At 73.0% G+C, this 179,444-nt stretch carries 157 protein-coding genes, 2 tRNA genes, 1 pseudogene and 1 riboswitch; of the genes and pseudogenes, 63 read left to right on the top strand and 97 right to left on the bottom strand.

From position 1 onward, the window contains the following. The 10 genes from BUE44_RS03230 to BUE44_RS03185 all read right to left on the bottom strand — a co-directional run. A partial coding sequence (locus BUE44_RS03230) for an L-arabinose isomerase family protein (protein ID WP_073493480.1) occupies window positions 1–1,095 on the bottom strand: 1,095 nt, incomplete at its 3' end. After that, window positions 1,092–1,877, bottom strand: a complete 786-nt coding sequence (locus BUE44_RS03225) for an L-ribulose-5-phosphate 4-epimerase (protein ID WP_079189428.1) — start codon at window positions 1,875–1,877, stop codon at window positions 1,092–1,094. The genes BUE44_RS03230 and BUE44_RS03225, both read right to left, overlap by 4 nt. Window positions 1,878–1,962: 85 nt before the next feature. After that, on the bottom strand, window positions 1,963–3,624 hold the full coding sequence (araB, locus tag BUE44_RS03220; protein WP_073493320.1) for a ribulokinase: 1,662 nt from the start codon (window positions 3,622–3,624) through the stop codon (window positions 1,963–1,965). 87 nt (window positions 3,625–3,711) lie between these two features. Then, on the bottom strand, window positions 3,712–4,767 hold the full coding sequence (locus BUE44_RS03215; RefSeq protein WP_073493318.1) for a LacI family DNA-binding transcriptional regulator: 1,056 nt from the start codon (window positions 4,765–4,767) through the stop codon (window positions 3,712–3,714). Window positions 4,768–5,396: 629 nt separating this feature from the next. Then, a complete protein-coding gene (locus BUE44_RS03210) occupies window positions 5,397–7,319 on the bottom strand; it encodes a discoidin domain-containing protein (protein WP_073493316.1) in 1,923 nt (640 codons plus the stop codon). Window positions 7,320–7,644: 325 nt separating this feature from the next. Further along, on the bottom strand, window positions 7,645–8,634 hold the full coding sequence (locus tag BUE44_RS03205) for a tetratricopeptide repeat protein (RefSeq protein ID WP_073493314.1): 990 nt from the start codon (window positions 8,632–8,634) through the stop codon (window positions 7,645–7,647). 112 nt (window positions 8,635–8,746) lie between these two features. Continuing rightward, window positions 8,747–9,370: a DUF6879 family protein gene (locus BUE44_RS03200; protein ID WP_073493312.1), complete on the bottom strand. Its 624-nt coding sequence runs from the start codon at window positions 9,368–9,370 to the stop codon at window positions 8,747–8,749. Further along, complete coding sequence (locus BUE44_RS03195; protein WP_073493310.1) at window positions 9,363–9,632, bottom strand: hypothetical protein; 270 nt, start codon at window positions 9,630–9,632, stop codon at window positions 9,363–9,365. The genes BUE44_RS03200 and BUE44_RS03195 overlap by 8 nt, the downstream gene beginning before the upstream one ends. 93 nt (window positions 9,633–9,725) lie before the next feature. Beyond that, window positions 9,726–10,961, bottom strand: a complete 1,236-nt coding sequence (locus BUE44_RS39185) for a hypothetical protein (RefSeq protein WP_079189426.1) — start codon at window positions 10,959–10,961, stop codon at window positions 9,726–9,728. After that, the gene (locus tag BUE44_RS03185; protein WP_073493308.1) at window positions 10,961–11,428 is read right to left on the bottom strand and encodes an ATP-binding protein; all 468 of its coding nucleotides are present in this window, start codon (window positions 11,426–11,428) and stop codon (window positions 10,961–10,963) included. Before BUE44_RS03185 ends, BUE44_RS39185 begins: the two co-directional genes overlap by 1 nt. A 159-nt stretch (window positions 11,429–11,587) precedes the next feature. Here BUE44_RS03185 and BUE44_RS03180 point away from each other — a divergent pair, with 159 nt between their 5' ends. After that, window positions 11,588–12,439 (top strand): helix-turn-helix domain-containing protein, encoded by an 852-nt coding sequence (locus BUE44_RS03180; protein ID WP_073493306.1) that lies wholly within the window; start codon window positions 11,588–11,590, stop codon window positions 12,437–12,439. Further along, window positions 12,436–12,681, top strand: a complete 246-nt coding sequence (locus tag BUE44_RS03175) for a DUF397 domain-containing protein (RefSeq protein WP_073493303.1) — start codon at window positions 12,436–12,438, stop codon at window positions 12,679–12,681. Before BUE44_RS03180 ends, BUE44_RS03175 begins: the two co-directional genes overlap by 4 nt. A 78-nt stretch (window positions 12,682–12,759) precedes the next feature. Here BUE44_RS03175 and BUE44_RS03170 read toward each other — a convergent pair whose 3' ends face one another. Then, a complete protein-coding gene (locus BUE44_RS03170; RefSeq protein WP_073493302.1) occupies window positions 12,760–13,599 on the bottom strand; it encodes a DUF3592 domain-containing protein in 840 nt (279 codons plus the stop codon). 179 nt (window positions 13,600–13,778) lie between these two features. Continuing rightward, window positions 13,779–14,219, bottom strand: coding sequence for a VOC family protein (locus BUE44_RS03165; protein ID WP_073493300.1), 441 nt, complete (start codon window positions 14,217–14,219; stop codon window positions 13,779–13,781). 332 nt (window positions 14,220–14,551) lie between these two features. On the opposite strand from BUE44_RS03165, the gene BUE44_RS03160 reads away from it, so the two are divergent. Next, window positions 14,552–15,829: an MFS transporter gene (locus tag BUE44_RS03160; protein ID WP_079189425.1), complete on the top strand. Its 1,278-nt coding sequence runs from the start codon at window positions 14,552–14,554 to the stop codon at window positions 15,827–15,829. Between the two features lie 34 nt (window positions 15,830–15,863). After that, complete coding sequence (locus BUE44_RS37760) at window positions 15,864–16,439, top strand: hypothetical protein (RefSeq protein ID WP_073493298.1); 576 nt, start codon at window positions 15,864–15,866, stop codon at window positions 16,437–16,439. A 49-nt stretch (window positions 16,440–16,488) separates the two neighbouring features. Here the strand turns inward: BUE44_RS37760 and BUE44_RS03150 are convergent, their stop codons facing one another. After that, a complete protein-coding gene (locus BUE44_RS03150; protein WP_073493296.1) occupies window positions 16,489–17,001 on the bottom strand; it encodes a DinB family protein in 513 nt (170 codons plus the stop codon). 141 nt (window positions 17,002–17,142) lie between these two features. Here BUE44_RS03150 and BUE44_RS03145 point away from each other — a divergent pair, with 141 nt between their 5' ends. Together BUE44_RS03145 and BUE44_RS03140 are read left to right on the top strand one after the other, a co-directional pair. After that, window positions 17,143–17,820, top strand: coding sequence for a winged helix-turn-helix transcriptional regulator (locus BUE44_RS03145; RefSeq protein WP_073493294.1), 678 nt, complete (start codon window positions 17,143–17,145; stop codon window positions 17,818–17,820). A 147-nt stretch (window positions 17,821–17,967) separates the two neighbouring features. Beyond that, a complete protein-coding gene (locus BUE44_RS03140; RefSeq protein ID WP_073493292.1) occupies window positions 17,968–19,212 on the top strand; it encodes a DUF4032 domain-containing protein in 1,245 nt (414 codons plus the stop codon). A 41-nt stretch (window positions 19,213–19,253) separates the two neighbouring features. Here BUE44_RS03140 and BUE44_RS03135 read toward each other — a convergent pair whose 3' ends face one another. Then, window positions 19,254–20,492 carry a Gfo/Idh/MocA family protein gene (locus tag BUE44_RS03135; protein WP_079189424.1) on the bottom strand — a complete coding sequence of 413 codons (1,239 nt, stop codon included), beginning with the start codon at window positions 20,490–20,492 and terminating at the stop codon, window positions 19,254–19,256. Between the two features lie 184 nt (window positions 20,493–20,676). Between BUE44_RS03135 and BUE44_RS03130 the strand changes: the two genes are divergently transcribed. Both BUE44_RS03130 and BUE44_RS03125 read left to right on the top strand, forming a co-directional pair. Then, window positions 20,677–21,684 (top strand): helix-turn-helix transcriptional regulator, encoded by a 1,008-nt coding sequence (locus BUE44_RS03130; RefSeq protein ID WP_143172464.1) that lies wholly within the window; start codon window positions 20,677–20,679, stop codon window positions 21,682–21,684. A gap of 147 nt (window positions 21,685–21,831) precedes the next feature. Beyond that, window positions 21,832–22,266 (top strand): hypothetical protein, encoded by a 435-nt coding sequence (locus BUE44_RS03125; protein ID WP_073493286.1) that lies wholly within the window; start codon window positions 21,832–21,834, stop codon window positions 22,264–22,266. Between the two features lie 161 nt (window positions 22,267–22,427). Here BUE44_RS03125 and BUE44_RS03120 read toward each other — a convergent pair whose 3' ends face one another. The 3 genes from BUE44_RS03120 to BUE44_RS03110 form a co-directional block, all read right to left on the bottom strand. Further along, window positions 22,428–22,895, bottom strand: a complete 468-nt coding sequence (locus BUE44_RS03120) for a hypothetical protein (protein WP_143172463.1) — start codon at window positions 22,893–22,895, stop codon at window positions 22,428–22,430. Between the two features lie 155 nt (window positions 22,896–23,050). Next, window positions 23,051–23,542 carry a glutathione peroxidase gene (locus tag BUE44_RS03115; protein WP_073493281.1) on the bottom strand — a complete coding sequence of 164 codons (492 nt, stop codon included), beginning with the start codon at window positions 23,540–23,542 and terminating at the stop codon, window positions 23,051–23,053. Beyond that, the gene (locus BUE44_RS03110; protein WP_235001874.1) at window positions 23,539–24,252 is read right to left on the bottom strand and encodes a pentapeptide repeat-containing protein; all 714 of its coding nucleotides are present in this window, start codon (window positions 24,250–24,252) and stop codon (window positions 23,539–23,541) included. The genes BUE44_RS03115 and BUE44_RS03110 overlap by 4 nt, the downstream gene beginning before the upstream one ends. A 108-nt stretch (window positions 24,253–24,360) precedes the next feature. Between BUE44_RS03110 and BUE44_RS03105 the strand changes: the two genes are divergently transcribed. Together BUE44_RS03105 and BUE44_RS03100 are read left to right on the top strand one after the other, a co-directional pair. Further along, the gene (locus BUE44_RS03105) at window positions 24,361–25,755 is read left to right on the top strand and encodes an FtsW/RodA/SpoVE family cell cycle protein (RefSeq protein WP_073493279.1); all 1,395 of its coding nucleotides are present in this window, start codon (window positions 24,361–24,363) and stop codon (window positions 25,753–25,755) included. Further along, window positions 25,752–27,221, top strand: a complete 1,470-nt coding sequence (locus tag BUE44_RS03100) for a penicillin-binding transpeptidase domain-containing protein (RefSeq protein WP_073493277.1) — start codon at window positions 25,752–25,754, stop codon at window positions 27,219–27,221. Before BUE44_RS03105 ends, BUE44_RS03100 begins: the two co-directional genes overlap by 4 nt. Window positions 27,222–27,245: 24 nt before the next feature. On the opposite strand, the gene BUE44_RS03095 is transcribed toward BUE44_RS03100, so the two are convergent. The 3 genes from BUE44_RS03095 to BUE44_RS03085 form a co-directional block, all read right to left on the bottom strand. Next, on the bottom strand, window positions 27,246–28,097 hold the full coding sequence (locus BUE44_RS03095; RefSeq protein WP_407639988.1) for a polysaccharide deacetylase family protein: 852 nt from the start codon (window positions 28,095–28,097) through the stop codon (window positions 27,246–27,248). 167 nt (window positions 28,098–28,264) lie between these two features. Then, window positions 28,265–29,440 (bottom strand): CapA family protein, encoded by a 1,176-nt coding sequence (locus tag BUE44_RS03090; protein ID WP_073493275.1) that lies wholly within the window; start codon window positions 29,438–29,440, stop codon window positions 28,265–28,267. Window positions 29,441–29,457: 17 nt separating this feature from the next. Beyond that, window positions 29,458–30,570 (bottom strand): ferritin-like domain-containing protein, encoded by a 1,113-nt coding sequence (locus BUE44_RS03085; RefSeq protein WP_073493273.1) that lies wholly within the window; start codon window positions 30,568–30,570, stop codon window positions 29,458–29,460. Window positions 30,571–30,753: 183 nt separating this feature from the next. Between BUE44_RS03085 and BUE44_RS03080 the strand changes: the two genes are divergently transcribed. Continuing rightward, the gene (locus tag BUE44_RS03080; protein ID WP_073493271.1) at window positions 30,754–31,647 is read left to right on the top strand and encodes an AurF N-oxygenase family protein; all 894 of its coding nucleotides are present in this window, start codon (window positions 30,754–30,756) and stop codon (window positions 31,645–31,647) included. 77 nt (window positions 31,648–31,724) lie between these two features. Here the strand turns inward: BUE44_RS03080 and BUE44_RS03075 are convergent, their stop codons facing one another. Then, window positions 31,725–32,468: a TetR/AcrR family transcriptional regulator gene (locus BUE44_RS03075; protein WP_073493268.1), complete on the bottom strand. Its 744-nt coding sequence runs from the start codon at window positions 32,466–32,468 to the stop codon at window positions 31,725–31,727. 77 nt (window positions 32,469–32,545) lie between these two features. On the opposite strand from BUE44_RS03075, the gene BUE44_RS03070 reads away from it, so the two are divergent. The 3 genes from BUE44_RS03070 to BUE44_RS03060 all read left to right on the top strand — a co-directional run bounded on the left by BUE44_RS03070 (window position 32,546) and on the right by BUE44_RS03060 (window position 36,129). Further along, on the top strand, window positions 32,546–32,785 hold the full coding sequence (locus BUE44_RS03070; protein ID WP_073493266.1) for a hypothetical protein: 240 nt from the start codon (window positions 32,546–32,548) through the stop codon (window positions 32,783–32,785). A gap of 99 nt (window positions 32,786–32,884) precedes the next feature. Continuing rightward, window positions 32,885–34,537: a chitinase gene (locus BUE44_RS03065; RefSeq protein WP_407639985.1), complete on the top strand. Its 1,653-nt coding sequence runs from the start codon at window positions 32,885–32,887 to the stop codon at window positions 34,535–34,537. A gap of 287 nt (window positions 34,538–34,824) precedes the next feature. Further along, a complete protein-coding gene (locus tag BUE44_RS03060; RefSeq protein ID WP_079189422.1) occupies window positions 34,825–36,129 on the top strand; it encodes a C40 family peptidase in 1,305 nt (434 codons plus the stop codon). On the opposite strand, the gene BUE44_RS03055 is transcribed toward BUE44_RS03060, so the two are convergent. The 5 genes from BUE44_RS03055 to BUE44_RS03035 form a co-directional block, all read right to left on the bottom strand. After that, the gene (locus BUE44_RS03055; protein ID WP_073493264.1) at window positions 36,105–37,403 is read right to left on the bottom strand and encodes a styrene monooxygenase/indole monooxygenase family protein; all 1,299 of its coding nucleotides are present in this window, start codon (window positions 37,401–37,403) and stop codon (window positions 36,105–36,107) included. The two genes, BUE44_RS03060 and BUE44_RS03055, sit on opposite strands and share 25 nt — an antisense overlap. A gap of 71 nt (window positions 37,404–37,474) precedes the next feature. Continuing rightward, window positions 37,475–38,083 carry a GTP-binding protein gene (locus BUE44_RS03050; RefSeq protein ID WP_073493262.1) on the bottom strand — a complete coding sequence of 203 codons (609 nt, stop codon included), beginning with the start codon at window positions 38,081–38,083 and terminating at the stop codon, window positions 37,475–37,477. Continuing rightward, a complete protein-coding gene (locus BUE44_RS03045; RefSeq protein WP_073493260.1) occupies window positions 38,064–38,480 on the bottom strand; it encodes a DUF742 domain-containing protein in 417 nt (138 codons plus the stop codon). Before BUE44_RS03045 ends, BUE44_RS03050 begins: the two co-directional genes overlap by 20 nt. After that, complete coding sequence (locus BUE44_RS03040) at window positions 38,480–38,989, bottom strand: roadblock/LC7 domain-containing protein (protein WP_073493257.1); 510 nt, start codon at window positions 38,987–38,989, stop codon at window positions 38,480–38,482. The genes BUE44_RS03045 and BUE44_RS03040 overlap by 1 nt, the downstream gene beginning before the upstream one ends. Beyond that, window positions 38,986–41,409: a sensor histidine kinase gene (locus tag BUE44_RS03035; protein ID WP_073493255.1), complete on the bottom strand. Its 2,424-nt coding sequence runs from the start codon at window positions 41,407–41,409 to the stop codon at window positions 38,986–38,988. Before BUE44_RS03035 ends, BUE44_RS03040 begins: the two co-directional genes overlap by 4 nt. Window positions 41,410–41,809: 400 nt before the next feature. Here BUE44_RS03035 and BUE44_RS03030 point away from each other — a divergent pair, with 400 nt between their 5' ends. Next, window positions 41,810–42,580 carry a protein phosphatase 2C domain-containing protein gene (locus BUE44_RS03030; RefSeq protein ID WP_073493253.1) on the top strand — a complete coding sequence of 257 codons (771 nt, stop codon included), beginning with the start codon at window positions 41,810–41,812 and terminating at the stop codon, window positions 42,578–42,580. 43 nt (window positions 42,581–42,623) lie between these two features. Here BUE44_RS03030 and BUE44_RS03025 read toward each other — a convergent pair whose 3' ends face one another. Next, window positions 42,624–43,049, bottom strand: a complete 426-nt coding sequence (locus BUE44_RS03025; RefSeq protein ID WP_079189420.1) for a MarR family winged helix-turn-helix transcriptional regulator — start codon at window positions 43,047–43,049, stop codon at window positions 42,624–42,626. A gap of 236 nt (window positions 43,050–43,285) precedes the next feature. Between BUE44_RS03025 and BUE44_RS03020 the strand changes: the two genes are divergently transcribed. Continuing rightward, a complete protein-coding gene (locus BUE44_RS03020) occupies window positions 43,286–44,149 on the top strand; it encodes a lysozyme (protein WP_073493249.1) in 864 nt (287 codons plus the stop codon). 101 nt (window positions 44,150–44,250) lie between these two features. Here BUE44_RS03020 and lon read toward each other — a convergent pair whose 3' ends face one another. Continuing rightward, the gene (lon, locus tag BUE44_RS03015) at window positions 44,251–46,695 is read right to left on the bottom strand and encodes an endopeptidase La (protein WP_073493247.1); all 2,445 of its coding nucleotides are present in this window, start codon (window positions 46,693–46,695) and stop codon (window positions 44,251–44,253) included. Between the two features lie 286 nt (window positions 46,696–46,981). On the opposite strand from lon, the gene BUE44_RS03010 reads away from it, so the two are divergent. The 6 genes from BUE44_RS03010 (at window position 46,982) to BUE44_RS02985 (ending at window position 55,150) form a co-directional block, all read left to right on the top strand. After that, complete coding sequence (locus BUE44_RS03010; protein ID WP_073493468.1) at window positions 46,982–47,737, top strand: GNAT family N-acetyltransferase; 756 nt, start codon at window positions 46,982–46,984, stop codon at window positions 47,735–47,737. Next, window positions 47,719–48,543 carry a nucleotidyltransferase domain-containing protein gene (locus tag BUE44_RS03005; protein ID WP_073493245.1) on the top strand — a complete coding sequence of 275 codons (825 nt, stop codon included), beginning with the start codon at window positions 47,719–47,721 and terminating at the stop codon, window positions 48,541–48,543. The genes BUE44_RS03010 and BUE44_RS03005 overlap by 19 nt, the downstream gene beginning before the upstream one ends. 32 nt (window positions 48,544–48,575) lie before the next feature. Continuing rightward, a complete protein-coding gene (locus BUE44_RS03000) occupies window positions 48,576–49,247 on the top strand; it encodes a spermidine synthase family protein (protein WP_073493243.1) in 672 nt (223 codons plus the stop codon). Window positions 49,248–49,318: 71 nt separating this feature from the next. Then, window positions 49,319–50,032, top strand: a complete 714-nt coding sequence (locus BUE44_RS02995) for a response regulator transcription factor (RefSeq protein WP_235001872.1) — start codon at window positions 49,319–49,321, stop codon at window positions 50,030–50,032. Window positions 50,033–50,037: 5 nt separating this feature from the next. Then, window positions 50,038–51,102 (top strand): HAMP domain-containing sensor histidine kinase, encoded by a 1,065-nt coding sequence (locus tag BUE44_RS02990; RefSeq protein ID WP_079189418.1) that lies wholly within the window; start codon window positions 50,038–50,040, stop codon window positions 51,100–51,102. A 217-nt stretch (window positions 51,103–51,319) separates the two neighbouring features. Further along, window positions 51,320–55,150, top strand: a complete 3,831-nt coding sequence (locus BUE44_RS02985) for a multifunctional oxoglutarate decarboxylase/oxoglutarate dehydrogenase thiamine pyrophosphate-binding subunit/dihydrolipoyllysine-residue succinyltransferase subunit (protein ID WP_073493237.1) — start codon at window positions 51,320–51,322, stop codon at window positions 55,148–55,150. Window positions 55,151–55,229: 79 nt separating this feature from the next. Here the strand turns inward: BUE44_RS02985 and fxsT are convergent, their stop codons facing one another. The 7 genes from fxsT to BUE44_RS02950 form a co-directional block, all read right to left on the bottom strand. Further along, window positions 55,230–58,235, bottom strand: coding sequence for an FxSxx-COOH system tetratricopeptide repeat protein (gene fxsT / locus BUE44_RS02980; protein ID WP_073493235.1), 3,006 nt, complete (start codon window positions 58,233–58,235; stop codon window positions 55,230–55,232). A gap of 173 nt (window positions 58,236–58,408) precedes the next feature. Next, window positions 58,409–59,767: an aKG-HExxH-type peptide beta-hydroxylase gene (locus BUE44_RS02975; RefSeq protein WP_235001871.1), complete on the bottom strand. Its 1,359-nt coding sequence runs from the start codon at window positions 59,765–59,767 to the stop codon at window positions 58,409–58,411. Next, a complete protein-coding gene (locus BUE44_RS02970) occupies window positions 59,764–60,957 on the bottom strand; it encodes an FxsB family cyclophane-forming radical SAM/SPASM peptide maturase (RefSeq protein ID WP_073493233.1) in 1,194 nt (397 codons plus the stop codon). Before BUE44_RS02970 ends, BUE44_RS02975 begins: the two co-directional genes overlap by 4 nt. Window positions 60,958–61,113: 156 nt before the next feature. Then, window positions 61,114–61,284 carry an FxSxx-COOH cyclophane-containing RiPP peptide gene (gene fxsA, locus BUE44_RS02965; protein WP_073493230.1) on the bottom strand — a complete coding sequence of 57 codons (171 nt, stop codon included), beginning with the start codon at window positions 61,282–61,284 and terminating at the stop codon, window positions 61,114–61,116. Window positions 61,285–61,298: 14 nt separating this feature from the next. Continuing rightward, a complete protein-coding gene (locus BUE44_RS02960) occupies window positions 61,299–64,637 on the bottom strand; it encodes an SAV_2336 N-terminal domain-related protein (RefSeq protein ID WP_079189417.1) in 3,339 nt (1,112 codons plus the stop codon). Window positions 64,638–64,644: 7 nt separating this feature from the next. Continuing rightward, the gene (locus BUE44_RS02955; RefSeq protein ID WP_073493228.1) at window positions 64,645–65,658 is read right to left on the bottom strand and encodes an AAA family ATPase; all 1,014 of its coding nucleotides are present in this window, start codon (window positions 65,656–65,658) and stop codon (window positions 64,645–64,647) included. A 30-nt stretch (window positions 65,659–65,688) separates the two neighbouring features. Continuing rightward, window positions 65,689–67,692 carry a VMAP-C domain-containing protein gene (locus tag BUE44_RS02950; protein WP_073493226.1) on the bottom strand — a complete coding sequence of 668 codons (2,004 nt, stop codon included), beginning with the start codon at window positions 67,690–67,692 and terminating at the stop codon, window positions 65,689–65,691. Window positions 67,693–67,909: 217 nt separating this feature from the next. Here BUE44_RS02950 and BUE44_RS02945 point away from each other — a divergent pair, with 217 nt between their 5' ends. The 3 genes from BUE44_RS02945 to BUE44_RS02935 all read left to right on the top strand — a co-directional run bounded on the left by BUE44_RS02945 (window position 67,910) and on the right by BUE44_RS02935 (window position 70,139). Beyond that, window positions 67,910–68,089, top strand: coding sequence for a DUF6104 family protein (locus tag BUE44_RS02945; RefSeq protein ID WP_073493224.1), 180 nt, complete (start codon window positions 67,910–67,912; stop codon window positions 68,087–68,089). Window positions 68,090–68,365: 276 nt separating this feature from the next. Then, window positions 68,366–69,199: a DUF4097 family beta strand repeat-containing protein gene (locus BUE44_RS02940; RefSeq protein WP_073493222.1), complete on the top strand. Its 834-nt coding sequence runs from the start codon at window positions 68,366–68,368 to the stop codon at window positions 69,197–69,199. A gap of 1 nt (window position 69,200) precedes the next feature. Then, a complete protein-coding gene (locus BUE44_RS02935; RefSeq protein ID WP_073493219.1) occupies window positions 69,201–70,139 on the top strand; it encodes a PadR family transcriptional regulator in 939 nt (312 codons plus the stop codon). 18 nt (window positions 70,140–70,157) lie between these two features. On the opposite strand, the gene BUE44_RS02930 is transcribed toward BUE44_RS02935, so the two are convergent. The 3 genes from BUE44_RS02930 to sodN form a co-directional block, all read right to left on the bottom strand. Then, on the bottom strand, window positions 70,158–71,123 hold the full coding sequence (locus BUE44_RS02930) for a zinc-binding dehydrogenase (protein WP_073493217.1): 966 nt from the start codon (window positions 71,121–71,123) through the stop codon (window positions 70,158–70,160). 22 nt (window positions 71,124–71,145) lie between these two features. Continuing rightward, complete coding sequence (locus BUE44_RS02925) at window positions 71,146–75,576, bottom strand: Hsp70 family protein (protein WP_073493215.1); 4,431 nt, start codon at window positions 75,574–75,576, stop codon at window positions 71,146–71,148. A gap of 235 nt (window positions 75,577–75,811) precedes the next feature. Next, a complete protein-coding gene (gene sodN / locus BUE44_RS02920; RefSeq protein WP_033171806.1) occupies window positions 75,812–76,207 on the bottom strand; it encodes a superoxide dismutase, Ni in 396 nt (131 codons plus the stop codon). 138 nt (window positions 76,208–76,345) lie between these two features. Between sodN and sodX the strand changes: the two genes are divergently transcribed. Next, complete coding sequence (gene sodX, locus BUE44_RS02915; protein ID WP_073493213.1) at window positions 76,346–76,801, top strand: nickel-type superoxide dismutase maturation protease; 456 nt, start codon at window positions 76,346–76,348, stop codon at window positions 76,799–76,801. On the opposite strand, the gene BUE44_RS02910 is transcribed toward sodX, so the two are convergent. The 4 genes from BUE44_RS02910 to BUE44_RS02895 form a co-directional block, all read right to left on the bottom strand. Further along, window positions 76,705–77,331 (bottom strand): CGNR zinc finger domain-containing protein, encoded by a 627-nt coding sequence (locus BUE44_RS02910; protein WP_073493212.1) that lies wholly within the window; start codon window positions 77,329–77,331, stop codon window positions 76,705–76,707. The two genes, sodX and BUE44_RS02910, sit on opposite strands and share 97 nt — an antisense overlap. Window positions 77,332–77,477: 146 nt before the next feature. Further along, entirely contained in the window at window positions 77,478–78,230 is a 753-nt protein-coding gene (locus BUE44_RS02905; protein WP_073493461.1) for an amino acid ABC transporter ATP-binding protein, read from the bottom strand. A gap of 62 nt (window positions 78,231–78,292) precedes the next feature. Next, the gene (locus BUE44_RS02900) at window positions 78,293–79,252 is read right to left on the bottom strand and encodes an amino acid ABC transporter permease (protein WP_073493210.1); all 960 of its coding nucleotides are present in this window, start codon (window positions 79,250–79,252) and stop codon (window positions 78,293–78,295) included. A 1-nt stretch (window position 79,253) separates the two neighbouring features. Next, entirely contained in the window at window positions 79,254–80,231 is a 978-nt protein-coding gene (locus BUE44_RS02895; protein ID WP_073493208.1) for an ABC transporter substrate-binding protein, read from the bottom strand. Window positions 80,232–80,647: 416 nt separating this feature from the next. Here BUE44_RS02895 and BUE44_RS02890 point away from each other — a divergent pair, with 416 nt between their 5' ends. After that, window positions 80,648–81,868 carry an NAD(P)-dependent malic enzyme gene (locus BUE44_RS02890; RefSeq protein WP_073493206.1) on the top strand — a complete coding sequence of 407 codons (1,221 nt, stop codon included), beginning with the start codon at window positions 80,648–80,650 and terminating at the stop codon, window positions 81,866–81,868. A gap of 192 nt (window positions 81,869–82,060) precedes the next feature. Here BUE44_RS02890 and trxA read toward each other — a convergent pair whose 3' ends face one another. Together trxA and BUE44_RS02880 are read right to left on the bottom strand one after the other, a co-directional pair. Beyond that, entirely contained in the window at window positions 82,061–82,396 is a 336-nt protein-coding gene (gene trxA / locus BUE44_RS02885) for a thioredoxin (protein WP_073493204.1), read from the bottom strand. Continuing rightward, on the bottom strand, window positions 82,393–82,917 hold the full coding sequence (locus BUE44_RS02880) for a MerR family transcriptional regulator (protein ID WP_079189415.1): 525 nt from the start codon (window positions 82,915–82,917) through the stop codon (window positions 82,393–82,395). The genes trxA and BUE44_RS02880 overlap by 4 nt, the downstream gene beginning before the upstream one ends. Before the next feature lie 185 nt (window positions 82,918–83,102). On the opposite strand from BUE44_RS02880, the gene BUE44_RS02875 reads away from it, so the two are divergent. Further along, window positions 83,103–85,130, top strand: a complete 2,028-nt coding sequence (locus tag BUE44_RS02875) for an N-acetylmuramoyl-L-alanine amidase (RefSeq protein ID WP_073493202.1) — start codon at window positions 83,103–83,105, stop codon at window positions 85,128–85,130. Between the two features lie 138 nt (window positions 85,131–85,268). Here the strand turns inward: BUE44_RS02875 and BUE44_RS02870 are convergent, their stop codons facing one another. Further along, window positions 85,269–86,186, bottom strand: a complete 918-nt coding sequence (locus BUE44_RS02870; protein ID WP_235001869.1) for a MurR/RpiR family transcriptional regulator — start codon at window positions 86,184–86,186, stop codon at window positions 85,269–85,271. Between the two features lie 49 nt (window positions 86,187–86,235). Between BUE44_RS02870 and BUE44_RS02865 the strand changes: the two genes are divergently transcribed. The 4 genes from BUE44_RS02865 (at window position 86,236) to BUE44_RS02850 (ending at window position 89,723) form a co-directional block, all read left to right on the top strand. Then, window positions 86,236–87,285: a 1-aminocyclopropane-1-carboxylate deaminase/D-cysteine desulfhydrase gene (locus tag BUE44_RS02865; RefSeq protein ID WP_407639987.1), complete on the top strand. Its 1,050-nt coding sequence runs from the start codon at window positions 86,236–86,238 to the stop codon at window positions 87,283–87,285. Between the two features lie 55 nt (window positions 87,286–87,340). Then, entirely contained in the window at window positions 87,341–87,886 is a 546-nt protein-coding gene (locus BUE44_RS02860; RefSeq protein WP_073493196.1) for a GNAT family N-acetyltransferase, read from the top strand. A gap of 200 nt (window positions 87,887–88,086) precedes the next feature. Beyond that, window positions 88,087–88,500, top strand: coding sequence for an ATP-binding protein (locus BUE44_RS02855; protein WP_033171796.1), 414 nt, complete (start codon window positions 88,087–88,089; stop codon window positions 88,498–88,500). Between the two features lie 308 nt (window positions 88,501–88,808). Then, window positions 88,809–89,723, top strand: a complete 915-nt coding sequence (locus tag BUE44_RS02850; protein WP_456049208.1) for an RNA polymerase sigma factor SigF — start codon at window positions 88,809–88,811, stop codon at window positions 89,721–89,723. Window positions 89,724–89,791: 68 nt separating this feature from the next. On the opposite strand, the gene BUE44_RS02845 is transcribed toward BUE44_RS02850, so the two are convergent. Next, complete coding sequence (locus tag BUE44_RS02845) at window positions 89,792–90,223, bottom strand: hypothetical protein (protein WP_235001867.1); 432 nt, start codon at window positions 90,221–90,223, stop codon at window positions 89,792–89,794. A gap of 48 nt (window positions 90,224–90,271) precedes the next feature. On the opposite strand from BUE44_RS02845, the gene BUE44_RS02840 reads away from it, so the two are divergent. Both BUE44_RS02840 and BUE44_RS02835 read left to right on the top strand, forming a co-directional pair. Continuing rightward, window positions 90,272–91,240, top strand: coding sequence for a diacylglycerol/lipid kinase family protein (locus BUE44_RS02840; RefSeq protein ID WP_073493194.1), 969 nt, complete (start codon window positions 90,272–90,274; stop codon window positions 91,238–91,240). Between the two features lie 320 nt (window positions 91,241–91,560). Next, window positions 91,561–91,818, top strand: a complete 258-nt coding sequence (locus tag BUE44_RS02835) for a WhiB family transcriptional regulator (protein ID WP_031520293.1) — start codon at window positions 91,561–91,563, stop codon at window positions 91,816–91,818. Between the two features lie 156 nt (window positions 91,819–91,974). On the opposite strand, the gene BUE44_RS02830 is transcribed toward BUE44_RS02835, so the two are convergent. Next, a complete protein-coding gene (locus BUE44_RS02830; RefSeq protein WP_073493192.1) occupies window positions 91,975–93,423 on the bottom strand; it encodes a sensor histidine kinase in 1,449 nt (482 codons plus the stop codon). A 668-nt stretch (window positions 93,424–94,091) separates the two neighbouring features. After that, window positions 94,092–95,168 carry an SIS domain-containing protein gene (locus BUE44_RS02820; RefSeq protein ID WP_073493454.1) on the bottom strand — a complete coding sequence of 359 codons (1,077 nt, stop codon included), beginning with the start codon at window positions 95,166–95,168 and terminating at the stop codon, window positions 94,092–94,094. Window positions 95,169–95,364: 196 nt separating this feature from the next. Here BUE44_RS02820 and nagB point away from each other — a divergent pair, with 196 nt between their 5' ends. Beyond that, window positions 95,365–96,150 (top strand): glucosamine-6-phosphate deaminase, encoded by a 786-nt coding sequence (gene nagB / locus BUE44_RS02815; RefSeq protein WP_073493188.1) that lies wholly within the window; start codon window positions 95,365–95,367, stop codon window positions 96,148–96,150. 587 nt (window positions 96,151–96,737) lie between these two features. On the opposite strand, the gene BUE44_RS02810 is transcribed toward nagB, so the two are convergent. From BUE44_RS02810 to BUE44_RS02795, 4 genes are read right to left on the bottom strand one after another with little or no spacing between them, the layout of a single operon-like run. Then, window positions 96,738–98,264: a glycoside hydrolase family 3 protein gene (locus BUE44_RS02810; protein WP_200804308.1), complete on the bottom strand. Its 1,527-nt coding sequence runs from the start codon at window positions 98,262–98,264 to the stop codon at window positions 96,738–96,740. Then, window positions 98,261–99,145, bottom strand: a complete 885-nt coding sequence (locus tag BUE44_RS02805; protein ID WP_073493186.1) for a carbohydrate ABC transporter permease — start codon at window positions 99,143–99,145, stop codon at window positions 98,261–98,263. Before BUE44_RS02805 ends, BUE44_RS02810 begins: the two co-directional genes overlap by 4 nt. After that, window positions 99,142–100,143 (bottom strand): carbohydrate ABC transporter permease, encoded by a 1,002-nt coding sequence (locus BUE44_RS02800; protein WP_073493184.1) that lies wholly within the window; start codon window positions 100,141–100,143, stop codon window positions 99,142–99,144. Before BUE44_RS02800 ends, BUE44_RS02805 begins: the two co-directional genes overlap by 4 nt. Before the next feature lie 45 nt (window positions 100,144–100,188). Further along, entirely contained in the window at window positions 100,189–101,502 is a 1,314-nt protein-coding gene (locus tag BUE44_RS02795) for an extracellular solute-binding protein (RefSeq protein WP_073493182.1), read from the bottom strand. 319 nt (window positions 101,503–101,821) lie between these two features. Between BUE44_RS02795 and BUE44_RS02790 the strand changes: the two genes are divergently transcribed. From BUE44_RS02790 to mctP, 3 genes are all read left to right on the top strand, one after another. Beyond that, window positions 101,822–102,592 carry a GntR family transcriptional regulator gene (locus tag BUE44_RS02790; protein ID WP_073493450.1) on the top strand — a complete coding sequence of 257 codons (771 nt, stop codon included), beginning with the start codon at window positions 101,822–101,824 and terminating at the stop codon, window positions 102,590–102,592. A gap of 121 nt (window positions 102,593–102,713) precedes the next feature. Further along, entirely contained in the window at window positions 102,714–102,971 is a 258-nt protein-coding gene (locus BUE44_RS02785) for a DUF3311 domain-containing protein (protein WP_073493180.1), read from the top strand. Beyond that, on the top strand, window positions 102,968–104,617 hold the full coding sequence (gene mctP, locus BUE44_RS02780; protein ID WP_073493178.1) for a monocarboxylate uptake permease MctP: 1,650 nt from the start codon (window positions 102,968–102,970) through the stop codon (window positions 104,615–104,617). Before BUE44_RS02785 ends, mctP begins: the two co-directional genes overlap by 4 nt. A gap of 15 nt (window positions 104,618–104,632) precedes the next feature. On the opposite strand, the gene BUE44_RS02775 is transcribed toward mctP, so the two are convergent. After that, the gene (locus BUE44_RS02775; protein WP_073493176.1) at window positions 104,633–105,601 is read right to left on the bottom strand and encodes a helix-turn-helix domain-containing protein; all 969 of its coding nucleotides are present in this window, start codon (window positions 105,599–105,601) and stop codon (window positions 104,633–104,635) included. A 70-nt stretch (window positions 105,602–105,671) separates the two neighbouring features. Here BUE44_RS02775 and BUE44_RS02770 point away from each other — a divergent pair, with 70 nt between their 5' ends. From BUE44_RS02770 to BUE44_RS02760, 3 genes are all read left to right on the top strand, one after another. Next, window positions 105,672–105,860 (top strand): hypothetical protein, encoded by a 189-nt coding sequence (locus BUE44_RS02770; RefSeq protein WP_073493173.1) that lies wholly within the window; start codon window positions 105,672–105,674, stop codon window positions 105,858–105,860. Between the two features lie 82 nt (window positions 105,861–105,942). After that, a riboswitch (cobalamin riboswitch) is annotated at window positions 105,943–106,009 on the top strand. Window positions 106,010–106,218: 209 nt separating this feature from the next. Then, entirely contained in the window at window positions 106,219–108,627 is a 2,409-nt protein-coding gene (locus BUE44_RS02765) for a ribonucleoside-diphosphate reductase subunit alpha (protein WP_073493448.1), read from the top strand. Beyond that, window positions 108,627–109,658, top strand: a complete 1,032-nt coding sequence (locus BUE44_RS02760; RefSeq protein ID WP_073493171.1) for a ribonucleotide-diphosphate reductase subunit beta — start codon at window positions 108,627–108,629, stop codon at window positions 109,656–109,658. Before BUE44_RS02765 ends, BUE44_RS02760 begins: the two co-directional genes overlap by 1 nt. 20 nt (window positions 109,659–109,678) lie before the next feature. On the opposite strand, the gene def is transcribed toward BUE44_RS02760, so the two are convergent. The 7 genes from def to BUE44_RS02725 form a co-directional block, all read right to left on the bottom strand. Further along, a complete protein-coding gene (gene def, locus BUE44_RS02755; RefSeq protein ID WP_073493169.1) occupies window positions 109,679–110,317 on the bottom strand; it encodes a peptide deformylase in 639 nt (212 codons plus the stop codon). Between the two features lie 153 nt (window positions 110,318–110,470). After that, window positions 110,471–111,472 (bottom strand): tetratricopeptide repeat protein, encoded by a 1,002-nt coding sequence (locus BUE44_RS02750; RefSeq protein ID WP_073493167.1) that lies wholly within the window; start codon window positions 111,470–111,472, stop codon window positions 110,471–110,473. Between the two features lie 315 nt (window positions 111,473–111,787). Then, window positions 111,788–112,402, bottom strand: coding sequence for an HD-GYP domain-containing protein (locus BUE44_RS02745; RefSeq protein WP_073493165.1), 615 nt, complete (start codon window positions 112,400–112,402; stop codon window positions 111,788–111,790). A gap of 312 nt (window positions 112,403–112,714) precedes the next feature. After that, on the bottom strand, window positions 112,715–112,996 hold the full coding sequence (gene rsrA / locus BUE44_RS02740; RefSeq protein WP_073493163.1) for a mycothiol system anti-sigma-R factor: 282 nt from the start codon (window positions 112,994–112,996) through the stop codon (window positions 112,715–112,717). Further along, the gene (locus BUE44_RS02735) at window positions 112,993–113,688 is read right to left on the bottom strand and encodes a sigma-70 family RNA polymerase sigma factor (protein ID WP_407639984.1); all 696 of its coding nucleotides are present in this window, start codon (window positions 113,686–113,688) and stop codon (window positions 112,993–112,995) included. Before BUE44_RS02735 ends, rsrA begins: the two co-directional genes overlap by 4 nt. A 276-nt stretch (window positions 113,689–113,964) precedes the next feature. Then, on the bottom strand, window positions 113,965–114,681 hold the full coding sequence (locus BUE44_RS02730) for an alpha/beta hydrolase family protein (protein ID WP_073493160.1): 717 nt from the start codon (window positions 114,679–114,681) through the stop codon (window positions 113,965–113,967). Further along, the gene (locus BUE44_RS02725) at window positions 114,681–115,496 is read right to left on the bottom strand and encodes an SOS response-associated peptidase (RefSeq protein WP_073493158.1); all 816 of its coding nucleotides are present in this window, start codon (window positions 115,494–115,496) and stop codon (window positions 114,681–114,683) included. Before BUE44_RS02725 ends, BUE44_RS02730 begins: the two co-directional genes overlap by 1 nt. 110 nt (window positions 115,497–115,606) lie before the next feature. Here BUE44_RS02725 and BUE44_RS02720 point away from each other — a divergent pair, with 110 nt between their 5' ends. The 4 genes from BUE44_RS02720 (at window position 115,607) to BUE44_RS02705 (ending at window position 119,326) form a co-directional block, all read left to right on the top strand. Continuing rightward, entirely contained in the window at window positions 115,607–116,320 is a 714-nt protein-coding gene (locus BUE44_RS02720) for a M50 family metallopeptidase (RefSeq protein ID WP_073493157.1), read from the top strand. A gap of 158 nt (window positions 116,321–116,478) precedes the next feature. Then, on the top strand, window positions 116,479–117,810 hold the full coding sequence (aroA, locus tag BUE44_RS02715; RefSeq protein ID WP_073493155.1) for a 3-phosphoshikimate 1-carboxyvinyltransferase: 1,332 nt from the start codon (window positions 116,479–116,481) through the stop codon (window positions 117,808–117,810). Window positions 117,811–117,813: 3 nt separating this feature from the next. Beyond that, window positions 117,814–118,830, top strand: a complete 1,017-nt coding sequence (gene rsgA, locus BUE44_RS02710; RefSeq protein WP_073493153.1) for a ribosome small subunit-dependent GTPase A — start codon at window positions 117,814–117,816, stop codon at window positions 118,828–118,830. 172 nt (window positions 118,831–119,002) lie between these two features. Next, window positions 119,003–119,326, top strand: coding sequence for a DMT family transporter (locus tag BUE44_RS02705; protein WP_073493152.1), 324 nt, complete (start codon window positions 119,003–119,005; stop codon window positions 119,324–119,326). A gap of 24 nt (window positions 119,327–119,350) precedes the next feature. On the opposite strand, the gene BUE44_RS02700 is transcribed toward BUE44_RS02705, so the two are convergent. Next, a complete protein-coding gene (locus tag BUE44_RS02700) occupies window positions 119,351–119,971 on the bottom strand; it encodes a TetR/AcrR family transcriptional regulator (RefSeq protein WP_073493150.1) in 621 nt (206 codons plus the stop codon). Window positions 119,972–120,121: 150 nt separating this feature from the next. On the opposite strand from BUE44_RS02700, the gene hisN reads away from it, so the two are divergent. From hisN to BUE44_RS02685, 3 genes are all read left to right on the top strand, one after another. Next, window positions 120,122–120,919 (top strand): histidinol-phosphatase, encoded by a 798-nt coding sequence (gene hisN, locus BUE44_RS02695; protein ID WP_073493149.1) that lies wholly within the window; start codon window positions 120,122–120,124, stop codon window positions 120,917–120,919. Between the two features lie 164 nt (window positions 120,920–121,083). Beyond that, complete coding sequence (locus tag BUE44_RS02690) at window positions 121,084–121,476, top strand: CBS domain-containing protein (RefSeq protein ID WP_073493147.1); 393 nt, start codon at window positions 121,084–121,086, stop codon at window positions 121,474–121,476. A 274-nt stretch (window positions 121,477–121,750) separates the two neighbouring features. Continuing rightward, entirely contained in the window at window positions 121,751–122,161 is a 411-nt protein-coding gene (locus BUE44_RS02685; RefSeq protein ID WP_073493145.1) for a Fur family transcriptional regulator, read from the top strand. Between the two features lie 77 nt (window positions 122,162–122,238). On the opposite strand, the gene BUE44_RS02680 is transcribed toward BUE44_RS02685, so the two are convergent. The 4 genes from BUE44_RS02680 to BUE44_RS02665 all read right to left on the bottom strand — a co-directional run bounded on the left by BUE44_RS02680 (window position 122,239) and on the right by BUE44_RS02665 (window position 124,617). Then, window positions 122,239–123,597, bottom strand: coding sequence for a HEAT repeat domain-containing protein (locus tag BUE44_RS02680; RefSeq protein ID WP_143172460.1), 1,359 nt, complete (start codon window positions 123,595–123,597; stop codon window positions 122,239–122,241). 123 nt (window positions 123,598–123,720) lie between these two features. Beyond that, window positions 123,721–123,794 (bottom strand) — tRNA-Met (locus BUE44_RS02675). Window positions 123,795–123,911: 117 nt separating this feature from the next. Continuing rightward, window positions 123,912–124,094 (bottom strand): hypothetical protein, encoded by a 183-nt coding sequence (locus BUE44_RS02670; protein WP_143172459.1) that lies wholly within the window; start codon window positions 124,092–124,094, stop codon window positions 123,912–123,914. Between the two features lie 40 nt (window positions 124,095–124,134). Next, window positions 124,135–124,617, bottom strand: a complete 483-nt coding sequence (locus BUE44_RS02665; protein WP_073493141.1) for a MarR family winged helix-turn-helix transcriptional regulator — start codon at window positions 124,615–124,617, stop codon at window positions 124,135–124,137. A gap of 30 nt (window positions 124,618–124,647) precedes the next feature. Between BUE44_RS02665 and BUE44_RS02660 the strand changes: the two genes are divergently transcribed. Further along, window positions 124,648–125,754 (top strand): bifunctional NAD(P)H-dependent oxidoreductase/GNAT family N-acetyltransferase, encoded by a 1,107-nt coding sequence (locus tag BUE44_RS02660; protein WP_073493140.1) that lies wholly within the window; start codon window positions 124,648–124,650, stop codon window positions 125,752–125,754. A 48-nt stretch (window positions 125,755–125,802) separates the two neighbouring features. Here the strand turns inward: BUE44_RS02660 and BUE44_RS02655 are convergent, their stop codons facing one another. The 3 genes from BUE44_RS02655 to BUE44_RS02645 form a co-directional block, all read right to left on the bottom strand. Beyond that, window positions 125,803–127,572, bottom strand: coding sequence for a tetratricopeptide repeat protein (locus BUE44_RS02655; protein WP_107415607.1), 1,770 nt, complete (start codon window positions 127,570–127,572; stop codon window positions 125,803–125,805). A gap of 322 nt (window positions 127,573–127,894) precedes the next feature. Further along, window positions 127,895–127,968 (bottom strand) — tRNA-Met (locus BUE44_RS02650). A gap of 42 nt (window positions 127,969–128,010) precedes the next feature. Continuing rightward, entirely contained in the window at window positions 128,011–130,923 is a 2,913-nt protein-coding gene (locus BUE44_RS02645; protein ID WP_073493444.1) for a UPF0182 family membrane protein, read from the bottom strand. Between the two features lie 133 nt (window positions 130,924–131,056). Here BUE44_RS02645 and BUE44_RS02640 point away from each other — a divergent pair, with 133 nt between their 5' ends. Next, window positions 131,057–131,614 carry a PPA1309 family protein gene (locus BUE44_RS02640; protein WP_073493138.1) on the top strand — a complete coding sequence of 186 codons (558 nt, stop codon included), beginning with the start codon at window positions 131,057–131,059 and terminating at the stop codon, window positions 131,612–131,614. Window positions 131,615–131,695: 81 nt separating this feature from the next. On the opposite strand, the gene BUE44_RS02635 is transcribed toward BUE44_RS02640, so the two are convergent. From BUE44_RS02635 to BUE44_RS02620, 4 genes are all read right to left on the bottom strand, one after another. Continuing rightward, entirely contained in the window at window positions 131,696–132,781 is a 1,086-nt protein-coding gene (locus BUE44_RS02635) for a YlbL family protein (RefSeq protein WP_200804307.1), read from the bottom strand. Window positions 132,782–132,875: 94 nt separating this feature from the next. After that, a complete protein-coding gene (locus BUE44_RS02630; RefSeq protein ID WP_073493136.1) occupies window positions 132,876–133,094 on the bottom strand; it encodes a hypothetical protein in 219 nt (72 codons plus the stop codon). A 175-nt stretch (window positions 133,095–133,269) separates the two neighbouring features. Continuing rightward, on the bottom strand, window positions 133,270–133,719 hold the full coding sequence (locus BUE44_RS02625; protein WP_073493135.1) for a molybdenum cofactor biosynthesis protein MoaE: 450 nt from the start codon (window positions 133,717–133,719) through the stop codon (window positions 133,270–133,272). Window positions 133,720–133,795: 76 nt separating this feature from the next. Next, on the bottom strand, window positions 133,796–134,899 hold the full coding sequence (locus tag BUE44_RS02620; protein WP_073493133.1) for an SDR family oxidoreductase: 1,104 nt from the start codon (window positions 134,897–134,899) through the stop codon (window positions 133,796–133,798). A 155-nt stretch (window positions 134,900–135,054) separates the two neighbouring features. On the opposite strand from BUE44_RS02620, the gene BUE44_RS02615 reads away from it, so the two are divergent. Beyond that, window positions 135,055–136,578 (top strand): zinc-dependent metalloprotease, encoded by a 1,524-nt coding sequence (locus BUE44_RS02615; RefSeq protein WP_073493132.1) that lies wholly within the window; start codon window positions 135,055–135,057, stop codon window positions 136,576–136,578. Beyond that, a complete protein-coding gene (locus BUE44_RS02610; RefSeq protein ID WP_073493130.1) occupies window positions 136,575–137,105 on the top strand; it encodes an NUDIX hydrolase in 531 nt (176 codons plus the stop codon). The genes BUE44_RS02615 and BUE44_RS02610 overlap by 4 nt, the downstream gene beginning before the upstream one ends. Before the next feature lie 34 nt (window positions 137,106–137,139). Here BUE44_RS02610 and BUE44_RS02605 read toward each other — a convergent pair whose 3' ends face one another. From BUE44_RS02605 to BUE44_RS02590, 4 genes are all read right to left on the bottom strand, one after another. Beyond that, window positions 137,140–137,904: an AIM24 family protein gene (locus BUE44_RS02605; protein WP_073493128.1), complete on the bottom strand. Its 765-nt coding sequence runs from the start codon at window positions 137,902–137,904 to the stop codon at window positions 137,140–137,142. A gap of 16 nt (window positions 137,905–137,920) precedes the next feature. Continuing rightward, entirely contained in the window at window positions 137,921–138,604 is a 684-nt protein-coding gene (locus BUE44_RS02600) for an AIM24 family protein (RefSeq protein ID WP_073493126.1), read from the bottom strand. A gap of 6 nt (window positions 138,605–138,610) precedes the next feature. Then, a complete protein-coding gene (locus BUE44_RS02595; RefSeq protein ID WP_073493124.1) occupies window positions 138,611–140,266 on the bottom strand; it encodes a TerD family protein in 1,656 nt (551 codons plus the stop codon). 72 nt (window positions 140,267–140,338) lie between these two features. Further along, window positions 140,339–140,995, bottom strand: a complete 657-nt coding sequence (locus BUE44_RS02590; RefSeq protein WP_235001866.1) for a M48 metallopeptidase family protein — start codon at window positions 140,993–140,995, stop codon at window positions 140,339–140,341. Between the two features lie 322 nt (window positions 140,996–141,317). On the opposite strand from BUE44_RS02590, the gene BUE44_RS02585 reads away from it, so the two are divergent. Further along, window positions 141,318–142,667 carry an ABC1 kinase family protein gene (locus BUE44_RS02585; RefSeq protein WP_073493122.1) on the top strand — a complete coding sequence of 450 codons (1,350 nt, stop codon included), beginning with the start codon at window positions 141,318–141,320 and terminating at the stop codon, window positions 142,665–142,667. Window positions 142,668–142,687: 20 nt separating this feature from the next. Here the strand turns inward: BUE44_RS02585 and BUE44_RS02580 are convergent, their stop codons facing one another. From BUE44_RS02580 to BUE44_RS02560, 5 genes are all read right to left on the bottom strand, one after another. Then, window positions 142,688–142,867, bottom strand: a complete 180-nt coding sequence (locus BUE44_RS02580) for a hypothetical protein (protein WP_073493120.1) — start codon at window positions 142,865–142,867, stop codon at window positions 142,688–142,690. A 180-nt stretch (window positions 142,868–143,047) separates the two neighbouring features. Continuing rightward, window positions 143,048–143,368 carry a hypothetical protein gene (locus BUE44_RS02575; protein ID WP_073493118.1) on the bottom strand — a complete coding sequence of 107 codons (321 nt, stop codon included), beginning with the start codon at window positions 143,366–143,368 and terminating at the stop codon, window positions 143,048–143,050. Continuing rightward, window positions 143,365–143,724: a WhiB family transcriptional regulator gene (locus tag BUE44_RS02570; RefSeq protein ID WP_073493116.1), complete on the bottom strand. Its 360-nt coding sequence runs from the start codon at window positions 143,722–143,724 to the stop codon at window positions 143,365–143,367. The genes BUE44_RS02575 and BUE44_RS02570 overlap by 4 nt, the downstream gene beginning before the upstream one ends. A gap of 147 nt (window positions 143,725–143,871) precedes the next feature. Next, window positions 143,872–144,210, bottom strand: a complete 339-nt coding sequence (locus BUE44_RS02565) for a hypothetical protein (protein ID WP_073493114.1) — start codon at window positions 144,208–144,210, stop codon at window positions 143,872–143,874. 155 nt (window positions 144,211–144,365) lie between these two features. After that, entirely contained in the window at window positions 144,366–146,639 is a 2,274-nt protein-coding gene (locus BUE44_RS02560) for a UvrD-helicase domain-containing protein (RefSeq protein ID WP_322939358.1), read from the bottom strand. Between the two features lie 159 nt (window positions 146,640–146,798). Between BUE44_RS02560 and BUE44_RS02555 the strand changes: the two genes are divergently transcribed. Further along, a complete protein-coding gene (locus BUE44_RS02555; RefSeq protein WP_073493112.1) occupies window positions 146,799–147,056 on the top strand; it encodes a glutaredoxin family protein in 258 nt (85 codons plus the stop codon). A gap of 26 nt (window positions 147,057–147,082) precedes the next feature. Here the strand turns inward: BUE44_RS02555 and nudC are convergent, their stop codons facing one another. From nudC to BUE44_RS02535, 4 genes are all read right to left on the bottom strand, one after another. After that, window positions 147,083–148,024 carry an NAD(+) diphosphatase gene (nudC, locus tag BUE44_RS02550; protein WP_073493109.1) on the bottom strand — a complete coding sequence of 314 codons (942 nt, stop codon included), beginning with the start codon at window positions 148,022–148,024 and terminating at the stop codon, window positions 147,083–147,085. A gap of 200 nt (window positions 148,025–148,224) precedes the next feature. After that, window positions 148,225–151,614: an ATP-dependent DNA helicase gene (locus BUE44_RS02545; protein WP_073493107.1), complete on the bottom strand. Its 3,390-nt coding sequence runs from the start codon at window positions 151,612–151,614 to the stop codon at window positions 148,225–148,227. A gap of 280 nt (window positions 151,615–151,894) precedes the next feature. Continuing rightward, on the bottom strand, window positions 151,895–155,659 hold the full coding sequence (locus BUE44_RS02540) for a UvrD-helicase domain-containing protein (RefSeq protein WP_235001865.1): 3,765 nt from the start codon (window positions 155,657–155,659) through the stop codon (window positions 151,895–151,897). A 208-nt stretch (window positions 155,660–155,867) separates the two neighbouring features. Further along, window positions 155,868–156,239 carry an MGMT family protein gene (locus tag BUE44_RS02535; RefSeq protein ID WP_407639983.1) on the bottom strand — a complete coding sequence of 124 codons (372 nt, stop codon included), beginning with the start codon at window positions 156,237–156,239 and terminating at the stop codon, window positions 155,868–155,870. Window positions 156,240–156,529: 290 nt separating this feature from the next. Here BUE44_RS02535 and BUE44_RS02530 point away from each other — a divergent pair, with 290 nt between their 5' ends. Next, complete coding sequence (locus BUE44_RS02530; RefSeq protein ID WP_079189410.1) at window positions 156,530–159,619, top strand: lysylphosphatidylglycerol synthetase family protein; 3,090 nt, start codon at window positions 156,530–156,532, stop codon at window positions 159,617–159,619. A 94-nt stretch (window positions 159,620–159,713) separates the two neighbouring features. On the opposite strand, the gene moeZ is transcribed toward BUE44_RS02530, so the two are convergent. The 7 genes from moeZ to BUE44_RS02495 form a co-directional block, all read right to left on the bottom strand. Then, on the bottom strand, window positions 159,714–160,892 hold the full coding sequence (moeZ, locus tag BUE44_RS02525; protein WP_073493103.1) for an adenylyltransferase/sulfurtransferase MoeZ: 1,179 nt from the start codon (window positions 160,890–160,892) through the stop codon (window positions 159,714–159,716). Between the two features lie 134 nt (window positions 160,893–161,026). Beyond that, window positions 161,027–161,806 carry a spherulation-specific family 4 protein gene (locus BUE44_RS02520; RefSeq protein ID WP_073493101.1) on the bottom strand — a complete coding sequence of 260 codons (780 nt, stop codon included), beginning with the start codon at window positions 161,804–161,806 and terminating at the stop codon, window positions 161,027–161,029. Beyond that, window positions 161,794–162,711 carry an NAD-dependent epimerase/dehydratase family protein gene (locus BUE44_RS02515; protein ID WP_073493099.1) on the bottom strand — a complete coding sequence of 306 codons (918 nt, stop codon included), beginning with the start codon at window positions 162,709–162,711 and terminating at the stop codon, window positions 161,794–161,796. The genes BUE44_RS02520 and BUE44_RS02515 overlap by 13 nt, the downstream gene beginning before the upstream one ends. Before the next feature lie 74 nt (window positions 162,712–162,785). Continuing rightward, window positions 162,786–164,096: a hypothetical protein gene (locus BUE44_RS02510; RefSeq protein WP_079189409.1), complete on the bottom strand. Its 1,311-nt coding sequence runs from the start codon at window positions 164,094–164,096 to the stop codon at window positions 162,786–162,788. An 18-nt stretch (window positions 164,097–164,114) separates the two neighbouring features. Beyond that, complete coding sequence (locus BUE44_RS02505; protein ID WP_073493097.1) at window positions 164,115–165,809, bottom strand: DUF3492 domain-containing protein; 1,695 nt, start codon at window positions 165,807–165,809, stop codon at window positions 164,115–164,117. Between the two features lie 573 nt (window positions 165,810–166,382). Beyond that, a complete protein-coding gene (locus BUE44_RS02500) occupies window positions 166,383–167,840 on the bottom strand; it encodes a DUF3152 domain-containing protein (protein WP_073493095.1) in 1,458 nt (485 codons plus the stop codon). An 8-nt stretch (window positions 167,841–167,848) separates the two neighbouring features. Beyond that, complete coding sequence (locus BUE44_RS02495; RefSeq protein WP_073493093.1) at window positions 167,849–168,892, bottom strand: alpha/beta fold hydrolase; 1,044 nt, start codon at window positions 168,890–168,892, stop codon at window positions 167,849–167,851. A gap of 193 nt (window positions 168,893–169,085) precedes the next feature. On the opposite strand from BUE44_RS02495, the gene BUE44_RS02490 reads away from it, so the two are divergent. From BUE44_RS02490 to BUE44_RS02475, 4 genes are all read left to right on the top strand, one after another. Continuing rightward, window positions 169,086–169,337 carry a hypothetical protein gene (locus BUE44_RS02490; protein WP_235001864.1) on the top strand — a complete coding sequence of 84 codons (252 nt, stop codon included), beginning with the start codon at window positions 169,086–169,088 and terminating at the stop codon, window positions 169,335–169,337. Between the two features lie 157 nt (window positions 169,338–169,494). Continuing rightward, window positions 169,495–170,151, top strand: a complete 657-nt coding sequence (locus BUE44_RS02485; protein WP_073493091.1) for a TetR/AcrR family transcriptional regulator — start codon at window positions 169,495–169,497, stop codon at window positions 170,149–170,151. A gap of 150 nt (window positions 170,152–170,301) precedes the next feature. Continuing rightward, entirely contained in the window at window positions 170,302–170,532 is a 231-nt protein-coding gene (locus BUE44_RS02480; protein ID WP_073493089.1) for a DUF3107 domain-containing protein, read from the top strand. Between the two features lie 124 nt (window positions 170,533–170,656). Further along, window positions 170,657–170,935 (top strand): hypothetical protein, encoded by a 279-nt coding sequence (locus BUE44_RS02475; protein ID WP_073493086.1) that lies wholly within the window; start codon window positions 170,657–170,659, stop codon window positions 170,933–170,935. A gap of 92 nt (window positions 170,936–171,027) precedes the next feature. Here BUE44_RS02475 and BUE44_RS02470 read toward each other — a convergent pair whose 3' ends face one another. Further along, on the bottom strand, window positions 171,028–171,822 hold the full coding sequence (locus BUE44_RS02470; RefSeq protein ID WP_079189408.1) for a ferritin-like fold-containing protein: 795 nt from the start codon (window positions 171,820–171,822) through the stop codon (window positions 171,028–171,030). Window positions 171,823–172,133: 311 nt separating this feature from the next. Between BUE44_RS02470 and BUE44_RS02460 the strand changes: the two genes are divergently transcribed. The 3 genes from BUE44_RS02460 (at window position 172,134) to BUE44_RS37755 (ending at window position 175,605) form a co-directional block, all read left to right on the top strand. After that, window positions 172,134–174,371, top strand: coding sequence for a DEAD/DEAH box helicase (locus BUE44_RS02460; protein WP_407639986.1), 2,238 nt, complete (start codon window positions 172,134–172,136; stop codon window positions 174,369–174,371). Between the two features lie 106 nt (window positions 174,372–174,477). Next, the gene (locus tag BUE44_RS02455) at window positions 174,478–175,371 is read left to right on the top strand and encodes an alpha/beta fold hydrolase (protein WP_073493080.1); all 894 of its coding nucleotides are present in this window, start codon (window positions 174,478–174,480) and stop codon (window positions 175,369–175,371) included. Window positions 175,372–175,464: 93 nt separating this feature from the next. Then, window positions 175,465–175,605: a hypothetical protein gene (locus tag BUE44_RS37755; protein ID WP_200804305.1), complete on the top strand. Its 141-nt coding sequence runs from the start codon at window positions 175,465–175,467 to the stop codon at window positions 175,603–175,605. A gap of 95 nt (window positions 175,606–175,700) precedes the next feature. Here BUE44_RS37755 and BUE44_RS02450 read toward each other — a convergent pair whose 3' ends face one another. The 3 genes from BUE44_RS02450 to BUE44_RS02440 all read right to left on the bottom strand — a co-directional run bounded on the left by BUE44_RS02450 (window position 175,701) and on the right by BUE44_RS02440 (window position 177,997). Beyond that, a complete protein-coding gene (locus BUE44_RS02450; RefSeq protein ID WP_073493078.1) occupies window positions 175,701–176,309 on the bottom strand; it encodes a MarC family protein in 609 nt (202 codons plus the stop codon). A 108-nt stretch (window positions 176,310–176,417) separates the two neighbouring features. Then, window positions 176,418–177,272: a PHP domain-containing protein gene (locus tag BUE44_RS02445; RefSeq protein ID WP_073493075.1), complete on the bottom strand. Its 855-nt coding sequence runs from the start codon at window positions 177,270–177,272 to the stop codon at window positions 176,418–176,420. Between the two features lie 86 nt (window positions 177,273–177,358). Next, window positions 177,359–177,997 carry a DUF6758 family protein gene (locus BUE44_RS02440; RefSeq protein ID WP_073493072.1) on the bottom strand — a complete coding sequence of 213 codons (639 nt, stop codon included), beginning with the start codon at window positions 177,995–177,997 and terminating at the stop codon, window positions 177,359–177,361. Window positions 177,998–178,165: 168 nt separating this feature from the next. Here BUE44_RS02440 and BUE44_RS02435 point away from each other — a divergent pair. Beyond that, window positions 178,166–178,306: pseudogene (locus BUE44_RS02435) on the top strand (MFS transporter); the annotation flags it as partial. A 330-nt stretch (window positions 178,307–178,636) separates the two neighbouring features. Here BUE44_RS02435 and BUE44_RS02430 read toward each other — a convergent pair. Then, window positions 178,637–179,224 (bottom strand): suppressor of fused domain protein, encoded by a 588-nt coding sequence (locus BUE44_RS02430; RefSeq protein ID WP_073493068.1) that lies wholly within the window; start codon window positions 179,222–179,224, stop codon window positions 178,637–178,639. Window positions 179,225–179,444 lie beyond the last annotated feature (220 nt).

The following is a 179,444-nucleotide window of genomic DNA, read 5'->3' as shown; positions in this document are numbered from 1 at the left end:
GCAACTGGGCCGGCCGCCCGCGATGGTCGGGCACACCTCCAGCATGTGAGCGCCCAGGATCAGTTCACTGCCCGGTGCGAGGTGGTAGGTGTAGTCCTCCATGAACGACGTGCCGCCGGGCAGCCCCGCACCCATGGACTTCACCGTGTGGAGCAGGGTCGCGGTCTTCCAGTCGCCCTCGCCGCCGAAGCCGTAGCCGTCGGCCATCAGCCGCTGCACCGCAAGCCCCGGCAACTGCCGCAAGCCCCCGAGGTCTTCGAAGTTGGTGGTGAAGGCCTTGAAGCCGCCGCCGTCGAGGAAGGCCCGCAGGCCCAGCTCGATACGGGCCGCGTAGCGCAGCGCGTCATGCCGAGCCGCACCCCCGGCCAGCTCGGGCGCCAGCCGGTAGCTGTCGGCGTACTCCTTGACCAGCGACGTCACCTCGGTCTCGGAGGCGGAGTCGACAGCCTCGACCAGATCGTTCACACCGTAGGTGTTCACCGACACGCCGAAACGCAACTGCGCCTCGACCTTGTCGCCCTCGGTGACCGCCACATCGCGCATGTTGTCGCCGAACCGGGCCAGCCGCAGGCTCCGCAGGGCCGCGTGCCCGACCGCCGCCCGCATCCAGGCATGGATACGGGCCCCGACGTGCGGATCGCTGACATGCCCGGCCACCGTCTTGCGCGCCACCCCCAGCCGCGACTGGATATAGCCGAACTCGCGATCCCCGTGCGCGGCCTGGTTGAGGTTCATGAAGTCCATGTCGATGCTGGACCACGGCAGTTCGACATTGGCCTGCGTGTGCAGGTGCAGCAACGGCTTGCGCAGCAGATCCAGACCCCCGATCCACATCTTCGCCGGCGAGAAGGTGTGCATCCACGCGATCAGACCCACACAGCCGTCATCGGCGTTCGCCGCCAGGACCGTACCCGTGATCGCCGAAGCATCGGTCAACACCGGCTTCCACACCACCCGCACCGGCCCACCCGGCAACCCGGCCAGCAATCCCGCTATCTCCCGCGACTGCTCAGCAACCTGCGCCAGCGTCTCAGGACCGTAAAGGCCCTGGCTCCCGGTGAGGAACCAGACCTCGGCGGTGGGTGCGGCATTCATGCGGTGGCTCCTCGGTCGGTGCGGGCGGACAGGTCGGCGGCGGGCAGATCGAAGGGGGACAGGTCAGCCGCGGAGGGGGCGGCGGCGCCGGCGGGGGGCGCGGGCTGGCCGTAGACGTTCTGGTAGCGGTCGTAGAGCCGGTCGATGTCGGGGCCGGCGATCGGCAGCGGCTCGCCCAACTGCCGGGAGATGTGGACGGTCCTGGCCACGTCCTCGCACATCACGGCGGCCTTCACCGCCGCCCGCGCGTCCTTGCCGACGGTGAACACCCCGTGGTTGCGCATCAGGACGGCGGGCGAGCGGTGGCCCCGCAGGGTGTCCACGATGCCGCGCCCGATCGAGTCGTCGCCGATCAGCGCGAACGGCCCCACCGGGATCTCCGCCCCGAACTCGTCGGCCATCGCGGTCAGTACGCACGGCACCGCTTCACCGCGGGCCGCCCACGCGCACGCGTACGTCGAGTGGGTGTGCACCACCCCGCTTACCTCCGGCATGTGCCGGTAGACGTACGCATGCGCCGCCGTGTCCGACGACGGTGACAGCCCGCCGCCCTCCACCACCCGGCCGTCCAGGTCGCACACGATCATGTTCGAGGGCGCCAGCCGGTCGTAGTCCACTCCGCTGGGCTTGATCACGAACAGGTCGGCGCCCGGCACCCGGGCGGATACGTTTCCGGCCGTCCAGACCACCAGCTGGTAGCGGACCAGCTCCTGGTGCAGCTCGCTGACTTGCGCGCGCAGACGCGCGACGGCACCGGGCGGTGCGGGGGGACTGCTGCTCATGGCGAAGAACCTCGGTCTCGTCTCTCGTAGTGAGCGCTAACAACAGGAAAGTGATCGCTAACAATCGCTCCCGGGCAGCGACGCCTCATGCCGTCCGCGCGGTGCGCAGGGAGCGCAGCCGGTGCATGACGTCGTTGCCGCCGCGTCCGAAGTGGTCGTGCAGGGTGCGGTATTCGGCGTACAGCCCGTCGTAGGCGGCCGCGCGGGCGGCGTCCGGGACGTACGCCGCCCGCTCGATCCGGCCCATCGCCGCCGAGGCGGTGCGGATGTCGGGGTGGGCCCCCGCCGCGACCGCGGCGTGGATCGCGGCCCCGAGGGCGGGGCCCTGCTCGGAGGCCAGCACGTTGATGGGGCGGTTCAGCACGTCGCTGTAGGTCTGCATCAGGAAGGCGTTCTTCAACAGCCCCCCTGCCGCGGTGAATTCGTTCACCGGGACGCCCGACCGCTCGAAGGCCTCGATGATCGTGCGGGTGCCGAAGGCGGTCGCCTCGACCAGCGCCCGGTAGATGTCCTCGGGGCGGGTGTCCAGCGTCAGGCCCACGATCAGGCCCGACAGGTGGTGGTCGACCAGCACCGAGCGGTTGCCGCTGTGCCAGTCCAGCGCCACCAGGCCGTGCCCGCCGACCGGCTGCGAGGCCGCCTTGCGGGTGAGCAGCTCGTGCACCGAGATGCCCTCGCGCCGGGCCTCTGCGGCGTATTCGTACGGGGCCGCCGTGCGCACCGACCAGGCCAGGATGTCGCCGACGCCGCTCTGGCCGGCCTCGTAGCCCCACAGGCCGGGCACGACGCCGTCGCGGACCACCCCGCACATGCCGGGGACCTCGGCGAGGACGTCGGAGTTCATGATGTGGCAGGTCGAGGTGCCCATGATCGCCAGCATGTGGCCGGGCTCCAGCGCCCGCGCCGCCGCGCTGGTGACATGCGCGTCCACATTGCCCACCGCCACGACCGTGCCCTCCCGCAGCCCGGTCAGCGCGGCCGCCTGGGCGCTCAGCGTGCCTGCCGGGGAGCCCAGTTGGGAGAGTGGGAAGTCCAGCTTCTTGGTGAAGTCGGCGAAGTCCGGGTGCAGCGAGGCCAGGAAGTCCGCGTCCGGGTAAGTGCCGTCCTGATGGATGCCCTTGTAGCCGGCGGTGCACAGGTTGCGGTTCTCCGCGCCCGTCAGCTGCCACACGATCCAGTCGGCCGCCTCGATCCAGCGCTCGGCCGCCGCGTAGACCTCCGGGTCCTCGCGCAGCACCTGCAGCGCCTTCGCGAACTGCCACTCGCTGGAGATCTTCCCCCCGTAGCGCGCCAGCCAGTCCTGCCCGGACTCCTCGGCCGCCGCCACGATGTCGTCGGCCTCCGGCTGCGCCGCGTGGTGCCGCCACAACTTCGGGTAGGCGTGCGGGCGCGTCGCGAAATGCGGCAGCTCGCTCAGCGGCGTACCGTCCGCCAGCGCGGGCAGCACCGTGCAGGCGGTGAAGTCGGTGGCGACGCCCACCACTTGCTCCGGCCGCACCCCCGCCGCGGCCAGCGCCCGCGGCACCGCGAAGCGCAGCACGTCACGCCAGTCCTGCGGCACCTGCAAGGCCCAGTCCGGTGGCAGCGCCCGCCCGCTGCCCGGCAGCGCGCCGTCCACCACCCCGTGGGTGTAGTCGTGCACCGCGCTGCCCAGTTCGGCGCCGTCCTCGACGGCGACGACCAGGGCCCGCCCGGACAGGGTCCCGAAGTCGACGCCCACGGTCACGGCGGGCGAGTTGGTGGTCATAGCTTCTCCCCAGATATGCGGGAGGTCCCGGCGACGCCCGTGGCGTGCCGGAACCTTCGTGCGGTTCGCCCCGCGGCGAACCGGGCTTCAGGACGTCGTGCTGCTGCGCCGGACGATCAGCCGAGGTTCGATCACCACGCGCTCACCGTCACGGCTGGTCGCGCCGGTCTCCAACTGGGACACCAGCAGGCGGATACTGGCCTGCCCGACCGCGGCGAAGTCCTGCCGGACGGTCGTCAGCGGCGGGGCGAAGAACTCGGCCTCGGGAATGTCGTCGAAGCCGGCGATCGCCACCTGTCCGGGGACCGAGAGCCCGGCCTCGCGGAAGGCCCGCATCAGGCCCAGCGCCATCTGGTCGTTGGCCACGAAGACCGCGGTGACGTCGGCGGACGTCCTGCGGGCCGAGCCCGCCGCGACGCGCCCCGCCAGCTCCTGGCCCGCGCGGTAGCCGGACAGCGGCGTCCAGTCCCCCACCAGCGGCGGCGGCACCTCGGCGCCCGCCTCCTCCAGGGTGCTGCGCCACCCGCTGACCCGGGCCTCCGCCTCCAGCCAGTCCGGCGGCCCCGCGACATGCCACACCGTGCGGTGCCCGGCCCCCAGCAGGTGGCTGGTCGCCAGCCGCGCGCCCAGCTCCTGGTCGACCGACACGCCCGCTATCGGCAGCGAGTGCCCGCCCTCGACGGTGACGACCGGGAACGGCAGCCGCAGCTCGGCCAGCGCCGCGACCGCCTCGCGGTGCGGCACGATCACGACGATGCCCTCGACGCCCCAGTCGCTGAGGTGGTCGATGGCCTCCTCCAGCGCCTTCGCCGTATACCGCCGCAAGGTGACGGCCGAGACCATGTAGCCCTCGTCGCGGGCGGCCTCCTCCAGCCCGAACAACGTGCTGGCCGGACCGAACAGCGTCGGATTGCACGCCACCACGCCCAGCGTGAGGGTGCGCCGCGTCACCAGCGCCCTGGCCGAGGAATTCCGCCGGTAGCCGAGCTGCTCGATGGCCCGCTGCACCTCGGCGCGCGTGGTGTCGCGTACGTTGGGGTGGTTGCTCAGGACGCGCGAGACGGTCTGATGCGATACGCCTGCCAGCTGGGCGACGTCCGCCATCGTGGGGGCCCGGCGGGGGTGGGCTCCGGTCTGCGACATGGTTCTCCGATCCGTGAACGACCATTGTTAGCGCTCACAGCCCTACCAGTCAAGGGGCCGAGGCCCCTCCGGGGCGCACGCCCCCACGACCCCTCGCCCTCCGCGCCGAACCGGGCCCCGAGGCGCCCATGAGCTGCGCGCGCAACCCACCCGCCCACCGTCACGTGACCGACAGACCGCCACCACCTTAGGGGCGCGGGGGACGGCGCCACCAGCCCTCGACCGGCGCGCGGGTCGGCACCGGCCCGAAGGGGCCGCCCGGTCCGACCCGGACCACCAGCCGGTGACCGGCTGAGCGCGCAGTTCCCCGCGCCCCTGGTGGGCACCCTCCACACCGGACGGCACCCTTCAGGGGCGCGGGAACGGCGCGACCAGCCCACCACCCACCGTCACGTGGCCGACGGACCGCCACCACCTTAGGGGCGCGTGGGGGTACCCCCAGGCGGAGCTCTGGGGGAGAACTGCGCGACCAGCCGTCGACCGGCGTACGGGTCGCCACCGGCCCGAAGGGGCCGCCCGGGGCGGACCGGGGCCACCGGTTGGTGGCCGGGTGAGCGTTCGGGTTGGCCCCGGCCCGGAAGGGCCGCGCGTCGGTGCCGGGTGGGCGCGCCGCTCCCCCGAGCACCGCGTCAGCGGTAGACGTGGAGGTCCGCCACGCTCCACCAGCTCGCGGAACTGCCCGTCTGCGTCACCCGCACGTAGCGGGCCGAGGCCGACCGCAGGTCGACCTTCGTGAGTTGGCCGGTGCCGGCGCCGGTCGCGGCGGGGCGCCAGTGGGTGCCGTCGTCGCTGAGGGTGAGGCTCCAGCCGCGGGCGTAGTCGCCGAGGTTGTCGCCGCTGTCGATGGTGACCCGGCGGAATGCCGTGCGGCGGCCCAGGTCGAGTTGGACGTACTGGCCCGGGGCCTGGGCGGCGCCCGTCGTCCACCGCGTGGAGGCGTCGTCGTCGGCGGCCAGGGCGGCGGAGCCCTCACCGGCGGGGGACGCCGTCGCCCCGGACAGCGGCACCGCGTGCAGCGTGCTGGTCAGGCGCGGGTCGCCCGGCCAGGTGAAGGTGGCCAGCGCGCCGCCCGGCAGGGTGTAGTCGAAGCTCTCCTCGCCGACCGCGACGGTGAAGGAGCGCGGCGCGTCGTTCTCGTTGTGGACGACCAGCGCGGTGGACCCGTCCGGGTTGCGGAAGGCGACGTCGGTGATCTGGCCGTTCCACCCGGTCGTACCGAAGTTGGTGCTGCCGATCCGTACCGCTCCGGGCTGCACGAATTTCGACAGGTGCCCGATGGTCGAGTATTCGGCGTTGGTGGTGACGGTGCCGTCGGGTGCGACGGTGAGCAGCGCCGTGCAGGTGTCGCAGCCGCCGAGGTGCGGGCCGCCCGCGGGGTTCAGGGCGAGGTTCCAGTCGGCCACGGACTTGGCCCAGTTGCGCGTCGTGCCGACGGTGATGGTGCGGGCGTGCCAGGTCAGGGTGCCGCGGAAGATCTGCGCGGGGGTGTCCGTGGCGCCGTGGGAGCCGGAGCACTCGGTGAACCAGATGCCCTTGTCCGGGTGGGCGTCGTGGAGTGCCGTCTGGGCGCTGGGGTCGCCGGAGTAGCAGTGGTAGGCGGTGCCGGCGATCCAGCGGGCTGCGGGGCCGTCGAGCACTTCGTACGGGTAGTCGGTCTGCGGGTCCTCGCCCATCTGCTGGGCGGTGGCGATGTCGCCGGGGTGGGTGGTCCAGTTGTGGTCGTACGCCAGGATCTTCGTACGGGGGCTGGCCCGGTGCAGGAGCGGGCCGAGCGCCTCGATGACGGCGGCCTCCTGCTGGACGGGCAGGTCGGTGCCGGGGTACGCGCTCGGCGCCCGGTTCTGCGGCTCGTTCTGGACGGTGAGGTAGTCGACGGGGACGCCGGCGGCCGCGTAGGCCTGGACGAAGCGGACCAGGTAGCGGGCGTAGGCCTGGTAGACGGCGGGGTCGTCCTTGAGGTGGCCGCCGACCAGGGAGTCGGAGTCCTTCATCCAGGCGGGCGGGCTCCAGGGTGTGGCCAGCACCGTGAGGTGCGGGTTGAGCCGCTTGGCCTGCCGCAGCAGCGGCAGGATCTGCGCCTGGTCGTGGGCGACGCTGAAGTGGTCGAGGCCGAAGTCGGTCTGCCCGGCGGGCATGTCGTCGTACGTGTAGTGCGCGGCGGCCGCGGTGAAGTCGGAGGAGCCGACGGGTTGGCGCAGGAAGCTGACGCCGATGCCCTGCCGCGGGTCGAAGAGCTTGCGCATCGCGGTGTCGCGGGCGGCTGCGGGCAGCGAACTGAGCACCGCGGCCGAGGAGTCGGTCATGGCGCCGCCGAAGCCGTCCATCCGCTGGAAGGTCTGGTTCGGGTCGACGGTGATGGTGGTCAGGTCGGAGGCGCCGGTGTGGAAGGCGACGGGGGCCTGCGGCTGCAACTGGGCGGAGTCGTCCGCGGTGGTCAGCCAGACCTGCGCGCTCGGCTGCGCGGGGTGGTGGGTGGGGGCCGCGGTGGCGGGCAGGCAGGTCAGGCACAGCGCGGCGGCGGTGAAGGCCGCCGCGCCCAGGGCGCGTCTCATCGGGGTCTCCTCGGCGGTTTCTTGCCATGAAACACATGTAACACGCTGGAAACGTGTGCGGGCTCGCCCACAGGAAAGCCGCCTGCTGCCGGGCCTGTCAAGGCTCACGCGGCAGGAGCCGCGCACCGGGAGGCGGCCCCCCGATGTAACAACGAGATGTAACGCGACAGGGCTCGGCACCCCGGCCGCTCCGCTTGCCGCGCCCCCGCACTGCGTGCCACCGGGCCTGTGCGGCAACCACTTCCGGCCCTCGGCCCCCACCACCGACCGCGACCCGACGCGGAACACCCGACACCGGCCTCCCGCTGCACCGGCGACCCGAAGCTCAGCCCGCCAACTCCGCCTCGACACGTACCCGTACGCTTTCCGCCCGCAGGTCGGTGTACGGCGCGATGAGGGTGAGCGCCCGCTCCCAGTGCGCACGAGCCGCTGCGGGGTCCTCGCCTCGCACGGCGACAGCGAGCAGGTCCAGCTCGACGGCCAGCTCCCACGTGTCGCCCAGCTCGTCATGAACGGCAGCAGCTTGCCGATGGAAATCGGCGGCTTCCTCGGCACGCCCCATCGCCGCATACGTCTGCCCGGCGCCCCGCCACGCCAACGCCTCCCGGCTGCGGTCGCCGAGACGGCGGTGCAGCATCGCTGAACGCTGGTACGCGGCGAGGGCGTCGGCGTGCGCGCCGGTGGCGCGGTGGATGTCGCCGAGGGTGAGCGACCAGAAACCCTCCAGGCGGTGGTTGCGCAGGCTCAGCGCGATCTCCATGGCCTCCTCGATCGCCCGCCTGGCCCCGTCGGTATCGCCCTCTTCGAGGCGGACGGCTGCCAGCAGCCGTAGGGCATTGCCCACGCTCTGGTGGTTGTCCAGCTCACGGTGTGCGGTCAGGGCCGCCTCGGCGGCGGCGGACGCTTCCGCGAGGCGGCCGGCGTCGCGGTGAGTACTGCCTGCGTTGGACAGCGCGCTCGCCGCCCAGCGTGGGTTGTCCTCCGCGCGGAAGAGCGCTGCGGCGGCCTCGAAGCACTCGGCGGCGGGCTCCAACCGGCGCGCCCGCAGGTGGACCAGGCCGATGAGATTGAGCGCGTGCGCCTCGTCCAGCCGGTTGCCGGAGCCGCGGCACAGGTCGAGTGCCTTGGTGAGGCTGCGCAGGCCTTCGTCCAGCCGGTTCGCCGAGCGGGCGGCCATGCCCAGGTTGATGAGCAGCCCGATCTGGGCAGCCCCGTCCGCCTCGCGCTCAGCGCTGTCCAGGCCGGCCTGCCCGATGCCCAGCCAGTCCGTGACGGCGGCGGACGGCGGCCAGGCATTCCACAGCGTGTGCGCCAACTGCCAGGCAAGACGCTCGAGTCCGGCGCCTGCGGCGCCTGGACGACCGGGCCCGACGACCCCGATACGTCGTTCCGCGACTCCTCGGTGCCACCGGACATGTCGGATCCGCTCACGCCGCCGGTGGCGGCGGGAGTGGTGCCACCACGCGGTCGAAGTACGTGAGCACGTCCTCGCCCAGTGCGTACGCACCGCGGATGTACGAAGCCCAGGGCTTGACCACGCTCGGGTCGGTCCATCGCATCGCGCCCGCGGGGGCCCCGTTCGGGGAGTACAGCACGCGGTAGAGCGTGCGGTCGTCCAGGACGACCAGCTCGGGCAGCGGAGTGTCCGACTCCGCCGGGGCCAGGACGTCGGCGGGCACCACCCGGACCAGATGGCCGAACTGCGCCTGCTGGCGCAGGGAGTGCAACTCCCATTGCAGGTAGGGCGTCAGAGGCTCCTCCACCACGCGCAACCGGTGGAAGGCCGCTCCCCGGCGCTCGTCGTCCAGCGCCTCGGCCCGCAGCGCGTCGGCCCGCCCCGCCATGAGGCGCAGCGCCTCTTGCCAGTCGCCCCTGCGCAACGCCTCCCGGCTCGGGCTGCCCACTTCCTCGAAGTGCTGCAACCGTTCCAGTTTCCAGGAGTCCCCGCCGCGGATCGCCTGTTCCCGCTCGCGGAAGTCCCGCCGGTAGGCCTCCCGCGAGAGGCGTTCACCGCGCTCGACGGGCAGCGCGGGTGCGCGCAGGTCAAGCATCCGGGATATCCGCCTTGGCCGCGCTCAGCATGGTGCCGGGAATCACGATGAGCCGCTCGTCCGGCCCGAGCGCCACGCCCACGGGCAGGCGCGGGCCGTAGGCGTCGGTGAGGTCGCGGCCGATGACGGCGACGTCGCCATTGTCGAGCTGCCAGATGTCGGGGCACTCTTCCCTGCCATCGGAATTGCCGGTCTCCGCCGCCGACTTGCCCAGCCGCCGCACGAATAACGCCGACGGGTCGGCCTCCCACATACGGGCCATGACTGCCTCCCAGCAACCCCCATGTCACAGAACGTGACTCGCCATGTTACCCGGAGTGGCAGCACGGGTGCGGGGCGGAATCGGCCATTGCCGTCAGCGGGTCTCGGTGAGGTGGTGTTCGATGCGGGCGCGGAGCGCGTCCGCGCGGGGGTCCGTGAACGGGGTGAGGCAGGCGAGGGCCTGGGTCCAGTGGGTGCGGGCCAGTTCGGGGTCGCGGGGGTGCAGGGCGGTGGCGAGGTGGGTGAGGTCGACGGCGTTTTCCCAGGGGTCGCCGAGGTCGGTGTGCGCGGCGGCCGCGCGGCGGTGGAAGGCGGCGGCCTCGGCGAGGCGGTCGAGGGCCTCGTACGTCAGGCCGGTGCCGCGCCAGGCCAGAGCCTCGCGGTGGCGGTCGCCCAGGCGGCGGTGGAGGGCGGCGGAGCGCTGGTAGGCGATCAGGGCGTCGCCGTACGCGGCCGTGACGCGGTGGACGTCGCCGAGGGTGATCAGCCAGTACGCCTCCAGCGTGCGGTCGCGCAGGTCCGCCGCGATCGCCAGGGCCTCCCGCACGGCGAGTCGCGCCGCCTCGGGCTCCCCGCACTCGATGTGCACCGCGGCCGCGATCCGCAGGGCGTTGCCCTCACCCCGCCGGTTGCCCAGAGCGCGGTGGGCGGCGAGCGCCGCCTCCACCGCGTCGCGCGCATCGGCCGCCGGGCCCGCGCTCAGCCGGGTCGAGGCGATGTTGGACAGTGCGGATGCGATCCGCCGCTCGTCGCCCAGCGCGCGGAACGTGGTCAGAGCCGAACCGAAGCACGCCGTGGCGCTGTCCAGCCGGCGCGCCCGCAGGTGCACCAGGCCGGTGAGGTTGAGTGCCTTCGCCTCCTCGGCCGCGTTGCCCGAATCGCGGCAAAGTGCGAGCGCCTGGGCGAGATGACGCAGGCTGTCGCCCAGCTGATTGGCCTCGCGGTACGCCGTTCCGAGGCTGATCAGCAACCGGATGCGCGCGTCGGTGTCGTCCTCGCGTTCCGCTGCCGCCAGGCCGATGTGCCCGACGTCCAGCCATTCCGCGTTGGCGGCGGTCGGTGGCGACGCGTGCCAGGCCACGTCGGCCACCTGCCACGCGAGCCGGTCGAGTCCGCCGGCGGCGGCCTCCCGTACGAGCGGGCCGAAGGTGTGCTGTTCGCGCTCCGCCCAGTCCGCCGCGGCGTCGTAGTCGGCGAAGGTCCGCGGAGGCGAGTCGGTCCCGCCGGAGGTCAGGCGCTGCTCCGCAGGGGCGAGCCAGACCATGGCGGCCTCGGCGGTGTGCAGGAAGTGGTCCAGGCGGCGGCGCAGGGCGGAGTCGGGCTCGGGCATCAGGCGCGGCCTCCGTCGAGGCCGGCGGGCAGGTCGAGTTCGGCACGGACGGTCTTGCCGACCGGGTCGCGGTCGAGCACCGCCCACCGGTCCGCCACCGCCTCGACCAGCAGCAGCCCCCGCCCGGACTCGGCGAGCGGCCCGGGCGGAGCCAGGTCGCCGGGGCCGGGGGGACGGCGTTCGGTACGGGTGTCGGAGACCTCGATACGCAGCGTCGCCCGGCTGAGCACGAGCCGCAGCTCGAAATCCCGTCCCGACACGCAGCCGTGGGTCACGGCGTTCGCCGCCAGCTCGGCCACCACCGTCTCGGCGGCGTCGAAGGCGGAGGTCCCGTACGGAATCCCCCAGGTGCTCAACTGGTGCAGCGCCAAGTGCCGCGCGAGCCGGGCACCACGCCGGGTGGAACTGAACTGCTGGCGGAACTCACCCTCGGCACACGGCAGTTGCTGGGTGGCAGGAGTTGTCATGCTGCCCAATCTGACCTGCGCGAACACCCTCCTGCCAGCACCGCGCTTTGTACGCTGCGCGAGCGTACACACACCAAGGGTGGACAGTACACATCACCGAGGGTGAGCATGCACTACAGCAGTAGTAACACCCAAGGGCGAGTGCGCGGGAGGTGGCCGATGACGGCCAACGGTACGGGCGGCGGCGGGACGGGCGCGGGCGGCGAGCCCGAGTCCTCCGACAGTTTGCGGACGTTCGGCGCTTTCGTCCAGGCCTTACGCGAGCATGCCGGCTTGAGCCGGGAGGAGTTCGGCGGCCTCATCGGCCTGTCCAAGCACACGGTGACCTCGATCGAGGTCGGCCGCCGGATGCCGGACCCCGACTTCGTGGAGCGAGCCGAGCCGCTGCTCGGCAACACGGGGGCGTTGCGGAACGCGGTGCGGCACCTCAACCGAGGTCTGAGCTGGGCGAGTTGGTTCCGCCAGTGGGCGAAGAAGGAGCAAACGGCGATCAACCTCGACACGTACGAATGCCGCTTCGTCCCAGGCCTGCTTCAGACGGAGGCGTACGCGCGAGCGCTTTTCGAGGAGCGCCTGCCGCCGCTCAGCGACGAGGAGATCGACACCCAGTGGACTGCACGTGCCGAGCGCCAGAAGCTGCTCAGGGAGCGGCCTAACACGTCGTTCAGCTTCGTGCTGGATGAGCACGTGCTCCTGCGGCGGACAGGCGGGCCGGAGGCCACGAGGAAACTGATCGACCACGTGCTTGAGGTCAGCCAGTGCCGGAACATCGAGATCCAGGTGCTGCCGCTGGGCACCGGCGTGCACCCGGGATTGAACGGTCCGATCCAGCTGCTGGAGACACCCGAGAACAAATGGCTCGCCTACGGCGAGGGGCAGGGCATCGGGCAGCTCATCTCTGACTCCAAACTGGTCAGCATCCTCCAGATGCGGTATGCAAAACTGCGCTCGCAGGCCCTCAGCCCCGAGGAGTCCAGGAGCCTGCTGTTGCGACTGCGAGGAGAGCTATGAGCACGTCCGGACTGACCTGGTTCAAGAGCAGTTACAGCGGCAGCCAGGACAACGACTGCATCGAAGTCGCCCTGTCCTGGCACAAGTCCAGCCACAGCAGCGGCAGTTCTGGCGACTGCATCGAGGTCGCGACCTGCCCCGACACGGTCCACGTCCGCGACTCCAAGGACAAGGAGGGCCCCCAGTTGGCCTTCTCCCCCACCGAGTGGTCGACCTTCATCGCTTACGCCCGCGCCCTCTGACATGGTCTCGTGGGCTGCGCTCGCGGGCAGCGCAGCCTTCGGGGTGCTCTCCGCCCGTTCCTGGGTGCGGGTGGCACGCTACTGGGGCGATCCCACGGCGCACCCGTCGCCAACAGCCCTGGCCCGGCTGGCCGGACCCACCGGCCGGCGCGGGCTCACCCAGGGTTCGCTGCTCAATTCGGTGTGCATGAGCCGTGTGACGCTGTTGCTGCTGGGGGTGCGTGGCTGCCCCAGCACGGGGGTGCGGGCCGGCAGAATCCGGTCGCGTTCGCCGTGGCCCTCGGGGGACTCGTGGTCTTCCTCAGCGGATGTCTGGGCCAGCTCTCGCTGGTTTTCCTGGGCAGACCTCGCTTCGTCCTGCCGAAGCACACCCGGGACGACAACGGAGACAGCGGAGACAACGGCGACGTGGCCGGTCGCCCGCCCGTCCCGGAAGGCGGCGCGTCCCCTGACGGACGAGGGGCCGAGGTCCTGGTCTTCCGCGAAGTAGACGCCAGGGTAAGCGGCGGTCAGCACGACGATCGGCAGGCCGATGAGGAGGAACGCGAGGAGCTGGAAGGCGCGGACGGCCGGTCCGTGGCGGGTGGCGGCCCGGTCCGGGTCACGCGGGTCGTACGTCACCTCGATACGGGCCGGGTCGGTGGCGATCAGCCTGCCGTCGCCGTGGAAGGTCCGCACGCCGCCCGAGGCGTCGGTGTACGCGTAGACCTTGCTGACCGTGGTCTCGCCGTCGCTCGTGGTCCCGTAGGACTTCTCCATGAACGTCGCCACGACCGTGATCCCCCGGCGGCGGAGCCGCCACCAGTCCTCGGTGATCCGGTACACAATCCGGGTGAGCAGGCCTCCGATGAGGAACAGCCCGTAGGTGATCAGCCAGGCGAAGAGGAGTTCAGCGTCCCGGGCTGCCGCGGCCGCCACCAGGCCCAGGACGAACAGGGCCGAGCCGCCCCAGAGGTACGGCCGGGACCGGCTGGAAGCGAACCGTGACCAGGCGGCCTCGCAACACCAGCTCCGTCATGACACGACGATAGGTCACACCCGCGCACAGCTGTTCGCCTTTCGCCCCGCCCGGGGCGGGCGCCCCGGCTCATCGGCCCTCAGCCCAGCTCCTCGGCCAGGCCGACGACGATGCCCTCGGGGCCGCGGACGTAGCAGAGCCGGTAGATGTTCTCGTACCGCACGATCTCGCCGACGAGTTCGGCGCCCTGCGCCCGCACGCGGGCGACGACGTCGTCGATGGCGTCGACGGCGAACATGACGCGACGCAGGCCCAGCGTGTTGGCCGGGGCGTTCGCCGGCTCAGGGGTGATGGCCTTCGGCCGGTGGAATCTCGCCAGTTCCACCCGCCCGTGGCCGTCCGGGACGCGCAGCATGGCGACGTCCTGCTGGACGTCTTCGAGCCCGATGACGCGCTCCGCCCCGGGCCAGTCGAGCGGTCCCTTGCCCTCCAGCTCCATGCCGAGTGCGACGAAGAAATCGATGACAGCCTCAAGGTCGTCGACGACGATGAGGACGTTGTCCATCCGCTGGATCGCCATACCGGCCTCCTCCGTGTGGCACGGCCACGGTAGCCGCGTCTGCTGCTGGGACGGAGCCGACAGGCCGTTCTCGACATCCTCGGCCGCCTCCTGGCGAAGTACCCGGGAGGGGACCGCGCGGTGGACATCGACGGGTCCTGCGGTGACAATGGGCGCGATTCACAGCCACCACCAACAGGTCGAGAATTCTGCCCGGTGATGGAGTCGGTGCGGGGGCGTGCCCCCTCTCCGCGCCACCACTGGACGGTTCCAGGCGGCGATCCCGGGTCGGTTCATCAGGGCACCGACGGCCCACGGGACGCCGTCCCGCCGGGCAGCGAAATGGACTCGTCGTGCCCTCGGCGAACTACCGTGCCCTGCTGCGTACCCCTGGGGCCGCGGCCTTCTTCCTGCCGGCGTCGCTCGGACGCGTCGGCCTCGCGATGACCAGCCTCAGCATCGTCTGGCTCGTGCACAGCCATACCGGTTCCTTCGCCACGGCGGGCCTGGTCAGCGGCGCCTTCGCGGTGACCGACGCGCTCGTGGCGCCCCAAGTGGCGCGGGTCGTGGACCGGTTCGGGCAGACCCGGGTGCTGCCGCCCGCGCTGCTCGGGCACGCCGCGGCAGTCGGCGTCCTCGTCACGCTGGTCGCCGCCGGCGCGCCCGACGCGCTGCTGGCCGTCGGCGGTGCGCTGGTCGGAGCCAGCTTTCCGCAGCTCGCCGCGCTGTCGGCGGCGCGCTGGGCGGCGCTGCTGCGGACCGGGCGGGCAGCCGAACTGCCCACCGCCTTCGCCCTGGAGTCGATGAGCAACGCCGTGGGCTACCTCGTCGGACCCACGGTCGTCAGCGCGCTGGCCGCGGCCGGGCATCCCGTGCTCGGGACGCTGCTGGCCGCCTCGCTGACGACTGTCGGCGGCCTGGTCCTCGCGGCGCAGCGCGGCACCGCGCCCCCGCCGGCCGCGACCGGCAGCGCCGCGCACCCGCACGAGGACCGGTCGTTGCTGCGCGGCCCGGTCTTCCTGCTGATGGGCCTCAACCTCGCCATCGGCGTCTTCTTCGGTGCCATGCAGGTCTCGGTGACCGCCTTCGTGGTCGAGCACGGTGCGCCGGGCGCCGCCGTCCCGATCTTCGCCGTCACCAGTTGCAGCGGCCTGCTGGCCGGCTGGATCTTCGGGCTGCGCCGGTGGCGTGCCACTCCCCCGGTCCAACTGCTGGCGGTGACCGCCGTGTTGATGACCGGCACCGTACTACTGCTCATGGTCGGCTCGCCGCCGGCGCTCGGCCTGGTCGTGGTCGTGACCGGTGCGACGATCTCGCCGCTCCTCGTCCTCTTCCCCGTGCTCACCGAGTCGACCGTCCACCGGTCCGTCCTGACCCAGGCCTTCTCCTGGCTCGGCTCGGCCAGCGCGGCGGGCTCCGCGGCCGCGGCGGCGGGCGCCGGGTGGGCGATCGACGCCCTCGGGGCACGCGGCGGCTTCGCCCTCGCCGCCACGGCCGCCGCCGCGATGACCCTCCAGGCCGTGGCCGGCCTGCGCCTGCTGCGCACACCGCACGCGACCCGCCCCGAGCCGCCGGGGGCGGCGGTAGCGACGACAAGGACGACGTCGACAAAGACAACGACGACAACCTGATCCGTATGCCAAACTCGCCCGCGAGGAGGCCGACTTGCACCGCTTGCAGGATCTCTCGGCGGCCGACTGGCTCAGCGCCACGGACGCCCGCCCGATGCGCCTCATCACCTTCGGGCCCGCCGGTTTCCCGGCGTACGCGCGACTGCGCTTCATCCCGGACCCGGCCGGGCCCGGGTTGTCCGAGGCCGACGCCGAGCTGCCCGACGACCACCCGTCCGACATCGAGCAGGCGCGGACCGTGCTGCTGGCCCTCGGCGAGAGCGCCGAGCCGTGCTTCTTCTGCGTGTGGGAGGGCTACGGAGGGTCCTTCTTCGGGCCCGAGTCGCTACGCGGCCCGCTGGTCGAGCTACCGCACCGGCGGTACGCGCTGTATGCCGGTGCGCTGGGCGACATCGCCGCGTGGGAGCGGGACTTCGGCGCCGGGCACCCCTGCCCGCCGCCCGCCTTCGCATGGCCCGCGGACCACCGCTGGTGCTTCACCAGCGACGTCGACCCGCACTGGGCCGGCATCGGGGCCACCGACCGGGTGATCGACGCGCTGACCGCGCGCACCGACGTGGACGTCGTCCGGGCGCGGCCCGAGCAGGCCCCGCCGGCCTACGACGGTTAGCGGGTGGCCGCTCCGGCACAAGGCGCGGGCGCGCGGACTTACGCCGGGCTCAGTCGCCCGTCGTGCCGTCGGCCATCTCGCGCAGGATGTCGAGGTGGCCGTTGTGGCGGGCGGTCTCCTCGATCAGGTGGAACAGGATCCAGCGCAGATTCACCCGGCGGCCGTCGCGGATGGGGCGCTCGGCCACGTCGTCCAGCGAGCGGGCGGCGACCAGCTCGCGGTGGCGGGCGGCGTCGGCGGCGTAGTCGGCGAGCAGGTCGGGCATCGGGATCTCGGCGCCGACGCGCATCTCTCCGTCGGGGTCCTCGTCGGTCCACGGGCCCCGGTCCTCGCCGCCGAGGAAGATCACGTCGAACCACCAGTGCTCCACCCACCGCAGGTGGCTGATCAGACCGCCCATCGTCATCAGCGGGGAGCCGGGCAGCGGGGCGGCGGCCGCGTCCGCCGCCGAGACGCCTTCGCATTTCATCAGGGCGGTGTCGCGTACGTAGTCGAGGAAGGTGACGAGGGAGGCGCGCTCGTCGCCGGTGGGCGGGACGTCGGTGCGTGTCGAAGTGGTCATGAGGCCGCATCGTCTTCCATCGGCCCGGCCTTGTCGAACGCATAACGGGCCGCCGCGAGCCGGTGCTCCTGAAAAGCTAGCGGCTAGTCTTGGTTCATAAGCTGTTGTCACAGCTCTCCTCGTCCGCGGGAGGTGGTCGCCATGGCGTCGAAGCGCACCTACGGCGACGGGTGCGGCATCGCGCGCGCCCTGGACCTGGTCGGCGAGCGGTGGGCACTGCTGGTGGTGCGGGAGCTGCTGCTCGGCCCGAAGCGCTTCACCGGGCTGCACGCGGGCCTGCCGGGGGTCAGCCCGAACGTGCTGGCGCAGCGACTGCGCGACCTGGAGGCGGCCGGGGTGCTGCGGCGCCGCACGATGGGGCCGCCCGCCGGCGCGCGGGTCTACGAACTCACCGAGTGGGGCCAGGAGTTGCAGCCGCTGCTGATCGGCCTCGACCGCTGGGGCGGCCGCGCCCCCGAGCCGACCGCGGACCCGTACCGCAGCGCCGACTCGCTGCTGCTCTGGCTGTACTCGCGCTACGACCCGGCGGCCGGCGCGGGCCTGACGGCGGTCCTCGCGGTGCGGATCGGGGACGACCGCTTCGCCGTACGCGTCGGCGACCGGCTCACGGTGGAGCGCGGAATCCCCGAGCGGCCCGACGCCACCCTCGCGGGTGACCTCGTGACGTTGACGGAGGTGCTCCAGGGGCGCCGCGACATCGCGGAGGCCGCGCAGAGCGGCGCGCTGGCGGTCGGCGGCGACGTGACGGCCGTACGGCGGCTGGTGGACGCGCTGATCACCTCCCGTCCTGCGACCGCGCAAGCCCCGGTCCCGGCGTAAACCCTCGGACCCCGGGGCCGCGGGCCCCCGGCCCCCCGCGGAGAAAGCCGCAGGCCCCCGCCCCTTCGGTCCGCGGCAGGCGCATGACAGCATCGGACCCGCCACCCCCGGCGCCCGGCGCCGCGGACGACAGAGACGAGACGCGCCATGCCGCTGCAGATCAGGGCCTTCGACGCCGACCACCCCTCCGACCTGCTCGACCTCGAATGGCACCTGCCGCTCGAAGAGTGGTCGGACGAGAACCTGGTCGCGCTGCCGCGCGGCATCTCGCGGCACGTGGTGCGTTTCGCGCGGGCCGGCGACGAGGTCGTCGCCGTCAAGGAGGTCAGCGAGTGGGCGGCGGTGCGCGAATACGGGCTGCTGCGGGACCTGGACCGGCTCTCCATACCCGCGGTCGACCCGATCGCCGTGGTCACCGGGCGGGTCACCGACGACGGCAGGCCGCTGGAGCCGGCGCTGATCACCCGGCATCTGAACGGCTCGCTGCCCTACCGCTCGATGTTCGAGACGACGATGCGCCCGGGGACGGTCAACCGGCTGCTCGACGCGCTCGCGGTGCTGCTGGTGCGGCTGCACCTGGTGGGTTTCGCGTGGGGCGACTGCTCGCTGTCCAACACCCTCTTCCGGCGGGACGCCGGCGCCTACGCCGCGTATCTGGTGGACGCCGAGACCGGGCAGATCCAGCCGGAGCTGACCGCGGGGCAGCGGGACTACGACATCGAGCTGGCCCGGGTGAACATCGCCGGTGAGCTGATGGACCTGGAGGCCGGCGGCTCGCTGCACCCCTCGGTGGACCCGGTGACCTTCGCCGAGGCGATCTGCTCGCGCTACAACGACCTGTGGGACGAGCTGACCCGCGAGTCGGTCTACCCGGCGGACAAGCGGCACTACATCGACCGCCGTATCCGCCGCCTCAACGACCTCGGCTTCGACGTCGCCGAGATGCAGATCCAGCGCTCGCCCAGCGGCGACACCGTGACCTTCCTGCCGAAGGTGGTGGACGCCGGGCACCACCAGCGCCAGCTGCTGCGGCTGACCGGCATGGACACCGAGGAGAACCAGGCCCGCAGCCTGCTCAACGACCTGGACTCCTGGATGACCACCCAGGACGACTACGCCCCGGGCGACCCGATGGGCCTGGGAGCGCGCCCCGAAGTGCTGGCGCACCGCTGGGTGCGGCAGGTCTTCCGGCCCGCGGTCCGCCTGATCCCGGCGGAGCTGCGCCGCAGCATGGAGCCGGCGCAGGTCTACCACGAGCTGCTGGAGCACCGCTGGTACCTGTCGGAGGCCGCCGGCCACGACGTCGGCCTGGACGAGGCGGTGGCCGACTACCTCTCCGACGTGCTGCCGCACATACCGGACCCGAACGCGCTGGTGCCCGAGCCCGAGTAGCCGCGGCTTCCCGGGCCGGTCCCCAACCGGCCCCAGCCCTCTCAGGTCAGCCGCAGCGCCGCCTCCCTCACGGCCAGCGCGTCCGCGCGCACCTCGCGCAGGCCGGGCAGCGGCCAGATGCCGGGGCGGGGGGCCGGCCGCGGTCCGGGGTCGGGAATCCAGGACACGCTGCGGGTCCAGGCCCGCAGCTGCTCGCGGAAACCGGTCCTGGCCGGGCCCGCCCGGTGGGTGCGGCGGGTGGACATGCCGGCGGCGTCCCAGGTGTCGACGTGCAGGGTCGCGCCCTCGTCGCGGGCGTACGGCGAGGGCAGGGTGAGGGTGGCGACCGAGTCGGTGCCGGTGAATTCCAGCGTCTCGCGGTAGCGGCGGTGGGCGGGCAGCCGCAGGTGGCCGACCTCGACCACGAGGTCGTCGTCGGGCCGCCAGCGGCAGCTGACCGCGCTGCCGCCGGCCCACTGCATGCTGTGCTCCAGGCTGCCGTACAGCTCGCGCCCGCTGCCGTCGAGTGCGGCGTGCACGATGTTGACCTGGTGGATCAGCGAACCGCCCAACCCCCGGGCGTAGACCTCGCGCTGTGTCGCCGAGGCGTCCTCGCCGAGCGCGCGGACCAGTGCGGCCTCGGCGGGCGGCGGTTGCGGGCCGAAGGGCGGCGGCGGATACGGCACCAGGTGGTCGACCAGGTGCGGGGCGTTCGGGTCGTGGATGTCGACGGCGATCCTGCGGGCGGTGGCCGCGTGCTCGCGGCAGTGCTCGATGAACAGCTGCACCACCGGGTCGTGCCGCTTCATGTAGCCGGCGGTGACCGGGACGCCGGTGCGCACCTCGGCGGCGATCAGCTCGTCGATCTCGGCCGGGTCCAGGCTGACCGGCTTCTCGCACAGCACCGGCAGCCCGGCGTCGAGGCAGCCGAGCACGGCGTCCCGGTGCGTCCACCACGGGGACAGCACGAGCGCGGCCGTCGCTCCGGCCCACACCGACTCCTCCGGTGTGGAGCACACCGCGAGGTGGGGAAATCCAGCCATCAGGGCGGCGCGCTGCCGCGGATCGGGTTCGATCACCGCGACCGGCCTGATCAACTGCGGCAGATCGCGGATCTCCCGCAGATGCGCGGCGTGCGCGACCTTGCCCGCACCGATGATGACCACCCGTACTGGCGCCGGTACGGACTCCGGCTCGCCCTCGGGACCGGTGTCACCGGCCGCCCACGGGTCCTGTCCTGTGCCGACGGGGTCCGGCACCCCCGTCGGTCCCTGCTGCCCCGCGTGACGCATCGTGCTCATCCTTTCGGCCACCGGCACTCGTTCCTACCAGGAAACGTGGCGTGACCGCGACGCCGGGGTGTCCGAACCGTGATCTCACCCATGGCGTGGGGGCCATCCATTGCTAGAGTCGGTATAGGGGCGCGGTTGCCGCCTTGCAGGCACCTGCACGTTTCGGCGCACCCGGCGACGAAAGAGGGAATCCGTGGCCAATTCGGTGAGGGGTGGTGGGTCGAATGCGGCCGACATCGGGCTCGCCCTTTATCAGACGTTGCGCACCAATGGCTCCTCCGTCCCGGCCAAGGCCGCGGCGGCGCTCGGGCTGACCGAGGCGGAGGCCGAGGCGGGCTGGCGGGAGCTGGAGGAGCTGGGTCTGATCCGTCCGGGCGACACCGCGGACGTGGTGGACCCGGTCGAACCGGACACCGCTCTGATCGAGCTGCTGGCCAGGCAGCGGGCCTCGCTGCGGCGCCAGCGCGACGAGTTGACCTCGATGGTGACCGCCGCCGAGTCGCTGATGGAGCGGTACCGCCCGGCGGTGATGCGGGAGAACGCCGAGATCGAGGTCGAGCTGGTCACCAAGGACCACCGGCGGCGGCAGTTCCTGCGCGACTTCGACGCGACGATCACCGAGTCGGCCAGCTGGATGCACCCGGGACCGCTGCCCTCCAGCGAGGTCCTGGCGGGCTCGCTGACCGCGGACAACGCGCTCATAGCCCGCGGCATAAAGGTGCGCGCCATTTATGGCCAGAGCATTAATTCAGCGCCCAGACAGCGGAAATACCTGTCGGATCTGACAGCCGCGGGAGTGGATGTGAGATTGGCGCCCCAGGTGCCTTTCGATCTCCTGATGGCTGATACACACAGTGCACTCGTCCTGGCTAATCCGGATGATCCGTCCGGCCCCGCGGTAGTGGTGCGCGGACCCGCGCTCGTCCGTTCGTACGTGGCAATGTACGAGGACTGCTGGCTGCGATCGGTCCCTTACTCTGCGAACGTGGGGAACGGCCTCGACACGGGCAACGAGCTGACTGAGCAGCACCGCACGACCATGCGACTCCTGGCCAACGGCTTGACGGACGAGCGGATCGCCAGAAAACTCGGGGTGTCACTGAGGACAGTGAGCCGCCTGGTTTCTGAGATCATGCGGTATCTTGAAGCCGACAGCCGATTCCAGGCAGGGGTTCTCGCGGCAGCGCACGGCTTGATCTGAGGACGATCAGAGCCGCGCATTCACGCCATGGCAGAAATACGCACAAGCGGAACCTGGGCTCCACCTGTGTGCATTTGCCATCATTGGGAAAGTTACGTGTCGCCACACCAATGTGAGCATCCACTCTCTGCCCACCTAAGGATTACGATGTCGCGGATCCGACGTTCGACCCATGCCTCCGCTGTTGCCGCACTGGTGCTCGTACTGTCGTCGGCCGCCGGCACTGCCGTTGCGGCCGACACTGCTTCCTCCTCCGCCCCGGCTCCGGCCGCCCCGGCCGACACCGTCTCGCCTGACGGATGGTTCCCGGAGGCCACTCCCGCGGGCTGGTTCCCGGAGGTGACTCCTGACGGCTGGTTCCCCGGGTCGGAGCCGGCGGTCGCCCCCGCCGGATGGTTCCCGGAGGCCACTCCCGCGGGCTGGTTCCCGGAGGTGACTCCTGACGGCTGGTTCCCCGGGTCGGAGCCGGCGGTCATCCCCGCCGGATGGTTCCCGCAGACCGCTCCGGCGGCGGCCCCGGTCGGCTGGTTCCCGCAGACGGTGGCGCCGGCCGGTCGGTTCACCTCCTCCATCGAGGTCTGAGCGCGCCGCACCCGATACCGACACCGCTCTCCAGGTACAGCTACAGGTACAGCGACAGCTACCGAAAGCACTGTGCGGTCCGTGATGATTCGCGGACCGCACGGTGCTTCTTGCATTTGTGGGGGGATCCTTGGGGGGCGGCGGCCCGGTCGGGGCTCGGGTCAGGGCCCGACCGAGACCGCCATAGCCATCAGGGCCTGCTGCGGTCTGGCGACCGTCAGCGCGTGTCGCAGGACGGTGTCGATGTCGGTCGCCGCGTCGTCGGCGGCCGGATGAACGGCCAGCCAGCCGAGGTGGCGACGAAGGAATGCGGCGAGGGCCGGCACCGTCCGCAGGGGGAGGCGGACGGTGCGGCCCTCGACTATGAGATCGGCCCAGGAGGCCAAGGTGTCTCGAATAGCTGCGCGCGCCTCGACTGCCGGCCCGTTCAGGGGGATGCCGGGCCGGTCAGTGCCGGACAGTCTGTCGCCGGGGTCCTGCGCTGCTACGAGTACAACCTCCAACTCGCCGTATACCCGGGGAAGCAAGGCGAGTTGCCGATCCAACCGCTCCTGGCAGGGAAGGCAGAGCGCAGGATCCGTCTCGACACACAGGTGGCCGGTCCGGAATTCGTAGTCCTGCACTTCCACTGTCCCTTCTCGTCGCCGGGGGCGGTGGTTAAAGACTTCCAGCCCCGCCGCGTCCCGACAACGCCCGCAGACCGGCCGGATTCTGCCATGGCGCATACGCGCATCTAGGCATCTCCGCCCCAGGTCAGGCCGGGAGTGCCACCCCGGAGAGTGGGTCAGCTCGCGAGCAGCGCCTCGATCGCCACAGTGACCTCGGACGCCTCCGGAGCGACGGCGGGACGGAATCGGGCGACGGCCTCACCCGACCCGTTGACCAGGAACTTCTCGAAGTTCCAGGTGATATCCCCCGCTTCGCCCGCCGCGTCGGGCAGCCGGGTCAGCTCGGCGTAGAGCGGGTGGCGGTTCGCACCGTTGACGTCGGCCTTCGCCAGCAGCGGGAAGCTGACGCCGTAGGTGGTGGAGCAGAAGGTCTGGATCTCCTCGGCGGTACCGGGCTCCTGCCCGCCGAACTGGTTGCAGGGCACGCCGAGCACCGTGAAGCCGCGCTCGGCATACGTCTGCTGGAGCCGCTCCAGGCCTTCGTACTGCGGGGTCAGTCCGCACTTGGACGCCACGTTGACCACCAGGACGGCCTTGCCTCGGTGGTCGGCCAGCGTGGTGGGGGCGCCGTCGAGGGTCTGCAGCGGGATGTCGTGGAGGGTGCTCATCGCTTGGTGCTCCTGTCGGAGTGGGACGTGAGGGCGGGCTCGGCCACCGTGAGGCCGAGGGTCTGGGCGAGCGCCGGGGCGAGGTCGAGCAGCTGGGCCGGGGTGATCACGGCGCCGCGCAGCGACTCGTAGCCGTCGGCGAGGTCGATGGTCAGGGCGCCGCGCAGGTCGGCCTTCTTCAGCGTGGCGCGACCGAATCTGGCCTGCTCGATCCGGCTGCCGGGGAAGGTCACCCCGTCGAGCCTGGCCCCGTCGAGATCGACGTCGCGCAGCACGCAGTCCTCGAAGACCACGTCGTGCAGCGCGGCGGAGCGCAGGTTGACCGAGTCGAGCTTGCAGCGGACGAAGGTCACGCGGCGCAGCACCGCGTCGTAGGCCTCGACGCCGGCCAGCGAGCAGCCGACCAGCGCGGTGTCCAGCCACTGGCTGGAGGCCAGGGCGCAGCCGGTGAAGCGGGTGCCGGACGCCCAGGTGTCGTTGAAGCGGGCGCCGCGCAGGTCGGTGCCGTCCAGGACGCAGTCGGTGATCGCGGACTCCAGGAAGCGCGAGCCGGCCGCGCGGGTGCCGGCGGCCACGTCGAGCCGGTCGAGGTGGACGGTGTCGTAGTCCCCCTCGACGGCGAGCGGACCGGCGTGCGGGCGCAGCAGCGCGGCGAACGGCAGGTCGGCGAGGTCCTCGGGCACGGCGGCGCGGGCGTCCTTTGCGGTCACACGGGAAACCCTACGCGCGGGCCCCGACAGCTCCCCGGGGGGACCGGCACCGCCGCCTCGCGGGTGACATGACGGACATGTCGGCACCGCCTTGCTAGGTTGCAGCCCATGAGCGCAACGTCGGCTGACGCTCCGCCACCGGAGGCACCTCCGGCCGCGGCCCGCCCCGCCGCACCGCCCCGGTCCCACCGGCGCGGAGTGGAGCTGTCGCTGACGGTGGCGGCGGTGCTGGTGTCGGTGTACGGGTACGCGGAGGTGGGCCTGGCCACCCGCGGCGCGGTGCCGGGAGACGCGGCCGGCTACGGCGCCGGGCTCGCGCTGCTCGCGGTGCTGGCGCACCTGGCGGTACGGGCCAGGGCGCCCTACGCCGACCCGCTGCTGCTGCCCATCGCGGTGCTGCTCAACGGCTTCGGGCTGGTGCTGATCTACCGGCTGGACCTGGAGCCGTCGCTCGGGCCGCGCGCCGCGCCGACCCAGCTGGTCTGGTCGACGCTGGGCATCACCCTGTTCGTGCTGGTGGTGCTGGCACTGGACGACCACCGGGTGCTGGCCCGCTACTCCTACGTCGGGATGACGGCCGCGCTGGCGCTGACGGCGGCGCCGATCTTCTTCCCCGCGGTCAACGGGGCGAAGATCTGGATCAGGGCCGGCGGATTCTCCATCCAGCCCGGCGAGTTCGCGAAGGTGCTGCTCGCGGTCTTCTTCGCGGCCTACCTGTCGGCGAACCGGGCGGCGCTTGCGTACACCGGGCGGCAGGTCTTCGGGCTGCGCCGGCTCCAGCTGCCGACCGGGCGGGTGCTCGGCCCGGTGCTGGCGATCTGGCTGCTCAGCGTCGGACTGCTGGTCCTGGAGCGGGACCTGGGCACCTCGCTGCTCTTCTTCGGCCTCTTCGTGGTGCTGCTGTACGTGGCGACCGGCCGCACCGGCTGGGTCGCGGTGGGGCTGCTGCTCAGCGCGGCCGGCGCGGTCGCGGTGGGCTCGTTGGAGCCCCATGTGCACAGCAGGGTCGAGGACTGGCTGCACCCCTTCGCCAGCATCCACGCGGGCCTGGGCCCCGGCCAGCTCGCCCAGTCCCTCTTCGCCTTCGGCAACGGCGCCGTCCTCGGCACGGGCCTGGGGCAGGGGCACTCGGCGCTGATCGGCTTCGCCACCAAGTCCGACTTCATCCTGGCCACCGCGGGCGAGGAGCTGGGCCTGGCCGGGCTGGGCGCGCTACTGGCCCTCTACGCGCTGCTGGTGGCGCGCGGCATGCGGGCCGGGCTGGCGCTGCGCGACCCCTTCGGGCGGCTGCTCGCGGTGGGGCTCGCGACGATCCTGGCGCTCCAGGTGTTCGTGATCACCGGCGGGGTGACCGACCTGATCCCGCTGACCGGTATGGCGATGCCCTTCCTCGCGCAGGGCGGCTCGTCGGTCGTCACCAACTGGATCATCGTGGCCCTGCTGATCCGGGTCAGCGACAGCGCCCGCCGCCCGTCACCGGAGCCGCAGGAGGAGTCCCCGTGATCCGCTGCATCCGCCGCTGCGCCGCCCTGGGCCTGGTGCTGCTGCTGGCCCTGGCCGCCAACGCGGTCCGGGTGATGGTCGTCGACGCCGGTTCGTACGCCGCCGACCCGGCCAACCGGCGGATCGCCATCGCCCGCTACCAGCACCCGCGCGGCGGCATCCTGGTCGGCGGCTCGCCGGTCACCGGCTCGCAGGACACCGGCGGCCAGCTGGCGTACGCCCGTACCTACCGCGACGGGCCGCTCTACGCGCCGGTGACCGGTTTCGCCTCCCAGACGTACGGCACCTCGCTGCTCGAAGGCACCGAGGACGGGCTGCTGTCGGGCACCAGCTCCCGGCTGGCGTCGGTGCCGCTGTGGCACGAGATCAGCCGCGACCGGCAGCGGCCCGGCGACGTCCACACCACGATCGACCCGGCGGCCCAGAAGGCGGCCTACGCCGGGCTCGCCGGGCGGCGGGGCGCGGTCGCCGCGCTGGACCCGGCGACCGGCCGCATCCTGGCGCTGGTCTCCTCACCGTCCTACGATCCGGCGCTGCTGGCGGGCACCGGACCGGCCGTCACCGGCCAGTGGCAGCGGCTCAACGACGACCCGGCGCAGCCGATGCTGGACCGTGCCATCCGGCAGACCTACCCGCCGGGTTCGACCTTCAAGGTGGTCACCGCGGCGGCGGCGCTGGAGAACGGGGCGGTGGGCGACCTGGCGGCGCCGACCGACTCCCCCGATCCCTACCGGCTGCCCGGCACCACCTGGTCGCTGACCAACGAGGGCCGCGGCTGCGCCGACGCGAGCGTCTACGACGCCTTCCGGGTGTCCTGCAACACGGTCTTCGCCAAGCTGGGCGCGGACGTCGGCGTGACCGCGATGGCCCGGCAGGCGGCGGCCTTCGGCTTCAACGACACCGCGCTGCGCATCCCGCCGGGGGTGGCGGTCAGCAACTTCGACACCACGATGAGCCCTGACCAGGTGGCGCTGTCCTCGATCGGGCAGTTCGACACGACCGCGACCCCGCTGCAGATGGCGATGGTGGCCGCCGCGGTCGGCAACGGCGGCGAGCTGATGAGGCCGTACCTGGTGGACCGGGTCACCAACCACGGCGGCGCGGTCGTGTCGCGTACCACCCCCACCCGGCTGCACCGGGCGGTCAGCGAGGGCACCGCCGAGCGGTTGCAGGAGCTGATGGAGGCGGTGGTCAGCGACGGCACCGGCACCAACGCGGCGATCCCGGGGGCCGTGGTCGGCGGCAAGACCGGCACCGCGCAGCACGGCGTCGGCAACCTGGGCACGCCCTACGCGTGGTTCATCAGCTACGCGAAACCGCCCGGCGCGAGCCGGGCGGCGGTGGCGGTGGCCGTGGTGGTGGAGGACGCCGAGGCGGCCAGGGCGGACATCTCCGGCGGCGGCATCGCGGCGCCGATCGCACGGGCGGTCATGCGGTCGGTGCTGGCCGCGCCGCCGCGGCCGTAGGCCCTAGCAGCAAAGCGGGTCGTGTCAGCGGACCTTGGGGAAGCTGAAGGCGTAGCCGCGCTGGGCCAGCCAGGTCAGCGTCTGGTCCAGTGCCGTCACGGTCTGGCTGCGGTTGCCGCCGCCGTCGTGGAAGAGGATCGTCGGCCCGTTGGATATCTCGTTCTTGACAGTGGCCACGATGGCGCCGACGCCGGGCCGGGAGAAGTCCTTGGTGTCGACGTTCCAGCCCAGCGGCCGCATCCCGTGCTGCGCGGCGAGCGCGCGGCTGGCCGGGGTGAAGGCGCCGCCGGGTGCCCGGTAGTACTGCACGGGGGCGCCGCCGGACGCGTCCTCGATCATGTCGAGGGCGTCCATGATCTCCTTCTTCTGGTACGCGAAGGGCTTGTGGTCCATCGACTCGTCGTGGGTGACGGTGTGGTCGCACAGCCGGTGGCCCTCGGCCACGACCCGGCGGACCAGGAGGGGGTTGGCTTTCGCCTGCGGGCCGATCATGCAGAAGGTCGCGTGCACGTGGTGCCGCTTGAGCACCGTCAGGACCTGGGGGGTCCACTGCGGGTCGGGGCCGTCGTCGATGGTGATGTTGACGGCCCTGCCGGGCGCCTCGGCCAGGTGCTGGATCGAGTCGGGCACCGCGGCGACGGTGCTGGGCGGGGCGCCCGTCGGGGTGTGCGTGCCGGACGAGTTGGGCGGCACCGGGGCCTGCTGGGTGGTGCCGCCCTTGTTGTCGCCGGGCGAGGCGGCCGCCGCGTCGCCGCCCCCGCCGCCGGGCGCCAGCAGCGCCGAGACCAGCGCCGCGATCAGCACCACCGCCACCGCGACGCCTATCACCGCCGCCTGCGGTGCGCTCTTGAACCGTCCGGGCGCCAAGCGCCCCAGGGATATCCGCCGTCCCGCCATGATGTGTGACCGCCCGCCCACGTCGTCGCCCGTCCCGTTTCGCAGTTCCGCGTCCGGTGCGGCCTGCGCACGGATAGATGCGGTCGCCCAGGGTACGGTTCCGCCACCGTCCCGCGCCCAGGGGGTCGTTACACGATCAGGACGTATCAGTGCGGAGCGGTCGCCAGGCCCGTACAACCGCGCAGTTGGGCGTACCGGTCGGTGATGGCGGTGCCCGCGCTACCGGTCTGCGGCTGCGGCACGCCGTTGCCGTCGACCAGGGCGGGGGTGAAGACCGCCCTGGCGACCTTGCCGCGGGTGACGGTCAGGGTGGTCACCCCGGTCTGGTCGGAGTGCGGGTAGGGCGAGGAGCCGTACCAGAGGAAGTTGCCGAAGCCGTAGGCGACATAGGTCGGCCCGAGCATGCCGGAGCCGAGCATCACATGGGCGTGGGTGCCGACGACCGCGGTCGCGCCGGCCTGCGACAGGTCGGCGGCGATCGACTTCTGCTCGGGTCCCGGGCAGTTCTGCCCCTCGGTGCCCCAGTGCAGGTAGACCACGACCACGTCCGCCTGCCGCTTGGCGTCCCTGACGGCCCGCAGCAGCCGCGGCCGGTCCAGCGCGGAGGCGATGCCGGGGCGGTCGGGGCCCGCCCTGAAGGCCTGGTTGGTGTAGTCCTGGACCTGGCTGGCGGCGACCACCGCGAGGCGTACGCCGTTGATCGTGGTGACGTACGGCCGGTAGGCGGCGGTCTCGTCGGCGCCGATGCCGAGTACCGGGATGGGGGCGGACGCCTGGGCGGCGAGGCTGTCCTGCAGGCCCTGCGCGCCGTAGTCGACGGCGTGGTTGTTGGCCATCGTCACCGCGTCGATCCCCGAGCGCTTCAGGGCGCCGAGCGCGGCCGGGGTGGTGCGGAAGTGGTATTTCTTCGGCTGCGCGGTGCCGCGGGAGGTGATCGCGCTCTCCAGGTTGACCATCGCGAAGTCGGCGGCGGACAGGGCGGTGGACATCGGGCCGAGCGCGGGGTCCACGCCGAGCCGGTCCGCGGTGCGCTCGGTGAAGTGGACGTCGCCGGCGAAGGCGAGGGTGACGGTCCCGGCCGGTTCGGCGGGCGCCTTGGCGGCGGGCTTCGCCGGGTGCGCCGCCGCCGGGGCCGTTCCGGGGGCCGCGACCTGGCGGGCGGCGGCGTCGGCGGGGCTGCCGCCGCGGCCGTAGACCGCCCAGCCGGTCGCCACCGCCGCGAGGAGCAGCACGGACGCCCCGACCGCCGCGTTTCTTCGGCGCCGGCGACGCGCCCTGGCCCGGCGTTGGGCGCGCCGCGATATCGGTCCGGTGTCCGTCATCGGACAAGCGTACGATCCTACGGCGCGCTGTCGGCGCCCTGGGCGATGGTTTCCTCGACCTCCGCCACCCGGGCGTCCTCCTCGGCGGCGAAGCGCTCGGCGTCCATCCGCTCGGCGATCTCCTCGTCCTCGGTCATGAGCAGGTCCAGGTTGGAGTCGCCGAGGTCGAAGACGCCCAGGTCGACGTAGGCCTGCTGCAGCCGCGGCCCCCACAGCCCGATGTCCTTCACGCAGGGCACGATCCGGGAGAAGAGCAGCTTCCTGAACAGGCGCAGGAATTCCGACTTCTCGGTCAGCTCGGCCGCCTCCGCGGTGGGGACGCCGAAGTTCTCCAGCACCTCAAGACCGCGCAGCCGGTCCCGCATCAGGTAGCAGCCCTCGATCACGAACTCCTCGCGCTCGCGCAGTTCGGCGTCGGTGAGCTGCTGGTAGTAGTCCCGCAGCGCCATCCGCCCGAAGGCCACGTGGCGGGCCTCGTCCTGCATGACGTAGGCGAGGATCTGCTTGGGCAGCGGCTTGTCGGTCGTGTCGCGGATCATGCCGAAGGCGGCCAGCGCCAGTCCCTCGATGAGCACCTGCATGCCGAGGTAGGGCATGTCCCAGCGCGAGTCGCGCAGGGTGTCGCCGAGCAGCGCCTGGAGGTTGTCGTCGATCGGGTAGAGCATGCCGATCTTCTCGTGCAGGAAGCGGCCGTATATCTCGGCGTGCCGAGCCTCGTCCATGGTCTGGGTGGCGGAGTAGAACTTGGCGTCCAGGTCGGGCACCGACTCCACGATCCGGGCCGCGCACACCATGGCGCCCTGCTCGCCGTGCAGGAACTGGCTGAACTGCCAGGAGGTGTAGTGCTGCCGCAGCAGCCCGCGGTCCCGGTCCGACATCGCGTCCCAGTAGCGGGTGCCGTACAGCGACATGGCCTCGTCGGGGGTGCCCAGCGGGTCGTACGGGTCGACCTCCAGGTCCCAGTCGATCCGGCGGACCGCGTCCCACTGCTTGTCCTTGCCCTTCTGGTAGAGCGCGAGCAGCCGGTCGCGGCCGTCGTCGTACTCCCAGGAGAAGCGGGCCGAGCCGTGGGCCGGCACCTGCCAGGTCCACTCGGTGGGCGGGGTGGTGTAGCGGCCTTCCGTCGACATGGGCGGCTCCCTCCTTCGTGGCGCTCACTCGCCGCCGGGCGCCCGCTGGGCGGCCCGGCGGCTCGTTCACTGCGACGGCCGGCCCCGGCCGGATCGTGCGCGGGGGCTTGACGGCCTTGTTGACACAGAGTCTCATAAGACCCGTACCGCAGGTAACCCTCGTGCACCGGAGGCCCGTTCGGCATGGACGCCACACTGACCGACCGCGAGAAGACCGCGGAACGCCTCCTCGCGGCGTCCGCGAAGCACTCCTTCGACCCCGACACCGAACTGGACTGGGACGCGCCCTTCGAGGACGGCCGCTGGTTCTGGCCGCCGGAGCTGGTCTCGCTCTACGACACCCCGCTGTGGACCCACATGTCCGAGGAGCAGCGCATCGCGCTGAGCCGCCACGAGGCCGCGTCCCTGTGCTCGATCGGGGTCTGGTTCGAGACGATCCTCATGCAGCTGCTGCTCCGCCACACCTACGACCTCGACCCCACCAGCGGCCACGTCCGCTACGCCCTCACCGAGATCGCCGACGAGTGCCGGCACTCCAAGATGTTCGCCCGCGCGGTCACGAAGATGGGCACGCCCGCCTACCGGCCCTCGCGGCTCGACATCCAGCTCGGCCGGGTCCTCAAGACGGTGTCCACGACCCCCGGTTCCTTCACCGGCACCCTGCTGGCCGAGGAGATCCTCGACTGGATGCAGCGGCTGACCTTCCCCGACGAGCGGGTCCAGCCGCTGGTGCGGGGCATCACCCGCATCCACGTGGTGGAGGAGGCCCGCCACATCCGCTACGCCCGCGAGGAGTTGCGCCGCCAGATGGCCACCGCGCCGCGCTGGGAGATCGAACTCACCCGCCTGTCCTCGGCCCAGGCCGCCCGCGTCATCGCCCGCTCCCTGATCAGCCCGCAGGTCTACGCCTCGGTCGGCCTCGACCCGAAGTACGCCGCGCACCTGGCGGCGGCCAGCCCGCACCGGCAGGACGTGATGCGGCAGTCCGCGAAGCGGCTCATGGAGTTCTTCGACGAGATCGGGCTGATACGGGGCCCGAGCAGGCGCATGTGGCGGGCCTCGGGCCTGGTCGCCTGACGGCGGGGTCTCCCCTGAGGGCTGGTCGCCTGACGGCGGATCGCCTCGGGCCCGGTCGCCCGACGGTGGCCGGGTCCCTACGGGGTCGCCCCGTCCCCGCCGAGCAGGTGCGCCGCCGCCGGCCCCAGCGGGGCCAGGCGGGCCAGCAGGGCGCCCGCCGGACTGTCGCGGGTCTCCTGCGGGAGCGCGCGGGCCGCGGCCTCCGCCGCCTCCGGGTCGGTGGTCGCGGTCACCAGCAGCAGCCCGATGAAGTGGTCGACCAGCCAGTCCCGCAGCTCCCCCACCGGCGGGCGGCGGCCCTCGTCGATCCAGATCAGCGAGACCGCCTCGACCGAGGCGATCCACGACCGCACCATCATCGCCAGGCGCGGTCCCGGGTCCGTCACGCCGAGATGGCGCAGCACCTGCTCGCCGGCGCGGCGGCGTACGCCGTCCACGATCGCACCGGTGCGGCTGGTCTCCGCGACCCCGCCACCCCCCAGCAGCGCGCCGTACGCCGGCGCGTGCTCGTCCACGTAGGCCAGGTAGCGGTCGAGCGCCGCCGCCAGCCGCCCGGTGGGCGGGCCCTGCGACGGCACGGCGAACCGCCCGATCAGCTCCTCGGCCGCGCCGTGCACCGCGGCCTCGTAGAGCTGCTGCTTCCCGCCGGGGAAGTAGCGGTAGACCAGCGGCCTGGAGACGCCCGCGGCCGCGGCGACGTCGTCGATCGACACGTCTTCCGGCCTGCGGTGCCCGAAGAGGTCCACCGCGGACCTCAACAGCTGCGCGCGGCGCTCCTCCACACTCATCCGGCGGTACGCCGGCGCCGCACTGCTGCTCATGGCCCCAGAGTACGGCGCCCCCTCGCGCCGGGGGTGTCCCTCGGGGACGCGCCCGCGGGACGTGGGAAAGTGGGCCGGTGAGGCATGAGGCGTGCGAGTTCGTCGGGGGCCCGCTCGACGGGCGCAGCATCGAGGTCATCGTGGGGATGACGGGCCAGCCGCCCAAGGCGTACACCGTGCCGGCCGGGGAGCGGACGTACGTCTACCACCGGGCGCACGGGGAGCGGGGCAGGAACCGCACGCCGTGGGTGTTCGTGTACGCGCCGGACGGAAAGCCGCCGCCGGGGCCGAAGTGGCCGTGGTCGAAGCGGGGCTGACGCGGCGGCGGGGACTTTGGTCCGGACCATTGACACGATTGGTCTAAACCTGTTTGCTGCGCGGTGAGCGCCCCGCCCCCCACAGAAGGAGCAGCCGCCATGCTCGCCATGCCCCGCAGAAGAAGCAGCAGAAGATCGCTGGCGGCCGCCTCCGCCGCCCTCGCCGGCGCCGTGGCCGTCGGCGGCCTGGTCGCCCTGGCCCCGACCGCGAGCGCCGGGGAGTTCCTGGCCAACGGCGGCTTCGAGTCCGGGAATCTGAGCGGCTGGAGCTGCGACGCGGGCGCCACCGCCGTCAGCGGGCAGGCGCACAGCGGGACCTACGCACTCCAGGGCGTGCCCTCCTCCTCCGCCACCGGCCAGTGCAAGCAGACCGTGAGCGTCGCGCCCAACACCACGTACACGCTGACCGCGCAGGTCAAGGGCAGCTACGTCTACATCGGCGTGGACGGCGGCACCAGCACCTGGACACCCGGCACGGGCAGCGGATACGCGCCGTTGAGCGTGTCGTTCACCACCGGCGCCGGCCAGACCAGCGCGGCGGTCTACGTCCACGGCTGGTACGGGCAGCCCGCCTACCTGGCCGACGACATCTCGCTCCAGGGCCCGGGCGGCGGCACCACCACGCCCCCCACGACCCCGCCGACCACTCCCCCGACCACTCCCCCCACCACCCCGCCGACGACGCCTCCCACCACCCCGCCCACCACTCCCCCGACGTCGCCGCCGCCCTCCGGCGGGCTGCCGACGCACGCCCTGGTCGGCTACCTGCACGAGACCTTCGCCAACGGCTCCGGCTACACCCGCCTGGCCGACGTACCCGACAGCTGGGACGTCATCGACCTGGCCTTCGGCGAGACCAGCTCGCCGACCTCGGGCAGCATCCACTTCACCCGGTGCTCGGTCGCCGAGTGCCCCTCGGTCGAGTCGGACGCCGACTTCAAGGCCGCGATCAAGGCCAAGCAGGCCAAGGGCAAGAAGGTGCTGCTGTCCATCGGCGGCGCCAACGGCGAGGTGCAGCTGACCACCACCGCCGCGCGGGACGCCTTCGTCTCCTCGGTGAGCGGCATCATCGACACCTGGGGCCTGAACGGCATCGACATCGACTTCGAGGGCCACTCGCTGTCCCTGAACACCGGCGACACCGACTTCAAGAACCCCACCACCCCGGTGATCGTCAACCTGATCTCGGCGCTGAAGACCCTCAAGGCCCGCTACGGCAGCGGCTTCGTGCTGACGATGGCGCCGGAGACCTTCTTCGTGCAGCTCGGCTACCAGTTCTACGGCTCCGGCCCGTTCGGCGGCCAGGACCCGCGGGCGGGCGCCTACCTGCCGGTGATTTACGCGATGCGGGGCGACCTGACGCTGCTGCACGTCCAGGACTACAACTCCGGCTCGATCATGGGCCTGGACAACCAGTACCACAGCATGGGCGGCGCGGACTTCCACATCGCGATGACCGACATGCTCCTCACCGGCTTCCCGGTGGCGGGCAACACGGCCAACATGTTCCCGGCCCTGGCCCCCTCCCAGGTGGCCATCGGCCTGCCCGCGACCACGAACGCGGGCAACGGCTACACCGCCCCCGCCACCGTCGACCAGGCCCTCGACTGCCTGACGAAGAAGACCAGCTGCGGCAGCTACACCACCCACGGCCAATGGCCCGCCCTGCGCGGCCTGATGACCTGGTCGATCAACTGGGACCACTTCGGCAACTGGGAGTTCAGCAACAACTTCCACCACTACTTCGGCTGACCCCCGGGCGGCACCCCCCAGACGCGTACGGCTCGGTCCCGAGGGCGGCGACCGGGCCGTACGCTTGCGCGCGCCCGCCACACGGGTGGCGTCGCCGCGGCGGTGCGTCGGTGCTTGGGGGGCAGCTGTGGCGGTGTGAGAGTGAACGGGTGGGGAAGGGCGCGGGACGAGGCGAGACGATCACCCGTCGGAGTGACCCACTTGGGCGAAATCACCCTTTCCTGCTGTCGAAGATATGACAACCTATGACACGATCCTGAGTGATCGTCACAGGGAGGACAGCCGGGATGCAGGTGGTCGGGACGACCAGGACGTGGCTTCGTGGCGCCGCCGTGTGCGGAGCGCTGCTCGCCTCCGCGGCCCTGTCGCTGCCCGCAGCGCAGCGGGCCGCGGCGCGGCCGTACGACCCGCCGGTCCCGTCGCCCTCGGCCACACAGCCCGCGGCCACCGAGGCCGCGCCGCCCGACCCGGGTGCCGGTGGTGCGGCCGGTGCGAGCGGTCCGGCCGAGGCCGTGCCGACGCCCACCGGGACCGCGGACCCGGGCTCGCTGCCCGACCTGCTGAACCAGCTCCAGAGCCTCTACCAGCAGACGGAGACGGCCACCGAGGCGTACAACAAGGCCAAGGAGTCCGCCGACCAGCAGCGCGTCAAGGCGCGGGCACTGGACACGCAGCTCGCCGCGCAGCGGTCGCAGGTCGTCGCCGGACGGGACCAGGTCGGGCTGATGGCCCGGCAGCTGTACCGCAGCGGCGGGGTGTCGCCGTACCTGTCGATGCTGGACGGCGAGACCCCGCAGGACTTCTTCGGGGTCCTGCACATCGCCCAGCGTGCCGTCGGGCACCAGCAGGACGTCGTGAACGGCCTGACCGCGGGCGAGAAGCGGCTGGCCGCGCTCAATGCGCAGGCGCAGCGGGCACTGGACGCCGCCCAGGTCGCGCAGAACAAGCAGGCCGCGCAGAAGACGCAGGTCGAGACGCATCTGCGGCAGGTCGAGGGGCTGCTCGCCGGACTCAGCGGGGTGCAGATCAGCGAGCTGCAGGCGCTGGAGAAGCAGGGCGCGGACAAGGCCCAGCAGGAATTCATGGACTCCAAGGCGCTCGGCCCCGACGCGGCCCGGCGGGCGCCCTCGACGACCGGCGACCGGGCCATCGGCTACGCCTTCCAGCAGCTCGGCAAGCCCTACGTGTGGGGCGCCGAGGGCCCCAGGTCCTTCGACTGCTCGGGCCTGACCTCGCAGGCCTGGTCGCACGCCGGCGTCCCGATCCCGCGCACGGCGGAGGAGCAGTGGGCGCGGCTGCCGCACGTGCCGCTGTCGCTGCTGCGCCCCGGCGACCTGGTCGTCTACTTCCCCGGCGCCACCCATGTGGCCCTCTACATCGGCGACGGCCTGGTCATCCAGGCCCCGCACACCGGCACGGTGGTCCAGGTCTCCCCGATCGCCGCCAACCCGATCCTCGGCGCGGTCCGCCCCGACCTCGGCTCCCAGCCCCTCGCGGACTACACACCCCGCCCGGTCCCGCAGCAGGCCGGCCACCAGCAAGGCGACCAGCCGCAGGCCGACCAGTCCTACGGTGCGGTGGCCGACAGATAGTCCGCCGCGGCCTCGGGCTCGTAGAACCACGGGTCGAAGTCCGCCGGGGTGTCGAAGCCGTTGGCGATGCGGTCGGCGACCGGCGGGCGGGTCACGGCTGCGGTCAGCAGGGCGTGGACGTGGTCGGGCTGCGGGGCCGCCAGCATCGCGTTGGTCCAGCGGGTGGAGGGGCCCGCCTGCGACCAGAAGCGGGCGAAGGCGGCCTCCATCCATGACCGGTCGAAGGGCAGTTCGCCGCGCTCGGCGATGCTCGCCAGGTAAGCCGCGGCGCACTTGGCCGCGTTGTTGGACCCCTGGCCGGTGAGCGGGTCGTTGGCGACGATCACATCGGCGACGCCCAGCACCAGCCCGCCGCCGGGGAGTTCGGCGACCGGCTCGCGTACGGTCGGAGTGAAGCCGCCGACGAGGGTGGCGTGGGGGTCGGTCAACTCGACGGCGGACGCGCGCTCGTACTCCCACGGGGTGAAGCGGCGCATCAGGTCCAGGGTGAGGCGCAGATGGTCCGCGGGGTCCTTGACGGACCCGAAGGCGTCGACCGGGCCGCCGGGGACGCCCTCCCAGAAGAGGATGTCGCAGGGGCCCGAGGTGGTCAGGGCCGGGATGACGATGAGTTCGCCGACGCCGGGGACCAGGTTGCAGCGGACCGCGAGGACGTCGGGGTGCTCGGGGCGCGGGCCGAGGCCGTGCACGTAGGCGACGGCCAGCGCGCGCTGCGGGGTGCCGTAGGGCGAACGGGCCGCGTCGGGGCGGAACATCGAGACGGTCTCGCCCTTGCCCGCCGCGACCAGGACCAGGTCGTAGGCGAGCGAGAAGTAGTCGAGGTCGGCGGCGGTCGCGGCGTGGACGACGACCTTGCCGCCGCGCTCCGCGAAGGTCTCCAGCCAGCCGGCCATCTTCACGCGCTGGTCGACGGACTGCGCGGGGGCGTCGAGGCGGCCGAGCCAGTCGAGGGCGCGGGCGGACGCGGCTCCGGCGGCGGGCTCGGGGGCCATTCCGGGGGCGGCGGCTCCGGGGGCGGCCACCTCCGGGCCGGCGGCAACCGATATGCCGAGGCCGGTTATCCGCGGTGCCAGGTCCGACCAGAAGTCCAGGCCGGCCGCCCGCTCGTGGGCCAGGGCGGCGCCGAACATGCACTGGGTGGAGGTGACCCGGCCGGTGCGTATCTCGTCGGCGGTGCGGTTGGACATCACGGTGACGTCGTAGTCACGGGCCTGGAGGCCGAGGGCCAGTTGGAGCCCGGCCTGCCCGGCTCCGACGATGAGGATCTTGCGCACGGCGCCCCCGCTTCGGTTCTGCTCTGGTGATGTCGTCGGCTCAGTCGGCTCAGTCGGCTCGACCGGCCGGGTCAGAAAGGCTGTTCTGCGAGCGCGTGGGTGACCAGCGCGAGCAGCGCGTCGACCACGGAGGACCGTTTCCGCGCGTCGATGATCTGGACCGGGATGTGCGAAGGAACCGCCAGCGCCTCGCGCACGTCCTCGCCCGTGTAGGCGGCGGTGCCCTCGAACTGGTTGACCGCGACCGTGTAGGGCAGCCCGGTGCCCTCGAAGTAGTCGAGCGCGGGGAAGCAGTCGGCGAGCCTGCGGGTGTCGGCGAGCACGACCGCGCCTATGGCGCCCCGCACCAGGTCGTCCCACATGAACCAGAAGCGCTGCTGCCCCGGTGTGCCGAAGACGTAGAGGACGAGGTCCTTCTCCAGGGTGATCCGGCCGAAGTCCATGGCCACCGTGGTGGTGACCTTTTCCGGGGTGGCGGCCAGGTCGTCGAGCGCCTCGCTGGCCTGGGTCATCACCGCCTCGGTGGTCAGCGGGGTGATCTCGGACACCGCGCCCACGAAGGTGGTCTTGCCCACACCGAAACCGCCGGCCACCACGATCTTCGTGGAGACCGGCGCGCGGCCGCGGTCATTCTGCCAGTCCTGCAGGCCGTCCGGCCGGTCAGAGCCTGCGAAGTCCACTGAGCACCCTTTCGAGCAGCGCGCGGTCGGGGCTGCCGGACCCGTGCCCGGTGCCGTACACACGAATTCTTCCCTGGTCGGCGAGATCGCTGAGCAGCACCCGGACGACGCCGAGCGGCATCCTGAGCAGCGCGGAGATCTCGGCCACCGACCGCATTCTCCTGCACAACTCCACGATCGCCCGCCTCTCGGGCAGCACGCGTTCCGCCCAACCACCCCTGGCGGGTGCGTAGGGCTCCTCCGCACCCTCCACGGTGGCCACGAAGGTCTCGACCAGCAGCACGTGGCCGACCCTGGTCCGACCGCCGGTCAGCGAATACGGACGGACCCGGTCCGTCCGGCGGTCGGCACCTCGCTGCGGTGCCCCGCGTCTGGGCAGTGCGGACATGGACGACATCAGTCGGCTCTCCCGGTGGCCTGGCGCAACTCGCTGCGGAGTGCGGGGGTCAGTACGTGTCCGGCGCGGCCCACGAACAGGGCCATGTGGTAGGCGATCACGCTCAGGTCGCAGTCGGCGGTCGCGTGCACGCCGAGCAGCGAGCCGTCGCTGATCGACATCACCACGAGCACTCCGTCCGTCATCGCGACGGTGGTCTGCCTGACCCGACCGCCGTCCATCAGCCGGGCCGCGCCCACGGTGAGCGAGGCCAGACCCGACACGACCGCGGCGAGGTCCATCCGGCTCTGGCCGGCCAGACCCGGATGCGCGGGCGCCTCCGTCATATTCTGCCCGCTCTTGCCGTCAGAACCGTCGTCAGGTTCGGAACCGAGCAGCAGCAGTCCGTCGGAGGAGACCACCGCGACCGAGTGGACGCCGTGCACCTCCGCCACGAAATTGTGCAGCAACCACTGGAATCCCCGGGCCTCTTGGCTGAGCACCCCGCTCTGCGTGCCGACCGCGTTCAACGCGTCGCCTCCTCAACGTTTCCTGCCGGATCTGCCTGCTCCCGCGACCCCGCGGGCGCCTCGTCACGTTCACGTGCCGCCTCGGCGCGGCCGGCATGCAGGCCGCGCTGCAACCCGTCGAGCCTGCGCCGCAGTTCGGCCGCGTCCACCCGCGGCGCCGGGGTGGGCGGCGCCGCCCGCCGGGTGCCGACGGCCCCGCGCACCCGCTGCGGCAGCCCCTGCCCGGTGGGGCCGCCGGCGGAGCGGGATATGGGGGCGGCGGAACCGTTTTCGGGGGAAGGCGCGAGTGCCGCGGCGGGCGTGGGCGTCGGGCGGAGCGGCGCGGGCGCGGGCACGAAGGGCTGGGCCGGGGCCGGGGCGGCCGGCAGGTCGGCGGGCAGGTCCGACGGCGAGTCGGAGGGCGGCGCGAATCCGTGGACGGCGTCCGGGCTCGACGCCTGCGCCGGTAGGCGCACGGGTGGGGCCGCGGCATAGCGGCGCGGGTCGCCGCCGGTGAAGGCGGCCGGGTCGAGCGGGGTGACCGGCGGCTCGTCGGGCGCGACCGGGGGCACCAGCAGGCCGGGCAGCACCACCACGGCCTGGGTGCCGCCGGACGCCAGTGGATGCAGCCGCACCCGTACGCCGTGCCTGCGGGCCAGCCGCGAGGCGACGTAGAGGCCCATGCCGGCGACCGCGCCCGGCGGTACGGGGTCGGGGTCGGCGAGCAGCGCGTTCAGCTCGTCGAGCCGCTCCCCGGGCACCCCGATACCGGAGTCCACGACCGCGACGACGACCTCGCCGGTCTCCAGCAGCTGTCCGGACAGCAGGACTTCGGTGGTCGGCGCGGAGAAGCCGGTGGCATTGTCGAGGAGTTCGGCGAGCAGGTGCGCCACGTCGTCGGACGCGCGCCCCGCCACCCTGACGCCGGGCAGCATCTCGATACGCACCCGCTCGTAGCGCTCGACCTCGGAGATCGCGCCGCGCACCACGTCGATCAGCGGGACCGGGCGGGCGGTGGCGCCGTGGCTGTGCTCGGTGCCGCCCAGTACCAGCAGATTCTCGCTGTTGCGGCGCATGCGGGTGGCGAGGTGGTCCAGCTGGAAGAGGGTCGCGAGCCGGTCCGGGTCCTGCTCCTGATCCTCCATGGTCTCGATCAGGGCGAGTTGCCGCTCGACCAGGCCCAGGGTGCGCAGGCTGAGGCTGACATGGGTCATGTGCGCGGCATTGCGGGCCGCCGCCGCGCTCAACTCCCGGTCCAGCTCGGTGACGTGGGCGATCAGCTCGTCGTGGGCGCGGCGCAGCGCGTCCTTCTCGGCGACGGCTCCGGCCAGCGCGCCCCTGGCGCCCTGGCTGGCGCCGCGCTGCGCGGTCAGCTCGTTGCCCAGATCGGCCGCGCGGGCCCGCAGCGCCTGCGCCTCCTGGGTCAACGCGTTGGCGCGGCGGGCGACGGCGGCGTATTCGTCCTGGCCGATCACCTCGACGCCCCGGCCGCTCTCCGCGTCGGAGCGCGACCAGCGGTGCAGGGCCGCGAGCGGGCGGGTCAGGCTGCGGAAGAGGGCGACCAGCACACCGGCGAGCAGCAGCAGGCACAACGCGGCGAGGGCGCACCGCAGTTCCAGGATCGTGACGGTGTGGTCGCGGTGGTGGGCGGCGGTGGCGGCCCGATCGGCGGCCGCGGACACCTCGACGCCGCGGAGCAGGCCGATGCGGGCGGTGAGCGCGGACTTGACTGCGGCGGCGCCCAGTTGGCGGTCGGTACGGGTCAACTCAGGCCCGTCGAGCAGCTCGGCGGTGTCCTGGTCGGCCTTGGCGACGTCGGCGCCGGTCACCGCCTTGTCGTAGCGGTCCCGCAGGTCGGCGGGCGCCGTGGCGCGGAAGTCGGCCAGCGCCGCGCGCTCCTGGAGCGCGGCCGTCCGGGCGGCGGCCACCAGCGCCGACTGTGTCCCTCCCTGGGTCAGCGCGCCCACCAGCAGCCCGCGCTGCACCGAGGCGGCGCCCGCCAGCCGGGTGAGCGGTCCTGCGCCCGGCGCGTCCCCGGCGCGGCCGAGGGCGTCGATCAGCGGCTGATAGGCGGTCACGGCCGCCTGCACGCCGTCGTGGTCCGCGCGCGCGGCGAGCGCCGCCCTGCGGGCGCCGGGCAGCGCGGCGAGCACGGTACGCAGCGCGGCGGGCGGGCCGGCCGCGAGGACGTCCGCCAGCTGCCGGTCGGTCCGCGCGCCGTCCGCGGCGGGCAGCTTCGGCGCCTTCGCGCCGGCGGCGACCAGCGCGGCCACGTCGTCCCGCTCGTCGGCCAGGTCGTGGGCCAGGACGGTGGTGCGGGTCTCCAGGCCCGCGGCGGCGGCCCGGTCCCGCGCCGCCGTCAGATCGCCGGCGCCCAGCGCGACACCAGGTGCGGCGGCGGCCACGACCGCGGCGGCGCACACCAGGAGGGCGGCGAGCATGCGCTGCCTGACCCGACGTTCGCGCGGTTGACGTCGTTCACGCACTTCTGGCTCGCAATCACGTATCGCCGGCGGGTGTTCCCCAGGAATATGCAGGGGCAGACACGACCCTTGCAGCCCCGCCAGGAAGGGGGCCATGGCTCCCTCCTCCGGACACTCGAACGAGTGAATCGCACTGGCGACACACCGGACAAGCCGAGTAGACCGGACAGGGGTTCGGGACGCCGGAGGCCTACTGGCGCTGCCGTGCCGCGTTTGGCAAGATGCCCGCCCACAGCCGCGCCGACCGACCGGCCGGTCGAACAGCTCGGGCGGCCGGAGGGGCCTGAGCGGCTCGAACGGGCGGAACGGGCCAGAACGGCCAGAACGGCCAGAACGCAGCCTGCCGCACACTGGGACCATGCGGATCGAGACGGCCACGGCGCCCGGGGTGCCGGGGGCGCCCAACGAGGACTTCGCGGCGGTGGCGCTGCCCGCCGGCGGACACGGCGGGGCACTGGTCCTGCTGGACGGGGTCACCCCGCCGCCGGGCAACGGGGACTGCGTCCACTCGGTGCCGTGGTTCACCTCACGGCTGGGCGGCGCGCTGCTCGAACAGTCCCTTTCGCGGCCGGACGGCACGCTCGCCGACTGCCTGTCCGCGGCGATCGCCTTGACGGCGGAGGCACACCGGGGCACGTGTGACCTTTCTCACCCGCTGACGCCGCAAGCCACCGTCGTGGCGGTGCGGTGGGGCGCGGACGAGGTGGAGCACCTCGTGCTCTCCGACTCCGCGCTGCTGCTGGAGGGTCCGGACGGGGCCGTGACCGCGGTCCTCGACGACCGCATCGACCGACTGCGGGCGGCGGGCACCCGGGTCGGGCCGCTGCGTAACCTGCCCGGGGGCTTCTTCACCGCCGCCGCCGATCCCGCGGTGGCCGCGAAGGCGGTCACCGGCCGCGTCCCGGTCGCGTCGCTGCGCGCTTTCGCGGCGCTGACGGACGGTGCCGCGCGGGGCGTCGAGGTCTTCGGCTCCGACGACTGGGCGTCGACCTTCGCACTCCTGCGCAAGGCCGGGCCGCAGGCCCTGCTCACCCGGGTGCGCGACCAGGAGCTGGCCGATCCCGCGGGGGCGGCCGTGCCGCGGGGCAAGCCCTTCGACGACGCGACCGCCGTCCTGGTGGAGTTGTAGCCCCGCACCGCGCAGGGCGGTCACCCTGGTGGGCGCCCGCCGGTCACAGGACTTCCGCCGTGGATTCGTTCAGGTTGTGCAGGAGCCGGGCGAGGTCCGCGAGGTCGGGGCGGGGCCAGGAGGAGAGCTGGCGCAGGTAGGCCGCGCGGCGGGCGTGGCGGACGTGGTTGAAGCGGGCGCGGCCGTCGGGGGTGAGGCGGATCAGGAAGGCGCGGCCGTCCGCGGGATCGGGCTCCCTGGTGACCAGTCCGAGGACCTCAAGTGCCCGCAGCTGGCGGCTCATCGTCGCCTTGCCGACGCCGAAGTAGGACGCCAGGTCGGTGGCCCTTTCCGGCTCGGCCTCCTGGAGCCGGACCAGGAGTCCGTAGGCCGCCGGTTCCAGCTCCGGATGCACCGCTCGGGCCAGCTCGCCGGAGGCCGCCCGCGCGCGGCGGAAGAGCACCGTCAGCTCCCGCTCCAGCGCGTCCATCGACGGGTCCGCTCCCGCCGCATCTGCCGCATTGCGCGCGTCGGTCACAGCATTCCCGCTTTCAACGCCTGAAAGTTGTCTTCACACACGGTGGTTTCCGCAGCACGCCAAGTATTTCGCAGGAGTAGACCAACGGCGGTCACAGGATCCTCTCTCCCCGCGCGGAGCGCCCCACGTACCGTCCCACTGTCATGGCCATCTCAAGGTCATGCCGAGTCCCCCACCTGGAGGCACGCATGTCCCACGGAGCTCTCTCCGTCGTGCACGGCAACGGCTCGGTCCGGACCAGGCTCGCACCGCTGGCCGGTTCACTCGTCACGATGCTCGCGCTGGCGCTCGCCGCACCCGGCACCGCGCACGCGGCGAATTACGGTCACATGACCCACCCCGACCTGGACTGGCTGGGCTCCCAGATCCAGATCCACGAGGGCAGAAGCGCCCCCGGGGACGCCAAGGCCGGCACCGCGACCGTCACCCAGACCGCGGGCATGGACGTCTCCAGCTACCAGGGCAGTGTGAACTGGGCGGGTGCCTGGTCCAAAGGCGCGAAGTTCGCGTACGTCAAGGCGACCGAGGGCACCTCGTACACCAACCCCGCCTTCACGCAGCAGTACAACGGCTCCTACAACGTCGGCATGATCCGCGGCTCCTACCACTTCGCCCTGCCCGACGTGTCGACCGGCGCGGCGCAGGCCGACTACTTCGCGGCGCACGGCGGCGGCTGGTCCAAGGACGGCAAGACCCTCCCCGGCGCGCTGGACATGGAATACAACCCCTACGGCGCCACCTGCTACGGCAAGACGGCCAGCGGCATGGTCAGCTGGATCACGTCGTTCTCGAAGGAATACCACGCCAAGACCGGCCGCTACCCGACGATCTACACGTCCACCAGCTGGTGGAGCACCTGCACGGGCAACAGCACCGCCTTCAGCGCCGACAACGCGCTCTGGGTCGCCCGCTACGCCAGTGCGGTGGGCGCCCTCCCGGCCAACTGGGGCTACCAGACCTTCTGGCAGTGGGCCGACACCGGCACCTTCCCCGGTGACCAGGACCGCTTCAACGGCGCCCTGGACCGCGTCAAGGCGTACGCCAACGGCTGACCCCACCCGCCGGTCCGCCGGGCGGACGGCGAGCGGCCCCCTCCCCCTGGCGTGGGGGAAGGGGCCGCTCGCCTGTGCCTGCCATGCCGCCGTACGGACCGTCAGGCGGCCACCGGCACCTCGCGGAAGCCGGCGTCGGCGTCGGCCTCGGCCGGCTCCAGGGCCAGCGCCAGCACCTGGCGGACGTCGCTGACCGGGTGGACGTCGAGGGCGTCCAGGATCTCGGCGGGGACGTCGTCCAGGTCCGCCTCGTTCCGCTTGGGGATCACCACGGTGGTGACCCCGGCCCGGTGCGCGGCCAGCAGCTTCTGCTTGACCCCGCCGATCGGCAGCACCCGCCCGGTCAGCGAAACCTCACCGGTCATCGCCACGTCGGTGCGCACCCGGCGGCCCGACAGCAGCGACGCCAGCGCGGTCGTCATCGTGACACCGGCGCTCGGCCCGTCCTTGGGCACCGCGCCGGCCGGCACGTGGATGTGCACGCCCCGCTCCTTGAGGTCGCCGACCGGCAGCTCCAGCTCGGCGCCGCGCGAGCGCAGGAAGGACAGCGCGATCTGCGCGGACTCCTTCATCACGTCGCCCAGCTGCCCGGTGAGCTGCAGCCCCGATCCGCCGGTCTCCGGGTCGGCCAGCGACGCCTCGATGTAGAGGACGTCACCGCCCGCGCCGGTCACCGCCAGCCCGGTCGCCACCCCGGGCACCGCCGTACGCCGCTCCTGCGGGTCCTGCGCGGACTCCGGAACGTGGTGCGGCCGGCCGATCAGCGCGCGCAGGTCGTCGGGGCCGACGGCGAAGGGCAGCTTCTGCTCGCCCAGCTCGTGCCGGGCGGCGATCTTGCGCAGGATGCGCGCGACCGTGCGCTCCAGCGACCGCACCCCGGCCTCGCGGGTGTACTCGCCGGCCAGCCGGCGCAGCGCGCCCTCCTCCAGGCTCACCTCGTCGGCGTCCAGGCCGGCGCGCTCCAGCTGGCGCGGCAGCAGGTGGTCGCGGGCGATGACGACCTTCTCGTCCTCGGTGTAGCCGTCCAGCCTGACCAGCTCCATCCGGTCGAGCAGCGGCTCGGGGATGGCCTCCAGGACGTTCGCCGTGGCCAGGAAGACCACGTCGGACAGGTCGAGCTCGACTTCCAGGTAGTGGTCGCGGAAGGTGTGGTTCTGCGCCGGGTCCAGGACTTCGAGCAGGGCCGCCGTGGGGTCGCCGCGGTAGTCGGAGCCGACCTTGTCGATCTCGTCGAGCAGCACCACCGGGTTCATCGACCCGGCCTCCTTGACGGCCCGGACGATCCGGCCGGGCAGCGCGCCGACGTACGTCCTGCGGTGGCCGCGGATCTCGGCCTCGTCCCGCACGCCGCCGAGCGCGACCCGGACGAACTTGCGTCCCATCGCCCGCGCCACGGACTCGCCGAGCGACGTCTTGCCGACACCGGGCGGGCCGACCAGCGCCAGCACCGCGCCGCCGCCCCGTCGCCCGCTCTGGCCGCCCACGACGCCCAGGCCGCGGTCGGCGCGGCGCTTGCGCACCGCCAGGTATTCGGTGATGCGCTCCTTGACGTCGTCGAGGCCGGCATGGTCGGCGTCCAGCACCGCGCGGGCGCCGGCGACGTCGTAGGTGTCCTCGGTGGTCGTCTTCCACGGCAGTTCGAGGACGGTGTCGAGCCAGGTGCGGATCCAGCTGCCCTCGGGTGAGGCGTCGGAGGACCGCTCCAGCTTCTCGACCTCCTTCAGCGCCGCCTCGCGCACCTTCTCGGGCAGGTCGGCGGCCTCGACGCGGCTGCGGTAGTCGTCGGCCTCGTCCTCCGGGTCGCCGTTCAACTCGGCCAGTTCCTTGCGGACCGCTTCGAGCTGCTGGCGCAGCAGGAACTCGCGCTGCTGCTTCTCCATGCCCTCCTGGACGTCCTTGCGGATCGTCTCGGCGACGTCCTGCTCGGCCAGGTGGTCCCGCAGCCACTGCGTGGCCAGCTTCAGCCGGGCCACCGGGTCGACGGTCTCCAGCAGCTCCACGCGCTGCTCGGTGGTCAGGTACGGGCTGTACCCGGAATTGTCGGCGAGCTGGCTCACGTCCTCGATCTGCTGGACGCGGTCCACCACCTGCCAGGCACCCCGCTTGCGCAGCCAGCTGGTCGCCAGCGCCTTGTATTCCTTCATCAGCTCGGCCACCGCGCCGGGCGACTCGGCGGGGGTGGGCTCCTCCATGACGGTGCCCTCGACCCACAGCGCGGCCCCGGGCCCGGTGGTGCCCGCGCCGATCCTGATCCGCGTACGGCCCTTGATCACGGCACCGGGGTCGCCGTCGGACAGCCGTCCGACCTGCTCGACCGTGCCGAGCGTGCCGGCGGCGGCGTACTTCCCGTCGATCCGCGGCACCAGCAGCACGCGCGGCTTCCCGCCGCTCCCGGCCGGGTGCGCGGCCTGCGCGGCCTCCACGGCGGCGCGTACCTCGGAATCCGACAGATCGAGCGGCACGACCATGCCGGGCAGCACGACCTCCCCGTCCAGCGGGAGCACCGGCAGGGTCAGCGGGTTGGAGGGGACGGACTCAATCGGCATGATCGCTCCTCGTGCAAGCAAGTTGAGTACACCTGACTCAATGCAGGGCGCCCCGCCGGTGTTCCCGAGCGGGTGTTCGCTCTGAGCGATCACCCGCTCGACGGCCGTCACCGGTACGGGCGCCCGCACCCGCGGCGGCGGTCCGGGCAGCCGTCGAAGCAGCAGTCCAGGCGGCCGTCGAAGCAGCAGTCCAGGCGGCCGGCTCGGAAAACCGCTTGCCCGGGCACGTAACGTCGGGAAGGTGACCGAGGATGACGAAAAGCTGCTGGCCGCGTACGACGCGCAGATGCGCGGGGTGCCGTCGGTGCGGCCCGCGGGGACGCGCTACGAGAAGGACGGGACGCTGGTGCGGATCGTCGGGCAGTTCCGCGGGTTCGTGACGGCGCCGCGGGACGTCGGGGTGCGGGGCGCCGAGCTGGACGCGCTGATCGCCCGGCAGCGGGACTACTTCGCCGCCCGCGGCGAGGCCGTCGAGTGGAAGGTGCGCGGCCACGACATGCCCGCCGACCTGCCCGAACGGCTGCGCGCGGCCGGATTCGGCGCCGAGGAGCAGGAGACCGTGCTCGTCGGCGGCGCCGCCGAACTGGCCGGGGCCACCGCGGGCCGGCCGCTGCCCGACGGCGTCACCGTGCGGCAGACCACCGCGCCGGCTGACCTTCGGGGCGTCGGCGCCATGCTCAGCACCGTGTGGGGCATGGACATGCGCTGGCTCGGCGACGACCTGGCGGCCAGGATCGAGGCGGCGCCGGACCAGATCGCCGTCCTCGTGGCGGAGGCCGGCGGCGGGATCGTTTCGGCAGCCTGGCTGGTCCACCGCCCCGGCACGCAGTTCGCCGGCCTGTGGGGCGGCTCCACCCTGGCCGAGCACCGCGGCCGCGGCATTTACCACGCCCTCGTCGCCGCCCGCGCCCGGCTCGCCGCCGACCGCGGCGTCACCTACCTCCAGGTCGACGCCTCCGACGACAGCGCGCCCATCCTGCGGCGGCTCGGCTTCCGCGCCCTGACGACGACCACGCCGTACGTATGGACGCCCCCCTCATGAGGCCGGGGCTCGCCCCGGACGGCACGATCGCCCGCGAGGGGGCGCTGTCGAAGGTCCCCGCCGCCTACGCGCGGCTGCTGGACGAGACGCGGGACCGCGTCCGCGCCGCCTTTCCGGCCGAGCGGCTGCACAGCGCGTACGTCTACGGCAGCATCCCGCGGGGCACGGCTCGCGCCGGGCGGTCCGACCTCGATCTGCTGGTCGTGCTGCGGGAGCCGCCGTCCGCCGTGGACCGCGCCGCGGCGGACCGCGTCGAGGCCGCCCTCGACGCGGACTTCGACGTCATCGACGGGGTCGGGCTGCTGCTCTCCGATGTCGGCACCCTGCTCAGCGAGCTGGAGCGGTTCGACCTGGGGTTCTTCGTGGCGTGCCTGTGCACGCCGCTGCTGGGCGAGGACCTGGCGGGCGCGCTGCCGAGGTACGTCCCGGACGACCTGCTGGCCAGGGAGACCAACGGGGACCTCGGGCCGGCACTGGCCCGGTGGCGGGAGCGGGCCGCCGCGGCCCGTACGGACGCCGAGCGGTCGGCGCTGTGCCGGGTCGCGGCCCGGCGGATCGTACGGACGGGCTTCACCCTGGTCATGCCGCGGTGGGGCGGGTGGACGAGCGACCTCGCCCTCCAGGCGGAGGTCTTCGCCACCTATCACCCCGCCCGGGGCGCGGACATGCGACGGGCCGCCGTCTGGGCCCGCACCCCCACCGCCGCCCCGGCGTCCCTCACCCTGCTCCTCACGGACCTCGCCCCCTGGCTGGTGTCGACCTACCTCGCCGTCCACGGCCCGAAGACCCCCCGTCCGGCGGCGTGAGACGTCACGCGCACGCGCCCTAAAATGGGCCGATGTTCGCGCAAGACGACGCGCCGGTCGTGCTGGACCGGCAGGACGGACCGGCCGGGGAGGTCGTGCTGCGCCGGCGGGGGCGCGAGTACGAGATCATCGCCAACGGCTGCTTCCTGATGGACACCTCCGACGGCAGGTCGGAAAGGCTCCTGGTGGACGCCGCGCGCGAGGCGCTGGGCAGGGACAGGCCCAGCGTCCTGCTCGGCGGCCTGGGCGTCGGCTTCTCGCTGGCGCGGGCCGCGGCCACCGGGTGGGGGCGGATCGTCGTGGTGGAGCGGGAGGCCGCGGTCGTGGGGTGGCACCGCGCGGGGCCGCTGGCGGCGTATTCGGCGGGCGCCCTGGAGGATCCGCGGGTGACGCTCGTCGAGGACGACCTGCTGGCGCACCTGCGGGCGGGCAGCGCGGCCTACGACGCGTTGTGCCTGGACATCGACAACGGGCCGGACTGGACAGTGACCGAGAACAACGGCAGTCTCTACAGTCCCAGCGGCCTCGACGCCTGCCGGAACCGGCTCACGCCGGGCGGCGTCCTCGCAGTGTGGTCGGCGCAGCCGTCGGCCGCCTTCGAGGCGGCACTGCGGTCCGCGGGATTCGAACGGGTGCACACCCTTGAGGTCTCGGTGATCCGCGGGGTGCCGGATGTCGTGCACCTGGCGCACCGGGCGCCGTAAGGCGCGATGGTCGCGCCGGCGGCCCGCCCCGTACGCTGCCGGGTATTCCAGAACGATTTTATGGGGCGGAATTGGACGGCACGCAGACGACGGGCGCTCAGCGCCGGGTGCTGGTGGTCGAGGACGACCAGACGATAACGCAGGCCATCGCGGCGCGGCTGCAGGCCGAGGGCTTCGCGGTACGGACCGCGGGCGACGGCCCCGCGGCGGTGGAGGCCGCGCACTCGTGGTCGCCCGACCTGCTGGTCCTCGACGTGATGCTGCCCGGCTACGACGGTCTCGAAGTGTGCCGCAGGGTGCAGGCGGACCGCCCGGTGCCGGTGCTGATGCTGACCGCCAGGGACGACGAGACCGACATGCTGGTCGGCCTCGGCGTCGGCGCGGACGACTACATGACCAAGCCGTTCTCCATGCGGGAGCTGGCCGCCCGGGTGCACGTGCTGCTGCGCAGGGTGGAGCGGGCCGCGACGGCCGCGCACAACCCGCGGGGCGCCGCGATCCAGCTCGGCGACCTGGAGATCGACCACGCCCAGCGGCGGGTCAGGGTCGGCGGCGCCGACGTGCACCTGACGCCGACCGAGTTCGAGCTGCTGGTGTGCCTGGCGCAGCAGCCCAGGGCGGTGCTCTCCCGCGAGCAGCTGCTGGCCGAGGTGTGGGACTGGGCGGACGCGTCCGGCACCAGGACCGTGGACAGCCACGTGAAGGCGCTGCGCCGCAAGATCGGCGCGGACCGTATCCGTACCGTGCACGGCGTCGGGTACGCACTGGAGATGCCCGCCAAGTGAGGCGCATGTGGCGGTGGGTGTGGGCGGCGCTGCGGCCGTGGGATCCGTACCGGTCGATCAAGGCCGCGCTGCAGGCGCTGGTGCTGGTGTCGGTGCTGATCACCACGGGTCTGGTGATCCTGGCGATCCACTCGGCGACCGAGCTGCGGGTGATCACCATCTTCTCGGCGATCGCCTCGCTGCTGATCACCCAGATCGTGGCGAACGGCCTGACGGCGCCGCTGCGCGAGATGACGGCGGTCGCCAGGGCCATGGCGGGCGGCGACTACAGCCGCCGGGTGACGCGGGTGCGCAGGGACGAGGTCGGCGAGCTGGCCGAGACCTTCAACCGGATGGCCGCCGACCTGGCCGCCGCCGACCGGCACCGCAAGGAGCTGGTGGCGAACGTCTCACATGAGCTGCGCACCCCGATCGCGGCGCTGCGCGCGGTGCTGGAGAACGTGGTGGACGGGGTGTCGGCCGCCGACCCCGAGACGATGCGGATCGCGCTCCAGCAGACCGAGCGGCTGGGCAAGCTGGTCAGCCAGCTGCTCGACCTGTCGCGGCTGGACAGCGGGGCCGCGCGGCTGGACGCCAAGCGGTTCGAGGTGTGGCCGTACCTGTCGGCGGTGCTGAAGACGGCGAGCCTGGGCATGGGCACCGGCGGCGGGTCGCGCTCCCGTGCGCGGGCCGACGTCCCGCTGCACCTGGACGTCTCGCCGCTGGAGCTGACGGCCTACGCCGACGGCGAACGGCTGCACCAGGTGGTGGCCAACCTGGTCGACAACGCCGTCAAGCACAGTCCCCCGGGCGGCCGGGTGACCGTACGAGCACGGGGCGGCGCGGCGCCCGGCAGCCTGGAGCTGGACGTGGTCGACGAGGGCCCGGGCATCCCCGCGGCCGACCGCGTACGGGTCTTCGAGCGCTTCCACCGCGGGTCCCACCCGGGCGGTGACGGCGGTACGGGGCTCGGGCTGGCGATCGCCCGCTGGGCGGTGGACCTGCACGGCGGACGAATAGAAGTGGCCGAATCCCCTCGCGGCTGCCGGATCCACGTCACCCTTCCGGGTGCGGCCCCGGCCGCGCCTTGACGCTGAGTGCCCGCCGGGTGCCAGTTCCGTGACGACGACTTCCGGCCGGAGAACCCTCAAGAGGGACCAATTTCCCGCCAGGAACCGCCGCGAAACCCGACTTCGGGTGTGACTTGCGCGACGACTGGGACCCGGGCCTGCGGCGGAGGCCCTGGTAGGCGTAGCCTTTATTTCCGCTGTCCACCATCTTGTGAAGCGGAAGAGGGCGGTTACCGCCGTGTCGCCACAGTCCCCCAATAGCTCTAGTGTCACGACCGACCACGAAGCGCAGGGCGAAGGCCCCGCAGCGGGTTTCGGCCCGAACGAGTGGCTTGTCGATGAGATCTACCAGCAGTACCTCCAGGACCCGAACTCGGTAGACCGAGCCTGGTGGGACTTCTTCGCCGACTACAAGCCGGACGGCTCCGCCGCCACGGCGGCCCCCGCGGGCCAGGGCGGGGCGTCGGGGGCCGCGGCGCGCGCGACCTCCGCACCGGTGAATTCCGGCCAGCCCGCCCCCGTGGCACCCGCGGCCACCATCCCGGCGCCGCCCGCCCCGGCGGCCCCGGCTCCCGCGCCGGCTCCGGCGGCTCCCGCACCGGCCGCCCCCGCGGCGCCGGCAGCTCCGGCTCCCGCCGCGCAGGCGCCGGCTCCCGCCGCCAAGGCCCCCGCCGCGAAGGCCCCCGCCGAGGCCGCCGAGGCCGGGCCCGAGTTCGTGCCGCTGCGCGGCCCGGCCGCCGCCGTGGCCAAGAACATGAGCGCCTCACTCGAACTGCCGACCGCCACCTCAGTGCGGGCCGTTCCGGTGAAGCTGCTGTTCGACAACCGCATCGTCATCAACAACCACCTCAAGCGCGCCCGGGGCGGGAAGGTCTCCTTCACCCACCTCATCGGCTACGCCATGGTGCAGGCGCTCAAGGCGATGCCGTCGATGAACCACTCCTTCGCGCTGAAGGACGGCAAGCCGACGCTGGTCAAGCCCGAGCACGTCAACCTGGGCCTGGCCATCGACCTGGTGAAGGCCAACGGCGACCGCCAGCTGGTCGTCGCGGCCATCAAGAAGGCCGAGACGCTGAACTTCTTCGAGTTCTGGCAGGCCTACGAGGACATCGTCCGCCGGGCCAGGTCCGGCAAGCTCACCATGGACGACTTCCAAGGCGTCACCGCCTCGCTGACCAACCCCGGCGGGCTCGGCACCGTCCACTCGGTGCCGCGGCTGATGCCCGGGCAGAGCATGATCCTCGGCGTCGGCTCCATGGACTACCCGGCGGAATTCCAGGGCACCTCGCAGGACACCCTGAACAAGCTCGGCATCTCCAAGGTCATGACGCTGACCAGCACCTACGACCACCGGGTGATCCAGGGCGCTGCCTCCGGCGAGTTCCTGCGGATCATGAACCAGCTGCTGCTCGGCGAGAACGACTTCTTCGACGACATCTTCGCCGCGCTGCGCATCCCGTACGAGCCGGTCCGGTGGCGCACCGACATCGACACCGCGCACGACGACGACGTCACCAAGGCCGCCCGGGTCTTCGAGCTGATCCACTCCTACCGGGTACGCGGCCACGTCATGGCCGACACCGACCCGCTGGAGTACCGCCAGCGCAAGCACCCCGACCTGGACGTGCTGGAGCACGGGCTCACCCTGTGGGACCTGGAGCGGGAGTTCGCGGTCGGCGGTTTCGCCGGCAAGTCGCTGATGAAGCTGCGCGACATCCTCGGCGTGCTGCGCGACTCGTACTGCCGGACCGTCGGCGTGGAGTTCATGCACATCCAGGACCCCAAGCAGCGCAAGTGGATCCAGGACCGCATCGAGCGCCCGCACGCCAAGCCCGAGCGCGAGGAGCAGCTGCGCATCCTGCGCCGCCTCAACGCGGCCGAGGCCTTCGAGACCTTCCTGCAGACGAAGTACGTCGGCCAGAAGCGCTTCTCGCTGGAGGGCGGCGAGTCCGTCATCCCGCTGCTCGACGCGGTCATCGACGCGGCGGCCGAGTCCCGGCTCGACGAGGCCGTGATCGGCATGGCCCACCGCGGCCGGCTCAACGTGCTGGCGAACATCGTCGGCAAGTCGTACGCCCAGATCTTCCGCGAGTTCGAGGGCAACCTCGACCCGAAGTCGATGCACGGCTCCGGCGACGTCAAGTACCACCTGGGCGCGCAGGGCACCTTCACCGGCCTGGACGGCGAGCAGATCACCGTCTCGCTGGCGGCGAACCCCTCGCACCTCGAAGCGGTCGACCCGGTGCTTGAGGGCATCGCGCGCGCCAAGCAGGACATCATCAACAAGGCCGGCACGGACTTCACCGTCCTGCCGATCGCGCTGCACGGCGACGCGGCCTTCGCGGGCCAGGGCGTCGTCGCCGAGACGCTGAACATGTCGCAGCTGCGCGGCTACCGCACCGGCGGCACCGTGCACGTGGTGATCAACAACCAGGTCGGCTTCACCGCCGCCCCGGAGTCCGCGCGCTCCTCGATGTACGCCACCGACGTGGCCCGCATGATCGAGGCGCCGATCTTCCACGTCAACGGCGACGACCCGGAGGCCGTGGTCCGGGTGGCCAGGCTGGCCTTCGAATACCGGCAGGCGTTCAACAAGGACGTCGTGATCGACCTGATCTGCTACCGCCGCCGCGGGCACAACGAGTCGGACAACCCGGCCTTCACCCAGCCGCTGATGTACGACCTGATCGACAAGAAGCGCTCGGTGCGCAAGCTCTACACCGAGTCGCTGATCGGCCGCGGCGACATCACCCTGGAAGAGGCCGAGCAGGCCCTGCAGGACTACCAGGGCCAGCTGGAGAAGGTCTTCACCGAGGTCCGCGAGGCCACCGCGGCACCCGTCGAGCACGAGGCGTCCGGCTCCCAGTCGGAATTCCCCGTCGCCGTGCCGACCGCGGTGTCCGCCGAGGTCGTCAAGCGGATCGCCGCCTCCCAGGTCAACATCCCCGAGCACGTCACCGTCCACCCGCGGCTGCTGCCGCAGCTCCAGCGCCGGGCGGCGATGGTCGAGGACGGCACGATCGACTGGGGCATGGGCGAGACGCTGGCCATCGGTTCGCTGCTGCTGGAGGGCACCACCGTCCGGCTGGCCGGCCAGGACTCCCGCCGCGGCACCTTCGGCCAGCGGCACGCGGTGCTCATCGACCGGGAGACCGGCGAGGACTACACCCCGCTGCTCTACCTGGCCGAGGACCAGGCCCGCTACAACGTCTACGACTCGCTGCTCAGCGAGTACGCGGCGATGGGCTTCGAGTACGGCTACTCGCTGGCCCGCCCGGACGCGCTGGTGATGTGGGAGGCGCAGTTCGGCGACTTCGTCAACGGCGCGGCCACCATCGTCGACGAGTTCATCTCCTCGGCCGAGCAGAAGTGGGGCCAGACCTCCGGCGTCACGCTGCTGCTGCCGCACGGCTACGAGGGCCAGGGCCCGGACCACTCCTCGGCCCGTATCGAGCGCTTCCTCCAGCTGTGCGCGCAGAACAACATGACGGTGGCGGTGCCGACCACCCCGGCGAACTACTTCCACCTGCTGCGCTGGCAGGTCCACAACCCGCACCACAAGCCGCTGATCGTCTTCACCCCGAAGTCGATGCTCCGGCTCAAGGCGGCGGCGTCCAAGGCCGAGGACTTCACCAACGGCAGCTTCCAGCCGGTCATCGCCGACCACTCGGTCGAGGCCGACGCGGTCCGCAAGGTCGTCTTCTGCTCCGGCAAGGTCTACTACGACCTGGTCGCCGAGCGGGAGCGCCGCGGCGCCGGCGACGTGGCCTTCATCCGCGTCGAGCGGCTGTACCCGCTGCCCGGCGTGGAGATCCAGGCGGCCGTCGCGCCGTACACCAAGGCGCAGAAGTTCGTCTGGGCGCAGGACGAGCCCGCCAACCAGGGCGCCTGGCCGTTCATCGCCCTGAACCTGATCGACCACCTCGACCTGCTGCTCGGCGCGGCTCCCGACAACGCGGACCGGCTCCGCCGCGTCTCCCGCCCGGCCTCCTCCTCCCCCGCCGTCGGCTCCGCCAAGCGGCACCAGGCACAGCAGGAGGAGCTGATCAACGAGGTCTTCGAGATCTGACGGCTTCGCACCTCGCACGACGGCGGGTGGCCCGTACCTCTCCGGTACGGGCCACCCGCCGTTCGCGGTGCGGGCCCCGTCAGGGGGCGATCGGCTCGAAGTCCCAGTGCGGGCGGGTGCGGGAGCGGGCCTCGACGGTGTGGGGGTGCTGGGGGCCGAGGGTGGCGGCCAGCGTGGCGAGGGCCTCCTCCTCGATCTTGTCGGCCTCCGGGCGCTTGCGGAGGTTGCGCAGGTCGGTGGCCAGGGCGATACGGCAGGACAGGGTCAGCGGGTGCTCCCTGCCCAGGGTGGCGGTGGCGCGCTCCGCGGTGGCGCGGCTCAGGTCGGCGGCGCTCTCCGGGTCGCCCGCGAAGTTGCGGGCCCCTGAGGCGTTCAGCGCGCAGCCCAGGGTCCAGGGGTGGTCCTCGCCGACCGCGCGGGTCATGGCGGCCAGGGAGCTCTCGATCTCGATCTGCGACTGCTGGCGCTCGCCGGCGGCCCGCAGGATCAGGCCGTGGTTGCCGAGCACGCCCGCGGTGTACGGGTGGTCGTCGCCGAACTGCCTGCGGTATTCGGACAGCGCGAACTCGCCCAGTTCGCGGGCCCGGTCGAGGTCGCCGTGCTGGCGCTCGAAGCTGGAGAAGGTCACCGCGACGCGCACGGTCAGCGAGTCGAGGTCGCCGAGCACCCGCTGGCAGCGCTCCAGCAGCCTGGCCTGGAGGTTCGCCGCCTGCGGGCGGTCGCCGCCGCGGTGATAGCACAGCGCGAGGTTGTGCTCGGCGCGCAGCGTCTGCGGGTTGTCGGCGCCCAGGACGGTCCTGTGGACCTCGCAGTTGCGCTCCTGGACGGAGGTGGCCTGCTCGTAGCGGCCCAGCAGCCGCAGGTCGTGGCTGAAGACGTACTCCGACGACAGCGTCCAGTTGTGGCGGTCGCGCAGCAGCTCGCGGCGGGCCTCCATGGTGACCTGGTCCAGCTCCATCGCGTCCCGGTAGCGGCCGAGCAGCCGGTAGGTGACGGCGATGTTGTGCTGGGCGCTGAGGGTGCGGGAGTCCTGGGGGCCGACCAGTTCGGCGTAGCCGTCACGGACGAACTGCGAGAGGTCGAGTGCCTCGTCGTAGCGGCCGAGGTTGCGCAGGTCGGCGGCGAGGCTGCCGCCGGCCCGCATGACCAGCAGGTCGCGGTCGCCGCGGTCGGCGCGCAACTGCTCGTAGGCCGAGCGGTCGAGGGCTTCGGTCGCCCGGTAGTCGCCGATGGCGCGCATCAGGTTGGCGCGGTGGTGGATCAGGTCCCACAGCCGGGGGTGTCCCGCGTCCAGCAGCCGCGGCCAGTGCTCGGCGGCGGCGACCGCGATCTCCAGGCCCGCGCGGTACTCCCCGGACAGGTAGAGGTAGCGCAGGCAGTTGAGCACCATGACCTGGATCTCGGGGTTGGTGCTCTCCAGCGCCCCCGACGACGCCAGGTGCGGCACGATCTCGGCGTAGCGCGGCCACAGCCGGGTGTCGCTGGGGCGGCCGGGGTCGGCGGCGGCGAGGATCTTGCGTACCACCCGGGAGTAGGTGTTCAGCTCCTCCTCGGGCATGTCGGCGCGGACCGCCTGGTAGACCAGCCGGTGCATCTGGACGACCTCGGTGGAGCCGACGGACTCCTCGGCCGTGGTCTCCTGCGGGTCGGACTGGATGACGGACCACTGGGCGAGCTTGCTGATGGCGGAGTTCCACAGCAGCGGGTCGTCCATCAGTCCGGCGAGCTGCTCGGGCACGTCGCGGATCGGCAGGTCGCGCAGCAGGCGTACCGGGATGGGCCCCGGCGCGAAGAAGACGCACAGCCGCAGCAGGTCGACGGCTTCAGGCTTGTCCTCGCGGAGCCGGTTGAGCAGTATCGAGAAGGCGGTGTAGTACGTCATCTGGAAGTCGGCGGCGACCTTGAGGCCGGGCTCGATGTCGGCCCCGTGCCGCAGCAGTTCGATGTACTCGTCCACGGGCGTGTTGGAGTCGTTGAGCGCCCCGGCGTTCTGGTCCAGGGCCAGTGCCAGGTCGCCGAGCGCCTCGGCCAGCTTGTCGGCGTCGGCCTCGTCGAGGCGCGGCGCGCGGCGGCGTACGAAGGCGACGGACTCGACGCGGTCGTAGACCGGGACCTCGATCAGGACGCTGTTGTGCTCGCCCCACTCGCGGTTCTGCGAGGTGATCAGGACGTGCCCGGGGCCGTTGGGCACCAGGTCGTGGATGTCGTCGGGCTGGTCGGCGCCGTCGAGGATCACCAGCCAGCGCCCGTACGGCTCGCCGCGGCGCAGGGCGTCGCGCACCGCGCGCAGCCGCTCGCCGTACTCGCGCCCGGTGACCAGGCCGAGCGCCGGGGCGAGCCCGGCGAGCTTCTCGCGCAGGGTGCCGCGCTCGGCGGCGCGCACCCACCACACCACGTCGTACTCCGGCAGGAAGCGGTAGACGTACTCGGTCGCGATGTGCGTCTTGCCGACCCCCGACAGGCCGAACAGCGTCACGACGCCCGCGCCCGGCTCGGCCTGCTGGAACTGCTGGTGCATCTCGCCCAGCAGTTCCTCGCGGCCGGTGAAGCGGGTGTTGCGGCGCGGCATGCCGCCCCACACGTCGGGCTGCTCCAGGGGGAAGCGGGGCCCGCCGCCACCGCCGAGGGTCTCGCCGGAGTTGCCGCGCGAGGGGGTGATGCCGAGCCTGCCCAGCAGCCGGCGCTCGGCCTCGGCGGCGCCCAGCCCCCACAGGTCGGCGGCGGCGAGCGAGGCGACGGCGCTGGGCAGCGCGGCCGGGGTCACCGAGACGGCGGCGAAGCGCTCGCTGTTGGGCGGCACGATCCGGCGCAGCGCGGCGTTCCACTCCTCGTGGGTGCGCGGGCCGAGGCGGAAATACCACTCCGAGAGCACGATCAGCACCCGGCCCTCGGACAGCAGCAGGTCTTGGAGGTCGTCGTCGATGCGGCTCTCGGGGGTGATCTCCAGCCGCTGGAGCACCACCTGGACGCCGTATCTCTCCAGCCGGCTGGCGATCCATGAGGCCCAGGCCCTGTTGTAGCCAGCGAAGCTGATGGTCACCGGGCCGCGTGCGATTGCCGCCGCCGTGCTGCGCCCTCCGGCCATTCGACCGTCTCCCTCGTCTGCGTGCGGTGTCCTGACGGACCAACAGGTCGCCTGTGCCAGAACTCTACTGATTGATCCCCCGGTGACGTGCCCTCACGCGCGCATGTGACGACTTCCGACCGGGCTTGTCCGCGGCCGCACCCCCGCCCGCGTCCTCACCCCCGCCCGCGTCCTCACCCCTGCCCGCGGCGCCACATGGCGCGGGCGGTCTCCACGTAGGCGGCGGCCCGCGCCAGGTGGCCGTCGGGTGGCGCGTGGGACTTGAGCCGGGCCTGGTGCGCCGCCATCGCGGTGACCAGGGTGCGGCCCTGCGGGGTGAGGCAGTTGGAGCCGAGCAGCTGCGGAAGGGCGACGTCGACCTGCTGGCGGCACCGGCAGTGGTCGGCCCAGGCGGCGTCCCTGACGGCGGGCGCGGCCCCGCCGAGCGCGACGCGCAGGTGGAAGTCGGCCAGCGCGACATGCGCGTAGGCCCCCTGGAAGAGGCCGTCGAAAGGGCGCGGGTCGGGGCGCCAGGGCGCCCAGTAGCGCGGGCTGCCGTCCGCGGTGTGCAGCACGGTCACCGCGGACAGCGCGAACAGCTTGGCGTGCTGCAGCTCGTGCACGAGGGTCGCGGCCAGTTCGAGCCCGCTGCGCGGCGTGCTGCTCAGCAGGGCGCCGAAGGCGTCGCCGCGGGTGGCGCTGTACTGCGCGGTGGCGGAGTCGGCCAGCGGCACGAAGCAGCCGAGCAGCGCGCCCGTCTCCCGGGTGCGCCCGGCGCCGCCGAGCCGCGTCCAGGGCTGGGCGTCCTGCCAGGCGGTGCGCCAGCGGGCGTGCTGGCTTGGGTCCAGAGCGCCGGAGACGGGCAGTCCGTAGGGACCGGTCCGGCGCTCCTCGCGGTAGGGGTCGACGTCGTCGATCAGCACCGGCGGCCCGCCGTCGGCCCGCAGCGCCCTGATGGGCCGCCACCCGGCCGCCGCCGAGCGCCACGTCCCGTCGGGCCCGCGCCGGACCTCGACCTTGCGCGCCGGGGCGCCGCCGCCCGCCGGCAGGTGCAGCCACAGCGTCCCGCCCTCGCCGGCGACCCGCACCGCGATGACGCCGGGGCCTACCGCGCAGGCACCGACCGTGGGCAGGGTCAGCAGGCCGCCGCGCGCGGTGACGTCGGCGGTGAAGCGCAGGCCCGCGCGGGCCGCGGCGGCCGCCGCGAGGGCGCCGAGGTGGGCGAGCGTCTCCGCGGGCGGCAGCTGCGGGTCGGGCACGGTGAGGGCGCGCAGCGCGCGGTCCGCCCACGCCCCGGTCATCGGGTAGTGGACGACCCGGTGGGCGGCGGCCGGGTCGGCGCGTTCCGCCGCGGCCAGCAGTCGCCAGTCCGCCAGCGCCCGGGCGGCGGCGGCCGGGGGCAGCACGGAGGGCGGCGCCTCGGCGACGGCGTCCAGCAGCGCGCGCAGCACGAGCAGCCGGCGGCGGCGCTGCTGGGTGACCAGCAGGTCCAGTGCGCGGGCGTCGCCCCCGGTGCCGCCGAGGGCACGGAGCATGTCGTCGGTCACGGTCACCTGGCCCGCTCCCCCGGCGAGGGTCCGGCACCCGCCGCCGTGGCGAGCCGGGAGGCGATGTGGCGGATCAGGTACGCCAGGTCGGCGCAGTAGACGGACCGGTTGCGGAAGCCGGCGCCCGCCAGGTAGCGGTGCGCGTAGTGGCCGCCGCCGCAGACCGTGACCAGCGCGCAGGCCACGCACTCGGCGCCGAGCGCGGCCAGCCCCGCCTGGCGGGCGGCGACGCCGGGGTGGGCGAGGACCTGGTCGAAGCTGTGCCGGAAGACGTCCAGGCCGGTGGCGGCGGCGCCCTCGTAGGCGGATTTCAGCGAGTCGACCTGCTCGATGCTGCCGTCGGTCTCGACGACGGCGGCGGTGAAGGGCTGCAGCCCGAGGCGTTCGGTGGCCGCGGGCACGCCGAGCAGCAGCGCGATGCACTCCTCGAACAGCCGCACCCTGGTCTCCCGGCGGTCCGCCCGCCACCAGCGGTCGAAGACGGCGGTCAGCCAGCGGCCGTACGGCGCCGGGTCCGCGGGCGGCGCGGGCAGTCCCGGCGGCGGTACCGTCCAGTTGCCGTGCGGCAGCAGCAGGTCGATCGCGGGCGGCGCGAAGGCCAGCAGCGAGTCGTAGACCTCGACGGGGTCGTGCCGCAGGTCCACCACGCACAGCACGCCCGCGTAGGCCTCGGGCGCGCTGGCGGCGAGCAGCCGCAGCCCGGCCGCGGCGGCGGGCCACCCGGGGCGGCCCGCGTGGTCGACCCGGGCCGCGTTGTGCCCGGGGCGGCCGCCGTCGAGGCTGACGCCGATCCGTATACGCGCGTCGCGCAGCCGGGCGACGCGGTCCCGGGTGAGCAGGGTGGCGTTGGTCTGCACGGCGGCGTGCACGGTGCACGGGACGGTCCGCCGGAGCCGGTCGACGTCGGCGGCCAGCCGGTCGGCGCCGGCCAGCAGGGGCTCGCCGCCGTGCAGGACGACGGCGACCTCGCGCAGCCGGTGGGCGGACACGTGTTCGGCGATGCGGTAAGCGGTGCGCTCGGCGACAGGGCCTGCGACGGTACGGGGGCGGTGGCGCCAGCCGTCGTCCTGGCCGGCGTACAGGTAGCAATACGTGCACGCGAGGTTGCACCGGCTGTGCGTCTTGAGTATGAACTGCCGTATGGGCTCTGCGCTCCGCGCGGTGTGCTGCTCCTGCGGCTGCCGCTGCTGGGCCACATCGCCTCCCCGTGTCCGGGGCCGCCCCGTCCTCCTTCGCGGTTTTCCCGCCGCGCAACCCCCTGCAAACGCCCGGCGTTCGATTTGGCCGTAACCGTGCCCCGCCGCGCCCCGACGCCCGGGGCGGGGCGCTCCCCGGCGGGAAAGGCGACCGGCCTACATCGAGTTGTCGAAGCCCCAGAGAGCCTCGCCGCCGGTGGCGGCGACCCGCTCCCGCAGGTCGCTCAACAGCGCGGCAAGCACCGGGTGTTCGACCGTCCGCAGGCTCTCCAGGTCCAGGGTCAGTACGTCGGGCGCGGTCGCGCCGCCGTGCGGCTCTGCTTCCATCACGGACCTCCGTGTCAGGGTGCGGCGAGCGCGGCCAGGCGCTCGGCGGTGTGGCGGCCGGCTTCGCCGTCCTCGTCCGGGAGTTGGCGCCAGCCGGCCAGCGCCGCGCGGTAGGCCTCGGCCGCGGCACGTTTGCGGTGGGCGGAGGTGTAGACCTCGCCACGCCAATGATGCGCCTGTGCGGCGAGCCGCACCATGGGGCGCCGGTCGAAGGCGCGGGCGGCGGCGGTGTCCGCGGCGTCCGCCGCGCGCCGGTAGGCGTCGGCCGCGCGGTCGAGGCGTTCCGCGCGCTGGGTGTGGTGGTATCCGAGCCGGTGCACCTCCCCCAGCTCGTAGGAGATCCTGGCGATCTGCGCGGGGTCGACCGCGGGCTGCACGGCCCGGCCCAGGACGTGTTCGGCCTCGCGCAGGTCGACCAGGTCGCCTTCCGCGGTGTAGCGCAGCACCAGGGCGCGGCCGAGCATCAGCAGCCGGGCGGGCAGCCGGGGGTCGTCGGTGGGCGTCTCCATCCGGCAGTCGCGAAGGACCAGGACCGCCCGGTTGACGAACATCTCGCCGCCGGGAAGCGCGGCCCGGTCGAGCAGCGCGGCCCCCCATTCGGCGACGAGGTCGCTGTATTCGGGGCGGTCGCGCGGGGTGAGGCGGCAGGCCTCCGCGAACCGCCCGGCGGCGGCCTCCAGTTCACCGGGCGGGCCGCCCTCGGCGTGCCGGGCCGCCCTGATCCGGCCGGCCCTGGCGAGGATGGCGGCGCGCTGCAGCCGGTCGCGGGTCTCGCCGAGCGCGCGGTCCACCAGCCGCTGGGCCTCGGCCGTCCGGCCGCCCACCACCAGCAGCGCGTCGACCAGGGCGAGGGTCGCGGCGACCACCTGCTCGTGGGCGGCGTCCTCGCGTTGCAGACCGTCGAGGCCGGCTTCGAAGGACGCGGCGGCCTGCTGCGCGCAGACCTGCTGGCGCTCCCGGTCGGGGGCGGCGCCGGCCAGCCGGAGCAGGGCGCGGCCGTGGGCGAGTGCGAGCTGGCTGGGGCGGTCGTCGCCCGGCGGCCAGGCGTCCGCGAAGGCTTCGAGCGAGCCGACGGTCTCTTCGAGCAGCACGGTCTCGCCGCTGATGAGCCACTGGTCCTCCAGGATCTGGACCCGCTCCAGGGTGGCGGCGAGCAGCTCGCGGCGTTCGAGGCCGGGCGAGGCGCAGACGGCGGTCAGTTCGCGGTCGGCGCGGCGCAGCAGCTCCAGCGCGCCGCGGGTGTCGCCGACCGCGGACCGGTCGTCGGCGGAGGCGCGCAGCACCCCGGCCCGCACCGCGCGGGCCTTGACCGACCCGGGGTGGGCGGCGGCGGTCTCCGCGGCGTCCTGGGCCTCGCGCAGCAGGCCGACGCCGCCGCGCAGCCGCCACAACCTGATGAGCTGCTCGGCGAGTTCGCTCCACAGCTCGGGGTCGGTGCCGTGCCGGAATTCCTCGGAGGCGGCGCGGCGCAGCAGTTGCACGGCCTCCATCAGGTTCTGCACCATGCCCTCGTCGCGGAATCTGGCCACGAGCTCCCTGGCCCGCAGGACCACGGACGAGGTGCCGCCCGCCCCGCCGGGCCGCACGCCGCCGCGGACGGCACCGGGGCCGCCGGGTCCTGACAGCGGCACGAAGCGCTCCAGGACCCGGGCGGCGACCTCGGCGAAGGGCTGCTGGGAGTCGACGCCGGCGGCGGAGCCCTCCGCGCGGGCGGTGTCCCTGGCGGCGGAGGCGACGGCCGCGTCGGCGACCGCGTCGCTGGGGCCGTCGGAGAGCTGGTTGATGGCCAGCGCGGGGAAGTTGGGGCCGCTGCGGCCGAAGCGCTGCTCGACGTACTCGGAGCAGTGCTTGAGCACCAGGCGGGCCTCGTCGATGCCGAGCGGCCCGAGCAGCACGTCCCGCACGCCGGGCGCGAATTCGTACCACCGGTGGTCGTTGCCCTCGGCCTTGACCACCAGTCCGCTGAGCAGCACTTCGGCCAGTTCCGCGGGGCCCGAGTCGGGCAGCATGGTGCGCTGGACGAGCTGCATGACGGGCAGGAAGAGCGGCGCGGCCGACAGGTAGACGGCGAGCTGGGCCGCGGCGGGCGAGGCGGCCGAGCGGAAGCGGCCGACCAGGGCGTTGGGCGGTGCGGCCGCCCGGCGCGGGCGGGCGGGGCTCGGCGGCTGGTCGGAGCGCACCCAGCCGACGGCGGCCGGCACCTCGCCGGCGCCGAGGCCGGCCAGCAGCCGCGCCCAGGCGCCCAGCGCCTGCGCGGTGGGCGGCAGTACGGGCACCGGCAGCGCGTCGCCCGCGGGCGGGGTGGTGAAGCCGCCGGCGCCGGCCGAGAAGCGCAGCGGCGAGGCGGGCAGCGGGCCGTCGGCCCGGTGCAGCACCCCGTAGGAGACCGGCAGCCGGGTGCGCGACCACAGCCGGGCGGGCAGCGGTTGCAGGACGGCCACCGGGCCGTGCCCGGCGAGCCGGTGCAGCAGCCGGTGCGCCTGGCCCGAGCGCCACAGCGGCCCGGCGCAGTCGCTGACCAGCAGGGTGATACGGCGGCCCGTGGGGTCGATCAGCTGGTCGGCGGAGCGCAGCGCGGACGGTTCCGGGTCGAAGCGGCCGCTGACGGCGGGGGCGCCCTCGGGGGTGGCGTGCAGATGGCGGACCTGCACCTCGTGGAAGGCGCCGAGGCGTTCGAAGACGCCGCCCAGCTCGCGCAGCATCAGCTCCCACACGTACATCGAGGAGGAGGCGTCCATCAGCAACTGCATGACGGCGTTGCCGCGGCCGACCGGGCGGAAGACCGGCAGCAGCAGCCCGCCGGCCAGGGCGGAGCGCTCGGCGGTGGCGGATTCGTCCAGGACTTCCCGCAGCGGCCGGGCGGGGCTGCGGTAGCGCTGCAACGGGCGCAGCGCCGACTGGAGTTCGAGCAGCCGCGGCAGGGCGGTGGCCTCGGGCACCGCGACGGTGAGGCCGGCGGCGCCCGCCGGGCCGCGGCCGGGCTCGGCCACCCCGGGGTAGAGGTCGACCATGCCGCCGTCGTCCGGGTCGGGCGGCACCAGGCGCTTGCCGCGCCCGTCGGTGCCGTCCGCGGGGACCTGCGGCAGGTCGCCGGGGTCGCCGCCCTGGCCGCCGCCGCTTTCGGGGGCGGGAGTGCTCGGCAGGCCCACCGGTTGCGGTTCCGGGGCGGTCGGTGTCGACCAGCGGGCCAGCCAGAGGGCGTCGGCCAGTTCGCCGGTGCCGGTTTCGAGCCCGGCGCCGCTCAGCCTGCCGACGAATTCGGCCAGCGGGTCGGGTGCGGCCCGCCGCCCGGTGGCGTCCTCGGTGGGCGGCCCCGCCTGCTGCTCGGGTCTGCGGTTCGGCTCGGCGTCCACAGCCGCCTCACCTGGGCCGGTCGAGCCGTTGGATGAGCATGTCCGCGAGTCGGGAACGGGTGGGCGGCGCGGCGTGGTGGGTGAGGTAGATCGCGTTGAGCAGCTGGTCGGTGGCCAGCAACTCGCTGCGGGAGCGGTCCAGGAAGCGGGCGACCAGGTCCTCGCCGAGGGAGGCCGCCTCGTCGCCGAGGTGGGCGCGCACCACTGTGGACAGCCGCTGGTGGTCGGGGCGGTCCAGCTCCAGGTGGATGCAGCGGCGCAGCAGCGGCGCGGGGAAGTCGCGCTCGCCGTTGCTGGTGAGGATCACGAAGGGGAAGGCCCGGCAGCGGACCCTGCCCTCCCTGACGGTGACCTTCGCGCCGTCGTCGGTGAGGACGTCGACCTGCGGTTCGCGCTCCGCGAGGCGTTCGAGTTCGGGAATGCCGTACTCGCCCTCCTCCATCACGTTCAGCAGGTCGTTGGGCAGGTCGATGTCGCTCTTGTCCAGCTCGTCGATGAGCAGCACCCGGGGCTTGGCGGTGGGCAGCAGCGCGGTGCCGAGCGGGCCGAGCCGGATGTAGCTGCCGATGCCGCCGGGCGGGGCGGTGCCGGAGTGGGCGGCGATCTGGTTGTCCTGGAGCCGGGCGATGGCGTCGTAGCGGTAGAGCCCGTCCTGCAGGGTGCTGCGGCTGACGATCGGCCAGTGCAGCACCCGGCCCAGCCCCAGCTCGTAGGCCACCGCGTGCGCCAGCGTGCTCTTTCCGGCGCCGGGGCTGCCGGTGACCAGCAGCGGGCGGCGCAGATACAGCGCCGCGTTGACCATCTCCAGCTCCTCCGGGTTGGGCCGGTGCATTTCGGCCATGTGCCGGTAGGCGCCGAGCCTGCGGGCCGAGGAGCTGTCGGGTCCGGGTCCCGCCGCGACCAGGGGGCCGCCGTCGAAGTCCCGCCAGGGCGGCGGCTCGGGCAGCCCGTCGACTCGGGTGTGGGGTTCCCCGGTGCCGCGGTAGATGAGCCAGTCGCCGGACGGGCCGGACTCGGTCATGTCACTCACCTCGATACCTCGCATCCCTGGTCAAGGGGTCTCCAGCGGCTCGTCGGTCCCGGGCAGCGGCCGGGTCGGATCGTCGTAGAAGAGCATGAGTCCCGAGGCCCAGAACTTCTCCGGCACCCCGTCGTCCACCTCGGCCCGCAGTTCCACGAGCAGCCGCGGCAGCCGGCCGGCCGACCTGGCGTCGCGCACCGCCCTGCCCATGCCGCGGTGGAAGTCCGCGCAGACCGACTCCTGGGCGACCGGCCGGCGGCGCCACAGGGCGACGCTGTAGCCGCCGCGGACGATACGGTCCAGCGCCTCGGGTGCGGTGGCGGCACTGCGGCACAGCGCCGGCAGGGTGTCGCGGGGCCGGGCGCGCAGGTCGGCCTCGTCGGGCAGCGGGCACGCGGCGCCCTCGTCGCAGTCCAGGATGTGCGTACGGGGCGGCTGCTCGTGCAGGGTGCGCCAGCGGGCGGCACGCTCGTCGGCCTCCGGCCGGTCCTCGTCCGGCATGTCGGTACGCCGGATCACCACCGGCCGGTCGGCCTCGATGCCGAGCAGCCGGACGTCGGAGAAGCGGCCCACCAGTGCGCCTGGCACGGCGAGTTGGATGACGGCGAGGGTGCCGGGGCCGTCGCAGCGGCGGAAGACCTCGCGCAGCGGCTCGCGCAGCCTGGGAGCCAGCGCCTCCAGGTCGGTGCCCGGGTCGAACTGCTCCTCCACGCACTCCACTTCGCCGCTGCGCGGCACCACGCTCACCCGCCAGTCGTAGCGGCCGGGTTCCCAGCCGCGCGGCGAGATCTGCAACAGGGCCTCGGTGCCGTGCTGTTCGGCCGGCACCCGGTCGGCGCCCGGGGCGGCCCGCACCCGCAGCCGGCTCCTGCGCTCGTCGACCAGCGTGCGGCGGAAGAGCTTGCCGAGGGTGTCCTCGGCGTCGGCGGCGGTCTGCTGGGCCCACTCCCACAGCGTGCGCTCCGCCGACTCGTCGGCGGCGGTGACCCGGTCGGCGGTGGCGGCGTGCACCGCGTACCGCAGCACCGCCTCCAGCTCGGCGGTGCCGCGCCGCAGGTCGTAGAGCAGCCCGAGGCCGTCGCGCCAGCCGCGCGGGGCGACCGTCAGGCCCTGGGCAGGACCGCCGCGGACCGCCTCGACGACGCCCTTGAGGCTGTTCGCGTCGACCGGTGGCGGCAGCTCGGCCAGCAGCCCGAGCAGCCGGGTGCGCTGGCCGGGGGTCAGGGCGCGGCCGGCGCAGGCGCCGATCTCGCTGTGCGCGTCGGTCCAGGTGCCGCCGTCGTCGCGGACGAAGGCGTGCCGGTCGGCGTGGTAGAGGTCGTGCGCGGTCATCACCCGGTGGTAGAGGTCGAGCGACGGGTCCGCCGGGTCGCCCGCGGGCAGCCGGCGTAACTGCTGGATGCCGACGGCCTGGCCGCCGTCCTGCCCGCGCCTGCGGGCCTTGAGCACCCCGATGACCTCGCCGCGCACCAGGTCGACCACCGGCCCGCCGGACACGCCGTGCGGCATCTCGTCCTCATTGCCGAGCTTGAGGACGCCGCCGATGCCGACCTGGCCGCTGATGGTGCACCTGCCGTTGTACGACTCCGGTCCCGCCTCGGCCGCGGTGTAGCCGAAGAAGGCGACCTGGTTGGTCGTGTAGGCCTTGGCGGTGCGCTCGGTCAGCCACACGCAGGGGTGGTCGACCGGGTCGAGCAGCCGGATCAGCGCGAGGTCGGGGGCGGGCCAGCTGCCGCCGTCGTGCTCGGCCGGCTGGGCCCACTCGACCACGCCGTCGAGCATGCGGCCGCCCCAGCCGACCGTGACCGCGCGCGCCGCCGGCTGGCCCACACCTGCCGCCCCCTCCGCGTCCTCCGAACTCCGGCACGCCACGTGGGCGCAGGTCAGAACCCAGTTCGGCGCGACGAAGAAGCCGCTGCCGTACAGCGGGTGGCCGGGCGTCGCACCGTGGACGCCGACGGTCGCGTCGCGGACCAGCGGGACGAGGAATTCCGCCGGGTCGATGGGCTCGGGCTCATCGCTCCGCGGCGTCACCCCGCTCCCCCCGCGCCGTCGATCGCACCTGTCGCATCCGTCACAGCGGTCAGCGCACCCATGCCACCCCCCACTGGCCGATCTTCCCCGAAGGCTAGCGCCTGCCGGCGCCTGCACGAGGCCCTTCGGGCAACTCCTATCCTTGTCCAGTCTGTCCCCGTCCTTCGCTGTTCTTCCCCGTCCGGCGACCCTCCCACCCCTGTTTCAGGAGCAGAACTTGTACTTCACCGACCGCGGCATCGAGGAGCTCGCCGACCGGCGCGGAGAGGAGGAGGTCACGCTGGAGTGGCTCGCCGACCGCCTGCGCGAATTCGTGGACCTCAACCCGGATTTCGAGGTCCCGGTGGAGCGCCTGGCGACCTGGCTGGCCCGCCTCGACGACGAGGACGACGCCTGAGCCGCCCAGAGGGCACACCACCAGGGGCGCGGGGTACGGCGCGACAAGCCACGACGCAGCCGCAGGCAGGCAACGCACCGCAAGGGGCAGCCCCCAGGGGCGCGTGGGCACCCCTGGGAAAGCCCGCGGCGGAGCGCCCGGCCGCGAACGGCGCGGCGCCCGTGCCCCGGGTCCTGCCCGGCAGGGCGGTGGCTTGACTTCCCGTGGACGCGATATATCGTGTGTTCTACGAGGACGCGATATACCGCGTTGAGGTCGCGCTCAGGGAGGACCACCGTGGAACGGACCGTGTCGGAACCCGGGAAGTTCGAGTTCGAGGACGCCATAGACACGCTGTGCGTGCGGATCGTCGGGGGCGCCGTCAACGTCGTCGGGATCGACGAGGGGCCGACCCGGATGGAGGTCACCGAGCTGGACGGGCCGCCGCTGAAGGTCGAGCGGGTCGGGTCGGCGCTGACCGTCGCGTACGAGGACCTCAGCTGGAAGGGCCTGCTCAAGTGGCACGACCGCCACGGCTGGCGGCGGCGCGCGGTGATCTCCCTCGCGGTGCCCGCGCACACCTCCGTCGAGGTCGGAGTGGTCGGCGCCGGAGCGGTGATCTCCGGGATCAGCGGGCCCACCGTCGTGCAGGGCGTGAACGGCGACACCACGCTGGTCGGGCTCACCGGCCCGGTGAAGGCCAACACGGTCGCCGGGAACGTCGAGGCCCAGTCAGTGTCGGGCGACCTGCGGGTCAACACCGTCTCCGGCCACCTCACCGTCGTGGAGGGCAGCGGCTCCGAGGTCAGGGCGGACTCGGTCAGCGGCAGCATGGTGCTGGACCTGGACCCGTCGGCCGGCGCCGACGTCCGGCTGACCACCGTGTCCGGCGAGATCGCCATCCGCATCCCGGAGCCGGGCGACGCCGACGTCGACGCCAACACCACCAGCGGCCGCGTGTCCTGCGCCTTCGAGGAGTTGCAGGTCACCGGCCAGTGGGGGGCCAAGCGCATCACCGGCCGGGTCGGCTCCGGCGGGGCCAGGCTGCGGGCGACCACCGTCTCGGGTGCGATCGCCCTGCTGCGCAGGCCACCGCTGGAGGACGCGCCCTCGCTCAGGAAGGACGTCTGACATGCCGCCCGTCTTCGCCCACGGCCGGCTGCGGCTGTACCTGCTCAAGCTGCTCGACGAGTCGCCGCGGCACGGCTACGAAGTGATCCGGCTGCTGGAGGAACGCTTCCAGGGCCTGTACGCGCCCTCGGCCGGCACGGTCTACCCGCGGCTGGCGAAACTGGAGAAGGAGGGCCTGGTCACCCACTCCACCGAGGGCGGCAGGAAGGTCTACGCCCTCACCGACGAGGGCCGCGCAGAACTGGCCTCGCGGTCCGACGAGATCGCCGGGCTCGAAGCGGAGATCCGCGAGTCCGTCTCCACGCTGGCCGCCGAGATCCGCGAGGACGTCCGCGGCGCCGCCGGCGACCTGCGCCGGGAGGTGCGGGCCGCGGCCCAGCAGGCCCGCAGCCGGCCGGACGACGAGGCCGGCAGGACGTGGGACGTCAAGCAGGAGTGGCGGGAGCGGGCGCAGCGCGCCAAGGACGAGAGCCGCAGGGCCAAGGAGGAGGCGCGGGCCGCGCGCCGGCAGGCGAAGGACGCCCGGGACGCGGTGGACAGCGCGCGCGACGAGGTGCAGCAGATCGTCCGGCAGGTGCAGGAGCAGGTCCAGTCGCACGCGCGCGGCGGCGACTGGCAGGCGGGCGTCCGCGAGGGCCTGGCGGAACTGACCAGGCAGCTCGGCCAGTTCGGCGGCGGCCGGCCGGCCGGCCCCGGACAGGGCTCGGAGGCCGGGCCGGGACACGCGCCGGCCGCACCCGAGGACGCGGCGGACGACGGCACCCCGCCGTCGGACGACCCGGTGCGCGACCTGGAGCGGCTGCTCGACCGCTTCCGTGACGACGTCCGCGACACCGCCCGCGACCTGGGCGTGGACGACGGCCAGTTGCGCGAGGTGCGGCGCCATCTGGCGGCGGCGGCCGCGCAGATCACGGCCGCGCTGCGTACCGGGAAGCGCTGACGCGGTTCCCGGAAGGGGTCAGCCGGCGGTGAGCACGATCTTGCCGAACACCTCGCCGCGCTCCAGCTGTTCGAAGCCCTCGCGGGCCCGGTCCATCGGCAGGACGGTGTCGATGACCGGGCGCACGCCGGTGGTCGCGCAGAAGTTCAGCAGGTCCTCCAGCTCGTCCTTGGTGCCCATGGTCGAGCCGACGACCCGCAGTTCGAGGAAGAAGATCCGGTTCAGCTCGGCGGCGGGCGGGTTGGGTCCGCTGGTCGCGCCGGAGATGACCAGGGTGCCGCCGGGTCGCAGCGACTTGACCGAGTGCGACCAGGTGGCGGCGCCCACCGTCTCGATGACCGCGTCGACCCGCTCGGGCAGCCGTCCGCCGGGCTCCACGACGGCGTGCGCGCCCAATTCCAGGGCCCGTTGGCGCTTGCCGGCGTCACGACTGGTCGCGTAGACTCTCAGTCCCGCCGCTTGTCCCAGCACGATGGCAGCAGTGGCGACTCCGCCCCCGGCGCCCTGGACGAGGACCGCGTCCCCCGGTCGTACCGCCGCGTTGGTGAAGAGCATCCGATAGGCCGTGAGCCACGCCGTGGGCAGGCAGGCCGCCTCCTCGAAGCTCAGCGCGGCCGGCTTGCGCAGCACGTTCCAGGTGGGCACCGTGACCCGTTCGGCCAGCGTGCCCTGGTATTTCTCGGTGAGCAGCGACCGCCGCTCGTGCGGGCCGACCCCGTGGCCGGTCTGCCCGATCACCGAGTGCAGCACGACCTCGTTGCCGTCCTCGTCGATCCCGGCGGCGTCGCAGCCGAGGATCATCGGCAGGCTCTCCTGCCCCAGGCCCACTCCGCGCAGCGACCACAGGTCGTGGTGGTTGAGCGAGGCGGCCCTGACCGTGACGGTGCTCCAGCCCTCGCGCTTCTCCGGCTCGGGGCGCTCGCCCAGCTCCAGTCCGTTCAGCGGGTGCTCTGCGTCGATGCCTGCGGCGTATACGGCGAACATGCCCCGACGCTAACGCACCCGCTCATCCCGCGTCGCCGCCGCCCTCGGCGCCCCATCCGAAACCGGCGCCGGCCAGCAGCGGCGCCAGCGAGTCCGCGGTGATGGCGAAGGCCGGCTGCGCCTCGCCGCCCGGTGCCAGCGCGCCGATCACCTCGCCCAGCTCGTTGAGCAGCGGGCCGCCGGCCGCGGCGGCCGGCAACCGCAGGTCGGTGCGGTAGAGGTGCAGGCCCTGTTCGGGGAAGGCCTCGAACTTCTCGATGATGCCCGGGAGCAGCGCCCCGCCGGGCGCTGCCGCCCGTATCGGGTCGCCGATGTGGGTGAGCCGGGGGAAGCCCAGCCGCAGCGGCCGGGTCGGTACGGGTTCCGCCAGCAGCAGCACCGCGGTGTCGAGGGCGGCGGTGTCGGGGAGGAAGGCCCGGCGTACGGCCTGCGCGCCGCCGGCGAGGCGTACCTCGGTCGCGGCGGGATCCTCGGCCAGCCACCGGCGGCTGGTCAGGACGTGGCGGTCGGAGATCAGGAAGCCGCCGCCGTCCCCGACGCGGGCCAGAGCGGAACCGGCCGCCGCCGCGAACAGCTCGGGCCGCCGCGGGTCGCGGACCAGGGCCGGCAGCCGGTCGGCGTCCTGGAGCAGGAAGCGCCGGTAGCCCTCGACGTCGCCGACGCCGGCCAGGCAGCGCAGCCGCCGCCGCAGGTCCTCGGGCTCGGCCGGCGGCTCGGCCAGCTCCGCGAGCGCGCGCAGCGCCCTGCCGTGGTCGCCGGCGTCGTGCAGCGAGCGGAAGCGGCGCAGCGGGTCGCGGTCGGCGGCGGCCAGCGCCGCCAGGACGTCGTTCCAGCGGGCGATGCGGGCCACGCCGAGCCGCATCCGCCCGAGGCGCTCGCCGAGCTGGTCGGCCAGGTGCCGGCCGGCGGGGAGCCGGTCCACGGCGGGCGGCTGGGCGAGGTGGTCCCGCACGGTGGTCAGCAGGTCGCGCAACGGGTCGCGCAGCGAGAGCAGTTCGCTCTCCAGCTCGGCCGGCTCCGGGCCGTACATCTCGGCGAGCAGCCGCTGGGTGGCCGCGTCGACCGGTTCACGGGAGGGCCGGTGGGCGGCGAGGCGCTCCCTGAACTCCCGGCACACCCGCTCGCAGTCGACGTCGGCGCCGTCCGAGAGCTCCCGCAGCTCGCGCCGCACGCGCTCCAGCTCCCGCTGGTCGGTGTGCCGCTCCGCCATGGTCCTGATCTCCCCGGGCGAGAGCAGGGTGGTGTCGGTGAAGTCGACCGACCTGCTGTTGCCGGTGCCCTGGTCCCGCGCGGTGACCGTCAGCAGGCAGCTGGCGTCGAACTCGAAGGTGACCTCGATCTGCGCCGCGCCCGCGGGCAGCGGCGGGATGCCGGTCAGCGGGACGACGCCGATCTTGGAGCGGGGGTCGATCTGCCCGTTGTAGACCTCGATCAGCACTTCGTCCTGGTCGTCGCGGACGGTGGTGAAGACGTCGGAGCGCCTGGTGGGGATCTTGGTGTTCCGCTCGACCAGGACGGAGAAGCCCTCGTTGCCGTCCTCCTCGCGGACGGCGATGCCCAGCGGGAAGGGGGTGACGTCCAGCAGCAGGGTGTCCTCCAGGTGCCCGGTCAGTGCCGCGCCCTGGAGCGCGGCGCCGCAGGCGACGGCGGCCCTGGCGTCGGGCAGGACGGTGCGCCTGAGGTCGAAGACCCGCTCGACGGCGCCGCTGACCAGCGGCGAGAGCATCGGGCCGCCGACCAGCACCAGATGCCTGGCCGGCACGGTCATCCCGGCCTTCATCCGCTTGCACACCTCCCGCAGGGTGCGCAGCGAGCCGGCCAGCAGCCGGGCCAGGTCCTCGCGGTCCAGTTCGATCCGGACCTCGGGGCGGTCGAGGAAGGCGTTGAGGGTGTATTCGGCCTCGTCCTGCGACGACAGGGCGATCTTGAGGTGCTCGGCGGCCAGCGCGAGGCGCTTCCTGGCCCGGCCGGTCCTGGGCACGTCCAGGCCACGGGTCCGCAGCCGGGCCGCCAGCTCGTCGGCGATGAGGGCGTCGAAGTCCTGGCCGCCGTACTGGTTGTCGCCGAGGACCTGCTCGACGTCGTAGACGTTGCTGTCGACGTCGAGCGCGCTGACGTCGAGGGTGCCGGCGCCGAGGTCCACCACGACGATCTGCCCGTCGAGGCGCCGCTGCCGGGCGGCCTCCATGCAGGCGGCGGTGGGCTCGTGGATCAGCCGTACGGGGGTGACGCCGGCGATCTCGCACGCGTTGCGGGTGGCCTGCTTGGCGTTGTTCAGGAAGTAGGCGGGGATGGTGAGGACGGCCTCCGGCCGCGGCAGCGAGAAGTCGTACCGCTCGGCGGCCCACACCAGCCACTCGTCCCTGATCTGCCCCAGCTCGGCGCGGGCCAGCTCGGCGACCGCCTCGCCGACCCGGTCAGAGAGCAGCTTCTCCACCAGGGACCTGGCGTGCCGGATCAGCCGGGCGGCGACCTCCTCCGGGCGGTATTCGCGGTCGCGGATCTTGAAGACGACGCCGTCGCCCATCCGGCGCTTGGCGGCGCTGATGTGGCCGACCACCCAGGGGGCGAGGATCTGGTCGCCGGTCAGGCCGACGATCTCCTCGCCGCGCTCGGTCACCGTCAGCGTCGAGGCGAAGTGCGGCTTGCCTCCGTCGGGGCAGGTCACCGGGCGTCCCGTGGCGCTGTCGTAGACGGCGGCGACGCAGGTGCTGGTGCCCAGGTCGAGGCCCCAGACCGGGGCGAAGCGGCGGTCGACGTCGGCCCGCGCGCGCTCCACCCAGCCGGCGATCCGGTCCTCGAACGCGCCGCGGCCGACGGCTCCGATCGCGTCCAGCGCCTCCCGTACCCGCGGGCGCAGCGGCTCGGGTATCGCCGCGTCGTCCTCGGCGACCAGCCGGCGCAGCGACTCGGCCGCGGACGAGGCGAGCCCGCGGCGGTCCAGCGCGTCCAGGCACAGGTGGACGAGCTGGGCGATGTCGCCGGCCTGGCGCAGGAATCCGTGCAGCCGCTCGTCCTCGACGGCTTCGTCGCCCTTCGCCAGGATCAGGCAGCGGGCGGCCGCGGCGGGGTCGTCGGCCCTGGCGTAGAGGGCGGCGGCCTCCTCGTGCCGGCCCGCCTGCTCGTGGACCCGGGCCGCGCCGAGCAGGTCGCCGCCGGCCTCGCGGGCCTCGGCGCGGGCGGCCCGGCCGCGCGGCGAGTCGTCGCCCTGCAGGACCCGGTCGGCCTCACCGTAGCGCTCGGCGGCGCGGTAGAGGCGGTGCGCCCGGTAGAGGTCGCCGGCGTCCGCGGCGTGGCGGGCGGCCTCGGCGGGCTCGCCCGCGGTCTCCTCGAAGGTGCTCCACTCGCGGTGCACGGCCGCGCGGCCGTCGTCGGGCGCCGCGCGCAGCGCCGCCTCCAGGCGGTGCCGTTCGACCGCCACGACGGCCGTACGCACTCCGAGCACCTCCGCCCGCCGGCGCAGCACCGGCTCGGTCTGCGCGGCGGCCCGGTCGAGGTGGTCCAGGATCACCGACGCGAGCCGTACGGCCTCGGCGCGCTCGTCGCGCTCCGCGTGCGCGTCGACCTCGGCGCGGCATACGGCGGCGAGCGAGGCGAGGCGGTCGGTGTCGTCGGCGGCGCAGGCGGCGAGTGCGGCGAGGTGGTCGCCGAGCGCCTCGTGGCAGCGGCTCACCAGGTCGCGGCGCCCGGCCCTCTCGCCGTACGGCAGCGCGTCGCCGGGCTTCCCGGCCGCGAACAGCAGGGTGCCGGCCCGCTCGGCGAGCGCCCTGCCCTCGGCGGCCAGGCCCTCGGCGTCGGCGAGGCCGAGGCCCGCCAGGGCGTCGTCGGGCCGCGGCGAGGCGGTGCAGCACTCCAGGGCCTGCCGCCGGCGGGCGGGGGTGTCGGCGAGGCGTACGGCGTCGCGGCCGCGGCCGAGGAAGAGCCGCACCGCGTACAGGTCGGGCAGCAGGTGCTCGGGGAGGTGGTCGAAGTAGGCCGTCCACAGGGCGGTGTCGGCGCTGAGCGCCGTCCTGGCGGTGTAGGCGCGCAGGGCGTCGGTCGTCAGGGCGAGGTCCAGCAGTCCGGCCTCCTGGCGGCGGCCGAGCAGCGAGACCAGGTCGTCGGCGCCGGCGAGTTCGGCGGTCCGCACCGCGAGCCGCCCGGCCGCCCGCCTTTCGAGGTCGCGGTCGCCCAGCCGGCCGGCGACGGTGGCGACAACCGTGAGGGCGGCGCGGTCGGAGTGGCCGGCCAGGCCGTGCAGCGCGGCCAGTTCGGCGGGGCCGAAGGCCCGCGGGTAGGCCTCCGCGGGCAGCCGCCCGTCGTACCGCTCGACCAGGTTGAGGGCGAGGGCGGGGTCGTGCGCGAGGGCGGCCACCAGCGCCCTGCCGTACGCGGTGGCCGCGGCGTCCAGCTCCCTGCCGCTGAGCGCGGCCGGTCCGAAGCGCTGCTCGACGGCTTTCAGCGCTTTGCGCAACCCGCGAGGCACACCGTCCGACGACCTGCTCAGCACGTGTCCTCATCCCCCGGTGGTCACATGGCGGGCATCAGGGGACACATGCTAACGGCCGTCGGCGACACGGGATATGAGGCCGCGTCAGCCGGACCGCCGAGCGCCCTGCCGGCGGCGCCGGGAAAGCAGCGCGCCCGGCACCTTCCCCGAGGGGCTGGTGCCGGGCGCGGTGCCGACCAGGGGAGCGACTGAAAGCCGGTCAGGCCTTCTTGGTCTCCCAGAAGATCTTGTCGATCTCCGCGATCAGGTCGAGGGCCTTCTGGCCGGTCGCCGGGTCGTTCGAGGCCTTGGCGGCGCTGAGGGCCTTGAGCGTGTCGTTCACCAGCTGGTGGAGCTGGGGGTACTTCTCGAAGTGCGGGGGTTTGAAGTAGTCGCTCCACAGCACGGAGACGTGGTGCTTGGCCAGCTCGGCGCGCTGCTCCTTGATGAGCACGGCACGCGTGCGGAAGTCCGCGTCCTCGTTGGCCTGGTACTTCTCCTGGACGGCCTTGACGGACTCGGCCTCGATGCGGGCCTGAGCCGGGTCGTACACGCCGCAGGGCAGGTCGCAGTGCGCGCTTACCTTCACCTTGGGCGCGAACAGGCGAGTGAACATGGCTGTCCTTCCTCGTGATCGTCTTCCAGGTGGGACATTACTCCCTGGACGAGTCGTTTTCTCGGGTGCCCCAGGTGGCTTGGGTCAAAAGTCTGGTGTCACCCTGGGTCCGGTGGAGGAACGAACCAGGAGGCGGTCATGCGGGAGCAGGGGGCCAGGCTGTCGTGGCAGCTGGTCGAGGTCACTGGTCCGTCGATGGCACCCACGCTGCTGCACGGGGACTGGCTGCTGATCCAGAAGATCAGCAGCGGCGCCGAGCTGGTACGCGAGGGTGACGTCGTGGTCCTGAAACATCCGTTGCAGCAGGATCTGCTGATCGTGAAGCGGGCGGTGGAGCGCCGCGAGGGCGGGTGGTGGGTGCTGGGCGACAACACCTTCGTGGAGAACGACAGCAGGGAGTTCGGCATGGTGCCCGACGACCTGGTGCTGGCGCGGGCCAGGGGCAGGTTCCGGCCGCCCCGCGAGCTGCAGGGCCGGTTCCGGCGGCCCCGCGAGCTTCAGCGGTCGGTGGCGGGTGTCGCGTCCTGGGCGGCGTCCTGCGTGCGGCCGCTGCGGCCGGACCGGTCGCTCTCCAGGCGCTTGCGGGCCCGGTAGGCGGCCACGTTGGCGCGGGTGGCGCAGCGGTCGGAGCAGTAGCGGCGGGACCTGTTGGTGGAGGTGTCGACGTAGGCGTTGCGGCAGGGGGCGGCCTCGCAGATGCCGAGCCGGTCCACTCCCAGCGTCGTCAGCTGGAAGGCCAGGCCCATGCAGGCGGTGGCCGAGTAGCTCGCGGTGGCGTTGACCGCCTGGTCGGCCAGGTGCATGTGCCAGTCGGGGCGCCCGGTGGCGTCGAGGTGGTCGTGCCCGGAGACCTGGGGGCTGACCGGGAACTCCAGCATCAGGGCGTTCAGCAGGTCGACCGCCCGTACCTCGTCCCCTTCGTCGGCCGCCTCGAACACCCCGCGCAACCGGGTGCGTACGGCGCGCAGCCGGGGCACGTCCGCGTCGACGGCGCGCGACGCGGCGTGCGAGGCGCCGATCAGCTCCCGTATCGCCTCGACCGAGGTCAGCGAGTCGGTGCCGCGCAGCGGCTCCTCGCTGTTGACCAGGCGCACGGCGTAGTCCGAGTAGTAGGCCAGATCCACAGTGGTCCTCTTGGTCCTTTACGGGGTGAGGCCCGGCCCCGGTAACAGCCGGATCTGAGTCCAGGCTATTACCGCGGCGGCCTTCACGGGCACGGCGGCGCGGGCGGGCACGCGCCGCGCTGCGGGGAGGGGCCGGCGGGCCACGGTCACAGCACCTTCGACAGGAAGGACTGCGTCCGCTCGTGGCGCGGGTTGCTGAGCACCTCCCGCGGGCGGCCGGACTCGACCACCACGCCGTCGTCCATGAAGACCAGCGCGTCGCCGACCTCGCGGGCGAAACCCATCTCGTGGGTGACCACGATCATGGTCATGCCGTCCTCGGCGAGGCCGCGCATCACGTCCAGGACGTCGCCGACCAGCTCGGGGTCGAGCGCGGAGGTCGGCTCGTCGAAGAGCATCAGCTTGGGCTCCATGGCCAGCGCCCGGGCGATGGCCACCCGCTGCTGCTGCCCGCCGGACAGCTGGGAGGGGTAGCTGGCGGCCTTGTCCGCCAGGCCGACCCGCTCCAGCAGTGCGGCGGCCCGCTCCCGGGCGACCGCCTTGGTCTCCCGCTTGACCTGGACCGGGCCCTCCATGACGTTCTCGATCGCGGTCATGTGCGGGAAGAGGTTGAAGCGCTGGAAGACCATGCCGATGTCCCGGCGCTTGGCGGCGACCTCGCGGTCGCGCAGCTCGTACAGCCGGTCGCCGCGCTGCCGGTAGCCGACCAGGTCGCCGTCGACCCACAGCCGCCCGGCGTTGATCTGCTCCAGGTGGTTGATGCAGCGCAGGAAGGTGGACTTGCCCGAGCCCGAGGGGCCGATCAGGCAGCACACCTCCCGGGGTGCGACCTCCAGGTCGATGCCCTTGAGGATGTGCGCGGCGCCGAAGGACTTGTGGACGTTCTCCGCCCTGACCATCGGCTCGACGCCGGCGCCGGCCCCGGGCTGGGGCTCGGCCGTGCTGGTGGGGGTGCTCATGATCAGGCCACCTTCGGTCGGCGCAGGGTGGTCAGGTTCGCCCTGACCTTCTGCCACGGGGTCAGCGGCAGCGACCGCAGCGAGCCGCGGGCGTACCGCCGTTCCAGATAGAACTGGCCGACGCTGAACACGCTGGTCAGCACCAGGTACCAGATCGAGGCGACGAAGTACATCTCCATGATCGCGTTGGAGCTGACGCCGATGTCCGAGGTGGCGCGCAGCAGTTCCGAATACTGCACGACCGACACCAGGGACGAGGTCTTGAGCATGTTGATGAACTCGTTGCCGGTGGGCGGGATGATCACCCGCATCGCCTGCGGGAGCACGATCCGGCGCATCGTCCGGGCGCTGGTCATGCCCAGCGCGTGCGACGCCTCGGTCTGGCCCTCGTCGACCGACTGGATGCCGGCGCGCACGATCTCCGCCATGTAGGCGCCCTCGTTGAGGCCGAGGCCCAGCAGGGCGGCCACGAACGGGGTCATCACGGCGACCGTGTCGTTCTTGTAGATCGGCCCCAGGTTGATCGTGTGGAAGATCAGCGAGAGGTTGAACCACATCAGCAGCTGGACGTAGACCGGGGTGCCGCGGAAGAACCAGATGTACAGCCAGGAGACACCGCCGGTCACCGGGTTCTTCGACAGCCGCATGACCGCGAACAGCACGCCGAGCACCAGGCCCATGGCCATCGCGCACACCGAGATGAGCACGGTGTGCCACACGCCGGTGAGCACGGTGTGGTCGAACAGCTTGCCGCCGACCGTGCTCCAGAGGATCTTGCCCTGCGAGAAGCCGTACGCCAGCCAGCCCAGCAGCGCCACCACGACGACGGCGGCGACCCACCGGCCGTAGTGGCGTACCGGAATGGCCCGGATCGCCTCGTAGGGGCTGGTGGCGACGGCCGGGTCGCCGGCGGAGGGGCCGGCCGCGCCCTTCGGGGCGCGACCGGCGGACGTCCCGCTCACGTCACGAGCCGCCGTTGATCGCGACGGTGGTGAGCGCGCCGGAGGTGGCGTTCCACTTCTGCAGGATCTTGGTGTAGGTGCCGTCCGCGACGATCGCGTCCATGGCGGCCTTCAGCGCGTCCCGCAGCTGCGTGTCGTCCTTGCTCACCGCGATACCGAACGGTCCGGCGTCCGAGGGGGCGCCGGCCACCTCGAAGTCCGCGCCCTTGTTCGAGGTCTGGGCGATGTAGGCGGCCACCGGGGTGTCGTTGAGGTCGGCGACCGCGCCGCCGGCCTTGACCCGGGTCTGGGCCTCGGCGTCGGTGTCGAACGCCTGGATCGTCAGGCCCTTGCTGCCGCAGGAGGTCTTCTGCTTCTTGAAGGCGTCCTCGTAGATCGTGCCGCGCTGTACGGCGACGGTCTGCCCGCACAGGTCGGCGAGCGTCTTGACGCCCTTGGGGTTGCCCTTGGCCACCAGCAGGGAGGAACCGGAGTTGTAGTAGTCCACGAAGTCGACGCCGGTGCCGATCTTCTTGCCCTTGTCGTCCAGTCCGCCCTGGCGGGCCTTGGTGTCGCTCATAGCGGACATCACAATGTCGGAGCGGCCGGTCTGCAGCGAGGTGATCAGCCCGTCGAACTTGCCGTTGGTGAACTTGAACGTCACGCCCAGCTTCTCGCCGAGCGCGGCGCCCAGGTCCGGGTCGATGCCGACGATCTTGCCGTTGTCGGTCTGCTCCATCGGCGCGTACGAGGCGTCGGTGCCGACCTGGATCACCTTGGAGTCCTGGTACTTCTGCGGCAGCTTGGAGAACAGCGAGCCGGATGCGCCGCTGGTCGTCGCGCTGCCGGCGCCCGCGGCACCGCTGCTCGGCGGCGGCGCGTCGTCCTTCTTGGTCTGGTCGCCGCACCCGGTGAGCACCAGGGTGCCGGCGACCGCGACGGCGGCGACCGCGGCGAGCCGGGAAAGGGCGGCAGTACGCCTGGTCGTGCGTGCGGTCATCGCTGTGTCCTCCTGAAGAGGTGAGGTGTCGTGCTGGTGGCCTGGCACACGCCTTCGAGTGCCGCCACCGTGTGTGATCTGTGCATCTTGCCATCCGGACAGCACCGACCGGGGTGCCCGTTGTGTCAAAATCGGATAACGGGCGATCCCCGGGCTCCCATCAGGCCGGCACACCACGGCTGGACCACGACGGGGCCATGCCTGGCAGGGCGGGTCGAGTCGATCAAACGCCCTGAAACACCCATCCGGTAGAACGGATTCCCCACCCCTCATCAGGGGCCGGTGCGCGTGCGGCGCACCAGGCGTCCCTGTCCGCCTTTCTCGCTCACTCGTCTCGGGCGACGCGGACGCCGAGCCCATCCGCTCTCCCCGTCCTGGGGCGAGTACTCTCCCTCATCATGACAAAGGGGTCAAAAGTGGCAACGGAGATCGTCAACCCGCAGATCGACGGCACCACCGGCACGGACGGCGACACGGACGACATCCCCCTCGATCCGGTGTTCGCACTGCACCGAGGTGGCAAGATGGAGATGAACTCCACGGTTCCGGTGCGTGACGCCGCCGACCTGTCGCTGGCGTACACGCCGGGGGTGGCCGAGGTCTGCACCGCCATCGCGGAGCGGCCCGAGCTGGTGCACGACTACACGTGGAAGTCGCAGGTGGTCGCCGTCGTCACCGACGGCACCGCGGTGCTCGGCCTGGGCGACATCGGCCCCGAGGCGTCGCTGCCGGTGATGGAGGGCAAGGCGATCCTCTTCAAGCAGTTCGGCGGCGTCGACGCGGTGCCGATCGCGCTGGCCTGCACCGACGTGGACGAGATCGTGGAGACCGTGGTCCGCCTCGCGCCGTCCTTCGGCGGGGTGAACCTGGAGGACATCTCCGCGCCGCGCTGCTTCGAGATCGAACGGCGCCTGGTGGAGCGGCTGGACATCCCGGTCTTCCACGACGACCAGCACGGCACCGCCGTCGTCACACTCGCCGCCCTGCGCAACGCGGCGAAGCTGACCGGCCGCGAGCTGGGCTCGCTGCGCGCGGTCATCTCCGGGGCCGGCGCGGCCGGTGTCGCCATCGCGAAGATCCTGGTCGAGGCGGGCATCGGCGACGTCGCCGTCACCGACCGCAAGGGCGTGGTCCACGGGAGCCGCGACGACCTCAACCCGGTCAAGCGCGAGCTGGCCTCGTATACGAACCGGGCCGGCCTGACCGGCTCGCTGGAGGCGGCGATGGCCGGCGCCGATGTCTTCATCGGCGTGTCCGGCGGTACGGTCGCCGAGCCCGCGGTCGCGTCGATGGCCCGGGGCTCCTTCGTCTTCGCGATGGCCAACCCCACCCCCGAGGTCCATCCCGAGGTCGCGCACCGCTACGCGGCGGTGGTCGCCACCGGCCGCAGCGACTTCCCCAACCAGATCAACAACGTGCTGGCCTTCCCCGGCATCTTCGCCGGCGCCCTCCAGGTGCGGGCCTCGGCCATCACCGAGGGCATGAAGCTCGCGGCGGCCACGGCGCTGGCCGACGTGGTGGCCGACGAGCTGAGCGCGGACCGCGTCATCCCGTCGCCCTTCGACACGCGGGTCGCCCCCGCCGTGACCGCCGCGGTCGCGGCGGCCGCCCGCGCCGAGGGTGTCGCCCGTCGTTGAGCCGCGCGGACGGCCGGCGCCCCGGCGGGCACCGGCCGTCCGGCCACGATGTGGCGAGCGTCACACGAGAAGCCGTCACACTTTCGGCGTCCCGGTCCTCATAGGAGTGCCCGGCGTGGCGCCGGGCTCAGAGCACCTCCGTTCGCCCGGCCCCCCGTACCGGCGAGCGGAGGTGCTCGCCCTTTGCCGGGCTCACAGCACGTCGGCCAGCTCCTGCAGCAGGCGGCGCTTGGGGCGGGCGCCCACCATGACCTTGACCGGCTCGCCGTTGCGGAAGAGCAGCAGCGTCGGCATCGACATCACACCGTAGGCGGCCTGGGTGGCGGGGTTGGTGTCCACGTCGAGCTGCACGATGCGCAGCCGGTGCGCCTCCTCCACCGCGATCTCCTCCAGGACCGGGGCGATCATGCGGCAGGGCGGGCACCAGGAGGCGGTGAAGTCGACCAGCACGGGCAGCTCGCCGGCCAGCACCTCCGCGGCGAAGGTGGCGTCGGTGACGGTCGGTACGGCGTCTGTGGTGGCGGTCATGTCGGTCGGTTCCCCTCGTCGTGCCGCCCGGCCTCGGCCAGGACGGCGGTCAGTTCGCACAGCGGTTCTGCGCCGGCGGTCCCGGCTGCGGCCCGCGCGGCAGTTCGCACGGCAGTCCCCACGGCCGGCCCGGTGGCCGGCCCGGTGGCCGTCCCGTCCGCGCCCGCCTCGCGCTCCGCACGCAGCAGTTGGGCGGCCACCTCGGCCCGTACCGTGGTCAGCCGGTCCACCCACGCGTCGATCTCCGCGAGCTTGCTGCGGTAGACCGCGAGCGAGGCGGCACAGGTGTCCCCCGCCGGGTGCCCGGCCCGCAGGCACTCCACGAAGGGCCGGGTCTCCTCCAGGCCGAATCCGTACTCCTGGAGGGTGCGGATCTGCTCCAGCATCCGCAGGTGCTCCTCGCCGTAGCTGCGGTAGCCGTTGCCCGCCCGGTCGGCCGGCGGCAGCAGGCCGAGGGATTCGTAGTAGCGGAGCGTTCGCGGCGTGGTGCCGGCGCGTTCCGCGAGTTCGCCGATGCGCATACCGACGACGGTAGACCTTGACGTACGCGTCAGGGCCAGCCCCGGATCGCGCACCGGACGGGGCCGGGACCAGGGGATGGCAAAAACTTTCAGGATTTACGCACCGGGAGTTGCTTACTTCCAGTCCGTCTCGGCAGGCTGCGCCCAGCACTTCTCTCCATGCACCCGCAACGCGAGGAGCCTGAATGCACCGCCCGAACGGACCCACCCGCCGCCGGCGCACCCTCACGCTGGCCGCCGCCCTGTCCCTGCTGGCCGGCCTGTCGGTGACCGCCGTCACCACCGGCTCGGCGCGGGCCGCCGACCCGCAGACCGCACGGCAGGCGGAATTCACCGCGGCGGCGCGGGAGTTCGGCGTACCACTGCCCGTACTCGAAGCGGTGTCGTACTACGAGACCCGGTGGGAGGCGCACGCCGGACTGCCCGACGCCGAGGCGGGCTACGGCCCGATGGACCTCACCGACCTGACCGCGGCGACGCTGGACGCGGACGGGCTGAGCACCCAGTCGCCGCGCTACGCCGACCTGCTCACCGCCCCCGCCGAGCACACCGCGGCAGCCGCGGCCCACCTGCTCGGCACGACGACGGCGGACGTCACCGGCGGCGAGGCGCAGAACATCCGCGGCGGCGCCGCCCTGCTCGCCTCGTACGCGAAGGGCTACGGCCACGGCAGGCTGCCGCGCGGCACCGACGGGTGGTACGCCGCCGCGGCCCGCTACAGCCAGGCCACCGAGGACAAGGTCGCGCAGGCCTTCGCCGACGGCGTGTGGTCCACCATGGCCGCCGGCGCCACCCGCACCACCGCCGACGGCCAGCTGGTCATCCTGCCGCCGGTCCACGGCCTGCACCCGGACCGCGGCGACGTGCGCAAGCTCGGCCTGACCGAGGTCACCCCGCCCAGGAGCAGCACCCCCGCGGAATGCCCCGCGTCACTGCACTGCGACGTCATCCCCGGCGCCTACACGCTGCTCGACCCGTCGAACCTCGCCGACTACGGCAGCCACGACCTCGCCGACCGTCCCCACGGCGATCTCGACATCCGCTACATCACCCTGCACAGCACCGACGAGACCTACGACGGCACCCTCGACCTCTTCCGCGACCCGACCTACGCGGCCGGCGCCCACTACCTCGTACGGTCCCAGGACGGCCAGGTCACCCAGATGATCCCGACCAAGGACATCGCCTGGGACAGCGCCAACCGCTCCTTCTACCAGCACTCCATCGGCATCGAGCAGGAGGGCTGGGCGACGCACGGCGGCGCCTGGTTCAGCGAGAACCTCTACCGCTCCACGGCCTCCCTGGTGCGCTACCTGGCCGCGAAGTACGACATCCCGCTGGACCGCGCGCACATCCTCGGCCACGACAACATTCCCGGCAGCTCCGAGGGCGGCGTCGCCACCCAGCACTGGGACCCGGGGCCGGGCTGGGACTGGGAGCACTTCTTCGACCTGCTCGGGGCGCCGATCCGGGCCACCGCGCCGGCGGGCAGCCCGGTGGTGGCGATCAAGCCGGGCTACGCGCGCAACCTCCAGTCCACGACCTACTGCGACGACGTCCAGGGCTACAAGCAGTTCCCCGGCCCCTACCGCAGCTTCGACTGCCCGGTCACCTCGCAGGACGCCCCGGCGTCCTTCGTGCCGCTGCACACCGCGCCCAGCACCTCCGCGCCCCTGGTAGCCGACCCCTACCTGCACCCCGACGGCTCCGCCGGCACCAGCGCCATGAACGACTGGGGCGACAAGGCCCCGGCGGGCGAGGACTACGTCGTCGCCGACCGCGTCCCCGGCTGGACCGCCATCTGGTGGGGCGGCACCGAGGCCTGGCTCCAGGACTCCCCCGCCCACCCCGCGACCGTCCCCGTCCGCGCCACCCGCATCGTCCCCAAGCCCGGCGCCGCGTCCGTCCCCGTCTACACCACGGCCTACCCCGAAGCCTCCGTCTACCCCGCCGACTTCGTCGCCTTCGAGGGCGGCACCGCCCCCCGCCGCCAACTGGCCCGCAGCAAATACTCCATCCCGGCCGGCCAGTCCTACGTGGCCGCGGGCCCCGCGGTCGCGACCGACTCCTACTTCGCCATCTACTACGACGGCTCGGCCCCCTACGACCAGCACGACTTCGTCGGGACGACCAAGGTCTACGAGATCGTCTACAACCACCGCGTCGCCTTCGTGAACGCCGCGGACGTCGATGTGGTCACCTCGACGCCCTGACCCCGGACGCCCCGGCCTCAGCCCCGCCCATCCCGCGGTGACCCGCACCCGACCGCGAGCCGCGCCCGCGTCCGGCACGAGCCGGACGCGGGCGCGGGTGGACCAGGAGCGGGGCGGGCACGCCCTGAGCGGGGCGCTCTAAGCGGGGCGGTCGCCTTCGAGGGCTTCGTGGGTGAGGCGCAGGGCGCGGCTGGACCTCTCGAAGGTCCGCTGCGCCACGCAGACGAAGAGGCAGTCGACCACAACGAGCTGGCTGATACGCGACGCCATGGCCCCGGGCCTGAAGGTGGTCTCGCGGCCCGCGGAGACCAGCACGTGGTCGGCCAGGCGCGCGGCCGTGGAGAGCGGGTGGTTGGTGATCACCACCGTGGTGGCGCCCTCGGCGGCGGCCCGCCGCAGCGGTTCGAGCACGTCGCGGCTCTCGCCGGAGTGCGACACCGCGAGGAAGACGTCACCGGGACCGAGCAGCACGGCGCTGGTGAGCGCGGACTGCGAGTCGCCGTGCGCGTGGCATGGCCGGCCGATACGGGCCAGCTTCTGCTGGAGGTCCTGGGCGACCAGGCTCGACGCGCCGACGCCGGCGATATGCAGCTGCCCGCCGCCGCAGACGGCTCTGACCGCCCGGTCCAGCTCCGCGGGGTCCAGCTGGCTGGCCGTCTCCTGGACCGCCTGCGACTCGGTGTGGACGATCTTGCCGATGACCTCGGCCGCCGAGTCCTCCTGGGTGATGCCGGCGCTGAGCGTGGAGCGCGGCGCCTGCCGCGCGGCGGACGCGGCCAGCGCGAGCCGCAGCTCGGGATAGCCGGCGAAGCCGAGCGCCCGGGCGGTCCGCACGATCGAGGACTCGCTGGTCCCGGCGAGCGCGCTCAACTCGGAGATGGTGCTGCGGGCGACCTGCGCCGGGTCCTCCACGATGAGGGAGGCGACGCGGGCGGCAGCAGGGGTGAGCGAGGGCAGCAGCCCCCGCACCATGGCGGTGAGCGCGTCAGCCGAGTCACTGGGCGCAGTGGCGTCCCATGATCGGTCGGTCGGTGACTCCTGAACTATTTGGTACACGTGTCAAAGCATGCACCGCCGGACGCCCTTCTGGACCTGCGTGTGCAGAATCCCTTCCTCGGAACGGTCCGCCGCCGTACGGCCGCCCCACGCGGCAACTGTCACACGTCCGGGTGACAATGGCCGCGTGTGTGCCGCGCCGTCACTTCTCGAACCGCAGCCGCCGTCGCCCCTGACCGAGGTGGCCGACGAGCGGCTGGAGCGGCACGGCGTGCGGCTGCTGCTCAAGCGGGACGACCTGATCCACCCGGACCTGCCGGGCAACAAATTCCGCAAGCTGCGGTTGAATCTGGCCGCCGCGCTCGCCGACGGGCACGACACGCTGCTGACCTTCGGCGGCGCCTACTCCAACCACCTGCGGGCCGTCGCGGCGGCCGGCCGGCTGCTGGGCCTGCGCACCGTCGGGGTGGTGCGGGGCGAGGAGTTGGCGGGCCGCCCGCTCAACGCGTCGCTCGCGGTGGCCGCGGCCGACGGCATGCGGCTGGATTTCGTCGACCGGGCGACGTACCGCCGCAAGGCCGAGCCCGACGTGCTCGCCGCGCTGCTCGCCCGGCACGGCCGCGCCCGCGTCCTGCCGGAAGGCGGCTCCAACGCGCTGGCCGCCACCGGCTGCGCCGACCTGGGCCGCGAGCTGCGCGGGGCCGCCGACGTGGTGGCCGTCGCGTGCGGGACGGGCGGCACGCTCGCGGGGCTGGCCGCCGGGCTGGCGGGATCGGAAACGGGACCGGAGGCGGGGCATATTGCCGAGCCGGGGCAATATGCGCAGGCACGGCAGTCTGCCGAGCCAGGGCAATATGCCGAGGCGATCGGCTTTCCCGTGCTGCGCGGGGGCGCGTTCCTGGCCGACGACGTGCTGCGGTTGCAGCAGGAGGCGTTCGGGGGGCGCAGGGGGCGCTGGCGGCTGGACGACCGCTTCCACCACGGCGGCTTCGCCAGGAGCAGCCCCGCCCTGGAGGAATTCGCCGCCGACTTCGAGCGGCGGCACGGCCTGGACCCGGAGCGTGTCTACGTGGCGAAGATGCTGCACGGAGTCATGACACTGGCCTGCGACGGGGCCTTCCCGCCGGGCACCCGGGTCGCGGCGGTGATCACCGGATGACGCGCGCCCGGAAACCCCTTACGCCGGTCACATCGACCGACCGTAACCTGGGGGCATGATCCGCCCCGCGACTCCCGCCGACCTGCCCGTCCTGCACGCCCTGATCCGCGAACTGGCCGACTACGAGCGGGCACTGAGCGAGGCGAGGGCCACCGAGTCGCAGTTGCACACCGCGCTCTTCGGCCCCGACCCGGTCGCCCACGCGCTGGTCGCGGCCGACGACGCCACCGGCGAGCCGGTCGGCTTCGCGCTGTGGTTCCGCAACTTCTCCACCTGGACCGGCACCGCCGGGCTGTATCTGGAGGATCTGTACGTACGCCCGCAGGCGCGCGGCGCCGGCCACGGCAAGGCGCTGCTGGCCGCGCTGGCCGCGATCTGCGTGGAGCGCGGCTGGCCGCGTTTCGAGTGGTCGGTGCTCGACTGGAACGAGAAGGCGCTGGCCGTCTACCGCTCCATCGGGGCCCAGCCGCAGGACGAGTGGACCGTGCAGCGGCTGAGCGGACCGGCGCTGACGGCGCTGGCGGCCACCCGGCCGGACAGTCAGTTGGGCAGCGGGCCGGACAGCCGGTCGGACAACCGGACGAATTCGCATGCGAATTGAGACCGCGGAGAGCAGCACACCGTCCGCACCCGTGCGCTTACCATGGGTGACAGGACGGTATCGCTCACCGTCCCTGACCGCCTCGCGGAGCGGCTCGCCCATGGCGGTGGCCGTCCCCCGTCCGGGCGACATCAGGGCGCGGATCGCGATAGCGTCGCTGCGAACCAGAGCAATCACTGTGTGCCACCTTGGAGGTGAGGGTGTCCCAGAGCGCAGGCGAGCCCGGGTCGAAGGACTTCGTAGAGGTCCGGCTGCCCGCGGCGGGGGCGTATCTGTCGGTCTTGCGGACGGCCACGGCCGGTCTCGCGGCCCGGCTGGACTTCACCCTTGACGAGATCGAGGATCTGCGGATCGCCGTGGACGAGGCGTGCGCGATCCTGTTGCAGCAGGCGGTGCCAGGCAGCGTCCTCAGCTGCGTGTTCCGGCTGGTCGGGGACTCGCTGTGGGTGACGGTCGCGGCGCCCACCACGGACGGCCGGGCGCCGGAGCGGGACACCTTCGCCTGGACGGTGCTGTCCGCACTGGCCGGCGAGGTGGACTCCACCGTCGCCGAGGACAAGACGGTCAGCATCAGTCTGCACAAGAAACGCGGCGCCGTTCCCGGGCTGTCGTGAAGGTCGTGAAGATCGCGGACAGGGCGGCGCCGCCGCCGACGTCGTCAGGGTCAGCGTGTCCCGGTCCACCCGCGGTCCGGTGACGGTACAACCGTGCAGGAAGACGGGGAAACGCCATGAGTGCTGAGCTGTCCCGGGGGGAGAACCCCGGCACACCCGCGGAGCACGACGTGCCCGCGGCGCGCGGTCGCGCCTCCGTGCCCGCACAGCAGCCGGAGCCCGCGGGACCGGTGGGGCGGCCGCAGGCCGCCGGCGACGCGGCCAGGCCCCATCCCGAGCCCGCGGACGGGCAGACCCCTAGGGACGCAATGGACGCGGCGGAACAGGCGAGGACGATGGAGCAGCAGCCGGGCGGCCCGGCGGACAGGCAGCACGACGACCACCGGCCGGACGCCTCACCGCGGCCGGCGGAGCAACCGGTGCAACAGCCGGCGGAGCAACCGGCAGAGCAGCCGGTGGTGCACGACCCGCACGACCGGGCCGGCGCCCGCGCCCTCTTCGTCGAGCTGAGCAAGCTCCCCGAGGGCTCGCCGGAGCGGGCCGAGCTGCGCAACCAGCTGGTCCGCATGCACTTGCCGCTGGTCGAGCACCTGGCCCGGCGGTTCCGCAACCGCGGCGAGCCGCTGGACGACCTCACCCAGGTCGCCACCATCGGCCTGATCAAGTCGGTGGACCGCTTCGACGTCGACCGCGGGGTGGAATTCTCCACGTACGCGACGCCGACGGTGGTCGGCGAGATCAAGCGCCACTTCCGGGACAAGGGCTGGGCGGTACGGGTGCCGCGCCGCCTCCAGGAGCTGCGGCTCGCACTCACCACCGCGACCGGCGAGCTGTCCCAGCGGCACGGCCGCGCCCCGACCGTCCACGAGCTGGCCGAGCACCTGAAGATCTCCGAGGAGGAGGTCCTCGAAGGCCTGGAGTCGGCGAACGCCTACAGCACGCTGTCGCTGGACGTCCCCGACACCGACGATGAGTCCCCGGCGGTCGCCGACACCCTGGGCTCCGAGGACGAGGCCCTGGAGGGCGTCGAATACCGCGAGTCCCTCAAGCCGCTGCTCGAACAGCTCCCGCCCCGCGAGAAGACGATCCTGCTGCTGCGCTTCTTCGGCAACATGACCCAGTCGCAGATCGCCCAGGAGGTCGGCATCTCCCAGATGCACGTCTCGCGCCTCCTGGCACGCACCCTCGCGCAGCTGCGCGACAAGCTCCTCATCGAGGAGTAGCCCCCGCTCGGGGGGCACGGCGGGTCCCCGGCGTGCCCCCGGCCGGAGGGCCGCCCTTCAGGAGCGCGTCACGTCGTGGTGCGGCGGATGCCGAGCGCGTCGGTCGTCGACGGGTGGACCAGGCAGACGAGGCCGGCGAGCGCGAGGGCGCCGAGGAAGGCGCCGCCGCCCACGACCGCTCCTGAGGAGTGCAGCATCGTCCAGGCGATGGGCAGCGCCAGCAGCTGCATGATCAGCGCCGGGCCGCGGCTCCAGCGGCGCACCTTGCCGAGTCCGTACGCCGCGGCCAGCGGCAGCGCCGCCATGACCAGCACCGTCAGGCCCGCCAGCACAGCGTTGTCGCTGTGGGTGAAGAGCATCGTCACACCCCACGCGGCGACCGCGAGACCTTCGAGGCCGGCGATGGCGGCAGCGGCCACTATCCGCGGGGTCGGGGCCGCCTGCGGTGTCGCGGGGGCCTCGGACGGCACGGGCACGGGGTCGGGGGGGCTCTGGCTCACACCACTCAGCGTAGCCCGATGCGAAAAAGCGTAGGTACGCTATCGGGCATGCGCGCTCTTCTCGTCGTCAATCCCGCCGCGACCACCACCAGCGCGCGGGTGCGTGATGTGATCAGCACCGCACTGGCCAGTGATCTCAAGCTGGAGGTCGCGACCACCGAATACCGCGGGCACGCGCGCGACCTGGCCCGGCGGGCGGTGGAGGGGGGCGAGACCGAGCTGGTGGTGTCGCTCGGCGGCGACGGCACCGTCAACGAGATCGTCAACGGGCTGCTGCACCGCGGCCCCGACCCCGACTCCCTGCCGCAGCTCGCGGTGGTCCCCGGCGGCTCGACCAATGTCTTCGCGCGGGCGCTCGGCCTGCCCAACGACGCGGTGGAGGCGACCGGCGCCCTGCTGGACGCGCTGCGTGCCGGGTCCTCGCGGACGGTGGGCCTGGGACTGGTGAGCGGCACCCCGGGCACCGAGGACGAGGGGGTGCCGGACCGCTGGTTCACCTTCTGCGCGGGCCTCGGCTTCGACGCCGGCGTGGTGGGGCGGGTGGAGCAGCAGCGCGAGTTGGGCAAGCGTTCGACGCATGCGCTGTATCTGCGCCAGGTGGCCCGCCAGTTCATCGCCGACCCGCACCGCAGGCACGGCACGATCACGCTGGAGCGCCCGGACGAGGAGCCGGTGGAGGGCCTCACGACGGCGATAGTGTGCAACACCGCACCATGGACGTATCTGGGCAACCGGCCGGTCTACGCTTCCCCGGAGGCGTCCTTCGACACCGCACTTGACCTGCTGGGCATCCACAAGATGTCCGCCCTGTCCGGTTCGCGCTACGCGGCCCAGCTGCTCCGGTCGACGGCGGAGCGTGGCCCGCGGGGCAAGCACACCCTGGCTCTGCACGATCTCACGGACTTCACCTTGCAATCCCAGGCGGCACTGCCCTTCCAGGTGGACGGTGACCACCTCGGGCTGCGTATGAGCGCGACCTTCACAGGCGTACGCCGTGCACTGCGTGTGATTGTGTAAGTCGAAGAGCCTAAAGTCCTTTTACTCGAACGTTTAGACTGCCCTGCACCCCATGGAAGTACGGCTGTGATCGAGGCGACACCGAGGAATCAAAAAAAAGTTTCCTGAAGGGGTTGTATCTCCCGCCGAGGTTTGCGAGTCTCTAGGTGGCGATCGGGACGGCCGACCAAGCGGCCCCCTTGAGAGCCCGAATCTTCCACCTCACACCAGCGGGACTGCACCAGTGAAGACTGGGTGGCGTCCCGTTGCCTGTGAAGGGATTCGTGAAAGCGTTCACATTCACAAGCAACGTGCTTGTCACACAAGGAGTTGGAGCAGCCATGGACTGGCGTCACCGCGCCGTTTGCCGCGAGGAAGACCCCGAGCTCTTCTTCCCCATCGGCAACACCGGTCCTGCGCTGCTGCAGATCGAGGAAGCCAAGGCCGTCTGCCGCCGCTGCCCCGTCATGGAGCAGTGCCTGCAGTGGGCGCTGGAGAGCGGCCAGGACGCCGGTGTCTGGGGTGGCCTCAGCGAGGACGAGCGTCGCGCAATGAAGCGCCGCGCCGCCCGCAACCGGGCCCGCAACGCCAGCGCCTGACGCGCTTCCCACCGAGCCGCAGCGCGCAGCACCTGCCACACGCGCAGCACGCAGCATCCGAAAGCCCCCGTGCCAATGACGGCACGGGGGCTTTCGTCTGTCCCGGGTTCACCGTAGCCGGGGAGCCGGCGGGCGAGGCGGCGGCGATAAGAGAGTTCAGCCCTCCAGGGGGAGTTCGAGGATCACCCGGGTGCCGCGGACCGGGGCGGGGAGCATGTCGAAGGTGCCGCCCAACTCCCCGACCACCAGGGTGCGGACGATCTGCAGGCCGAGATTGCCGGCCTTCTGGGCGTCGAAGCCCGGCGGCAGGCCGCGGCCGTCGTCCTGGACGGTGATGGTGATCAGCTCCCGGCCGCGGGCGGCGGTGATGTCGACGCTGCCCGACTCCCCCGGCCCGAAGCCGTGTTCGAGCGCGTTTTGCAGCAACTCGGTGAGCACCATCGACAGCGGGGTAGCGATCTCCGCGGTGAGGATGCCGAAGCGTCCGCCGCGCCGGGCGGTGACCCGGCCGGGCGAGATCTCGGCGACCATCGCCAGCACTCGGTCGGCGATCTCGTCGAACTCCACCCGCTCGTCCAGGGTCTGGGACAGCGTCTCGTGCACGATGGCGATCGAGCCGACCCGGCGTACGGCCTCCTCCAGCGCCTCCCGGGCGCTGTCGGAGTCCATCCGGCGGGCCTGCAGCCGCAGCAGGGCCGCGACCGTCTGGAGGTTGTTCTTCACCCGGTGGTGGATCTCCCGGATGGTCGCGTCCTTGGTCATCAACTCGCGCTCACGGCGGCGCAGTTCCGTGACGTCGCGGAGCAGCACCAGGGAGCCGGTGTGCACGCCCTTGGGCTTGAGCGGGATGGCGCGCAACTGGATGACGCCGTCGCCGCCCTCGACTTCGAACTCGCGCGGCGCCCAGCCGCTGGCCAGTTTGACCAGCGCCTCGTCCACCGGGCCGCGGGCCGGGGCGAGTTCGGCGGTGGCCTTGCCGAGGTGCAGGCCGACCAGGTCGGCGGCCAGCCCCAACCGGTGGTAGGCGGACAGCGCGTTCGGGCTGGCGTACTGCACGACGCCGTCGGCGTCCAGCCGGAGCAGCCCGTCGCCGGCCCGCGGCGAGGCGTCCATGTCGACCTGCTCGGCCGGGAAGGGGAAGGCGCCGGCCGCGATCATCTGGGCCAGGTCGCTGGCGCTCTGCAAGTAGGTGAGCTCCAGCCGGCTGGGCGTGCGCACGGTCAGCAGGTTGGTGTTCCGGGCGATCACCCCGAGCACCCGGCCGTCCCGGCGCACCGGGATGGACTCGACCCGTACCGGCACCTCCTCGCGCCACTCCGGGTCGCCCTCCCGGACGATCCGCCCCTCGTCCAGGGCGGCGTCCAGCAGCGGCCGCCGGCCGCGCGGGACCAGGTGCCCGACCATGTCGTCCTGGTAGGAGGTCGGTCCGGTGTTGGGCCGCATCTGGGCCACCGAGACGTACCGCGAACCGTCCCTGGTCGGCACCCAGAGCACCAGGTCCGCGAAGGACAGGTCGGAGAGCAGTTGCCACTCCGAGACCAGGAGGTGCAGCCATTCGAGGTCGGAGGCGTCCAGCGCGGTGTGCTCGCGTACGAGGTCGTTCATGGAGGGCACGTCTGCGAGCGTACCCGGCGGCGCGAGGGGGGTGCGCTCCGCGCGGTTTCCGTGCACACTTTGTTCAGGCCGGGCACGAAATCCATGGCGTACCCATGGACACCGCGCAATGGTCTAGTCCACAATGTTCCAGCACAGTACCGAACAAGACCTCCGGGCTCCCCGCACAGGAGCGCGGATCGAGGCGCGGCGTTCTCTGCCCTGACTACGCCCCCGCCTCGTGGTCGGCCCTATCGGGCCCGCGGGGACCGCACACCCCGCCGGCCACGGTGCCGGCGTCAGCTCCGGGCTGCGGTGCCAAGAGAGGCTGAGGGTCCTCTCCCGGCACCGCGGCCCGAAGTGTTTTCCGGCCCTAGGGCGGAAAACACTTCTGCCGCGGGAGCGGGAGAGGACCCTCCCTTGCGCAGGAGGGCGCCCCCCGGGGGGCGCGTCGACGAGCCGCGCGTGGCCACCGCGCCGGAGGGGTTGTTCCTGTCGTGTCCGGACCACCGGCCGGTGGACGGCTGGGCGCGCAGTTCCCCGCGCCCCCTTGGGCGGCGCCCCCCGGACGCCGCAGCGGGGTACGTCGCCACCGCGACGGAGGGGCTGTTCCTGTCGTGTCCGGACCACCGGCCGGTGGACGGCTGGGCGCGCAGTTTCCCGCGCCCCCTTCGGGGCGGCTAGTGGGTTTCGGTGACCTTGGCGATGGCGCGGGGGGAGTCGGGGTTTTGGCCGCGGGCCATGGCGATTTCCCAGGCCAGGCGTTGGAGGGGAAGGATTTCGAGCAGCGGCTGGAGGGACTCGGGGACGTCGGTCGTCGGCATCGCGAAGCCGCCGGAGGCCGCGCGGACCTGGAGGCGGGGGCCGATCACGACGAGGTCGGCGCCGCGGCCGCGGAGGCGGTCAAGGACCGGCTGGAGGGCATTGCCGCCGCGCCCCTCGGTCACGATCGCGATGACCGGCGAGATGTTGTCCACCATGGCCAGCGGGCCGTGCAGCAGGTCGGCGCCGGAGTAGGCGAGCGCGGGGATGTAGCTGGTCTCCATGAGCTTGAGCGCGCCCTCCTTGGCCGTGGGGTAGCCGTACCCGCGGGAGGTCATCACCATCCGCTCGGCGAAGCGGTAGCGGCCGGCCAGCTCGCGTACCTCGTCGCTGCGGGCCAGCACCTGTTCCGCCAGTCCCGGCAGGCGGTGCGCGGCGGTGGCGTCGATGCCGCCCAGGGCCGCCACGAAGAGGTAGAGGATCAGCAGCTCGGCCGTGTACGTCTTCGTGGCCGGCAGCGCCTTCTCCGGCCCCGCCAGCAGGTCCAGGTGGAATTCCGAGGCCTCCGCCAGCGGCGAGTCCGGGTTGTTGGTCACCGCCAGGGTGATCGCCCCGGCCTGCCTGGCCACCCTGGTGGACCCGATCAGGTCGGGCGAGCCGCCGGACTGGCTCACCGTGATCACCAGGACGTCGTCCAGATGCGGGGTGGCGCCGTAGGCGGTGGTGGTCGACATCGAGGTCAGCCCGCAGGGCAGGCCCAGCTCGACCTCGATCAGATACTTCGCGTAGAGCGCCGCGTGGTCCGAGGTGCCGCGCGCGCTGAGCAGCACGAAACGGGGGTTGCGGTCGGCGATGGCGCGCGCCGTCGCGGTGACCGCGGGCGCCGCGCGGTCCAGGATGCGCCGCATCACCTCGGGCTGCTCGGCTATCTCGCCGGCCATGATCATGCCCGGTCGGTCCTTGCCGCGTGCCGGGGACCGCGTGCTGTCGGCCATGCCCACCGCCTCCATCCCGCCCGCCCGGTCACGGCCGGCAGCCGCCGCCCGGAGCATTCCAACAGTCGACCACAGGACGCGGCGGACCGCGCGCGGAAGCGGGTGCGGGCCGGGGGCCCGGGGATCTCGGCGGGGGCCTGCCCACCTGGTAGATTGGTCTATACCACACTCACCTCTCCAGAACGGCAGGCCCAGCGTGGAAGTTGTCATCGTCCCGGACGCCGCGGCAGGCGGCGACCTCATCGCGGATGCCATGGCTGCGCTGCTCCACCGCAAGCCGGACGCGCTCCTCGGCGTGGCCACCGGATCGACTCCGCTGCCGGTCTACCGGGCGCTCGCCGCCAAGGTGCGGGCCGGCGCGCTGGACGTCTCCCGGGCCAGGGTCTGCCAGCTGGACGAATACGTGGGGCTGCCCACCGGGCACCCCGAGTCGTACCGCTCGGTCGTCCTGCGCGAGGTCGTGGAACCGCTCGGGCTGTCCCCCGAGGCCTTCATGGGCCCCGACGGCGCCGCCGATGACGTCCAGGCCGCCTGCGAGGCGTACGACGCCGCGCTCGCCTCGGCCGGCGGGGTGGACCTCCAGCTGCTGGGCATAGGCACGGACGGGCACATCGGCTTCAACGAGCCGTGCTCGTCGCTCGCCTCCCGCACCAGGATCAAGACGCTCACCGAGCAGACCCGGGTGGACAACGCCCGCTTCTTCGGCGGCGACATCGCGGCCGTGCCGCACCACGTCATCACGCAGGGCATCGGCACGATCCTGGAGGCCCGGCACCTCGTCCTCCTCGCCACCGGCGAGGGCAAGGCGGAGGCGGTCGCCGCCACCGTCGAGGGACCCGTCGCCGCCGTCGTCCCGGCCTCCGCCCTCCAGCTCCACCCGCACGCCACGGTGATCGTCGACGAGGCCGCCGCCACCAAGCTCAAGCTCGCGCCGTACTTCCGCGCGACCTACGCGGCGAAGCCGCCTTGGCAGGGCCTGTAGCCCCTGCCAGACCAGCCGCCCGGGGGCACCGCCGCGTGCCCCCCACGACGCCCCGTCGTGTCTTGGGCGGTTTCCCCCCGTCCCCCTGGCGTGGTGCCCGCCCGTCCCCACACGACGCTCCGTCGTGGCCGGTCGCGCGGTTCTCCCCCCAGCGCTTCGCCTGGGGGTACCCCCACGCGCCCCTGAAAACGCGCGCCATCCTGCGCAAAAGTCCAGCCCCCTGGCAGGGGCCAACGCTGGGCGCAGGAAGACACAGAACCCAAAGGGGCGCGGGGAACTGCGCGACCAGCCACGACGCAGCCGCAGCCAAGCACCGCCCCGCAAGGGGCAGGACCCAAAGGGGCGCGTGGGGGTACCCCCAGGCGAAGCGCTGGGGGGAGAACTGCGCGACCAGCCACGACGCAGCCGCAGCCAAGCACCGCCCCGCAAGGGGCAGGACCCAAAGGGGCGCGTGGGGGTACCCCCAGGCGAAGCGCTGGGGGGAGAACTGCGCGACCAGCCACGACGCACACGCAGCCAAGCACCGCCCCGCAAGGGTCACCCCCGGGGGTAGGCGGGGGTCGCCCACCGGCCCGGGGGGAAGGGGATTAGCGCGAGGTCACGATGACCTCGGCCGCGGCTTCGCCGCATACGCGTGCCGCGCCGTGCGTGGCGACGTGGAGGGCGCCGCAGGGGGGTGCCTGGGGGACGCCCATCTCGACGACGATCGTGGACGGCCTGGCGGCCACCAGGCCGGCGAGCGCGTCGGCCATCCACGCGTGGCGGTGGACGTCGCGCACGACGGCGACGATCCGCCGCGTACCGGCGGCGGCGAGCACGTCCTCGGCGAAGGAGGACCCGCCCGCGTCCGCCGCGCGGAAGGTGGCGGTCTCGGTGCCGGGCAGCAGGCGGCCCAGTTCCGCGGCCACGCCCCACGGCGTGTCCTCGCCGACGGCGATGTTGGCCACCGGCGTGAAGGCGGCCACGTACGGCGCCGTCTCCAGGGCCTCGAAGCCGGGCTCGCGGGTGACCCGCAGGGCCCGCCTGGCCGCTTCGAGGCCGACCTCGGCGGCGGGTGCGGTCCCCTCCGCTGCGCCCGCCTGCCCGGCCGCCCAGGCGGCCAGCTCGCGGACCCGGGTCGCCGCGTCGGCGAGCCGCTGCCTGGGCAGGTCTCCGGACTCGACCGCGGCGACGATCGCGTCCCGCAGGACGCGGACGGTCTGCTCGTCGGCGAGCCCGCCGCCGACGCAGATCGCGTCGGCGCCGGCGGCCAGCGCCATGACGGTGCCGCGTTCGATGCCGTACGTGGCGGCGATCGCCTGCATCTCGATGCCGTCGGTGACGATGAGGCCGTCGTAGCCGAGACCGCCCGCTTCGCGCGGGGCCCGCAGCAGGCCGGTGAGGGCGGCGGGGCTCAGGGTCGCGGGCAGGTCGGGGTCGAGCGCGGGCACCAGGATGTGCGCGCTCATCACGACCTTGGTGCCGGCCGCCAGCGCGGCGCGGAAGGGCACCAGTTCGCGCGACCGCAGGGTCGCGAGGTCGACGTCGATACGCGGCAGCGCGTGGTGCGAGTCGGTGGCGGTGTCGCCGTGGCCCGGGAAGTGCTTGACGCAGGCGGCGACGCCCGCGGACTGCAGGCCCTCGACGTAGGCGGCGGTGTTGCGGGCCACCAGTTCGGGGTCGGCGCCGAAGGAGCGTACGCCGATGACCGGGTTGCCCGGGTCGGAGTTGACGTCGGCGGACGGCGCCCAGTTGAGGTTGACGCCGCATTCGGCGAGCCGGCGGCCGAGTTCGGCGGCCACCGCCCGGGTGAGCTTCACGTCGTCGACCGCGCCGAGCGCGAGGTTGCCGGGGAAGGACGAACCGCCGCGCGCCTCAAGGCGGGTGACGTCGCCGCCCTCCTCGTCGGCGGCGACCAGCACGTCCGGGCGTACGGCCCGCAGCTGCGCGGTGAGCGCGGCCAGTTGCTCGGGTGATTCGATGTTGCGGGCGAACAGCGCCACCGCGCCGAGGCCTTCGGCGAGCTGTCGCAGCAGCCACTCGGGCGCTGTGGTGCCGACGAAGCCGGGCTGCAGGACGGTCAGCGCGTCGCGGACCAGGAGGTCCGCAGGCGTGTCGGTGGAAATGACGGTCATCCCTTCACCGCCCCGGCCGTGAGGCCGGCGGCCATCTTGCGCTGGACGAGGAGGAAGAGGATCACCACGGGGATACCCATCATGGTCGATCCGGCCATCATCGGCGCGTACTCGGTTCCGTGCTGGGTGGTGAACGACCCCAGCCAGACGGTCGCCGTCTGGTGGTCCTGGCTCATCACCAGCAGCGCGTAGAGGAATTCGTTCCAGGCCTGGATGAATCCGTAGATGGAGGTGGCGACCAGGCCGGGGGCCAGCAGCGGGAAGACCACCCGGATGAAGGCGCCGGTGCGGCTGCAGCCGTCCACCATGGCGGCTTCTTCCAGCTCCTTGGGGATGTTGACGATGAAGCCGCGCAGCGTCCAGACGGTGAAGGGCAGCACGAAGGTCAGGTACGTCAGCACCAGGCCCGACAGCTTGTCGATCTGGTGGATCTGGTTGAGCAGCAGGAAGACCGGGATGATCATCGCGACCAGCGGCACCATCTGCACGGTCAGGATGCCGACGATGACGACCTTGCGGCCGCGGAAGGCGAACCGGGAGATGGCCAGCGCCGCGAGCAGGCCGATGACCGAGCCGATCACGACGGTGCTTGCGCTGACGATGAGGCTGCGCTCGACGGGGCCCCAGAAGTCGCTGATGTTCAGGGCGCGGTGGAAGTTCTCCAGCGACACCGGCCACGGGAAGAAGTGCGGCTTGGGGTCGATGGCGTCCTTGGCGGGCTTGAACGCCGTGTTGATCATCCAGTAGACCGGGAAGGCGGCCAGGACGAAGACCAGCAGGCCGAGGATGTTCCAGCCCAGTTTGGCGTTGCGCCGGCGGCGGCTCACCGCGGCCAGGCGGCCGGCGTTGGCGGCGGTCGGCCGCGAGGTCAGCGCGCTCATTCCACCTCTCCGATCTTCAGCATCTGCCGCATGTACACCGCGACCACGCCGAGCAGCAGCAGCACGGTGAGCAGTGCGATGGCGGAACCGGTGGCGTAGTCGTTGACACCGAACGCCTTTTCGTACGAGTAGGTGGTGAGCAGCTGGAACTCGGGTTCCGGGTGGCCGCCGCGCATCAGCCACACCTGGGCGAAGACGCCCATGTCCCAGATGACCGACAGGGTCGTCATCATCACGACCAGCGGCTTGATGATCGGGAAGGTCACGTAGCGGAAGACCCCGAAGGCGGCGGCGCCGTCCAGCCGGGCGGCCTCCTCCAGCTCCTTGGGGACCTGGGTGAGGCCGGCGCTCAGCGTGATCACCACGAAGGGGATCGCGCCCCACACCACCTGGAGCATGATCACGCTCAGGCCCTCGGGTCCCGAGGCGAACCAGTTGTGGCCGGTGTAGTCGACGCCAGGGAGCCGGCTGAGCGTCCAGTTGACGACGCCGTAGTCGCTGTCGAACATCCACTTGAAGACGGTGACGGCGACGACCACGGGCATCGCCCAGCTGGCGACCAGCGCGATGTTCACCAGGGTGCGGACCCAGCCGGAGACCCGCTGCAGCAGCAGGGCGACCAGCATGCCGATCACCATGGTGAGGATCACCGCGCTGCCCGCGAACACCACGGTCCTGATCACCACCGACCAGAACTCGTGGTCGGTGAGGATCGCCTGGTAGTTGTCGAAGCCGACCCAGGTGGCCGGTTTGAAGCCCCACAGCTGCGGCTTCTTGTAGTCCTGGAAGGACAGCGTCCCCAGCTTGATCAGCGGGTACCCCAGGACGAGGACCAGCACCAGGATGCACGGTGCCAGCAGCAGCCACGGTGTGGCGGCCCGTCCGAGCAGGTACCTGCGGCGCCGGGTGGCGCGGGCTCTCCCGGGCCGTCGGCCGGGAGGTGATGAGTGCCGCCGCGGGGGCGGCACCTGGGTGGTGGTGGTATCGGCGGCACTCATCACGTGCTCCTCAGCGGTCCCGGTCTCCTGTTGTGCGAGGACAGGTCAGTTCTTGACGTTCAGAACCTTGTCCATCGCGGCGTCAGCGGCCTTCGCGGCGTCCTGGACGGACTGCTTGCCGGTGGCGATGTTCTGCAGCATGGTCTGCATCGTCTGGGCCTTCTCGACGCTGCCCCAGCCGGGTGCGGTCGGGACGAACCAGCTGCTCTCGGCCGCGGTCGCGGTGACCGTGTTGGCCGGGTCGGCCTTGAGCGTGGCCAGCTGCGTGTTGTTGTTCGGCAGGTTGCCCTTGCCCATCAGGGTGGTCTGCGCCTGGGTGTTGGTGAAGTCGTTGATCCACTCGGACGCCAGGTCGGTGTTCTTCGACTTGGACGGGACCGCCAGGTCGGAGCCGCCGAGGAAGACCGGGAGGGCCTTGCCGGACGGGCCGGGCATCACGAAGTTGACCAGGTTGGTCTTGAGCTTGCCGCCGGTCTTGTCGAACTTCGGGTCCGCGGCGGACGGGGCCTCCCAACCGGGGGCGTAGATCATGGCCGACTTGCCCTGGCCGTAGACGATGTAGCGGTCGGACTCGTCCTTGGTGAGGTCGCCGTGCATGTACTTGCCGACGGCGTTCTTCCACGCGGTCAGGCCCTGGATCGCCGCGGGGGTCTCCAGCGCGCCCTTCCACTGGCCGCCCTCGTTGGTGGCGATGGCGCCGCCGGCGTCGTAGACGAAGGACAGGCCGGCGTACCAGTCACGCGAGGGCTGGTACCAGGCGTTGAACTTGGCGCCCTCCTTGGCCTGGATCTTGTCCAGGTCGCCGGTCAGCTCGGCCCACGACTTGGGGGTGGCGGTGACACCGGCCGCAGCGGCGATGTCCTTGCGCCAGGTGGCGATACGCGCTGCGGCGTAGTACGGCACGCCGTAGGTCTTGCCGTCGTAGTTCACCGACTGCTTCAGACCGTCGAGCCACTGGGCGGAGTTGTCGAACTTCGACGCGTCCAGCTCGGCGAAGGCACCCTCCGCCATGTAGGGCACCATCTCGGTGTTGCCCATCTCGACGACGTCGGGCGCCTTGTCGGTGGCGAGCACCGCGTCGAGCTTGGCGTTCTTGTCCGGCCACGCGTAGTACTCGTGCTTGACCTTCAGGCCCGGGTGCTTGGCGATGATCGCGTCGTCGGCGGACTTCACCAGCTCCGGCCAGTTGTGCTGCGCGTCGACCGTGAGCCAGACGGTGATGGTCTTGTCAGTCGTGGCGGCAGACGACGACGAACCGGCGTCCGCCTTCTTGCCGTCGTCCTTCTTGTCAGATCCACACGCCGCGATACCGACGATCATGGTCGCGACGCCGATCGCCGCGATGAGCTTGCGCTTCACGCCACCCTCCTCAGGATGCCCGAAACTCCCCCCACCGCCCGAATTGCCGGCCGCCGTACGAGAACACGTCGGCCGAGTCCTGCTCGTGGGTCTGGGATTGGTCGTAAATGGTTTAGACCAGTACCGGGAGCTTGGCCTAGACCTTTAGGGGTGTCAAGGGTGTATAAGAACACCCGTCGGACCTGTTATCGGACCGACACCTCAGGGGAACCACACCCCCCGCCGCCTCTCTCCCGCAGGGCCGCGCGTGCCACCATGTGAGCCGCGATCAACGGAGGAGCCGGTGACGGCAGCACGACAGCAGTCGGGAGTGAACGTCATGGAGAGCGACGCGGTCACCAGCGCGGAGACCACGGCGGGCGGCGCCGCGGGCCGCACCGCCCGGGTGCCAAAGTACTACCGGCTCAAGCGCCATCTGCTGGACATCACGCAGACGATGCCCCCCGGCACCCCGGTCCCGCCCGAACGCACGCTGGCCACCGAGTTCGACACCTCCCGCACCACCGTCCGGCAGGCGCTCCAGGAACTCGTCGTCGAGGGGCGCCTGGAGCGCATCCAGGGCAAGGGCACCTTCGTGGCCAAGCCCAAGGTCTCCCAGGCGCTGCAACTGACCTCCTACACCGAGGACATGCGCGCCCAGGGCCTGGAACCCACCTCCCAGCTGCTGGACATCGGCTACATCACCGCCGACGACCGGCTCGCCGGTCTGCTGGACATGAAGGCCGGCGGCCGGGTGCTGCGGATCGAACGCCTCCGGCTGGCCAATTCCGAGCCGATGGCGATCGAGACCACCCACCTGTCCGCCAAGCGCTTCCCCGCGCTGCGCCGCAGCCTGGCCAAGTACACCTCGCTCTACACCGCGTTGGCCGAGGTCTACGACGTGCGGCTGGCCGAGGCGGAGGAGACCATCGAGACGTCGCTGGCCACCCCGCGCGAGGCCGGACTGCTGGGCACCGACGTGGGCCTGCCGATGCTGATGCTCTCCCGGCACTCCATCGACACCACCGGCGAACCGGTGGAGTGGGTGCGCTCGGTCTACCGCGGCGACCGCTACAAGTTCGTGGCCAGGCTCAGCAGGCCGACCGACTGAAGCCGTAACCCGACCGGCTGACAGGGCGATCGATCCCTGCACGGGTAGTGACGGCCGCCGGTAACCTCCCCTAGATTCCTGCGCACTACACACGTCGCTCTAGGGGACGGGAGCACCACCCATGCCGGAAGCACCACCGGACACACGGCCACCGGTCGTCACCCCCAGCCGGGTGGTGGCCGGCCTGTGCCTGCTCGTACCGTTCGTCGCCCTGCTGTGGGTGAACTCCTACGCGCGCCTGACGCCGGCCTTCATCGGCATCCCGTTCTTCTACTGGTACCAGATGGCCTGGGTGCCGGTGACCGCCGCGCTGACCTACGTCGCGTACGTGCTCGTACGCCGCGAGGAGCGGGCGCGCAAGGCGGGTGAGACCCGGTGAAGAACGGCGTCAACGGCGTCGCACTCGGCGTCTTCATCTTCTTCTTCCTGGCCGTCACCGTGCTCGGCTTCCTCGCCGCCCGCTGGCGGCGCGCCGCCGACCCGCTGCACCTGGACGAATGGGGCCTGGGCGGGCGGAGTTTCGGCACCTGGGTGACCTGGTTCCTGCTCGGCGGCGACCTCTACACCGCCTACACCTTCGTCGCGGTGCCCGCCGCCATCTACAGCGCGGGCGCGAGCGGCTTCTTCGCCGTGCCGTACACGATCATCACCTACCCGCTGGTCTTCCTCTTCCTGCCCCGGCTGTGGTCGGTCTCCCACAAGCACGGCTACGTCACCTCCTCGGACTTCATCCGCGGCCGGTTCGGGTCCAAGAGCCTCTCGGTGGCCGTCGCCATCACCGGCATCATCGCCACGATGCCGTACATCGCGCTCCAACTCGTCGGCATCCAGGCCGTCCTGGACGTGATGGGCGTCGGCGGCAGCGACTCCACGAACTGGTTCGTCAAGGACCTGCCGCTGCTGATCGCCTTCGGCGTGCTGGCCGCGTACACCTACTCCTCCGGGCTGCGGGCGCCCGCGCTGATCGCCTTCGTCAAGGACGCGCTGATCTACATCGTCATCGTGGTCGCGATCATCTACATCCCGTACAAGCTCGGCGGCTTCGACGACGTCTTCAGCAAGGCCGGCGCCGCCTACGCGGTCAAGACCCACGGGGTCCCCCGCGGCTCGCTGGTGAGCGCACCGCAGGCCCAATGGGCCTACGCCACGCTGGCGATGGGCTCGGCGATGGCGCTCTTCCTCTACCCGCACTCGGTGACGGCCGTGCTGTCCAGCAAGAGCCGCGACACCATCCGCCGCAACACCACGATCCTGCCGCTGTACTCCCTGATGCTCGGCCTGCTGGCGATGCTCGGCTTCATGGCGCTCGCCGCCCACGTCGGCGGCAAGGGATACAACGCCCAACTCGCCATCCCCCAGCTGTTCGAGAACATGTTCCCCTCGTGGTTCGCCGGCGTCGCCTTCGCGGCGATCGGCATCGGGGCACTCGTCCCCGCCGCGATCATGTCCATCGCGGCGGCCAACCTCTTCACCCGCAACATCTACCGGGACCTGATCAGACCGGACGCCACCCCCGCGCAGCAGACCGCGGTCTCCAAGGTCGTCTCGCTGCTGGTGAAGGTCGGCGCCCTGGTCTTCGTCCTCACCATGGACAAGACCGTGGCGATCAACTTCCAGCTGCTGGGCGGCATCTGGATCCTGCAGACCGTCCCGGCCATAGTCGGCGGCCTGTTCACCCGCTGGTTCCACCGCTGGGCGCTGCTGGCCGGCTGGGCCGCCGGCATGGGCTACGGCACGTGGAAGGCGTACGAGCAGTCCAGCCCGGCCCAGTCGCACTTCGGCGGGAATTCGGACATGATCCCGTGGATCGGCGAGAAGGGCTACATCGGCCTGACCGCCTTCGTCCTCAACATCGGCGTCGCGTTCGTCCTCACGCTGGCGCTGCGCGCGCTCAAGGCCCCGGCAGGGGTCGACGAGACCGTCAGGTCCGACTACACGACCGAGTCCGACCCCGCCCCGGCCGACCCGACCGTTCCGGGCGACCCGGGCGTCTCCCCGGGCCTGCCCGAACCCGCGGGGGCGTGACCGGGGAGTCCGCCGCTACCGGTACCGGGCGCCCTCCGAGCGGAAGGCGCGCCGGTAGGCGTGCGGGGTCGTGCCGACCCACTGGCCGAAGTGGTGGCGCAAGGTGGCGGCGTTGCCGAAGCCGGCCCGGACCGCGACGGAGTCGACCGTGACGTCGGAGCCTTCGAGGAGTTCGCGGGCCAGCAGGACCCGCTGGCCGAGCAGCCAGCGGTAAGGCGTCGTGCCGGTCTCCTGCTGGAAGCGCCGCGCGAAGGTCCGGGGCGACATGTGGGCGCGGGCGGCCAGGGCGTCCACCGTGACGTCCTGGTCGAGGTGGCGCTCCATCCAGGACAGGACGCCGGCGACCGAGTCGCTGGTGGCCCGGGGCAGCGGCCGGTCGACGTACTGCGCCTGGCCGCCCTCGCGGTGCGGGGGGACGACCATGCGGCGGGCGATGCCGTTGGCGACGGCGACGCCCTGCTCCTTGCGCACCAGGTGCAGGCAGGCGTCGATGCCGGCCGCGGTGCCCGCCGAGGTGACGACGCCGGCGTCGTCCACGTAGAGGACGTCGAGCTCCACCCGGGCCTCGGGGTGGCGGGCGGCGAGCAACTCGGTGTGCCGCCAGTGCGCGGCGCAGCGTCGGCCGTCGAGCAGGCCGGCCGCGCCCAGCACGAAGACCCCGGAGCAGACGCTCAGCACGGTCGCGCCGCGCTCGACGGCCCTGGTCAGCGCCCGCAGGAGGTCGGGCGGGAAACCCCGCTCCAGGGAGTCGTCCGCGGCCGGTACGGCGACGAGGTCGGCCTCCTCCAGCCGGTCGAGGCCTTCCGTGGCGGCGATCTCGAAGCCCGCGTGGGTGCGCAGCCGCGGGCCTTCGGCCGAGACGACCGCGAAGTCGTAGACCGGCAGGCCGTCTTCGCTGCGGTCCAGCCCGAAGACCTCGCACAGCACGCCCAGTTCGAAGGGGTGGACCCCGTCCAGCAGCACCACGGCGACGTTTTCCAGCATGGCAGGATCTTAACGTAGTGCGGCACTACTGCCACTTATCGGAGGACAGCAGTGTGGCGACCATTGACTCATGACAGTTCTCCTGGACATCGCCGCACTGCTCGCCCTCACCCTGGCCCTGACCTTCGTGCCGCTCATGGGCCACCGCACCGACGTCCGCATCACCCGGGCGATCCGCGCCGCCGAGCGGGGTGAAGCGCCCGGAATCCCACCGGAAAAGCCCGCTCCGGCCCGTCAGGCCCGGCCTGTGCGGTACTGAACGCCCCTTCCCTCGACACAACATGTAGGCGTCACCCCGAGACCCGGCACAAGATGTATGCTCAAGTCCGCTGCCCGCAGGGGAAGCCGGTGCGAATCCGGCGCTGCCCCGCAACGGTGAGCGAGCGATGCGTCGGCGCCCCCAGGCGAAGCCCTGGGGTGCGTCCACGCGCCGCCGCACAGCCCGATCGCCTGCCGGCAGCCGGCGCCCTCACGGTCGAAGGACCGCTGTGCGCCGACGAGTCCGGGCCTCGCGGAGTGGGCCTGCGGACGCGGTCCGGCATGCCCTGACGCACGCCCGGCCGCCGCCGCTCCTCCCCCGCGTGGCCACCGCCGCGTACGAGGGAGACCACACCACCGTGACCATCGCGCTTCAAGCCCCCGCCGCCCGCGGGGAATCGCCCGCCACCGAGCCCGACAGCGCCGGCGCCGACCTGCTGCGCACCCTCGTCGCACTCTGTGCCGACCTGCCGGACACCGACCCGGGACGGGTCGCCGCCGCGGCGCTGCGAGGCCGCAGCGGCGGCGCCGGCGCCGCCGAACTGCGGGAGCTGGCCGTCGAGGCGGCCGCCGGGCTGATCTCCGAGGACCCGGCCTACTCGCGGCTCGCCGCCCGGCTGCTCACGCTGGCCATCGCCGAGGAGGCCGCCTCGCAGGGGTCGGTGTCCTTCACCACCGCCATCGCGGTGGGCCACCGCGAAGGCCTGATCGCGGACCGGACGGCGGACTTCGCCGTACGCCACGCCGCCCGGCTCGACGCGCTGGTCGACCGGGCGCTCGCCGACCGCGCCGACGACCGCTTCGGCTACTTCGGCCTGCGCACCCTCTACAGCCGCTACCTGCTGCGGCACCCGCTGACCCGCAAGGTGATCGAGACCCCGCAGCACTTCATGCTGCGCGTCGCCTCGGGCCTGGCGGAGGAGGAGCCCGGCGGCCCGGGAGGGACGGCGGCCGCCGTGGACGAGGTCGCCGCCCTCTACCGGCTGATGAGCGCGCTGGACTACCTGCCCAGCTCCCCGACCCTCTTCAACTCCGGTACGCGGCACCCGCAGATGTCGTCCTGCTACCTGCTGGACTCGCCGCTGGACGAGCTGGACTCGATCTACGAGCGCTACCAGCAGGTGGCGCGGCTGTCCAAGCACGCGGGCGGCATCGGCCTGTCCTACTCCCGCATCAGGGCCCGCGGTTCGCTGATCCGCGGCACCAACGGGCACTCCAACGGGATCGTGCCGTTCCTGAAGACCCTGGACGCCTCGGTCGCGGCGGTCAACCAGGGCGGCCGGCGCAAGGGCGCCGCGGCGGTCTACCTGGAGACCTGGCACGCCGACATCGAGGAATTCCTCGAACTGCGGGACAACACCGGCGAGGACGCCCGCCGCACCCACAACCTCAACCTCGCGCACTGGGTGCCCGACGAGTTCATGCGCCGGGTCGACGCCGACGGCGACTGGTCGCTGTTCTCGCCCGCCGACGTGCCCGACCTCGTCGACCTGTGGGGCGACGACTTCGACACGGCCTACCGCGCCGCCGAGGCGGCCGGCCTGGCGCAGCGCACCCTCCCGGCACGCGAACTGTACGGCCGGATGATGCGCACCCTCGCGCAGACCGGCAACGGCTGGATGACCTTCAAGGACGCCTCCAACCGCACCGCCAACCAGACCGCGCTGCCCGGCCGCACGGTCCACTCCTCCAACCTGTGCACGGAGATCCTGGAGGTCACCGACGACTCCGAGACCGCGGTCTGCAACCTCGGCTCGGTCAACCTGAGCGCTTTCGTGACCCCGGACGGCGAGATCGACTGGCGGCGCCTGGACGAGACCGTGCACACCGCGGTGACCTTCCTGGACCGGGTGGTGGACATCAACTACTACCCGACCGAGCAGGCGGGCCGCTCCAACTCCCGCTGGCGGCCCGTCGGGTTGGGCGTGATGGGGCTGCAGGACGTCTTCTTCAAGCTGCGGCTGCCGTTCGGCTCGGCCGAGGCCCGCGCGCTGTCCACGAAGATCGCCGAGCGGGTGATGCTCGTCGCCTACGAGGCCTCCTGCGACCTGGCCGAGCGCTACGGGCCGCTGCCCGCCTGGGAGCAGACCCGTACCGCCGCCGGTGTGCTGCACCCCGACCACTACGGCGTCGAGCCCAGCTGGCCGGAGCGCTGGGCGGCGCTGCGCGAGCGGGTCGCGGCCGGCGGGATGCGCAACGCGCTGCTGCTGGCCATCGCGCCGACCGCGACGATCGCCTCCATCGCCGGGTCCTACGAGTGCATCGAGCCGCAGGTCTCCAACCTCTTCAAGCGCGAGACGCTGTCGGGCGAGTTCCTCCAGGTCAACTCCTACCTGGTGGCCGACCTCAAGCGGCTCGGGGTGTGGGACGCGCAGAGCCGGGAGGCGCTGCGGGACGCCAACGGCTCGGTCCAGGGCTTCAGTTGGATCCCGGCCGAGGTGCGCGAGCTGTACCGCACCGCGTGGGAGCTGCCGCAGCGCGCGCTGATCGACATGGCCGCGGCCCGCACCCCGTACCTGGACCAGAGCCAGTCGCTGAACCTGTTCCTGGAGACGCCCACCATCGGCAAGCTCTCCTCGATGTACGCCTACGCGTGGAAGCAGGGCCTCAAGACCACCTACTACCTGCGCTCCCGCCCGGCCACCCGGATCGCCCGCGCCGCCCAGGCGGCCGCCCCCGTACCCCCCGTGACCGTGCCGGCTGCCGCCGACGCGGACGCGATCGCCTGCTCCCTGGAAAACCCCGAGTCCTGCGAGGCCTGCCAGTAATGACCGCCACACCCGTGAAGAACCTGCTCGACCCGGGCTTCGAACTGACCCTGCGGCCCATGCGCTACCCGGACTTCTACGAGCGCTACCGCGACGCGATCAAGAACACCTGGACGGTGGAGGAGGTCGACCTGCACTCCGACGTCGCCGACCTGGCCAAACTCACCCCGGGCGAGCAGCACATGATCGGCCGCCTGGTGGCCTTCTTCGCCACCGGCGACTCGATCGTCTCCAACAACCTGGTGCTGACCCTCTACAAGCACATCAACTCCCCCGAGGCGCGGCTGTACCTGTCCCGCCAGCTGTACGAGGAGGCCGTGCACGTCCAGTTCTACCTGACGCTGCTCGACACCTACCTGCCCGATCCGGCCGACCGGGCCGCCGCCTTCGACGCCGTCGAGGAGATCCCGTCGATCCGGGAGAAGGCGCAGTTCTGCTTCCGCTGGATGGCCAACTTCGACGGGCGGGGCGCCGAGAAGATCGACCGCCTCGAATCCCGCGAGGACCGCCGCCGCTTCCTGCTCAACCTGATCTGCTTCGCGGCCTGCATCGAGGGCCTGTTCTTCTACGGTGCCTTCGCCTACGTCTACTGGTTCCGCTCGCGCGGGCTGCTGCACGGTCTCGCCACCGGCACCAACTGGGTGTTCAGGGACGAGACGATGCACATGAGCTTCGCCTTCGACGTGGTCGACACCGTGCGCAAGGAGGACCCCGGGCTCTTCGACGACGCGCTGCGCGAGGAGGTCACCGCCATGCTGCGCGAAGCCGTCGACGCGGAGCTGCAGTTCGGCCGCGACCTGTGCGGCGACGGGCTGCCCGGCATGAACACCGAGTCCATGCGGGCGTATCTGGAGTGCGTCGCCGACCAGCGCCTCGCCCGGCTGGGCTTCCCGCCCCTCTACGGGTCGCAGAACCCCTTCTCCTTCATGGAGTTGCAGGGCGTCCAGGAGCTGACCAACTTCTTCGAGCGCCGCCCCTCCGCCTACCAGGTGGCGGTGGAGGGCACGGTGGCGCTCGACGAGGACTTCTAGGCCGCAGGTCCTGTGCGGACTCAGTCGTTGGGCACGGTCTCGAACTTGGGGGTGGCCTCCGCCATCTGGCGCAGGACGTCCTTGCGGTCGCGCTTGGAGAGCCGGTCGATGTACAGCCGCCCGTAGAGGTGGTCGGTCTCGTGCTGCAGGCAGCGTGCGAAGTAGCCGCTGCCGCGCACGACGATCGGCTCACCGTGCAGGTCCTGCCCGCGGACCACCGCGTAGTCGGGGCGCGGCGTCTCCATGTACGCGCCCGGCACGGACAGGCATCCCTCGTTGGAGTCGTCCAGGTGCCGCTGGTCCGCGGGCAGGTCCTCCAGCACCGGGTTGCACACGACGCCGACATGGCGGGTGTCGTTGTCGTCGGGGCAGTCGTAGACGAAGACCTTCAGGTCCACGCCGATCTGGTTCGCGGCGAGGCCCACGCCCTCGGCCGCGCGCTGGCTGGCGAACATGTCGTCCACCAGGGCGAGCAGGTCGGCACCGAAGTCGGTGACGTCCCGGCACTCCCGGTGCAGCACCGGATTGCCCACGACGGTGATCGGACGCACGGTGCCGCGCTCCCGGTGAGCCAGCTCACGCGCCTCCGCGTCGGTGACGTCGTCGAGGAACAGCTCCTCCGGAGGGGTGGTGGGGTTCTCGGTGTGCTGCTGGGACATCTGAGCCGTACGCCTTCCGGGCGGAGGTGAGTGATCCGTCCAGGGTAAGGCCCCCTCCGGATCCCGGTCCCCCCTCCCGCCCACACCGCCGTTCCCCGGGGAGGCGGCCGGTCGCGGCACACCGGGGAAGCGGCAGCTCGGGGGGAGTCCCGGTCAGCACACCTCTTCGAGATCCCGCCAGGCCCTCGTCGAGGGGGAATCGGCGACCCAGCCGTCGAGAAGGCCCCGGACAAGGCCCACGGGCGCGGCGATGCCGCACTCGCGTTCGGGCGACCAGTGGTGGCCCGTGCCGTGGTCGCTGAGGTGGCTGAGGTGGCCGGGGTGGCCGGGCTCACCGTGGTCGTGGGGGTCCCGCGCGGCCGAGCCGTCGTCCGTGGGCATGCGGCTCTCGGAGCAGGTGCGGCACAGCAGGCGCACCGAGGAGGACCAGTCCTCGGCGGCATAGCCGGCCTCCGCCGCCAGCCGTTCGAGCGCGTCGCGGTCGGCGGGCGCGTCGGCCTCCAGCAGGACCAGCCAGGTCGGCACGGGTGAGGGCGCCCACAGCTCGATCTCGTCGAAGACGGGGTAGACCGCCCCGCCGCCCCCGCCCGCGGTGTCGCGCTCGCCGTGCGGCACCCCGTCGTGCAGGACGACCTCGCCCCAGCGCCGCCCGGAGGACGGCAGCGGGATGGAGAGCACCTCGACCCGCGCGGGGTCCAGCCGGCGGCCCCAGACCACCTCGGCCTCACCCTCCGGCGAGAGCCGCACGGCCGCGCTGCCCAGCGGCAGCCTCGCGGACTCCTCGCCGCTGCGCGTGCCGGTGCCGGCCGGCATCCGCAGGCCGTACGCCTGCCAGGCGCGGCGGGCCAGCGGCCAGTCCTGGAGCGCGGTGGCGGCGATGCCCAGGTTCCACCAGTCGGGGGCGCCGGCCGGCCGGTCGAGCAGGGCCACGGCGCGCAGGCCGGCGATCCTGGCCTGCGCCCAGTCGTGCCGGAACTTGTGCAGCAGCGCCAAGTTGTACCAGGACTCGGAAAGCCACGGCTCCAGATCGGCGGCCCGGGTCAGCAGCGCGCCCGCGTCGTCGTAGCGGCCGTCGTCGATCAGCGAGAACGCCTGGTCGGTGGCCTGCCGCCAGGTAGGCGACGGCCGGTGCCGCACTCTGCCGAAGATCTTCAACGTCGTTACCCGCCTGCCCGCTCAGCCGATCACTGCCAGGACGTCGCCTTCCCGCACCACGATCACGTCCCCCGGGGGGAGTCGCACCACCTGAGTGCGGCCCCTTCTCGTACCGCCCGCACGTCGTCGGACAGGCGGGTACGACACCAACCTCGCACATTTTGGCCGTTGTCTCAGCCCGACCCCGTGCCCTTCGGCCGCTGCCTTCCCGCGGCGGCCCTCACCCTGCCTCCTTGCCATCCCCGTGGGCATCCAACCATGTCCAGGTGAGGCATGTGACGGGCACCCGGGTGAGAGGGCGCTCACCCGTTCGGCCTACAGGTACGCGCAGTGACCGCCGGGAGCCGCCGGAAGCGCGGGCAGCGGCCCCGGCGGCGGCCACGGGTGCCGGGCCAGCGCGCGGGTCAGCGCCTCCACCACGGACGGGTCGAACTGGCTGCCCGCACACCGCCACAGCTCGGCCAGGGCGGTGGCGACCGGCCGGGCGGGGCGGTAACTGCGGGTGGAGGTCATGGCGTCCAGCGCGTCGGCCACCGAGACGACCCGGGCCGGCCAGGGAATGCGGCGGCCCGCGAGGCCGTGCGGGTAGCCGCGGCCGTCGAGGCGTTCGTGGTGGTGCAGTACGGCCACCCGGGCCACCGCGGGCACCTCGGTGTCGCGCACGAGGGCGTAGCCGTGGCCGGGGTGGCGCTGCACGGTCTGCCGCTCGGCGGCGGTGAGCGGCCCGGTCTTGCGCAACAGGCCGCCGGGAACGCCGAGTTTGCCGATGTCGTGCAGGGTGCCCGCCAGCCGCAGCGCGGCCACCAGGTCGTCGGCGAGCCGCAGTTCGACCCCGATCAGCGCGCTGGCCTGGCCGACGCGGTCGCCGTGGGCGCGCGTGTAGGGGTCCTTGAGCTGCATGGCGGCGACCAGCGCCGGGACGGCGCTCACAGCCGCGCCCCGGCTCCCCGCGCGGACTCTCCCCGCGCGGGCGGCGGCACGGCCCGCGGAACGGGCAGAAAGCTTTCTGCGCGGGGGACCCGGCAGAAGCGACGACGACCGGCTGCGGACGGCAACGGCACTGCGAGCGGCCTCCTCCGGCAAGCACGCGGCGGGCACGGTCCCATCGGAGGGCCCCGGGCCCCTGCGGGAATTCCCCGTCGGGACTCAGGACGATAGGACCGCGCCCGCCGTGACGCTGCGGAACGCTCGCTTTACGCCCGTACGGGCGATGTGCCGTTCCCGGCCTTGACAGCGCCTCTGCTAGGACGCCGGTTCGGTGGCCGACTCGCCCGAGCGGATCATCTCGATCCGCATCATCACCTTGGACCGCAGGTCCGTGGGTACGTCGTCGGAGCCGCAGCACCGCTTGACCAGCTTCTTCACGGCCTGCTCCAGCCCGTACTTCTCCAGGCAGGGGCGGCACTCGTCGAAGTGCTGCCTGAATTTCGAACAGGCGTCGTCCGACATCTCGTTGTCGAGATATTCGTAGAGGTGGCCGAGCACCTCCGAGCAGTCCGTCTCATGCGCGTTGCCGCAACTCATGAATCCGCGCCCTTCTCATTTCCCGCGCCCGCCGGGACGAGCCCGCGATCACGGGCGTAGTCCTCAAGCAGGTCGCGCAGCTGACGACGCCCGCGGTGCAGCCGGGACATCACCGTGCCGATGGGCGTACCCATGATGTCCGCGATCTCCTTGTAGGCAAAGCCCTCGACGTCCGCGAGATAGACCGCGATGCGGAATTCCTCCGGGATCGCCTGGAGCGCCGCCTTCACGTCGGAGTCGGGCAGGTGGTCGAGCGCCTGCGCCTCCGCCGAGCGCAGCCCCGTCGACATGTGCGACTCGGCCCGCGCGAGCTGCCAGTCCTCGATGTCCTCCGAACCGCTGCGCAGCGGTTCGCGCTGCTTCTTGCGGTAGGAGTTGATGAAGCTGTTGGTCAGGATGCGGTAGAGCCAGGCCTTCAGGTTGGTGCCCTCACGGAACTGGTGGAAGGACGCGTACGCCTTGGCGTACGTCTCCTGCACCAGGTCCTCCGCGTCGGCCGGATTGCGGGTCATCCGCAGCGCGGCCGAGTACATCTGGTCGAGGAACCCGAGGGCGTCCCGCTCGAAGCGCTCGGTGCGCTCCGCGGTGCTCTCCTGTGCTTCCCCCGTAGCCTGCGGCTCGGGCGGTACCCCCAGACCTGACGCACCCGCGTTTTCCGCCGTGCTGTCGTCGGTGCCGGTGACCGGACCCACCTCCTCAGAAACGCCAGCGAGTCCCAAAGCGGACACGCTCGTCTCGGAGGATATTGCACTGGCGAGCGAGGCGCCTGATCCGCCCTTGCTCCCGCCCTTGGCGTCAGCGCCGGTGGACCACTCCGCCCAGTCCATGAAGGGAGCGGCGGCCGCCGGCTGTGGGGTGGCCCCGGCCCGGGGCCGGCATGCGGCTGAAACCATGCGGATGCCTCTCTCACCAAAGCTTCGTCAGTGCTGTTCGGTCTGTCGACTCGCACAACACCACTGCCCCTGTCGTCATTCCCGGGGTGGAGATGCCGTGACAGCAGTGCGCGGCGCGGCGTGGCCGAGCCCGGCCAGCCAGTTGGTGACGGCCCTGGTCAGGACGGCGAGAGCCGCCTCCTGGGTGATGTCGGCCCGCTTGGGCACCGCGAAGCCGTGGTCGGCGCAGGGCACCTCCACGGGCTCCTGGCCAGGCGGGAATTCGCCAGGTCGGCCGAAGGGGTCGTGGCCGCCCTGCACGGTCAGCAGCGGCAGGGCTGCGGCGGCCGCGGTCAGCTCCGCGGCGCGGGAGGACTCCGGGCGGCCCGGCGGGTGCAGGGGGAAGGCCAGCGCCAGGACGGCGGCGGCGCCGAGGCGTTCGGCCGTACGGCAGGCGACCCTGGCGCCGGCGCTGCGGCCGCCGGCGACCACCGGCAGGCCGGGCGCGGCGAGCGCCGGCCACAGCGCGGTCCAGGCGGTGTCCAGGGCGGCGGGCGCGGGCGCGATCCTGCGTCCCGCGACCCGCCAGGGCTGCTCCACCAGGGCGACGACCGCACCGGCCGGGGGCAGTGCGGCCGCCAGGGCGACCAGGTCGGCCGCCTCGATGCCGCCCCCCGCGCCGTGGCCGAGCGCGACCACGCTGCGCGGCCTGCTCGCGCCGTACCAGCTGATCCGGGCCGGTCCCGCCGGGGTGTCGACCTGCTCGGTGCGGGTGGCCTCGGCGGCGGGTGCGGGTGCGGAGGATGCGTCCATCAGAAAAGTGTCTCCTCCTCGGGTGCGGGCAGCTCGTCGAGCAGCTCCGGCCCGTTGTTCGCGACATTGCTCACAGCCGTGCCCACCGGATAGGCCCGCATCAGGCCCTCGGGCGGCGGCGCGAGGAGGTCGCGGAGCGTGCCGGGGTCGGTGGTGGCCGGGTCGAGCCAGGCGTCCCAGCGGTCGGGTGTGATCATCAGCGGCATTCGGGGATGGATCTCGGCCAGCGCCCGCGGCCCGCGGCCCTCGTAGCCGGCCAGGTCGCCGGCCTCGGCCGCGGTGGTGATCACCGTGCAGGTGGTCCACCAGGCGCGCGGGTGGTCGTCGGGCAGGGTGGCGTCCCGCCAGAACTCGTACAGCCCGGCCATCGCCATCACCGAGCCGTCGGCGGGCGTCACGAAGTAGGGCTGCTTGCGGGCCCGCTTGCGCCTGCCGCTCTCCTCGAGCTGCCGCTCGCCCGCCGCGGTCACCCACTCGTAGTAGCCGTCGGCCGGTATCAGGCAGCGCCTGGCGGCCAGGGCCCGCCGGAAGGACGGCTTCTCGGCCACGGTCTCGGCCCGCGCGTTGATCAGCTTCACGCCCACGTCGGGGGTCTTCGCCCAGGACGGCACCAGGCCCCAGCGCAGCACGCGCAGCTGGCGTACCGGATCGGGGGAACCGGAGTCCCGCACCGGACGGTCCAAGACGACGAAGACGTCCTTCGTCGGTGCCACGTTGTAGTCCGGCGCCAGGGTCTCGGTGGGCTCCCACGTGGTGACTCCGAAGAGGCCCGTAAGATCTTCCGGTTTCCGGCTCGCCGCATATCGACCGCACATGGTGCCAGACTGCCACGATCACCGGCCCGGACGGCGGCCGGATCGCAAGGACGTACGAGGAGCACGCGCGGCCGAGGCCGCGGCACAGGACGTAAGGGAATGGGCGCCGAATGAACGTCGCGAACCTCAGCGAGATGTGGGACCGGCTCACCGGGACGCAGGCCGACCCGCCGCGCTGGCTGATCGGTGCGACCGCGGCGGTGGCGCTCGCGGCGGTGCTGTCCGGTGGGGTGTGGCGGGTCGTGCGCAACGCGGTGACGATCGCGCACGAGGGCGGGCACGGTCTGGTGGCGCTGCTCAGCGGGCGGCGACTCGACGGCATAAGGCTGCATTCGGACACGTCCGGGTTGACGGTGTCCCGCGGCAAGCCGTACGGGCTGGGCATGATCCTGACCGCCGCGGCCGGCTATTCGGCGCCGCCGCTGCTGGGCCTCGCGGGCGCGGCCCTGCTGGCGGCCGGGCACATAACCGCGCTGCTGTGGGGGGCTACCGCGCTGCTGCTGGTGATGCTGGTGATGATCCGCAATGCCTACGGGGCGCTGACGGTGGTGCTGACCGGCGCGGTCTTCCTGCTGGTGTCCTGGCTGACCAAGGCGCAGGTGCAGGCGGCCTTCGCCTACCTGGTCGTCTGGTTCCTGCTGGCCGGCGGCGCCCGGCCGGTCGCCGAGCTGCAGCGCAGCCGCCGCAGGGACCGCAGCGGCACCTCCGACGCCGACCAGCTGGCCCGGCTGACCCGGACGCCGGCCGCGCTGTGGCTGCTCTTCTTCTACGTGATAGCGATCTGCTCGCTCGTCGGCGGCGGCCGCTGGCTGCTGGCCCGATGACCGGCCGTTTCCGCCGTGCCGGCACCCCGGAACGACCCCGAGCACCCCGGAATCCGGTGTTCCGGTCCCGATGACCTCCAGATGACCCGCGGTTTCCGGGATGTTTCGGCCTATTCGCCAACTTATCTCCCCCTACCCGAGCCACTACGCTGGGCCTCATGAGCGACAGCGCCGCGCACTCCCCCCTCTGGTGGGCCGCCCCCACCGCGCCCGGTGCCGTGGACGCGACCGTCACGGTGCCCGGATCGAAGTCGGTGACCAACCGCGCCCTGGTGCTCGCCGCGCACTCCTCGGAACCCGGATGGGTGCGCAGGCCGCTGCGCAGCCGGGACACCGTCCTGATGGCGGACGCACTGCGGGCCATGGGCGTGCAGATCGACGAGACGGTCAACCCCGACGGCGGCGAGGCCTGGCGGATCATCCCGGCAGGGCTGTACGGCCCCGCCACCATCGACGTCGGCAACGCGGGCACGGTGATGCGCTTCCTGCCGCCGGTCGCCGCGCTCGCCGACGGCCCGGTCCGCTTCGAGGGCGACGCGCGGGCGTACGAGCGCCCGCTGGGCGGGGTGATCGACGCGCTGCGCAGCCTGGGCGCGCGGATAGACGACGAGGGCCGCGGGTCGCTGCCGCTGACCGTGCACGGCGCCGGATCGCTGACCGGCGGGGCCGTCGACGTCGACGCCTCCTCGTCGTCGCAGTTCGTCAGCGCGCTGCTGCTGTCGGGGCCGCGCTTCAACAAGGGCCTCGAAGTCCGGCACACCGGACGCACCCTGCCGTCGATGCCGCACATCCGGATGACCGTCGACATGCTGCGCAAGGCCGGCGCCCGGGTGGACGCCCCGCAGGACGGCGGCACCCGCAACGTGTGGCGGGTCACCGCGGGCGCCCTGCTCGGCCGGGACCTCACGGTGGAGCCCGACCTGTCCAACGCCGCGCCCTTCCTCGCGGCCGCCCTGGTCACCGGCGGCCGGGTGACCGTGCTCGGCTGGCCGCGCCGCACCACCCAGCCGGGTGACGCGCTGCGGGACATCTTCACCCGGATGGGCGGCTCGTACGAGCAGACCGACCAGGCGCTGACCTTCCGCGGCACCGGCCGTGTGCGCGGCATCACCGCCGACCTGCACGACGTGGGCGAGCTGACCCCGGTGATCGCCGCGGTCGCCGCGCTCGCCGACGGCGAGTCGGTGCTGTCCGGCATCGCGCACCTGCGGCTGCACGAGACCGACCGGCTCGCGGCGCTGGCCAAGGAGCTGGGCGAGCTGGGCTGCGACGTCACCGAGACCGGCGACGGCCTGCGCATCCGCCCGCGCCCCCTGCACGGCGGCGACTTCCACACCTACGAGGACCACCGCCTGGCCACCGCGGCCGCGGTCCTCGGCCTGGCCGTCGACGGCGTCCGGGTGGAGAACGTGGCGACGACCGCGAAGACGCTGCCGGACTTCCCCGACCTGTGGACCGGGATGCTGGGCGCACCGGACGGGCAGGGCTGAGCAGTGCGGCGCTACGGCAAGAACCCGGACGAGGACGACATCAGAGTCCGCCCCAACAGCAAGGGCACCCGGCCGCGTACGACCATCAGGCCCAAGCACGAGGACGCCGCCGAGGGCATGGTGCTCACCGTGGACCGGGGCCGGCTGACCGTGCTGGTCGGGGAGCGCGAGATCACCGCGATGAAGGCCCGCGAGCTGGGCCGCAAGTCCGCGGTCGTCGGCGACCGGGTCGCGGTGGTCGGCGACCTTTCGGGGCAGAAGGACACGCTGGCCCGGATAGTCAGGGTCGAGGAGCGCGGGTCGGTGCTGCGGCGGACCGCGGACGACGACGACCCGTACGAGCGGGTGGTCGTCGCCAACGCCGACCAGCTGGCCATCGTCACCGCGCTCGCCGACCCCGAACCGCGCCCCCGGATGATCGACCGCTGCCTGGTGGCGGCCTACGACGCCGGCCTCGACCCGCTGCTGGTGCTCACCAAGTCCGACCTGGCGCCGGCGGAACCGCTGCTGGAGACGTACGGCGCCCTCGACCTGGACTATGTGGTCACCAACCGGGACGACTTCCTGACCGGCGGCGTCGACCAGATCCGCGAACGGCTCGCGGGCCGGGTCACCGCCTTCGTCGGCCACAGCGGCGTCGGCAAGACCACGCTGGTCAACGCGCTGGTGGAGCGTCAGCGGACCACCGGCGTGGTCAACGCGGTGACCGGCCGCGGCCGGCACACCACCACCTCGGCCCTCGCGCTGCCACTGCCCGGCGACGGCCCCGAGGGCGCGGCCGGCTGGGTCATCGACACCCCGGGCGTGCGCTCCTTCGGGCTGCACCACATCGACCCGTCCCGGGTCATCCAGGCCTTCCCCGACCTGGAGCCCGGCACCGCGGAGTGCCCACGCGGCTGTTCGCACGACGAGAAGGACTGCGCGCTGGACTCCTGGGTAGCCGCCGGACACGCGGAGCCGGCCAGGCTGGACTCCCTGCGCCGGCTGCTCGCCACCCGGGAGCGTCGCGAGGGCGACTGACCGGTACGGTTGGCCCGCCTCACTTCCCGGCGTGCTGCGCTGTGTGCTGTGTGCTGCTCACTTCGCGGTGCGCTGTGTGATGATCGACAGCGCGCCCCGCCGGTGCAGCTGACCGAGGGACAGGCGGGGCAGCAGCGCATCGAGCCGAACGAGCCGAAACGGAGGCGCCCGGATGGCCTGGCTCCTGGTGGTGGTCGCGGGTCTCTTCGAGACCGGCTTCGCGGTCTGCCTCAAGCTGTCGCACGGCTTCAGCCGGTTGTGGCCCACCGTCGCCTTCTGCGTCTTCGCGCTCGGCTCCTTCGGCCTGCTGACCCTGTCGCTGAAGAAGCTCGACGTCGGCCCGGCGTACGCGGTGTGGACCGGCATCGGCGCGGCGGGCACCGCGATCTACGGCATGGCCTTCCTCGGCGACCTGGTCTCCACCCTCAAGCTCGTCTCGATCTCGCTGGTCGTCGTGGGCGTCATCGGCCTGCAGATCTCCGGCTCCTCGCACTGAGGCCCCATCAGGCGGCCCGTCCTCTCACGCAGGCCCGGCCGCCGGGTCGGGCCCGGCCGGCCAGGACAGCAGGCTGCGGATCAGCTGGGCGACCCGAAGGCACGACTCCTGCTCGTCGGCGGCCGGCGCGATCACGTACGACAGGGTGAGCCGCAGCGCCGCCTCGCAGGCCCAGCCGACGTCCTCGGGGCGCAGCCGCGGGTAGCCGCGGACCAGCGCGCGGACCGTACGGGCGTGGACGGCGTCGACCAGGTGCGGGCCGACCGCGGGAGGGCTCCCCGACCGCTCGGGATCTTCCGCGAACGGCGGTCGTGGCGGCGGGGACTCGGTGAGGGCCGAGCGGATCAGCGGGCTGCGGCGGGCGGACCGCAGCGTCCAGCCCGCGGCGGCCGCGAAGCACTCCCCCGCGTCGGCTCCCGAGTGGCGGGCGGCGGCCAGGGCGCGGTCGACACCGGCCAGGAAGCCGTCCCTCTCCCGCCGGGCCAGCGCCCTGGCCAGGCCGTCCTTGCTGCTGAACTCGTTGTAGAGGGTCTGCCGTGACACCCCGGCGGCCGCCGCGACCTCGGCCATCCTGACCGCTTGCCAGGGCCGCTCGCCGAGCGCGGCGAAGGCGGCGTCCATGAGTGCGTCTCGCACGGTAGGCATCGGTGCCTCCAGGCGGTGCCTCCGGGCCACCGCGGGGGGTGGCGGTGTGGCGGACGGACGGGCCGTGCAGGGAGAATTGACGCGCCACGGGGGTCTGTCAAGGTCCCGCGTCGCCCCTTCCCCGCACACCGCCGCGCTACTGTTCGGCCCATGCCCGACTTCAACGACGACCTGCGGCTGGCCCATGTGCTGGCCGACGCCGCCGACGCCGCGACCATGGCCCGCTTCAAGGCACTCGACCTCAAGGTCGAGACGAAACCGGACCTCACCCCGGTCACCGAGGCGGACAAGGAGGCCGAGGAGCTGATCCGCGGCCAGTTGGGCCGTGCCAGGCCGCGGGACGCGGTGCTCGGCGAGGAGTACGGAAGCCAGGGCAACGGGCCGCGCCGCTGGATCGTCGACCCGATCGACGGCACCAAGAACTACGTGCGCGGGGTGCCGGTGTGGGCCACGCTGATCGCGCTGGTGGTACGCGGCGAGCAGGGCGACGAGGGCGTCGTCGGCGTGGTGTCGGCGCCGGCGCTGGGCCGCCGCTGGTGGGCGGCGAAGGGCACCGGCGCGTACACCGGCCGCAGCCTGTCCTCGGCGACCCGGCTGCACACGTCCGGCATCAGCCGCCTGGAGGACGCGTCCTTCGCCTACTCGTCGCTGAGCGGCTGGGAGGAGCAGGGCCGCCTCGACGGCTTCCTGCACCTGTCGCGCAACTGCTGGCGCACCCGCGGCTACGGCGACTTCTGGCCGTACATGATGGTGGCGGAGGGCTCTGTCGACATCTGTGCCGAGCCCGAGTTGAACCTGTGGGACATGGCGGCGAACGACGTGATCGTGCGCGAGGCGGGCGGCCGCTTCAGCTCGCTGGACGGCGTCGACGGGCCTTTCGGCGGCAACGCGGCGGCCTCGAACGGCCTGCTGCACGAGGACATGCTGGGCTATCTCGGCGGTTCCTGACGGTGTTTCGGCTGCTCAAGTGGCGCCGCCCCGGAAGTGCACCGCGCGGGCCCGTGCACGCACCCTTGCCCGCCGCTGGTGCGCGTGTGACCATGAAGTACCGCTTGTGAATTTGTGAATCCGTTCACGGAGCGGCTGCACACACCCCCAGGAGGTGCCTGCCCATGCTGGTCCGCGACGCGATGAGCACGGTGGTTCTCACCATCGGCCCCGCCCACACGCTCCGCCAGGCCGCCCAGTTGATGTCCGCCCGCCGTGTCGGCGCGGCCATCGTCCTCGACACCGACACCTGCGGCCTCGGCATTCTGACCGAGCGCGACGTACTGAACGCCATCGGCGCTGGCCTCAGCCCCGACCAGGAGCTGGCCGACGCCCACACCACCACCGACGTGGTCTTCGCCGCCCCCCAGTGGACCCTGGAGGAGGCGGCCACCGCCATGCTGCACGGCGGCTTCCGCCATCTGATCGTCCTCGACGGCCGCGATCCGGTCGGCGTGGTCTCGGTGCGCGACATCATCCGCTGCTGGGCGCCAGTGAAGTCGGCGATCCCCGCCTAGCTCCCGGCCGGCCCGCGAGGCGTACCGAAGGGGCCGGAGCCCCTTGGCGTCCGGCCCCTTCGGCCTCTCGGTCAAGCACCTTCGGTCAGCCGCGAAGGGCCTGGACCGCGGCCGCCAGGCGCTTGCCGAAGTCGGTGTCCGGGGGCGGAAACCCGGCGGCCGGCTTCCCCGGCTCTCATCAGACGTGATCCTACAGTAGACATTGTCCAAACAGAGAAGAGGACCATTTACGGACCTCTTCGGACTCCGGACCCCCGCTGATAAGCTTGCCCCCATGAGTGACCTGCTGGAACGTCTGCGCGAACGCGGCTGGCGGCTGACCGCCCAGCGGCGGGTGGTCGCCGAGGTCCTCGACGGCGAGCACGTCCACCTCACCGCCGACGAGGTGCACGCCCGCGCCATCGCCCGGCTGCCGGAGATCTCCCGCGCCACCGTCTACAACACGCTGGGCGAGATGGTGACGATCGGCGAGGTCACCGAGGTCGCCACCGACGGCCGCGCCAAGCGCTACGACCCCAACGCCCACCAGCCCCACCAGCACCTGATCTGCACCGGCTGCGGCACCGTCCGCGACGTGCACCCCCACGGCGACCTCCTCGCCGCCCTCCCGGCCGGCGAGCGCTTCGGCTTCACGGTCGCCACGGCGGAGGTCACCTACCGCGGGGTCTGCCCGGACTGCGCCTGAGGTCCGGCGGGGTTGCGTACGCCTGCGGCCGGGGCCGGCGGGGGCTGCGTACGCCTGCGAGCGGGCACGGATGCCCTTCAGCGCGGGCCGTGGCTCGACTGCTCGTAAGGGCGGGCCGTTGTACGGGGCTGGGCCGTGGCGATACGGGTCGCGGCCCGGCGGACGGCGGCCTCGGGCCGCACGCTGCCGATCCAGCGGATCTCCACCGGGACGCCGGCCGGCGCGCGTGCCGCCAGGGCCTCGAAGACCTCGCGCGCCGCACCCGGGTCCGGGTCCATCGCCAGCGGGCCGAGCAGTGCGACCAGGTCGTCCGCCGGGGCCAGCCTGCCCACCGCCCGCAGCGCCGCCCTGCGCACCATGGGCGGTGACGAGCGGCGCTGGTCGAGCAGCCGCATCAGGGCCGGTACGTCGGCCGCGTCGCCGCACTCGCCGAGCCCGGCCGCGAGCCCCGCGACCAGCCGTACCGGCGTCGACCGGCCCACCCGGCCGAGTTGCCTGCGGTAGACCGCCGACGGCGGCTCACCGCGGCCGTACAGCTGCCAGCGGGCCGTCGCGCGCACCATCCGCGCCCGGTCCGCCAGCGGGGCCACCAGGCGCGTCGCCGGCACGTCCGCGGGCAGTGCCGCCACCGCCAGCGCCCGCACCGCCGCGTCCCCGGCCAGTAGCAGCCGGCCCGCCTGGTCCGGATCCAGGTCGAGCAGCCGCTGCGCGCACAGCGTGCGGCACACCTGGTCGCGGTCGCGCAGGGCCGTACGCAGCAGGTCCCCGCGGGCGTATTCGCCGAGGTCCAGCGCCAGCGCCACGCCGAAGCGGCGGGCCGCGCGGTCGGCATCCACCACCAGCGCCCGCACCGCCCTGCGGTGCGGCAGGCGGCACAGCAGGCCGCGGTAGTCCGCGAGCAGCCCGCCGGTCCTGCTGCGGCCTGCCAGCCGCAGCAGGACCCGTACGGCCGCGGCGACCTCCTCGGGCGCGCTGCGCACCAGCAGGGCCGCCGTCGCCCTGGCCCTGACCGGGTCCACCCAGTCGGCGCTGCGCAATGCCAGCCCGGCCACCGCCGCCGGGCCCCCGCAGCAGGCCAGGCCCTCGACGGCCGCCTCCCGTACGTGCCCGTCAGGCGCGAAGGACCGCAGCAGCAGGCCCAGCACATCGTTGCCGCGCGCCTCGGGCGTGCCGGCCGCCCGCGCCGCGCGGTCCAGGAGCAGCAGCAGCCGGGGCGGCGCCGCGGTCAGTGCGGCCAGGGCGGCGGCCCGCTCCTGGTCGGCGCCCTCCGCGGGGAGCGCCAGCAGGCGGCCGAGCAGCGCGCCGACCTCCGCGTGCCGTCCGCGGCCCGCGGCCCCGCACCACTCGTCCCAGCACCCGCTGAGCTCGGCTCTCCCGCCCGCCGGGCGCCGCCCCCGCCGTCTGCGCAACAATCCCGCCTCCTGAGGACCCGTCACCTCGTCCTCCTTCCAGCATCCCCCGCCCCCGCCCCGCCCCCCACCGGATCCGGCCGGACTTTGCCCGAACGAGAAGAAGGCCCGGAGGCGGCAGCCTCCGGGCCTTCTTCTGCACTTCACGAGTAGCGGGGACAGGATTTGAACCTGCGACCTCTGGGTTATGAGCCCAGCGAGCTACCGAGCTGCTCCACCCCGCGTCGTTGTGCCCTTACCTTAGCCCCCGCCTTTTGATCAGCGCAAATCCCTTCCCGTGAGCCGCCCCCTGCGGGCGCCCCCCGGCACCGGGAGACGCCCCTTCCCTTCGCTTCCGGTGCTCAGCGCCCCAGGGCGCGGTCGGTCCAGGCGAGGCGCGACGACCCGGGGGTCGGCGTCGGCCCGAGGACTTCGAGACCCTCCGCGGCCTCCTGCACGGCCTGCTCGACCGCATCGGCGACACCGATCCCAGCGCCACCGCGCGCCTCGGCGTCCTCGACGACAGCCACCTCGACTGAGCGCACCGGGGGCGCGTCCACGGCGCCGTCCGGGCAGGAGACGGTGTCAGGGCGCGGCGGCGCCGCACTCGGCACCGTCCAGCTTGGCGGCGATGCGTTCGAGTGCGGCGAGATCCTCCGGGTCGAGCCGGTCGACGAAGTGCCGCCGCACCGACGCCAGATGCGCCGGGGCGACGCCCTCCAGCGTCTCCAGGCCCTGCGGGGTGAGGATCAGGAAGCAGCCCCTGCCGTCGGCCGGATCGGGCGCGCGCCGCAGGAGGCCGCGCGCCTCCATGCGCGTGGCGTGGCGGGACAGGCGGCTGCGCGACCACTCCATCTTGGCCGCCTGCTCGCGCAACGTACTGGCGTTGCCGGGCCGCTCCGAGAGCGTGCTGAGCACCTCGTAGTCCGGTTCCGACAGTCCGTGGTCCGCCAGGTCCTGCACCGTGCGCGCCTGCACGGCGACCACCATGCGGCGGTAGGCACGCCAGGCGCGCTCCTCATGCGGGGCCAGCCACCGCGGGCCGGCGCCGGACGATTTCGTTGACATGTAATCAACCTAGCAGCTAGCGTCGTTTCCATGTCAACGAAAAGGCCCCGCGTCCTCGTCCTCGTCTGCAGCAGCCGCCCCGGAGCCCTGGGGCCGGCAGTCGGCCGGTGGCTGACCGAGGCGATCACGCCCCGCGCCCGCGAACTCGGCGCGGACCTCACGTCCTTGACCATCGACGACCTGGCCCTCCCCTTCCTGGACGAGGAGGAGCACCCGTCCACCGGCGTCTACGCCCACGAGCACACCCGGCGGTGGAGTTCCCTGGCGGACGCGGCCGACGGCTTCCTCTTCGTGACGCCGGAGTACAACCACGCGATGCCGGCGACGCTGAAGAACGCGCTCGACTACCTGGGCCCCGAGTGGGCCTGGAAGCCGGTCGGCTTCGTCAGTTACGGAAACACCTCGGCCGGCACCCGAGCCGTCCAGCACGCCAAACAGGTGGTGGCCGCGCTGCGCCTCGTCCCCCTGGGCTCGACGGTCGCCCTCCGTATCGCCGACGCGATACAGGACGGGCAGGTCCGGCCGAACGACGCCCTCACCGGGGCGGCGACCGGCGTCCTCGACGAACTGGTGCGCGTCGCGCACGCCCTGCGCCCGCTGCGCGAGCGTGACGCCGCGGGCAGGGCGCCGGGCCCGCTGCCGGGCTCGTACGTACGGCGCCTCGTGCCCGACGACGCGCCCGAGGTCACCGTGCTGCAGCGGTGCTGCTGGACCGAGGAGGCCATCGCCAACGACACGCTGGCCGTGCCCGCCCTGCACGAGTCGCCGCAGGAGGTACGCGCATGGCTGGCCGAGTGGGACGCCACGGGCCTGTGGCTCGACGGCCGGCTGCTGGCGATGGTGCGGGCGCGTCGCAGCGCTGACGACTGGCACATCGGGCGTCTCGCCGTCGTCCCCGACCTGCGCGGGCACGGACTCGGCCGCTGGATGCTGCGTACGGCGGAGGCGGCCGGAACCGGATGCGGCCGCGTGGTCCTGTCCACCGGCGCCGCCAGCCACCGCAACATCGCCTTCTACGAGAGCGCGGGCTACCAGGCGTCGGCCGCCCGCGTCGACGGGACGATCCGCCTCAGCAAGGCGGCACCCGCCGGGCACCCGGGGGCGGCCCCGGCCTCCGTACGACCGGGCCTCGCCTGACTCCCCCGCCGCGTCCCCCTCGTCGAGGGGCGCGGCGGGGAGGCGCGGTCAGGCGGACAGCTCCTGGTTGACGGCCACGGACAGGCGGGCCGCGCGCTCGGCCACCTCCGCGGGGCCGTAGGCCACGGCCTTGGCGCACCAGGCACGGGCGTCGGTGAGGCGGCCGTGGCGGGCAGCGAGGAGTGCCAGGCGCAGGGCAGCACGACCGTGGCCGGCCTCGGCGGCGCGGGTCCACCAGAGGGCGGCCTCGGGCTCGCTGCCCTCACGGGCGAGCAGCAGCCCCAGGTTGAAGGCACCGTTGCGCGAGCCGGCCTCCGCCGCGAGGCGGTACCAGTGCGCCGCCTGCTCGACGTCGCCGTGCTGCGCCGCGGTCATGCCGAGGCGCACCTGGGCGCGCCGGTGGCCCTGCTGGGCCGCCCGCTCGTACCACTCGTCCGCCTCCGCCGAGCTGTCCCGCCGGTCGAGCAGCGCGCCCAGGCGGAACGCCGCCTCGGGGCTGCCGCCGCCCGCCGCGCAGCGCAGGTGGCGCTCGGCGCCGTGGTGGTCGCCCTCGCGCTGGAGCGCGATGGCCACCTGGAGCGCGGCGCCGGCGTGCCCGGCCGCGGCGGCACGCTCGTACCAGCCGCGGGCGGTCCCCGCGTCGCCCCGCCCGGCGTGCAGGATGCCGAGGTTGAACGCGGCGTCGATGCTGCCGGACTCGGCGGCCTTGGAGAACCACGGCTCCGCCCCGTCGGCGTCGCCGTGCTGCAGCAGCAGGACGGCCAGCGCGTTGGCGGCCTCGCGGTGCCCGGCATAGGCGGCCTTGCGATACCACTGCTCGGCCTGGGGTGTACGCCCCTGGCCGGCGCAGAGCAGCCCGAGGTTGTAGGCCCCGTTGACGTCGCCGGCCTCCAGGGCGGCGCGATACCACCGCTCGGCGGTCTGCGTCTCGCCCTCCTGCGCGTGCAGCGCGCCCAGCGCGTTGGCCGCGTTGCCGTCGCCTGCCTGCGCGGCACGGCGCCACCAGGTCGCGGCCTGGTCGAGGTCGCCGGCGTCACGCAGCAGGAAGGCCAGGGCGCAGGCGGCCCGCGCCTCGCCGTCGCGGGCGGCGGTCAGATACCAGCGCCCGGCCTCCTTGGTCTCGCCGCGCTCCTCCAGCAGGTTGCCGAGCCGCAGCGCGGCCCGCCGGTGGCGGCGCGCCGCGGCCTGCCGATACCACTGCTCGGCCTCGCGGTTGTCGCCGCGCTTCGCGCAGTAGCGGGCGAGCCGGTAGGCGGCCTCGCGGTGGCCGTGCTCCGCGGCGGCGTGGAACCACCGCTCGGCGCCGGCGTCCTGCCGGTGGTCGAGCAGGTCGGCCAGCGCGTAGGCGCCCAGCGCGTGGCCGGACTCGGCGGCCTGGCGCAGCCAGTACTCGGCGCCGGGCTCGTCGCCGCGCTCGCGGTAGTGCCGGCCCAGCGCGTGCGCGGCGGGCGCGGAGCCCGCGACCGCGGCGATACGCCACCAGCCGGCCGCCTCGTCGGCGTAACCGCGCTGGTGCAGCAGCAGTCCCAGGTTGTTGGCGGCGGCGCGGTCCCCGTGCTGGACCGCCTCGCGCAGATACGGCTCGGCGCCGTCGAGATCGCCCCGGCGCAGCAGCAGGGTGCCGAGAGCACTCATCGCGAACGGGTCGCCGTGCTCGGCGGCCCGCCGGTGGCGGGCCTCGATCTCGGCCTCTTCGCGCAGCGCGAGGGTGTCCTCGTCGGGCAGCTCGGCGAGCATCGCCGGGATCACCGCGTCCGCCGCGGGCACGGCGACGGCGTCGCCCTCCCGAGGGGCGGGCAGCAGCGCGGCCACATTCATCACACCATCGGTCACGGTCGCGGGCACCATCGCGGTTGCAGTCGCGGGCGCGGCCACAGCCACGGCGGGCAGCTGCGAGTCGCCCGTCGCACCATGACGATCATGGTTCTGACGAGCGTTCAGCAGCCTTGCACCATCCCCCATAAGCCCCATCGTCGCACCACCCGCTACCGGCGTACACCTGGTATACCGCAACCCACTTCGTCTCTACAGCGTTTTGTCGACTTCCCGACAAGGCGGCACACCAAACCCGTCTACCCGGGATTCACCCGTACAAGCGAAGAGGCCCGAAGTCGCTTGACTTCGGGCCTACTTCATGTCGTAGCGGGGACAGGATTTGAACCTGCGACCTCTGGGTTATGAGCCCAGCGAGCTACCGAGCTGCTCCACCCCGCGCCGTTGTGTCCTTACCGTACCACGACGCGGGGAGTCGCCCGTTCAGCCCCTCTTCGCGGGGGTCTGCGAAGCGCTCGGCTCGGCCGCCCCGGCCCGTGCCAGCGCCTCCCCGAGCCGCCGGTGGGCATCGTCGTAGGCCTTCCGGTCGGCCTTCTTGACGGCCGCCTGCTCGTCGGCGTACGCCTTCTGCGCGTCGGCCAGCGCCTGGCGCAGCGCGGGGTCGCCCGGAGCCGCCTTCCGGGGACTGGCCGCGGCGGGCGGGCCGGCCGCGGCCGTGTCACCGCCGGACGGGCCGAAGAGGTCGTCCAGCGCCGCGGCGGGCGTGGGCCCGTAGGCGATGTCGTCGCCGTAGATCACCGCCACTGCGGCCAGCAGCGGGCAGTCGAGGCCGCTGCTGCGGGCGTAGACCGGCTCCATGTACAGCAGCCCGCCGTCCAGCGGCACGGTCAGCAGATTGCCGTACTCGATCGTGGAGTCGGAGCCCGCGCGTTTCAGGTCACTGGCCTCGGGCTCCGACTGGCTGCTGGAGTTGATCTTCGCCTGCACCTGCCGGGGCCCGGCGACCTTGGGCCCTGCGGGCAGTTGCAGCACCCTGATGGTGCCGTAGTCGTCGCCGGCCGCGTCGGCGTCGACCGCCATGAAGGCGCCGAGGTTCTGCTCCCCGCTGGGGGTGAAGGTGCTGGTCAGCGAGAAGGACTTGGCGTCCTGGCCGGGCATCCGCAGGCTCATGTAGTACGGCGGCACGGCCTTGCCGGCCTTGGCCGCCGGATCGTCGGGCACCGCCCACGCCTGGCTGCCGCCGGAGAAGTCCGACGCCTTGGTGACGTGGTAGGTCGTCAGCATCTCCCGCTGCACCTTGAACAGGTCCTCCGGGTAGCGCAGGTGCGCCAGCAGGTCCTGCGGGATGTCCGCCTTGGGCTTCACCGTGTGCGGGAAGGCCTTCGTCCAGGTCTTGAGCACCGGGTCCTCGGTGTCCCACTGGTAGAGCGTCACCGTGCCGTCGTAGGCGTCCACGGTGGCCTTGACCGAGTTGCGGATGTAGTTGACCTGGTTCTGCCGGGCGTCGGCCGAGCGCCGGCTGCCGGTCTGCGAGTCCGCCGTGGTGTCCCCGAGCGTGGTGCGCGAGGCGTACGGGTAGCTGTCGCTCGTGGTGTAGGCGTCCACCACCCACTCCACCTTCTTGCCGACCACCACCGGATACGGGTCGCCGTCGACGGTGAGCCAGGGCGCCACCGCCTCCACCCGCTCCTTGGGCGTGCGGTTGTAGAGGATCTTGGAGTCCTTGCCGATCGCCCCCGAGAAGAGGATCTTCGGCTCGCCGAGGCTGACCGCGTAGGCGGCACGGGTCAGCGGGTTGCGCAGGCTGACGCCGTCCTTTCCCGCGTAGGCGGTGGTCGTCTCGTGGCCGTCGGCGGAGTAGTCCAGCTCGGGGGTGGGGCCGCCGACGATCGAATACTGCCGGGTCTGCTCACCGAAGTAGATCCGCTGCTGGACGCCGCCGGTGTCGGCGGCGCCGGGCAGGCCCTGCTCGGTGAAGTCGGGCGCGCCCTTGCCGTCGACCTCGGTGGCCTTGGCGGCGACGACGCCGTAGCCGTGGGTGTACTTGACGTGGTCGTTGGTCCAGTTGTTCTTGGGTATGCCGCTGACGTTCAGCTCGCGCAGGCCGACGACGGTGTCCTGGTCACCGGCGCCGCCCGCGTCGCGGTCGACGTCCAGGGTGGAGGGGAACTGGTAGTAGTCGCTGCTGCGCTGGAGCTGCTGGAAGGTCGGCGCGACCACGTTCGGGTCGAGCACCCGCAGGCTCGCCGAGGCGTCGGCGTCGGCCCGCAGGGTGGTCGCGCCGGCGGTGGCCGGGGTGCCGCCGGCCGCGGCGGCGGGCTTGCCCGGGTAGGCCGTCACCTCGGTCTTCGTCAGGCCGTACGCGGCCCTGGTCGCGTCGATGTTCTTCTGGACGTAGGGCGCCTCTTTGGCCGCCTCGTTCGGCAGCACGTGGAATCTCTGCACGATCGCCGGGTACAGGCCGCCGATCAGGATCGCCGAGAGCACCAGCAGGCCGAAGCCGATGGTGGGCAGCGACCAGGTGCGCCGCCACAGGGTGGCGAAGAAGAGCAGCGCGCAGATCACCGCGATGAAGAACAGGATCGTCTTGGCCGGCAGGTACGCGTTGACGTCGACATAGCGCATCCCGGTCCAGTTGCCGGTGGTCTTGTAGCCGCTGGAGCGGACCGCCAGCGAGTAGCGGTCCAGCCAGTAGGCGACGGCCTTGAGCGACACGAAGAGGCCCAACAGCACCGCCAGGTGCCCGGTCGCCGCGGAGGTCGCCCTCGCCCCCGGCGAGGTGATCCGCAGGCCGCCGTAGAGGTAGTGCACGACGACGGCCGCGACCAGGGACAGGATCACCACCGCGAAGCCGAAGCTCAGCAGGAACCGGTAGAAGGGCAGGTCGAAGGTGTAGAAGGAGATGTCCTTGTGGAACTGCGGGTCCTTGGTGTGGAAGGGCGTCGCGTTGACCATCAGCAGCCACAGCCGCCACCGGGCCGCGGCCGTGCCGCCGGCGATCAGCCCGACCACCGTGCAGACCCCGAGCAGCACCCAGGTCTTGTGGGGCGCCAGGCCCATCCGGTAGCGGTCCAGGCTCTGCTGCTCGCTGGACATCGCGCTCAGCGGCGGGCGCAGCCGGTGCGCCAGGTAGATGGAGGAACCGACGCTTCCGGCCATGACCAGGCCGAAGGCCAGGAAGAGGCCGATCTTGGTCCACGCCATGGTGGAGAAGACCGACGGGTAGTGCACCGAGCGATACCAGAGCCAGTCCGTCCACATACCGGTGAAGGTGACGAACCCGACCAGCAGGACGGCCAGCACACCGAGCACGATGAGCAGGGCGACGGCCCTGCGTGACGGGCGTCCGGCCCTTGCGCCGCTGGGCCGCGCCGCCCCTTCACCGCGGTCCGGCATCTGGAATACCAAGGGTGACGCACCTCGAATGTCAGCGTTTCCTGCGGCGTCCCGGGTCGGACTCCCACAGATGCAACTTCACCACGCTTTGGCCGGTTCCCGATTCCGGCGGCGAAGGGGGAGGATACCCACCATGTCCAACATTGCGACCGATGGAACACCGCTCGCGGCGAACCCGCTGACCCGTGCCGTCCTGGAGATCGACGAGTACGCGGCCGGTCTGGGCTGGGACCAGCCCGCACGGCTGTTCGCCCTTGTCGACACCGACCGGCTGCGCAGCCAGGAGCCGGGGCTCGCCGAGCAGCTCGGGCTCGGCGAGCAGGGCACGGCGGGCTCCCTGACCCCGATCGAGCAGGAGGAGCTGCCGTCCGGCACCGCGCTCGACGACTTCCTCGCCACCATCGCGTGGCCCGACGTGATCGCCGGCTGCGCGCTGACCGTGGAGCGGCTGATGCTGCCGCCGTCCGCGGAGGCGGCGCTGCCCGACGACCTGGACGACGCCGCGCTGGCGTCCTGGGTGGCCGGCCACCCGGAGCGGCAGGAGGTACGGATGACGGTCGCGGTGCTGCGCGACGGCGCCCGGGAGTCCGCGGTGCGGCTACGGGAGAAGGACACCGCGACCGAGGTGCTGACCGGCGCGGACCTGGTGCCGGGTCTGGCGCAGGCGCTGACGGCGACGTTCGAGGCGTAGTCCGGGGCGATGTGCCGCAGGCGCGGCAATGGGTGACGGGCGTGGCAATGTGCCGCGCCCGTCGCACATTGCCGCGGCGGTTCAGCTCTTGGAGCAGCTGGGCAGCGCGGCGGTGTCGCCGGACTTGATGTCCTTCAGCGCCGCCATGGCGTCGTCCAGCGTCTTCACCTTGACCAGGGTGAGCCCGTGCGGGACGTCCTTGGTGGCCTCACCGCAGTTGTCGGCCGGGGTGAGGAAATACTGCGCGCCCTTGTTGCGGGCGCCGATCGTCTTCAGGCTGATGCCGCCGATCGGCCCGACATTTCCGCTGTCGTCTATCGTGCCGGTCCCCGCCACGAACTTGCCGCCGGTCATGTCGCCCGGTGTGAGCTTGTCCACAATGCCGAGCGCGAACATCATGCCGGCGCTGGGGCCGCCCACGTCGGCGAGCTTGATGTCGATGCTGAACGGGAAGAGGTGCTCGACGCCGGCCTGGATGCCGACCACCGCGCGGCTCGGCCCGGTGTCGTCGGACTTCCTGGTGGTGACCGCCACCTGGTGGGTCGGCAGCCCGTCGGCGGACTTGCCCTTCGCGTCGGCGGCGTTCACCACCGTGAAGACCACCCGCTGGCCCGGCTGGTGCTTGGTGACCAGCTTGGCGACGTCGTCGGGCTGCTTGACGGCGGTGCCGTCCACCGCCTTGATGACGTCGCCGGCGTGCAGCCGCCCCTGCGAGGCGCCGCCGCTGACCACCGCTCCCACGATCACCCGCGAGGGGACCGCGATCTTCAGCTCGTCCAGCGCCGCGATCTTGGCGCTGTCCTGGGACTGGGTGAATTCCTCGGCATTCTGCTGGTCGGCCTGCTCGGCGGTCTGCCCCTTGGGGTAGAGCGTGTCGTGCTCGACGACCTTGTCGTCGTGCCGCAGCCAGCCGAAGACCGACTCGATCAGGTTCATGTGGTAATCGGCGCCGGTCACCCGGACCGTCGTCATGTTCAGATGCCCATCCGCCGGGTAGGTCTTCCGGCCGGCGATCTGGATGACGGTGTCGCCGCCGTAGGTCCCCAGGGTGTTCACCGTGGGGCCCGGTGACATCTCCGAATACGGGGACGGCACGAGCAAGGCCACGCTCAGCAGCGCTATCAGCGTCAGTGTCGAGGCGAGCAGCGTCGCGGTACGGCTGGGCATGGGACGACAGTACGTGACCGGCCGGCGATTCGGCTCCCCGGGTGACTCCGGACGGGGCGCCACGGGGGCCGTGCGGACAGCGGCGCCACAGGCCTCACACAGGCTCGGCGTCGGTCGCGTCACTCTCCCCCGGTTCGCCCTTCCGCAGCCGCAGCGGGGGCGCCTCACCGGGCTGCATGGCCGTACGGAACCGCTCGTACCCCGCGAGCGAGGCCCCGTCGGCGGTGGAGCGGGTGCGGGCGGCCCAGCGCGCCCAGACCACGGCGACCAGGACACCGACCAGCGGAATGAGCAACCAAGCGAGTGCTGCCACAGCGATCTCCCGACCCCACACACCAGCAAAACGGACCTATGAGCAGATTAACGACTCAACGGGTCAACGCTCTGCCGGGCCACAGGGTTACGCAACCCGAATTCCCCCTGGCAGCCGACCGGGGAGCGGTCCGCGGGCTCGGCCGGCACCTTGGCCCAGGCGGGCTCAGGTGGGCTCAGCAGCCCACCCACTCCTCGGTGCCGTCCTCGAAGGTCTGGTGCTTCCAGATCGGCACCTCGCCCTTGAGGTCGTCGATCAGCCGGCGGCTGGCCGCGAAGGCCTCACCGCGGTGCGGGCAGGACACCGCCACGATCACCGCGAGGTCGCCGACCCGCAGGTCGCCGACGCGGTGCACGGCGGCCAGCGCGCGGACCGGGAAGTCGGCCGCGACCTTCTCCGCGACCCGGCGCAGCTCCAGCTCGGCCGAGGGGTGCGCGGAGTAGGACAAGCCGGTCACCGCGGCGCCCGAGTGCCCGTCGTGGTCCCGTACCGTCCCGACGAAGAGCGTCGTGCCGCCCGCCGCGTCGTCGCCGACCGCCGCGAAGACCTCGTCGAGCGACAGCGGGGTGTCCCTGACGGCCAGCAGCCGGATCGGGTCCTCGTCGGTGGGTGCCATGCGGACCATGCTGCCTCATCCGCCCGCGATACGGAAAGGGGCTTCCATTGTCGCCGCGACCCGCGCTCGGGCCCGGCGCCGCCGGTCAGATGCCGCGCCGCTTCCTCGCCCTGCGCACCAGCGCCGCCGTACCCACCAGGGCGACCGTGGCACCCGCCGCGCCCAGCGTGGTGGCGTCCTTGCGGCCCAGCCGCCGCCCGGCCACCGAGTTGCACCCCTCGACCTCCGCCAGCAGCTCGGCGAGCACCTCCTCGTTGGTCCAGTGCGGCCGCCAGCCCGCCTCGTGCAGCCGGCTTCCGCTGACCACCCACGGGTGCATCGTGTACGCCAGGTCACCGGCCGGCGACGGGGTCAGGCCGAGCCGGTGCAGCCGGGACGCGGCGCCGAAGGCGATGGCCGGCGGCAGCTCCATGCGCCGGATGCCGCTCAGCTCCTCGACCTCCTCCTGCTCCAGCCAGCCGTCGCAGCCGACCGCCATCTCGCCGTCGACCTTCTCCAGCACGGCGTATTCCAGCGCCGAGACCAGGTCCTCGACATGGCAGAACTGCCAGCAGGGCCGGCTGCCCGCGACCACCAGCAGCCGCGGCGACTCGAAGTAGCGGGTCAGCGCGGTGTCGGTGCCGCCGACCAGCACGGCGGGCCGCAGTATCGTCACGTTGAGCCCGGGGTGGGCCCGCGGCGCCCGGCGGCCGAGCCGTTCGATCTCCAGCAGGTCGTCGACGAAGCTGGCCTCCGAGGTGGCCCGCAGCGGCGCGTCCTCGGCCAACGGCACGTCGTTGTCGGCCTGGGCCCCGTAGACCATGGCCGACGTGCACAGCACCACCCGGTGCACCCCGGCCGCCGCGGCGGCCGTCAGCACCGTCTGGGTGCCGCGCACGTTGAAGGCGGACCGCGCCTTGGCGTCGGACTCCAGATCCAGGTCCATCGCGAGGTGCACCACGACGTCCGCGCCGCGCAGCCGGTCGGCGATGGCCGGGTCCCGGACGTCGAGCACCCGCCAGGTCGCCCCGGGCACGTCCCCGCGCCGCTCGTCGATCGCCACGACCTTCTTGACCTGGTCGGACTCGACCAGCCGGGAGGCCAGCGCGAGCCCGACGCCGGAGGCGGCACCGGTGATCGCGACCACCGGTCCCGAGGCGCTCCTGGCGGCGCTCCGCTCTGGGCGAACGTGTGCTTCTGGGGAACTCACCGGGTGTCTCCCACGGTTGTCTCAGTTGCGTACTGCGCCGTACCTGCTACGGCGTACGCAGCCATCCTGCCGGACAGGTGTCTAGGCTTGGAGGTACAGCCCATCACACCCGGCGCACCACGACAGCCCACCACGACACAGATCCGAGGAATCCCGTGAGCGACACTCCATTCGGATTCGGCGTCCCTCCCGAGGAGCCGGAAGACGGCGACGAAGGCAAGCAGCACCAGGGCGGCAGTGGCGGTGGTCAGCCGGCGAACCCCTTCGGCTTCGGTGGCGGGAACCCGTTCGGGCCGGGCGGCCCGGGCGGCGGCGACAACCCCTTCGCGGCCATGTTCGGCTCGATCAACCCCAACGACCTGGGCGCCGCCTTCCAGCAGCTGGGCCAGATGCTCTCCTACGAGGGCGGCCCGGTGAACTGGGACATGGCCAAGGACATCGCCCGGCAGACCGTCGCCCAGGGCACCCCCGACGGCGTCAAGGACGCCACTGTGGGCCGCGCCGACCGCGCCTGGGTCGAGGAGGCGGTCCGCCTGGCCGACCTGTGGCTGGACGGCGTCACCTCGCTGCCCTCCGGCTCCGGCACCGCGGTGGCCTGGAGCCGCGCGGAATGGGTCGAGGCGACCCTGCCGGTGTGGAAGGAACTGGTCGACCCGGTCGCCGAGCGGGTGGCCGGCGCCATGGGCGACGTGCTGCCCGAGGAGATGCAGGCCATGACCGGCCCGCTGCTCGGCATGATGCGCTCCATGGGCGGGGCCATGTTCGGCTCGCAGATCGGGCAGGCGCTCGGCACCCTGGCCGGCGAGGTCGTCGGCTCCACGGATGTCGGCCTGCCGCTGGGTCCGGCGGGCAAGGCCGCGCTGCTGCCGGCGAACATCGAGGCCTTCGGCGCCGGGCTCGGCGTGCCGCAGGAGGAGGTGCGGCTGTATCTCGCCCTGCGCGAGGCCGCCCACCAGCGGCTCTTCGCCCACGTGCCGTGGCTGCGGGCGCATCTGTTCGGCGCGGTCGCCAGCTACGCGCGCGGTATCAAGGTGGACACCGCCCGGCTCGAAGAGGCGGTGGGCCAGCTCGACCCGACGCAGCCGGACCAGCTGCAGGAGGCTCTCCAGCAGGGCATGCTCCAGCCCGAGGACACCCCGGAGCAGAAGGCGGCCCTGGCCCGGCTGGAGACGGCGCTCGCGCTGGTCGAGGGCTGGGTGGACGCGGTGGTGCACGCGGCCGCCGCCCCGCATCTGCCGTCCGCGGGCGCGCTGCGCGAGACGCTGCGCCGCCGCAGGGCGAGCGGCGGGCCTGCCGAGCAGACCTTCGCCACCCTGATCGGGCTCGAACTGCGGCCCAGGCGGCTGCGGGACGCGGCCCGGCTGTGGGCGTCGCTGACCGACGCGCACGGCGTCGACGGGCGCGACGGCCTGTGGGCGCACCCGGACATGCTGCCGACCGCCGACGACCTCGACGACCCCGACGGCTTCGTCCACCGCGACTCCCCCGACTTCGACTTCACCGAGCTGGACAAGATGCTCGGCGAGGCCGCGGAGAAGTCCGGGTCCTCCTCGACGGGGAAGGACGCTTCCGCCGGCTCCGGCAAGGACTCCGGCACCGACACTTCCGCGGACCCGGGCAAGGACGCGGGCGACGACGACGGCGACACGGGCCGGGACGGCGGCGAGAGCGGCAAGTGAGCGCGCTGCACGAGGACGCGGTGGGCGTCCTGAAGGGCTGGAGTACGCCCGATCCCAGGCAGGACGCGCTGCGTACGGACTATCTGGCGTATCTGGACGCGCACCCGGACGGGATGTGGAAGCCGTGTGCCTCCGGGCACATCACGGCCGGCGCGCTGGTGATCGACCCGCCGCGGGAGCGCGTGCTGCTGACACTGCACGCCAAGCTGCGCATGTGGCTCCAGATGGGCGGCCACTGCGAGCCCGAGGACACCACGGTCGCCGGGGTCGCACTGCGGGAGAGCGTCGAGGAGTCCGGCATCGCGGGGCTGCGGCTGCTGGTGCCCGAGCCGGTGCAGCTCGACCGGCACCTGACGCCGTGCGCCTGGCATCTGGACGTGCAGTATGCGGCGGTCGCGCCGGAGGGCGCGGTCGAGGCGATCAGCGACGAGTCACTCGACCTGCGGTGGTTCGGTTACGACGAGGCGGCCGAGGTCGCGGACGGCTCGGTGCGCTCGCTGCTGGCCAGGACCCGCGCGCTGCTCTGAGCGGGTCCCGGCCGCCGGCCTGTCCTCGGGGCGGTCAGTTCGACCAGATGTTGCCCTGGTTCTGCGCGTGCGAGCCCTGCGGGCCCAGGCCGTACTGGGCGCGCAGACCGCCGCCCAGCGGCATGTTCTGCGGCGGCATCAGCTCGCTGGGCTGCACCAGGACGTAGCCCTGGCCGACGAAGTTCAGCTCCCAGCCCTCACCGGTGTTGCCGCGGCGCCGGAAGACCGAGCTGCTGCTGGTCTGCGCCTGCATCTGCACCCGCAGGCTGCTGGACCAGGCGACGACGGCGTCCGCGTCGCAGGACACGTACTTGTCGGGGGTGACCGGCATCAGCAGCGGCTTGCCCGACGTCATCAGGGCGACCTTGCCGCTGCCCGAGATGTTCAGGTTGTACTGCCCGGTGCCCGACAGGCCGAACTGGCTGTCGACCGCGATGACGTCCCAGTGCAGCCCCGAGTCCAGCGCCAGGACGTAGGCGCTGTCGACGGTCAGGCCGTCGTGGTCGACGTCGAGGATGTGGATCTGCTGGGCCAGGTTGGCCAGGTAGACGGTGCCCTGGCCGGAGCAGCGCATCAGGTCCAGACCCTCGCCGGTGCGGCCGCGGGCCCCGCGCTGGTGGTGCGACTGGTATTCGCCGTCGAATTCGATCATGCCCTGGTAGGCGACCATCGCACCCTTGCGGGCCAGGCAGTCTGGCCCGGTGCTGCCGTCGAGGCGGACCCGCAGCAGATACGAATTCTGCAGGCTGTAGTGGGCCTGGTCCTGGACCTCGGTGAACGCGAAAAGCGGACTCTGCATGATGTGTCGCTCCCCCTCAGCCCCGCGCCCGCAGGCGGTCGGTGCTGTCCTCGCTCGGCTGTACGACCACGAAGCCCTGCCCGGAGAAGGCGATCTGGAAGGCCTCCCCGCTGCCCCGCCCGATCAGCGAGGACGCCTTGAAGCTCCGCTTGGCCTTCATCTTCAGTCCCGACGACCACGCCACCAACGCGTCGGGGTCGACATACGTCTCGTCGGCGCCCCTGCCGCAGTCCACCACGATCGGCGTGCCGCGGGAGGTGACCGCCACCCAGCCGGCCCCGGACACCCCGACGTTGAACAGGCCCTGGCCGGCGAATTTGGCCAGGCCCTTGACCCGCTCGACGCCCCAGGTCAGATGGGCGTCGAAGGCGAGCAGATTGGTGCCGTTGACCGACACCGACTCGTTGTTGAGGTTCAGGCACACCACGTCGGCGCCGTAGTCCGCGAGATAGAGCAGCCCGTCGCCGCTGCACTTCATGATCGGCGTGCTCTCACCGGTCAGCCAGGCCGAGGCCATCTGCCGTACGGCGGGCGGATTCGGCTCGTACTGCACGAAGCCCTCGTAGGCGACCATCGAACCGGTGCGCGCGAAGAGGTCCTGGCCGGTCGACATGGCGACCTTGAGCATCGAGGAGCCGTGGTTCTCCATCCGGGCGGCGACCGGAGTCGGTGCGTATCCCGCGATCATCTGCTGGTCCATGGCGGGTCACACCTCGTAGGGCTGGACGACGATGAAATTGCCGGGAGCACCGCGGAACTGGAGGTTCACGGTCTCCCCGCTGTGGCCGGGGTAGGCGGTCCTGCGCAGCCGCACCTGGCTGGAGACGATCACCTGGGCGGCGGACGACCACGCCACGATCGCGTTGCTGTCGGCGTAGGTGGTCGGGGTGACGGGCAGGACGACCGGGGTGCCGTGGGTCTTCACGATCACCGTGCCCGTGCCCTGGAACTGCATGGTGAACAGCGCGCCGCCGGGAATGCCGTGGCCCTCGATCCTGCGCACCTCGTGCTGCAGGCTCTCGTCGAAGGCGAGGACGTTCTCCGCGGACACGCAGATGGCGTCGCCCTGCAGTTCGATCGGGTGCAGATACGCGGCGTTCTCGGCGAAGAAGACCTGGCCGCCGCCGGTGCAGCGCATCAGCTGCATCTCCTGGCCGGTCATATTGCCGACGATCCGGCCGGTGAAGCCGGCGCCCTTGTAGCCGAAGTCGACCTTGCCCTGGTAAAGCACCATGCTGCCCTGCCGGGCGAGCACCGGCTGGCCGCCGGCCTGGCTGAGGTCGGCGCGCACCATCTTGGGATTCTGCTGCGTCCAGCGCTGGCCGGTGGGCAGCTCGCGGTATTTCTGCATCGCCGCGGCCATGCCCGCGCCCTGCGCGGGCACCGGCGGCTGTCCGTATCCGGCGGGCTGCCGGCCGAAGGCGGGCTGCGCCGCGTATCCGGGCGGCGGCTGCTGGCCGAAGGGCGGCTGGGCATATCCGGGCGGTCCCGGCGGCGCGGACTGGCCGGGGATCTGGCCCGGGGTCGGGCCGGGCGGCGGGACCTGGCCGAAGGGCGGCGGTGCCGGCTGGCCGGGGGCGGGCGCGAGCGGCCCGACCATGGTGGGCGCCTGGTGCAGCCCGGGCCCACCGGGCGGCGTACCGAACGCCGGCGGCGCGGGAGCCGGGGCGGGCGGCGGCGTACCGAACGCCGGCGGCGCGGGGGCCGGGGCGGGCGGGGGTGCGCCGAAGGACGGGGCGGGGCCGCCGGGCGGCGGGGCGAAACCGGGGGCGGGTCCGGCGGGGGGCGCGAAGCCCGGCGCCGCGGCCTGCTGCGGCGCCGCCGGCTCCTCCTCCTCGGCGACCTCGCCGCCGAAGTTGCGCAGCAGCGCGGCCAGGCCGCCGTCGAAGCCCTGCCCGACCGCGGCGAAGCGCCAGACGTCCTTGAGGTAGATGTCGGCGAGCATCACGGCCCGCTCGGTGGTGAACTCGGAGCCGGTGAAGGCGTAGCGCGCGACTTCCTCGCCCCCGGCGACGATCCGCAGATAGCCGGGGCCGACCTGGGACATCTGGCCGCCGCCGTCGATGGTGGCGGTGAAGGACAGCCGCTGCACGGCGGGCGGGATGCGGTCGAGAGTCACCCGGAAGGACTCGGTGTCGCCGGACTGCGCCCCGAGCAGCTGGATGGACTCCTCGGGGGACTTGGGCTGGTTGAAGAAGATGAAGTAGCGGTCGTCGGACAGCTCTTCCTTGGCGTCGAGACCGAAGCAGCTGATGTCGAACGTCAGGCCGGGACCCGCGATCGACACGCCGACGTAGAGATCCGTCCCCGCGGTCAGATCGCTGATCTTGGCCTTGTGGCCACGCTCGAATTCCCTGGCCATGGATCGACCGGCCCCCATCCCGTCCTCGCTGCGCTTGCGTGGCGTCAGGCTAACCGGTCGCGCCGACAGCGGCTATTCCCCGCGGACCTCGTGGCCCTCGCGGCTCTCCCGGCCCTCTCTGTCGCCCCGGGTGTCCCGGCCGTCCCCGATGCCGGGGCCCTCCCGGCCGCCCGGCGCGTGCGGCAGCCGGTCGGCGGCGACGACCCCTTCGAGGAAGCCGCGGGCCCGCTCGGTGCGCGGGTAGCACTCCAGCAGTTTCCAGAAGGCGGGGCCGTGGCCCGGCACCAGCAGATGCGCCAGCTCGTGCAGCAGCACGTAGTCGATGACGTACTCGGGCATGCCCTGCAACCGGTGCGACAGCCGGATGCTGCCCTCGGACGGGGTGCAGGACCCCCAGCGGGAATTCTGGTTGGTCACCCAGCGGACCGTGTCAGGGACCGCCCGGCCGGTCAGGTACTGCTCGGAGAGGCGCTCGGCGCGGGCCGCCAGCTCGTCGTCGCCGGGCATCCTGCGGCTCTCCTGGGCCGCCAGCTTCTCCAGCATCACGGCCACCCAGCGCTGCTCCTCGGCGGCCGACATCCGGGCCGGGATGAGGACGACCGTGCGGTCGCCGTCGCGGTAGGCAGACACCGTCTGCCGCCGCCGGGCGCTGCGGCGCACTTCCACCGCGCTCGTCCGGTGGCCGCGGGCGGGCTGACTGGCGAGATTTCGCGCTGGATCGGCGGACACGCTGTCGACCGTACCCGCTGGGCGCGCGGGACGTCCTGTCCCCAGGCCGGTTCCCATCGGAATCACCTCGCTTCTTACGCATATTGAACGACTATTCCCCACAGCCTGTGGATAACCCGGTCGGCGATGCGAAGGAATGGGGCATTCTGGAGAAGTCACGTACGCAGGGTGACGATCGGGGGAGGCGGTCCGTCGGTCGAGACGGGCAATCGGACAGAAAATCCCAAATAGTGACAGCTGACGGATGCTGACCCGCTCTTGACCGGGGCGTAGGCGGGGGGAGGCACAATGGCGAAAGTGACCGAGGCGAAACGAGGAGCGCATGTCTGATCTTCCGCGCAAGGCGGTGACCCGGACCGCGAAGCTGGCAGCGCTCCCCCTGGGGTTCGCCGGGAGGGCCACACTCGGGCTCGGGAAGCGCCTGGGGGGCAGGCCGGCCGACGAGGTGGCGGTCGAACTGCAGGAGCGCACAGCCGAGCAGCTGTTCAAGGTGCTGGGCGAGCTGAAGGGCGGGGCCATGAAGTTCGGCCAGGCCCTGTCGGTCTTCGAGTCCGCGCTGCCCGAGGACGTCGCGAGTCCCTACCGGGCCGCGCTGACCAGGCTCCAGGAAGCCGCGCCGCCGATGCCGGCCAGGACCATCGACCGGGTGTTGGCCGAGCGGCTCGGCAAGGACTGGCGCTCGCTGTTCACCGAGTTCGAGGACGTCCCGGCCGCGGCGGCGTCGATCGGGCAGGTGCACCGGGCGGTGTGGAGCGACGGCCGCAAGGTGGCGGTGAAGGTGCAGTATCCCGGCGCGGGGGACGCCCTGCTGTCGGACCTGGCGCAGCTGGGCCGGGTGGCCCGGCTGTTCGGGCCGCTCGTCCCCGGCATGGACGTCAAGCCGCTGCTGGCCGAGCTGCGCGAGCGGGTCGCCGAGGAGCTGGACTACGCGCTGGAGGCCGACGCCCAGCACACCCACGCGGTGGAATTCGCCGGGGACCCGGATGTCGTGGTGCCCGACGTGGTGCACCAGGCCGACCAGGTGCTGGTCACCGAGTGGATGGACGGCGTGCCGCTGTCGGAGGTGATCTCCGGTGGCAGCAAGGAGATGCGCGACCGGGCGGGGCAGCTGCTCGCGCACTTCCTCTTCGCCGGCCCGGCCCGCACCGGGCTGCTGCACGCCGACCCGCACCCGGGAAATTTCCGGCTGCTGGTCGACGACGGGCCCGCCTCCGGGTGGCGGCTCGGGGTGCTGGACTTCGGCACCGTCGACCGGCTGCCCGAGGGGCTGCCGCTGCCGATCGGCACCGCCTTGCGGCTGGCGCTCGCCGGTGACGCGGAGCAGGTGCACGCGATGCTGCGCGAGGAGGGCTTCGTCAAGCCGACGATCAAGCTGGACTCCGACGCGGTGCTCGACTATCTCAAGCCGATCATCGAGCCGGCCGGGCGCGAGGAGTTCTCCTTCGACCGGGGCTGGATGCGGACGCAGGCGGCCAGGATCGCCGATCCGCGCTCCCCGGCCCACCAGTTGGGCAAGCAGTTGAATCTGCCGCCGTCGTATCTGCTGATCCACCGGGTGACGCTGAGCACCGTCGGAGTGCTCTGCCAGCTGGGCGCGACCGTGCGGCTGCGGGCGGAACTGCGCGAGTGGCTGCCCGGCTTCGACCCGGAGGGGGCCGCGGAGTCGGCCTGAGCGCCGGGGGTGTCATCCGGCTACCACCAGGCGGAGTCCAGCCGGCTCTCGATGCTGCGCAGATGGCGGCGGGCGCAGTCGTCACAGAAGTAGACACGGCGGCCGTTCTCGACGGAGCAGGTCCACGTCAGCGGCCGGCCGGCGTGGGTGGTCCCGCAGCGGGCGCATGTGGTCGTGGTCGATGCGTTCTTCTGATCCACTGGGTGACGATACCTCCGCGCCTGCCGTGTTTGTCGGCATAACGCACCGCGGGGCCGGTCCTTTTGGACCGGCCCCGCGGGCGACGTGCGGTGGTGCTCAGCGCCGCGCCCGCTTCCGCGCTCCGGTTGGCTCCCGGTTACGCGTCGGGTGCTGCGCTCTGTCGTGTCGCGGCCTGACGCCTACTGCATCACGGCCAGGGCGAGTGCCCGCCGGGCCCGCAGGGACGCGCGCTCGGCGCGCCGCTGCAGCTTCCGGGCGGCGATGAGCCGTGATGCCCTGCGTTCGTGCTCGGCCTCGTAGAGCCGCTGTTGCATTTGGGCACGAGCCAGTGCTTCTGGCATGAGTTGCATTTCGAGGGTCCTGTTCTGGTGCGACGCCATGGCGTCGGAAGTACGTGCGGTCTGTTCGATGCGGGTGGGTGTCATCGGAGCCTGATTCATCGGGTCGTGGTGGAGGGGGCGGTCGATCGTCCCCGGTGTCCTGAGCTTCTTGGCGTTCATGCCGCAACCGCGTCCTTGCGCGGGCGGCCACGGGGCCGCTTGCGGGGTACGACGACGCCCTGGATGAACAGCTCGCCGCCCCAGACGCCCCAGGGCTCGCGGCGGTCCTTGGCGCCGGCGAGGCAGGCCTCGCGGACCGGACAGGTCTGGCAGAGGGACTTGGCGTACTCGACGTCCGCCGGCGACTCGGCGAAGAAGACCTCCGGGTCGTAGGTGCGGCAGGGGACGGGCACGCCGAGGCGCTCGATCTCGTCGTCGAGCTCGGTGAGGGGCAGCAAGGTGGTCTCCGGGGGCTGTGCGGGAGGGCGGCTCAGGTCTGGCGTGGGTCCGGACGGTGCGTGCTGGGCGGTAGGCACGGTGGGTTCGTTCCTCGTCTGTCGGTCGGCCTGGTCGGCCGGTCTTCGGTTGTGTCTCCGTGGAGACGCTGTCTTCTGGGGAAAACAGAAGGGCCGCGGATCCCGGTCTGGGATTCCGCGGCCCTGAGGTGCCGACCTGATGCGCTATCAGGCTGGATCACTCCAGGGTTCGAGCCCGCGGAAGGCCCACTTGCCGTACTGCTGCGTCTTCTGCTGTCCGATCACGTAACCGTTGGCGCCGTACGCGCCGCCGGAGATGCCATTGCCGGCGCCGTTGGCCGCAGCCGCGGAGGCAAAGGCATGCGCCTCCGCCTTCGTCGCTGTCGCTACCGCGGGCGCCTCGGTCGGTCGCTCACTGCGCACACGGGTCGGAAGAACCGGGAGCAGGGCGGACATGAGACCGGTGGCGGGCAGCGAGATGCCGAGCGGGCAGGCGGCGACGACCGAACGATCGGTCAGTTTGGTGGAGATCAGCTGGCTGGTCATTGGGCTCGCCTCCTCTCGGCGTCTCGTAAGGATGAAGGACCGTACTTGCCTAGTACATCACGATCGGGTGGGCTCTTGGAAGGGCCGTTCTCAACCGCGCTCGTGAAGGCTATGGGGACCTCCGCGGGATGCGCAAACTGTTTTTCGGCTTCTTCTCAAGAAGATTCCTGAACTTCCGCCGACCCGTCGTCAGGACCGCCGTCCGGCTCGTCCTGCGGCTCGTCCGGCGGCTCGTCGTGCGGCTCGTTTTGCGGTTCGCCGTCCGGCTCGTCCTGCGGTGCGCCGCCCGGCTCCTGGCCCGCGCACAGCGCGAGCACGTCGGGGCCGAACTTGTCGAGCTTGCGCGCGCCGACCCCCGGGATCGACGACAGCTCGGCCGCGCCCTCCGGCCTGACCTCGGCGATGGCCAGCAGCGTCCGGTCGGTGAACACGCAGTAGGCGGGCTGGCCGAGCGCCTTGGCCTGGGTCGTGCGCCAGGCCCGCAGCCGGTCGTACAGCGCCTCGTCCAGGTCGGAGGGGCAGTCCTCACAGCGCATCAGCTTGATCTCACCCGCGTCCGACAGCGTCCGCCCGCACACCCGGCACAGCACGGGGCCGCGCTTCTTGCGGCCGCCGGCACCGCGCTCCACCCCGCCCGCGCCGCCGCTAGCCGCGCGGGCGCCGCGCGACGCGGAACCCGGCCGCAGCCCGTCGAGGAACCGCGACGGCCGCCGCCCGCCGCGCCCGCCGGGCGAGCGGGACAGCGCCCAGGACAGCCCGAGGTGCAGCCGCGCCCGGGTGACGCCGACGTAGAGCAGCCGCCGCTCCTCCTCGACCTGCTCGTCGGTCTTGGCGAAGGTGATCGGCAGGGTGCCCTCGGTCAGGCCGACCACGAAGACCGCGTCCCATTCCAGGCCCTTGGCCGCGTGCAGCGACGCCAGGGTGACGCCCTCGACGGTCGGCGCGTGCTGCGCATTGGCCCGCTCGTCCAGTTCGGCGACGAAGTCGCCGAGGGTCGCGTCGGGACGGGCCTCGGTGAAGTCCTCCGACAGCCGCACCAGCGCGGCCAGCGACTCCCAGCGGTCCCTGACGGCGCCGGAGCCGGCGGGCGGCTCCGAGGCCCAGCCGCGCGAGCTGAGCACCGCCCGCACCTGCTCGGGCACGGTCGCCGCGCCCTCCGGGTCGGCCGACGCGCGCGCCGCGCCGCGCAGCAACAGCCCCGCCTCGCGCACCTCGGGCCGCTCGAAGAACCGCTCGGCGCCGCGCAGTTGGTAGGGCACCCCGGCGTCGGCGAGCGCCTGCTCGTAGACCTCGGACTGGGCATTGATGCGGTAGAGCACCGCGATCTCGCTGGGCCGCACCCCGGAGGCGATCAGCTCCCTGATCCGCCGGGCGGCGCCCTCGGCCTCGGCCGGCTCGTCGGGATACTCGGCATACGCCGGCTCGGGGCCCGCTTCGCGCTGCGAGATCAGCTCCAGGCGGTGCGCCGCCGCCTGGCCGCGGGCCTGGGCGAGCAGCCCGTTGGCCAGGCCCACCACCTGCGGGGTCGAGCGGTAGTCGCGGACCAGCTTCACCACCGTGGCCGCCGGATAGCGTGTCCTGAAGCCCAGCAGGAAGTCCGGGGTGGCGCCGGTGAAGGAGTAGATGGTCTGCGAGGCGTCGCCGACCACGCACAGGTCGTCCCGGCCGCCGAGCCACAGGTCGAGCAGCCGCTGCTGGAGCGGGCTGACGTCCTGGTACTCGTCCACCACGAAGTGCTGATACTGCGAGCGGACGGTGTCGGCCACGTCCGGCCGGTCCTGCAGCACGCCGACCGTCAGCAGCAGCACGTCCTCGAAGTCGATCACCCCGCGGTCCCGCTTGAGCTGCTCGTAGGTCGTGTAGATGCGGGCGATCTCGGCCGGGTCGCGCGGCACGTCGCGCCCGGTCTTCGCGGCGACCGCCGGATAGTCCTCGGGCACCGTCTGGGTGACCTTGCACCACTCGATCTCGCCGGTGACGTCCCGCAGCTCGTTGCGATCGAGGCGGATACGGCTGCGCGCGCCGGCCTCCGCGACCAGCTGGACCTTGCGCTCCAGCAGCCGGGGCATCTCGCCGCCGATCGCGCGCGGCCAGAAATACTGCAGCTGGCGCAGCGCCGCCGAGTGGAAGGTGCGGGCCTGCACTCCCCCGGCGCCGAGCTGCCGCAGCCGCCCCCGCATCTCGCCGGCCGCCCGCGCGGTGAAGGTGACCGCGAGCACGCTGGCCGGCTGGAGCATGCCGGCCCGCACCCCGTAGGCGATCCGGTGGGTGATCGCCCGGGTCTTGCCGGTGCCGGCGCCGGCCAGCACGCACACCGGGCCGTGCAGCGCCGTCGCGACGGCGCGCTGCTCGGGGTCCAGGCCGTCGAGCACCGCGTCCGCGGAGTCGGGCACCGCGGGGAAGAGCGAGTCGTGGGTTGTCGCAGTCACAACCGCCACTCTGCCAGGTCCGGCCGACAGCCCGGAAAAGTTATCCACAGGCCGTGACGGAATGCGTGCCCGCATGCATGCCGATACGCGGCCGGAATGCCGGGCCTGCGGCACGCGTTGAGCGAGAGCCAGATTCTCTCGCGACGAGGAGCGACACCGATGCCGGGCACCGTGACCATGTACAGCACCAGCTGGTGCGGCTACTGCCGCCGACTCAAGGGCCAGATGGAGCGCGAGGGCATCGCCTACACCGAGATCAACATCGAGGAGCACCCCGAGTCGGCGAAGTTCGTCGAGGAGGCGAACGGCGGCAACCAGACCGTGCCGACGCTGCAGATCGTGCCCGCCGCCGGTGGCGCGGAGGTCGTGATGACCAATCCGAGCCTCGCGCAGGTCAAGCAGGCGCTGGGCGCGTAAGCGCCGCCGAGGAGGCCCCGCGGCCGCTACGGACGCGGCAGCGGGGCGCCGTACCAGCTCTCGATCAGCCGGGCCGCGATCGAGATGCCGAACGGCGGCAGCACCTCGCCCGACGCGAATGCCGCGCGCAGGTCCTCGCGGGAGAACCAGCGGGCCTCGTGGATCTCCTCCCCGTCGACGGTGATCTCCGACGAGACCGCGCGGGCGTTGAAGCCCAGCATCAGGCTGGAGGGGAAGGGCCAGGGCTGGCTGGCCACGTAGGTCACGTCGTCGCCGACCGTGACGCCGACCTCCTCGGCGACCTCGCGGCGCACCGCCGCCTCGACGGACTCGCCGGGTTCCACGAATCCGGCCAGCGTCGAGAAGCGGCCCTCGGGCCAGTGCAGCTGCCGGCCGAGCAGGGCGCGGTCCTGGTCGTCGGTGACCAGCATGATCACCGCGGGGTCGGTCCGCGGGTAGTGCTCGGTCAGGCAGGCCGGGCAGCGCCGGATGTGGCCCGCGGCGGCGATGACGGTGCGCTCGCCGCAGCGGGAGCAGAAGCGGTGCATCCGCTGCCAGTTCTCCAGCGCCACCGCGTGCACCATGAGCCCGGCTTCCAGCGGCGACAGCAGCCCGCCGACCTCGCGCAGACCCGCGGCCCGCGCGGCGCCGTCCATCCGGCCCGGCAGTGCGTCCTTCTGCAGCGCGAAGTAGCGCACCCCATCCGGCGCGATGCCGAGGAAGTAGCGGTGCATCTCGGTCTCCGGCGCGTCGAACGCCGGGGTCATCACGAGTTCGGTATGGCCGTCGGGCCCGTCCTCGACCATCACCTGACCGCCGGACACCACGAACACCCGGGTCGACGGGTGGCTCCATGCCGCGGCGAGCCACGCCTCGTCCATCCGGTGGTGCGCGGCACGGTCCACCCCCGAATAGGTGAGTGCCAGCGGTCGGTCCGTCGCGTCGAGTCCGGTCAAGGCTGCTTCCATCTCCGTAGTGCGTGGTGTGCCGTACCGCAGGCGCACCACCATGCCGTCCACCCGGTCCCAACCGCCTGCCGTCCGGGAAATTCCCAGTGACGGTTCGGCTACGCCACGTCGTCCGAGGTGGGCGCGTCACCAGCAGCCTAGCCCGGCAGCGCCCGCGGCACCGGTACGGGTCCGCCAGGCGCCCATGCCGCCCGGTCCGGTCAGTCGTCGGCGCCGAGCAGCCTTTCCAGCTCGGCCCGTCCCGGCAGGGCCGCGGGGCGGACCACCTCGCCGGTGCGGACGAAGAGGAAGGCGGCGCGGACCCGCTCCAGCGGGATGCCGTGCTGCTCGGCCCAGGCCAGCCGGTAGACCGCCAGTTGCAGCGGGTCGGCGGACGCGGCGGGGACGCGGCCGGTCTTCCAGTCGACGATCTCGTACGTGTCGCCGTCGTCTTCCCCGTGGCCCATCGCACCGGCGTGGCCCATTGCCTCGGCGTGGCCATATGCGTCGCCGTCGCGGTAGACCGCGTCGATCCGGCCCCTGACGACCCGGCCGCCGAGGGTGAGGTGCACCGGGACCTCGACGCGGTGCGGGGTGCGGTCGGCGTAGGGGCTGCGCAGGAATGCCTCCTTCAGCGCCGTCAGGTCCGCCTCGTCCGCGATGTCGTCGCCGCCCTCGATCCCGGGCAGGTCCTCGGGCCCGAACAGCGGGCGGGCGTCGAAGCGCGACTCGACCCAGGCGTGGAAGCGGGTGCCGCGCCGGGCCGCGGGAGCCGGCGGGCGGGGCAGCGGGCGGGCCAGTTCACGGGCGAGCCCGTCGGGGTCGGAGGCCAGCCGCATCACCTGGCTCGCGGTGAGCGTCGCGGGCAGCGGCACGTCCCGCACGGTCGCCCGCGCCCGGCGCAGCTCGCCCGCGAGGGCGTCCAGGTCGCGGTCCCAGGACGCGACGAGCCTGGCCTCCGCGGGATCGAGGCCGCCGGGCCCGGCGTCGGCGGTGCCGCCCGCGCCGCCGGGCGCGGCAATTGCCGCGGCTTCACCCCGCGCACCGGGAATCCCCGGCTTTCCCGCCGCCGGGTCCTCCACTTCCCCCGCCGCCTCCTCGGCGGCCGCGTAGGCCAGCACCGTGCGCGCCGCCCAGCGCCGCCTGCGCAGGGCCGTCGGGTCGAGCGGCAGCGGCCACGGGTGGTCCCTGACGCCGTCCAGCGCCGGGTTCGTGGCGCCCTCGGCGGGCGGCTCGGCCCACACCTCGATCTCGCCGTGGCCGGCCTCGCAGTGCTCGCGCAGGGCGTCGAGGAAGACCGAGGGCCCGAAGGGCGCCTTCTGCGTCGGCCCCCACCAGTGGCCCGAGCCGAGCAGCAGGGAGCGCGGCCGGGTGAAGGTCACATAGCCGAGCCGCAACTCCTCGATGCGCTGGTGCTCCTTCATGGCGCCGCGGAAGCCGTCCAGCCCGGCGCGCGTCCACTCCGGCACGTCGGGCAGTGTCGCCGCGTCACCGCGCAGCCCGTGCGGCAGCACCTTGGCGTTGACCGGCCACAATTCCCGCCCGCGCTCGCTCGGGAAGCCCTTGGCGACCAGGCCGGGCACGGCCACCACGTCCCACTCCAGGCCCTTGGACTTGTGCGCGGTGAGCACCTTCACCGTGTTCTCGCCGCCCGGCAGCGAACTGTCCAGACCCTTCTCGTATTGCGCGGCCGTGTGCAGGAAGCCGAGGAAGGCCAGCAGCGTCGCCTCGCCGTCCAGGGCCGCGAAACCGGCCGCGACGTCCAGGAACGACGTCAGCGTCTCGCGGCGGCGGGCGGCCAGCGCGTGCGGGGACGCGGACAGCTCGACCTCCAGGCCGGTGACGGCCAGCACCCGGTGCAGGACGTCCATCAGCGGGTCGGCGAGCGCCCTGCGCAGCTCCCGTATCTCCACCGCCAGCCGCGCGAACCGCACCCGCGCCTCCGGCGAGAAGGGCAGCCCGTCGTCCGGGTCGGCGTCCAGGAAGGTCTCCAGCGCGTCCGCGAGCGAGATCACCTCGGCCGGGTCGACGCCCTCCACCGCGGCCGCCAGCGCGTCGCGCCCGTCGCCTCCCGCGGACCCGTACCGTACGAGCAGCCGGGCGCGGCGGCCGAGCAGGGCCAGGTCGCGGGGGCCGATCCGCCAGCGCGGTCCGGTCAGCAGCCGGACCAGGGCGGCGTTCGCGGTCGGGTCGTGCAGCACCTCGCACACCGCGACCAGGTCGGCGACCTCGGGCAGGTGCAGCAGCCCGGACAGGCCCACCACCTCGACCGGGATGTCGCGGCCGACCAGCGCGGCGTGGATCTCGGGGAAATGTGCCGCGGTCCTGCACAGCACCGCGATCTCGCCGGGGGGTGTGCCGGTGCCCACCAGGTGGGCGATGGAGTCGGCGAGCCAGGCCGTCTCGTCCTGCTGGGTCGGCAGCAGGGCGCAGCGCACCTGCCCGGCGCGCTCGGCGCCGGGGGCGGGACGCAGGGCCTCGACGCCCTCGTGGCGGGCGCGCAGCTCGGCGGCCAGGGTGTTGGCCAGGTCGAGCAGCCGGCCGCCGGAGCGGCGGTTCTCGCTGAGCGAGTAGCGGTCGGCCGGGCTCCCGTCGGGGTGCGCGAAATGCCGCGGGAAGTCGTCGAGATTCGCCACGGAGGCGCCGCGCCAGCCGTAGATGGCCTGGCAGGGGTCGCCGACGGCGGTCACCGGGTGCCCGCTGCGGCCACCGAACAGCCCCGCGAGCAGCAGCCGCTGGGCGACCGAGGTGTCCTGGTACTCGTCGAGCAGCACCACGCGGTACTGCTCGCGCAGCAGCGCCCCGACCTCCGGCCTGGTCTGCGCCAGCCGCGCCGACAGCTCGATCTGGTCGCCGAAGTCCAGCAGGTCGCGGCGCCGCTTGTCGTCGCGGTAGGCCGCGGCCAGCCCGGCCAGGTCCCGGCGGGCGGCGACCGCCTGCGCCACGTCCTTCACCCACGCGTTGCCGCGTTTCGCCGGGTCGAGGTCGGCCAGCTCGGCGGCCAGCGCGGTGTCGTGGGCGCGCAGCTTCTCGGCCGGTACCAGGTGCTCGGCCAGCTCGCCGGCCAGCGCGAGCAGATCGCCGACCAGCGTCGGCAGGCCCTTGGTGAGCGCCGGATACGGCCCCGGCGCGGCCCGCAGCACCTTGGCGGCCAGCTGGTAGCGGGTCGCGTCGGCCAGCAGCCTGGCGGTGGGCTCCAGGCCGATCCGCATCCCGTGGTCCTTGAGCAGCTGCCCCGCGAAGGCGTGATACGTGGCAATGTGCGGGTCGCCGGCGGCCGGCTGCTCACCGTCCTCCCCCGGCTCCACCCTCGGGTCGTACGGGTCCCGGTCGGTGATGCCGGCCTGCGCCAACGCCTTGCGCACCCGCTCCGACAGCTCGCCCGCCGCCTTGTTGGTGAAGGTCAGGCCGAGCACCTGCTCGGGCTCGACCTGCCCGGTGCCGACCAGCCACACCACCCGCGCGGCCATCACCGTCGTCTTGCCGGAACCCGCTCCGGCCACGATCACGCCCGGCGCGAGCGGCGCGGTGATGCACGCCGTCTGCTCCGGGGTGAACGGGATGCCGAGCAGCTCTCTGAGCTGCTCAGGCGAATGGATGCGGGTTGCCACCTTATGGAGGCTATCCGCAGCCGCGGACACCTGCGGCCCACCGGTCGGTCCACCGGTCAGTCCACCGGTCAGTCCACCGGTCGGCCCACCGGTCGTCCGGTGGGCCGCAGGTCAGACGGTGAAGCCGTTGCCGGGTCGATGCTGAGGGCGGCCTTGCCCGTTGCCGGGTCGATGCTGAGGGCGGCCTTGCCGAAGGCCGCCGAAGGTCCCGCCCGCCCGGCAGGTCGGCGTCCCTGCTCCCCACGTCGGCCATTACCGGGCGCGGGGACGTACGCCGGTGTCACTCCACAATGTGCCGGCCCTCCGGCCGGGCCGTGCAGGCGGCGCGGAAGGCGCAGTGCGTGCAGTGCTGGCCCGCGGCCGGGGTGAAACGCTCGTCGAGCACCCGGCCGGCCGCGGTGGCGAGCAGCTCTTCCGCCCACTCCCCCGCCAGCGGTTCCTGCCGCTGCACCGCGGGAAGGGTCTCGCCGCCCTCGCGGCGGGTCGCGCCCAGCCGCAACTGCACCAGCTCCGCGCCGCCCGGAGGCGTCGGCCGGCCGCCGAAGAGCGGGTCGACGGCGCCCTCGCGTACGGCCAGCTGGTAGACCGCCAGCTGCGGGTGGTGGGCCACCTGGTCGGCGGTCGGCTTGCTGCGGCCGGTCTTGAAGTCCACGACATAGGCCGCGCCCTGCGCGTCCGTCTCGACCCGGTCCATACTGCCGCGGATACGGACCCGGGCGTCGCCCGCGGCAAGGGTGACGTCGAAGTCGTGCTCGGTGGCGACCGGGGTGCGGCCGCGCTCCATGACGTGCCAGCGCAGGAACCGCTCCAGGGCGGCGCGCGCGTTGTCCTTCTCCTGCCGGGACTTCCAGGGCGCGTCGAAGGCCAGCGCGTCCCATACGGAGTCCAGCCGGGCCATCAGCACGTCGAGGTCGGCCGGGGCGCGGCCCGAGGCGACCTCGTCGGCCAGGACGTGCACGACGTTGCCGAAGCCCTGGGCGGCGGTGGCGGGCGGCTCCGCCTTGACCTCGCGGCCCAGGAACCACTGCAGGGCGCAGGTGTTGGCGAGCTGGTCCAGGGCGCTGCCCGACAGCGCCACCGGCTGGTCGCGGTCCCGCAGTGGCACCGCGGAGGCGGTCGGCTCGTACAGGCCCCACCAGCGGTCCGGGTGCGCGGCCGGGACCAGCGGGTGGCCGTCGTCGTTCAGCGCGGCGAGGCGGGCCAGCCGGTGGGCCGCGGCCTCGCGCAGCGCCGGCGAGGCCGCCGGGTCGACAGTGGTCGCGCGCAGCTCCGCGACCAGCGCGGCGACCGCGAGCGGGCGGCGGGGGCGGTGCGTCACGTCCTGCGGCGCGACGCCCAGCTCCGCCAGGAAGCGGGACGGCTGGTCGCCGTCGTCCGCCGCGGACTTCACGGCCGTGACCAGCAGGCGCTCGCTCGCGCGGGTCGTGGCGACGTAGAAGAGCCGGCGCTCCTCGGCCAGCAGCGCGCCCTGGCTCAGCGGCGGGGCGATGCCGTCCCGCCCGATCCGGTCCGCCTCCAGCAGCGAGCCTCGGCGGCGCAGGTCGGGCCACACGCCCTCCTGCACGCCCGCCACCACGACCAGGCGCCACTCCAGGCCCTTCGCGCGGTGCGCGGTCATCAGCTGGACGGCGTCAGGGCGTACGGTCCTGCCGCCGAGCGTGTCCGCCGCGATGTCCTGGGCGGACAGCTCCTCCAGGAAGTTCAGGGCGCCGCGGCCGCCGGTGCGCTCCTCCGCGCGGGCGGCGGTCTCGAACAGCGCGCACACCGCGTCGAGGTCGCGGTCGGCGTTGCGGCCCGCCGCGCCGCCGCGCAGGGCGGCCCGCTCCAGGCGGGCCGACCACGGGGTGCCGTTCCACAACGTCCACAGGGCGTCCTCGGCGGTGCCGCCGCCGGCCAGGGTGTCGCGGGCCGCCCGCAGCAGCGCACCCACGCGGCGGGCGCCGCGGGCGTACGACGGGTCGTGGGCGACCAGCCTCTCCGGCTGGGCGACGGCTTCGGCGATCAGCACGTCCGACGGGCGTGGCACCGCCACGCCCGCCGCGCGCTCCTCCTCGCGCAGCGCCCTGCCCAGCCGGCGCAGGTCGGCGGCGTCCATGCCGCCGAGGGGCGACGCCAGCAGCGTCAACGCGTCCTCAACCCCGACCCCGACCTCCCCGGCCGCCCCCGAACCCGCGGGGAGCCCCCGCGAAGCCGACGCCCCGGGTCCCCGGGAGGGAACACCGTCCGCCGGCACGCCGGGGGGGTCCAACGCGCCTCCGACCGGCTCCCCGGGAAGCGCCGAGGGAAGGCCGTCCGGCGGCACGTCGGACGCGCCCTGGATGTCTCCGGGCGCCGCCACCCCGCCGTCCTCGACAGGCCCCCCGGGAAGAACGGAGGAAGCGCCGTCCGGCAGCACGCCGGGAGCGCCCAGGGGAGCTCCGACGGGCTCCCCGGAAGGTCCCGAGGAAACGCCGTCCGCCGATACGCCGAGAGCGCCCTGGGAGCCTCCGGACGACCCCACCCCGCCCTCCTCGCCGGGCCCCCCGGAAGGCGCCGAGGAAACGCCGTCCGCCGGCACGCCCGGTTGCTCCGGGGGCGGGGCGCCCGCGGAGCCGTCCGCCGGCACGTCCGGCTGCTGCGGGGGCGGGGCGCCCGCGGTCTGCTCGCCCAGGGGTCCTTCGGGGGCCTGAGGGGGTGGGAGGAGGGAGGTGGCGGCCAGGCGGAGGGCGAGGAGGAGGGGGGTGAGGGCCGGGTCGGTGTGGAGGGGGGTGGTGGCGGGCGGGAGGTCGGTGGGGACGCCGGCCGAGGTCAGGGCGCGGCGCAGGGGGGCGAGGGCGGCGGTGGTGCGGGTGAGGACGGCCATCGTGCGCCAGGCGTGGCCGTCTTCGAGGTGGGCGCGGCGCAGGGTGTCGGCGATGGACTCGACCTCGGCGCCCGCGGTCGGGTAGGTGCGGACGTCGACGGTGCCGCCCTGGGCTTGCGCCGTCAGGGCGCGGTGGGCGCGGACCGCGTCGGCGGGGAGCCGGGGCAGCGGCATGCGGGCGGTCAGGTGGCGGGTGGCAGCCAGCAGGCCGGCGCGGGCCCGCCGGGAGATGCGCAGGACGCTGACGTCGGCCGGCGTCCCGTCCCGGCGGGGGAACTGCTCGGGGAAGCCGAGGATGCCGTTGATGTCGGCGCCGCGGAAGGCGTAGACGGACTGGTCGGGGTCACCGAAGGCGACCAGGGTGCGACCCTGCCCGGCGAGTGCCCGCAGCAGCCGCACCTGGGCCGGGTCGGTGTCCTGGTACTCGTCGACGTAGACCGCGTCGTAGCGCCGGGTCAGCTCCTGGTGGACCTCGGGCCGCCAGGCGAGCAGGACGGCCCGGTGCACAAGCTCCGTGTAGTCGACCATCCCGCCCAGCTCCGTGACCTCCAGGTACTCGTCGAGGAAGGCCGCCGCCGCGGTCCAGTCCGGCCGGCCGATGCGGTGGGCGAAGTCGGCGAGCGCGACCGGGCCGAGGCCCAGTTCGCGGGTGCGGGCCAGCACCGCGCGCACCTCGTCGGCGAAGCCCCTGGTGGTGAGCGCGGCCCGCAGGTCGTCGGGCCAGCGCACCCGGCCGCGGCCCTCCCGCTCCAGCGCCGCCTGGCCGGCCAGCAGCTCGCGGACCAGCAGGTCCTGCTCGGCGCCGGACAGCAGCCTGACCGGCTCCTGGAAGGCTTCGGCAGGCTGGTGCTCGCGGACCAGGGCGTAGCAGAAGGAGTGGAAGGTGCTCGCCGTGAGCCCGCCGAGGCCGCGCGCGGCCATCCGGTCGCGCAGGTCGACCGCGGCCCTGCGGCTGAAGGTGAGGACCAGGATCCTGTCCGGCGCGGTGCCCGCCCGCACCCTGGCCAGCACCGACTCGATCAGCGTGGTCGTCTTCCCGGTGCCGGGGCCGGCGAGCACCAGCAGCGGTCCCTCCCTGTGCTCAACCACCGCCCGCTGTGCCGCGTCCAGCACAGGGGGCGCCACGGGCGCGGGAGGCGTGCGCAGCAGGCGGTAGCCGACGGCCGCGGAGGCCGCCGGGGCGGGAGGGGGAGACAGGATCACGTGGTTCGCCGGTTCTTCGGAGGCTCGAGCAGTGGTGCGGTTGCGGTCGCGGAGGCGGGTTCAGCCCGGGGCGGGGTTCGCCCGACGCTACGCCGTGCTCCCCGCGCGCCGCAGGCGGCCCATGGACACGCCGGACACTCCTTACGGGGCGCCGATGCCGTGCGCGGGCCCCGGATGGCGGAAGCTTGAGGGCATGAGCTTCCGGCCCTCAGCCGTCGGCGGCGCCGTCCGCGCCCGGCGTGCGCCCGTCCCAGCGCGCCCGGCGCATGTCGATCCGCGGTATGTGGCCCTCGGTGGCGGGCCCCGCGGTCCGCAGCGGTGTGCCCTCGGCGCGGTAGGCGTCCAGCGCGCCCAGCTCGTGGCCGGGCAGCAGGACGCCGTCGGCCCGCACCACGCGCCACCACGGCACCCCGCTGCCGTACAGCGCGAGCACCCGGCCGACCTGCCGCGGGCCGCCCTCGCCGAGCCACTCGGCGATGTCGCCGTAGCTCATCACCCGCCCGGCCGGGATCAGGTCGACGGTGTCGAGCACCCGCTCCGCGTAGTCACCGGGTGTGCCGGGGTCGTCTTCCTCGCTCATCCGACCCATCCTGCCCCAGACCACCGACACCGGGGGGTTCCGGTGCCATCCGGACAGCGGTCGTGCCACCATCGTCCCGGCGGTGACTGGTGATACGAGATCAAGAAGAGACCGACGCGGATCAGCCGGGCGCGGACAAGGCCGGAGGGGCCTCCCGCGCCCGTAAAGCGCTGCCCGCGCCCGGGCCCGGCGGCGACGACGCCGCGGACCGCACCGCCCGCGGCGGTGGCGGCGCGAAAGGCCTCCCCAGGGGCAGCTCGAAGAACGGCGCAAAGGGCAAGGCGGACGCAATGAGCGACGCCGACGGCGACGCGGAGAACCGCGGCAGGGGCAGCGCCGCGGACGGGGGCGAGCCCGACGCCGCCGGGGGCGCCGACACCGGCGCGCAGGCCGGCACGAACGGCGCCGCGCCCACCGGGGGCGCCGACGAGCCGCCCCCGGGCGCGGACACCGGTGCGAACGGCGGCGAACCGCCCCCCGGCGCCGACAGCGAACCGCTCACCGGCGCGAACGGCGACGCGAACGGCGAACCGCCCCCCGGCGCCAACGACGAAGCGCCCGCCGCCGCGGAAAGCGCCAACGGCGAACCGCCCCCCGCCGCGGGAAGCGCCGGCAGCGAGCCGCGCACCGGCGCGCACCTGAGCGCCGACGGCGACGCGACCGGCGGCGACGCGACCGGCGGCGACGCGACCGGCGACGACGCGGCCGGCGACGAGCACGCCCGCGGCGACGTCCCCGAGCCCGGCCCGACCCCGGTCGCCGTCGACGAACCGCTGCTCGCCGCACGGGTGCACCGGCCCGCCGACCTGATGCGGTTCCTTTTCGGGCTGCTCGGCATCGCCGTCGTGCTGGCCGTCGCGGGCTTCGCCCACGCGACGACGACCGGCCTCGAAACGGACATCGCCAAGGGCACCGACCACGCGCCGGACGCGCTCGCGTCGTTCGCCGGCCTGACGGCGAGCATCGCGGTGCTGATCGTGCCCGTCGCCTTCGCCATCGAGAGGCTGGCCAAACGGGACGGGCTGCGTATCGCCGACGGCGTGCTCGCCGCCGTGCTGGCGCACGGCACGGCCCTCGCCACCGACCTGTGGGTGACCAACTCGGCGCCCGGTCCGATCCGCGACGCGCTCACCCACAACGCGCCGTCCGGCACCGGCATGACCGACCCCGTGCACGGGTATCTGGCGCCGGTCATCGCGTACGTCACGGCGGTCGGTATGGCGCGGCGCCCGCGCTGGCGGGTGGCGCTGTGGTGCGTGCTGCTGCTCGACGCCTTCGCGGTGCTGGTCGGCGGCTACACGACGCCGTTCTCGATCGCGGTGACCGTGCTGATCGGCTGGACCGTCGCCTACGGCACGGTCTACGCGGTGGGCTCGCCGAACGTCCGGCCCACCGGGCGGCAGCTGCTCGCCGGGCTGCGCCGGGTCGGCTTCAGCGCGCAGACCGCCCGCCGGGTGCAGGAGGACCGCCCGGAGACCGCGGACTCCGACCGCGGACGCGGCTATCTGGTCATCCTGGAGAACGGACCGCCGCTGGACGTCACGGTGGTGGACCGCGAGCAGCAGGCGCACGGCTTCTTCTACCGGGCGTGGCGGCGGCTGTCCCTGGTCGGCGGCATCACCCAGCGGCGCTCCCTGCTGTCGCTGCGCCAGGCGCTGGAGCAGGAGGCGCTGCTCGCCTACGCGGCAATCGCCGCGGGTGCCAACGCCCCGAAGCTCATTGCCACGTCGGAACTGGGCCCCGACGCGGTGATGCTGGTCTACGAGCACATCGGCGGCCGGCGTCTCGACACGCTGACCGACGACGAGATCACCGACACCTTGCTGCGGGAGACCTGGACGCAGGTGCGGGCGCTCCAGTCGCGGCGGATCGCGCACCGGCGGCTGGTCGGCGAGTCACTGCTGGTGGACAGGTCGGGGCGGGTCTTCCTGACCGATCTGCGCGGCGGTGAGATCGCGGCGGGCGACATCGTGCTGCGGATGGACGTGGCGCAGCTGCTGACGACGATGGCGCTGCGGGTCGGCCCGGAGCGGGCGGTGGCGTCCGCGGTGGCGGTGCTCGGCCCCGACGCGGTGGCCAACTCGCTGCCGCTGCTCCAGCCGATCGCGCTCAGCCGCGCCACCCGCGCACAGCTCAAGCAGCTGGCCAGGGAGCGCGCCCAGCGGGAGCGCGAGGCGGTGCTCGCCGCCTCCGCCTCCGAGAAGCACGCCCGCGACCTGAAGCGGGCTCAGGACGCGGCGGCGCGCGCGGCGTCCCATGGCGGGGGCGTGCGCGCCGACGTCGAGGAGGCCGAGGAGAAGAGCGAGGAGAAGGGCGTCTCCAAGGCCGAGCGCAAGGCGGAGAAGCGGGCCATAGAGGACGCGCTGGAAGAGGCCCGCGAGGAGGACCTGCTCTCGCGGATCCGGCAGCAGGTGCTGCTGATCCGCCCGCAGGCGCCGGTCGAGCCGGTGCGGCTGGAACGCATCAAGCCGCGCACCCTGATCACCGTGATCGCCGGTGCCTTTGCCGCGTATTTCCTGCTGTCCCAGCTCAGCTCGGTGCCGATCGGGCATGCCATCGCCAATGCCGACTGGCGCTGGGCGGCGATCGCGGTGGCGGGATCCGTGGCAAGTTACGTCGCCGCCGCGTGCGCGCTGGCCGGTTTCGTGCCCGAGCGGCTGTCGCTGCTGCGGACGGTGCAGGCGCAGATCGCCGGGTCGTTCGTGAAGCTGGTGGCGCCCGCCGCGGTCGGCGGGGTGGCGCTGAACACCCGCTATCTGCAGAAGGCCGGGGTGCGTCCGGGCCTGGCCGTGGCAAGTGTCGGCGCCTCGCAGCTGGTGGGCCTGGGCATGCACGTCCTGCTGCTGATGACCTTCGGCTTCATCACCGGTACGGAGAAGACGCCGTCGCTGTCCCCGTCCCGTACGGTCATGGCGGGGCTGCTGACCGCGGGCGTGCTGGTGCTGGTGGTCACGGCGGTGCCGGCGCTGCGGAAGTTCGTGTCCACCCGGGTGCGGGCGCTGTTCGCCGGCGTGGTGCCGCGCATGCTGGACGTCCTGCAGCGGCCCGGCAAGCTGGCCACCGGCATCGGCGGCACGCTGATGGTGACGGTGACCTTCGTGATCTGCCTGGACGGCTGCGTGCGGGCCTTCGGCGGGCATCTGAGCTACGCGGCTGTCGCCGTCGTCTTCCTCGCCGGCAATGCGCTGGGTTCCGCGGCCCCGACGCCCGGCGGTGTCGGCGCGGTCGAACTGGCGCTGACCGGTGGCCTGATCGCGGCGGGCCTGCCCAAGGAGGTGGCCACCCCCGCGGTGCTCTTCTTCCGGCTGCTGACCTTCTGGCTGCCGGTGCTGCCCGGCTGGCTGTCCTTCACGCAGCTCTCGCGCCGCGGCGAGCTGTAGGCAGGCGCACACACGACGGCAGGCGCACACACGACGGCGGGGCCGGCACCGAAGTGCCGGCCCCGCCGTCGTGTGTCGCCGCCTACCGCCGGATCTAGTAGATCGGCTTGTGCGGCTCCACGGTGTTGACCCAGCCAATCACGCCGCCGCCGACGTGCACGGCGTCGGAGAAGCCCGCGGACTTCAGCACCGCGAGCACCTCGGCGCTGCGCACGCCGGTCTTGCAGTGCAGCACGATCCGCTTGTCCTGCGGCAGCGCAGAGAGGGCGCTGCCCATGATGAACTCGTTCTTCGGGATCAGCTTCGCGCCCGGGATGGACACGATCTCGTACTCGTTCGGCTCGCGGACGTCGATGATCTCGATGTTCTCGCCGTCGTCGATCCACTCCTTGAGCTGCTTGGGAGTGATCGTCGACCCGGCCGCCGCGGCCTGCGCCTCCTCGGAGACGACGCCGCAGAAGGCCTCGTAGTCGATGAGTTCGGTGACCGTGGGGTGGTCGCCGCAGACCGCGCAGTCCGGGTCCTTGCGGACCTTGACCGTGCGGTACGTCATCTCCAGGGCGTCGTAGATCATCAGCCGGCCGACCAGCGGCTCGCCGATGCCGGCCAGCAGCTTGATGGCCTCGGTGACCTGGATCGAGCCGATCGACGCGCAGAGCACGCCGAGCACGCCGCCCTCGGCGCAGGAGGGCACCATGCCGGGCGGCGGGGGCTCGGGGTACAGGCAGCGGTAGCAGGGGCCGTGCTCGGACCAGAAGACCGACGCCTGGCCGTCGAAGCGGTAGATGGAGCCCCAGACGTACGGCTTGTCGAGCAGCACGCACGCGTCGTTGACCAGGTAGCGGGTCGCGAAGTTGTCGGTGCCGTCCACGATCAGGTCGTACTGGGAGAAGATCTCCATCACGTTCTCGGCTTCGAGCCGGGTCTCGTGGAGGACGACGTTCACCAGCGGGTTGATGCCCAGGACCGAGTCGCGGGCCGACTCGGCCTTGGAGCGGCCGATGTCGGCCTGGCTGTGGATGATCTGGCGCTGCAGGTTCGACTCGTCGACCTCGTCGAACTCGACGATGCCGAGCGTGCCGACACCGGCCGCGGCCAGGTACATCAGGGCCGGCGAGCCGAGACCGCCGGCGCCGACGCACAGCACCTTGGCGTTCTTGAGCCGCTTCTGCCCGTCCATGCCCACATCGGGGATGATCAGGTGACGCGAATATCTGCGGACCTCGTCAACGGTGAGCTCGGCGGCCGGCTCGACCAGCGGTGGCAGCGACACAGGGACCTCAGCAATACGGTTGGTCGGTCTCAGACGATACGGATGTCGCGTGCTCGCACACGCGCGTCCTTGCAACACTGCCACGCCGGTCTTCATTCCAAGACACCCGGTCCGAGGGCCGAGACGTCCGGCGGTCACATCGTGGGCGGTCCCCCGTCCGCCGGGGGGCCGCCCACCAGGCGTACCGCCCGCTCCCAGTATCCGGGCAGGCCCGCCCAGGGGTCGGTCCCGTCCCGCTCGGTGCGGTCGGTCAGGCACACGGTGGCCGCGCCCTGCCAGCGGGCGATCCGCAGCGCGCCGTCGAGGTGCAGTTCGGGCACGCCGTGCACGAGGTGCGCGAAACGCGACGGCGGATGGTCCGCCGTCCACGGCGGCGCCTCCGACCAGCGGTAGCGGTCCCAGGAGCCGGCGAAGGTGACCAACTGGTCGGCGAGGTCGGCGTAGCAGGGGTCGGGGTGGCAGCCGTGGCCGAGCACGACGTGCCCGGCGCCCCTGCCCTCCCGGTCCAGCAGCGCCCGCAGCGTGGTGACCGCCCAGTGGCAGTCGGCGGCCTGCTCGGGGCCGATCGGCGCCCGGTCCAGGTAGAAGCCGTCGACGTGGTACCAGTCCAGGTAGCGCGAGGCGTCGGAGACCAGTTCGCCGAACGGCCGCCGCCCCCGCTCGGCGTCCAGCAGTCCGAGGAGCGGGACGCCGTTCTCACGGACGCGGGCGGTCACCTCCGCGTACAGCGGGTCGGGGCGGCTGCCCGGACCGCGGGCCACGTCGAAGGCGACCCAGTGCAGCGGTGCGCCAGGGCGGGCGATCTCGGCCCACTCGGCCGCTGCCACCAGGGGGTGCGCGAAGGCCGGCACGCCGAATCCCGTACGGTCGCCGCGCCGCCTCGTGCCGCGCGGCGACCCGGTCAGACGCGGCATGCCGCCTCCATCCACACGTCGGCCAGCGACTCCTCCAGGCCGATCCGCGGCCGCCAGCCGAGCCGGTCGCGTGCCGTACGCACATCGGCCTGCTGCCACAGCCCGCAGCCGTCGGGGTACGGCGGCATCATCGCGCCGCCGGACGCGGGCGCCTCGTCCAGCTCGCGGACGGCGCCCTCGTAGCCCGCGACATGGGCCAGCGCGGTGGCCATGTCCCGCATCCGCACCGCCCGCCCGCTGCCGATGTTCACCACGCCCTGCGCGGCCGACAGCGAAGCGGCGTGCACCGCCCGGGCCACGTCCCGGGCGTCGATGAAGTCCCGCTGCACGGCCAGGCCGCCGAGCCGCAGCTCGGCGTCGCCGTTCTGCATCGCCCGGCGCAGCGCCTCGGCGACCCGGCCCAGCGGCGCACCCGTCGGGGTGCCCGGCCCCACCGGGCTGAACACCCGCAGCACGACCGCGTCCAGGCCGGAGCCCAGCACCAGCTCGGTGGCGGCCAGCTTGCTCACCCCGTACGGGCCGCCCGGCCGCGGCGGGGCGTCCTCGCCGGTGGAGGAGCCGACCGGCGAAGGGCCGTACTCCGAGCCGCAGCCCAGCTGGACCAGCCGGGCGGCGATGCTGCTGCGGCGCATCGCCTCGCACACCGTGGCGACGGCCACGATGTTCTGCCTGACCAGTTCGCGGGCGGCGCCGCGGGTGGTGCCTGCGCAGTTGACGACCACGCCGGGATGGACCGCGTCGAGGAAGCGGGCCAGCACGCCGGGCGCGCCGCTGGACAGGTCGAACCTGACGTCCGCGTCGTCACTGCGGCCCAGCGCGGTGAGCTGGACGGCGGGGTCCGCGAGCAGTCGCTCCGCGACGTGGCGGCCGAGGAAGCCGTCGGCTCCGAGCAGCAGCACTCTCATCGGGTGCCTCCCAGCGGTGCGGTGGTGCGTTGTTGCGTGATCACGGATCTTTCTCCTGGTCGGTGTGACGGAGGTCAGTGGCGCCGGTGCGCGGCGGCCCGCGCGAGCAGGCGGAAGGCCTGGGCGGCCAGTACGGCGGCCGCGGCGCCGCACACGGCGGCTTCCGCGGTGCCGCCGGACGGCGCGAGATGGCCGGGGGCCGCGGCGAGTACGAGGGTCAGCGCCTCGGCCGCGCAGGCCGCGGCCAGGCCCGCCGCGGCGCTGGCGGGGTGGCCGTGCACGGCCAGCAGCCGGGCGGTGAACAGCAGCACGCCCAGCGCGGCGGGCCCGGCGAGCGGGGCGGAGCCCGCCATGGCGGCGGCGAGCAGCAGCAGCGCGACCAGCACGGCCGCGTATCCGGCGAGGGCGGCCGCCAGCCGGGGCCGCACGGCGTCGGCGAAGTCGGCGAGGCCGTGGCTGGGGGCGAGTTGGGCGCGGGCCGCCGCCGCGAACCAGCCGGCCAGCACGGCGGCCGGCGCCAGGCTCAGCGCGAGCGCGGCGAAGCCGGCCGTGCCGGCGCCGGTGTCGAACCGGCCCCGGCCGCCCAGCGCGGTGACGGCCTGCGGGCCGTAGAGCGCGAAGCCGAGCAGGCCGTACGTCCACAGGGCCGCGCCCGCGCCGTGGGCGATACGCAGCGGGCCGCCGCGCAGCGCCGCCCACAGGGCGACGGCCACCACCACCGCGACCGGCGCGGCCGCCACGGGGAGCCCCGCGGCCAGCACGCACCCGGCCCCCGGCAGCAGGTGCAGCGCGGTCGCCCGCCCCCCGAGCCGCACCCGCCTGGCCCCCCTCTCCCCCACCGCGGCCACCCGCACCGCCCGCGGCACCCGCGCGAACAGCTCCTCGGCCAGCCCGAAGACGTCCCGGTGCCGCAGCCGCCGCGCCTCCCCGTCGTTGACGCCGTACGCCTCAAGGCCGGCCGCGATCTCCCACGCGTCCACGGCCCCTGCGACCATCGCCTGGTGCCGGTGCATCACGGCCCGCACGGGGTCGGCGGGCCCGCGCCGCCGGGGCGCTCCCGCGGGCGCCGCCCCGAGTCCGGCCGGGACGCGGCCCGGCTGCGAAATCGATTCGGCACCCAGCGCCGGGGCAGGGTGCCCGGGCCCGGCGGGGCGGTGGCGGGGGGCGGCGGCGGTACGTGCCGGGGCCGCGGGCTCCGAGCCGGGGCTCGCGGCGGCGGTCCCCGCGCCGGGGCCGGGCGCGTCCGTTCCCGCGCCCCTTTCCGCGCCGGGGGGCCGCGGCGGAGCCGGGTCCGGTATGGGGACGAGGGTGGGGGGGTCGTCGAAGGCGGGGGCGGGGGTCAGACGGGTGAGGAGGGCTTCGGTGGCGGTCGGGTCAGCGGACATGGGACGGGGCTCCGGGGGTCAGGGGCGGGTGGCGGGGATCCGGGTCCAGGACGGGTGGGACGGGGTGGGCGCCAGGCGGGACGGGGAGAGGGATTCGGCGGGAGTGGTGAAGGGGCGGGGGGCGCCCTGGGCGTCGAGGAGCGGGAGGCGGCGGACCGGGTGGTGGGCCACCACGTCGAGATAGCTGTCGCGGAAGGCGTCCACGCAGGTGGCGACCGTGAAGAGGGCCAGCGCCCGCTCCCTGGCCGCCGCGCCGAGGCGGGCCGCCCGTTCGGGGCCGCGCAGCAGGTCGAGCGCCGCGTCGGCCAGTGCCTTCGGGTTGCGCGGCGGCACGACCAGACCCGTACCGCCGATGACCTCCCGCACCGCGCCCACGTCCGTGGACACCGTGGGCCGCCCGCAGAACATCGCCTCCACCAGGCTCAGCGGGAAGCCCTCCGCGCCGCTGGACAGCACGACCACGTCGCCCGCCGCATACGCGTCCGCCGGCTCCGGCGCCCCGGGCGAGCCGATCTCCTCGAAGCTGACCGGGTTCTCCCCGACGGCATGCGCGTCGGCCGCCTCGTCGGGGAAGAGCTGGGCGGCGAGCGTGCGGCAGTGGTCCAGATATCCGGACGACCGCTCGTCCGCCGCCCGCAGGTGGAAGATCCGCAGCCGCGCCTGCGGCTCCTCACCGCGTATCGCGTGGAAGGCGTGCAGCAGCGCGATGAGGTCCTTGGCCGGGTCCGCGCGGCCCACCCACGCCACGGTCGGGTCGGAGTGCGCGGCCTGCTCGTCCGCCTGGGCCGCGGCCTCCGCCGCCGCGCCGGCCCCAGCGAAGCGCCCGGCGTCGATGCCCGGGTGGATCGTCCGCATCCGCTCCCTGGGCGCACCGCACCGCTCCTGCCAGCGCCGCACATGGGTCGACCCCGGGGTGATCAGCGCGGCCTGCCGGTAGCTCTCGCCGGCCAGCAGCCGGTAGTGGTCGCCGAGCAGGACGCGTACGGCCGGCGGCAGCCCGGCGGCGCGGTGCGCGAGCAGCGCCTCCCGGGCGCGGACGGTGTACTCGGTGACGATCAGCGGAGCGCCGCAGAACCGTTTGCCCAACAGCCCCGGAAGGGTGGCCGTGCCGCCCGACACCGCGTGGCACACATCGGCGGCGCCCAGCTCCTCCGGGCCGTACCAGGGCGCCGACAGCGGGCGCAGCTGGCGCTCCAGCAGGTCGGCGGTGATGAGCAGTTCGGTCACGACGATGTCGCCGAGCACCGGGCGCACCCCGGGGGCCCGGCACGCCGCCTCCAGCTCCGCCAGCGCGTCGTCGCCCCGCAGCAGCGCGGGGAGGGCGCCGGGGGCGTCCACGGCCAGGTCCGCGAGGGCGTACAGGCCGGTGGCGAAACGGTCCGCCCGCTCGGCCTGGCCGACCGCCGCGCCGCCGGCCAGAGCCGCGGCGAGGTCCCGGAAGGCGGTGCGGAAAGCCGCGCGCTGCGCCTTGGCGGCGCTGCGGCCCGCCCGCGGCGCCTCGGGGGCGGGCTCGCCCCACAGCCGCTCGTGGCGCACGCGGCGCACCTGCGGTGGCGTCTCGACCTCGCCCGCGGAGTCGGTCCGCGGGGAACGGCTCAGGGCGTAGACGTCGAAGTCGTGGTGGGCCAGGCCTCTGACCAGGCGGTCGCACCATGCGCCACCCTCACCTCTCGCGTACGGATAACCACCCTCGGTAAGTAATCCAATCCGCACGGGTCCGCCCCTTCTCGCTCTCAGCCATGTCCTCGGCCCCGGACGAGGTGGTGTCCCGCCCGGCGGGATGACCGTATTGCGCGATGCGGGTGGTGCGGTGGACGGTTGTCCGCGGCACCATCAAAAGGGGTGAACGGACGTAACTTCTCCCAACGCGGGGCGTTGGATCCCCTACGCGAGGGGGTGCGCGGCTACCCCAGCCCGGCGCTGGTCGCGCGGACGGGGTGATTGCCCCCTGCGGGTGCGTTGCTTCGCGTGGGGGTGCCCCCACGCGCCCCTGGGTGATTGCCCCTTGCGGTGCGTTGCTTTCTTTCCGCCTATACGGCGGGGCGCGCAGTTCCCCGGGCCCCTTTAGGCCTGCGTCCTCCTACGCCCAGCGCTGACCCTGCCAGGGGCTGGGCCTTGCGCAGGAGGGCACGCGTTTTCCAGGGGCGCGGGGAGCTGCGCGACAAGCCACAGCGCGGCGGCACGAAAGCAACGCACCGCACGGGGCTGCCACCTCACGGGCGCGGGGCCACGACGGACCCGCACGAAAGCACCGCCCCGCGAGGGGCGAAGGCTCAGGCGCCGGGTCTAGGGAAAGGGCCAGGCGTTGGGCTTGCAGGTGGGGCCGCCGTTGAGGGAGAGGAACTTGGTCTGCTGCATCATCACGGGCGCCGGGGCCCCGGCACGGGGGCAGCCCACGTGGCCGTGCCCCAACCGGTGCCCGACCTCGTGGTTGATCAGCATCTGACGATACGCGTGCATCAGATGCGGACCGTACGTCTCGGCCCCCTGCGCCCAGCGATACGCGTTGATCATGGTGCGCGGCGTCGACGCCGCATCGCACGAGACGTTCTGGATCGACGTGTCGAGCCCGGACTTGGCGCACCACTTCGCCGTGGTGCCCGGGCTGGCCAGCGTCACGACGATGTCGGCGTGGCCGGTCGAGACGCGCTCGAAGGTCATCGTGCCGCCGTGGCCCCAGCTGCGGCTGTCGTTGAGGGTCTTGAAGACGGTGTCGCTGAAGAGCCGGGGGTCCAGCGGGAGGCCCTGTTCGACGTCGACCCGGAAGGTCATCACCTTGCCCTTGCCGGGTGCGGCCTGGTGGCCGGGGACGGTGGTGAAGGCGCCGGAGAGGCTGAGGTCGGGGGCCAGCGGGAACTGCAGGTTCATCAGCTGGTCGTAGCCGGCCGGGGCGGCCGCCAGCGTGGCGGAGGGGGTGGCGGACGGTGTCGCGCTCGGGCCGGAGCCCGACGTGTCCGTGGGGTCGGACGCGGGAGCGTTCCTGCCGGTGCCGGTGAACTGGCTGCCGGCGGTGACGGCGACCACGGTGACCACCGCGGCCGCCGCTATGCCGCTGATCGTCCAGGTGGCCTTGCCGGGCTTGCGGCGCCCGCCGCCGGGCCCCGGCACCTCGACGGGAGCGGCCGGTGGGGCGGGGGCCGCGGGAGCGGCCGGCTCGGCCACCGGGGCGGGAGCGGGCGCGGGCGTGCGCTCCGGGGCCTGCGGTTCGAAGGCGTCGAGGAATTCCTGCCGCGGCCGCGGCACCCCGCGGCCGGGCGTCTCCACCTGGTGCCGGGGCGTGCGCAGCCCTGAGGCGGCCGCGGCGGTCGCGGTGTCGTGCGCGGCCCAGCCCTCCGCCCAGTCCTCGACGGGGTCGAAGGGCAGGCCCCGGGTGCCGGAGCCGGCCCAGGCGGGCCTGCCGTCCCCGGGGGGGCCGTCGTCCGCCGGGTCGATGGGCAGGTCGCGGACCGGTGCGGCGCCACCCGTCCAGGTGCCGGGCGCGCCCCACGCCCCGTGTTCGCGGTGCTCGGGGTGCGTGGGCGGTCGGGCGCCGAGGTCCTGGGGGCGTACGGGAACGAAGGCGCCGCTGTCGCCGAAGGGGTCGAACGGCTCGCCGTAGGGGCCGCTGGGGCCGCGCCTGCGGCGCCCGCTGCCGGGGGTGCCCAGCGCGCTACCCGGCGGCGCGAAGGTGCCGCTGCCGCCGCCGGTCTGCGGTACGCGGTTGTCACGACCGTCCTGGCCGTCCCGCGCGCTGTGTTTGCCCACGCCCTCGATCAGCTCCCGCTCGCCGCAGTGCTCATGTCCGCCGTAGCCGTGACCGTACTCCCGGCGGCGCCGCCGCGTGCGCGGGCGGAGATTTCGTCGCGCAGGTCACGGAAGGCCCGCTCGACCAGGTAAGGGTGCTCCATCATCGCGACGTGGCCGCCGCCGGGGATGGTCAGCAGCCGCGAGTCGCGGAAGGCCCGCGACGCCCTGCGGGCCATCCGCACCGAGACGAGCCTGTCGCGTACACCGTAGACCAGCAGCGTCGGCGCGAGCACCCGCTCGGCCTGCCGCCACAGGGAGTGCTGGCCGCTGAGGGTGTAGGCGTTCACGATGCCGCGGGTGGACCGGATCATGACGTCCCAGAAGTACGGCAGGTCGATCCGCCGCTGGTATTCGGTGGCGGCCGCGGCCCGCTCGGGCCCGCCGACGACGGACGGGTCGCCGTAGCAGAGCGACAGCAGCGCCTCGGTGCGGCGCTCCGGCGGCCAGTCGCGCGTGACGCGGACGTACAGCGCGGCCATGCCGGGGACGGAGGCGAGGGCGGTCGGCAGCGCGCTGGTCTGCGGGGGCAGCTCGGGCAGCGCCGGCGAGATCAGGGTGAGGGTGCGGACCAGGTCGGGGCGGGCGGCGGCGACCTTGACGGTGACGGCGCCGCCCAGCGAGTTGCCGAACAGGTGGACGGGACCGCGGCCCTCGGCCTCCAGCAGCCTGATGACCGCGCGGGCGTGCGCGGCGATCGAGTAGTCGCCGTTGTCAGGTGGTGGGGAATGGCCGAAACCCGGCAGGTCCAGGGCGCGCCCTTCGACGGTGTCGTCGAGCGAGGCCATCAGCGCCGACCAGTTCTGCGACGAGCCGCCGAGGCCGTGCACGAACATCGCCGGTTCCAGGCCGGCCGTTCCGCGCGCCGCCCCGTGGCCGGTCCGGGAGCGAACCAGCAGGCCCAGGCCGGGCAACCGCACCATCCTTGACGTCTCCCCGTCCGCGAGCACCGGGCCCGCCGGGGGTACTGCCGCCGGTGCGGCGGCGGCTTGGGAGTAGTCCGTCGAGGGCATGTGTCGATGTTACGAGACGATCACGTGCGGGACCGCGTGTTCGTCCGCACAGAACCGCACAGAATCAGCCGTCCACGGACGCCCGGCGCGCTCAGAAGCGCTCGTACGCGCTGCGCCCGCGGCCGCGGGCTCCTAGGCTCCAAGGGAGGGGGTAGAGGAGGGGGAGGGCGGGGACCGAGGGAAGGGAGTCGCCATGTCCGACGAGATCGCGCGTATCGAGCGGGAAGCCGACGCGGACGACATCGAAGCCGCGGAGAACGCGCTCGACGGGAATCCGGACCTGGAGGCACCGGAGGCGGACATCGCCGAGCAGCACACCGAGCTGCTGCAGCAGGAGGACGACCCGCTGACCGCCAGGCCCGCGGTGGAGGAGGGCGAGGCGGACCCGGCGGACGCCGCGGAGCAGCGCCGGGTGGTCGCACTGGACGAGGACGATTACCGCTGAGCGGCCGGGGACGCTTCCGCGCCGCATATCCAGAACGTGAGAATGTGCGCCCGTACGGCGCACAGGTCGTTACTCAAAAGTACGATGGCCAGCGCAGCGTTCTTTCGTTCGTTTCTTCGTTCGTTTCTTCGTTCGTTCCGCAGAAATGGGAGGCGGCGTGACAGCCATCGAGCAGACCCAGGCACGACCACGCGGCACCCGCCTGCCCCGCAGGGCCCGACGCGAGCAGCTGCTGGGGGCCGCCCAGGAAGTCTTCGTCGCGCAGGGCTACCACTCGGCCGCGATGGATGACATCGCCGAGCGGGCCGGCGTCAGCAAACCGGTGCTCTACCAGCACTTCCCCGGCAAGCTCGAGCTGTATCTGGCGCTGCTCGACCAGCACTGCGAGTCGCTGCTCCAGTCGGTGCGCGGCGCGCTGGCGTCCACCACGGACAACAAGCAGCGCGTCGAGGCGACGATGGACGCGTACTTCGCCTACGTCGAGGACGAGGGCGGCGCCTTCCGGCTGGTCTTCGAGTCCGACCTGACCAACGAGCCGGCGGTCAGGGAGCGGGTCGACAAGGTCGCGCTGCAGTGCGCGGAGGCGATCAGCGAGGTCATCGCGGAGGACACCGGCCTGTCCCGCGACCAGTCGATGCTGCTGGCCGTCGGCCTCGGCGGCGTCTCGCAGGTGGTGGCCCGCTACTGGCTGGCCAGCCGCAGCGAGGTGCCCAGGGAGACCGCCGTGCAGCTGCTGACGTCGCTGGCGTGGCGCGGTATCGCCGGTTTCCCGCTGCACGGCGCCGAGGGCACCGGGGGCCCGCAGCAGGGCTGACGGCGCCGGGGCCGGCCGCGGGGCGGTACGGCGGTGTTCGCTCACGGCGTGCACGAGGCGCGGATTTACGGCCGCCGCCGCGGGCTAGTCTGGGCAGCGTACGGCGCGACCAACCGCGCACACCGCCAGACCATCGGAGGTATCCAAGCCGTGGAGGTCAAGATCGGCGTGCAGCACGCGCCGCGCGAGATCAGCATCGAGAGCGTGCAGTCGGCGGCCGAAGTCGAGAAGGCCGTCGCCGACGCGCTGAGCGGTGCCGCGAAGCTGCTGTCCCTGGAGGACGAGCACGGCCGCAAGGTGCTCATCCCCGCGGACCGGCTGGCGTACGTCGAGATCGGCGAGCCGGCCGCCCGCAGGGTGGGATTCGGCGCCGCTCTCTGACGAACGGTCAGCAGGGGCGGCAACCGGGCGAGTCCGGTTGCCGCCCCTTCGTTTTGCCCGGGTCCTCTCAGGGGTAGGACGTCTACCGAACGGTCCGCAATGTCGCGTCACCGGAGGGGATCGCATGATCTGGCAGATCGTCGCTTATGCCGCGCTCGGCCTGCTCGCGGCTTTCGCCGCGGCCCGGTTCTTCCCCGCCCGCCTGCCGGCGACCGCCCTGCTGCTGGCCACCGGTCCGGTCGGCGGACTGACCGGCGGCCTGGTGGCGTACACGATCTTCGGCGGCGGCCACCCCGAGGCAAGCCTGGCGGCGGCCTTCGCGACGGCCGCCGCGGGCCTGAGCGTGCTGGCCCGGCCCCCGAAGCGCGGGCGGCACGCGAAGGTCACCCCGCACGGGGCGTGACGCGGGTCCGCGCCTCGTCGGTGCCCAGGCCCCGGGACGCAACGCCACCGACGCGGGCAGCGGCCCCGGGGGTCCGCCGCCCGCGTGGAGCGTTACGCGGCCAGGCCCAGTGCCGCCATCCGCTTGGTGTGGGCCTCGGTGATGCGGGAGAACATCCGGCCGACCTCGGCCAGGTCGAAGCCGTCGGCGACACCGCCGACGAGCATCGTGGACAGTGCGTCCCGGTCGGCGACGACACGCTGCGCCTGGGACAGGGCCTCGCCCATCAGCCGCCGCGCCCACAGCGCGAGCCGGCCGCCGACCCGCGGCTCGGCCTCGATCGCGGCCCGTACCTTCTCCACGGCGAAGCTGGCGTGGCCGGTGTCGTCGAGCACCGCGAGCACCAGGGTGCGGGTGTCGGTGTCGAGGCGGGCGGCGACCTCGCGGTAGAAGTCGGACGCGATCGAGTCGCCGACGTAGGCCTTGACCAGGCCTTCCAGCCAGTCCGAGGGCGCCGTCTGGCGGTGGAACTCGTCCAGTGCCGCCCCGAAGGGCTCCATGGCGTGGTTGGCCGACTCGCCGACCTCGGTGAGCCGGTCGCGGAGCCGCTGGAAGTGGTGGAATTCGGCGGTGGCCATCGCCGCCAGCTCCGCCTTGTCCTCCAGGGTGGGCGCGAGTTTCGCGTCCTCCGCGAGCCGTTCGAAGGCGGCCAGCTCGCCGTACGCCAGCGCACCGAGCAGGTCGACCACCGCGGCCCGGTAGCGGGGGTCCGCGGACGCGGACGTCCAGTCCTGTGCGGCGATCCCGGTGGCCGGCGCGGCGGGCTCCCGCGCGGGCTCGGGCGCTGACCCGCCGGCGGACTCGGCAGCGGGCTTGGTGGTGTCGTCAGGCGTCTCCATGGAGCGCACAATAACCAAGTCCCGCGCCACCGCCGACACCCTCCGTGTGACCCGACGATGTCCCGAACGAAACATTTGATCGGGTGCAGCTACGTGTTTCCGGGGTAGAGTGGTAATGCACCCGTCGTTAGTCGGCCTGGTTCCGATCGTCGGCGGGCGACGTATGCAACACCCTGGATGCCCGGTCGGTGGCCCGATCGGCTCCGAACCGACCGCCCTCCTGACATCGGGAGGGGCCCACTCGCGGCATGAGCGAGGGCAGCGGTCCCGCGCTCCACAGCCCCTCGAAGGCTGTACGACACCTCTGCGCGGTCAGTGACCTGCGCCGTGTTGCGGCGCCCGGTTGCTCGACCCCCCCTTGCCGCACAGTGCCGCGTCTCACAGAAGAGGCAAGCATCCTGTCCACCATCACTTTCCGCAGTCTCGGCATCCTTCCCGAGACCGCCGAGGCCCTTGAGGCCGTCGGCATCGTCACCCCCTTCCCGATCCAGGAGATGACGCTCCCGGTCGCCCTCGCGGGCAACGACGTCATCGGCCAGGCCAAGACCGGTACCGGCAAGACGCTGGGCTTCGGCCTGCCGCTGCTGGAGTCGGTCACCGTGCCCGCCGACGTGGAGGCCGGGCGCGCCGCGCCCGAGAAGCTGACCGACACGCCGCAGGCCCTCGTCGTCGTCCCCACCCGCGAGCTGTGCCAGCAGGTCACCAACGACCTGCTGACGGCCGGCAAGGTCCGCGCCGTGCGCGTGCTGGCGATCTACGGCGGCCGGGCGTACGAACCGCAGGTCGAGGCGCTGAAGAAGGGCGTCGACGTGGTCGTCGGCACCCCGGGCCGACTGCTCGACCTGGCCGGGCAGAAGAAGATCAGCCTGCGCGACGTCCGCACCCTGGTGCTCGACGAGGCCGACGAGATGCTCGACCTGGGCTTCCTGCCCGACGTCGAGAAGATCATGGGCATGCTGCCGGTCAAGCGGCAGACCATGCTGTTCTCGGCCACCATGCCGGGCGCGGTCATCAACCTGGCCCGCCGGTATATGTCGCAGCCCACCCACATCCGCGCCACCGCACCCGACGACGAGGGCGCGACGGTCGCGAACACGACGCAGCACGTCTTCCGCGCGCACTCGCTGGACAAGGTGGAGCTGGTCTCCCGCATCCTGCAGGCCGACGGCCGCGGCCTCGCGATGATCTTCTGCCGCACCAAGCGCACCGCCGCCGACGTGGCCGAGCAGCTGGAGAAGCGCGGCTTCGCCTCCGGCGCGGTGCACGGCGACCTGGGCCAGGGCGCCCGCGAGCAGGCCCTGCGCGCCTTCCGCAACGGCAAGGTCGACGTGCTGGTCTGTACCGACGTGGCCGCGCGCGGCATCGACGTCGAAGGCGTCACCCACGTGATCAACTACCAGACGCCCGAGGACGAGAAGACCTATCTGCACCGCATCGGCCGCACCGGCCGCGCGGGCGCGTCGGGTACGGCGATCACGCTGGTCGACTGGGACGACATCCCTCGCTGGCAGCTGATCAACAAGGCGCTCGACCTGTCGTTCAACGACCCGGAGGAGACCTACTCCACCTCCGTGCACCTGTTCGAGCTGCTCGGCATCCCGACCGGCACCAAGGGGATACTGCCCCGGGCCGACCGGACCCGTGCCGGACTGGACGCGGAAGCGGTCGAGGACCTCGGCGAGACCGGTGGGCGCGGTGGCCGCGGCCGCCGTCCCGCGGGCGGCGGGCGTCCCGCTCCCGCCGCGGCTCCCGCCGAGGAGCGCCCCGCCCGCACCCGCACCCCGCGGCAGCGCCGCAGGACCCGCGGCGGCGAGGGCGCGCAGACCGTGCCGGCGCCGGCCGGGGCCGCCGAGTCGGCGACCGCGGTGTCCGCGCCGGACGCCGAGGGCCCGACCGGTCCGCGGACGCCGCGCCGCCGCCGCAGGACCCGTAGCGCCGCCGCGGCCGCGGTGGCGCCGGTGGCCGAGGCCGCGGAGGCCGTGGCCGAGGCCGTCGCCGAGGCGTCCGCGGTGGTCGCGGAGGCGTCCGCTGTGGTCGCCGAAGCCGCGCCGAAGACGCCCCGCCGCAGGACGCGCAAGGCCGCCGCCGCTCCGGCGGAGGTCGTCGCCGAGGCGCAGGCGGCCGACGCCGTCGTGACCCCGCCGCGGGCCCGCAAGGCCGCTGCCGCCGCCGCTCCCGCCGCCGAGGTCGTCGCCGAGGCGCAGGCCGCGGACGCCGCGGTGACCGAGGAGGCCCCCAAGCGCCGCAGGACGCGCAAGGCCGCAGCCGAGGTGCCCGCACCGGCCGCCGCGCCGGAGGCGGAGGCCGCGGTGACCGAGGAGGCCCCGAAGCGCCGCAGGACGCGCAAGGCCGCAGCCGAGGTGCCCGCACCGGCCGCCGCGCCCGAGGCGGACACGCTGACCGACGAGGCCCCCAAGCGCCGCAGGACCACCCGCAAGGCGGTCGCCGAGGTGCCCGCGCCCGCCGACGGCGCGGAGGAGCCGGCGGCCAAGACGCCGCGCCGGCGTACGCGTAAGGCCGTCGCCGAGGTGCCGGCCGCCGTGGCCGACGAGGCCTGATCCGTACGGCACATGTCACCCAGGAGACACCCCCGGCCCATGTGACCGGGGGTGTTTCATGCCGAGAGGCAACCTCTCGGACATATGCACCGCGTAATCTCGGCCCATGAGCCGACCGACCTCCCTGGACCTGCCTGAGCACACCGCAGCCCGCCGGCTGGACACCTCACGCGGGTCGTTCGCGGTCCTGGACGCCGCGCCCGCCCCCGACGCGCCCGCACGGCAGGGCACCGCGCTGCTCGTCCCCGGGTTCACCGGCAGCAAGGAGGACTTCCTCGACCTGCTGGCACCGCTGTCCGCGGCGGGCTTCCGGGTCGTCGCGGTCGACGGCCGGGGCCAGCACGAGTCGGGCGGCCCGCGGGACGAGGCCGCCTACGCACAGCGCGAGCTGGCCGCGGACGTCTCCGCGCAGGGCGCCGCGCTGGCCGCCGAGGGCGGCGGCCCGCTGCACGTACTGGGCCACTCGCTGGGCGGCCACATCGTCCGGGCGGCGGTGCTCGCCGGCGGTCCGCAGCCGTGGGCGTCGGTGACGCTGATGAGCTCGGGGCCCGCCGAGGTGGACGAGGCCCAGCAGATCAGGACGCAGCTGCTCATCGACCACCTGCCGACGATGGACATGGAGACGGCCTGGCGGGCGATGCGCGCGCTGGACGCCGACCCCGGGGCCGACCCCGTCACCCCGGACTGGCTCGAGGACTTCCTGCACCGCCGCTGGGTTAACACCGTTCCCGCGCAACTGATCGCCACGGCCCGCCAGTTGATGACCGAACCGGACCGGGTCGCGGAACTTGCCGCCGTACCGCTGCCGAAGCTCGTACTGTCCGGTGAGGTGGACTACGCCTGGCCGGTCCCGTTGCTCGACGCGATGGCGGAACGGCTGGGCGCCCGGCGCGTCGTGATCAAGGGCGCGGAGCACTCCCCCAACGCCGAACGGCCGGCCGAGACGGCTGCCGCACTCGTGGCGTTCTGGGCCGGCGAGGGTGCTACCAGCAGTAAGTAGTCCGGCCGCGAAAGAGTTTATTTAGGGTAGGGAATGTTTTGAAGGGGGTGTTCGTTGACCACACATGTAACGAGGGACGAAGGGAGAAGCCCCATGCGCTTCGAGATCATGCGACTCGACGACAGGAACGGCGACGCCGTGGACAGCACCGTCGTGGACGCGTCCGCCGTCAACAAGATCGTGCAGCAGGCCGCTGCCATCGGCCAGCGCATCTACATCCGCCCGGCGGACTGATCGCAGGCTTCACGCAACAGCGCCCCGTACAGCAGGTCCGTACGGGGCGCTTTCGCATGCTCAGGGGGCCGATGCCCCACGTTCTCCGGCGGGCGTCAGCCCTCGCCGTGGATGAAGCCGAAGACGCCGTTCGCGATGGACTGCACGGCGATCGCCGACAGCAGCATCCCGGACAGCCGGGTCACCAGCACCACGCCGCCCTCCTTGATCACCCGGATGATCGCCAGCGAGTAGCGCATCGTCAGCCAGAGCACCGCGTGCATCGCGACGATGGCCAGCCAGACGGACGACTGCTCGCCGAAGCCGTGCGCGTGCTGCACCGCGAGGATCACCGTGACGATGGCACCCGGCCCGGCCAGCAGCGGCATCCCCAGCGGCACCAGCGCCACGTTGACGTCCTTGGTCTGCGTCGGCTCGTCGGCCTTGCCGGTCAGCAGGTCGAGCGCGATCAGCAGGAGCAGCAGCCCCCCGGCGACCCGCAGCGCGGGCACCGACACGTGCAGGTAGTCCAGGATCTGCTGCCCGCAGATGCCGAACACCGCGATCACGCCGAAGGCCACACCCGCGGCCTGGAAGGCCATCCGCCGCTGCACTTTGGTGGCCCGGCCCGACGTCAGCGCCAGGAAGATCGGCGTGATGCCGGGCGGGTCCATGATCACGAACAGCGTGAAGAACACGGACCCGAACAGGGTGAAGTCGAACATGGCCAGGCTTTCGTCTTGTCGTGAGGGGATGTCGTGCGAGCCGCACGCGGCGTCGGGGCCGAGCCCCGTACGGGCGCGGGGGAGTCCCCACCCGCCCGTGTGCCGCGGCTAGACCGCGGAAATCGGCACCGCCCCGGTGGCCCGCGCCGCGATACGCGCGAAGACCTCGGGGTCGGTGACGCACTCCCCCAGCGCGACCGTCTTACGGGCGCCGTGGTAGTCCGAGGAGCCGGTGGTCAGCAGGCCCAGCTCCGCCGCGAGTCCGCGCAGGCGAAGCCGCGTGGGGGCGTCGTGGTCGACGTGGTCGACCTCCAGGCCGTCGAGGCCGGCGGCGCCCAGCGCCGCGATGACCTCGTCCGGCACCGTCTCGCCGCGCTTGTGCGCGCCGGGGTGCGCGAAGACCGTGACGCCGCCGGCCCCCTTGACCAGGCGTACCGCCTCGAAGGGGTCGAACTCGTGCTTCTCCACGTACGCCCGCCCGTCGTTGGCGAGCCACTCCGCGGTGAAGGCGTCGGAGACGGTGGGGACGACGCCGAGTTCGACCATCGCCGTGGCGATGTGCGGGCGGCCGACCGAGCCGTCGCCGGCGATACGCCGGACCATGTCCCAGGTGACGGGCACGCCGAGGGCCTGCAGCTTGTCGATCATGCCGCGGGCGCGCGGCACCCGGCCGTCGCGCACCAGCTCGCGGGCCTCGTGGAGGTGCGGCTCCGCAGGGTCGAAGAGATACGCCAGCATGTGCATGCTGATGCCGTCGGCCGTCCGGCAGGAGAGCTCCGCGCCGGTGACCAGGGTCAGGGCAGTGCCCTCAAGGGCCGCGGTCGCCTCACGGTAGCCGCCGACCGTGTCGTGGTCGGTGAGGGCGACGACGTCGAGCCCGGCGGCCGCCGCGTTGCGTACCAGCTCGGCGGGGGTGTCGGTGCCGTCGGAGGCCGTGGAGTGGGTGTGCAGGTCGATGCGCACGGCACGGGCTCCCGGGGACGGCGCGGACAGGGACGAAGCAAAGGATAGCGCCCGCTCGGACCTGCGATTCCCAGGACTTGGGCGGCTCAGCCCAGCAGCCTGGGGGTCAGTGCACCGCAGGGCAGCAGGTCGACCTCGGCGCCGGCGTCGCGCAGGTCGGTGAGGACCAGCTCGTCGTACATCAGCAGGCCGGTCTCCTCGGGCCAGACGATGGCCCACAGCCACAGCCCGCGGGCCTCTCCAGCGAAGACGACGCGGTCGGCGGGGGCGCCGCCGACGTGCCACAGGGCGGTCGGGCGGCCGGCGGCGAGGACCTTGGCGTGCGGCGGTTTGTCCACGCACATCCCGGGGCCCGGGTCGGGGCCGTCGATCCCGGCGTAGCGGGCGCCAAGGCCCACGCCCAGCTCCTCGGCGATCAGCATCAGCTCGCCGGGGCCGCCGAAGGGGCCGGGCCCCGAGCAGGCCACGGCGGTGGCCCGGCCGCCGCTGCGGTCGTCACCCGCAGCGGCGACCCCGGAGAACAGCCAGCCGACGGGTAGCGGCCACGGCATCCACACCGGCACCTGGGCCCGGTGGACGACCACGCCGAGGCCTTCGACACTCGGCGGGACGACGGGCTGCAGCGGGTGCACGGTGCCGTGCACGTCGCATTGCCAGGAGTCGGCGAAGAGGCCGGGCGCCCTGACCCTGCCACCGCACTTCGGGCAACTGGGTTCGCCCCTCATAAATCCCCACGGTCCTCCCAGACCGTGCCCGCGTCAAGGACGATCACCCGTCCGGAGGGACATGTTCCGCCTTCCGCGGCGGAATAGGTGCCTGTTGCACTAGTTGCTATAGCCAACCTATTATGTGTGCATACAGCAACTACTTCCGGCCAGAGGGGAACGCGGGCCATGCCAGACGGCACCGACACCGGCACCGGCACCGAGGGCTTCGAGGAGATCGCACACGAGAAGGTGAGCCTGCTCCGCCAGCCCACCGCCGTATGGGCCACCGCGGGCGCCGCCGTCGTGGCCTTCATGGGCATCGGCCTCGCCGGTGCGGCTCCCCACCACTCGGGCTCCGCCCCGTCCGTCCCGGTCCGCACCCCCGCGTAGGGGGTGCCCCCCGGGCTCCAGGTCCCCACGTTCCCCCTGCGCAAGAGGGTGCCCCTCCCGGGGGCGTGTAGGGGTACCGCCCAGGCGAAGCTCTGGGGGAGAACGGCGCGACCAGCCGTCGACCGGCTGCACGTCGCCACCGGCCGAAAGGGGCTGTTCGGTCCGATCCGAACCACCCGCCGGTGACCGGCTGAGCGCGCAGTTCCCCGCACCCCTGAAGGGCACCGCGCCAGCGGAAGGGCGCCCTCTTGCGCAGGGGGGCACCGCCTAGGGGGTGAGGGGTACGGCGCCGCGCAGCGGGTCGCGGAGGTCGGTGCCGTGGTCGAGCCAGAGCGCGCGCAGCGCCTCGGCCCCGTGGACGCGCTTGTAGGCCGCCTCGTTCGGGGTCATCGGCAGGAGGGGGTGGAAGCGGACCGGGTCGCGGGGCGCGGGGAGGGGGAGGTCGTCGACCAGGCCGGCCGGTTCGGCGACCAGGACCGAGGTGAAGGGGGCTCCGGACCAGAGCGGTTCGCCCAGGTCGAGCGCGTTGCCGGGGGCCAGGACGACGCCCTCGACCTGGGGGGAGGCGGCGACGACGGCCAGCGGGCGCAGCACCGCGGACGTGTCGGCGCGGCCGGCCCTGACGGTGAGGACGACTTCGGCGCGCGGGCCGAGCAGGGGGTCGGCGAGCGGGGCGACCGGGTCGGCCATGGGCTGTGCGGACATCCCGAGGGTGGCGTACCGCACCAGATCGGAGCCGGTGAAGCGGAGGACCTCGATGCGCTCGGCGCCGAGGAAGGTGACGGCCGCGCGGGCGTCGGGCTCGCCGAAGACGGACCGCAGCCGCGCCTCGACCAGTGCCAGGATTTCACCCATACGGCGAGCATAGAACGCGTAAGGTTCGCGCCGAGCGCGCCGTCGGCGCCCGCCGGGCTTGCTATGGTGGGGCGTTCGCGCGACGTCATCCCCCAGCGGGGAACGGCCGGAGGAGGTGGGGACTGACATGGATCCTAGTCGACCGTGCAGTACCGGCCGCTCTTCCCTTGCCGCCGTCACGCACGCCGTGTGACCTGCTGAGCCCTCGCGTTCCATACCC

The sequence above is a fragment of the Actinacidiphila paucisporea genome (assembly GCF_900142575.1).
GTDB lineage: Bacteria > Actinomycetota > Actinomycetes > Streptomycetales > Streptomycetaceae > Actinacidiphila > Actinacidiphila paucisporea.
This window is presented reverse-complemented; position numbering and strand designations above follow the sequence as displayed.

Coding starts and splice junctions, on each gene's coding strand:
- BUE44_RS03225 (WP_079189428.1), bottom strand. CDS start 1,877: ATGAGCAGCAGTCCCCCCGCACCGCCCGGTGCCGTCGCGCGTCTGCGC.
- araB (WP_073493320.1), bottom strand. CDS start 3,624: ATGACCACCAACTCGCCCGCCGTGACCGTGGGCGTCGACTTCGGGACC.
- BUE44_RS03215 (WP_073493318.1), bottom strand. CDS start 4,767: ATGTCGCAGACCGGAGCCCACCCCCGCCGGGCCCCCACGATGGCGGAC.
- BUE44_RS03210 (WP_073493316.1), bottom strand. CDS start 7,319: ATGAGACGCGCCCTGGGCGCGGCGGCCTTCACCGCCGCCGCGCTGTGC.
- BUE44_RS03200 (WP_073493312.1), bottom strand. CDS start 9,370: ATGCTTGACCTGCGCGCACCCGCGCTGCCCGTCGAGCGCGGTGAACGC.
- BUE44_RS03195 (WP_073493310.1), bottom strand. CDS start 9,632: ATGGCCCGTATGTGGGAGGCCGACCCGTCGGCGTTATTCGTGCGGCGG.
- BUE44_RS39185 (WP_079189426.1), bottom strand. CDS start 10,961: ATGCCCGAGCCCGACTCCGCCCTGCGCCGCCGCCTGGACCACTTCCTG.
- BUE44_RS03185 (WP_073493308.1), bottom strand. CDS start 11,428: ATGACAACTCCTGCCACCCAGCAACTGCCGTGTGCCGAGGGTGAGTTC.
- BUE44_RS03180 (WP_073493306.1), top strand. CDS start 11,588: ATGACGGCCAACGGTACGGGCGGCGGCGGGACGGGCGCGGGCGGCGAG.
- BUE44_RS03175 (WP_073493303.1), top strand. CDS start 12,436: ATGAGCACGTCCGGACTGACCTGGTTCAAGAGCAGTTACAGCGGCAGC.
- BUE44_RS03165 (WP_073493300.1), bottom strand. CDS start 14,219: ATGGCGATCCAGCGGATGGACAACGTCCTCATCGTCGTCGACGACCTT.
- BUE44_RS03150 (WP_073493296.1), bottom strand. CDS start 17,001: ATGACCACTTCGACACGCACCGACGTCCCGCCCACCGGCGACGAGCGC.
- BUE44_RS03145 (WP_073493294.1), top strand. CDS start 17,143: ATGGCGTCGAAGCGCACCTACGGCGACGGGTGCGGCATCGCGCGCGCC.
- BUE44_RS03140 (WP_073493292.1), top strand. CDS start 17,968: ATGCCGCTGCAGATCAGGGCCTTCGACGCCGACCACCCCTCCGACCTG.
- BUE44_RS03135 (WP_079189424.1), bottom strand. CDS start 20,492: ATGAGCACGATGCGTCACGCGGGGCAGCAGGGACCGACGGGGGTGCCG.
- BUE44_RS03125 (WP_073493286.1), top strand. CDS start 21,832: ATGTCGCGGATCCGACGTTCGACCCATGCCTCCGCTGTTGCCGCACTG.
- BUE44_RS03115 (WP_073493281.1), bottom strand. CDS start 23,542: ATGAGCACCCTCCACGACATCCCGCTGCAGACCCTCGACGGCGCCCCC.
- BUE44_RS03105 (WP_073493279.1), top strand. CDS start 24,361: ATGAGCGCAACGTCGGCTGACGCTCCGCCACCGGAGGCACCTCCGGCC.
- BUE44_RS03090 (WP_073493275.1), bottom strand. CDS start 29,440: ATGACGGACACCGGACCGATATCGCGGCGCGCCCAACGCCGGGCCAGG.
- BUE44_RS03085 (WP_073493273.1), bottom strand. CDS start 30,570: ATGTCGACGGAAGGCCGCTACACCACCCCGCCCACCGAGTGGACCTGG.
- BUE44_RS03080 (WP_073493271.1), top strand. CDS start 30,754: ATGGACGCCACACTGACCGACCGCGAGAAGACCGCGGAACGCCTCCTC.
- BUE44_RS03075 (WP_073493268.1), bottom strand. CDS start 32,468: ATGAGCAGCAGTGCGGCGCCGGCGTACCGCCGGATGAGTGTGGAGGAG.
- BUE44_RS03065 (WP_407639985.1), top strand. CDS start 32,885: ATGCTCGCCATGCCCCGCAGAAGAAGCAGCAGAAGATCGCTGGCGGCC.
- BUE44_RS03060 (WP_079189422.1), top strand. CDS start 34,825: ATGCAGGTGGTCGGGACGACCAGGACGTGGCTTCGTGGCGCCGCCGTG.
- BUE44_RS03045 (WP_073493260.1), bottom strand. CDS start 38,480: ATGTCGTCCATGTCCGCACTGCCCAGACGCGGGGCACCGCAGCGAGGT.
- BUE44_RS03035 (WP_073493255.1), bottom strand. CDS start 41,409: ATGCTCGCCGCCCTCCTGGTGTGCGCCGCCGCGGTCGTGGCCGCCGCC.
- BUE44_RS03030 (WP_073493253.1), top strand. CDS start 41,810: ATGCGGATCGAGACGGCCACGGCGCCCGGGGTGCCGGGGGCGCCCAAC.
- BUE44_RS03025 (WP_079189420.1), bottom strand. CDS start 43,049: ATGGACGCGCTGGAGCGGGAGCTGACGGTGCTCTTCCGCCGCGCGCGG.
- BUE44_RS03020 (WP_073493249.1), top strand. CDS start 43,286: ATGTCCCACGGAGCTCTCTCCGTCGTGCACGGCAACGGCTCGGTCCGG.
- lon (WP_073493247.1), bottom strand. CDS start 46,695: ATGCCGATTGAGTCCGTCCCCTCCAACCCGCTGACCCTGCCGGTGCTC.
- BUE44_RS03010 (WP_073493468.1), top strand. CDS start 46,982: ATGCGCGGGGTGCCGTCGGTGCGGCCCGCGGGGACGCGCTACGAGAAG.
- BUE44_RS03005 (WP_073493245.1), top strand. CDS start 47,719: ATGGACGCCCCCCTCATGAGGCCGGGGCTCGCCCCGGACGGCACGATC.
- BUE44_RS03000 (WP_073493243.1), top strand. CDS start 48,576: ATGTTCGCGCAAGACGACGCGCCGGTCGTGCTGGACCGGCAGGACGGA.
- BUE44_RS02990 (WP_079189418.1), top strand. CDS start 50,038: ATGTGGCGGTGGGTGTGGGCGGCGCTGCGGCCGTGGGATCCGTACCGG.
- fxsT (WP_073493235.1), bottom strand. CDS start 58,235: ATGGCCGGAGGGCGCAGCACGGCGGCGGCAATCGCACGCGGCCCGGTG.
- fxsA (WP_073493230.1), bottom strand. CDS start 61,284: ATGGAAGCAGAGCCGCACGGCGGCGCGACCGCGCCCGACGTACTGACC.
- BUE44_RS02955 (WP_073493228.1), bottom strand. CDS start 65,658: ATGACCGAGTCCGGCCCGTCCGGCGACTGGCTCATCTACCGCGGCACC.
- BUE44_RS02935 (WP_073493219.1), top strand. CDS start 69,201: ATGCCGCCCGTCTTCGCCCACGGCCGGCTGCGGCTGTACCTGCTCAAG.
- BUE44_RS02930 (WP_073493217.1), bottom strand. CDS start 71,123: ATGTTCGCCGTATACGCCGCAGGCATCGACGCAGAGCACCCGCTGAAC.
- sodN (WP_033171806.1), bottom strand. CDS start 76,207: ATGTTCACTCGCCTGTTCGCGCCCAAGGTGAAGGTAAGCGCGCACTGC.
- sodX (WP_073493213.1), top strand. CDS start 76,346: ATGCGGGAGCAGGGGGCCAGGCTGTCGTGGCAGCTGGTCGAGGTCACT.
- BUE44_RS02905 (WP_073493461.1), bottom strand. CDS start 78,230: ATGGTCAGGGCGGAGAACGTCCACAAGTCCTTCGGCGCCGCGCACATC.
- BUE44_RS02895 (WP_073493208.1), bottom strand. CDS start 80,231: ATGACCGCACGCACGACCAGGCGTACTGCCGCCCTTTCCCGGCTCGCC.
- trxA (WP_073493204.1), bottom strand. CDS start 82,396: ATGACCGCCACCACAGACGCCGTACCGACCGTCACCGACGCCACCTTC.
- BUE44_RS02880 (WP_079189415.1), bottom strand. CDS start 82,917: ATGCGCATCGGCGAACTCGCGGAACGCGCCGGCACCACGCCGCGAACG.
- BUE44_RS02875 (WP_073493202.1), top strand. CDS start 83,103: ATGCACCGCCCGAACGGACCCACCCGCCGCCGGCGCACCCTCACGCTG.
- BUE44_RS02860 (WP_073493196.1), top strand. CDS start 87,341: ATGATCCGCCCCGCGACTCCCGCCGACCTGCCCGTCCTGCACGCCCTG.
- BUE44_RS02850 (WP_456049208.1), top strand. CDS start 88,809: ATGGACGCGGCGGAACAGGCGAGGACGATGGAGCAGCAGCCGGGCGGC.
- BUE44_RS02840 (WP_073493194.1), top strand. CDS start 90,272: ATGCGCGCTCTTCTCGTCGTCAATCCCGCCGCGACCACCACCAGCGCG.
- BUE44_RS02835 (WP_031520293.1), top strand. CDS start 91,561: ATGGACTGGCGTCACCGCGCCGTTTGCCGCGAGGAAGACCCCGAGCTC.
- BUE44_RS02830 (WP_073493192.1), bottom strand. CDS start 93,423: ATGAACGACCTCGTACGCGAGCACACCGCGCTGGACGCCTCCGACCTC.
- BUE44_RS02820 (WP_073493454.1), bottom strand. CDS start 95,168: ATGGCCGACAGCACGCGGTCCCCGGCACGCGGCAAGGACCGACCGGGC.
- BUE44_RS02810 (WP_200804308.1), bottom strand. CDS start 98,264: ATGACCGTCATTTCCACCGACACGCCTGCGGACCTCCTGGTCCGCGAC.
- BUE44_RS02805 (WP_073493186.1), bottom strand. CDS start 99,145: ATGAGCGCGCTGACCTCGCGGCCGACCGCCGCCAACGCCGGCCGCCTG.
- BUE44_RS02800 (WP_073493184.1), bottom strand. CDS start 100,143: ATGAGTGCCGCCGATACCACCACCACCCAGGTGCCGCCCCCGCGGCGG.
- BUE44_RS02790 (WP_073493450.1), top strand. CDS start 101,822: ATGGAGAGCGACGCGGTCACCAGCGCGGAGACCACGGCGGGCGGCGCC.
- BUE44_RS02785 (WP_073493180.1), top strand. CDS start 102,714: ATGCCGGAAGCACCACCGGACACACGGCCACCGGTCGTCACCCCCAGC.
- BUE44_RS02775 (WP_073493176.1), bottom strand. CDS start 105,601: ATGCTGGAAAACGTCGCCGTGGTGCTGCTGGACGGGGTCCACCCCTTC.
- BUE44_RS02770 (WP_073493173.1), top strand. CDS start 105,672: ATGACAGTTCTCCTGGACATCGCCGCACTGCTCGCCCTCACCCTGGCC.
- BUE44_RS02760 (WP_073493171.1), top strand. CDS start 108,627: ATGACCGCCACACCCGTGAAGAACCTGCTCGACCCGGGCTTCGAACTG.
- def (WP_073493169.1), bottom strand. CDS start 110,317: ATGTCCCAGCAGCACACCGAGAACCCCACCACCCCTCCGGAGGAGCTG.
- rsrA (WP_073493163.1), bottom strand. CDS start 112,996: ATGAGTTGCGGCAACGCGCATGAGACGGACTGCTCGGAGGTGCTCGGC.
- BUE44_RS02730 (WP_073493160.1), bottom strand. CDS start 114,681: ATGGACGCATCCTCCGCACCCGCACCCGCCGCCGAGGCCACCCGCACC.
- BUE44_RS02725 (WP_073493158.1), bottom strand. CDS start 115,496: ATGTGCGGTCGATATGCGGCGAGCCGGAAACCGGAAGATCTTACGGGC.
- BUE44_RS02720 (WP_073493157.1), top strand. CDS start 115,607: ATGAACGTCGCGAACCTCAGCGAGATGTGGGACCGGCTCACCGGGACG.
- aroA (WP_073493155.1), top strand. CDS start 116,479: ATGAGCGACAGCGCCGCGCACTCCCCCCTCTGGTGGGCCGCCCCCACC.
- BUE44_RS02705 (WP_073493152.1), top strand. CDS start 119,003: ATGGCCTGGCTCCTGGTGGTGGTCGCGGGTCTCTTCGAGACCGGCTTC.
- BUE44_RS02700 (WP_073493150.1), bottom strand. CDS start 119,971: ATGCCTACCGTGCGAGACGCACTCATGGACGCCGCCTTCGCCGCGCTC.
- hisN (WP_073493149.1), top strand. CDS start 120,122: ATGCCCGACTTCAACGACGACCTGCGGCTGGCCCATGTGCTGGCCGAC.
- BUE44_RS02690 (WP_073493147.1), top strand. CDS start 121,084: ATGCTGGTCCGCGACGCGATGAGCACGGTGGTTCTCACCATCGGCCCC.
- BUE44_RS02685 (WP_073493145.1), top strand. CDS start 121,751: ATGAGTGACCTGCTGGAACGTCTGCGCGAACGCGGCTGGCGGCTGACC.
- BUE44_RS02665 (WP_073493141.1), bottom strand. CDS start 124,617: ATGTCAACGAAATCGTCCGGCGCCGGCCCGCGGTGGCTGGCCCCGCAT.
- BUE44_RS02660 (WP_073493140.1), top strand. CDS start 124,648: ATGTCAACGAAAAGGCCCCGCGTCCTCGTCCTCGTCTGCAGCAGCCGC.
- BUE44_RS02655 (WP_107415607.1), bottom strand. CDS start 127,572: ATGAATGTGGCCGCGCTGCTGCCCGCCCCTCGGGAGGGCGACGCCGTC.
- BUE44_RS02645 (WP_073493444.1), bottom strand. CDS start 130,923: ATGCCGGACCGCGGTGAAGGGGCGGCGCGGCCCAGCGGCGCAAGGGCC.
- BUE44_RS02640 (WP_073493138.1), top strand. CDS start 131,057: ATGTCCAACATTGCGACCGATGGAACACCGCTCGCGGCGAACCCGCTG.
- BUE44_RS02635 (WP_200804307.1), bottom strand. CDS start 132,781: ATGCCCAGCCGTACCGCGACGCTGCTCGCCTCGACACTGACGCTGATA.
- BUE44_RS02625 (WP_073493135.1), bottom strand. CDS start 133,719: ATGGTCCGCATGGCACCCACCGACGAGGACCCGATCCGGCTGCTGGCC.
- BUE44_RS02605 (WP_073493128.1), bottom strand. CDS start 137,904: ATGCAGAGTCCGCTTTTCGCGTTCACCGAGGTCCAGGACCAGGCCCAC.
- BUE44_RS02600 (WP_073493126.1), bottom strand. CDS start 138,604: ATGGACCAGCAGATGATCGCGGGATACGCACCGACTCCGGTCGCCGCC.
- BUE44_RS02595 (WP_073493124.1), bottom strand. CDS start 140,266: ATGGCCAGGGAATTCGAGCGTGGCCACAAGGCCAAGATCAGCGATCTG.
- BUE44_RS02585 (WP_073493122.1), top strand. CDS start 141,318: ATGTCTGATCTTCCGCGCAAGGCGGTGACCCGGACCGCGAAGCTGGCA.
- BUE44_RS02575 (WP_073493118.1), bottom strand. CDS start 143,368: ATGAACGCCAAGAAGCTCAGGACACCGGGGACGATCGACCGCCCCCTC.
- BUE44_RS02565 (WP_073493114.1), bottom strand. CDS start 144,210: ATGACCAGCCAGCTGATCTCCACCAAACTGACCGATCGTTCGGTCGTC.
- BUE44_RS02555 (WP_073493112.1), top strand. CDS start 146,799: ATGCCGGGCACCGTGACCATGTACAGCACCAGCTGGTGCGGCTACTGC.
- nudC (WP_073493109.1), bottom strand. CDS start 148,024: ATGGAAGCAGCCTTGACCGGACTCGACGCGACGGACCGACCGCTGGCA.
- BUE44_RS02535 (WP_407639983.1), bottom strand. CDS start 156,239: ATGAGCGAGGAAGACGACCCCGGCACACCCGGTGACTACGCGGAGCGG.
- BUE44_RS02530 (WP_079189410.1), top strand. CDS start 156,530: ATGAGCGACGCCGACGGCGACGCGGAGAACCGCGGCAGGGGCAGCGCC.
- BUE44_RS02520 (WP_073493101.1), bottom strand. CDS start 161,806: ATGCCGCGTCTGACCGGGTCGCCGCGCGGCACGAGGCGGCGCGGCGAC.
- BUE44_RS02515 (WP_073493099.1), bottom strand. CDS start 162,711: ATGAGAGTGCTGCTGCTCGGAGCCGACGGCTTCCTCGGCCGCCACGTC.
- BUE44_RS02510 (WP_079189409.1), bottom strand. CDS start 164,096: ATGTCCGCTGACCCGACCGCCACCGAAGCCCTCCTCACCCGTCTGACC.
- BUE44_RS02495 (WP_073493093.1), bottom strand. CDS start 168,892: ATGCCCTCGACGGACTACTCCCAAGCCGCCGCCGCACCGGCGGCAGTA.
- BUE44_RS02490 (WP_235001864.1), top strand. CDS start 169,086: ATGTCCGACGAGATCGCGCGTATCGAGCGGGAAGCCGACGCGGACGAC.
- BUE44_RS02475 (WP_073493086.1), top strand. CDS start 170,657: ATGATCTGGCAGATCGTCGCTTATGCCGCGCTCGGCCTGCTCGCGGCT.
- BUE44_RS02455 (WP_073493080.1), top strand. CDS start 174,478: ATGAGCCGACCGACCTCCCTGGACCTGCCTGAGCACACCGCAGCCCGC.
- BUE44_RS37755 (WP_200804305.1), top strand. CDS start 175,465: ATGCGCTTCGAGATCATGCGACTCGACGACAGGAACGGCGACGCCGTG.
- BUE44_RS02450 (WP_073493078.1), bottom strand. CDS start 176,309: ATGTTCGACTTCACCCTGTTCGGGTCCGTGTTCTTCACGCTGTTCGTG.
- BUE44_RS02440 (WP_073493072.1), bottom strand. CDS start 177,997: ATGAGGGGCGAACCCAGTTGCCCGAAGTGCGGTGGCAGGGTCAGGGCG.
- BUE44_RS02430 (WP_073493068.1), bottom strand. CDS start 179,224: ATGGGTGAAATCCTGGCACTGGTCGAGGCGCGGCTGCGGTCCGTCTTC.